This is a genomic window from Streptomyces sp. NPDC088246 (genome assembly GCF_044741025.1).
GTDB lineage: Bacteria > Actinomycetota > Actinomycetes > Streptomycetales > Streptomycetaceae > Streptomyces.
The window spans coordinates 281,139-491,429 of sequence record NZ_JBIURV010000003.1; the positions used below are offsets into that span (position 1 = coordinate 281,139).

The following is a 210,291-nucleotide window of genomic DNA, read 5'->3' on the forward strand; positions in this document are numbered from 1 at the left end:
CGGCGACCAGGTCCTCGGACTGGTTGTAGTCGCCGTCGGCGGCCTGGACGGCCCACAGATGGACGGCGACGCCGTGTTCCTTGGCGGACATCAGGCCGGGCAGCAGATCGCCGTCACCGGTCACCAGCACCACGTCGGAGCAGGCCCGGTTCCTGGCCAGTTCGGTGAGCTCGGCGTGCATCGCGGCGTCGACGCCCTTCTGCGCCCAGCGCCCGTCACTGCGGGTGAGAGCACCGAGCCGGACGGTCACCCGGGGCATCACACGAAGTCTGCGGTGCTCGGGCTGCGGTACGCGGTCGGGGGCGCCGTCGAACCAGTAGATCCGCAGCAGTGGCTGCCGCGTATCGGTCTCTGCCAGCTCGCGCAGGCCCCGGATGAGGGCCGCGTGGTCGACGGTGATGCGGGAACGGGCGGGCTCCCCGGCCAGCAGGCTCGCGGCTGCACCCAGCAAGTAGCCGGCGTCCACCAGGACGACGCAACGGTCCACGCGTTCCACCCTCTTCCAGAAGTTCGGGTGTGGTCTTTGCCAAGGGTTTCCTTCGAGTCTGCCCGACCGCGCAGGGGTTGACAGCCGGAACTCGATCACCGGCGTGGCGGATCCGGAAAACGGCGCATGATACGCCCTCACTACGCACGGTAATGATCCAACATGCACCCTTTAATCCGCTATGTGAATCTGAACGCGATCCTGGCCCCGAGAGTCCCCGTAGGAGGAACACCATGGCCAAGAACAAGAACCGCAAGCAGAGCAGCAGCCGGCAGAACCGCGCGTCGTCCCGTCCGGAGCGCGGCGCGGAAGAGCCCGATTCGACTGCTTACGAGTCGCAGATACAGCCTCGGTCGCAAGCCCAGGGCAGCCCTGCTGATGTTGCCCGTAAGCACCAGCGGCGCTTCGGCCACAACTGACCGGCGGATCTCCGGTCCCGGCCGCAGGCCGGGTGGCCGGGAGGGGCGCTCCCGCTTTCGCGGGGCGCCCCTCCCGTAACGTCGGCCGTGAACCGGCTCAGCCGGCCAGGCAGGACGGTCCGAGCAGCACCTTCAGGTCGCCGAAGAGCGCCGGGTCGGGCTTCACCCGGTGCCGGTCGAGCCGGAGCACCGTGGTCTTGCGGGGGCCCTGGAGCCTGATCCGCACCTCGGTGTCGCCCCGGTGGTTGCTGAGGACCTCGCCGAGGCGGCTGACCATCGGCGGGGTGATCTTGACCGTGGGGATGGTCAGGACCACGGGTGCGTTGGTGCCTGCCGACGAGATGTCGGGGACCTGCATCTCCATGGCGACGAGCCGGGGCACGTCCTCCCGCTTGTCGAGACGTCCCTTGACGAAGACGACGGTGTCCTCGACGAGCTGGGTGGAGACCAGCTGATAGGTGGCGGGGAAGAACATGCACTCGATGGATCCGGCCAGGTCCTCGACGGTGGCGATGGCCCAGGCGTTGCCCTGCTTGGTCATCTTGCGCTGCAGGCCGGAGATGATGCCTCCGACGGTGACGATGGCACCGTCGGAGTGCTCCCCGCCGGTCAGCTGGGAGATCGAGGAGTCGGCCTTGTCGGACAGCACGTGTTCCAGGCCGAAGAGCGGGTGGTCGGAGACGTACAGGCCGAGCATCTCGCGCTCCTGGGCCAGCAGGTAGGACTTCTCCCACTCGATGTCGGAGAACTCCACGTCGAGCCCGAAGCCCGGCTCGTCGCTCTCCTCCTCGCCCATGCCGCCGAAGAGGTCGAACTGCCCCTCGGCCTCCTTGCGCTTGACCTGCACCACATTGTCGATCATCGGCTCGTGGTGGGCGACCAGGCCCTTGCGGGTGTGGCCCATCTCGTCGAAGGCGCCGGCCTTGATCAGCGATTCGACGGTGCGCTTGTTGCAGACGACCGCTTCGACCTTGTCGAGGAAGTCGGGGAAGGAGCTGTACTTCCCCTTCGCCTTGCGGCACCGGATGATCGAGTCGACGACGTTCTGACCCACGTTCCGTACGGCCGTGAGGCCGAAGAGGATCACGTCGTCGCCCTGCGCGGCGAAGTTCGACAGCGACTCGTTCACATTGGGCGGCAGCACCTTGATGCCCATGCGACGGCACTCGTTGAGATAGACCGCCGACTTGTCCTTGTCGTCCTTGACCGAGGTCAGCAGCGCCGCCATGTACTCGGCGGGGTAGTTCGCCTTGAGGTACGCGGTCCAGTAGGTGACCAGGCCGTACGCGGAGGAGTGGGCCTTGTTGAACGCGTATCCGGCGAACGGGACCAGAACGTCCCACAGCGCCTTGATCGCCGCGTCGGAGAAGCCCTTCTCCTTGGCGCCGGCCTCGAAGAGGACGAAGTTCTTCGCCAGTTCCTCGGGCTTCTTCTTGCCCATCACGCGGCGCAGGATGTCGGCTTCGCCGAGCGAGTACCCGGCGACGATCTGGGCGGCCTTCTGCACCTGCTCCTGGTACACGATCAGGCCGTAGGTGAGGCCGAGGACCTCCTTGAGGGGCTCCTCCAGCTCCGGGTGGATCGGGGTGATCTCCTGGCGGCCGTTCTTGCGCTCGGCGTAGTTCGTGTGCGAGTTCATGCCCATCGGGCCCGGCCGGTACAGGGCCGAGACGGCGGAAATGTCCTCGAAGTTGTCGGGCTGCATCTGGCGCAGCAGGGAACGCATCGGACCGCCGTCGAACTGGAACACGCCGAGCGTGTCACCGCGGCAGAGCATTTCGTACGTCTTCGGGTCGTCGAGCGGGAGGCCGAGCAGGTCCAGCTTGACGCCCTTGTTGGTCTCCACCATCTTGACGGCGTCGTCCATGATGGTCAGGTTCCTGAGACCCAGGAAGTCCATCTTCAGCAGGCCGAGCGACTCACACTGCGGGTAGTCCCACTGCGTGATGGTGACGCCGTCGGTGTGCCGCACCCAGATCGGGGCGTGGTCGACGATGGGCTCGCTGGACATGATGACGCCTGCGGCGTGCACGCCCATCTGCCGGACCAGGCCCTCGACGCCCTTCGCGGTGTCGATGACCTTCTTCACGTCCGGCTCGTTCTCGTACATCCCCCGGATCTCGCCCGCCTCGCTGTAGCGCGGGTGCTTGGGGTCGGTGATGCCGTTGAGGTCGATGCCCTTGCCGAGGACGTCGGCGGGCATGGCCTTGGTGAGCCGGTCACCCATCGCGTACGGGTAGCCGAGGACACGGGCGGAGTCCTTGATGGCGTTCTTCGCCTTGATCTTGCCGTACGTGCCGATCATGGCGACCTTGTCGGCGCCGTACTTCTCCGTCACGTACCTGATCACTTCGACGCGCCGGCGCTCGTCGAAGTCGATGTCGACATCGGGCATGGAGACACGCTCGGGGTTGAGGAACCGCTCGAAGATCAGTCCGTGCTCGATCGGGTCGAGGTCGGTGATGCCCATCGCGTACGCCACGATCGAACCGGCCGCGGAACCACGGCCGGGGCCGACCGCGATGCCGTTGTTCTTCGCCCACATGATGAAGTCGGCGACCACGAGGAAGTAGCCCGGGAACCCCATCTGGATGATGATGTCCATCTCGTACTCGACCTGCTTCTGCCGGTCGTCGGGGACACCGCCCGGGAAGCGGCGCTCCATCCCGCGCCGCACTTCCTCCTGGAACCAGGTGATCTCCGTGAACCCGTCCGGGATGTCGAACTTCGGCATCAGGTCGCGCTTCTCGAACATGCCGCCGGTGTCGATCTGCTGCGCGACCAGCAGCGTGTTGGCGCACCCCTCCTGCCAGGCGTCGGAGGAGTCGACGGCGTACATCTCGTCGGTCGTCTTGAGGTAGTAGCCGGTGCCGTCGAAGCGGAAGCGGTCCGGGTCGGAGAGGTTCTTTCCGGTCTGGATGCAGAGCAGCGCGTCGTGGGCCGTGGCCTCGTGCGCGTAGGTGTAGTGCGAGTCGTTGGTCACCAACGGCGGGATGTTCAGCTTCTTGCCGATTTCGAGGAGGCCGTCACGGACCCGGCGCTCGATCTCGATGCCGTGGTCCATCAGCTCCAGGAAGTACTTGCCCTCGCCGAAGATGTCCTTGTAGTCGGAGGCCGCCTGGACCGCCTCGTCGAACTGGCCGAGCCGCAGTCGCGTCTGCACCTCGCCCGAGGGGCAGCCGGTGGAGGCGATCAGGCCCTCGGACCACTGGGCGATGGTCTCCTTGTCCATACGGGGCCACTTCTGCAGCCAGCCCTCGGCGTACGCGTCCGAGGAGAGCCGGAAGAGGTTGTGCAGACCGGTGCTGTTCGACGCCCAGATCGTCTTGTGGGTGTAACCACCCGAACCCGAGACGTCGTCGCGCTTCTGGTGCGGCTGGCCCCACTGGATCTTCCGCTTGTGCTTGCGTGACTCCGGAGCGACGTACGCCTCGATCCCGATGATCGGCGTCACGCCCGCCTTCTGCGCCGAGTGGAAGAAGTCGTAGGCACCGTGCAGGTTGCCGTGGTCCGTCATCGCGATGTGCGACATGCCCATTTCATTGCAGGCAGCGAACATGTCCTTGAGCCGCGCGGCACCGTCCAGCAGCGAGTACTGGGTGTGGACGTGAAGGTGCGTAAAGGGCGGCTTCGACGACACGGTTTGTGGCCTCCGGGCGAGCAGGGCGGGTGAGGGGGACAGCGTGGAAGTCTACGTCGCGACACCGATACTCCGCGGCCTGTCACTCGGACCGCGCACCGTCGAAAACAATGAGGTTGCCGAGATCACAGACGCAGCGGTCAGCCGCCTCCACCCTCACACGTGGGCGTGGCGGCGAGCTGACCACGGCACGAACCTGGCAGCCGGCCAGGTAACTTCCACGCTCCTCGGGAGACCACACATTCCAGGCGTCCCACATCGGCTGTGCGGCCGCACCCATTTCCCACCCGTCCGAGGTGGAATCCCCCACACATCACCCGGATCAGTGCCTGTGGCCGCACTTTCCGGGTCCGGGCACTGATGCCGCGCCTCCGGCGTTCTCAGCAGGAGGGCAGACAGGAAGGCCCTGTCATCGACGAAGGAAGCAGGCCGGCAATGCGCAGCACTTTCGAAGTCTCGGACACTGAGCGCGAGGAGCAGATCCTTGCGGTCTTCGAGACTGCCTTCGGAGAGCTCCTGGCCGCAGACCCGACAGCCTTCCGGGTCAAGTTCCGCAAGATGGCCGCATCACCGTTCGCGTTCTACCGGGGCACCGCCTGCCTGTATTACGCCGATCTCGGCTCGACGAGGAACGCGGACCCCTATCTGGACGAGCGAACCAGCAGGGTGTGGGTGCACGGCGATCTGCACGCCGAGAACTTCGGCACGTACATGGATTCCAATGGCCGCCTGGTCTTCAACGTGAACGACTTCGATGAAGCCTTCGTAGCCCCCTTCACCTGGGACCTCAAGCGGTTCGCCGCCTCCGTCGCGCTGATCGGGTACGCGAAGGCACTGGGCGACGACCAGATCACCGAGCTGGTCCGGATCTACGCGGCGGCCTACCGCGAGCGGATCCACGCACTGGCGACGGGCGCGAAGAGCGACGAGGTACCGCCCTTCACGCTGGACACGGCACAGGGCCCGCTGCTGGACGCGCTGCGCGACGCCCGGTCGCTGACCCGGTTCTCGCTGCTGGACTCGATGACGGAGATCCGGGACTTCGAGCGCCGGTTCGCGGCGGGCGGCGGCTCGATCGACCTGGACGCGGCGACGCGCTACAAGGTGCTGGCCGCCTTCGACGGCTATCTGGAGACGCTGCCGGAGTCGAGCCTGACCCGCCCCGACTCCTACCGGGTGAAGGATGTCGTCGGCCGCCGTGGCATCGGTATCGGTTCGGCCGGGCTGCCCTCGTACAACATCCTTCTGGAGGGCAACAGCGACGCCCTGGAGAACGATGTGGTGATCTACCTCAAGCAGGCGCAGACCCCCGCGGTCTCCCGGCACATCACCGACGCGGCCGTGCGCGAGTACTTCCAGCACGAGGGCCACCGCACGGTCATCTCGCAGCGCGCCCTGCAGGCGCACGCCGACCCGTGGCTCGGCTGGACCGAGCTGGACGGGGCCGGACAGCTGGTCGCCGAGGTGTCTCCGTACGCGGTCGATCTGGACTGGTCCGACATCGACGAGCCGGAGGAGATCGCCGCGGTCGTCGCCGACCTCGGCCGGGCGACGGCGACGATGCACTCCGCGGCGGACGACGAGAGCGGTCACTCGCTGGTGCCGTTCTCCACCGAGCGGGCGATCGACGCGGCGATCGCGGCGGACGAGGAGGGCTTCGCCGGCCTGCTGGTGGACTTCGCCCACAGCTACGGCGCCCGGGCCCGCGCCGACCACCAGATCTTTGTGGATCTTTTCCGCAACGGCCGCATCCCGGGGCTGTAGGGCTCCGCACGCAACCGGGCCCCTTTAGGGGTCGCTTACAGGTTCGCATGCGACACTCCTCGACGATGGACATATCCGGGACGCAGCTCAGAGTCATTCGCGCGGCGCTTTTCACAGCGCTCGTCGTGACGCTCTCCGCTGCGTCCCATGTGCTGCTCTCCCAGGTCTCGCTGCCGCTGACCGTCGTCGCCCTGCTGGCCGGCGCGGTCTTCGCCGTGGCGTACGCGCTGGCCGGCCGGGAGCGCGGCTTCGGGGCGATCGCCGGACTGCTGGTCCCGCTGGAACTGGCCGCCGACACCGTCTTCACCACCGGCCAGCACCTCTGCTACGGCGCGGCAGGCGGCCCGATCGCGGGGCCGCTGCGCTCGGTCGGCGTCGATGTGCTGTGCGGCGGCGGTGACATCGGCGCCGGCGCGCCGCAGGTCGGTGACGTCGGCACGCCGCTCACCTCGGTGGCCGGCGGCGGACACACGGCGGCCGCGCTGCTGGCCTCCCCGGGCCCGGCGGTGCCATGGCTGCTGCTCGCCGCCCACGTGACGGTCGGTCTGCTCGCCGCGGCCTGGCTGCGGCGCGGCGAGTCCGCGCTCGTCGGCCTGCTGGGCGCGGTCGCCGTCCTGGCGTTCCGGCCGCTGCTGATCGCGGTCGCCGTGGTGGGTACGGCCCGCCGCTCCGTACGCCGCAGGGTGCGCCCCGCCGGACGCGGCCCGCACCTGCTCGTACATGCCCGTCTGCTCGTGCACTCCGTGGGACGGAGGGGACCGCCGCGCTCGGCCTGCGCCATCGCCTGAGCACGCACATCCCTGACGACATATCACCCACACCATGGAGAAGCGAACATGAGCAACCGCAACAGCCAGGCCAACAAGGCGGCGGCCCGCGAGCGTCTGCGCGCCGAGCGCGAGCGCCAGGCCAAGAAGGACAAGGCCCGCAGGCAGATCATCGTCGGTGTCTCGATCGTCGGCGTGCTGGCGGTCGTGGGCGCCGCCACCTGGGGTGTCATGCAGCTGAACAAGCCGTCCCACTGGGAGGCGGCCAAGGACGCGAAGAACGTCACGGCGCCCAAGAACACCTCGGGCGACAACGGCACGACCGTCGTCATCGGCAAGTCGACCGCCAAGAAGACCCTGGAACTGTACGAGGACTCGCGCTGCCCGATCTGCGCCACGCTCGAGCAGGCCGTCGGCGAGACGGTGCACAAGGACGTCGACGCCGGAAAGTACAAGATCAAGTACATCGGTGCCACGTTCATCGACGGTGACAACTCCATCAACGGCGAGGGTTCCAAGAACGCACTGAGCGCACTCGGCGCGGCACTCAATGTCAGCCCGGAAGCCTTCCTCGACTACAAGTACGCGCTCTACTCCGCGAAGTACCACCCGCAGGAGACCGACGACAAGTTCAAGGACGACGCGTACCTGATCAAGATCGCCGATACCGTCGACGCCCTGAAGGGCAACAAGGCGTTCCAGAAGGACGTCAACGACGGTACGTACGACAACTGGGCGATGAAGATGTCCGCGACGTTCGACAAGAGCGGTGTGCAGGGCACTCCGACGCTGAAGATGGACGGCAAGCCGCTCACCGGCTCGGGCGGCAAGAACGCACCGATGACCGCGGCCGAGTTCAACACCGCGATCACCGCCGCCCTCAAGGGATAGCGGCAAACCCCCGACAGCGGCTCTCCGACGGGCAGGCGAACTTCCTTCATTCGCCTGCCCGTTCGCTTTACCGGTCAGCAGGGTTCTCCTCCGTGACCAGTCGACACCTTTCTTCGCCGATATCCGCCCCCAGCCGCCGCGCGGTCGTCAGGGCTGCTGCCGCCACCGAGTTCGTGGTGACATCGGTGACCTCGGACAATCTCGACGACATCCTGCATGTCGCGCCGCAGACCGTCTCGGCGGTCGCGAGCGCGGCGGTCAAGGCCGCCAACCGCCACGTGAAGTGGGTGGACATGGACTCGCACGGCTACGGCGTCCTCGATGTGACCGCCGAGCGCTCACAGATGGACTACTACATGGTCTCCGACGAGAGGAGGCGGGAGACGATCTCCGCCTGGACGCGTTCGTACCGGACGCTCAGTGGGACGCAGAAGGTCGAGCGCGTGGACCGCCCGGTGCACTGAGGGTCTATTTTCAGCCACTGCGGTCCATGTTGACGGCACATTACATCGCTACGGCGGGTGGCGGGTCTCCCAGCCCCAATGGGGACACACCACCCGCCGGGGTAACGCGGGACGTTACGCCCGCGTCTCAAACTCTGGAACGCACAGAATTATTTCTTCCCGTTTCCCCGGTTTGCCCCACGATTGATTGGGCCTGATCGATTCTCCTCAAGATCTGACATGCGCACGTAATCTCCCGGCGGCGGGTGAGGAAATCCCTCCCCCCACACATCCGCGAGGAGTCCCTGTGCGCACTCTTGCCCGTATATCGCCGCGTATACGTAACCGTGCGATCGGCACCGCCGTCCTGGCCGGAACCCTGGCCCTGGCACCGCTCTCAGCTTCCACCGGCTCCGCCGCCGCAAAGGCGTCCACCTCCTCCGCGTCCTCCGCGTCCGCCGCATCCGCCGAGAAGTGCGCGAGCGAGGCGAGCACCTCCGCCACCGCACGCGAGGCCCGCCCCTCGGGCACCAAGCACGCCGCGGACCCCAACGAACTCACCGCGGCCCAGGCCAAGGCCATGGACACCCAGCTCAAGGAGAGACTCGCGGACCGCCGGCTCAACGGCTCCACGCTCGCCGCGGGCGCCACCATCCCGGTGTACTTCCACGTGGTGCACTCCGGAACGACCGGCAAGCTCAGCGCGTCCGCCATCAGCAGCCAGATCAGCGTCCTGAACGCCGCCTACAGCGGCCAGGGCAGCGGCAACACCAACTCCGGCTTCCAGTTCTCGCTGGCCGGCACGGACTACACGGACAACAGCTCCTGGTACAACGGCGTCTCGCCGGGCTCCTCCGCCGAGAAGGCCATGAAGTCGGCGCTGCGCAAGGGCGGCCCGAACGCGCTCAACCTCTACACCGCCAACCTCGGCGGCGGCCTGCTGGGCTGGGCCACCTTCCCCAGCTCCTACAAGTCCAACCCCTCGGACGACGGCGTCGTCATGCTCGACGCCTCGCTGCCCGGCGGCTCCGCCACCAACTACAACGAGGGCGACACCGCCACCCACGAGGTCGGCCACTGGATGGGGCTCTACCACACCTTCCAGGGCGGCTGTAACGGCAACGGCGACTACGTGGCCGACACTCCGGCCGAGGCGAGCCCCGCGTACGCCTGCCCGACCGGGCGCGACACCTGCACCAACAAGACGGGGGTCGACCCGATCCACAACTTCATGGACTACACGTACGACTCCTGCATGACCCAGTTCACCCCGGGCCAGGTGCAGCGGATGAGCGACAGCTGGATCGCCTACCGGGGCTGATCCGCCCCATCCGTCCGAAGGGCCCCGCGCTGTGCTGGGCCCTTCGCGCGGTCACAGCGTGGCGAGGAAGCCGAGCGCGACCTTCCAGGCCAGCTCGGCCGAGGCCGCGTCATGGTCCGGCAGTTCGGGGTCCGTGAAGAGATGACCCGCGCCCGGATAGCGGTAGACCTCGACATCGGCACCGGTCCGCTGCATCTGCAGGTACCAGGAGTTCAGCCAGTCGTGCGTCTCGAACGGGTCCGGGTCCGCGACATGCAGCTGTACGGGCAGCTCGTCCACCGAGGCGCTCTCGGCGATGTCCGAGGTGCCGTGGAACAGCAGCAGACCGCGCGCCTTCTCATCACCGAGCGCCAGGGTCTGCGCGGTGGATGCCCCGAAGGAGAATCCCGCGTACACCAGGCCCCGGTCTGAGTAGGGCGCGGCAGCCAGTACTGCCCTCCTGAGCAGCTCGTCCTTGCCCACCTCTTCCTTGAAGGCCATGCCTTCCTCGACGGTTTCGAAGGTGTGCCCCTCGAAGAGATCGGGCACCTGCACCTCGTGCCCGGCGGCGCGCAGCCGGTCTGCGGCCGCATGCACCGCGGGGCGCAGACCGTACGTCGAGTGGAAAAGCATGATGTTCATGAGGCCAATGGTGCCAGCTACGGTCGGGAGCATGGAGAACGACGGGATGGAGATCGTGCTGCGTCCGCTGATCGTCGTCGGCGGCTCGGTCGCGATCACGCTGCTGGTCGGCTGGCTGGTCGATCTGCTGCTCAGACGGACCGACCGCCGGCACCACGAGACACCGTTGTGGGGTCTGCTGCGGCGCTGCCGGATCCCGCTGCAGCTGACGCTGTGCACTGCGCTGCTGCGGGGCACCTACACCCACACCCGGCTCGAACTCGTCAAGGAGCACGGGGCCGGGATCGGCCAGGTCCTGGCTCTGGTGCTGATCGGGACGTCGGCCTGGCTGGTGGTGCGGATCGCGGCGGCCGTCGTCGACTCCGTCTACGCCCGGTACGCGGCGAGCACCCGCGATCCGGCGCGGGTGCGGCGGGTCCGCACACAGGTGACGCTGATCCAGCGGGTGGTCACCGCGATCGTGGCGACCGTCGCCGTCGGCGCGATGCTGCTGACGTTCCCGGCGATGCGGACCTTCGGCACCTCGATGCTGGCCTCGGCCGGTGTCCTCGGCATCGTCGCGGGCATCGCGGCCCAGTCGACGCTCGGCAATCTCTTCGCGGGGCTGCAGATCGCCTTCGGCGACATGGTGCGGATCGGCGACACGGTGGTGGTGGACGGCGAGTGGGGCACGATCGAGGAGATCACGCTGACCTTCCTCGCGGTACGGACCTGGGACGAGCGGCGGATCACGATGCCGGTCTCGTACTTCACCAGCAAACCGTTCGAGAACTGGTCGCGCGGCGGCGCCCAGATGACCGGCTCGGTCTTCTTCCATCTCGACCACTCGGCCCCGGTCGCGGCGATGCGTGACCAGCTGCGGGACATCCTGGGCGAGTGCGCCGCCTGGGACGGCCGTAACTGGTCCCTGGCGGTCACGGACACCACACCGTCGACGATCCAGGTCCGCGCGGTGGTCACGGCCAAGGACGCGGACGACATCTGGACGGTGCGCTGTGCCGTGCGGGAGCAGCTCATCGGCTGGCTGCGCGACCACCATCCGTACGCACTGCCGAGGATCGCGACGGCGCCCGCGACGCTTCCGCCGCGCGACGAGTGGCCCAACTCTCCCCACCCCACGGACGAGAAGCCGACGGGCTGGGACAAGTCCCCCCGCACGGGTCGCGGCTGACCGGGCGCGGGCGCCGCGTCACCGCAGGCTGCGTACGTCCAGCTGCCGCAGCACCCGGTCGACGACCTCCGGGTCCGTGCCCGCCTCGTTGCGGGCCGAGAGCACCGCGTGGCGGGCGGCCGACATCATTTCGCGCTGGACGCGGTTGACCGCCTTGAAGCGTTCGGCGCGCTTCGCGTACGCCTCGCGGCGCTCGTCGTCGACCATGTCGGGGCTGATCCGCGCCCCCACGTCGTACGCCAGCCGCTGCAGCCGCTCCGCGACCTCGTCCGGGAACTCCTCGACCTCCCGGATCTCCTTGAGCCGCTGCTTCGCGGCCTTCGCGGCGCGGATCGCGAGGTCCTTCTCCAGCGCCTCCTCGGCGTCCGTGTCCGCCCGGACCCGTAGCTTGCGGACCAGCCACGGCAGGGTGAGTCCCTGGACGACAAGCGTGGCCATGATCACGGCGAAGGCGATGAAGACGATCTCGTCACGGCCCGGGAACGGCTTTCCGTCGTCCGTCTTCAGCGGAATCGCGAGCGCCAGCGCGACCGAGGCCACTCCCCGCATCCCGGACCACCACATCACGACGGTCTCCCGCCAGCTGGTGGGGATCTCCTCGCTGACGTCGCGCCGGGTGTGCAACCGCTTGGCGAGCCAGGTCGCGGGCAGCAGATACAGCAGCCGTACGCCGACGACGACCGCGACGACGGCCAGGCTCCAGCCGAACATCTGGAGCTCGCGCCCGTTGGCCGTCCCGAAGACGTTGTGCAGTTCGAGGCCGATCAGCCCGAAGGCGACCCCGGTGACGAGGGTGTCGACGATCTCCCAGAACGTACGGCCGGTGAGCCGCCCGAGGACGTCGTCGGCGTCGGCGGTGTGCTCGGCGAGGAAAAGCGCGGTGGTGAGGACGGCGAGGACACCCGACCCCATCAGCTCCTCCGCGAGGACGTAGCTCACGAACGGCACCAGCAGGGTGAGGCCGACCTGGAGCGTGGCATCGCCGAGCAGGCCCATGAGTTTGATGGTGATCCAGCCGAGCGCGACACCCACCGCCACGGCGACGACCGCGGAGAGGATCAGCAGCCCGAACGCCTCCGGCAGCGAGAACGTGCCGCTCACCGCGGCGGCGATCGCCACGTGGTACAGCACGATCGCGGTCACATCGTTGAACAGCCCCTCCCCCTCCAGGATGGAGACGAGTCTGCGCGGCAGCCCGACCGAGCCCGCGACGGCCGTCGCCGCGACCGGGTCGGGCGGGGCGACGAGCGCGCCGAGCGCTACGGCGGCGGCGATGGGCAGTCCGGGGACGATCGCGTTGGCGACCGCGGCGACGGCGGCCGTCGTGATGAAGACCAGCGCCACGGCCAGCAGAAAGATCGGTCGTTTATTGGCGGCGAACTGCCGCCAGGAGGTGCGCTGCACGGAGGCGTAAAGCAGCGGCGGCAGCAGCGCGGGAAGAATGATCTCGGGCGGAATGTTCACATTCGGCACGAAGCTGAGGAACGCCATGCCGGCTCCGGCGAGCGTCATCAGCACCGGCGCGGGCAGTCCGAGACGCTCCCCGAGTGGCACCGTGACCACAGCTCCGAGCAACAGCAGGAGGAGCAGTGCCATTTGGTCCACGAGGTGCCTTCCGGAACGCGGCGAGCCGACCTCTTTGGTCGGTCGATTGGACTTCAAGCCTGCCACGCAAGGCCCGCAATCCAGACAACACCCCCTCCATATCGCCGCCCTGACCGACCATTCCTCCGATGTTTATGCCGTCACCCCCCTTCCGCCCACCTCCCCGGAGCGGGCAGTATGCGGCGTGCGCCATTCAGGAACAAGAACCCTCACCACATACATGACTGGCAGGAGAAATCACGTGACCGCGTTCTCCCGAAGGCATTTCGTCGGCGCCGCCGCTGCCGGCACATCCGCGCTCTGGCTCGCCGGCTCCCGCACCGCATGGGCCGCAGCCGCCCCCGCACCGACGGACCGCCCGAACGCCGGCATATACGAGAAGACCGTCCGCGACGCCGCCATGACCTGGCGCACGCTCCCCACCGGCTGGCAGCAGGCCCCCTTCCTCGCCAACGGCTACCTCGGCGCCCAGCTGTACGCGGGAAAAGCCGCCAACACCCTGAAGCTGATGCTCAGTCACAGCCAGGTGCAGGACCAGCGCGGTCAGTGGCGCGGCGGCATCGGCTTCTCCCGCCTTCCCATCGGGTACTTCACCCTGACCCTCGCCGGGGAGATCACCGCCGTCGACTGGACCCTGGATCTGTACGACGCCGAGCTGCGCGGCACCGTCACCACCACGCGCGGCTCCCTGGGGTTCTCCGCCCTCGTACAGAACGACACCAGCGCCCTGCTGATCTCCACCAGACCCACCCCCGGCGAGGAGTCCGCCGCCTGGTCCTTCCAGTGGCTGCCCGCCGCCACCACCCGCAGCAGCGGCAAGCCCGAGGACTACACGGCCAACCCGGACCCACGGGTCGGCGACGGCTTCGTCGAGCAGCCGCTGCTCGCGGGCGGCGGCTGGACCACCGCCTGGCGCGAGCAGCGCGAGGGCACCGGCCGGCTGCTCGCCGCACACCTCGTGTACCGCTTCCCCGGCCAGGTGTCCGAGGCCACGACCGCCGCGCTGAGGGCCGTGGACCGCACCCTCGCCGCCGACCCCGACCGGTTGGTGGACCATCACCGCGCCTGGTGGCACGCGTACTACCGGCGCAGCTTCCTCTCCGTACCGGACAAGCGGCTGCAGAGCTTCTATCTCACCCAGCTCTACAAGCTCGCCGCGTCGACCAGGGCCGAGGGTCCGACGATCTCCGAATGGGGCCCGTGGTTCCCCGAGGTCGGCAACAACTGGACCGCGGTCTGGTGGAACCTCAACGTCCAGATCGGCATGGCACCCATCCATGGCTCCAACCACCCCGAACTCGACTCGGTGACGGGCGCCTTCCGTCGCTTCGAGCACAACCTCCCGACTTCCGTCCCCGTCGACTACCGCGACGGCGAGAGCTACGCGCTGGGCCACCCCTCCGACTGGCAGCTGCGCGCAGGCGATACGTACGACGTCGGCGCCCCGGGCTCGGACCACGTCTCCGACAACTTCGGCAATCTCACCTGGGCCCTGCACAACGTCTGGCAGTCCTACCGGCATTCGATGGACCTGTCCGTCCTGCGCGATGTGGTGTATCCGATCCTCGCGAAGGCCATCAACTTCTACGCGCACTTCCTGCACGAGGGCCCGGACGGCAAGCTGCATCTGCTGGAGACCCGCTCCCCCGAGTACGCCAACGCCGAGGACTGCACCTACGACCTCTCGCTCGTCCGCTGGGGTGTGCGCACCCTGATCGCATCGGCGAAGCTGCTGCGCGACAACGATCCGCGGCTGAAGCGCTGGCAGGACATCGACCAAAGGCTCGCCCCGTACGCCGAGGACCCGGCGGCCGGCGTCATGATCGGCAAGGACGTCCCGCTCGCCGACTCGCACCGGCATCACTCGCATCTGCTCTGGCTCCACCCGCTGCGCGAACGGCGCTGGGACCGGGCCGGGGACCGCGATGTGATGCAGCGCTCCATGGACCACTGGGTCTCCATGCAGCAGCTGTGGCACGGCTACAGCTACGCCACCGCCTCGTCCATGTATTCGGTGATGGACCAGCCGGAGAAGGCCCTCGACTTCCTGACCTTCTTCACCGATCTGAAGGTGGTCGCGGACTGCCAGATGACCGTCAACACGATGTACCGGGAGGGCAAGAACCTCGCCCTGGAGAGCCCGCTGTCCGCCGCCCAGTCGATGCTCGACATGGTGGTGCAGGGCCACGAGGGGGTGGTGAAGGTCTTCCCGTCCGTCTCGGACCGCTGGGCGGACGCGTCGATCGCGTCACTGCGCACCCAGGGCGCCTTCCTGGTGGACGCGGACCGCTCCGGCGGTGCCACGCGCTGGGTACGGGTGCACAGCGAGGCGGGCGCCCCGCTGACCCTGGACCACTCCATCGCGGGCCGGATCGACGTACGGGACGCGCACGGGCGCCCGCTGTACTGGCGGGAGACCGGACCGGGCCGGATCACGGTCGCCCTGCCGCGCGGTGGCACGGCGGTGGTCACTCCGCACGGTGCGCGCCACCCCGGGACGGGACCGCGCGATGTGCCGTCGAACGGGGCGTGGACGCGCTGGGGCCTGCCGGACTGACCCGGACGTGTGCGGGGGTGCCGCTCGTTCCGTACGGCCGGGGGCGGCACCCGGCACTCGTTCGCTCGCTACAGAGCGCGCCGCATCGCCCGGTGGGCGATCCCCGCGTCCGGGAACTCGGGGCCGTACACCACATACCCGAGCCGCTCGTAGAAGCCGAGCGCATGGGTCTGGGCGTGCAGATCGACGGCCGCCAGACCGAGCTCACGGGCCGCTTCCTCGATGGCCCGGACCAGCGCCACGCCGACGCCGAGTCCGCGCGCCTCCTTGGTCACCGCCAGCCGACCGAGCGAGCCCACGGTGAGGTCGCCGCCGGTCTTGGCGAGGGCGGCCGGACCGTGCAGCAGCCGCCCGGTACCGAGCGCGGAGCCGTCCGCCGCGACGGCGATCACATGCACCGCGTCAGCGTCGTAGGCGTCGTACTCGATCTCCTCGGGCACGTTCTGCTCGCCGACGAAGACGTCCTTGCGGACCTGGAAACAGGCGGCGCGGTCCTGCTCGTCGACGACGGTACGGGTGGTGTACGAGACGGACGTGCCGGTCATTCGCTCTCCGCCTCGATCTTGTCCAGAGCGTGCTGGAGGTCGTCCGGGTAGTTGCTGGAGAACTCCACCCAGCTGCCGTCGGACGGGTGCTCGAAGCCGAGCCGGACGGCGTGCAGCCACTGCCTCGTCAGGCCGAGGCGCTTGGCCATCGTCGGGTCGGCGCCGTAGGTGAGGTCACCGACGCAGGGGTGGCGGTGGGCCGACATGTGCACCCGGATCTGGTGCGTACGGCCCGTCTCCAGCTTGATGTCCAGGAGGCTGGCGGCGCGGTAGGCCTCGATGAGGTCGTAGTGCGTCACGGAGGGCTTGCCCTCGGCCGTGACGGCCCACTTGTAGTCGAGGTTGGGGTGGCGCCCGATGGGGGCGTCGATGGTGCCGCTCATCGGGTCCGGGTGGCCCTGCACCAGCGCGTGGTACTTCTTCTCGACGACCCGGTCGCGGAACTGGGCCTTCAGCAGGGTGTAGGCCCGCTCGGACTTGGCGACGACCATCAGGCCGGAGGTGCCGACGTCGAGGCGGTGGACGATGCCCTGGCGCTCGGCGGCGCCGGACGTCGAGATCCGGTACCCGGCCGCGGCGAGACCGCCGATGACGGTCGTGCCGGTCCAGCCGGGGCTCGGGTGGGCGGCGACCCCGACCGGCTTCACGATCACGACGATGTCGTCGTCGTCATGCACGATCTCCATGCCCTCGACGGGCTCGGCGACGATCTGCACCGGAGCGGGTGCCTGCGGCATCTCGACTTCAAGCCAGGCGCCGCCCCGTACCCGCTCGGACTTCCCGACCACCGCACCGTCCACCTGCACCTTCCCGGCAGCGGCCAGGTCGGCGGCCCTGGTGCGGGAGAAACCGAACATCCGGGAAATGACGGCGTCGACACGCTCGCCTTCCAGACCGTCGGGTACGGGCAGGGTGCGGACCTCGGGATACGTACTCACCTGTCGAGTATGCCTTGCGCCCGCTAGTCCTTGTGCACGGTGCCGTCAGGGTCCAGGCCCTTGAAGGAAAGGATCACGATCAGGATGCCGCCGCAGACGATCGCGGAGTCGGCGAGGTTGAAGACGGCGAAGTGCGCGGGGGCGATGAAGTCCACCACCGCGCCCTGGAAGGTGCCGGGAGCGCGGAAGATGCGGTCGGTGAGGTTGCCGAGCGCACCGCCGAGCAGCAGGCCCAGTGCGATGGCCCACGGCAGGCTGTAGAGCTTGCGGGCGAGGCGGGCGATCACGACGATGACGGTCGACGCGATGAAGGTGAAGATGATCGTGAAGGCCTCACCGATGCCGAAGGCGGCGCCCGCGTTACGGATCGCGTCGAGCTTCAGCCAGTCGCCGAGGATCTCGACCGGCGGGTGGTGTTCCAGCTTCGCAACCACGATCATCTTGCTGATCAGATCGAGCAGATAGGCGAAGACGGCCACGACGAAGAGCACCATGATCTTCCGCTTGCCCCGGCCCGGGGCCGTCTCCTCGACCCGGCTCTCGGCCTCGTCCCCTTCGGTCCCCTCAGCATCGGGGATGTCCGGCGTACCGATGATGCGCTCCGCCTCTGCCACGTGAGTCCCTCAACCCTAGGTTCCTGACTGAGGACGAGAGTACGACACACGGCCACGGATCAACCGCGGCGCTCCTGCTTCTGTTTGTCCTCGACGCAGAGCGTGGCGCGTGGGAACGCCTGCATCCGCGCCTTGCCGATCGGATTGCCGCAGACCTCGCACAGTCCGTACGTCCCGGCGTCGAGCCTGGCCAGCGCCCGCTCGGTCTGGTCCAGCATCTCCTGGGCGTTGGCGGCGAGCGACATCTCGTGCTCGCGAGTGATGTTCTTGGTGCCGGTGTCCGCCTCGTCGTCACCCGCCCCGTCGCCGGAGTCGCGCATCAGCCCGGCGAGTGCGGCACTCGCGGCCTCCAGCTCACTGCGCAGCCGCATGATCTCGCTGCTCAGCACGGCCCGTGCCTCTTCGACCTCTTCCGGCGTCCAGGGGTCCTCACCCGGCCGGACCGCCAGCTCGCCGGGGGCTGTCGTGGCGACTCCACGGGCCGGGGGCACAGGCGCCGCACCCTTGCCGGCCGTGCGGGTCCGGGCCGCGCTCTTCTTGGCTACCACCGTGTGGGCTCCCGTCTGCTCGGCGGCCTCGGCCGCCACCGTGGCCGCCGCAGCGGCCTTCTTCGAAGCCTTCTTGGCCGCGCTCTTCTTCGCAGGTGCCTTCTTGGCCTGCGCCGCGTGCTCGACCGACGCCGCCCGCTTCCGGGCTGCGGTCTTCTTCGCCGCGGTCTTCTTCGCAGCCGCCGCCGTCGGGCCGGCCTCGGAGACAGGCTCCGCGTCCGCCGTCCCCACACCCGCCTGCGAACCGCCCTGCGCACCCGCCTCTCCGCTCGTCCTCCCGGCCGCCGCACCCGTGGATCTCGCTGACGCCGACTTCTTTGCGGCGGTCTTCTTCGCCACCATGGCCGCGGCCCCTTCACATATTGTGATCTTGCACGCGAATCGTGCTGGGACGATAAATCGACCCCAGCCCCGCGGCAACGGGGCACGCCGCCGAATCGCCCCTCCCTGTGTCCGGATACCGGCGCGCCTGAATCCGTTGTGCCCAGCTCCCCGCCGGGTAATCCGCCTTCCGGCCCCCGCCCGGACTCCGTACGTCCGCGTCTGCCCATTCGGGTCACGCCCCGCCCCACGGGTTAAACCGGTCGGCCGTCGCCCGTACGGGCCCGTACACTGGCCTCAGCGAGAGGCGTGGATGGGACGAGTAGCGTCGTACGCAGCCAGGAGCGACCCGGGGACGGTGCGAGCCCGGGGGCGAGCGCGTCGTGAAGATCACCCGGAGCCGTCGGAAGAAAGCCGCAAGGCGAGTAGAACCGGCATCGCGACCCCAATGAGGGGGCCACGGGTGCACACCCGGGGCCAAGGAGGGTGGTACCGCGGGAGTCGATGAGGCTCTCGTCCCTCCGACGGAAGTGGAAAACGTCCGCCGGAGGAAGCCGCCCATGACATCCCCGCAGTACCGCCAGGTACCCGCCCAGGTCGACCTGCCCGCGCTGGAGCACGCCGTGCTCGATTTCTGGCGCGAGAGCAAGGTCTTCGCCAAGAGCCTCGAACAGTCCGAGGGCCGCCCCGAGTGGGTCTTCTACGAGGGCCCGCCCACCGCCAACGGTATGCCCGGCGCCCACCACATCGAGGCCCGCGTCTTCAAGGACGTCTTCCCCCGCTTCCGCACCATGCAGGGCTACCACGTCGGCCGCAAGGCCGGCTGGGACTGCCACGGACTGCCGGTCGAGCTCGCGGTCGAGAAGGAGCTGGGCTTCAACGGCAAGAAGGACATCGAGGCGTACGGCATCGCCGAGTTCAACGCCAGGTGCCGCGAATCCGTGACCCGCCACACCGACGCGTTCACCGAGCTCACGACCCGGATGGGCTACTGGGTCGACCTCGACGACGCCTACCGCACGATGGACCCCGAGTACGTCGAGTCGGTGTGGTGGTCGCTGAAGGAGATCTTCAACAAGGGCCTGCTGGTCCAGGACCACCGCGTCGCCCCCTGGTGCCCCCGCTGCGGCACCGGCCTCTCGGACCACGAGCTGGCGCAGGGTTACGAGACCGTGGTCGACCCGTCGGTCTTCGTGCGCTTCCCGCTCACCTCCGGCCCGCTGGCCGGCGATGCCTCGCTGCTCGTCTGGACGACCACCCCCTGGACCCTGGTCTCCAACACCGCCGTCGCCGCGCACCCCGACGTCACCTACGTCGTCGCGACCAACGGCGAGGAGAAGCTCGTCGTCGCGCAGCCGCTCGTCGAGAAGGCGCTGGGCGAGGGCTGGGAGACCACCGGCCAGACCTTCACCGGCCGCGAGATGGAGCGCTGGACGTACGAGCGCCCGTTCACCCTCGTCGACTTCCCGGCGGAGGCCCATTACGTGGTCAACGCCGAGTACGTGACGACCGAGGACGGTACGGGTCTGGTCCACCAGTCCCCCGCCTTCGGCGCCGACGACCTCGTCGTCTGCCGCGCCTACGGCCTCCCGGTCGTGAACCCGGTCCGCCCCGACGGCACCTTCGAGGAGAACCTGCCGTTGGTCGGCGGCGTCTTCTTCAAGAAGGCCGACGAGGCGCTCACCGAGGACCTGGCCGCCCGCGGCAAGCTCTTCCGGCATGTCCCTTACGAGCACAGCTACCCGCATTGCTGGCGCTGCCACACCGCGCTGCTCTACTACGCGCAGCCGTCCTGGTACATCCGTACGACCGCCATCAAGGACCGGCTGCTCGAGGAGAACGAGAAGACCAACTGGTTCCCCGACTCGGTCAAGAACGGCCGTTTCGGTGACTGGCTGAACAACAACGTCGACTGGGCGCTGTCCCGTAACCGCTACTGGGGCACCCCGCTGCCGATCTGGCGCTGCGAGGACAGCCACCTCACCTGCGTCGGCTCGCGCGCCGAGCTCAGCGAGCTCACCGGCACCGACCTCTCCGGTATCGACCCGCACCGCCCGTTCATCGACGAGATCACGTTCACCTGCTCGCACGAGAACTGCCAGCTGGAGGCGTACCGCGTCCCGGAGGTCATCGACGCCTGGTACGACTCGGGCTCGATGCCGTTCGCGCAGTGGGGCTACCCGTACAAGAACAAGGAGATCTTCGAGAGCCGCTACCCGGCGCAGTTCATCTCGGAGGCCATCGACCAGACCCGCGGCTGGTTCTACACGCTGATGGCGGTCGGCACGCTGGTGTTCGACAAGTCCTCCTACGAGAACGTGGTCTGCCTGGGCCACATCCTCGCCGAGGACGGGCGCAAGATGTCCAAGCACCTCGGGAACATCCTTCAGCCGATCCCCCTCATGGATCAGCACGGCGCTGACGCGGTGCGCTGGTTCATGGCGGCGGGCGGCTCCCCGTGGGCGGCGCGCCGCGTCGGCCACAACACGATCCAGGAGGTCGTCCGCAAGACCCTCCTGACGTACTGGAACACGGTCGCCTTCCAGGCTCTGTACGCCCGTACGTCCAACTGGGCGCCGTCCGCGGCCGACCCGGCCCCCGCGGACCGCACGGTCCTGGACCGCTGGCTGCTGAGCGAGCTGAACGCGCTGGTGGACCAGGTCACACAGGCTCTGGAGGGTTACGACACCCAGCGCGCCGGCAAGCTCCTGTCCGCGTTCGTCGACGATCTGTCCAACTGGTACGTACGCCGCTCGCGCCGCCGCTTCTGGCAGGGCGACAAGGCGGCCCTGCGCACCCTGCACGAGGTCATCGAGACGGTGACCCGGCTGATGGCCCCGCTCACCCCGTTCATCACCGAGCGGGTCTGGCAGGACCTGGTGGCTCCGGTCACCCCGGACGCCCCCGAGTCGGTCCACCTGTCCGCCTGGCCGAAGGCGGACCTCGCGGTCATCGATCCGACGCTCTCCACCCAGATGGCGCTGGTTCGCCGCCTGGTCGAGCTGGGCCGGGCCACCCGCGCCGAGTCGGGCGTCAAGACCCGTCAGCCGCTCTCCCGGGCGCTGGTCGCGGCGGCTGGCTTCGAGTCCCTCTCCCCCGAGCTGCACGCCCAGATCACGGAGGAACTGAACGTCTCCTCGCTGGCCTCTCTCACTGACTCCTCCGCTGGTCCAGCGGGCGGCGGTTCGCTGGTCGACACCACCGCGAAGGCGAACTTCCGTGCGCTCGGCAAGCGGTTCGGCAAGGGCGTCCAAGCGGTGGCCAAGGCGGTCGCGAACGCCGACGCGGCGGCCCTCTCGCTGGCCCTGCGCGAGGGCACGGCGTCGGTCGAGGTGGACGGCGAGACGGTCCCCCTCTCCCCCGACGAGGTGATCATCACCGAGACGCCGCGCGAGGGCTGGTCCGTGGCGTCCGACTCGGGCGCGACGGTCGCCCTGGACCTGGAGATCACCCCGGAACTGCGGCGCGCGGGCCTCGCCCGTGACGCGATCCGCCTTATCCAGGAGGCCCGCAAGAACAGCGGCCTGGACGTCGCGGACCGCATCGCCGTCCGCTGGACATCCACCTCCCCCGCCACGGTGGAAGCCCTGACCGAACACGCGGCCCTGATCGCGGACGAGGTCCTGGCGCTGGACTACGCCCGGGGCGAGGCGGACGAGGCATACGGCGCCCCGTTCGAGGACGAGGGCCTGTCCCTGACGTTCCGCCTCCGCAAGACGGAGCAGTAGCCCAAGCCCCTCGGAGGCCCGCCCGGAACATGTGCTCCGGGCGGGCCTCCGGCGTTCTCCCCTACCCGTCCCTTCCCGTAGCCGGGGGGCTCGATTGTGCCTGGTGCGGCGTCAGATTCAGCCTCGCCGGCATTTGAGGCGCGGGTCTGGGGCGGAACCCCGGTTACGGGACGGCACGGGGCGGGACGGGACGGGGAACAGGCCCGCCACACCCCCACCAACAGCAAAAGGGCCGGGCCCCGGGGAAAACCCCGGGGCCCGGCCCTCAGCCTGCCGACGGCTACGCGCTCACCGCGCGTACCCGGCTCAGTTGTCGTCCTCGTCGATCAGGAACCCGCGCATCGGCGAAGGAGCCTGCTGCATCGGCTGCGGCGCCTGCGGCCGCACCGGCGCCATCGGCTGGGTCATCGCCGGCGACATCTGCTGCTGGCCACCGTACGAGGGCCCACCGCTCATGGACGGGCTGCCGCCCATCTGCTGGTTGCCGTGACCGCCGTGGTTGCCGCCCATGGTGTGGCCCATGGCACCCGCACCGGCCGGAGCCAGCGAGGGCGACGGCGGCAGCGAAGCGGTCGCCGGGGTCCGCGGCGGGGCCAGCGAGTCGTCGGCCTGGGTCTCCAGCTGACGCAGCTGGCTCTCCAGGTAGGACTTCAGCCGGGTCCGGTACTCGCGCTCGAAGCCACGCAGGTCCTCGACCTTGCGCTCCAGCGTCGCGCGGGCGGACTCCAGCGAGCCCATCGCCACGCGGTGCTTCTCCTGCGCGTCCCGCTCCAGCGCGTCCGCCTTGGCACGCGCGTCCCGCTCCAGGCCCTCGGCACGGCTGCGCGCCTCACCGACGATCTTGTTGGCCTCGGAACGGGCCTCCGCGATCGCCTGGTCGGCGGTCTGCTGTGCGAGCGAGAGGACACGGGCGGCGCTGTCGCCACCGGGGCCCTGACCGGGCTGCTGCATCTGCGGCGGCTGCTGCATCTGCTGCATCTGCTGCTGCGGGGCGTGACCACCCATGGGACCGCCCATCGGGCCACCCATGGGACCGCCCTGCATCGGGCCGGGGCCGTGCGGGCCCTGCGGGCCGGGGCCGTGCGGGCCCTGGGGACCAGGACCGTGACCGCTGGGACCGGCGGGCAGCTGCGGAGCACCACCGGGCAGCTGGGGCGGACCCATCTGCGGGGGCTGCTGCTGGACCGGCGGACCCGATATGGCGGCGGGCACAGGTGCCCCGGGCCGGTCCTGCGGCTCCGGCTTGCGCATCCCCTGCTGCTGGTTCTGCGCGGCGGCACGCGTGGCGGCGGCCAGCTTGGCGCGCAGGTCCTCGTTCTCACGGAGCAGGCGGGTCAGCTCGGACTCGACCTCGTCGAGGAAGGCATCGACCTCGTCCTCGTCATAGCCTTCTCGGAGACGGACGGTCGTGAACTGCTTGTTCCGCACGTCCTCGGGGGTCAGCGGCATCTCTTCTTCACCTCTACGTAGTCGTCGGCAGTCGGCAAGACCGTATCGCTCACAGCCTGATCACGATGCTGATCAGGATGTAGACGATGATCATCAGAACGAAGAAGGACAGGTCGAGTGCCACGCCCCCGAGACGCAGCGGCGGGATGAACCGCCGCAGAAGCTTGAGCGGTGGATCCGTGACAGTGTAGGTGGCCTCAAGTATGACCACCATCGGCTTGCCGGGCTGCCATGAACGTGCGAACTGGAAGACGTAGTCCATGACCAGCCGGAAGATCAGCACGATGAGGAAACACATCAACGCGATATAGACAACCTGCAGTGCGACGCCCATTTCGCGCTTCCCTCTCCCCTGACTCTCGTAGCTCCGGCCTTACGGCCGGGTCGTTCCCGGTGTCGTGCTCTCAGCTCTGGTTGAAGAATCCGCCCTCAGCAATGCGGGCCTTGTCCTCCGCCGTGACATCGACGTTAGCAGGCGACAACAGGAACACCTTCTGCGTCACGCGCTCAATGCTGCCATGGAGACCGAAGACGAGTCCTGCGGCAAAGTCGACAAGTCGCTTTGCGTCCGTATCGTCCATCTCCGTGAGATTCATGATCACCGGAGTGCCCTCACGGAAGTGTTCCCCGATGGTACGGGCCTCGTTGTAGGTCCTGGGGTGCAGCGTGGTGATGCGGTAGGGCTCCCGCTCGGACACGACCTTGGGCATGATCACCGGTGCGTTCTTCTCCATGTTCGGGCGTTCAGGTGTGATGGATGCCACGGGGGCGATTCGGGCGGGTCGCTCCCTCTCCGCCGGAATCTGAACCGGCTCCCGCTGTGCGGGAGGCTGCACCACTCGTACCGGTTCGTCCCTTTCCCGGCCCCGCTCCACCTGATGCGCGGGCTGGTGCCGCCGCCGGTCGCGCTCGGGCTCCGGCTCGGGTTCGAATTCGTCGTCGGGGTCGAACCCCGGACCGTCGTACCCATCGTCCTCCACGAGGCCGAGGTAGACCGCCATCTTGCGCATCGCGCCGGCCATGCTCTGAGTCCTCCGCTCTGTGGTGGATCGGCATCTGTCACCAAGTGCCCCGCGATCCACTGAGGCCTGCCCGCCAAAGGCGGGAATGACCATATTTTCTGCTGTGGTCCGACTTGCTTGGCGACGTTACCCGAGCCTCGGTCGGACTCCGAGTACCGCCGTACCGACGCGCACATGTGTCGCTCCGGCCGCAACCGCTTCCTCGAGGTCCGCGCTCATCCCCGCAGAGACCATGTTCGCAGCCGGATGGTCCCCGCGCAGGCGGGATGAGAATTCCATCAGCCGGTCGAAGGCGGCGCGTTGCCGTCCCGCGTACGGTCCGGCGAGCGGTGCGACGGTCATCAGACCGCCGAGCCGCAGTCCGGGCGCGGATTCGACCGCGGCGGCCAACTCCTCGATCCCGTCAGACGCGACGCCGCCCCGGTCGCCCCGTTCACCGCTCTCCGCGTCGAGTGCGACCTGGATGAGGCAGCCGAGTTCGCGCCCCTCGCGCACGGCCGCTGCCGAGAGAGCCGTGACCAGTTTGATCCGATCTACCGACTGCACAACATCGGCATAACTCGCTACAGAACGAACCTTATTCGTCTGCAATTGACCGACAAAGTGCCACGTGAGCGACAGATCCGCACATTCGGCTGCCTTGGGTGCCGCGTCCTGGTCACGATTCTCTGCGACATGACGCACACCGAGTTCATGCAGAATCCGCACATCGCTCGCGGGGTAGGTCTTGGTGACCACGATGAGGGTCACTTCTTCCCGTTTGCGGCCTGCGGCGATACAGGCGGAAGCAATGCGTTCCTCCACCCGTGCCAGATTTTCGGCGAGTTGAGCCTTACGGTCCGTCATGCCCTATCAGTCCAACCAGACATATCCGGCGAGCCGCCCGGTGGTGCGGTCGCGGCGGTACGAGAAGTGGTCGCCCGATTCGAGGGTGCAGACCGCAGATGCGTGCCGGTCCTGGACCCCGAGGGCTTCGAGCTGGGCGTGGACCCCGGCGGTGACATCCACAGCCGGGGTGCCCCAGCTGGTCTCGGACCATGAGGCCGGAACACTCTCGGCGACCTCTGCACGCATCCGGGGCGGGACTTCGTAGCACCGCCCGCAGACCGCCGGTCCGGTGCGGGCGATGATCCGGGAGGGCTCGGCGCCGAGCCCGATCATGGCCTCGACCACGGAGGGGACGACTCCGGCGACCAGACCGGGACGGCCCGCGTGCGCTGCCGCCGCGATCCCGGCGACCGGGTCGGCGAGCAGTACGGGGGTGCAGTCGGCGGTGAGCACGGCGAGCGGGAGTCCGCGCCGTGCGGTCACCACCGCGTCCACCGCGGGGATTTCCGAAGCGTCGCCCCACGGGCCGTCGACGACCGCGACATCCCGCCCGTGCACCTGGTTCATCCAGACGACCTGCGCCGGGTCCAGACCGAGGGCCCGCGCGGCGCGCTCCCGATTGGCCAGAACGGCGGCGGGGTCGTCTCCGACCGCGCCGCCGAGGTTGAGCTCCTCGTACGGAGCGGCGCTCACCCCGCCCCACCTGTCGGTGAAGGCGAAGTGCGCGCGACCCCCCGAGGGTACTGAAGACACTGCGGGCACTGCGTGGTGCGGACCTATCACTTCAAGAAGTCCGGAACATCCAGCTCTTCGGCCTGGGAATCCTGGTAGGGACGGGCCGGCGGGATGTGCGGCGGAGCGACCGGCGGCAGATGACTCTCGCCGGCTGCCGAAACGGGCTCGACCTGGACCGGGGGCTCCTCGCGCGGGGGCACGGAGCCCAGTCCGCCGGTCTGGCGCACGGGCTCGGCACTGCGGACCGGCGGGGCCGGCTCCTCACGCTTGGCGGCGTTCGCGCCCAGGACGTTCTCGCGACGGGCCGGCGGCTGTCCGCCGTCGAAGCCCGCTGCGATCACGGTGACGCGTACTTCGTCGCCCAGTGCGTCATCGATGACCGCACCGAAGATGATGTTCGCCTCGGGGTGCGCCGCCTCGCTCACCAGCTGGGCCGCCTCGTTGATCTCGAAGAGGCCGAGGTCGCTGCCACCGGAGATGGAGAGCAGGACACCGCGGGCACCGTCGATGGACGCCTCCAGGAGCGGCGAGGAGATCGCCATCTCCGCGGCGGCCACCGCGCGGTCGTCGCCGCGGGCGGAACCGATGCCCATGAGTGCCGATCCGGCCTCGGACATGACCGACTTGACGTCGGCGAAGTCGAGGTTGATCAGACCCGGGGTCGTGATGAGGTCGGTGATGCCCTGGACACCCGAGAGCAGTACCTGGTCGGCCGACTTGAACGCGTCGAGCACGCTGACCTGGCGGTCCGAGATGGACAGCAGTCGGTCATTGGGAATGACGATGAGGGTGTCGACCTCTTCGCGGAGCTCGGCGATGCCGTCCTCCGCCTGATTCGCGCGTCGACGGCCCTCGAAGGTGAACGGGCGGGTGACCACGCCGATCGTCAGGGCGCCGAGCGAGCGCGCGATGTTGGCGACGACGGGTGCGCCGCCGGTGCCGGTGCCGCCACCCTCTCCGGCGGTGACGAAGACCATGTCGGCCCCCTTGAGGACCTCCTCGATCTCCTCACGGTGGTCCTCTGCCGCCTTGCGACCGACGGCCGGGTTGGCCCCGGCGCCGAGGCCGCGGGTGAGTTCGCGGCCGACGTCGAGCTTGACGTCGGCGTCGCTCATCAACAGGGCTTGCGCATCAGTGTTGATCGCGATGAACTCGACGCCCTTGAGACCGACCTCGATCATTCGGTTGATGGCATTGACACCACCGCCGCCGACACCGATGACCTTGATGACTGCGAGGTAGTTCTGCGGTGCTGCCACGTCGAAGGCCTCTCGCCTCGAGTTACGTGTCGTCGCTTTGCGGTAGTACCGCCGCGACGACGGATGCCGATTGGGACGGTCCGAAACGCCGACCCAAACCCTAACGTTGAAGTTTAGGGTTACCAGTGTGTCTGCTTCATGGACTCTTCCGAACAGGACACTAAGTCGACAAGTGGCGCACGTTCAACGAACACGCCGAACCTCCCGTTTTTCTTTTCACCCTATGTGATCACCCGTAGCGCTGACCAACCAGGGTGCTGGCCAGGCCAAATGTGCGTCAACTGCCCGACACCGCAGGGGCGGTGGGTGCGCTCACGTCGAAGTGTCCCGCTTTGGGGGCGGCTTTCATGAGAGCGGTGAGGACTCTCGCCTTCACCGGACCTTCTTCACCGCTGCCCCAGATCACCGTGCGACCCCGGGTGAGTTCCAGGGAGACCGAGTCGTACGAGGTGACCCGTACGACCTTGGTGTCCTTGGCGACACCGGCCGGAAGTTCACCCGCGACCCGGACCGCTTCCCGCACCAGTCGGGCGCTGCCGAAGCGGCGCAGACTGGCGGACTGACCAGGCGTCAACTCCAGCAGCGGTACACGCCCGGGCGATTTGTCCACCGTTGCGAAGCGCACGCCTTTCGCGTCCACTTCGATGAACTTTGCGCCCTTTTTCACCAACAGGACCGGCTGTCGTTCGATCACCTTAAGTCCGATTCCGTGCGGCCATGACCGTACGACATCCACCGAGTCGATACGAGGCAACTTCTGGCGCAACCGGTCGGCGATGGCGTCGGTGTCCACGGAGATCAGCGGGGCCCCGATCGGTACCGCCGCCGCGGCTTCCACCTCGCCCGGTGTCAGTACGTCGACACCGGTGGTCCTGACCTGTTCGGTCCGGAGCCAGGAGGAGCCGTACAGTGCCCAGACGGCGCCGGAGGCGAGCAGCAGCACGAGCACACCGATCACGATCAGCCGTCTGCGGCTGGGCAATCTGCGCCCTTCGGTGCGCGGTCGCGGCGGGCGGGCCGGGGAGTTCTCCTGCTGCGCTGCACCGCGCCGGGCGGTCGTCGGTCCGGCCACGCTCGCTCCTTACGCCGGGTCCGGGGGCCACCGCTCCCGGACCCGTCCGCCTCACGCGTTGCGGCGTGCGGCAATCGCCTCGTACACCATGCCGACGAGCAGGTCGTCGGCGTCCCGGCGGCCGAACTCGGCGGCGGCGCGGGACATCTCGTACAACCGGTGCGGATCCGCAAGCACCGGAAGGACGTTGCCCTGCACCCACTCGGGGGTGAGCGCCGCGTCGTCCACCAGCAGACCGCCGCCGGCGTTGACCACCGGCTGGGCGTTGAGCCGCTGTTCGCCGTTGCCGATGGGCAGCGGTACGTAGGCGGCGGGGAGCCCGACGGCGGAGAGTTCGGCGACGGTCATCGCACCCGCGCGGCAGAGCATCATGTCAGCCGCCGCGTACGCGAGATCCATCCGGTCCACGTACGGTACCGGGATGTAGGGCGGCATCCCGGGCATGTTGTCGACGCGCGGCAATTCGTTCTTCGGGCCGACCACGTGCAGGATCTGGATCCCGGAGCGCTGCAGCAGCGGGGCGACCCGCTGGACCACTTCGTTGAGGTGGCGGGCGCCCTGCGAGCCGCCGGAGACCAGCAGCGTCGGCAGGTTGGGATCGAGACCGAAGCCGGCACGCGCCTCGGGGCGGACCCGGGCCCGGTCCAGGGTGGCGATGGTCCGGCGGAGCGGGATGCCGATGTAGCGGGCACCACGCAGCTTGCTGTCGGGGGTGGAGACGGCGACCCCGTGGGCGTACCGCGAGCCGATCTTGTTGGCCAGACCCGGCCGGGCGTTGGCCTCGTGGACGACGATCGGCACACCGGCCCGCTTGGCGGCGAGATAGCCGGGCAGGGCGACGTAGCCGCCGAAGCCGACCACACAGTCCGCCCTGGTGCGTTCCAGGACCTGCTCGGCGGCCTTGATGGTGCCGCGCAGCCGTCCCGGGACGGTGATCAGTTCCGGGGTGGGCTTGCGCGGCAGCGGCACGGCCGGGATCAGGGCGAGTTCGTACCCCCGCTCGGGTACGAGCCTGGTCTCGAGTCCGCGCTCCGTGCCGAGGGCAGTGATTCCCACGGTCGGGTCCTGCCTGCGCAGGGCGTCCGCGAGGGCAAGCGCGGGCTCGATGTGGCCGGCGGTCCCCCCACCGGCGAGTACGACATGCACCGAAATTCACCGCTCTCCGGACGGACGCTTCTTGACGCGCCGTCTCATCGTCTTCCATCTCACCCCGGGCCTCCGCATGGCCAGGGCCGCCTTCGCCGCGGGATCCTCTCGCGCGAACGCGATCAGCAGCCCGACGGCGAACATGGTCGGCAGCAGGGCCGATCCTCCGTAGGAGAACAGCGGGAGTGGGACACCGGCGATCGGCAGCAGGCCGAGCACCGCACCAATATTGATCACGGCCTGCACCGTGATCCAGGTGGTCACACCTCCCGCGGCGTACCTCACGAAGGGGTCCTCCGTGCGTCCGGCCACGCGGATACCCGCATAGCCTAGAGCCGCGAAGAGGGCGAGTACCGACAGCGTCCCCGCCAACCCCAGTTCCTCCCCGGTGATGGCGAAGATGAAGTCGGTGTGCGGTTCGGGTAGTTGACCCCATTTTTCCACACTTGCACCGAGCCCGGAACCGAACCATCCACCGGACGCCAGAGCATAGATGCCGTGCACGGCCTGCCAGCAGGAGTCCCCCGGGCCCGGTTCGCTGGCGCCGATGCAGGCGAGCCTGGACATCCGGTTCGGGCTGGTCTTGATCAGCACGAAGGCGATCACTCCGGCGAAGGCGAGCACCCCGGCGAAGAGCCGGGTGGGTGCCCCGGCCAGCCAGAGCAGTCCGAACAGGATCGCCGTGAGAATGATCGCAGTGCCCATGTCGCCACCGAGCATGATCAGCCCGAGGAGCATGAAGGCGACCGGGACGAGCGGTACGAGCATGTGCTTCCACTGCGTGAGCAGCCGTTTGTCCTGCTTACGGGCGAGCAGGTCCGCGCCCCACAGGACCAGGGCGAGCTTCCCGAACTCGCTGGGCTGGAGCTGGAAGGGGCCACCCAGATAGAGCCAGTTCTGGTTGCCGTTGACCGACATCCCTATCCCCGGCACCTGGACCAGCACCATCAGGAAGACGGTTCCCATGAGCAGCGGATAGGCGAACGCCCGGTGCAGTTTGGCGGGCATCCGGGCAGCGAGCGCCATCAGTGCGGCGCCGATGACTGCGGCGAGGAACTGTTTACGGAAGAAGTAGGTGCCGGGTTTGTCCAGCTCCAGGGCCTTGATCATCGAGGCGGAGTAGACCATCACCAGGCCGAGCGCGGTGATCAGCAGGCCGGCGCCCAGGATCAGGTAGTACGCGGTCAGAGGGCGGTCCCAGGCCCGGCGTGCCTGCTCGTACATCCGCCGCACACCGCCGCCGCGGGTGGGCCGGGGGCCTCCGGAACGCCCCTTGGAGCGCGGCGCCGGGGGGCGTCGGGAGCCGGTGACCGACCGGACCCGCAGGGCGGGGCCCAGGGACGCCGGGGAGCCCGCAACCGCGAGCAGGGGCGGGGTGAGCGCCCGGCTGATCGCCGCGGTGGCCCGTGAGCGGTCCCCACGGAGCGCGGCGGAGCTCTCTTCGGCCGGCATTGTCGCTGTCCCCTCCACTGCTCGTGCCCGGGGCTGCTGCCGAGGGCCGGGGCCCGTGGCGCGGCCGCCCGCACCCGGTCGTCCGGGACAGTACGGCGCGGGGGCCGGGCCCGTCAGTCGTTCTCGGTGGCGAGTGCGCGGACCGCGTCCGCGAACGCCTCGCCCCGCTTGTTGTAATTGACGAACATATCCATCGAGGCGCAGGCCGGGGCCATCAGTACGGTGTCCCCCGGACGGGCGAGCCGTGCCGCCTCGCGGACCGCCTCGGACATCGCCCCAGTGTCGGTCCGGTCGAGGTCGACCACCGGGACCTCGGGGGCGTGTCGCGCGAGGGCTTCGCGGATCAGGGCCCGGTCGCGGCCGATCAGTACGACGCCCCGCAGCCGCCCGGCTGCCCCGGTCACCAGCTCGTCGAAGGTGGCTCCCTTGGCGAGGCCGCCGGCGATCCAGACGATCGGGTCGTAGGCGGCGAGGGAGGCCTCGGCAGCATGGGTGTTGGTGGCCTTGGAGTCGTCGATGTACGCGACCCCGGCGACGTCCGCGACATGCTCGATGCGGTGCGGGTCGGGGCGGAAGGCCCGCAGTCCGTCCCGTACGGCCGCGGGCTCGACACCGAAGGCGCGGGCCAGGGCCGCGGCCGCCAGGGCGTTGGCGATGTTGTGCGGAGCCGACGGGTTGACGTCCGTGACCTCGGCGAGCTCCTGGGCCTGCTTCTGCCGGTTGGCCACGAAGGCGCGGTCGACGAGGATGCCGTCGACGACGCCCAGTTGGGACGGGCCCGGCGCGGCCAGAGTGAAGCCGATGGCGCGGCAGCCCTCTTCGACGTCGGCCTCGCGGACGAGGTCCTCGGTCGCCTTCTCGGCCACGTTGTAGACGCAGGCGACGCGGTTGCCCTCGTAGATCCGGCCCTTGTCCGCGACATACGCCTCCATGGAGCCGTGCCAGTCGAGATGGTCGGGGGCCAGGTTGAGGACTGCCGCGGAGTGGGCGCGCAGCGAGGGCGCCCAGTGCAGCTGGTAGCTGGACAGTTCGACGGCGAGTACGTCGTACTCCTCGTCGCCGAGGACGGCGTCGAGGAGGGAGACGCCGATGTTGCCGACGGCGGCGGTGCGCAGCCCGGCCGCCTCCAGGATCGAGGCGAGCATCCGTACGGTCGTGGTCTTGCCGTTGGTGCCGGTGACCGCGAGCCAGGGTGCTGGTTCTCTGCCGTCCCGACCGCGCAGCCGCCAGGCGAGTTCGACGTCGCCCCAGACCGGGACGCCCGCCTCGGCGGCTGCGGTGAAGAGCGGCTTGTCGGGCTTCCAGCCGGGGGTGGTGACGATGAGCTCGGTGGACTCGGGCAGGGTCGCCCCGTCGCCGAGGCGCACGGTGATGCCCTGCGCCTCCAGCTCAGCGGCCTGCGCACGGGAACGCTCATCGTCCCCGTCGTTGACCACCATGACGACGGCCCCGAGGCCGTGCAGCACCTTGGCCGCCGGGATTCCGGAGACTCCGAGTCCCGCGACGGTGACGCGCTTGCCCTGCCAGTCCTGGTTGCTCACTTCTCGGCTGCCCATCCTGCGTAGAAGAGACCGAGTCCGACGATCACGCACATGCCCTGGATGATCCAGAAGCGGACCACGACAAGGACTTCGGACCACCCCTTGAGTTCGAAGTGGTGCTGGAGCGGCGCCATCCGGAAGACCCGCTTACCGGTCATCTTGAAGGAGCCGACCTGGATGACCACGGACATGGTGATCATCACGAAGAGGCCGCCGAGGATGGCCATCAGGAACTCCGTGCGGGAGCAGATCGCCAGGCCGGCGAGCGCGCCGCCGAGAGCGAGCGAGCCGGTGTCACCCATGAAGATCTTGGCGGGCGAGGTGTTCCACCACAGGAAGCCGAAGCAGGCACCCATCAGGGCGGAGGCGACGACGGCCAGGTCCAGCGGATCTCGTACCTGGAAGCAGGCGTTGGGGTTGGTCAGGGTGTCCGCGTTGGCGCAGGACTCCTGGAACTGCCACAGCCCGATGAAGGTGTACGCGCCGAAGACCATCACCGACGCACCGGTGGCCAGGCCGTCCAGGCCGTCCGTCAGGTTCACGCCGTTGGACATGGCGAGGATCATGAACAGGGCCCAGACGACGAACAGCACCGGGCCGATCGACCAGCCGAAGTCCGCGACGAACGACAGCTTGGTGGAGGCCGGGGTGTTGCCGCGGGAGTCGGCGAACTGGAGCGAGAGCACCGCGAAGGCGATACCGACGATCAGCTGGCCGGCCATCTTCGCCTTGGCCCGCAGGCCGAGCGAACGCTGCTTGACGATCTTGATGTAGTCGTCGAGGAAGCCGACGAGACCCATGCCGGTCATCAGGAAGAGCACCAGCACACCGGAGAAGCGCATCTCCTCGCCGGTGATCAGCTTCGCCGCGAGGTACGCGATGATCGTCGCCAGGATGAAGGCAATACCGCCCATGGTGGGCGTGCCCTTCTTGGACCCGTGGGTGCGCGGGCCGTCGTCCCGGATGAACTGCCCGTATCCCTTGCGGGCCAGCAGTTTGATCAGCAGCGGAGTTCCGACCAGGGTCAGGAAGAGCCCGATGGCCCCCGCGAAGAGGATCTGCCTCATCGGCCGGCGACCTCGCCCTCGGACGCGTTCTCCAGCAGTGCCATGGCGACCTGCTCCAGGCCGACCGACCGGGACGCCTTCACCAGCACGACGTCTCCCGGGCGCAGTTCACTGCGCAACAGGTCGACGGCAGCCTGTGCGTCGGACACATGCACCGACTCCTCACCCCACGAACCCTCGTTGTATGCGCCCAGTTGCAGCCAGGAGGCTTCTCTGCCCCCGACCGCGACGAGCTTGCTGACGTTGAGCCGGACGGCGAGCCGCCCGACCGCGTCGTGCTCGGCGAGCGAGGCGTCGCCGAGCTCGGCCATGGGGCCGAGCACCGCCCACGTACGCCGGCCCTTCCCCATGGCGGCCAGCGCGCGCAGCGCTGCTCTCATGGATTCGGGGTTCGCGTTGTAGGCGTCATTGACGAACGTCACGCCGTCCGGACGCTCGGTGACCTCCATGCGCCAGCGGGAGAGGGTGCCCGCCTCGGAGAGCCCTTCGGCGATCTCGTTTGCGGACAGGCCCAACTCATGGGCGACGGCGGCCGCGGCGAGCGCGTTCGACACGTGGTGCTCACCGTACAGGCGCATGGTCACGTCGCTGCACCCGGTGGGTGTGTGAAGCCTGAAAGCGGGGCGCCCGTCGTCGGTGAGACGGACATTCTCTCCCCGTACGTCCGCATCCGCGGCTTCACCGAAGAGCAGCACCCGGGCTTTCGTACGGGAGGACATGGCGCGCACGAGCAGGTCGTCGGCGTTGAGTACGGCGAGGCCGTCCTCGGGCAGGGCCTCGACCATCTCGCCCTTCGCCTTGGCGATCTGCTCGCGGCCGCCGAACTCGCCGATGTGGGCGGTGCCGACGTTGAGGACGAGGCCGATCCGGGGCGGGACAAGGCCGGTGAGGTAACAGATGTCGCCGATGTAGCGTGCACCCATTTCGAGGACGAGGTGCTGGGTGTCCTCGGTGGCACGCAGTGCGGTGAGCGGCAGGCCGATCTCGTTGTTGAGGTTGCCCACCGGGTAGACAGTGGGCCCCTTGCGTTCGAGGAGCTGGGCGATGAGGTCCTTGGTGGAGGTCTTGCCCGCGGAGCCGGTGAGGGCGACGACGGTGGTACCGAGGCGGCCGACGACGGCGCGGGCGAGCGCGCCGAGCGCGGCCACGACGTCGTCGACGACGATAGCCGGAACACCGACGGGGCGGGCGGCCAGCACGGCTGCCGCGCCCGCCTCGACGGCGCCCTGCGCGAAGTCGTGGCCGTCGACCCGCTCGCCGGCGAACGCGACGAACAGGCTGCCTTGCTTCACCTCTCGGGAGTCCATGACGACAGGCCCGCTGACGGTCGCTGCCGGATCCGGTATGTCGTACGACTGCCCGCCGACGATTTCGGCGATCTCGGCGAGGGAAAGGGCGATCACTTGGTCATCCCTGACTGTTGTTCTCGTGGGTGTGGGCGCGGTGGGCGGCGCTCTTGCTGCTGCTCTGCCCCAGGGACCGCTCGATGGCCGCGCGCAGGACCACGCGGTCGTCGAAGGGGCGTACCACGCCATGGATGTCCTGGCCCTGCTCGTGGCCCTTGCCGGCGATCAGCACCGTGTCACCGGGCTCGGCGCGGGCGACCACGGCTGCGATGGCGGCGGCCCGGTCGGCGTCGACCAGGACGTCGCCCCGCTCGTGGACGGGCACCTCGGCGGCGCCCGCGAGCATTGCGGCGAGGATTCCGAGGGGGTCCTCGGATCGGGGGTTGTCGGAGGTCAGTACTGCGGTGTCGGCGAGGCGGGCCGCGGCGGCGCCCATCGGGCCGCGCTTGGTGGTGTCGCGGTCGCCGCCGCAGCCGAGGACGATGTGCAGCCTGCCCTCGGTGACCTTCCGCAGGGAGCGCAGCACGGATTCGACGGCGTCGGTCTTGTGCGCGTAGTCGACGACCGCGAGGTACGGCTGTCCGGCGTCGACGCGTTCCAGGCGGCCGGGGACGCCCGGAACGGCGGCGACACCGTCGGCTGCGGTCTGCGGGTCGAGGCCCGCGACGGTGAGCGTGACGATCGCGGCGAGGGTGTTGGCGACGTTGAACGGGCCGGGCAGCGGGGCCCTGGCGGCGATCCGCTCGTCCTTGGGGCCGACGACGGTGAAGGTGGAGCCCAGCGGCCCGACTTCGACGTCCTCGGCGCGCCAGTCGGCGTCCGGGTGGCCCTCGGCGGAGAAGGTGACGACCGGGACGGACGCCTCGGTGATCAGCCTTCGGCCGTACTCGTCATCGAAGTTGACGACGCCCTGTCGGCTGCGCAGCGGGGTGAAGAGCTGCGCCTTGGCCTGGAAGTAGTCCTCCATTCCGGAGTGGAACTCCATGTGCTCCGGGCTGAGGTTGTTGAAGACCGCGACGTCGAAGACGCAGCCGTCGACCCGTCCGAGCACCAGAGCGTGGCTGGAAACCTCCATGGTCACCGAGTCGACGCCGCGTTCGCGCATGACGGCGAACAGCGCCTGCAGGTCGGTGGCTTCGGGGGTGGTGCGCTCGGACTTGATGCGCTCGTCGCCGATCCGCGTCTCCACGGTGCCGATCAGCCCGGTGGCACGCCCGGCGCCCTGGAAGCCGCCCTCGATGAGGTAGGCGGTGGTGGTCTTGCCGGAGGTTCCGGTGATGCCGATCTGGAGCAGGTCGGCGCCGGGCCGTCCGTAGATCTCGGCAGCGAGTTCGCCCATCCGGCCGCGCGGGTCCTCGGTGACCAGCACCGGCAGTCCGGTGGCGGCGGCGCGCTCGGCGCCGGCCGGGTCGGTGAGGATCGCCGCCGCGCCGAGGCCGGCGGCCTGGGCCGCGAAGTCGGCGCCGTGGAAGCGGGCGCCCGGCAGGGCCGCGTACACATCACCGGGGCGGACCGCCCGCGAGTCGTGGGTGATGCCGGTGACCTCGCCGGTTCCCGGCGGTGCGACTCCCAGCCGGGCTGCCAGCTCGCCTAGGGGCGTCGGCCTGAGCCGATCCGGGCGGGGCGCTCCCGGGTAGTTCACAGGGGCGTCCTTCTGGGTGGTTTGGAACTGATCAGCGTGGGGCACGGCGGTGAGCGTACCGGGCCCACCCGGCCTCTCGCGAAGTGAGGGGGCGGGGCTCTGGTGGTTCCCGTTCCGGTTCCCGGGATCGGGGGTGATGGTTGTCACTGGCTGGTTTCCCCGTGTTCACTCGCCGGGATTGAAGGACACCGGCAGCCGGGCTGGCTTGCTGCCGGACGGTGGGGTCTGGAGGGTCTTGAGTGCGAACTCCATGACCTTCTTGTAGATCGGTCCGCAGATCTGGCCGCCGAAGTAGCTGCCCTTGGTCGGGTTCTGAATCGCGCAGTAGACGGTGATCTGCGGGTTGTCGGCGGGAGCGAAGCCCGCGAAGGACGCCGTGTAGCCGTGGTAGCCGCCGCGTACCGGATCGACTCGGTTGGCCGTACCGGTCTTGCCCGCCACCCGGTAGCCCGGGATCTTGGCCTTCGTACCGGTGCCTTCCTCGTCACCGACCACCGACTCCAGCATGGCGGCGAGCGACTTGGCGGTCTTCTCGCTGACCACCCGGGTCCGTTCGGGAGCGGCGGCGGCCTTGAAGTGGCCGTCGGGGCCCTTGGTGCCACGTACCAGCGTGGGCGCGACGCGCACCCCGCCGTTGGCGATCGTCGAGTAGATGGAGGCGGCCTGCATGGCGTTGAGCGAGAGACCCTGGCCGAACGGAATCGTGTACTGCTGCGAGGTCGACCAGTCCTCGGGCTTGGCGAGGATGCCGGAGGTCTCGCCCGGGTAGTCGAGACCGCTCGGCGAGCCGATCCCGAATTTGCGCAGGTAGGAGTAGAGGACCTTGTTGGCTTCGGCCTGGGTCCTGCCGAGTTCTCCGGTGGCCAGGATCGTGCCGATGTTGCTCGACTTGGCGAGTACGCCGTTGAGCGTCAGGTACCAGGTGGGGTGGTCGATGTCGTCCTTGAAGAGCCGGTCGCCGCGGTGCAGCCGGTTGGGGACGGTGACATGGGTGCCGGGGGTGGCGGCCCCCTCCTCCAGCACGGCGGCCATGGACATGACCTTGCTGGTGGAGCCGGGCTCGTACACGTCCTGGAGCGCCGCGTTTCCCAGCGATGCCGCGTCGGCCTGCGAGAGGTCGTTGGGGTCGAAGCCGGGTGCGTTGGCCATGGCGAGGACCTCGCCGGTCCTGGTGTTCTGCACGATCACATAGCCACGGTCCGCCTTGGACTTCTTCACCTGGTCGGTGATGGCCTGCTGAGCGGCCCACTGGATATCGCGGTCGATGGTCAGCTCGATGTCGGACCCGGCGACGGCCGGGACCTCCTTGGTACCCGCGGTGGGTACCCGCCGGCCGCCGGACTGGGCATACTTGATCTTGCCGTCCTCGCCCGCGAGCTCCTTGTCCAGCTGCGATTCGAGGCCGCCTGCGCCCTTGCCGTCGGTGTTGACATAGCCCAGTATCCCGGCGGCGAGCCCTCCGTTCGGGTAGACCCGCTTGGTCGTCGACTCCTGGAAGACCCCGGCCAGCACATTGGCTCCGGCGCCACCGGCCGCCTTGTCCTTCGCGGCCTTCTCGGCGAAGACGGACTTGAGGTCCTTGATCTGATTCCAGACCTGCGGGGTCCGGCGGCGGGCCAGGACGGTGTAGCGGCCCTTCTTGGACAGCTTCTCGGTCAGTTCGGAGGCGTCGGCGCCGAGGATCGGGGCGAGGAGCGCCGCCGCCTGCTGGGGCGCGTCGGGGGCCTTGCTGATCTCCGGCGTGAACATCGACGGGTCGGCGGTGATGTCGTACGCGTCGACGCTGGTGGCCAGCGCGATACCGCTGCGGTCGGTGATCTCGCCGCGCTCGGCGGAGATCGTGTAGCTGAGGTAGCGGTTCTCCTTGGCCTTGGCCGCGTACGCGTTGGCGTCGACGGCCTGGACCTGGAGGAGGCGGACGACGAACGTCAGCATGACGAGCGTCAGGGCGAGACTGACCAGGCGTAGCCGGGGACGCGGGCTGCCGAGGCGGAGGGGGCGCGCGGGTCGGCTGCGGGGAGCACGGGGGCGCGGTGCCGGGGACGACGGGCGGCGGGTGGCGGGCCGGGGGCGTCCCTGGCCGCCTGCGGCGCTGCGGGGGCGCGCAGGGCCGGGGACCCGGCGGCGCGGTGGTTCCTTGGAAGGCACTGCGTCACCTGCCGGGGCTCGTCGAGGGCTGGTTTGCCGGGGCACGCGGCCCGGCGGGCGGGGCCGCGGAGGTGCTGGGCTTCGCGGCGGCGCCCGAAGGGGCGGCCGACGTCGAGGGAGAGGGCGAGCCGGCGGCCGGAGTCGAGGCGGCGGACGGTGCGGTCGCGGGGGGCGCCTGGGGGGTTCCGGGATTCCGCGGCGGCGTTGCGGGGGTCGGCTCGGCGCTGGTCTCGGCGGCTACGCCGCGGATCTTGCCGTCCGGATCGAGGAAGGCGGGGCTGCCGCCGGGCACCATGCCCAGCTTGCGGGCGCGCCGCTCCAGGGCGTCCGGCTCGGAGTAGCTGTCGACGTCGCGCTGGAGGGCCTGCTGCTCGTCCGTGAGCTCGGTAGTCCGTTTCTTCAGCTCGCTCAGCCTGAACGATCCTTCGTTGAGGGCCGAGTTGAGGACCAGAAGCGTGATGAGCCCGCCGCCGAGGAGCAGCACGACCAGCAGGACGAAGGGGGTACGGGCCGCTTTGCTGGGCCCGGACGGCATCAGCCGGGCGAGCCGCGCTGCCCGCCCTTTCAACTGCCCGGCCGGTTTGCTCACCACGCCGCCCCGGGCGTCGCCGGTGTCCGGGTTCCCGGACGCCGGATGGTCATCGTTCCTCCTCGCGGATCCGCTGGGCGCCGCGCAGCCTGGCGGGGGCGGCGCGCCGGTTCTCGGCGACCTCCTCCTCCGTGGGCAGCTCCGCGCCGCGGGTCAGCAGCTTCAGCCGGGGCTGATAGCGCTCGGGCACGACCGGCAGTCCGGGCGGCGCCGTGGTGGCGGCGCCCGCCGCGAAGACCTGCTTGACCAGCCGGTCCTCCAGCGAGTGGTACGAGAGGACGGCGATACGGCCGCCGACCGCGAGGCTCTGCACGGCGGCCGGAATGGCCCGCTCCAGGACGGTGAGCTCGCCGTTGACCTCGATGCGCAGCGCCTGGAAGGTGCGCTTGGCAGGGTTGCCGCCGGTGCGCTTGGCGGCCTGCGGCAGCGAGTCACGGATCAGCTCGACGAGCCGGGCGCTGTTGCTGAACGGCTCCTTCTCGCGCTCGCGCACGATCGCGGAGACGATCCGCTTGGCCTGCTTCTCCTCGCCGTACGCCCGCAGGATCCGTACCAGTTCGCCCGGCGGATACGTGTTGAGTACCTCGGCCGCGCCGATGCCGGTCGTCTGGTCCATGCGCATGTCGAGCGGGGCGTCCTGGGCGTACGCGAATCCGCGGTCGGCCTCGTCCAGTTGCATGGAGGAGACACCGAGGTCGAACAGGACACCCTGGACCTTGGGGATGCCGAGTCTGGCGAGCACCTCGGGCAGTTCGTCGTAGACCGCGTGCACCAGGGTGGCCCGGTCTCCGTACGGGGCGAGCCGCTCGCCGGAGAGCCGCAGCGCCTCCTTGTCACGGTCCAGCGCGATCAGCCGTGCGGAGGGGAAGGAGGAGAGCAGCGCCTCGCTGTGTCCGCCGAGGCCGAGGGTGCAGTCGACCACCACGGGCTGCGGCGGGCCGGGCGCCTCCAGAGCCGGGGCCAACAGGTCCAGGCACCGCTGGAGCATCACCGGGACGTGTCGGGTCTGGCTCATGTGCCCTCTCAGGCTCAGGTCCCGTGTGGCTGCACGTACGGCCTGGTCCCCGCCCGCTCAGAAGGGGAGGTCGGCCGGCGCCGGGGAAGGGGCGTCGGTCGACCGGCGAGCGGGAGAGGGCCGGACCGTACGCACGCCGCACACACGGGGGAAATCTACGGAATGTGCAGGGTGTCGGTAACTTCCCGTCACTTTAGTCCACCCTGCCATTCGATCGATTCCCGATCAATCAACCGGGCAGCGCGTCGCCCTGCCCGCCGTTCACTCGGTCGAATGAACAGCTGTGAGGCCTGTGGGTTACCTCACAACAAGCCTCGTTGACGTTCTTTGTCCCTTCTCACAGCACGACGGCACCAGGAGTGAGAGCTAACGTCATATCCATGTCGACTTCCGCGCACTCCCCCGTCGAGCCTTCCGTGCCCGCTGCCGACCAGGCCCGCACCGGGGGCACAGTCACCGACCGTCTCGTCGAGGCGAACGTCCGGTACGCCGCCGAATTCAACGACCCGGGCATGGACGCCAAGCCGGTGCTGCGCGTCGCCGTGGTCGCCTGCATGGACGCCCGGCTCGACCTGCACGACGCACTCGGTCTGTCGCTCGGCGACTGCCACACCATCCGCAACGCGGGCGGCGTGGTCACCGATGATGTGATCCGTTCGCTGACCATCAGCCAGCGGGCTCTCGGCACCCGCAGCGTCATACTCATTCATCACACGAATTGCGGCCTGGAATCGATCACCGAGGAATTCCGCCAAGAGCTGGAGGTGGAGGTCGGTCAGCGTCCGGTCTGGGCGGTCGAGGCGTACAAGGACGCCGACCAGGACGTACGGCAGTCGATGCAGCGCGTGCGCACCTCGCCGTTCCTGCTGCACACCGACGACGTCCGCGGCTTCGTCTTCGATGTGACCAGCGGCTTGCTGCGCGAGATCCTTCCCGTCTCCTGACCGCCCGGACGGGTGTTCGTCGGGAACCGATAACCCCACCGACCCCGACATATCGCCCCCACTTGTCCACAGGCGAGTGACACGAAGCGGTAACGGCAACAAGAATGCGCATGTGGCATCCCGCCGGAGGTTTCCGGAGGGGTGTCCGTGTTTCGGGGTGGGCCGGGCCGCTGCATGCGCGTCGGCCCGTGAATGGGGTATCCCCTGCTCCTGGAGAGCGTGGGGCAGGGCCGAGGAGGGCCGGGTGACGACCTATGACGATCGAGCGAGCCTCACAGATCTGACCACGACTGCGGAGCGGGTGCGCAGGTCGGTGGAGAGCGTGATCGAGGGCAAGCCTGAGGTCGTACGGCTTTCGCTGACCGTGCTGCTGGCGGAGGGGCATCTCCTCATCGAGGATGTCCCCGGGGTCGGGAAGACGATGCTGGCCAAGGCGCTGGCGCGGTCCATCGACTGCTCGGTGCGGCGCATTCAGTTCACACCGGACCTGCTGCCTTCGGACATCACCGGTGTGTCCATCTTCGACCAGCAGCGGCGCGACTTCGAGTTCAAACCGGGCGCGATCTTCGCCCAGATCGTGATCGGCGACGAGATCAACCGGGCCTCGCCGAAGACCCAGTCGGCACTGCTGGAGTCGATGGAGGAGCGCCAGGTCACCATCGACGGGCACACGTACGAGCTGCCCGACCCGTTCATGGTGGTGGCCACCCAGAACCCGGTGGAGATGGAGGGCACCTATCCGCTGCCCGAAGCCCAGCGCGACCGGTTCATGGCCCGGGTGTCGATCGGCTATCCGAGTGCGGACGCCGAGCTGCAGATGCTCGATGTGCACGGCGGGACCTCGCCGCTCGACGATCTGCAGCCGGTGGCGCACGCGCACGACATCGTGAAACTGATCGACGCGGTACGGACGGTCCATGTGGCCGACGCCGTGCGGCGGTACGCGGTGGAGCTCGTCGGGGCCACCCGCAGCCACCCCGATCTCCGGCTCGGCGCCTCGCCGCGAGCCACCCTGCATCTGCTGCGCGCGGCGAAGGCCTCCGCGGCGCTGAGCGGCCGGGACTACTGCCTGCCGGACGATGTGCAGGCGCTGGCGGTCGCGGTGCTCGCGCACCGGCTGCTGCCGACGGCACAGGCCCAGCTGAACCGTCGTACCGCCGAGCAGGTCGTGCTGGAGATCCTGCAGCAGACACCGGTACCCACCGCCGGCGGCGCCGCCCAGGTGCAGCCCCAGCACCAGCCGGGCCGTCCGGTGTACAGCCGGCAGCAGCCCGGCGTACGGCGGGTGTGATGACCTCCGGGGGGCCGGCCGCGATGGACGACGGTGACGACAAGGGCGGTCTGCGGGCCGCTCTGAGCGGGCTGACCACGCGCGGGCGCTCCTTCCTCGCGGCCGGTATCGCCGCGGCGATCTGCGCGTATGTGCTGGGACAGGCGGATCTGCTGCGGGTCGGGCTGCTGCTCGCCGCGCTGCCACTTGTCTGTGTCGTGGTGCTCGTCCGCACCCGATACCGGGTCGCGGGCACGCGGCGGCTCTCGCCGTCCCGGGTGCCCGCGGGCACGGAGGCGCGGGTCCATCTGCGGATGGAGAACGTGTCACGGCTGCCGACCGGGCTGCTGATGCTGCAGGACCGGGTGCCCTATGTGCTCGGGCCGCGGCCCCGGTTCGTGCTGGACCGGGTGGAGGCGGGCGGCCGTCGCGAGGTCTCCTACCGGGTGCGGTCGGATCTGCGCGGGCGCTATCCGCTGGGTCCGCTGCAGTTGCGGCTGAGCGATCCGTTCGGGATGTGCGAGCTGACCCGTTCCTTCAGTGCGTACGACACCCTCGTCGTCATTCCGCGGACCGAGCCGCTGCCGCCGGTACGGCTGGCGGGTGAGGCCTCCGGGTACGGCGAGGGACGGCAGCGTTCGCTCGCGCTGGCCGGTGACGACGACGTGATTCCGCGCGGCTACCGGCACGGCGACGATCTGCGCCGGGTCCACTGGCGCTCCACCGCGCGCTACGGCGAGCTGATGGTGCGCCGCGAGGAACAGCCGCAGCGGGCCAGGTGCACGGTGCTGCTGGACACCCGGCGGATCGCGTATCAGGGGACGGGGCCCGACTCCGCCTTCGAGTGGGCGGTGTCCGGTGCGGCGTCCGCGCTGGTGCACATGCTGGAGCGCGGCTTCGCGGTCCGGCTGCTGACCGACGACGGGAACGCGGTTCCGGGCGAGGGCGAAGGAGGCTTCGCCGGATCGACGCAGGAGTCCGCCGACTCCGCGGGGCTGATGATGGACACCCTGGCGGTGGTCGATCACTCCGACGGGGGCGGTCTGTCACGTGCGTACGACGTGCTGCGCGGCGGCAACGAAGGGCTGCTGATCGCGTTCTTCGGTGATCTGGACGAGGAGCAGGCGGCGGTGGCGGCCCGGATGCGGCAGCGCAGTGGCGGCGCCGTCGCGTTCGTACTGGACGGCACGGCCTGGGCGCAGGGCGCCGCCGCGCCCGAGAGGGCGGACACGGCGTTCGAACGGCGGCTGCGGCTGCTGCGCGAATCGGGCTGGACGGCGGTGGCGGTGGCGCCGGGGACCGGTCTTGCCCGGTACTGGCAGCAGGCGGGACACCAGGGCCTGGCGACGCAGTCCGCTGCCGTCGGCGGCACCACAGGTGGCACGACAGGTTTCTCCGGGGGATGGTCATGAGCGGTCGTGGTCGGCTGACGCTGTGCGCGTTCGCGGCGACGCTGATGGCGGCGGGCTCGATGCTGCCGCTGGTCGAGCCCGCCGGGTGGATCCTGCAGGCCGCGTTTCTGCTGGCGGTCCAGAGCGGGATGGGCGCACTCGCCCGCCGGGTGCCCATGCCCCGGATGCTGATCGTCGCGGCGCAGACACTGGTCACGCTGGTTCTGCTGACGGTGGTGTTCGCCAGGACTCAGGCGTTGGCCGGTGTCCTGCCGGGTCCGGAGGCCGTCCAGCGGCTCGCGGATCTGCTGACGTCGGGCGCCGAGGATGTCGGGAGGTACGCCGCTCCGGCGCCCGTGACGGACGGCATCCGGCTGATGCTGATCGGCGGTGTGCTGCTGGTCGGCCTGGTCGTGGACGCCCTCGCTGTGACGTTCCGCAGCGCGGCCCCGGCCGGTCTGCCGCTCCTCGCGCTGTACTCGGTGGCCGCGGGACTTTCCGAGGGCGGAGCGGACTGGCTCTGGTTCCTGCTCGCGGCCGGTGGCTATCTGCTGCTTCTGCTGGCCGAGGGCCGGGACCGGCTCTCCCAGTGGGGGCGGGTCTTCAGCGGCGCGACCAGCCCCCCTCGCGGTCCGGCGGTCGGTACGGCGTTCTCCGACGGCCGCCCGACGGCCCCGGTCCGCACCGGACGCCGCATCGGCGCGCTTGCGCTGGGGATCTCACTGGTCGTACCGGCGGCGCTGCCCGCGCTCGACAGCGGTCTGCTGGCCGGTACGGGCGGCACGAACGGCAAGGGGAGCGGCGGAGGCACCATCTCCGCGGTCAACCCCCTGGTCTCGCTGCAGAACAATCTGAACCAGCCGGAGAACCGGGAGGTGATGTCCTACCGCACCAATTCCGGTGACTCGCAGGGCTTCTATCTGCGGATCCTGGCCCTGGATCAATTCAACGGAAGCGAGTGGCGGCCCTCCACGCGCCGTCTGAAGGATGTGCCGAAGCGGCTCCCGACCCCCGAGGGCCTCGGTCCGGACGTCATTGCGACGGAGATCAGGTCGAACATCTCCGCGTCCCGTTCCTACCAGCAGACCTATCTGCCGCTCCCCTACCCCGCGACCGAGGTCAGGATCGACGGGCGCTGGCGGTACGAGCCGACGGGACGGACGCTCGTCGGTGACCGCGGGGAGACGACCCGCGGTGCGCAGTACCAGGTCTCCAGTCTGATGGTCCAGCCGACCGCCGAGCAGCTCGCCGCGGCAGGCACCGCGCCGGCCGCTCTGGAGCGCGAGTACACCAGCGTTCCCGACTCCCTGCCGAAGGTGGTCAGGCAGACCGCGGACAGGGTGACGAAGGGCGCCGCCAACAACTACGAGCGGGCGGTGAAGCTGCAGAACTTCTTCGCCTCGGACGGCGGCTTCATCTACGACACCTCGGTGAACTCGGGCACCGGGAGCGCGGCGATCGGCCGGTTCCTGAAGGACAAGCGGGGCTTCTGCGTCCACTTCTCGTTCACGATGGCCGCGATGGCGCGGACGCTGGGCATTCCGGCCCGCGTCGCGGTGGGCTTCACTCCCGGCACTGCGCAGCCGAACGGTTCGGTCTCGGTGGGGCTGCGCGATGCTCATGCCTGGCCCGAGCTGTATTTCGAGGGCATCGGGTGGACCCGTTTCGAACCGACCCCGACGCGGGGCACCGCCCCGTCCTACACCCAGTCGGACGCCCCCGCCGGCGGCACGTCCGACCCGGCCCGGCCCGAGAAGGGCGCCTCGGCCGCTCCGACGGTCGCGCCGTCCGTCTCGGACAGCTGCCCGGCACAGATGCGCAAGCAGGGCGAGTGCGGCAGCTCGGTGGCGCCGGGGGTAGCGGCTCCGACGGATTCCGGGACGCCGGCAGGCACCGTCCTCGGTCTGGTCCTGGCCGCCCTGGTGGTCCTGGCGCTGCCGTTGCTGCCCATGCTCTGGCGGGTTCGGGCGCGCAGTCGCCGGCTGAGTTTCTCCACCGGGCGTACGCCGGCTGATGCGACGGCCAGAACGCTGGCGGCCTGGCAGGAGATCATCGACACGGCGTGGGACCACGGCATCGAGCCGGATGACTCCCGGACCCCGCGCAAGGCGGCGGCCCGGGTGGTACGGCTGGGGCAGCTCGGCCCCGACGGGGCCGCCGCGGTGCACCGGGTGGCGGGGGCGGTGGAGCAGGTGCTCTACGCTCCGGAGCCCCGGTCGGGTACCGGGCTCGCCGAGGACGTGGAGACGGTGCGTGCCGGACTGCGGGCGTCGGCCGGGCGGTTCGCCCGGATCCGCGCGGTCGCGGCACCACAATCGGCCATTCGGGTGATCTGGGCAGCCTCGGATCGCTGGGCGGCTTTCACGGGCAGGTGGGCGGCGCGGTGGGGCCGGGACCGGTGGGCTGGTTGGCTGCGACGGCCTTCCCGCCAGCAGGGGTGACGGAGGCCGCCTGCGACCCGCCTGTGTCCTCAATCGCCGGACGGGCCGGCAGGCGCCCCGGGCTCGCCCGGCAGCCTTTCGCCCCCGGCAGCGGACGGACTTGAAGCTTCCTGGGGCCCGCCCCTGACAGTCTCTGGCCCTGAATGGCCGGACAGGTTTGGAGCTTCCTCGCACTGCCCCGGATGAAGTGCGCCCTCAAGCGCCGGGCAGGCTCGGTTTTCGGGCCTGCCCGAGCATGTGAGGGCAGCCGCGGGCGAAGGCCGACCCCGGCACACGTGAGGGGCGACCGCAGAGATGCGGCCGCCCCTCACCCAGGATTGTCCGAGGACCTATTGGCCCTGCTCGTCACGGCGACGCTGCCACCGCTGCTCGATCCGATTCATCACGGTCCGGCGTTGCCTGGGCTGACGGCGCTCGCCGCCGCCTCCGGCTGCCTGTCGCTCGCCCGGCTTGGGCGCTTTGCGCCAACCTGTGACCGCAAGGACCGCGCAGCCGAGCATGACGAGAAACCCCACCACGCTGATCCAGATCTGCTGGGCGACCATTCCGGCCATGAGGAGCGCGATACCCACCAGGAAGCCTGCGACCGCCTGGTAGACCCGTCGCCGGGTGTACGTACGCAGCCCGCTTCCCTCGAGCGCTGTCGCGAACTTGGGATCTTCGGCGTACAGCGCTCGCTCCATTTGCTCGAGCATTCGCTGCTCGTGCTCCGAGAGCGGCACGGAGTCCTCCTCGTCGTCGGCCGCGGGGGGCGGCCGGTATGCGGCCCTTCCAGGATAGGCAGGGATTCGCCCCCGTGAAACCCGCCCTCTTTGCCAATCAGCCAGTCCGGGCCGCCATGACGGCTCAGCTGCTGAGGCGTTGATTCCCCAACCTCCGATCCGTCATGCCGGATGGTGTCCCCCGATCATACGTGGCGAAGCCCCCGATCGGGGGTCCTGGGGCGTACTCCATCTGCGGCTGCGTCCCTGATCAGCCGCGCTACAGCTGAGCTACCACCGGTCGGCGGCCGCGCGCTCAGGCGCGCTTCGTGCCCAGAACGTGCAGCTGCGTCGCGACCGAGTGGAAGGCGGGCAGTTCCGCCGCGGCCGCCTCCAGCTTGAGCAGGGCCTCCATGGCACCGGGCTCGGTGTCCACCAGGACGCCCGGCACGAGGTCGGCGAAGACCCGTACGCCGTGGACCGCGCCGACCTCGACGTCCGCCGCGGAGACCAGCTCGGTGAGTTGTTCCGCGGTGTAGCGCCGGGGCACCGGGTCCCCGGCGCCCCAGCGGCCCGCCGGGTCGCTGAGCGCCTGCCGCGCCTCGGTGAAGTGACCGGCGAGCGCCCGGGCCAGGACCGCACCACCGAGCCCGGCGGCGAGCAGGCTGAGCGCACCGGACGGACGGAGCGCCTCGACCGCGTTGCGCACACCTTCGGCGGGGTCGTCCACGTACTCCAGGACTCCGTGACACAGCACCGCGTCGTAACCATCGCGCTCCACCACCTCGAACAGGCCGTGGATGTCGCCCTGGACCCCGCGGACCCGGTCGGCGACCCCGGCCTCGGCGGCTCGGCGCTCCAGGGCGAAGAGCGCGTTGGGGCTGGGGTCGACGACGGTGACCCGGTGGCCGAGACGGGCGACCGGCACCGCGAAGTTGCCGGTGCCGCCGCCGGTGTCCAGGACATCCAGGGCGTCCCGGCCGGTCGCCTTGACCTGGCGGTCGAGGGCGTCCTTCAGGACCTCCCAGACCACGGCGGTACGGAGGGAGGCGCGGGGGCGCAGCTGGTCCGACACGGCAGATGACTCCTCGGCACGGTGCCGCCGCTGACGGCGGAGCGTGAACAGTGCAGGTGGTACAGGTGCTGTCCACCCTATTGCCTCGCGCCCCCGTCGCCGTCATCCTGCGTCGGGCCGCTCCCTCCGGGCCTGCGGGAGCACCGGCTGAAGCGCCAGCAGCCGCTCGACCAGGCGCAGGAACATCGCCGCGTCACGCAGCAGATCGTCGGCGTCGCGCCGGCTGGCCGCGCCCGGGATACCGGCTTCCGCTCGGGCCCTGCGACGGGCGCCGGAGGCGAACAATGCGCTCCATTCGGTCAGCTCGGGGGCTATTTCCGGGAGAACCTCCCAGGCGCTACGGATCCGCTCCCGGCGCCTCCGGGAGGTCTCGGGGCGGCCCCGCACGGCGAGCACGGCGGCAGCGGTGCGCAGCGCGGCGAGGTGGGCGGTGGCATACCGCTCGTTCGGAACGTCGAGAACGGCGGCCTCGTCGAGGCCGGTGCGGGCCTGGGCGAGCAGATCGAGGGCGGCGGGCGGCGCCATGGTGCGGCGCGCAACGGGATGGACATCGCGCGCCGGACCGGTCAGTGAGGGGGCAGGGCCGTCTGCGCGGCGCCGGGGTGCGGCTGCTGCGGACGAGTGGGCCATGACGAAACCTCCTGTCTCGTGTAACGGCTCCGTAGCCGTATGTATCCATCGTGAGGGGCACCACTGACAATCGGGCCTGCCTACCCCCTGACCTGCCCTTTTGCTTCGATCGCGAGTTCAGGATACTTTTTAGACTGACCAGTCAGTTCAAAACGGGGAGGGTCTGTGGACAGCCCGCACGGGGCAGCTGTCACCGCCGAGGATTTCGGGCTCAAGGGACCACGCGGCTGGGCCTTCCGGGGTGTAGGCATCAAGGCCGGGCCCGGCTCACTCGTGGCGATCGAGGGCCCGTCCGGCTCCGGCCGCACCTGCCTGCTGCTCGCCCTCACCGGCCGGATGCGCCCCACCGAGGGCCAGGCGGAGATCGGCGGACTGCGCCTGCCGCGCCAGATGGCCGCCGTACGCCGCATCAGCGCACTGGGCCCGGTGCCCGGTGTCAGCGAGCTCGACCCGGCCTTCACCGTCGCCGAGCACCTGCGGGAGCGGGCCTTGCTGCAGCGCCGCTTCGACGGTTCGCTGCGCGCTCTGCTGCGTCCGCGCGCCGAGCGCGTCGCCGCCGCACAGGAACGGATCGACGCGGCACTGGACGCCGCCGGGCTCGACCCCGCCGCCCTGCCCAAGGCCGAGCGGACCTCCGTACGGGATCTGGAACGGCTGGAGGCGCTGCGGCTGTCCATCGCCCTCGCGCTGATCGGCCGGCCCCGGCTGCTCGCGGTGGACGACACCGATCTCAAGCTCTCCGACGCCGAACGGGCCCAGGCCTGGGAGCTGTTGCGGTCCATCGCCGACAGCGGGACGACCGTGCTCGCCGTGTGCAGCCAGGCACCCGAGGGCGCCATCACCGTACGTACCGACACCACGGCCGCACCGGCGGACGCGCAGGACACCGCAGCCGAGGAAACCACGACCGAGGAGGGACCGGCCGATGCGTTCGCCGAGACTGGCCGCGCTTGAGCTGAAGCGTTTCGGCAGGGGAAAGCTGCCGGTCGCCGCACTGATCGCGCTCCTGCTGCTGCCGCTGCTCTACGGCGCCCTGTACCTGTGCTCCTTCTGGGACCCGTACAGCCGCCTCGACAAGATCCCGGTCGCGCTGGTCAACGACGACAAGGGCACCACCGTCGCCGGAAAGCACCTCGCGGTCGGCGACGAGATCACCGGCAAGCTCCTCGACTCCAAGACCTTCGAGTGGCACGAGGTGAGTTCCGCCGAGGCGCACAAGGGCGTCGAGGACGGTACGTACTACCTCTCGCTCACCATGCCGTCGGACTTCAGCAAGCGGATCGCCTCCAGTTCGGGCGACTCCCCCGAGACCGGCGCGCTCCAGGTGCGGACCAACGACGCCAACAACTACATCGTCGGACAGATCTCCCGGACGGTGTTCTCCGAGGTGCGCACCGCCGCGTCGACCAACGCCTCGCGCAGCTTCCTCGACCGGATCTTCATCAACTTCTCCGACCTCCACGACGCGACGGCGAAGGCCGCCAAGGGTGCCGACGACCTCAAGGGCGGCATCGGCAGGGCGAAGAAGGGATCGCAGGATCTGGCGGACGGGCTGAAGGACGCCAAGGCCGGCAGCAGCAGTCTGGCCGATGGGATCGTCAAGCTGAACAAGGGCGCGGGCGACCTCGAAACCGGCTCCCGGCAGGTCGCCGACGGCACCCAGCTGCTCGCAGACAAGGTCAACGGGGTGGCGGCCGACGTCCGCCCGTTCCTGAAGGACAACGGCAAGTCGATCGGCGACACCGCCCGGCTGGTCGCCGATTCCTCGCAGACCGTACGGGACAACCTCGACCTGCTGGTGAAGTCGGCGCCCGCCGCGGCCACCGCCGCCCACACGGCCTCCGACGAATTGACCGAGGTCTACCGCACCAGCTGCACGGAGCAGCCGCTCGCCGACCCCACCGTCTGCCCGCCGCTGAAGCGCGCAAAGACCGCGGCGGCCGATGTCGCGAAGGTCGCCGACGATGTGAATGTGCTGGTCACGAACCAGAAGGGCGATCTGAAGAAGCTGCGCGCCCAGCTGACCACGCTGCAGCAGCAGGCCACTGACCTGGCCGAGAGCGCGCCGCACCTGGACGAGGACCTCAAGTCCGCCGTGAAGAAGGTCAACGCGCTCAACACCGGCGCCCACAAGGTCGCCAAGGGAGCGGACGAGCTGCACACCGGCCTGGCCACGGCCAAGACCGGCTCCACCGACCTGGACACCGGGGTGAGCAATCTCAAGAAGGGCGCCAACGACCTGGACGGCGGGCTGATCCGGCTGGGTGACGGCTCAGCCACCCTCGCCGAGGGACTCAACGACGGCGTGGGCAAGATCCCCGACTACGACAAGAAGGACCGCGACGCGCGTACGGAGGTCATGGCCGATCCGGTGCAGCTGGCCTCCAAGTCGCTGCACGCGGCCCCCAACTACGGCACCGGCTTCGCCCCTTACTTCATCCCCCTCTCCCTCTGGGTCGGCGCGATGGTGGCGTACATGCTGATCCAGCCGCTCAACCGGCGCGCACTCGCCGCCGGGGCCTCCGCCTGGCGGATCGCCTTCGCGGGCTGGCTGCCGGTGGCCGCGATCGGTCTGCTGCAGGTGGCCGCACTGATGTCCGTACTGCACTGGGGCCTCGGTCTGCAGATGACCCGTGCCGCCGGAACGATGGGCTTCCTGGCGCTCGTCACCTGCTGCTTCGCAGCGATCGTGCAGTGGCTCAACGCCCGGTTCGGGGCTGCGGGACGCATCCTCGTGCTGGCAGTGCTGATGCTCCAGCTGACCTCGGCCGGGGGTACGTATCCCGTCCAGACCAGCCCCGGATTCTTCAACGCGATCCACCCCTACCTGCCGATGAGTTACGTCGTCGAGGGGCTGCGCCGGCTGATCACGGGCGGCGGTCTCGGTCCCGTCTGGCAGGGCTGCGCCGTGCTGCTGGCCTTCACAGCGGGGGCGCTCGCACTGACGGCGCTCTCCGCACGCCGCAAGCAGGTGTGGAGTCTGGACCGCCTTCACCCGGAGCTGAGCCTGTGAGAGCGCCCGGACCTGTGAGAATCAGGGGCATGGAAAGCAGTAGCACCACGCGCCGCCAGGCCACCCGGCAGAAGCTCTACGAGGCGGCGGTGACTCTCATCGCCGAGAAGGGCTTCTCGGCGACCACGGTGGACGAGATCGCCGAGCGCGCCGGGGTCGCCAAGGGCACGGTCTACTACAACTTCAAGAGCAAGACCGAGCTCTTCGAGGAGTTGCTGCGCCACGGCGTCGGGCTGCTCACGGCATCGCTGCGCTCGGCGCAGGAGGAGACCGAGGTGCGCGGCGGCACCCGGGTCCAGGCCCTGGACGCGATGATCAGAGCCGGTCTGGTCTTCATCGACCGCTATCCGGCCTTCACTCAGCTGTACGTCGCGGAGCTGTGGCGCACCAACCGGGCCTGGCAGTCGACCCTTTTGGTGGTGCGTCAGGAGGCCGTCGCCGTGGTCGAGGAGGTGCTGCGCGAGGGCGTGAAGAACGGTGAGCTCAGCGAGGAGATCGACATCCAGCTGACGGCTGCCGCCCTGGTCGGCATGGTGCTGGTGGCGGCCCTGGACTGGCAGGCGTTCCAGCCGGAGCGGTCGATCGACGATGTGCACTCGGCGCTGTCGCTGCTGCTCCACGGGCGCGTCAGCGGGCGCTGACGCCCGAGGGGCCGGCCCTGAGAGCCTGTCGGGTGACCTCCGATCGGATAGCGGACGCGGTCTGGTGCGTGCGATTCCAAGGCGGAGGAGGGAGTCGACGCGAAGGGGGTCCCCCATGCCTTCAGCTATGGGGGAGTCGGTGACTGACGACAACGCGGGAAGCGTGCGTGCCAGGGCGTGGCCGCCCGGTCGGAGGTCACCCGACAGGCTCTGAGGCGGGGTCGGCCCCCGCTGCCGGGCCACCCCGCCGCGGCCGCCCGGACCGACGCACAACAGACGCCGGTCCGGCGAGGCTCGATCCCCCCGAGCCTGCGCCGGACCGGCGTCTGTTGTGCAGCCGGAGAACCTTCCCCCGTGACCCCCGTCTTCCCCCGTGGTCCCCGGGCTCTCCGCCGTGCCCCCCGCTCCGGAAGGAGTGCCGTGTCCGTTCCGCCGCCCCGTGTCGGCGGTGCCGGTGCCGCGCCCCTGTCCGTGGGCTCCAGTCTCCCGTCCGCGCAGGTGGGAGCCCATCCGCGCACCTACTCATCTCGTTGCCTAGGTACGGATACTCAGGGCTGCGCACCGAAGCCCACTCCGGGCCGATCGCCGTCTGGTTACGATCGCGTCCGTGTCCGTACTCCCTCTGGTGTTCACAAGTGGCTGGGCGAGCGGGATCAACGCCTATGCGGTGGTCCTGCTGCTCGGTGTCTTCGGCGCGACCGGGATCACCGACGAGGTGCCCGCATCGCTGCAGCGCACCGATGTCCTCGTCGTGGCCGGTGTGCTCTTCCTGTGCGAGGTGGCGGCGGACAAGATCCCGTACGTGGACTCGGTCTGGGACTCGGCGCACACCGTCATCAGGCCGGTCGCCGGTGCCGTCGTGGCGGCGCTGCTGGCCGGCGAGAGCGGTTCGCTGCCGGAGCTCGCGGCCGGGGCCATCGGCGGTTCCACCGCGCTGATGAGCCATCTGGTGAAGGCCGGCACCAGGATGGCGGTCAACACCTCGCCCGAGCCGTTCAGCAATATCGCGGTGAGCACGGCCGAGGACCTGGGCGTCGCAGGAATCGTCACGTTCGCGATATTCCATCCGCTGGCGGCCGCGGTCATCGCCGCGGCACTGCTGCTGCTCGGCATGGTGATACTGGTCTTCCTGGCCTCCCGGATCCGCCGGTTCCTGCGCCGCAGGGCCCAGCGCCGCGAGGAGAAACGCCTGGCCGGGACCGGTTCGCACTGGCCACTGGACTGATTGTCACAGGCGGCCGTTAAGGTCACTGACATGGCACGAATTGCGGTGATCGGCGCCGGGATGGGCGCGATGGCGGCGGCCGCCCGGCTCGCCGTGGCAGGCCACCGGGTGACGGTGTACGAGCGGTCGGAGACCTTCGGCGGCTCGGTCGGCCGGTATGCCCATGAGGGCTTCGCCTTCGATACCGGTCCCACGCTGCTGCATCTGCCCGCGGTCTACCGCGACTTGTTCGTGAAGACGGGCAAGGAGCCGCTGGAGCAGTGCGTCGCGATGACCCAGGTCGATCCGGCTAGCCGCCACATCTTCGCGGACGGCACCGCGGTCTCGCTGCCGAATGCCTCACGGGCCGGGGTGGTCGCCGCCCTGGACACCGCTCTCGGGGGTGGCGCGGGCGCGGCCTGGGGCGAGTTCCTCGACCGGGCGCGCGATGCCTGGGACCGGTCCCGGCGTCCGCTGCTGGAGGAGCCGTTGCGCTCCGACTGGCAGGTGCTCGGCCGTGATCCGTATCCCGCGCTCCGGCAGCGCCGGCTGCTGCGCTCGGCCCGTCAGGCGGGCACGGTGACGGAGGTCGGCGCGTGGGAGCTCTCGGACCCCCGGCTGGCCGCCCTGTTCGACGGGTACGCCCTGTCGTACGGGCTCGACCCGCTGCGCGCCCCGGCGGCGGCCGCCCTGCTGCCGTACATGGAGGAGACCTTCGGCAGCTGGTACGTCTCCGGCGGGATCCGGGCCCTGGCGCAGGCGGTGTACGAGCGGTGTCTGGCCCGGAAGGTGGAGTTCGTCTTCGGCGGCGAGGTGGCCCGGGTCGTCGAGAAGGACGGCCGGGCGGCAGGCGTCGAGCTCCTGGACGGGACGGTTGCCGAGGCCGGCCATGTGGTGCTGGGGGCCCGTCCGCATCCGGGCCTGGTGCCCGGTCAGGAGCTGTGGCGGGACGGCGACGTGGCGGTGCAGCCGCGGCCCGGACAGGGTCAGGGGGCGGTGCCGGGCCGGTTCCTGGTCCTGTTGTCGCTGCGCGGCGCCCGGCCCGCGGATGCCGTGCACCGGACCCTGGTGCACCCGGCGGACGGCGGGGCGGAGCGCGAGGCTGTGTTCGGCGGAAGACTCGCCGACCGTCCCACGGTGACGGTGCTGCGCCCGGACGACCCGTCGACCCGCCCCGACGACGCGCACGAGGCAGTGACGCTGATGGCGACGGTCGCCCCGCACGGCGCGGTGGACTGGACGGACGCGGCGCTGCGCGAGCGGTGCGCCGACGCGCTGCTCGAAGCGGCCGGCGAGGCCGTGCCCGGCATACGGGAGCGGCTGCTCCACGCCGAGGTGCGGACGCCGGCCGAGACGGCGGCCGACACCGGCGCCGAGGGCGGCTCGGTGCCCGCGCCCGCGCTGGCCGGGGCGGGGGGCGCGTATCTGCACCCGGGCAATCGCACCCGGCTGCCGGGGCTCTACGTCGCGGGCGGCTGGTCGCACCCGGGTGGCGGGCTCGCCCACGCGGGTATGTCGGGGGCGCTGGTCGCCGGGCTGATCGTGGAGGGGGACGGGTTCCGGGGCTCCCAATGAGGGAGAGGCCGCCGGCCGGCGGCGCCACCGGGATGCCGGGCAGGTCCGATCGCCGCCCTGCCCTCGGTCACTTCCGCACCACCCTGCTCCTGCCGGTCCGCGGTCAGTAGCGGTACTGCTGGTCGTTGTGGCCGGTGTCGTAGCCGTTCGGGTACGGGGCAGGCTGTGCGGGCTGCTCCGGAGGTGCGGACGGGTACTGCTCGCCCTCGCGCTGCTGCGGCACCCAGACACCGCCGGGCGGGGTCTCGGGGGCGTACTGCTGGGCGTACGGATCGGCGGTGTACTGCTGCCGGCCGTCGTAGCTGTCGTAGCCGTTGCCGTCACTGTCGTACGAGGCGTACTGCGCGGAGCCGCCGGTGGTGCCGGTCCCGACGTACGGGTCGGAGTATGCGGCGTACTGCTGCTGGCCCGTGCCGTAGTCGTACTGCCCGGCGGACGAGTCCTGACCGGCGTACGCCTCCTGGCCCGGCGCCGCGTACATGGAGTGGTCGGCGTAGGGGTCGTACGCCGCGTACTGGGACTGCTGCTCGGGCTGCCGGCCTTGGTTCTGTCCCTGCTGCGACTGCGGGTGATCGCTGTAGATGCCGTACTGCCCGGTGTCGTCCGGCAGCGGCTCCGGCTCGTAGACCGCGGCCCCCGGTGCCGCGGCGTCCGCCCGCTGCGGGACCTGCCCGTCGTACTCCATCTCCAGGTCCGACACCTCGAGCTTGGGCTCGCGGGTGTCCCTGTCGCCCCCGCCCCGGCGGCGACGGCTCTCGCCGGGGCTGCCCCCTATCGCCCAGCCGGTCGAGAAGCCGCGCCTGAAGGACAGCGTGACGTACGTCTGCCCGGTTGCGAACGCGATCGCGCCGACGGCGATGACGAACACGGACGGCATCAGTACGCCGACGACCACACAGCCGAAGCCTCCAAAGGCGAGCAGACGCCAGCGAAGGCGCGCCTTGTACTGCAGGAGCACCTCGCCGAGCAGCCACAGCGCGACAATTCCGAACGCGATGTAGAGGACTGTCCAGCCCATGCCCGCCCCCTCCTACGGCCACCGCCCCGGGTCGTGGCGGGTACGGCCGGTCAGGACTGCTTGTGCAGTCCGAGATTCTCGTAGATTTCGAGCGTCGCCGTCGAGTTGTTGAGCGTGATGAAGTGCAGTCCGGGCACACCCTCGGATCGCAGCCTCGCGCAGAACTGCGTTGCGAAGTCGATGCCACTGGAGCGTACAGCGGCGGGATCGTCCTTGGCGGCGAGGATGCGTTCTTTCAGCGCCGAAGGGAAAGACGCGTTGCTGAGCTGCGCAAACCGTTCCAACTGCTTGACGCTGGTCAGCGGCATGACCTCGGGGATGATCGGGGTTTCGCAACCCGCAGCGACCACCCGGTCACGCATCCGCAAATAATCCTCCGGATTGAAGAACATCTGCGTGATCGCATAGTCGGCACCGGCGCGGCACTTGTCCACGAAATGCCGGATGTCGGTGTCCCAGTCGGTCGAGCGCGGGTGCATCTCGGGAAATGCCGCGACGCCGACACAGAAATCTCCGGATTCCTTGATGAGCCGGACGAGATCGGCGGCGTACCGCACACCCTGCGGGTGCTCGACCCACTCGCCCATCGGGTCGCCGGGCGGGTCTCCGCGCACGGCGAGGATGTTCCGGATTCCGGCGTCGGCGTACTGCCCGATCATGTTGCGCAGCTCGGCGACGGAGTGGTTGACCGCCGTGAGGTGCGCGACCGGGGTGAGGGTGGAATCGGCGGCGATCTGCTCGGCGACCCTGACCGTACCTGCCCGGGTGGAGCCACCCGCCCCGTACGTCACGGAGACGAAGCTCGGCCTCACCGCCTCGACGCGGCGCAGCGCACTCCAGACGTTCCGCTCGCCCTTCTCGGTCTTGGGCGCCCAGAACTCGAACGAATACGAAGTCTTGCCGGTCGCGAGGAACTCACGCACCGTGCGCGCGTGATCTGTCCTGGTAGAAGGTGTGCCAAGGGCCATACGGGCAGGTTAACCAGAGCGCGACGACCACAGGACCAGACCAGCGGTAATTGCCCGAATTGACTGGTTGTTTGTCCACCCTTCGGACATCTGGCCGGATCACGCTCCGGTGCGCACCCGGATTCGCTTGGCCAGCTCGGTGGTGGCGGCGGCCGGGTCGGCGGCCTCGGTGATCGCCCGTACGACGACCACCCGGCGCGCTCCGGCGTCCAGCACCTCGTCGAGATTGCCCGCGTCGATCCCGCCGATGGCGAACCACGGACGCCGCTGGTCGAGCGAGGCGGCGTACCGCACGAGGTCCAGGCCCGGGGCGTGCCGGCCGGGCTTGGTGGGGGTGGGCCAGCAGGGACCGGTGCAGAAGTAGTCCACCCCGGGCTCGGCGACGGCCGCGTCGACCTCGGACTCGGCGTGGGTGGAGCGGCCGATCACGACATCCTCGCCAATGACGGCGCGGGCGGCGGGGACCGGCAGGTCGCCCTGGCCGAGGTGCAGCACATCGGAGCCGATGGCGTGGGCGACGTCGGCCCGGTCGTTCACCGCGAGGAGCTTGCCGTGGCGCCTGCAGGCTTCGGCGAAGACCGCCAGGTGTTCGAGCTCCTCGGCCGCTTCCATGCCCTTGTCGCGCAGCTGGACGATGTCCACCCCGCTGGAAAGGACGGCGTCGAGGAACGCGGGGAGGTCACCTTGGCGCCTGCGGGCGTCCGTGCACAGATAGAGCCGGGCATCGGACAGCAGCGCGCGAGGCGTGGACATGGTGCGCTTCCCCCTGGAGAGCGTTGCGGAGCGGTTGTCGGTACGGCGTGGGGGTGCGGGCCGCGCACTGCTGCACGGCCCGCCCCTCACATACGGACTGCGGTCAGACGGCGAGCGCCTGGGCGCGGCGCTTCACCTCCGTGCCGCGATTCTCGCTCAGCGCCTGGGCAGGGGTGCCCGGCAGGGTCGGGTCGGAGGTGAAGAGCCATTCCAGCATCTCTTCGTCGGTGTAGCCGTCGTCCCTCAGGAGCGTCAGGGTTCCGGAGAGACCCTTGACCACCTTGTTGCCGTCGATGAAGGCGGCAGGCACCTGGAGCGTCCGGTTCTCACCACGTCGTACGGCGATGAGCTGGCCCTCCTTGACCAGCTGCCGCACGCGCGTCACCTCGACATCGAGCATTTCGGCGATGTCGGGAAGGTGGAGCCAGGCGGGGACGAGAGCATCGATCTTTGCGTCAATCTCGGTCACAGGGACAAGCGTGCCATCCCGGACCGACAGTCGGTACCCGGACTCAGCCCTTCAGGGCATCGCGGACCACGTCCGCGACGCGGCAGTGGCTCTGCCGGTCGCGGGTGACCCAGCCGTGCGCGGTCGTCAGGGAGCGCGAGTAGCAGGCTCCGGTGTCCGTGGTGCCCTGGTACGTCTCGGTCGAGGCTCCGTCGGCGGACTGGACGACACCGCCCGTGCGGGCGATGCTGCCGGTCGAGTCCACCGTGTCGTCCGTGACCGCGTCCGTGTGCCACGCGTGCGCGGAGCCCTTGCGGGACGTGTCGACGAGCACACGGCGCTGGGTGACGGCGGCCCTCATGTCGTAGTTGTTGTAATCGCCGTACAACGGGATGTCCATGTCCACGTCGATGGGGTAGGACCAGGTGTGCCGCTGCGCGTCCGTGCGCCCGTGGACCTGGGTCGTCACCGTGGTGGAACCGTGGTCACGCTGATGCATCACCTGATGACTGCCCGTGCGGGAGACGTTGTCCGTGTTGGTGTACGCGAACTTCTGCTCGACGGTGGTGGTGACCCGGCCCTTCGAGGTCTCGACATAGCCCGAGATCTTCCAGGAGCGGCCGGTCGACACGGAGACGTCCGTGGAGCCGTCCTTGCCCGGGGTCTGGACGGTCTTCACGACCGGGGTGTGGCTGAGCGTGTTGGTGGTCACCTTGCCGCTCGTGCGGGACGCGTGCGCGTCCGTGTCGAGGAAGAGCGAACCATCGACGGTCCAGCCGTCGGCCGCACCGTACGGGGTGATGCTGATGGCGTGCGGCTTGCCGTCGGCCAGCAGACCCGCGAAGGGGGTGAGGTCGATGTCGTACGCCTCGGTCTTGAACTGGTCGATGGCCGGGATCGGGCGCCACAGGGTCGGTACGATGCCGCCCGAGTACACCACGGGGTACGGCTGGGCGAGGCCGGCGGGCTGTCCGTCCACCGCGACCTGCACCTCACGGTAGGGGCCGCCGCCGCAGAGATAGTCCGGAGCGGTTTCCGCCAGGTCGCTGGGGACCGCGTCGAACCACTGCTCGTCGCAGCCGCCCCCGCGTGCGTAGACCTCCAGGCGCGCGTTGGTCAGATTGCGCGGGAAGGTGACCTCGGTGCGGGTGGAGCCGCCCTTGCCGACGTTCATCCAGGGGGCGCCGCCGGAGCCGGTGTCACCGAGCGGGACGATGCTGTCGGCCGTGGTGGCGGCCGGGTGACGCTGGTCGGCCTGGTAGTACGTGACCGTCAGCTTGATCTTGTACACGCCGGTGTACGTCTCGTTGACGACATTGCCCAGTTCGAGCTGGAGCTTCTGCGGGTCCTTGAGGAGCGGCGCGAAGTCGGTGATGTCCTTGGCGACGTGCCAGCTGATGCCGTCGTCGTCGGGTTCGGCGGTGCTGGTGCGGAAGACCTCCGCGCCACCGATGAAAACCGCGGCGAGACGGTCGTACTGACGCCCCTTCACGCTGCCCGACCAGTCGAGGACGACCTTGTTCCACGGCCCCTTGCACTTCTCGGGCGGGGTGAGCGTGGTGGTGTACGGCGGTCCGCCGAGGGTGTAGCCGAAGTCGTGGTCGACGGCCGTCACTGAGCAGTGTTTGGTGTCCGGGCGGGAGACCGGCGGCAGCGCGTCGATCGGGTCCTGGTAGTCGACAGCCGGGTTGGAACCGGGCTGGGGAGCGGTGCCCGCGTACGCCGGGGCGGCGAGTGCGCCTCCGACGAGGGCGATCGACGCCGAGGCCATGGAGATTCCGCGCAGCGCGCGGGCCCATCTGTGTCGAAACATGCGCATCCTTCGAAGAGACATGAAATGAGCACTCTAAAAGATGCACAGTGCACTAACTTTTACCTCCTCCCAAGGGGTCGTCCACATAGCGGACGTCAACGTTCGTTGCCCGTACGCCTACTGACGAGTCGCCGACTTCAGCGGTACGGACGGGTCACCGGCCCGCTCCGGATCGAGATGTGCCCCCGCCTCGATGAGCTTGCGCCCCTGCGCCAGATCGCGTGGCCGGCCGACGGCGAGGACCGCGACCAGGACGCCGTCCCGCAGCCAGCACACCGACCAGGAGGGACCGGCCGGATCGCCCCGCCACAGCAGGGTGTCGGCGCTCCCGTGGTGGCCCGCGTACTGCACGAACCGGTCGAACTGCTCGGACCAGAAGTACGGCACGGGGTCGTACGTCTGCGGCGCCGGGCCGTTCCCGGCCCCCGCCCCGATGATGTTGGCGGCGGCGGTCCGAGGGCCCTGCAGGGCATTGTCCCAGTGGTGGATGAGAAGGCGTTCGCCGTACCGCAAGGAGGGGAACGAGGCGCAGTCACCGACCGCGTACACATCGGGGAGCGAGGTGCGCAGCGCCCCGTCCGCGGTCACCGATCCGTCGGGGCCGAGCGCGATGCCGGAGCCGGCCAGCCAGCCGGTGGCGGGCCGTGCGCCGATTCCGACGACGACCGCTCCGGCCGGGATCGTGCGGCCGTCCGCAAGGATCACCCGGCCGGGTTCGATGCGGGCGACCCGGGCCCCGGTGAGGAGTTCGGCGCCGCTCTCGGCGTACCAGGCGGTCATCGGGGCGGCGACCTCGGCGGGCATGGCGCCCGCGAGGGGCCGGTCGGCGGCCTCGACGACGGTGACCTCGCAGCCCGCGGCGCGGGCCGCGGTGGCGAACTCGGCGCCGATCCAGCCCGCGCCGACGACCACGACGCCGTGCTGCCCGTCGAGTACGGGCCGCAGCCGTGCCGCGTCGTCGAGGGTGCGCAGCAGATGGACGCCGGGAACGCCCTCGGCGCCGGGCAGGACAACCGGTTCGGCGCCGGTCGCGATCACCAGGACGTCGTATGCAACGGGTCCTGACGGGGTGTCCAGCTCATGCGCGCCCGGCCGCACACCGGTGACTTCGCGACCCAGCTGCAGATCGATGTCCAGCGCCTCGAAGTCGACGTCGAAGGCGGAGTCCTCGGCCTTGCCGAGCAGTACCGCCTTGGACAGCGGGGGCCGGTCGTAGGGCTGGTGCGGTTCGGCGCCGATCAGGGCGACGGAGCCGGTGAAGCCCTGTTCCCTCAGGGCCACCGCCGTCTGCACGCCGGCCATGCCCGCGCCGACGATGACGACGCGGCGCCCTGCCTGCCGGTCCGGCTGCTCTGACTGCTGCTGCTCGCTCACCCGTACACCTTAATCATCTGACTGATCGTCAGGAAGGGGGAAGCTCTTCGACCGTGCTCGTACCGCTGCCCTCCTGCGACTCCCACTCCCACCGCTCGTCCAGCCGGACCCGGCCGTCCGCGAGGTCGACGACGGTGGAGACACAGTGACCCGAGGATGTCGTGCCGTGCTGCTTCAGCTGGACGGAGGGGGCACCTCCCATGCCTTTGAGGCCATGGGGGAGGAAGCCGAGGGTGTCGTCGACGCGAGTGCCTACGAGATTGCCGCGGACCACGTCGCCGCCCGCGTACTCGGCCCAGATCCGGCCGTCCTTCTCGTGGTACGTGAAGCGGGTACGGGTACCGACCTGGCCCGGGGCCTGGTCGGCGACCGGTGCCAGGACGAGTCCGTCGAGCGAACGGGCCACGGTGGCTGCTCCCTCACTGGGTCCGGGTGGCTGGGTTTAGGGTGGCCAACGTAAAACACTCGCGGGAGCCCGGACGCACCGGGCTGAGAGGGAGGCTGGGCGGCCTCCGACCGTACGAACCTGATCCGGGTCATGCCGGCGAAGGGAGGGGCTGGACGCCCATGCGTTCTTCTCGGAACGGAAACGGATCCGACGTCCTTGTCATCGGGGGCGGGATCATCGGTCTGGTGACCGCCTGGCGGGCCGCGCAACGCGGACTGCGCACCGCGGTCGTCGATCCCGAACCGGGTGGCGGAGCCGCCCGGGTGGCCGCCGGCATGCTGGCCGCCGTCACCGAACTCCACTACGGCGAACAGATGCTGCTGGGCCTCAATGTCGCCTCGGCCGCCCGCTATCCGGCCTTCACGGCCGAGCTGGAGGCGGCGAGCGGACAGGAGACCGGCTTCCGCGCCTGCGGCACCCTGGCCGTCGCACTGGACTCCGACGACCGTACCCATCTGCGGGAACTGCACACCCTGCAGCAGCGTTCGGGCCTGGAGTCGGAGTGGCTCACCGGCCGAGAATGCCGCCGCCTGGAGCCGATGCTCGCGCCGGGCGTCCGCGGCGGTCTGCGGGTCGACAGTGACCACCAGATCGATCCCCGCCGGCTGGCCGCCGCACTGCTGACCGCCTGCGAGCGGGCCGGGGTGGTCTTCCACCGCGGATGGGTGGAGCGCCTGGCGGTGATACGCGACCGGGCCGCCGGAGCCGTGCTCGCCGGGGGTACGGAGCTCGCCGCCGACCAGGTCGTGCTCGCCGCGGGCAGCCTCAGCGGCCGGCTCCCGGGACTGCCGGACGAGGTCGTGCCGCCGGTCCGGCCGGTGAAGGGGCAGGTGTTGCGGCTGACCGTGCCCGCCGCGTACGCACCGTTCCTCACCCGGACGGTCCGGGCCGTGGTCCGGGGAAGCCACGTCTATCTCGTACCGCGCGAGAACGGCGAACTGGTCGTCGGCGCCACCAGCGAGGAGATGGGGTGGGACACCACCGTCACCGCGGGCGGCGTCTACGAGCTGCTGCGGGACGCCCACGAGCTGGTGCCCGGCATCACCGAGCTGCCGCTCACCGAGACCCGGGCCGGCCTGCGCCCCGCCTCCCCCGACAACGCCCCGCTGCTCGGCCCCACCGCCCTGCCCGGCCTCCACCTCGCCACCGGCCACCACCGCAACGGGGTACTGCTGACCCCCGTCACCGGTGACGTCATGGCAGAGCTCCTCACCACGGGCGAGCTGCCCGAGGTGGCCCGCCCCTTCACCCCGCACCGTTTCTCGTCCGCCGCCGTCTCCGTACGTCAGGAGCAGCCCGCATGACCGATCCCGCACCCCTCTCCGAGCCCGCGCCCCTCTCCTTGTCCGTGAACGGCGAGGTCCGTCTCCTCGCCGCGGGCACCACCCTGGACACCCTTGTGGCCACCCTGACCGCCGCGCACTCCGGCGTCGCGGCCGCCGTCAACGAGACCGTCGTCCCGCGCAGCCAGTGGTCCACCGCCGCCCTCGGTGACGGCGACCGCGTCGAGGTCCTGACCGCGGTCCAGGGAGGCTGACCATGTCCGACGACCTCTTCACCCTCGGCGACACCGCCTTCGGCTCCCGGCTGATCATGGGAACCGGTGGGGCGCCCAGCCTTGACGTGCTGGAACGCTCCCTGACCGCCTCCGGTACCGAGCTCACCACCGTCGCGATGCGCCGCCTCGATCCGACCGTGCAGGGCTCGGTGCTCTCCGTGCTCCAGCGGCTCTCCATCCGCGTACTCCCGAACACGGCGGGCTGCTTCACCGCGGGCGAGGCCGTACTGACCGCCCGGCTGGCCCGCGAGGCGCTCGGCACCGACTGGATCAAGCTGGAGGTGGTGGCCGACGAGCGGACCCTGCTGCCCGACCCGATCGAACTGCTGGACGCCGCGGAGACCCTGGTGGACGACGGCTTCACCGTGCTTCCGTACACCAATGACGACCCCGTGCTGGCCCGCAGGCTCCAGGACGTGGGATGCGCGGCGATCATGCCGCTCGGCTCCCCCATCGGCTCCGGCCTCGGCATCCGCAATCCGCACAACTTCCAGCTGATCGTCGAGCAGGCCCGGGTGCCGGTGATTCTCGACGCGGGCGCCGGGACGGCCTCGGACGCGGCGCTCGCGATGGAGCTGGGGTGCGCGGCGGTGATGCTGGCGTCCGCGGTGACCCGGGCCCAGGAGCCCGAGCTGATGGCCGCGGCGATGCGGCATGCGGTGGAGGGCGGGCGGCTGGCGTACCGCGCGGGCCGGATCCCGCGCCGCCACTTCGCCGAGGCATCGTCGCCGGTGGAGGGGCGCGCGGTGCTGGACCCGGAGCGCCCGGCGTTCTGACCCACCGGACCGCCGCCGACGGCTGCGGCGCGCATGTCCCTGTCACGGCTCGGCTGCAGTACGGCCCCGGGTCCGCCCCGGCCCGTGGGCCGTGTCCGTGGCGGCTCGTAGACTCGCATGCGTGGATACGACCCTCCAGGACCCTCTCGTCGGGCAGCTGCTCGACGGCCGCTACCGCGTCGATGCCCGCATCGCCGTGGGCGGCATGGCCACGGTCTACCGGGCCGTGGACACCCGGCTCGACCGGGTGCTCGCCCTCAAGGTGATGCACCCGGCGCTCGCCACGGACGCCTCGTTCGTCGAGCGCTTCATCCGCGAGGCCAAGTCCGTGGCCCGGCTCGCGCACCCCAATGTCGTCGCGGTCTTCGACCAGGGCGCCCAGGGGCAGTACGTCTACCTCGCGATGGAGTACGTCGCGGGCTGCACCCTGCGCGACGTACTGCGCGAGCGCGGCGCCCTGCAACCGAGGGCCGCACTGGACATCCTGGAGCCGGTCCTCGCCGCCCTCGGCGCCGCGCACCGCGCGGGCTTCGTGCACCGCGACATGAAGCCCGAGAACGTCCTGATAGGGGACGACGGCCGGGTCAAGGTCGCCGACTTCGGTCTCGTACGGGCCGTGGGCGCCGTCACCAACACCACCGGGTCCGTCCTGGGCACCGTCTCCTATCTCGCTCCCGAGCAGATAGAGCACGGCACGGCGGACACCCGCACCGATGTGTACGCCTGCGGTGTCGTCCTGTACGAGATGCTGACCGGCTCCAAGCCGCACGCCGGGGACACCCCCGCGCAGGTCATCTACCAGCACCTCAACGAGGACGTCCCGGCCCCGTCGGCCGCCGTCCCGGGGCTCCCCCTCGAGCTCGACGACCTGGTGGCCTGCGCCACCGCCCGTAACCCCGAGGTCCGCCCGTTCGACGCGGTGGCGCTGCTCGCCGAGACCCGCGAGGCCCGCTCCGGCCTCACCGACGCCCAGCTGGACGCCGTACCGCCGCAGGCTCTCGCCGAGGTGCACGACGCCGCCGAGGACCGCACGAGCGTGATCCCGCGGCTGCTCCCGGCCGACCAGGGCGTCGCCCACCACACCAGCCGGCTGGAGATGCCCCCGCCGACGCCGACGCAGCCCGCGCCGCACGGCCTGCGCCGCCGCGGTCCGCGGCGCTCCGTCATCGCCGTGGTCGTCGCGCTGCTGCTGGCGCTGGGGATCGGCACCGGTGTCTGGTACATCAACTCCGGGCAGTTCACCCGGGTCCCCTCGGTGCTCGGCCAGACGGAGAAGACGGCCCAGGAGCGGCTCTCGGACTCCGGCCTGGAACTCAAGAGCGTCGAACGGGCCTACAGCGACACCGTCGAGCGCGGCAAGGTCATCAGCAGCGACCCCGAGTCCGGCGCCCGCATCCGGGGGAACGACGCGGTGACGCTCGTCGTCTCGCGCGGCCCGGAGATCGTGAAGGTGCCCGATGTCCAGGACCTCTCACTCGGGGATGCCAGGCGTGCACTGAAAGAGGCGGGTCTGGTGCCGGGCATGGTCACCAAGGAGTTCAGCCAGGAGACGGGACGGGGCGAGGTGATCCGCACGGACCCGGTGGCGGGCACCGAGCGCCACCCGGACTCCGCGGTCGCCCTCGTCGTCAGCAAGGGCGCTCCGGTCGGCGTCCCGGATGTCACCGGGCTGTCCGTCGAGGACGCCACCGCCGCGCTGGACGAGAAGGGGCTCAAGGCAAAGGTGCTGCCCGACCGGGTCAGCTCCCCCGAGGACGCGGGCGACATCGCCCGTCAGTCGCCGGGCGATGGCACCGAGGCCGCCGAGGGCGACACCATCACGCTCACGGTCTCCAAGGGGCCGCGGATGATCAACGTCCCGGACGTCATCGGGAAGGACGTCGACGACGCCAGGAGCGAGCTGGAGGACGCGGGCTTCGAGGTCAAGGTCGACCGCCCGTTCCTCTCCTTCGGCGACACCATCGACAGCCAGTCCGTCGACGGCGGCAAGCAGGCCCCCGAGGGCAGCACCATCACCATCAAGACCAAGGGACTCTAGATCCACATGCGCAACCCAGTCGGCGGCCATGTTCCCGTGGCCGGCGGCCTCGCCAAGGTCGGCCTCCCCTACGCCCGCGAGATGGGGGCGGAGGCCGTCCAGGTCTTCGTCGCCAACCCGCGCGGCTGGGCGACGCCCGCAGGCAACCCGGCCCAGGACGAGCAGTTCCGCGCCGAGTGCGCCGCCGATTCCATACCGGCGTACGTCCACGCCCCGTACCTGATCAACTTCGGTTCGCACACCGTGGCCACCGTCGAGAAGTCCGTGGAGTCGCTGCGCCACTCACTGCGCCGGGCCCGCGAGATCGGCGCCCTGGGCGTCGTGGTGCACACCGGATCGGCAACGGGCGGCCGACCGCGCGAGCAGGCCCTCGCACAAGTACGCACGCACATGCGGCCGCTCCTGGACGAGCTGACGCACGACGACGACCCGTATCTGCTGCTGGAGTCGACCGCCGGGCAGGGGTTCTCGCTCTGCTCGCGGACCTGGGACTTCGGCCCGTACTTCGACGCGCTCGACGCCCATCCCAAGCTTGGCATCTGCCTCGACACCTGCCACATCTACGCAGCGGGCCACGATCTGGCGGGCCCGGCGGGCATGCGGCAGACACTGGACCTGCTGGTGGACACGGTCGGCGAGGGCCGGCTGAAACTGATCCACGCCAATGACTCCAAGGACGTGGTGGGAGCCCACAAGGACCGGCACGAGAACATCGGCGCCGGGCACATCGGCGAGGAGCCGTTCCGGGAGCTTTTCGCTCATCCGGCGGCCGCCGGTGTACCGCTGATCATCGAGACGCCGGGCGGCAAGGAGGGGCATGCGGCGGATGTGGCGCGACTGAAGGGGCTGCGCGACCGGGGCTGAGTGCCGCGCTCCGCACTGATTTCCCCGCCGAGGAATACCCCATGGGGGTATACGGTTCTTGCTGTCGGCAGGAACCGCTACTCGGCACTGGGGGATCGCCATGCAGCACGACACACACCATGAGCAGCACAGCCGCCATGAGCGGGGCGAGCAGCACGGGGAGGACGCAGATCACAGTCGGCGCGCAGACCACGGCGAGCACGCCCACCCAGGTCACGCCGACCACACCAGCCACACCGACCGCCACCTCGGCCAGGCAGGCTGGGCCATGGCCGCGCAGGCCACCCTGCACTGCCTCACCGGATGCGCCATCGGCGAGATCCTCGGCATGGTGATCGGCACGGCGCTCGGCTGGGGCAACATGGGGACGATGGTGCTCGCGATCGTCCTGGCCTTCTTCTTCGGCTACACGCTGACGCTGCGCTCCATCCGGAAGGCGGGCGTCGACTTCCGTACGGCCCTGCGGGTCGCCCTCGCCGCCGACACCCTCTCCATCGCGGTGATGGAGCTGATCGACAACGGCGTGATCGCACTGTGGCCGGGCGCCATGGACGCCACTCTCTCCGACACGCTGTTCTGGGGGGCGCTCGTACTCTCGCTCTGCGTCGCCTTCGTCGTCACCACACCGGTCAACAAGTGGATGATCGGCCGCGGCAAGGGCCACGCAGTGGTGCACCAGTACCACCACTGAGGGTGGACCGGGCCGGCCCGGGAGCCGTCAGGTCAGAGCTCGGGGCCGTCCCCGGGCTCTTCCTGGTAGGAGTAGCGCTGCTCGCGCCACGGGTCGCCGATGTTGTGATAGCCGCGCTCCTCCCAGAAGCCGCGGCGGTCGGCCGTCATGTACTCCACGCCCCGGACCCACTTGGGCCCCTTCCAGGCATAGAGGTGCGGCACAACGAGCCGGAGCGGGAAGCCGTGCTCGGCGGTGAGCAGCTCGCCGCCCTTGTGGGTGGCAAAAAGTGTTCGGTCCGAGGCGAAGTCGGAGAGCCGAAGGTTCGAGCTGAACCCGTACTCGGCCCAGACCATCACATGGGTGACGTTCGGCGCGGGTGGCGCGAGTTCCAGGACCGTGCGGGCGAGCACCCCGCCCCATTCGGCGCCGAGCATGCTGAATTTGGTGACGCAGTGCAGGTCGGCGACGACCGAGGAGAACGGCAGTACCGAGAACTCCTGGTGGCTCCAGCAGTGCTTCTCGCCGTCCGCCGTGGCGCCGAAGACCCGGAACTCCCAGCGGTCGGGCTTGAACTTGGGCACGGGCCCGTAGTGGGTAACCGGCCAACCACGCTGGAGCCGCTGTCCCGGCGGAAGCTCTGACTGCTCTGACGCGCTGTTTTCCCGGCTTTCCGGCTGACCCATGACTCCATGGTGACAGACAGGCAGGGGTGGTCCCGACCAGAGCAAGGGCAATTCAGGCATCTCGTACTAAGCATGTACTTACTGGACGATCACTGGGTGCGGTGCGAGGATGCGGCCAACTTGCCCCGTTCACCGGTTGGAAGGAGCCTCTGCGATGCAGGGCGACCCCGAGGTCCTTGAGTTCCTGAACGAGCAGCTGACCGCCGAGTTGACCGCCATCAATCAGTACTTCCTGCATGCAAAGATGCAGGACAACTTCGGCTGGACGAAGCTCGCGAAGTACACCCGCTCCGAGTCGTTCGACGAGATGAAGCACGCCGAGATCCTCACGGACCGCATTCTCTTCCTCGATGGACTGCCCAACTACCAGCGGCTGTTCCACGTACGGGTGGGTCAGACCGTCACCGAGATGTTCCAGGCCGACCGCCAGGTCGAGGTGGAGGCGATCGACCGCCTCAAGCGCGGGATCGAGCTGATGCGCGGCAAGGGCGACATCACGTCCGCAAACATCTTTGAGTCGATCCTGGAGGACGAGGAGCACCACATCGACTACCTCGACACCCAGCTGGAACTGGTCGAGAAGCTCGGTGAGCCGCTCTACATCGCCCAGCAGATCGAGCAGCCCGACAGCTAGTCAGGCAGGGCGCTGAAGATCTTGGCCGGATCAGGGAGCGGCGTTCGGTGCGTGCAGCTGCAAGGCGCCGGAGCGTCCTCGAATGGGTTCTCCCCTGCTCGAACGAAGCCGAGAGCTCGGGGAAGGAGCTACTGGGGCGTTTCGGCAACGCCGCAGATGCGCGTGCCGGGCGTCGCGAGCCCGGCCGAGATCTTCAGCACCCTCCCAGGGCCCGTGCGGCGGATCAGGCCGCTTCGGGAAGCCGGATGCCCGGGGCCGCGCCCGGGGCGATGCCGGGAGCGATACCCGGATCGACCTCGGGGACGGTGTCCGTCGCGGTGTCGGCGGCAGTGCCCGGCGTCCGCTTCCGGTCGATCAGCTCACGGCGCGGGCAGGCACCGCGGCCGAGGACGGCCTGGATCGCGCGGACGCAGCCGCCGCAGTCCGTTCCCGCCTTACAGGCGGAGGCTATCTGCCGGGGTGTGCACGCCCCGGCTTCCGCATGTTCCTTGACCTGCTTCTCCGTAATGCCGAAGCACGAGCAGACGTACATGCGGTTCACCTCCCAGCGGGATCGGTCGTCGACGCCACCCCGTCAATCGGTGAGGCTAACCTAACCTTACCCGGCGCTCCAAGCCCTTGAAAGCCTCCGAACGCCCAGTGGGGCACGGATCACATCGATCCGTGCCCCACAGTCGCACGCCCACTGCCTGCGGTGATGCCTACTGGTCCCGGTACATCTCGGCGACCAGGAACGCCAGGTCCAGGGACTGGCTGCGGTTGAGCCGCGGGTCGCATGCCGTCTCGTAGCGCTGGTGCAGATCGTCCACGAAGATCTCGTGCCCGCCACCGACGCACTCGGTGACATCGTCACCGGTGAGCTCGACGTGGATGCCGCCCGGGTGCGTGCCGAGACCCTTGTGCACCTCGAAGAAGCCCTTGACCTCGTCAAGGACATCATCGAAGCGACGGGTCTTGTGGCCGGAGGCGGCCTCGAAGGTGTTGCCGTGCATCGGGTCGGTCACCCAGGCCACGGTGGCGCCGGAGGCGGTGACCTTCTCGACCAGGTCGGGGAGCTTGTCGCGGACCTTGTCGGCGCCCATGCGGACGATGAAGGTCAGCCGGCCCGGCTCGCGCTCGGGGTCGAGGCGTTCGACGTAGCCGAGCGCCTCGTCGACGGTGGTCGTCGGGCCGAGCTTGATGCCGATGGGGTTACGGATCTTCGAGGCGAACTCGATGTGAGCGCCGTCCATCTGGCGGGTGCGCTCACCGATCCAGACCATGTGGCCGGAGGTGTCGTACAGCTCACCGGTGCGCGAGTCGGTGCGGGTCAGCGCCGACTCGTAGTCCAGCAGCAGCCCCTCGTGCGAGGAGTAGAACTCGACCGCCTTGAACTCGGCCGGGTCCGTACCGCACGCCTTCATGAAGTTCAGCGCGTTGTCGATCTCGCGGGCGAGCGCCTCGTAGCGCTGGCCGGACGGCGACGACTTCACGAAGTCCTGGTTCCAGGCGTGCACCTGGCGCAGGTCGGCGTAACCGCCGGTGGTGAAGGCACGGACCAGGTTCAGCGTGGAAGCGGATGCGTGGTACATCTGCTTCAGCCGCTCGGGGTCCGGGACCCGGGCTTCCTCGGTGAAGGCGAAGCCGTTGACGGAGTCGCCGCGGTAGGTCGGCAGGGTGACGCCGTCGCGGGTCTCGGTCGACTTGGAGCGCGGCTTGGAGTACTGCCCGGCGATCCGGCCCACCTTGACGACGGGCACGGAGGCCGCGTAGGTCAGGACGGCGCTCATCTGGAGCAGCGTCTTCAGCTTGGCCCGGATGTGGTCGGCCGACACGGCGTCGAAGGCCTCGGCGCAGTCACCGCCCTGCAGCAGGAACGCCTCGCCCTTGGCGACGGCTCCCATGCGGGCACGCAGCTGGTCGCACTCGCCCGCGAAGACGAGCGGCGGATACGACGCGAGGTCCGCGAGTACATCGCGCAGAGCCTCGGCATCGGGGTACTCGGGCTGCTGCGCCGCGGGAAGGTCTTGCCAGGTGTTGCCACCGGCGACGGAGGTATTGGCGTTCACGGTCACATCGACAACACTACGGGGTCCGGCGGTGCGTCCATCCGAAGGCTCAACAGTTGAGACGCGTGTTCGGATGACGTGGTCGTCCGTTAGGGTTCGGAACATGTTCGCGCAGACAAACCAGAACTGGTGGTGGACCGCTCATCCGGCGGCCCACTGATCGATCGCGCGCAACAGACCACGCGAAGGCCGCCCGAGGGGCGGCCTTCTCTGCGTTTCGGGAGCCGTTCCTCCATCCGGAAGGAACACCCCCAATGTCTCAGCCTCACCGCACCGACCTGGTCATCGAGAGGCTTCTCCGTGACGACTGCCCGCCGTTCGCGCTGCTGCGCCGGCTCACCCCCGGCCACGACCAGGACACCGTCGAGGTGCTGATCGGCCGGGTGCGGGAAGTGGACCGGCTCGCCGATCTCCCGGTCGGTGCGCTGCCCTCGCTCGCGCTGGTGCCGTTCCGGCAGATCGCCGAGCGCGGTTTCGATGTGCGCGACGACGGGACACCGCTGTCCGTGCTCACCGCGGAGGAGACGTACGAGCTGCCGCTGGCCGAGGTGCTGGACCACCTGCCGGTCCATGACGTGCGGGTCGAGGGCGGCGCCTTCGACGTCCCCGACGAGGAGTACGCCGGGATCGTCCGGCGAGTGATCGAGGACGAGATCGGGCAGGGAGAGGGAGCGAACTTCGTCATCCGGCGGACCTTCCGGGGCGAGATCCCCGGCTTCGGCCGGGCCGACGCGCTGGCCCTCTTCCGGCGGCTGCTGGCCGGTGAGCGTGGCGCGTACTGGACGTTCGTCGTGCACACAGGTGACAGCGGGCCCGAAGGGTCCTCGTCGTCGGGGCGGCGGGCGACGAGTGGGCGGACGCTCGTCGGTGCCAGCCCCGAGGTACATGTGCGGATGTCCGGCGGGACGGTCGTGATGAACCCGATCAGCGGGACGTACCGCTACCCCGCCGAGGGCCCGACCGCCGAGGATCTGCTGGCCTTCCTCTCCGACCGCAAGGAGAGGGACGAGCTCTCCATGGTGGTCGACGAGGAACTCAAGATGATGTGCACCGTCGGCGACATGGGCGGGGTGGTGGTCGGGCCGCGGCTCAAGGAGATGACCCATCTCGCACACACGGAGTACGAGCTGCGCGGGCGTTCCTCGCTGGATGTGCGGGAGGTACTGAAGGAGACCATGTTCGCGGCCACGGTCACCGGCTCCCCCGTGCAGAACGCCTGCCGGGTCATCGAGCGGTACGAGCCCGGCGGCCGCGGCTACTACGCGGGCGCGCTGGCGCTGCTGCGGCAGGAGCCGGGCGGTGCGCAGACCCTGGACTCACCGATCCTGATCCGTACCGCCGACATCTCGGCCGACGGGCATGTGCAGGTACCGGTCGGGGCGACACTCGTACGCCACTCCGATCCGGACAGCGAGGTCGCCGAGACCCGTGCGAAGGCGGCAGGCGTGCTGGCCGCGCTGGGGGTGCGGCCCGGCCGGCCGCGGGCCGAGGCGGCATCTCCGCAGCTGGCGGCCGACCCGCGGGTGCAGGCGGCACTGGACGCCCGGCGCGGCGGTCTCGCACCGTTCTGGCTGCGGATGCAGGAGCGCACGTACGAGCTGTCCGGCCATGCGCTGGTGATCGACGGTGAGGACACCTTCACCGCGATGCTGGCGCATCTGCTGCGCTCCTCGGGTCTGGAGGTGTCGGTGCACCGCTACGACGAGCCGGGGCTGCGCGAGCGCGTACGGGCGCACGAGGGACCGGTCGTGCTGGGCCCCGGGCCCGGGGACCCGGGTGACACCACCGACCCGAAGATGCGGCTGCTGCGCGAGTTCGCCGCGGAGCTGGTCCGTGATCACCGGCACGGGCTGCTGGGGGTCTGCCTCGGCCATGAGCTGATCGCGGCGGAGCTGGGTCTGGAGATCGTCCGCAGGACCGTGCCGTACCAGGGCACGCAGACCCGGATCGATCTGTTCGGGCGGCCGGAGACGGTCGGCTTCTACAACAGCTTCACCGCGCGCTGCGACGACGACGCGGTCACCGAGCTGGCGGCGCACGGTGTCGAGGCGAGCCTGGACGAGGCGACCGGGGAGCTGCACGCGCTGCGCGGTCCGGGCTTCGCCTCGGTGCAGTTCCACCCGGAATCGGTGCTGACACTGCGCGGCGCGACGATCGTGGCCGGGCTGCTGGCAGGGCTGCCGGTGGCCGGCTGAAGGGGGCTCGGGGACCCCGGAGGAGCCCCGGGGTCCCGGTTCACCGGGAGAGCACCGGGACGAGGACGTTGTCGCTGCGGCGGCCGGCCAGATAGTCGGCGACGTTCTGGACGGTGGCGTCGATGATCTGGGCCACGGCGTCCTGGGTGTAGTACGCCTGGTGCGAGGTCACGACGACGTTCGGGAAGGTGACGAGCCGGGCGAGCGTGTCGTCGTCGATGCCCTCCAGGGACTTGTCGAGGAAGAAGAGCCCGGCCTCCGCCTCGTACACATCGAGTCCGACACCCAGGAGACGGCCCGCGCGCAACTCGGCGACCAGCGCCGTGGTGTCGATGAGTCCGCCGCGGCTGGAGTTGATCAGGATCGCGTCGTCCTTCATGCGTGCCAGGGCGTCCTTGCCGATGATGTGGTGCGTCGAAGGCAGCAGCGGGACGTGCAGGCTGATCAGGTCCGAATCGGCGAGGAGCTGTTCCTTCTCCACGTACTCCATGCCGAGCCCGACGCAGGCGGGGTTCTCGACGACGTCCCAGCCGAGCAGCTTCATGCCGAAGCCGTGGGCGATCCGGGTGAAGGCCTCGCCGATCTTGCCCGTACCGATCACGCCGGCCGTGCGGCCGTGCATGTCCCGGCCGAGGAGGCCGTCGAGCCGGAAATCGAAATCGCGGGTGCGGCTCGCGGCCCGGATGATGCGGCGGTTGACCGCCATCGCGAGCGTCCAGGCGAATTCCGCGACCGAGTAGGGCGAGTAGTAGGAGACGCGGGCGACCCGCAGGGCGAGCCGCTCGGCGACGTCGAGATCGATGTTGTTGAAGCCGGTGGAGCGCTGGGCGATCATCTGTGTGCCACCCGCTGCGAGGGTCTGCAGGACGCTGCTGCCCAGGTCGGCGTTGACGCTGGTGGAGATGATCTCGTGGCCCGCCGCGATGGGGGCGGTGTCCTTGGTGAGGAAGACGTCCAGGCAACGGACCTCGTGCTGTCCGGCGAAGGCCTTCTCGAGCAGCGGCTTCTCGTCGGACTGCACACCGAATGCCAGGATTTCCATGACTTCTCCCGTTCATTGCGCAGATCAGGTGACATGGGCCGGTCATCGCGAATATACGACCCCTGCCCCCGGTGCGCCGCCCGGTCCCCGGTGCGCCGCTCAGCCGAAGAAGACACCTGCCTCCGCGTAGAGGGCCGGGTCGACGGTCTTGAGCCGGGCAGTCGCCTCCGCGATCGGCACCCGGACGATACCGGTGCCCTTCAGGGCGACCATCGTGCCGAAGTCGCCGTCCCGCACGGCATCGATCGCGTGCAGGCCGAAGCGGGTGGCCAGCCAGCGGTCGAAGGCACTGGGGGTGCCGCCGCGCTGGACATGACCGAGGACGGTCGTTCTGGCCTCCTTGCCGGTGCGGCTCTCGATCTCCTTGGCCAGCCATTCGCCGACGCCGGAGAGCCGGACGTGACCGAAGGAGTCGTGCGATCCGTCCTTGAGGATCATCTCGCCCTGCGCGGGCATGGCCCCTTCGGCGACCACCACTATCGGTGCGTAGCTCGCCCTGAAACGGGAGGTCACCCAGGCGCACACCTGATCGATGTCGAAGCGCTGTTCCGGGATGAGGATGACATTCGCACCGCCGGCCAGTCCCGAGTGGAGCGCGATCCAGCCCGCATGACGGCCCATCACCTCGACGACGAGAACTCGCATATGGGATTCGGCGGTGGTGTGCAGCCGGTCGATGGCCTCGGTCGCGATGCCGACAGCCGTGTCGAATCCGAAGGTGTAGTCGGTGGCGGAGAGGTCGTTGTCGATGGTCTTGGGAACGCCGACGCACTTGATGCCGTGTTCGTCGGACAGGGTCGCCGCCACGCCCAGGGTGTCCTCGCCGCCGATCGTGATGAGCGAATCGACCTCGTACTTGGCGAGGTTGTCCCTGATCCGGCGGACGCCGTGCTCCGCGCCGAGCGGATTGGTGCGCGAGGAACCGAGGATGGTGCCGCCGCGCGGCAGGATGCCACGCACCGCCGGAATGGAGAGCGGCACCGTCTCGCCCTCCAGCGGGCCGCGCCAGCCGTCCCGGAATCCGATGAAGTCGTAGCCGTACTCCTGCACGCCCTTGCGGACGATGGCGCGGATGACCGCATTGAGCCCGGGGCAGTCGCCGCCCCCGGTCAGTACTCCGACCCGCATGGAAGCATCCCTTCGCCGAAGTGAGCCCCCCGACCACCACGTTAATCGTGATCCAGGTCACTCAGGGATGGGGTGGAAGGTCAAATCCGTTGCGTTAAGGGGCGGTTGGTCTCACAGCTGCGGAGCTGCACGCTCCGGCGCGTTCAGGCGTCGTCGAGGCCGCGCTCGATCGCGTACCGCACGAGCTCCACCCGGTTGTGCAACTGGAGCTTGCCCAGGGTGTTCTGGACGTGGTTCTGGACGGTGCGGTGCGAGATGACCAGACGCTCGGCGATCTGCTTGTACGAGAGCCCCTTGGCGACCAGCCGCAGCACCTCGGTCTCGCGATCGGTGAGCTGCGGGGCCTTGGGTTCGTCGGAGGCGACGGGCGTGGGGTCGGAGGCGAGCCTGCGGTACTCGCCGAGGACCAGTCCGGCAAGGCCCGGGGTGAAGACGGGGTCGCCCACGGCGGTGGATCGCACGGCCTCGGTCAGCTCCTGCGTACTGGCCGACTTGAGCAGATAGCCGGTGGCGCCGGACTTGACCGCCTCCAGTACGTCGGCGTGCTCGCCGCTGGCGGAAAGCACCAGGACGCGCAGTCCGGGGTGGGAGCCGACGAGTTCCTTGCAGACCTGTACGCCGGGCATGCCGGGCAGGTTGAGGTCGAGTACGAGGACGTCGGGGATGGCGGCCTTCGCCCTGCGGACGGCCTGCGGCCCGTCACCGGCGGTCGCCACCACCTCGAAACCGGACTCGGAAAGATCGCGGGCGACGGCATCGCGCCACATCGGGTGGTCGTCGACGACCATCACCCTGATGGTCCGCTCCTCGGCACCCTGGATGTTCTCCGTGCTCATCCTGCTGATCCTGCCTTCCCCCGTGAAACCTTCGGAATCTTCAACTCGACCTCGGTGCCCTGGCCGGGCACCGAAATCAACTCTGCCGTGCCGCCCAGGTCACGCAGCCTTCCCCGGATCGACAGGGCGACCCCCATCCGCCCCTCCCCTTCGGCCTGGGCGAGCCGCCCCTCCGGGATGCCGGGGCCGTCGTCCCGGACCGTCACGATCACCTCGTCCGGCCAGTCCTCGACAAGGATCCAGGCCTGGGCATTCTCCCCCGCATGGACACGGACATTGTCCAGGGCGGCACTGACAGCGGCCGCCAACTCCTTCGCCGCCCCGGGAGCGAGCAGCACCGGTGCGCCGGGCTCCGCGAAACTGATCCGGGAGCCGGCGTGCGGTGCGAGCAGGGAGCGCAGATCGCAGTCGGCCTGCCCGGACGGTTCGTCGTCGACCTCGACGCTGCGGACCACGGCGCCCTCGGCGGCGTCCTCGGAGACCCGGGTGGTGGGCACCAGACCGCTGGAGACCAGGGTGCGCAGGGCGACTTCCTGCTCCCCGGCCATCCGGCCCAGTTCGGCGGCCTCGCCGCCCAGCGCCGTACCGCGCCGCTGCACCATCGCGAGGACCTGGAGCACGCTGTCGTGGATGTCGCGGGCCAGCCGCTCCCGCTCGCGGGTGGCGGCCTCGATCTCCAGAGCGCGGGCGAGGGTGCGCTCACTGGCCCTGGCCACCTCCACGACGTAACCGATGGCGATGGAGGCGACCCAGACCAGCAGGACGTTGTGGAAGGTGTCCCGGCTGGGCTGACCGCGCTCGATGATGTTGGCGACGGCGACGAAGGTGGAGGCGAAGGCCGCCCAGCGCCAGCCGCCCTTGATCGCGAAGGCCAGCACGGAGCCCGCGGTCCAGATGGACGGCAGCGTCGGACCGTCGACGATCTGGGCCTCGAAGTCGGCGAGCGGGGTGAGGAGGATGCCCACGAGGGCGAGGGCCAGGTCGGCGCCGAGGAAACGCTTGGTGCAGGCGACGGCGCCCGCGACCTTCGGGAGGGTGCCGAGCGTCCACGCCGCCATCACCACCAGGAAGGCGATGGCGACCCAGGGCCGGTCGTACCTGTCCCGGCCGAAGACGGCGAGCAGGATCGCGTAGATCATCGTCAGAATGCGGTACGCAGTCAGCGCACTCCACAGCGGCTGCTCGACCGACATGCGCACGACCCGCTCGCGCCTGGCCATTTCCCCACCCCCCGGACGGAAACGACGCGGTTACGCGCCGGACCGTTCCGTCACCCTTGCGTTCCGGACTCTCTGGCCGCGTGCTTCTGCTCCTCGGCGCGGCGCTTCGCCTCGTCCGCGATCTGCCGCTTGGCGGCGGTCGCGTAGATGTCGACGTACTCCTGGCCGGAGAGCTTCATGATCTCGTACATCACCTCGTCGGTGACCGAGCGCAGGATGAAGCGGTCCCCCTCCATGCCGTGGTAGCGGCTGAAGTCGAGCGGCTTGCCGATCCTGATCCCCGGGCGCATCAGCTTGGGGATCACCTGGCCCGGCGGCTGGATCTTCTCCGTGTCGATCATCGCGACGGGGATGACGGGCGCTCCGGTGGCCAGCGCCACCCGGGCGAGTCCGCCGGGCTTGCCTCGGTAGAGGCGGCCGTCGGGCGAGCGGGTGCCCTCCGGGTAGATGCCGAAGAGCCCGCCGCTCTCGATGACCTCGATGCCCGCCTTGATGGCCGCCTCGCCGGCGCCGCGGGCACCCGAGCGGTCCACCGGGAGCTGGCCGACGCCCTTGAAGAAGGCGGCGGTCAGTTTGCCCTTCACACCGGGCGCGGTGAAGTACTCGGACTTGGCGATGAAGGTGACCTTGCGGTCCAGGACGGCCGGCAGGAAGAAGGAGTCGGAGAACGACAGATGGTTGCTCGCGAGGATCGCCGGTCCCTGCGCGGGGATGTTCTCCAGGCCCTCCACCCATGGCCTGAAGGCGAGCTTCAACGACCCGCCGATGGAGAACTTCATTGCGCCGTAGATCAACTCTGGTGCCTCCTGTGTGCTGTCCGACAGACCTTAACCCCTGGGGCCGTCCGCGCTCCCGCCCGGCACGGAGCCGAAGCGGCGGCCGGGGCCGTGACGGCCCTGGTCGGTGTCGGTCCGGTCGCGTACGGTGAAGTAATCCTTCTGCACTCCCCCCTTTCGCTCCCCTTCGAGCCTCACGAACAGGAGACCCCGGTGCCGGTCCTGCCTGGAGCCGAGCCGTTCCGCCACGAGGGCGGAGAGGTCGGCGTCCTTCTCTGCCACGGATTTACCGGTTCCCCGCAGTCGCTGCGCCCCTGGGCCGACTATCTGGCGGAGCGCGGGCTCACCGTCTCGCTGCCGCTGCTGCCCGGGCACGGCACCCGCTGGGAGGACATGCAGATCACGGGCTGGCAGGACTGGTACGCGGAGGTGGACCGGGAGCTGCGCGCCCTGCTGGAGCGGTGCAGCCAGGTCTTCGTCTTCGGGCTTTCCATGGGCGGCGCGCTCACGCTGCGGCTGGCGGCGAAGCACGGGAACGCGATCAGCGGTCTGGTGCTCGTCAATCCGGCGAACAAGGTGCACGGCCTGTCGGCGTACGCGCTGCCGGTCGCCCGCCATCTGGTGCGGACGACGAAGGGGCTGGCGAGCGATATCGCCCTGGAGGGCTCCGCCGAGGTGGGGTACGACCGGGTGCCGTTGCACGCGGCGCATTCGCTGCGGAATTTCCTCCGCCTGGTCGACGTCGAGCTGCCCCAGGTCACCCAGCCGGTCGTCCTGCTGCACAGCCCGCAGGACCATGTGGTGCCGCCCGCCGACTCGGCCCGGATCCTCAGCCGGGTGTCGTCGACGGATGTCGAGGAGATCCTGCTGGAACAGAGCTACCACGTGGCGACGTTGGACCACGATGCGGAGCGGATCTTCGACGAGAGCTACCGGTTCATCGGCCGCCTCGCTCCGAGCGCAGGAAAGAAGGGGAGCACGTCAGGTGGCTGAGCACGACGCGGAGCGCGCGGGCAGCGAGGAGGGACGCGAGCCCCTGCCCGCGGAAGGAGCTGCTCTCCCCGCGGAGGGAGCGGCTCTTCCCGCAGAGGGAACGTCCGTCCCCGACGACGGTACGGGTCCGCAGGATGCCGCTGCCCAGAAAGTGCAGCCGGGCGCCGACGCCGAGCGGTCCGACCCGTCGATGGACGAGGACGCCGTGTGGAAGGCGATCGTGGCGGGGTACGGCGAGGAGCCGCCGGACCCGCCGGGCGCCAAGCCGTTCAGGTCGATCGAGGATCTCGCACTGCTGGAGGATGATCAGTCGGGGGTCCTGGATCCGGACAAGGGGGTCGGGAAGAAGACCCCGAAGCCGCCGGAGAAGCCGCTCGGCAGCTCGATCGTCTTCGCCCCCGGCGTCGCCGGTCCGCGCGACTACGAGGTCGAGGAGCCGAAGGACGGCGACATCGACGACAGCGACGAGGGGCATTTCGTCCCGCCGGAGCCGCCGCCGCTGCCGGAGGCCGATGTCACGGCGAAGTTCGCCTGGCTCGCGGTCGTCGGCGGTCCGGTGCTGATGCTGATCGCGGTGCTGCTGCGGTGGGACATGACCTGGTGGCTCACGACGGTCTGCGTCGGCGGATTCCTGGGCGGCTTCGTCACGCTGGTGGCGCGGATGCAGGACGACGACGAGGACGGCGACGACCCGGGGCGCGGAGCGGTGGTCTGAGACCGGGCCGGCCGAAGTGGCCTTGAGCTGCTGCCGCGCAGCAGCTCAAGGCCTGGTCACGGGTACCCGTAGTGCCGCCAGTACCGGCAGGTGGTCCGTGGCCGCCCGCAGGTCCGCGTCGGTGACACCGGGCAGCCCTTTGGGGACACCGCAGCCGAGCACCTCGATCCCGCCCGTCGCGAACACGGCGTCGATGCGCCGCCGCGGATGGTCCGGCGAGAAGGTGTTCTCGTCACCCCACGGCCTCACGGCCCAGCAGTCCTGGAGCCGCCCGGCCAGCCGCCTGAACGCGGTCCCGGTCGGTACGTCGTTGAGGTCGCCGGCCGCGATGGCGTGCTCGACGCCCATCGCGTCCAGCCGTTCCAGCAGCATCTGTGTCTGGGCCAGGCGTTCGTCGCGCTGCAGGCTCAGATGGAAGCTCAGCAGACCGATCCGGGTGCCCGCGATCCGCACCACCGATGTGGCGAAGCCCCTGCGGTGCAGTCCGGGGGTGAGTGGCAGCAGCACGTCCTGTGTCCGCTCCACGGTGGCCCGCAGCGAACAGAGCAGCAGTGGCCCGGCCGCCGTGGCGCCGCCGCTCAGGACGACCAGGTCGGTGCGGGCCGCGAGCCAGGCGGCACGCTTGCGCCAGCGGAAGAAGCGCGGGGCTTCCTGGATGAGGACGAGGTCGGGGGCGCAGGCGCTGATGACGCGGGCCAGTGCCTCGCAGTCGTCGCGCATCGACCGGACGTTGTAGCTGAGCACTCTGATGACGGCCGAACCATCCGGCTCGGTACGGGAGTCGGGCAGCGGCGTCAGGACCATGCGTCTCACGATACGACGGACGCCCGCCGCTCCCCAGGGGGGCGCGACGGGCGTCCGGCTCTGTGCGGTTCCGGGTGGTTCAGCCCTGGCGGGCCAGGTCGGCCGCGCCCACCAGACCTGCCTTGCCGCCCAGTTGTGCCGCGAGCACCTGGGCGTGCGGACGCCATTCGCCGCCGATCAGCCAGCGCCGGAACGACTTGCGGATCGGGTCGAGGACGAGGTCGCCCTCGTCCGACACACCGCCGCCGACGATGAACGCGGACGGGTCGAAGAGCGAGGCGAGGTCGGCGAGTCCGGCCCCGGCCCAGCGGGCCAGCTCGCGGAACGAGTCGATCGCCACCGGGTCGCCCTGCCGGGCGGCCGTGCTGATGTGCTTGCCCTCGATGCCGTCCACCGTGCCGTCGCCGAGCGACAACAGGATCGTGGCGTTCTCGGGGGTGGCGTTGGCACGCTGCTTCGCGTAGCGGACCAGGGCGCGCCCGGACGCGTACTGCTCCCAGCAGCCCTGGCTGCCGCAGCCGCAGAGCAGACCGTCCGGGACGACCCGGATGTGGCCGAACTCGGCGGCCACACCGAAGCGTCCGCGGCGCAGCTTGTTGCCGATGATGATGCCGCCGCCGAGACCGGTGCCGAGCGTGATGCAGATGACGTCGTCGTGGCCCTGTCCGGCGCCGAAGCGGTACTCGCCCCAGGCGGCGGCGTTGGCGTCGTTCTCGACGACGACCGGCAGGCCGACGCGCTGTTCGACCTTGTCCTTCAGCGGCTCATGCCGCCAGTTGATGTTCGGCGCGAACAGCACGGTGGCCCGCTTGTCGTCGACATATCCGGCGGCGCCGATGCCGACGGCGTCGATCTGGTGGCCCTCGCCCGCGCCGGACACGGCCGCCGCGATCGCGTCCACGATGCCTTCAGCCGTCGGCGGGGTCGGCACCTTGAACATCGAGAGGATCCGGCCCTCTTCGTCGACCACTCCAGCTGCGATCTTCGTGCCGCCGATATCGACGCCGATGGTGAGTCCCATGAATCCCTCAGTTTCGGTCGAGCCCCGCTGTGGCCAACGGTACCCGAGCCGGGGACCCGGCCCATCCGTGCCGGTCAGTCCAGATCGATGTGTTCGCCCGCTGCGGGGCCCTCGTCGCGCGGGTCGGTGGGGTCGTCGGCCTTCTTATCGGTGCCAGCGGGGGCCCCGGCGCCCTGGGTCCAGCGGCGTTCCTGGCCTTCCACGGCGGAGCGGTAGGCGGCGAGGAGTTCGTTGCCGGCCGCGGCGATGTGGTCGAAGACGTCCGGATTGCGTTCGATGACGGGCTCGACGACGGACTTGGCCTGCTTGATGATCTGCTGCACGGTGCCCTGGGCCGCCGCGCCGAACAGCGGCGACTGGAGGGACGAGACCTTGTCGGCCACGGCGTCGACCAGCTTGCGCAGCTCCTCGGCTGCGGAGCCGGGCGGCGGGCCGTGCTGGGCGCGGCGGCGGGCCTTCTCCGCTTCGAGGTCCTCGGCGCAGGCCTTCGCCCACGCGTCGTCGTCGACGGGGCGATCGGTGGCTTCGCTCATGGCGGACTCCTGCGACGTGGTTTGCCGGCGGCCCGGCATACGGGACACCTACTACCGACGTTACCCGAACCGTGATGCGCCGTTCAGCTCGTCCGGGGCCACAGACCCGGGTCCGGCGTGAACCGGACCCGGAGCACCCCGTCGGTGAGGGCGGCGCCGGAGACGGTGCAACGGCGCAGCCCGGACTCCAGGGGGACGATCCGGTGGAACGGTCCCACGGTGAGGAGCAGTTCGTCGCCGCGGCGCACCAGCTGGAGGTCCGACTTGACGACGCCGGGCAGGGGCAGGCACCAGACCAGAACGGAGTCGCCCTCGTCGGGCGGCGGGGCGGTCACGATCCGGCTGCCGGGCAGTAGCGCCCGCAGCTCGTCGAGGCCGTCCGGAGCGTTCGGGTCCTCGATCCACCAGGGGTCGTCGGCCCTGCCGGGGCTCCGGTCGTCCAGTTCCGCGGCGAGTCCGTCGCCCTCGAAGAGGCCGCCGCCGGTGCCCGCCTCCTCGAAGACGGTGGAGCCGGCTCCGGTGTCGAGAAGCGTGAGGTCGTCCAGGCCCCGCGGATCGCGGCCGAGGTGGGGCACTTCGCACAGGGCTGCCGCGGGCACCCATTCCTCGTACCAGTGGTCGATGGTCTTCTCCTGCTGCGCGGCGAGGGCCGCGAACCAGGGGTCGCCGGAGTGCCTGGGCAGTACCCGGTTCACCGCGAGGGTGTCGACGCGCAGTCCGTGCAGGGCGAGTCCGGTGCGGGCGGTGCGCAGAGCGTCCTCGGCGGCGGGGCCTGGTTCGGCGACCAGCCGCAGCGTGGTGTTGCGGTCCTCGATCAGAGCCTGGACGGCGGCCAGCTCGGCGTCCCTGCGGGCGGCGGCCTCGTACAGCCACTGGGCGGGCATGGGCACGCCGGCGAGCTGGGCGAGCATCGGGCGCAGGGCGCGTGCGGCCTGGCGTTCCTGGGGCAGCAGCCGGCGCAGATAGCGGCGCAGCTGTTCGGGCAGGGCGAGTACGGCGAGCGCTTCGCGCAGCGGCGGCAGGTCGACGACGAGGAGTTCGTAGCCGCCCGGCGACCAGTCGCCCCGGGCGGCGCGGCGCAGGGCGTGCAGGAGGGCGAGCTGGGCGCTGCCGGGGAGTTCGGTGAGCTCCTCACCGTCCAGCCGGTTCCCGCCGAGCAGGTCGAGCACGCCGGACGCCTGGTCCTGGAGGGTGAGCAGTTCGCTGCGGAAATGTTCGCCGGAGTCGATACGGGCGGACCACAGGCCGTCCGTGACCTCGGTGGGTTCCGTGCCTTCGGGGAAGCCGGGTATGGCGTCGGCGGAGAGCAGCAGGGTGCGACGCCCCCGACGGGCCGCGGCCAGCGCGGTCGCCGCCGCGACGGTGGTACGGCCGGCGCCGCCGGGGCCGGTGACGAGGACCGTACGCACCGGGTCAGGCCTTCGGGACGGACTCGACGCGCTTCTTCAGGCCGGCCAGGGCGCGGTCGATGATGACCTTCTCGGCCTTGCGCTTGATCATGCCGAGCATCGGGATCTTGACGTCGACGGTCAGCCGGTAGGTGACCTCGGTGCGGTCGCCGTCGCCGAGCGGGGCGAGCGCGTAGGAGCCGTCGATGGCGCGCAGCATCTGGGACTTGACGAGGGTCCAGCTGACCTCGTAGTCGCCGATCCAGGTGTACGCGAGGGTGTGGTCGTCCTTGATCGCTCCGGCGTCGAGGACGAGACGGACCTTCTCGGCGCGGCCCTGGTCGTCGGTGGAGAGGACCTCGGCCTCCTTGACCTCGCCGGTCCACTCCGGATAGCGGGCGAAGTCGGCGATCACTCCCATGACGTCGGCCGGCGCCGCCTCGATCGTGATGCTCGAGCTGGTGTGTTCAGCCATCGCCGTGGCTCCTCCAGTGCGGTGTACCGGTGCGTCGGCAGAGGCCTGCCGTCAGAAGGCTATCGCGTGTGCGCGGCACCTCGTTCCAGGGTCCGGTGCCGGTGCCGTCACCATTCCAGCGCCCAGGGCCTGCCGGTGGACGCGAAGTGGCCGACGTTCACGCATTCGGTGGTGCCGATCCGCATCCGGCGGACCAGCGGCTGGTGGACATGGCCGAACAGTGCGTACCGGGGGCGGGTCCTGCGGATGGCGTCGAGCAGGGCCCGGCTGCCGCGTTCGAAGCGGCGGGCCACCGTGTCGTACGTCAGCTCCGGCACATCGGGGGGAATGTGGGTGCAGAGCACGTCGACCGGGCCGACGGCCCCGATCTTGGCCGCGTACTCCTCGTCGTTGATCTCGTACGGGGTGTTCATCGGGGTCTTCAGGCCGCCGCCGACGAAGCCGAATACGCGGCCGCCGATCTCGACGCGGTCGCCGTCGAGGACGGTGGTGCCCGGGCGTGCGTACTCGGGCCACAGGTCGGGGATGTCGACGTTGCCGTAGGTGGCGTACGTCGGGGTGGGGAAGGCGGCGAAGAGTTCGGCGTACTGCTTGCGCACCGCCGAGACGATCGCGGCGTTGCGGTCCATGCCCGCCCACAGGCCGCGGCCGAACTCGCGGGCCTCCTCGTAGCGGCGAGCGGTGCGCAGTTCGACGATCCGGTCGGCGTTCTCCACGCCGAACAGATCGGGGAAGATGCCGCGCGAGTGGTCGGCGTAGTCGAGGAAGAGCACCAGGTCACCGAGGCAGATCAGCGCGTCGGCGCCGTCCCCCGCGCGGGCCAGGGCCTCGGTGCTGCCGTGCACATCACTGACCACATGAACGCGCGTGCGCCGTGCGGTCGAGGTTCCTCGGCTGTTCGGTCCGGCTGGCATGACGATCACCCTAGAACTCTGCTGCCCACCTGGGTAGAGGCCGCCGGACCTGCGACGACCTCCGGGCGGTGATCACAGTGGACTACTGTGCGCGCAAGGATCACCGTTGTGTGTGACGCATAAGACATCTGGCCGGAACCCCCTATCGGGAACCGAGTACTGGTGGGTAACGTCCGGGCAGTCCAGTCGTGCTCACCCCACTGAGCACCCGCCAGTCCTGGACCGCAGCCGGTGCGTCACACAGAGCCGTGGCACCGGAGCCCGATGAGGAGCAGCAGTCTTGCGCGAGTTCAGCCTTCCGGCCCTGTACGAGGTCCCCTCGGACGGCAACCTGACGGATCTCATCCGCCGCAATGCCGCTCAGCATCCCGATGTTGCGGTGATGAGCCGCAAAGTGGCGGGAGTGTGGACCGATGTCGACGCCACACAGTTCCTGGCCGAGGTCAGAGCCGTCGCCAAGGGCCTGATCGCTGCGGGCATCGAAGCGGGCGACCGGGTGGCCCTGCTCTCCCGTACGCGCTACGAGTGGGTACTGCTCGACTTCGCGATCTGGAGCGCGGGCGCGGTCACCGTCCCGGTGTACGAGACCAGCTCGCCCGAGCAGATCCAGTGGATCCTCGGTGACTCCGGTGCCACCCTGTGCATCGTGGAGTCGGAGGCGCACCGGGCCTCCGTGGTCTCGGTCCAGGCGGATCTGCCTGCCCTGAAGGGCATCTGGCAGATCGAGGACGACGCGGTCCGCCAACTGTCGGCGACCGGCGAGGACGTCTCGGACGAGACTCTGGACCTGCGGATGGCGAGCGCCAAGGCGGACGACCCGGCCACCATCGTCTACACCTCGGGCACCACCGGCCGCCCCAAGGGCTGCGTGCTCACGCACCGCAGCTTCTTCGCGGAGTGCGGCAATGTGGTGGAGCGGCTGAAGCCCCTCTTCCGTACCGGCGAGTGTTCGGTGCTGCTCTTCCTGCCCGCCGCGCATGTCTTCGGACGGCTGGTCGAGGTGGCCTCGGTGATGGCCCCGATCAAGCTCGGCTGCGTACCGGACATCAAGAATCTCACCGATGAACTGGCCTCCTTCCGGCCGACGTTGATCCTCGGTGTGCCGCGGGTCTTCGAGAAGGTCTACAACTCGGCGCGCGCCGGGGCGCAGGCCGACGGCAAGGGCAGGATCTTCGACAAGGCCGCGAACACGGCGATCGCGTACAGCCGCGCGCTGGGCACCCCTCAGGGCCCGTCCATGGGCCTGAAGTTCAAGCACAAGATCTTCGACCGGCTGGTCTACAGCAAGCTGCGGGCCGTCCTCGGCGGACGCGGCGAGTACGCGATCTCCGGCGGCGCACCGCTGGGCGAACGGCTCGGCCACTTCTACCGCGGTATCGGCTTCACGGTGCTCGAGGGCTATGGCCTCACCGAGACGTGTGCGGCCACCGCGTTCAATCCGTGGGACCGGCAGAAGATCGGTACGGTCGGCCAGCCGCTGCCCGGCTCGGTCGTCCGGATCGCCGACGACGGCGAGGTACTGCTGCACGGCGAGCACCTGTTCACCGGCTACTGGAACAACGAGGTGGCGTCGGTCGAGGCGCTGGCCGACGGCTGGTTCCACACGGGCGACATCGGCACGCTCGACGAGGACGGCTATCTCGCGATCACCGGACGCAAGAAGGAGATCATCGTCACGGCGGGCGGCAAGAACGTCGCTCCCGCGGTGATCGAGGACCGCATCCGCGGGCACGCCCTGGTCGCCGAGTGCATGGTGGTCGGCGACGGGCGGCCGTTCGTGGGCGCACTGATCACCCTGGACGAGGAGTTCCTGGGCCGCTGGGCCGAGGAGCACGGCAAGCCGGCCGGCTCGACGGCCGTGTCGCTGCGTGAGGACCCGGAGCTGCTGGCCGAGGTGCAGCGGGCGGTGGACGACGGGAACGCCGCGGTGTCCAAGGCGGAGTCGGTACGCAAGTTCCGCATCCTGGCGTCCCAGTTCACCGAGGAGGCGGGTCACATCACACCGTCGCTGAAGCTGAAGCGGAATGTGGTGGCGAAGGACTTCGCGGACGAGGTCGAGTCGATCTACCGGGGCTGACCGAAGCACGTGAGAGGGGGCCCGCACGGCGCGTGCGGGCCCCCTCTCACGTACTCGCGCGGGCTCCCTCGGCGTACCGCGTCACGTGGGCTCAGAGCAGCGCACGGAGCCTGTCGGCCAGCAGGTCCCAGCGCCACTTCTCCTCGACCCAGGCCCGCCCCCGCTCCCCCATCCGCTGCCGCAGCTCCGGGTCACGGAGCAGGGTGACGATCCGGTCGGCCGACTCCTCCACGGAGCCGCCGCGCACCACCCACCCGGTCTCGCCGTCGAGCACGGCGTCCGGCGCACCGCCCGAGTCGCCCGCCACCACCGGCAGTCCGGTCGCGGACGCCTCCAGGAAGACGATGCCGAGGCCCTCCACGTCGAGGCCGCCCCGACGGGTCCGGCACGGCATGGCGAAGACGTCGCCCGCGCCGCAGTGGGCAGGCAGTTCGTCCCACGGCACCGGCCCGGTGAAGCGCACCGAGTCGCCGACGCCCGTCTCCTCGGCCAGCCGCTTCAGCTCCTTGGCGTACGGTCCGCCACCGACGATCAACAGCACCGCGTCCGGTACCTGCGCCAGGATCGCGGGCATCGCGAGGATCAGCGTGTCCTGGCCCTTGCGCGGCACGAGCCGTGACACACAGACGACGACGGGCCGGTCCGAGAGCCCGAGCCGGGCCCTGATCAGGTCCCCGCCGGAGTCCGGGTGGAAGGTCTTCTCGTCGACGCCGGGCGGCAGTTGGACCATGCGGTCCGCCGCCTCGGGGCTGAGTGTGGTGGCGATCCGGGAGCGGGTGTACTCCCCCAGGTAGGTGATCGTGTCCGTGGTCTCGCCGATCCTGCCCAGCAGCTGCCGGGCCGCGGGCAGCTGGGCCCAGCCCGCCTCGTGCCCGTGCGTGGTGGCGACCAGGCGGCGGGCTCCGGCCCTGCGCAGCGCCGGAGCCATCAGCCCGAGCGGGGCGGCGGCGCCGAACCAGACGGATGTGCAGCCGTGTACGCGCAGCAGCTGCACCGCGCGCCGGGTGACCCGCGGGGTCGGCAACAGCATCGTCGTACGGTCTCGGACGACGGTGAACGGCTGCTCGGCGTCGAAGGCGGCGGTGGCCGCGATGCCTTCGGGGCTGCGCTTCCAGGTGGAGGTGTATACGACGATCTGTCCGGGGTCCAGGCGCAGTGCCATGTTGTGCAGGAATGCCTGGATGCCGCCGGGGCGGGGCGGGAAGTCGTTGGTCACGATCAGGGTCTTGTCCATCCCGGCCGACAGTACCGGGCGGCCGGGCCGATGGCTCTCGCACAGGCCCGGCGGGCATCATGGCTCGTCGTACCCACCGAGTACCCACTGACGAAACGGATGAGGCGTCCATGACGGGATCGACCGGCGCGCGGCTCGCTCTCGCGGTGTGGGCCCTCACCAGGGTCGCGCTGCTGCTCTGCGTCACGAAGGTGATCACGCTGCCCGGACCGGACGTGACCGGTGATGTCTCGGTGATCTACCACGGCTGGTCCGAGGTCCTGAAGACCGGTACGTACCCGCAGTCCGACGTCACCTGGCAGTACCCGCCCCTCGCCGCGCTCGCCATCCTCTCCCCCGCCCTGCTCCCGTTCCTGGACTACACCTCGGCCTTCTTCGTCCTCGCGTTCCTGTGCGACGGGCTGGTGCTGGGGCTGCTGCTGTACGCGGGCCGCCGGACCGGCCGGTGGACGGCGGGCGCCTGGGTGTGGGTGGCGGGGGTGCCGCTGCTCGGTACGACCGCGTACGCCCGCTACGACGTGATGGTGGCGGCGGTGGCGGTGTCGGCGCTGTTTGCGGGGGTTCGGCATCCGCGGGTGCTGGGGGTGCTGGCCGCCGTGGGTGCGCTGCTGAAGGTGTGGCCGGTGCTGATCCTGGCCGGTACCGCGCGTGGGCCGCAGACCCGCCGGGCGTGGACGGCCGCGGCGGTGGCGGCGGCCGGGCTGCTGGTGGTCTGCACCGTGGCGATGCCCGGCGCGCTGGCCTTTCTCGGCTTCCAGCGCGACCGGGGCACCGAGGTCGAGTCGCTGGGGGCACTGGTCTTCCATGTGTGGCGGCAGTTCGGCTGGCAGGGCCGGGTGGAGCTGCACTACGGCTCGATGGAGTTCCTGGGTCCGCAGGTGCCGCTGGTGAGCACGCTCGCCCTCGGCCTGTCCGTCGTGGCCTTCGGCTGGCTGCTGGTGTGGCGGCTGCGGGCCTGTGACTTCCGGGTGAACACCCCGGCCGACGCGGCGTTCACGGCGGTGCTGCTGTTCACGACGACGAGCCGGGTGATCAGCCCCCAGTACATGGTGTGGCTGGTCGGCCTGGCGGCGGTCTGCCTGGTCTTCCGCGACAGCCGGATGGGGCTGCCGGCCGTTCTGGTCCTGCTCGCCACGGGCATCACTCAGCTGGAGTTCCCGCTCGGGTTCGTCCATGTGGTGACCAGCGACGCGACGGGCGTGACGCTGATGTTCCTGCGCAACGGCCTGCTGGTCGCGGCGACGCTGATCGCCTGTCGGCAGCTGTGGCGGCAGACGGTGTCCGGGGTGCCGTACGAGGGCGACCGGCCGCCGGCCGCCCGGTCCGGCACCGGCCGGGAGGCTGAGCCGGTCGGCTCCTGAGCTCGTCTCGCTCGGAGCCTGTCGGGTGACCTCCGATCGGATAGCGGACGCGGTCCGGTGCGTGCGATTCCAAGGCGGAGGAGGGAGTCGACGCGAAGGGCCCCCCATGCCTTCAGCTATGGGGGAGTCGGTGACTGACGACAACGCGGGAAGCGTGCGTGCCAGGGCGTGGCCGCCCGGTCGGAGGCCACCCGACAGGCTCTCAGCCGAGCCGGGAGCGCAGATACTCCCGCCAGCGTGCCGTGAAGTCCTGCGGGGTCGTGGAGAGCACTTCCTGCATGGCCTGCTCCACCGCCCCGTCCCGCCCTGAGTGCCCTCCGACGGCCCGGTAGAAGGCGAAAAGCTTCTTCTCACCCCAGTGGTCGGCGATCAGCTCACAGGCCAGCCAGGCACCCTCGTACGCCCTCGCCAGGCGTGCGGGGTCCCCCGCGAAGCCGAAGTCCTCGTCCGTGGGGAGCTCGGCGGGCGGATCGCCGCGCAGGACGGCGCCGGCCAGTTCGGGCGCGGCCTGGGCGGCGGTACGGTCCTCGGCGCGGTAGGCCGCCCAGTCGGCGAAGCCCTCGGAGAGCCAGGTCGGGGTGGCGGCGGAGGTACGGGTGCGGGTGGCGACATGGGTGATCTCGTGGGTGAGGACGATCCGCTGTCCGAAGGTGCCGAGCATGCCGTACGCCTGCGGGTTGACGATCACCCGGTCCGCGGGCGCCCGGTCCGGACCGCCGGTCTGCGCGGTGGTGACGGCCGCGATGCCCCGGTAGTTCGCCGCCGGTGACCCCAGCAGATCCGCCATGTCCTCCATGGTGTGCGGTACGAGCACCACCACACGGCCTGCCCAGCGTTCCGGCCAGGCGTCCGAGACGGCGGGCACCGCACGGTCCGCGGCCCGGGCGATCCGGCGCAGCTCCTGCTCGGTGCGCCCGACCCCGAGGACGAGGCTGTGCTTTCCGTCCACCACCTGGACATCGCCCTGCTGCCAGAGCTGCCGGCCGCTGTCCTTGGCCGCCCGGTCGCCGACGATGTACCAGCGGTCGTCCGCGCTGTCCCGCCTCAGATCGAGCACCCGGTCCGCGGCGACCGGTGCGGCGTCGTAGCCCTTGATCCGGTAGCGCAGCTGTATGTCCGCGGTCGCCCGGTCGGTGCCCTGTCCGGTCACGTCCGTCAGCCGGTACGACCATGAGCTCAGCGGTACGTCCGCGAGGTTGTCCAGTTCCCGGCGCTGGGCCGTGCGCAACCCGGTGGCCCGCGGGTCTATGGCGGCCAGATAGGCGTCCGTGTCGTGGTCCAGCACGGCGGCCGCGCGGCGGTCCAGGGTGGCGCGGATACCTCGGGCGGTGGAGTCCGGGGCGGCGCCGTCGTCGGGGGCCGCGCAGGCGGAGACGAACAGCAGCCCGGCAAGCAGCACTCCCGCCGTACGCCGTCCTCCGATACGTCCCCGCCGTGCGGTACGCCGTCTGTCAGCCACCCGGTCGAGGGTACGGGTCAGATACGGGTGACCGAGGAGACGGGCATCATGCCGACGGGGTCGTGGCGCACCGGGGCGCCCGGGTACGGGGCGTGGATCACCTGGCCATTGCCGACGTACATGCCGATATGGCCGGCGTCCGCGCGGTAGGCGACCAGATCGCCGGGGCGGGCCTCGGAGAGCGGCACCATGTGTCCCGCGTACCGCTGGGCCTGTGAGGTGCGCGGCAGGCTGACTCCGGCCTGGGCGTACGCCCACTGCATCAGCCCGGAGCAGTCGAATCCGGCCGGCCCGTTGGCCCCCCAGATGTACGGGCGGCCCAGTGCCTGCCGGACCGCCATGACGGCTGCGGCCGCCCGTGCGGAGTCGGCCGGCAGACCGGCCGTGGCCGGGAACACGTCGTCGCGGCCGGAGCGCGAGGACCGCTCGAAGTCCGCCCGGTCGGCGCCGGGCAGCGCGTCCAGCAGCTGCTTGGCCCGGGCGAGCTTGCCCTCGACGGTCCGTTTGTGGCGGGTGGCGGCCGCCCTGTTGCGCTCCAGATCGGCCAGCGCCCGGGCGGCCTCCGCGCGGGTCTGCGCGAGAGAGCGCTGAGCCTGCTGGAGCCGGCGCAGCTCGGTGGCCTGATGCTCGGTCAGCCGGTCCAGGGTGGCCGCCCGGTCGAGGTAGGTGTCCGGGTCGGAGGAGAGCAGCAGAGCGAGCGAGGGATCGAGGCCGCCCGAGCGGTACTGAGCGCTCGCCACCGAACCGAGCGCCGTACGCATCCGGTTGAGGCGTTCCTGGTCGCGGGCCGCCCGGTCCTGAATCCGCGTCAGCTCGCCACGCAGCCGGTCGGCGTTCTCACCGGCCTTGTTGTACTGCTCGGTGGCCCGCTCCGCCTCGCTGTACAGCCGGTCGAGCCGGGCCTTGGCGGTCCGGGGCGTGTCCTGCGGGTCGGCGTTCGCGGTGGCCGCCCCGAGGGTGGCGGCCGCGGTCGCCGCCGCGGCCGACAGAACAGTGACCCGGGCGCCCCGGTTGAGGCCGGGCTGTGTGGAACGGCGATGGGACACCACTGGACGCCGCACTCCCTTCCGCTGTACGCAGACGCGCGCAGCCCCTGCCGCCCGGGGCGGGCGGACCGACGACCGGGAGCTGCACGGCAGGCAGACAGTAGTCGGACGGTTACGGAGCGGCCAAAGGCCGCGCCGGGCGGCAGGGCGGCAGAAACGGCGACGCCCCGCCGGTGACCTGTGGTCTCCGGCGGGGCGGACTGTCTGCGCGGGCGCGGGAATTCGCCCGTTCGGGCGTCGTCAGCCGACGCGCACGCCGAACTGGAAGCTGCCGATGGTGTTCATCGACTCGTAGCGGACGAACGTGCCCGGGTACGGGGCGTGCAGGACGGTGTTGTTGCCCGCGTAGAGGCCCACGTGCTCGGTGTTGTTGAAGAAGACCAGGTCTCCCGGCTTCAGTGCGCTGCGCCCGATATGGACGCCGTCGTTGACCTGGGTGTATGTGACCCGGGAGATGCTGACGTTGGCCTGGGCGTAGGCCCACTGGGTCAGCCCGGAGCAGTCGAAGGATCCGGGGCCGGTACCGCCACGGCCGTACGGCTTGCCCACCTGGGTGGCGGCGGCGTTCAGGGCGGCGGAGCCCCAGGCGGAAGCGGGGGCCTCGTTGCCGAGTTCGACCCGGTCGCTGGCGGCGCGGCTGGCACGCTGGTCGTCCTCGCGCATCTTCGTGCGCTCGGCCTGGGTCATCGTGTTGAGCAGGCGCTGCGCCTCGGCCAGCTTGTCCTGGAGCTTCTTCTTCTTCGCGCCGAGCGTCTTGCGCACGTCCGCGAGGTCACCGAGCTTGTCCTGGGCCTCCTTGCGCTCCTGCGCGAGGACCCGCTGCTTCTCCTGGATCTCCCCCAGGGTCTCGGTCTGCTTGGCCGTCAACTGGTCGAGGGCCGAGGCCTCGTCGAGGAAGGTGTCCGGGTTGGACGAGAGGAAGAGCTGCACCGACGGGTCGATGCCACCGGAGCGGTACTGGGCGGCGGCGAGCGAACCGAGGCCGTTGCGCAGGTTGTTGATCTCCTGCTGGCCGCGGGCCACCTTGTCCTGCAGCGCGCCGACTTCCTTCTCCAGCTTCTGCTGCTTCTCCTTGGCGCCGTAGTACTGCTCATTGGCCGCGCCGGCCTCGTGGTTGAGCTTGTCGACCTTCGCCTTGACCTCGCCCTTGGAGGGCTTCGGATCGGCGTGGGCGGCCTGGGAGGTCAGGGCCACGGCCGCGGCGGCGGTCACGGTGAGCACGGTCACACGGGCGCGGCTCGGCTGCTTGGGACGACGGTGGGACGCCACGGAGGCGAGCTCCTTCTTCCTCGAGCCGCCTACCGGGCTGTGGGGGACATGAATCCCCGGCTCCGTGCACGTCACGGACTCGGCGGTGCCTTCGCCGTCACCCCGAATGGGTGATCAACCGTGCGAAGGTTCGAGGCCTGACCCTAGTGACCAACTTGTGATCAGTTCAAATCCTCACAAGAAAAATCTCGTCACAGGCCGCACTTCTTTACCCACGACACACGGGGTGTAGCGGTGACTTGACGGTCCGTTCCCTGAATTCCACCGAGACCCGGCAAGTGCCACTAGACGCGCGAAAGGCGCTTCAGGAGCAAGACGGACGCAACGGGCCTGGCGCCCGCCTTGGCCACTCCGTCGGCGACTTCGCGGTCGGTGGAGACCACCACGACGGGCCGGCCCGGCGGTTCGGCGCGCGCCAGCTGACGGATGAGTTCATCAGCGGTCACACCGGGCTTGCTGAACAGCACCCGGACCCCGCGCGGCGGTGCGAGCAGCACCGGGGCGGCCAGTTCGGCACCGTCGAAGACACAGGTCATCTCGGCACCGGTCTGCGCCGCGAGCACCGCGAGACCGCCCAGCAGCCTCAGCCGCTGCTTCTCCAGCGGCAGCTGCGGATAGCCGGTCTTGGTGACGTTGTAGCCGTCGACGATCAGATGCGCCTGCGGCAGCGCGAGCAGCTGGTCGAGCAGGGCCGGGTCGGTCTCCGAAAGGGCCCTGGCGGCAATGTCCTTGGGCGACATCCGGCCCGGCTCCACCGCGTCAACACTGTCCGCGGGGCGGATGGAGGAGGGCGGCAGGGCCAGTTCGCGACGGAGCCCGCGGGCCGCGTCGAGCACCGTGTCCAGCAGCAGCCGCAACCGCATGTCCTCGACCGAGCGGCCCTCCCTGGCGGCCCGGCGGCCCGCCTCTACGGACGCCTCGGCCTCACCGAGCCGCGCCTTGAGCCGACGGCTCTCGCTCTCGGCCGCGGAGACCTGGGCGGCCGCCTCGGACCGTACGGCGTCGGCCTCGGCCCGGCTGCGGCGCAGCGCGGCCTCGCCGCGCTTGACCTCGTTGACGACACTGCGCAGTTTGCGCTGAAGGGATTCGACTTCCTTGCGGGCCGCGTCCAGCTCTCCGCGGAGCCGTTCGGTCTCGCTCTTCGTCTGGGAGCGGGCCTGGGCGAGTTCCTCGCGCAGCCGTTCCAGCTCACGGCGGCTCTCCTCGTCGGCGCGCTCGGCACCGGCCCGCCGAGCCTCCTCGCCGGCGGCGGTGACCAGCTTGACCCAGCCGGCCGGGCGCAGCACATAGGCCGCGGCGGCCACATCGACGGGGTCGGCGGCGGCGGGCGGCGAACCGGCCTCCAGCGCGGCCGTCAGCTCCGGCTGCCCCTCCTTGAGCCGTTCGCCGATGCGCCGGCGGAACAGTGCGTCGCCCTCCAGCGCGGCCGCCATCGCGTTCCCGGCAAACTTGGCGCGCCGGGTCGGGGTGAAGCGGGCGTACTGCCTCAGCTGGGCCGGCAGTTCGGTGACCGTCAGGTCGCCGAACGCGTCCGAGACCAGCGCGACGACCCGTCGCCGTACACCTTCGGGCAGCGGGCGGTCGAGCGCCTCGACGGCGTCGTCGGCCGCCTCGGCCGACTCGGCGCCGCTAGCGGGCTGCTCCACCATCCGTCACCCCAAATTGTCTGTCCGCCCGGCCCCGTCAGGAGTCGGCACCCGGCCTGTCCACCAGTTCGATCTGATCCACCGCGTTGCACCACCGGCAGCGCACCGACTCGATGGTCTCACTGACCACCTCGCGTTCCTCGACGGTGGACTCCCCGGCCAGGTCGAGATGGACGTATTCGATGACCTTGGAAGAACGCGTCACGTCGAACCGTGTGAGATTTCCGCAGAGCGTGCAGCGCCAGCGGGTCCCGTCGGTCGGCTGGGGAACCGTCGTCATCGTGCGTCCTCTTTCGTCGAGCCTCGTGCTGCCTGCTTCAAGGATCTCGCGGTGCGCCGTCGAACTGCGGATGTCCTGCCGTAACCCTACGGCCTGGCCACGTCCCCCCGACACGGCGAGGCGGTCTGTCCCGTTCCCTCCGCTTGCGTCATGCTCTGTTCATGATCGATCGGCGGGCTGCGGCCGCCAGATTAACCAGTGGACTCCTACGGACGCTCACCTCGGGCGGACCGCCCGTGGCCTATGCCCTGATCGCCCTGTGCTGTCTGGTCTTCCTGATCAGTCCGCTCTCCGGCTTCAACCCGTCCTACGGCACCGCCGACGCCCTGCTCGCCGCCCAGGCCGGATACTTCGAACGCTGGGGCGTGATCCCGAGCGAGCTGTGGGACGGCTCCGCACGGGCCCTGCTCACCCCGCTCACCGCCCTCTTCGTGCACGGCAGCTGGCTGCATCTGCTCGGCAACATGCTCTTCCTGTACGTGTTCGGGGCGATGACCGAGGAGCGCATGGGCCATGCCGAGTTCACCTTCTTCTATCTCGGCTGCGGCTATCTCGCCCTGGTCTCCTACGCTGCCGCGCACGCCACGTCCGACCAGACGCTCGTCGGTGCGTCGGGGGCGATCTCGGCGGTGCTGGGGGCGTTCCTCTACCTGTTCCCCAGGGTCCGGGTCACCAGCCTGTTCCCGTTCCTCTTCTTCCTGCCGCTGCGCTTCCCCGCCTGGATCGTGCTGATCTTCTGGTTCGTCCTGCAGTGGCTGGCGGTCCGGGGCGCGGGCAGCGGGGGCCCCGGCGTGGCCTATCTGGCCCATGTGGTCGGCTTCGCTCTCGGCTTCCTCTACGCCTGGGGGCGCTACCGGCGTACGGATAGAGTGAAGACTCCAGCCACGGCCACCGAGGGAGAAAGCCAGCCGTGATCACCGCGATCGTGCTCATCAAAACCAGCGTGGACCGGATTCCCGAGATCGCCGAGGCCATCGCAGCGCTGGACAGCGTCAGCGAGGTCTTCTCGGTCACCGGTACGTACGACCTGATCGCCATGGTCCGGGTGGCCAAGCACGACGATCTGGCGGACGTCATCCCCGGCCGGATCAGCAAGATCCCCGGCGTCGAGGCCACCGACACGCATGTGGCCTTCCGTACGTACTCGCAGCACGACCTGGAGGCCGCCTTCGCCATCGGCCTCGACGCGTAGGTACGCCCCTTATTACGGCGTAGCACTTCGGCGGGGGACGGGCAGCCGAGCCCGTCCCCCGCCGAACTGTTGCACGCCCGTCAGAGCTGCGCTGCGCCCCGGTCCGGGACGCAGCGGCCGTCCTCGGTGCGGTACTTCCACTGGGCGCCCTTGCTCACCAGTTCCTTGACCGCGCGCACGAATCGCTCGATGTGCTCGTCCGGCGTGCCGGCGCCGAAGCTCACCCGGATCGCGTTGAGCGAGGGGGTCCCCCCGGTCGAGTCCGTTCGGGACTGGGGGAGTTCGCCCGGCTCGGCCTCCGGCGCACCGCACTCGCCGGCCTCCTGCGGGTCGCTGCCCAGCAGGGTGCGGACCAGCGGATGGGCGCAGAACAGTCCGTCGCGGACCCCGATGCCGTACTCGGCGGAGAGCGCGGCGGCGAAGTGCGAGCTGTTCCAGCCCTCCACCACGAAGGAGATGACGCCGACCCGCGGGGCGTCGTCGCCGAACAGCGAGAGCACCTTGACCTCGGGGACTCCGGCGAGTCCGGTCCGGACCGCGGTGACGAGCTGCTGCTCCCGCGCGACCAGGTTGTCGAAGCCCGCCTCGGTCAGCGCCTTGCAGGCGGAGGCGATGGAGTACACCCCGATGACGTTGGGGGAACCGGCCTCGTGGCGGGCGGCGGTGGAGTGCCACTCGACGTCCACGCCGCCGTCGGTGCGACGGGCGACCTTGCGCGAGGCGCCGCCGCCGGCCAGGTAGGGCTCGGCCTCCTGCAGCCAGTCGGCGCGGCCCGCGAGGACGCCCGAGCCGAACGGCGCGTACAGCTTGTGTCCGGAGAAGGCGACCCAGTCGACGTCCAGCTCTGCGATGTCGACGGGGTGGTGCGGGGCGAGCTGCGCGGCGTCCAGCACGATCCGGGCACCGTGCGCGTGCGCGGCGGCCGCCAGTTCCTTGACCGGCCACAGCTCGCCGGTGACGTTGGACGCGCCGGTGACACAGACCAGCGCGGGGGCAATGGGGCCTCCCCTGCTCGAACGGAGCTGAGAGCTTGGGGAAGGGTCACGGTCGGCGAGCGCCCGCTCCAGCGTCTCGACGGCCTGGGCCGGGGTGCGCGGGGCGTTCAGGTAGGTCACCCGGGCGTCGCGCCACGGCAGCAGCGAGGCGTGGTGCTCGGTCTCGTACACGAAGACCTGGCAGTCGGCGGGGACGACGGCGGCCAGCAGGTTGAGGGAGTCGGTGGTCGAGCGGGTGAAGATCACCTGGTCGTCGGCGCGGCAGCCGAGGAACTCCGCGACGGTCGCGCGGCTGTTCTCGAAGAGGTCCGTGGAGAGCTGCGAGAGGTACCCGGCGCCGCGGTGGACGCTGCCGTAGTACGGGGCGTACGCGGCAACGTCGTCCCAGACGCGCTGCAGGGCCGGGGCGCTGGCGGCGTAGTCGAGAGCGGCGTACGTGACTTCACCACCCGTGACCAGCGGAACCGTTACATCCCTGCCCAGAACCGGCAGAGGGGCACAAAGCGACTGGTCGGCGGCAGCGGTGAAGACAGACATGGCGAACTCCCGTAACAGGCAGGCGAATTGCATGCGCCGGCGGATGCGCGGCAGCGCAGCAGAAGGTGAAAAAAGGGTGTGCGGAGAAGGGCCGACAAGCCCTATCGCATTCGCTTGCTCACAAGAGACTCCCTAGGGACCAGGACCCCGGGGGCTGGCATTCACAGATGCCGAGGGGCCCGCGCTTGCCGCAGACCTCGCTGCCTACGGCCTGGTCTTCACCCGGGGCACCCCGCCACGGACGGAGGGTTGCCGGACAGCGGGCCGGGGCCGTAGTCGCTGTCACTCATGACCTGCCCAGCATCTTGCCATACGCGCGTCAACGCGCAAGGCGCGGTCCAAGATCTGGACCGCGCCCTGCGTCACATTCCGTCCGGTCAGGCGTTGCTGACCGCCACCCAGCGCTCCAGCGCCTGCCGGGCCGCCCCCGAGTCGATGGACTCTGCGGCCCTCGCGATCCCTGCGGCGAGCTGTTCGTTCAGCGTGCCGTCCGTCGGGTCCAGCGCGACCAGCGCCGCTGCCGAGTTGAGCAGCACGGCGTCCCGTACGGGGCCTCGCTCCCCGGCCAGCACCCGGCGGGCCACATCCGCGTTGTACGAGGCGTCGGCGCCGCGCAGCGCCTGTACCGGCACCAGCTCCAGACCGACGTCGCGCGGGTCGAACGCCTCCTCGCGCACCGATCCGTCCCGGACCACCCAGACCCGCGAGGTCGCGGTGGTCGTCAGCTCGTCCAGGCCGTCGTCACCGCGGAAGACCAGCGCCGAATTGCCGCGCTCGGCGAGAACGCCGGCGACGATGGGCGCCATCCGCAGGTCGGCGACGCCGATGGCCTGGGAACGCACCTTGGCCGGGTTGGTGAGCGGCCCGAGGATGTTGAACGTGGTCGGGGCACCGAGTTCCTTGCGGGCCCTGGCCACGTACCGCAGGGCGGGGTGGAACTTCACCGCGAAACAGAAGGTGATGCCCGCCTCCTCGGCGACCTCGACGACCCGCTGCGCGCTGAGCTCCAGATTGACGCCGAGCTTCTCCAGCACATCGGAGGAACCGCTCGCCGACGAGGAGGCGCGGTTGCCGTGTTTGACGACCTTGGCGCCGGTACCCGCGATGACGATCGCCGACATCGTGGAAATGTTGACCGTCTTGGCGAGGTCGCCGCCGGTGCCGACGATGTCGACCGTGCGACCGGGTACGCGGATCGTGTTGGCGTGCTCGTACATCGCGCGCACCAGGCCGGACACCTCGTCGACCGTCTCGCCCTTGGCGCGCAGGGCCACCGCGAAACCGGCGATCTGCACATCGGTCGCCTCACCGCTCATGATGCGGTCCATCGCCCATGCGGTGTCGTCCGCGGTCAGGTCCTCGCCGCGCAGCAGCGGGTTCAGCACGCCGGGCCAGGAACGGTCCGCCACGCTGTCGCCGCCGACCGGGGTCACAACGTTCATGGTCCGCTCCTGGGGGTCCATAGCCGATAAAAGGGGTTGCCCCCCACCCTATCGAGCGCCACGGACAGCGAAGAGCCCCGTCCATCGGATGGACGGGGCTCCTGCTGTGGCGATCAGTTCAGGCGATCAGTGGTGACCGTGGCCGCTGGTGATCTCCTTGTACTCCTCGGCGGTGGGCTTGGCGATCTGGTTGTCCTCGCCGTAGTAGCCCTTGCTGAGCCTGGCCCGCAGCTTCTGCAGTACGGGCACCTTGCGCTCGACACCGTTCTCGTCGACCGTCGGGCCGATCTCGACCGGCTTGTACTGCTCGTGCGCGGTGAGCGTGTGCAGCTGCTCGGGGCCGAGCGGCTCGTGGATCTCGACGAACTCACCGTGCGGCAGGCGCTTGATGATGCCGGACTCGCGCCCGTGCAGCACCTTCTCCTTGTCGCGGCGCTGGAGGCCGAGGCAGATCCGCCTGGTGGCGATGAACGCGAGGACCGGGCCCACGAAGATGAAGATCCGGACGAACCAGGAGATGGCGTTCAGCGACAGGTGGAAGTGCGTGGCCCACAGGTCGTTGCCACCGCCGATGAAGACGATGACGTACTCGGTGATCCAGGCGACACCGAAGGCCGTCCGGGTCGGGGCGTTGCGCGGGCGGTCCAGGATGTGGTGCTCGCGCTTGTCCCCGGTGACCCAGGACTCGACGAACGGGTAGACCGCGATGATCGCGAGTACCAGTCCGAAGGCCATCAGCGGGATGAACACGCCCAGGACGAGCGTGTGACCCCAGAGATTGATCTCCCAGCCAGGCATCACTCGGATCAGACCCTCGGCGAAGCCCATGTACCAGTCGGGCTGGGCGCCGGTGGACACCTGGTCCGGGCGGTACGGGCCGATGGCCCAGATCGGGTTGATCGAGGCGATGGCCGCGATGACGGCGATGATGCCGAAGACCAGGAAGAAGAAGCCACCGGCCTTCGCCATGTACACCGGCAGCAGCGGCATGCCGACGACGTTCTTGTTGGTGCGGCCGGGACCCGCGAACTGCGTGTGCTTGTGGTAGAAGACCAGGATCAGGTGCGCCACCAGCAGGCCGAGCATGATGCCCGGCAGCAGCAGGATGTGGATCGAGTAGAACCGGGCGACGAAGTCGTGGCCGGGGAACTCTCCGCCGAACAGGAACATCGAGATGTACGTGCCGACGATCGGCATCGACAGGATCGCGCCCTGGGTGAAGCGGACACCCGTACCGGACAGGAGGTCGTCCGGGAGCGAGTAGCCGGTGAAGCCGGTGAACATACCCAGCACGAACAGCAGGAAGCCGAACAGCCAGTTGATCTCACGCGGCTTGCGGAACGCACCCGTGAAGAAGACGCGCATCATGTGCACGAACATGCCGGCCAGGAAGATCAGCGCGGCCCAGTGGTGGATCTGGCGAACCAGCAGACCACCGCGGACGTCGAAGCTGATGTCCAGCGTCGAGGCGTAGGCCTCGGACATCTTGATGCCCTGCATCGGCTCGTACGAGCCGTGGTACACGACTTCGTTCATGCTCGGGTGGAAGAACAGCGTCAGATACACACCCGTGAGGATGATGATGATGAAGCTGTAGAGGGCGATCTCACCGAGCATGAAGGACCAGTGGTCCGGGAAGATCTTGCGCATGTTGGCCTTGGCCAGGGAGTAGATCCCGAGCCGGCCGTCCGCCCAGTCGGCCACCCGCTCACCGGCGGGCGCCTTGCGATTGCCCGGTGCGGCAGCACCGGATGTGTTCGTGGTCGCAGTACTCATCCGCGCTCCCAGAATGCAGGACCGACGGGCTCTTCGAAGTCACCGAGCGCCTCGAGGTTGCCCTCGCTGTTCACACCGATCCGCAGCTGCGGAAGGGCGTGACCGGCCGGACCGAAGATGACGCGGGCGCCGTCGGAGAGGTCGAAGGTGGACTGGTGGCACGGGCAGAGCACGTGGTGCGTCTGCTGCTCGTACAGGCTGATCGGGCAGCCGACGTGGGTGCAGATCTTGGAGAAGGCCACGATTCCCTCGTGGGCCCACTCACGCTCGCGCTTGTCCTTGATGTTGGCCGGCTCGATGCGGATGATCATCAGCGCGGCCTTGGCGATCTGGTTCTGGAAGTCCTCCGCTTCCTCCGTCAGCCCCTCGGGCATGGCGAAGGTCAGCGAACCCACGGCGACGTCCTCGGGACGCAGCGGCTCCATCGTGTTCATGTTGATGAGCTGCTTGCCCTTGGCCCACAGGGTGTTGCGGAGCTTCTTCTCCGGCAGCGGTCCGAGGTCGCGCAGCAGCATCACGCCGGAGAGCGGCACCAGGGCCAGCGCGCCGAACATGGTGTTGCGGATCAGCTTGCGCCGGCCGAACGCGGACTCCTCGGCACCCGCCGCGAAGTCTGCGAGGACCTTCGCCTTGACCTCGGGCTCGGCCTCGATGGCGTGCCGGTCGTCGGCGACCTCCACGTCGGACATCAGGGTGCGCGCCCAGTGGACGGCCCCGGCTCCGATCGCGAAGAGGGCCACGCCCAGGGTCAGACCCAGGGAGAAGTTGAGCGCGCTCACATGGCCGAAGGGCCAGATGTACACGATCTTGTCGACCGGGAAGATGACGTACGAGGCGATGAAGCCGACCGTCGCCAGCATGGACAGCGTGAACATGAACGCCACGGCGCGCTCGGAGCGCTTCGCGGCCCGTTCGTCGATGTCCTGGATGCGCGGCTTGTGGGCCGGCAGCCCCGGGTCGGCGAACGGGTCGTCCGCGACCTTTACCGCGCCGTGCGCGGTGTCCTGCTCAGCGGGCAGGTTCTCGTCTGGAATCTCTTGGCTACTCATGACTTCTTGGCCTTAGCGGTGTGGGCCGCGACCCAAATGGCAACTGCGATCAGTGCGCCGAGCCCGAAGATCCAGGCGAACAAGCCCTCGCTGACCGGCCCCAGGCCGCCCAGCTTGAGCCCACCCGGGTTCTCCGACTGGGCGCTGTTCACGGTCTGGATGTACGCGATGATGTCCCGCTTCTGCTGCTCGGGCATCGTCGTGTCCGGGAAGGACGGCATGCTCTGCGGGCCGGTCTGCATGGCCTCGTAGATGTGCTTCGGGTCCACGCCTTCGAGGCTGGGCGCGTACTTGCCGTTCGTCAGCGCACCACCCTCACCGGTGAAGTTGTGGCACTGCGCGCAGTTGGTACGGAACAGGTCGCCACCCTTGGCGATGTCCGCACCGTCAGGGCTGACCTGGTTCTTGGTCGGAACGATCGGACCGGCGCCGAGCGACGCGACGTACGCCGCGAGCTGGTCGATCTCGGCCTGGCTGTAGATGACCTTCTTCTTCGGTACCTGGGCACCCGGCTGCTGCGCCGGCATACGGCCCGTACCGACCTGGAAGTCCACGGCGGCGGAGCCCACGCCGACCAGGCTCGGCCCGTCGGTGCTGCCCTGACCGCCGGTTCCGTGGCAGCTGGCGCAACCGACGGAGTACAGCTTCTTGCCCTCATCGATGGCGAGGGACTGGGCGGTGTCGTCGGCCTGCGCCTTACTCACGGGCGCAAACGCGGCGTACAGCCCCCCAGTGGCCGCCAGCGCGAGGAGTAGTACGACGACCGCCGCCAACGGATGGCGTCGTCGTGCGGAGAGCTTTTTCACGGATTACCCCGGTGTCAGGATCTTCTGCGTCGATGCTGGATGTGGTTCGGGTTCGAGCCCGGTTACTTGATCATGTAGATCGTGGCGAAGAGGCCGATCCACACGACATCGACGAAGTGCCAGTAATAGGACACGACGATGGCAGCGGTCGCCTGTTCGTGGGTGAACCTCTTGGCTGCGTATGTCCTGCCCAGAACGAGCAGGAAGGCGATGAGCCCGCCTGTCACATGCAGCCCGTGGAAGCCGGTCGTCAGGTAGAACACCGAGCCGTACGGGTCGGAGGACAGCGAGAGGCCGTCCTTCTTCACCAGCTCGGTGTACTCGAAGACCTGGCCTCCGATGAAGATCGCACCCATCACGAAAGTGATCACGAACCAGGTACGGAGCTTCTTCACGTCGCCCCGCTCCGCGGCGAAGACGCCGAGCTGGCAGGTGAGTGAGGAGAGCACCAGGATCGTGGTGTTCGTCGCCGAGAACGGGAAGTTCAGGGCCGAAGCCATTTCCTTCCAGTGGTCCGGTCCCGTCACCGATCGCAGGGTGAAGTACATCGCGAAGAGGGCCGCGAAGAACATCAGCTCGGAACTCAACCAGATGATGGTTCCGACGCTGGTGAGGTTCGGTCGATTGACCGACGGGTGCGCGTGCCCGGTTTCTACTGTCGTTGCTGTCGCCACGACCGACATTATGTCGGTCCCTTATCCCGCCCTCACTCCGGGGGGTGCCGTTCGGTGTGTCAACAGGGTGTGCCCTCCCCGAACGGCCCATGAATCCGCTGTCCCGGGCGGTGCTGACAGCCCATCGGGCGGAGTACGATCCGCGCATCGGTTCATGCCCGGAAAGCCCCGAAGACACAGATGTCACGGAGGAACAATGCAGCCGACCGCCACGGTCCTGGTCTACAGCGACGACGCCAACACCCGTGAGCAGGTGAAGCTGGCAGCCGGGCGCAGGCCCGCGGCCGATGTGCCACCGGTGGAGTTCCTTGAGTGCGCCACCCTGCCCGCCGTCCTGGACGCACTGGACAACGGCGGCATCGATGTCTGCGTGCTGGACGGCGAGACGGCACCCGCGGGCGGCATGGGCGTATGCCGGCAGATCAAGGACGAGATCTTCCACTGCCCGCCCGTACTGCTGCTGATCGGGCGCCCGCAGGACGCCTGGCTGGCCACCTGGAGCCGTGCGGACGCCGCGGTGACGCTTCCGGTCGAACCGGTCGAGTTCGCGGACGCCCTGGCCGCTCTGCTGCGCAGCAGGGACTGCGTGGACGCCTGAGCCCTGCCGGGGCTCTGTCCGCGGTCCCGCTGAGGGGGCAGCGCGCTCCCCGGGCCGGTCAGACCTCGGGGCGCAGTCGCGCCGCCTGGAAAGTGTCTGTGCGGTCCGGGGTGTCGTTCTTGTGCAGAGCGCTGCCCTGCTGCCATTTGGCCCAGGAAAGGTTCCAGTCGCCGTAACCGTTGTCGAACGGCGTCATCGTCTCGCCCTGACTGCCGACGACCTGGACGATGTCGCCCGTGCGCACGGTGTTGAAGAACCACTCGGCCAGGCTGGTGCTCATGCCCGTACAGCCGTGGCTGACGTTCGCGTACCCCTGCGAACCGGTGGACCAGGGGGCCGCGTGCACGTACTCGCCGCTCCATGTGACGCGGGTCGCGTAGTAGACCAGCAGGTCGTACCCGTCGTCGGAATTCTCCGAGATGCCGATGGTCTCCCCGCGCATGCGTACGGAGTACTCCTTGCTCAGCACGACCTTGACGCCGTTTCGGGTGGAGAAGCCGGGTTTGCCGGTGGTCACCGGAATGGTATTGATCACTTTCCCGTTGCGTTTGACGGTCATCGTGTGCGCTGCGGCGTCGGTGATGGCCTCGACACGGTCGCCCGTGGTGAGCTTCAGCGCCTTCGCGGGGGCTCCGTACAGCGTGTCGTTGACCTTGATGCCCGTCAGGCTGCTGGTGACCTCGATGGTGGCCTTGGCGGGCCAGTAGTCCTTGGGGCGGTAGTGCAGGATCTTGTCGTCGACCCAGTACCAGGAGCCGGTCACGGCGGGCGTGGAGCGGACCCGCAGGGCACGCTCCACGATGGCCCTGGACGCCTTGTCCTTGACCGGAGCGCTGAGTTCCGCCGTAATGGGCTGTCCGACGCCGTAGGTGCCCGCCTGAGGGCCGAAGGTGACCTTCAGGAGCTTCTTGGCCTTGGCGGAGGCGGTCTCGAAGGAGAGCGTGCGGCCGCCCGGGTCGCCGTCGCCGTCCTCCATGCTGACCCGGACCGTGTAGCGGGCGCCGGCGGCGAGCGGGGAGGTGGAGTGCCAGCGCTTCCCGTCGGCATCGAGCTCGCCGGCCAGATGGCGTCCGATCGCGTCCACTGCCGACACGTCCGTGATCCGGCCGTCGTCGTCGTTGACGGTTACTTCGAGCGGCTTGTCGGAGTCGGCCTTCTCGTCACCCTCGGGAACGTTGGAGGAGATCTCGTCCGCCGCGTCGTAGGGTTTCGCCGCAAGCGGGTGGCCATGTGACCCGCCGCAGGCGGTCACTCCTGCGACCAGGGTCACGACCAGCAGAGTGCAGCTCACTACGGGGCGGAAGCGCGGCGCGTGGTTCATGAACACACGCTATGAAGATTCATCCCTATAAGCGCGCAATGTGACTGCAAACGGGGGATTTGCACTTCTTTTGGCGGAGAAGTACACGCCGAACGGGGGGCCTGCACTTCCCTTGGTGGAGAAGTACAGGCCCCCCGTCAGGTGGAGCGGTGACTCGCTGTCACTGGGTGCGGTTCTCGCCGCGGTAGTACTCGAAGACCCAGCCGAACAGGCCGATCAGGATCACCGGGAGCGAGAAGTAGAGCAGCCACCAGCCGAAGACGATGCCCAGGAAGGCCAGGGCACCACCGACGGCCAACGAGAGCGGCTGCCAGCTGTGCGGGGAGAAGAACCCCACCTCGCCGGCCTCGTCCGCGACATCGGCTTCCTTGTTGTCCTGAGCCATGGCGTCGACCCGCTGCGCCGTGAAGGCCAGGTAGAAGCCGATCATGACGCTCAGGCCGAAGGCCAGGACGAGCGCGGTGGTACCGGCCGGCTCCTTCGACCACACGCCGTACGTGATGGCCATGGCGAGGATGAAGACGCTCAGCCAGAGGAACATCTTGCCCTGGATCTTCACTTACCGGCCTCCTTGCCACCAGCGAGGGCCTTGTCATCCGCGAACTGGTGCTCCAGCTGCTCGAGCGCCGCGATCTCCGGGTGATGCAGGTCGAACGCCGGGGATTCGGAACGGATCCGCGGCAGCGTGAGGAAGTTGTGCCGCGGCGGCGGGCAGGAGGTCGCCCACTCCAGCGAACGGCCGTAGCCCCACGGGTCGTCGACCTCGATCTTCTTGCCGTACTTCGCGGTCTTCCACACGTTGTAGAAGAACGGCAGCATCGACAGGCCGAGCAGGAACGAGGAGATCGTCGAGATCGTGTTCAGCGCGGTGAAGCCGTCGGCGGCGAGGTAGTCCGCGTAACGACGCGGCATGCCCTCGGCACCCAGCCAGTGCTGCACCAGGAACGTGCCGTGGAAGCCCACGAACAGCGTCCAGAACGTGATCTTGCCGAGCCGCTCGTCCAGCATCTTGCCGGTGAACTTCGGCCACCAGAAGTGGAATCCGGAGAACATCGCGAAGACCACGGTGCCGAAGATGACGTAGTGGAAGTGCGCGACGACGAAGTACGAGTCCGAGACGTGGAAGTCCATCGGGGGCGACGCCAGGATCACACCGGTCAGACCACCGAAGGTGAAGGTGATCAGGAAGCCGACGGCCCAGAGCATCGGTGTCTCGAAGGACAGCGATCCCTTCCACATCGTGCCGATCCAGTTGAAGAACTTCACACCGGTCGGTACCGCGATGAGGAATGTCATGAACGAGAAGAACGGCAACAGCACACCGCCGGTGACGTACATGTGGTGCGCCCACACGGTCACGGAGAGGCCTGCGATCGCGATCGTCGCGCTGATCAGACCGATGTAGCCGAACATCGGCTTTCGGCTGAACACCGGGATCACTTCGGAAATGATTCCGAAGAATGGCAAGGCAATGATGTACACCTCTGGATGGCCGAAGAACCAGAAGAGGTGCTGCCAGAGCAATGGGCCGCCATTGGCCGCGTCGAATACATGCGCACCGAACTTGCGGTCCGCCTCCAGCGCGAAGAGCGCGGCGGCGAGGACCGGGAAGGCCAGCAGGACCAGCACACCGGTCAGCAGGACGTTCCAGACGAAGATCGGCATGCGGAACATCGTCATGCCGGGAGCACGCATGCAGATGATCGTGGTGATGAAGTTGACCGAACCGAGGATCGTACCGAAGCCGGAGAAGGCCAGACCCATGATCCACATGTCGGCACCGACACCCGGCGAGCGGACGGCGTCCGAGAGCGGGGAGTAGGCGAACCAGCCGAAGTCGGCCGCACCCTGCGGGGTGAGGAAGCCGGCCACCGCGATGATCGAGCCGAAGAGGTACAGCCAGTACGCGAACATGTTCAACCGCGGGAACGCCACGTCGGGCGCGCCGATCTGCAGCGGCATGATCCAGTTCGCGAATCCGGCGAACAGCGGCGTCGCGAACATCAGCAGCATGATCGTGCCGTGCATCGTGAACGCCTGGTTGAACTGCTCGTTCGACATGATCTGCGTGCCGGGACGGGCCAGTTCGGCGCGCATGAAGAGCGCCATCAGACCGCCGATGCAGAAGAACGCGAACGATGTGACCAGGTACATCGTGCCGATCGTCTTGTGGTCAGTGGTGGTCAACCACTTGATGACGACGTTTCCCGGCTGCTTCCGCCGGACCGGCAGCTCGTCCTCGTACGAGTCGTCTGCTGCCGCGGCACCCTGAGGTTCGTTGAGGATGCTCACAGTTTGTTCGTCTCCGCATTCCTGGCCGGGTCAGTCTGCGCGATGCCGGCCGGCACGTAGCCCGTCTGGCCCTTCTTCGCCAGCTCCTTGAGGTGCGCCTGGTAGCGCTCCGGAGAGACGATCTTGACGTTGAAGAGCATCCGGGAGTGGTCGACGCCGCAGAGCTCGGCGCACTTGCCCATGAAGGTGCCCTCCTGGTTGGGAGTCACCTCGAAGGCGTTGGTGTGGCCCGGAAAGACGTCCTGCTTCATGAGGAACGGCACCACCCAGAAGGAGTGGATGACGTCACGCGAAGTCAGAACGAAGCGGACCTTCTCGCCCTTCGGCAGCCACAGGGTCGGACCCGGGTTGCCGTTCTGCGGGTTCCTGGTTCCCGGGACGCCGTAGTCGTAGACGCCTTCAGCACCCTTGGGGAAATCCTTCCGGAACCTGTCCGGGATGGCGTCGAGTTCCTTGGGGATCTCGTTGCCCGTGGCGGTGGACCCGTCCACGTTCTCGATGTAGTTGAAGGCCCAGCTCCACTGGTAGCCGACCACGTTGATCGTGTGGGCAGGCTTCGGGGAGAGCGAAAGGATCTTCGATTCATCGCGCGCGGTGAAGTAGAACAACACCGAGACGATGATCAGAGGGACCACGGTGTACAGCGCCTCGATGGGCATGTTGTACCTGGTCTGCGTAGGAACCTCGACCTTGGTGCGGCTGCGCCGGTGGAAGATGACACTCCACAGGATCAGGCCCCAGACCAGCACGCCCGTGGCGAGCGCTGCCGCCCACGAGCCCTGCCAGAGGGAAAGGATCCGTGGTGCCTCTTCCGTTACCGGCGTAGGCATACCGAGGCGGGGGAAGTCCTTGTATGTGCAACCGGTGGCGGTCGCCAGGATCAGGCCCGCAGTCAGCACCTGCGGCAGCTTCCGCCGCATCGGGCGCCGCGACGAGCGGTCGGAGCCGTTGGGACTCACGTAGCGCCTTCCCGAGAGTCTCGCCCGCGCGGTCGGCGCGGCCGTCTGTCTGGTCGGTCGCCGCCCTGACGCGGGCAGGGGTTTGGATGTTTATGCGGACCAAACCCTACTGGACGCTATTTGGGGTCGCGCGGGGAGGGTGCCCAACGCGCCGTCCGGCACCCCGAAGGGGTGGAATACGGGCCTCCGGCCGCCATCTGACGCCCCCTCTCCTGGCTGGGCGGGCGGCCCGCCCCCGGGTGCGGGCCCGGCGCGGGCTAGCGTGGCCGCGTGCCCTACTTCGACGCCGCATCCTCCGCCCCCCTGCACCCCGTCGCCCGCCAGGCGCTGCTTGCCGCGCTGGACGAGGGGTGGGCCGACCCGGCCAGGCTCTACCGCGAGGGGCGGCGGGCCCGGCTGTTGCTCGACGCGGCCCGGGAGGCCGCCGCGGCGGCCGTCGGGTGCCGTCCGGACGAGCTCACATTCACTCCTTCGGGTACGCGGGCGGTGCACTCCGGAATTTCGGGGGCTCTCGCGGGGCGTCGGCGTGTCGGCCGCCATCTGGTCTTCTCCGCGGTGGAGCACTCGTCGGTGCTCCATTCGGCCGCCGCCCATGAGGCGCAAGGCGGATCGGTCTCCGAGGTCGCGGTGGACCGGTCGGGGGCGGTGAGTGCGGAGGCGTACGCGGATGTGCTGCGCGAGGACACCGCGCTGGCCTGTCTGCAGTCCGCCAATCACGAGGTCGGCACCGAACAGCCGGTGGCCGAGGTCGCGGAGGTCTGCCGGGCGGCGGGGGTGCCGCTGCTGGTGGATGCCGCGCAGTCGCTGGGCTGGGGGCCGGCGCCGGACGGCTGGTCGCTGCTGGCGGCCAGCGCGCACAAGTGGGGCGGCCCCTCGGGTGTCGGGCTGCTGGCGGTACGCAAGGGGGTGCGGTTCGCGGTTCAAGGACCGGCCGACGAGCGGGAGTCGGGGCGGGCCGCGGGGTTCGAGAATCTTCCGGCGATCGTGGCCGCGGCGGCATCGCTGCGGGCGGTGCGGGCGGAGGCGGCGGCGGAGTCCGTGCGGCTGCGGGCCCTGGTGGACCGCATCAGGGCCCGGGTACCGCAGCTGGTGCCCGATGTGGAGGTGGTCGGCGATCCGGTGCGGCGGCTGCCGCATCTGGTGACCTTCTCCTGTCTCTATGTCGATGGAGAGACACTGCTCCATGAACTGGACCGGGCCGAATTCTCCGTATCGTCCGGTTCGTCCTGCACCAGCAGCACGCTGACGCCGAGCCATGTGCTCAGGGCGATGGGGGTGCTGTCGGAGGGGAACGTACGGGTGTCGCTGCCGACCGGCACCGCGGACGAGGAGGTCGAGCGCTTCCTGGACGTGCTGCCGCGGGTGGTGGCAGAGGTACGGGAGAGGCTGGGCGCTCCCGTTTCCGCGCCCCCCTCCCCTGCCGTGACCGCGTCCCTGGTGGTCGACGCCCTCGGGAAGCGCTGCCCGATCCCTGTGATCGAGCTGGCAAAGGTGATCGGGCAGGTACCGCTGGGCGGGACGGTGACCGTGCTCTCCGACGACGAGGCGGCGCGCCTGGACATCCCGGCCTGGTGCGCGATGCGCGAGCAGGAGTACGTGGGCGAGGAGCCGGCGGACCGTGGCTCGGCCTATGTGGTCCGCCGGCTGACCTGACTACGCGAGGTGGGCGCGGACCTCGGCGGCGGCGTCGTGGCCGTACGCCTTGGTGAAGCGGTCCATGAAGTGGGCGCGGCGCAGGGTGTACTCCTGGGTGCCGACCGTCTCGATCACCAGGGTGGCGAGCATGCAGCCGACCTGGGCGGCGCGCTCCAGGCCGACGCCCCAGGCGAGACCGGAGAGGAAACCGGCCCGGAAGGCGTCGCCGACACCGGTCGGGTCGGCCTTGATCTCCTCCTCCGGGCAGCCGACCTCGATCGTCTCCTGGCCGGCCCGCTCGATCCGGACACCGCGGGCGCCCAGCGTGGTGACCCGGTGGCCGACCTTGGCCAGGATCTCCTCGTCGCTCCAGCCGGTCTTGGACTCGATGAGCCCCTTCTCGTACTCGTTGGAGAAGAGGTACGTGGCGCCGTCGAGGAGGATCCGGATCTCGTCGCCGTCCATCCGGGCGATCTGCTGCGAGAAGTCCGCGGCGAACGGGATTCCGCGGGTGCGGCACTCCTCGGTGTGGCGGAGCATCCCCTCGGGGTCGTCGGCGCCGATCGAGACGAGGTCGAGGCCGCCGACGCGGTCGGCGACGGCCTTCAGCTCGATGAGCCGGGCCTCGCTCATCGCGCCCGTGTAGAAGGAGCCGATCTGGTTGTGGTCGGCGTCCGTCGTGCAGACGAACCGGGCGGTGTGCAGGACCTCGGAGATCCGTACCGAACCGGTGTCGACGCCGTGGCGGTCGAGCCAGGCACGGTACTCGTCGAAGTCGGAGCCCGCGGCACCGACCAGGATCGGGTTGGTACCCAGCAGACCCATACCGAAGCAGATATTGGCGGCGACACCGCCCCGGCGCACGTCGAGGTTGTCGACCAGGAAGGAGAGCGAGACCGTGTGCAGCTGATCCGCGACCAGCTGGTCGGCAAAACGGCCGGGGAAGGTCATGAGGTGATCGGTGGCGATGGAGCCGGTGACTGCGATTCGCACGGGGAGACTGCTCCTGTGGAGATCGGGGGGAACGGGTGACTGCGTTCCCGGGGCGGCGTGACAGTTCACGCTACCCGCTCCCCGCACTCGCCCTGAAGGGGGGAAAACTACCCGATAGTAGGGCTTTCTTCCTGAGGCGTGCGATGCCTACGGTGCGGATATGTCGAACCACATCGCCACACGCGAGTCCGAGATCAGCCTGGCCGAGCTGCGCGGTGACTGCGCACGGATGGCTCCCCACTGGGTGGTCCCCGCGAAGTCCGCCCCCGTTCGGGTGGCGCCGTCCCTGATTCACGGGGTCACCGTGCCCGCCGCCTCCGCCCGGCTGATCGACGCCATGTCCGAATACGGCGACTGAGACCTGCACCGATCGCGTCCGACACCTCCCGAGGGAACCGTGCGCTCCTGTGCCCCGTCCCACCGTTGTCCCCACCCGCGGGACGGACGGCAGGCCGGGTGACGGCCTGTGACGGCGATGCAGGCGAAGGAGCGATCCGGTGAGCACCGAGCGACCCGACAACGATGTGACCGGCCCCCGGCGGCGTTCACCGCTCGCCGTGGCCTCGGTGGCGGCAGCAGTACTGCTGGCCGGGGGCGGCGGTGCGTACTGGGTCGCGACCGCCGCGGACGGGGAGGGCGGGAGCAGCGGCAGCGCGGAGCGAACCCCTCCCCCGCTTGCCCTGGACGAACGCGCGGGCGACCCGACGGCGCCCGACGGGTCCTCGCCTGGCACCCCACCCGGCATCGCACCCGGCGAACCCGATCCGCACGGCGGTCAGGTGGTCTACCGCGCGTCCGGCAAGCTGCCCGAGGGGCCGCGCACGGCCGCGGTGCAGCGCGCGGAGGGGACCGTCTCCGCGACGGAGGTGGCCCGGCTGGCGAAGGCGCTGGGGGTGCAGGGCACGCCGCGGGCGGAAGGCGCTTCCTGGAAGGTCGGGTCCGACGGGGACGGCTCGGGCCCGGTCCTGCGGGTGAACAAGCAGGCTCCGGGCACCTGGAGTTTCGCCCGGTACGGCTCGGGCGGTACGGACAACTGCGAGAGCACCACGGTCTGTTCGGACCGGAAGGCGGACCCCGGCGACAGCGGCTCCGCAGTGAGCGAGAGCGCCGCCAGGGCTGCCGCGACGCCGGTCCTGAAGGCGGTGGGACAGGACGACGCCGCCCTCGACGCCCGCCAACTCATGGGTTCGGTACGGGTGGTGAACGCCGACCCGAAGGTGGACGGCCTTCCCACCTACGGCTGGTCGACCGGGATCCAGGTGGACGCGGGTGGTGAAGTGGTCGGTGGCAGTGGGCAGTTGAAGGGCCTGGAGAAGGGCGACAGCTATCCGGTGATCAGCGCGAGCGAGGCGCTGAAGCAGCTGAACGGGGCGGCGTCCCGGACGGAGGGGCGCACGGACATCGGCGGGTGCGCCACTCCCGTACCGCTGCAGGATGGCCTGAAGTCGCCGAAGGTCCACTGCGGGACGCGGACCGGGGCGGAGCGGCCGACGACGACCGTGACGGTCGACAAGGCGGTGTTCGGACTGACCGAGCAGTACGTGGCGGGCAAGCAGACGCTCGTACCGTCCTGGCTCTTCTCGGTGCGGCCGGCCGCGGGCGGCACGGGTGACACCGTGTCGCAGATCGCCGTGGACCCCGCGTATCTGGCGAAGGACGTACCGGCGACGCCCCCGCCCCCGGGGGACACGGAGAAGTCCCGGCGGCAGATCCTGTCGTACAGCGCCGACGGTCGAACCCTGTCGGTGACGTTCTGGGGCGGGGTGTGCAGTAAGTACGCGGCGAGCGCGACCGAGGACGGGAAGACGGTGCGGGTGACGGTGACGGAGTCGCAGCCGGCCGAGAAGAAGGTCTGCATCATGATCGCCAAGGAGCTGACCCGGACGGTGACCCTGGACGCCCCGCTCGGTGACCGGACGGTGGTCGACGCGGCGTCGGGCGGCGATGTGCCCCGCGCCTGACGCTGAGCCCCTGCGTACGACAACGGCGGCGGCCCCGGATTCCGGGGCCGCCGCCGTTTTGCTGTTCTGTCGCTGCCTTCAGGGCCTAGCTGAAGGAGTCGCCGCAGGCGCAGGAGCCCGTGGCGTTCGGGTTGTCGATCGTGAAGCCCTGCTTCTCGATGGTGTCGACGAAGTCGATGGAGGCGCCACCCAGGTACGGAGCGCTCATCCGGTCGGTGACGACCTTGACACCGTCGAAGTCCTTCACGACATCGCCGTCGAGCGAGCGCTCGTCGAAGAAGAGCTGGTAGCGCAGGCCCGAGCAGCCGCCGGGCTGGACGGCGACGCGCAGCGCCAGGTCGTCACGGCCTTCCTGCTCCAGCAGGCCCTTGACCTTGGCTGCGGCGGCGTCGGACAGGAGGATGCCGTCGCTCACGGTGGTGGTCTCGTCCGATACGGACATCTGCTTCTCTCCCGGGTTGTACGGAGACTGCTTGCCGACGTTGCAACCGTCGGGACCGCGGATTCATTCCGGGCCGAGCGCTTGCCTGTTCCATTCATGCTCGCACACCGGCCCCCCGGGGGGGATGCGTCACATCGACACTATGGCCGTCGTCAAAGTGACGTGAACCGGATATGATAGATAACGTCAATTAGACGAAAAGGCTTTCCGCAAAGAAGAAAGGGTGCGTGACGTGACCACGGCCCACCCCGTCCAGGATCTCGACGTCCAGCCGACGCCCCTCGCCCTGCTCCTGCTCGGCCGTGAGGCCGACCCGAAGAGCGAGCGCGGCGTCGAGTGCCCCGGCGACCTGCCATCCCCGTCCGACCCGGACCTGGTGGAGCGTGCCCGCGCGGCCAAGGAGAAGCTCGGGGACAAGGTGTTCGTCCTCGGCCACCACTACCAGCGCGACGAGGTCATCCAGTTCGCGGACGTCACCGGCGACTCGTTCAAGCTCGCCCGGGACGCGGCTGCGCGCCCGGAGGCCGAGTACATCGTCTTCTGCGGTGTGCACTTCATGGCCGAGTCCGCGGACATCCTGACCACCGGCGACCAGAAGGTCGTGCTGCCGGACCTGGCAGCGGGCTGCTCCATGGCCGACATGGCCACCGCCGAGCAGGTCGCCGAGTGCTGGGACGTACTGACCGAGGCCGGGGTCGCCGAGCAGGTCGTACCCGTCTCGTACATGAACTCCTCCGCCGACATCAAGGCCTTCACGGGGCGGCACGGCGGCACGATCTGCACCTCGTCCAACGCGAAGCGGGCGCTGGAGTGGGCCTTCGAGCAGGGGGAGCCCTCGGCAGTCAAGGTTCTCTTCCTGCCGGACCAGCACCTGGGGCGGAACACCGCCGTCCGGGACATGGGAATGTCGCTGGAGGACTGCGTCCTCTACAACCCGCACAAGCCGAACGGCGGCCTGACCGCCGAGGAGCTGCGCAACGCCAAGATGATCCTGTGGCGCGGGCACTGCTCGGTGCACGGGCGCTTCTCGGTCGAGTCCGTCAACGATGTGCGCGAGCGCATCCCGGGCGTCAATGTGCTGGTGCACCCGGAGTGCAAGCACGAGGTCGTGGCGGCGGCGGACTACGTCGGCTCGACGGAGTACATCATCAAGGCCCTGGAGGCGGCCCCGGCCGGCTCGAAGTGGGCGATCGGCACCGAGCTGAACCTGGTGCGACGCCTGGCGAACCGGTTCGCGGCCGAGGACAAGGAGATCGTCTTCCTCGACAAGACGGTGTGCTTCTGCTCGACGATGAACCGGATCGACCTGCCGCACCTGGTGTGGGCGCTGGAGTCGCTGGCCGAGGGCAACCTGGTCAACCGGATCGAGGTCGACCCGGAGACGGAGAAGTACGCGAAGCTGGCGCTGGAGCGGATGCTGGCGCTGCCGTAGGGGGTGCTGCCCGCGGCATGGCCGTGAGGCCCGGTCCACCGGTGGACGGTCGGTGGACCGGGCCTTCCCCGTTCGGTAGGGGTACGGAACGTCCCGAGCCGCCTGGTTTCCTCCATATGGCACTCGAACAGCCCTCTCCGTAATTACGCTGCTTTATCCACGGCAGCAGCGCACATTCACGGGGGTACGGCGCCACATGACGTCTCGCAGCCGGGTCGACGACATGGTGGTCGTCGTCCCGGGCATTCTCGGCAGTCGGCTGGCGGACGCGGACGGGCACGAGGTCTGGGGCCTCTCGGGCCCGGCCCTCCTCCGCGGGATCCGTACCTTCGGCCGGTCCGTCACGGGCCTGGCGCTGCCCCCGGACCTGGGCGACGAGCACCCGGGCGACGGTGTGCGCCCGCTCGGTCCGATGCGCGACCTGCACGGACTGCTGGGCATCGGGACGCTCGTGGACGGCTACGACGGCTTCCTGGAGTGGCTGGAGAGCAACTTCACGCTCCGCCGCCGGGGCGAGAAGGACGAAGCGGACGCCCCCGCCAACCTGATCGGCTTCGCCTACGACTGGCGGCTGTCCTGCCGCTACAACGCGGACCGGCTGGCCGGGCGGGTGGACGAGGAGCTCGGCCGCTGGCGAGCCTCGGCGCCGGAGCGGGCGGAGGCCCGGGTCGTCTTCGTCTGCCACTCGATGGGCGGCCTGGTCACCCGCCAGTACGTGGAGCGGTGCGGCGGCGCGGAGGTGACGCGCCGCGTGATCACGCTCGGAACCCCGTACCGGGGCTCCTTGGACGCCCTGCTCTCTCTGGTCAACGGGGTGGGCCCGGCCGGTATCGGCGCCACCGCGTTCGCCCGCAGCCTTCCGTCCCTCCACCAGCTCGTCCCCGACTACGCCGCGCTGATCACCGCGCCGGGCGAGCCGCTGCGATACGCCCGTGAAGTGACCGGTCTGCCCGGGGCCGACGCGGCACTGCTCAAGGACGCCGCCCGCTTCCACGAGGCGCTGCGGGAGTCCGGGGCGGGGACGGCGTACGGAGTGGAGTACGTACCGATCAGCGGGGTGCTCCAGCCGACCCCGACCACCGCCGAGGTCCAGGGCGAGAAGCTGACCGGACTGCTCACGATCGGCGGGACCGAAGAGGGCGGCGACGGCCGCGTGCCCAGGCTCTCCAGCGCCCACGTGGGGGCGGCGGGGCGGCCCGCGTACACGCCCTGGGAGAAGCACGGCTCGCTCCAGAACAACACGGCGCTGCGCCAGGCCCTCTACAACTGGCTCACCCCGGACCCGCCGGTCCACCGGGGCCCGGAAGTCGCGGACATCCCGCTGGTGGTGGACGCCCCGGACGCGATCACCGAGGGCGAGGTGTACGAGCTGCGGGCCACGGTCCCGCCGGACATACGGGGCCACGACCGGGTGGCCGTCTTCGCGGCGGCCGAGGGAGGACCGGTGCGGACGCTGAACAACCTGGGCGGGGGCCGTTACGCGGCACGCCTGGCCGGGCTCCCGGCCGGGCCGCACCGGGTGCGGGTGGGTACGGGGAACGCGGGCCATGTCGTGATGACCGCGCTGGTGCTGGTACTGGAAGGCGGGGCGGGCGATGGTGCGTGAGACGGGCGTGACGGGCGACGACGGACGCGAGCCGGTGGGGACGGCGCTGTGCGTGGTGTGCGAGGAGTACGCCGACGAGCGGAGCTTTCCCCGGCTGACCGGGGCGGTGGCCCGGATGGAGGAGATCGCCGGACTGCTGGAGGGCCTGGGGATCGCGGCGCATGTGGTGGGCGGCGGGAACCCGTCCTGGGCGGCCTTCGACGAGGCCCTGCCCGCGTGGAGCAAGAACTGGTGGAAGACGGGTGCGGCGAAGCCGGCGATCATCGTCTGGTCGGGGCACGGGGTGCTGATCGACGGCGAACTGCGCCTCGCGCTGTCGGACCTCGACCTCGCCGACGACGCCACGGTCTGGGCACGCGCAGATGACCGTGGCGTCTCGACCGAGACGCTGGTCAACCATGCGGAGGCGTCGGGCGCCGACCAGATCCTGGTGATCATCGACACCTGCCACGCGGGAGACGCGGTGGGCCGGGGCCTGGAGAAGGCCCTGCGGCGTTGGGAGGCCACATCCACGCCGCCCGGGCAGGCCAAGTGGTTCGGGATCATGGCGAGCTGTCGGCGCAACGAGACGTCGGACGGCAGCGGCCCTCTGCTCACCGCGTTGGCGGAGGTGCTGAAGGCCGGCCCCGCCACCACCGAGTACCGCTCGGCGTGGAGCGCCCACAACGCGTTGGTCAGCGGCCCGGACCTGCTGGCCGCGCTGGGTGAGCGATGGCGCGGCGAGGGCCAGACACCGGTGCCCGCCGCCCTCGGCACCGGGCGGCCGGTCTTCCCGAACCCGCGCCATGTGCCCGGGGCCCCTGCCCGGCTGGTGGAGCACCTGGTGCTCGCGGCGCGCGGGGTCGGGTACCGCGAGGAGGGCTGGTTCTTCACGGGCCGGAAGGAGGTGCTGGGGCGGATCGCCGCGTGGCTGGAGGCGGTCGATGCCGGGCTCTTCCTGGTGACCGGCCCGGCGGGCTGCGGCAAGTCGGCCGTGCTGGGCCGGATCGCGACGCTCACCGATCCCGTGCGGCGGAAGGAAGCCGAGGCGCACGGGGGCCTGCGCGAGGACGACCCGGACCCGGGCCTCCGCCCCGACCGCTCACTCGCCTCCGTACACCTACGGGGCCTGAGTCCTCTCCAGGCGGCCTCGGATCTCGCCCGCCGGCTCGGACTGCCCGAGCCCCGCAACGCGGACGACTTCCGGGGCGAGCTCCGTGAGTTGTCCCCGCAGCCGGTGCTGGTCCTCGACGGCCTGGACGAAGTACCCGCCGAGCACCTCCGTGCCATGATCGAGGAGCTGGTCTTCCCGCTCAGCCGGACGACCCCGGTCCTGCTCGGCTCCCGCGACCGTGCGTTCCGCAGCCGCCTGGCGGAGGAAGGGCCGGGGGACGAGACACTTCCGGACGCCCTGGCCCGGCTGATCGGCGCGGGCGTCACCACTGCGGACCTGGAGCGGGAGCCGCACACGCAGGAGGACATCGGTGAGTACGTGTTCCGCCGGTGCGCGGCGGCCGGTGTCCCGGAGGACCGGGCGCGGGAGGCGGGCGACGCGGTCGCGGCCCGCGCCACGACGGTGGGCGGCGGGTTCCTGTTCGCGCGGCTGGTGACGGGCTCGCTGCTGGCAGGGGGTTATGTCGCCGAGGAGGGCCAGTGGCCGGCCGGTCTGCCGGGCTCCATCGAGGCCGCGTTCGAGGAGGACTTGCGGGCCGGGCCGGTACGGGTCCTGGCGGACGGCACCGAACTGCCGTCCGCCGCGCGGGATCTGCTGACCGCGCTGGCGTGGACGGTCGGGCGCGGGATGCCCGCCGGGGGCGTGTGGGAGGAGGTCGCCGGAGCGCTGGGCGGCGGTGACGTGTCGTACGACGAGAGCGACGTGGACTGGGTGCTGTCCGCGTACGGCCGCTACATCGTCGAGGACGCGGAGGACGGGCAGGCGGTGTTCCGTTTGTACCACCGCGAGTTCGTGTCACATCTCGCGGACCGGGAGGGGCCGGGGCACGCCGAGGCCGGGGAGGTGGCGTTGGCCGCGCTCATCGCGCACGTCGAGCGGCGAGCGGTGGGCGGCGGCTGGGGGGCGGTCGATCCGTACGTGGTGCGGGGCCTGGCGCAGCACGCGGCGCGGGCGGGTGCACCGGGGATCGGGATGCTGCGGGGGCTGGTGGAGCGGGGCGGGGCGAGCGCGGCGCTGTTTCTGGCCCAGGCGTTGCGTCGCTTCTCCGAGCGGCTCGGGGCGGAAGGGGATCTGGACGGTGCGCTGGGTGCGGCGCGGGAGGCGTTGTCCCTCTGGGAGGAGTTGGAGCGGCTGTCTCCCGGAACCCATCGAGCGGCAGTCGCCGGTGCTCTGCATATCGTTGCCAACCGTTGCGCCGCCATCGGCGATCGGAAAGGGGCCGTGGCCCCCGCCCGGGAGGCTGTGAAGATCCAGCAAGCCTTGGTCAGTTCCGGCGCCGATGCGTCACTCCCAGGACTGGCATCATCCCTTGTGTCCCTCAGTAATCGCCTGGCTGATATCGGTGACCATCACGAGGCCCTCGCGCGCGCCCAGGAGGCCGTTGGTATCTTCCGCGGACTCATCGTGCAGAGTCCGAAGGCGTTCCGCTCCGGCCTTGCCAGCGCCCTCGGCAATCTGGGGGTGCACCTGGGTGAAGGCGGGCAACTCCGTGGCGCCGTGCTGCCCGCCGAGGAAGCGGTCAGTATCTACCGCGAGCTCGCCGCACAGCACCCTGGCGAGTTCCTGAGCAACCTGGCCTCCGCCCTTCTCAACCTGGCCAGCAGCTTCAGCCGCCTCGGTGCCCACACGGACGCGCTGCCCCACATCGAGGAAGCGGTCCGCATCCGGCGAGGTGTGACCGAGCAGCACCCCACGGCTCTCCTGCCCGGTCTGGCCAACTCCTTGCACAACCTGTCCGTGGCACGCGCCTACGTCGGGGATCATGAAAAGGCCGTTGCTTCCGCACAAGAGGCGGTAGGCATCTGCCGGGAGCTCGACGCGCGTCACCCAGCCTCCTTCAGGCCTGATCTGGCCGACCTTCTTGGCAACCTGTCGGACCGGCTCGACGACGCCGGAGACCGTCAGGGTGCGCTCGCCCCAGCGCAGGAGTGCGCCCGCCTGTACTCCAAACTTGCCGTAGAGCATCCTGAAGCCTTCAGAGCAGACCTCGCCCTGTCCTTGGACACCCTGGCCAACCGGACCGCCTCCGCCGGAGACCGAGCCACCGCCGTGCCGTTCGCACGCGAAGCCGTACGGATCCAACGCGAGCTGGCCGCACACCATCAGACCGTGCACCTCCCTCGTCTGGCCAGCTATCTCCATAACCTCGCCTCGCACCTCGCCTCCGCCGGAGAACCCGTTGCTTCTCTGCCCCACATCGAAGAAGCGGTCGGCGTCTATCGACAGCTCGTCTCACAGGATCCGAGCCCGTTTCGCTCCAAGCTCGCCACCGCACTCGACACCCTCGGCATTCATCGCGCGTACGTCGGCAACGTCTCTGGGGCGCTCGACGCGACGCAGGAGGCCCTTGTCATCCATCGCGACCTCGCCGCACAACAGCCGGGCACCTTCCGCCCTGACCTGGCCACCACCCTCAACAACCTTGCCAACCACTTCAACAGCAACGGAGACCCTGCAGCAGGGCTACGGGCGGCGGAGGAGGCTGTCGCCATCTATCGCGAGCTGGCAGCGCAATACCCCGCCGTGTTCCGCCCCGTCCTCGCCACCGGTCTCCGCTCACTCGCGCAGAATCTCGCCGACGTCGGCAGTCCGAAAATGGCACTACCACCAGCACACGAGGCCATCCGCCTCCTGCGTGAACTCGTCGTCAAACAGGCCAAGGTCTTCCTTCCAGATCTGGCCCGGTCCCTCCACAGCCTCAGCAAGCACCTGGGGCTGAACCACGACGACGAAGGAGCCGTGAGCGCGGCAGAGGAAGCGGTCGCCGCCTACCGGACTCTGACGCTGGAGAACCCCGGTGCCTTCGAAAACGCCCTGGTCTCCGCTCTCGCCGACCTGGCACGGGCACTCGTCCGCACCGACGACCGTGCGTCGGCGATCCGGGAATTCGACGAGGCCGTGGCGGAGTTCGCCTCCGCCCACCCCGCAACCGCCCGGCGTCTCGGTGTCGAGCGGAGTGTTTTCCTGCTGGACTGTCCCGATCCCCAGGCCTCGATCGGCGTACGCGGGCTCGTGGCCTTCCTCGACGGGGACTCCGCGCCGGACGGCGGCGCGGACGTCGTGACCGTACGGGCTCGGCGGGCGCTTCGCGCCTTCAGCGACACCGACGCCGTACGCACCGCGTGGGAAGAAGAGACCTTAGCCCCCGCACCGGCCTGGCTCGCCCTGTCGCCGGAGACGCTGGACCTCGTCAGTTCCTGGATGTTCGCGGCCAACTGGCCCCAGTCACGCGATGTCTGGTCCCGGAATGCGGAAGTGCTCAGCGGCGAGGAGACAGCGACAGCCCTCGAAGAGCTGGCGCTCCTGGACGCCCGCACCGCACAGCAGCACGCCGCGCTCCGCGAGGCCGTCCTCGCCCACGGCGTGACCGCCGCCTACGATCCGCTGATCCTCGCGGAGCAGGTGGCGGAGTGGGTGGACTGCGCCACCTGGGCGGAGTCACGGGCCTTCCTCCAGGACCACCCCCGCATCCTCCAGGCCCAGCCGTCCGAGGCCACCCCGCTCGCGCACGTCGCCGTCCTCGATGTCGCCCGCACCGAAGGACTGGACGCCGCGTACCGCCTCGTCGAGGACCGCGACGCCCTCCAGGCGTACGTGGAACTGGCGTTGGCGGTCGGGGACGGCAACGCGCTGCTGCACGCGGCGGCCATCGAGGGGCAGGTCTTCGACGACAGGCTGTCCTCCCTCACCCACGCCCAGGCGGGCATGGTGCTCTCGGGGGTCGTCGAGGGCGTCGAGCCGGACGAGCTGGCCACGCTCCTCCCCCGCGCACCCGAGGCGACCCGTGCCCGGCTGCTGAGGGAGATCCTCGCCCTCAGCGTCCGGCACGCCCAGCCGCACGGCGAGACGTGGCTCCGGATCGTCCAGGCTCTCAGCGGGGCCGCCTGACGCTCACCGCCCCGCCGTCAGCCGGCGTTCCCGCCGCTCTAGCGGGCGGGCCTGTCGCTCGTGCAGCTCGCGGGCATCGATGGAGGGCTACCGGCCATGACCCACTCCCCCGAGCTGAGCACCGCCCACTGGCGCAGCAGCAGTTACAGCAACACCAATGGGGGCGAATGCGTCGAGATCAGCGACGACTTCCCCGGCATCGTCCCCGTACGCGACAGCAAGAACCCCGCCGGCCCGGCGCTCGTCGTCCAGGCTGCGGTCTGGGGCGCGTTCGTCTCCTCGCTCAAATAGCAGCAGCGCTCAAGCAGCAAGCGGAAACCCGAAGGGGCCTGTCCCACACGCTCGTGTGGGACAGGCCCCTCGTCATGCCAGGCGGGTCAGGCCTTCGCGGGCTCCGGCTCCTCGGAGGAGGTCTCCTCCGGCTCGGCCGGGGCCGGCACGCCGGCCTTCTTGGCGCGCTTGATGGCCTTCTTCTTCGCGCGGCGCTCCTTGCGGAGTTCCACCATCGCGTAGAGCGTCGGCACCAGGAGCAGCGTCAGCAGGGTCGAGGTGACCAGGCCGCCGATCACCACGACGGCGAGCGGCTGCGAGATGAAGCCGCCCTCGCCGGTGACGCCGAGCGCCATCGGGAGCAGGGCGAAGATCGTCGCCAGGGCGGTCATCAGGATCGGACGGAGCCGGTGGCGGCCGCCCTCGATGACCGCTTCGACGACGCCCATGCCCTGCGTCCGGTACTGGTTGATCAGGTCGATCAGCACGATCGCGTTGGTGACCACGATGCCGATCAGCATCAGCATGCCGATCATCGCCGGTACGCCCATCGGGGTGCCGGTGACCACGAGCAGGCCGATCGCGCCGGTTGCCGCGAACGGGATGGAGACCAGCAGGATCAGCGGCTGGACCAGCGACCGGAAGGTCGCCACGAGCAGCATGAAGACGATCGCGATCGCGGCCAGCATGGCCAGGCCGAGATTCAGGAACGCGTCGTTCTGGTCCTCGGAGACACCACCGATGGTGGCGGTGGCGCCGTCCGGGAGCTTCAGCGCGTTGATCTTCGTCTGGAGCGAGGCACTGACCGCGCCGGTGTTGTCACCGGTGGGCTTGGCGGTGATGGTGGCGGCGCGCTGGCCGTCGATCCTCGTCATCGAGACCGGGCCGGGGACCAGCTCGACGTCGGCGATCCGACCGAGCTTGACCGGGCCGAGGGAGAGGTTCTTCAGCTCCGCCATCGTGGTGGCCGGGTGGGCGGACTTGATGACGACATCACGCTCGGTGTCGTCCATGATCGCCTTGCCGGACGGGGTGCCGCGCACCGCTCCGGCGACGGCCGCGCCGAGCGTGGTCTGGTTGAAGCCGGCGTCGGCGGCCTTGGCGTTGGCCTTGACCGAGATCCGCGGCACGCTCTGCGCCAGGTCGCTCTGGACGTCGGTGACATCCTTCAGCTTGGCCACCTCGGCCCGTACCTCTTCGGACGCCTTCTTCAGGACGTCCGCGTCGGCGGCCTTGACCACGACGCTGAGGTCCTGGCTGCCGAAGCCGCCGCCCGCGGAGATGGTGGTGTCACCGATGCCGTCGAGCTTGCCGAGCTCCGTGTCGAGGCGCTTCTGCACGGCCTCGGAGTCGCCCGCGTCCTTCAGGGTGATCTGGTACGAGGCCTGGTTGGAGCCCGTACCGCCACCGAAGGCCGCCATGAAGCCGGAGGAGCCGACGGTGACCTGGTAGTCCTTGACGCCCTTGTCGCCGGCGAGGACCTTCTCGACCTTCTTCGCCGCCGCGTCGGCGGCCGCCAGGCTGGTGCCGGGGGTCAGCTCCTGCTTGACGGAGAGGACTTCCTGCTCGCCCTGGTCGAAGAAGTTGGTCTTCAGCAGCGGGGCCATGCCGAAGGTGCCGAACAGCACCACGACGGCGATGACGATGCTGGTGATACGGCGCCGGGTCGCGAAGCGCAGCACCGGGACGTACAGCCGCTGGAGCCGGCTGCGGGCTTCCTTCTCCTCGGCCTTGCGACGGGCCTCGTCCGGGTTCTCCGTGGCGCCCTTCGGGGCGCGCAGGAACCAGTACGAGAGGACGGGGACGACGGTCAGCGAAACCAGCAGGGAGGCCAGCAGGGCCGCGGTGACGGTCAGCGAGAACGAGCCGAAGAGCTCGCCGACCATGCCGCCGACGAGACCGATCGGCAGGAAGACGGCGACCGTGGTGAGGGTCGAGGAGGTGACCGCGCCGGCCACTTCCTTGACCGCGGTGATGATCGCGGACTGGCGCTCCTCGCCGTAGCCGAGGTGCCGCTTGATGTTCTCCAGGACCACGATCGAGTCGTCGACGACCCGGCCGATCGCGATGGTCAGCGCGCCCAGCGTGAGCATGTTGAGCGACAGGTCGCGGGTCCAGAGCACGATCAGCGCGAGGACCACGGAGAGCGGGATGGAGACTGCGGTGACCAGGGTCGAGCGGAGCGACGCGAGGAAGACCAGGATCACGATGACGGCGAAGAGCAGGCCGAGCGCACCCTCGGTGGTCAGACCGGAGATCGCCTTGGAGACGGCGGGGCCCTGGTCGGAGACGACGGTCAGTTCGGCGCCTGCGCCGAGGTCCTTGCGGAGGTCCGGGAGCTTGTCCTTGACGGCGTCCGAGATGGCGACGGCGCTGCCGTCCTTGTCCATCGTGGCCATCACGGCGAGGCTCGGCTTGCCGTTGGTACGGGTGATGGAGACCGCGGTGGACGGCTCCTGCTTCACCGTGGCGATGTCACCGATGCGGGCCGGCTTGCCGGACTTGCCGGTGGCCGGGTCCTGACCGACGACCCGCAGGTCCTCGATCTGCTTCAAGGAGGTGAATGCTCCGCCGACCTGGACGGTGCGGCTCTTGCCCTGCTCCGAGAACGAACCGGCCGGGACCGTGGCGCCGCCCGCCTGGAGGGCCAGGGCGAGGGATCCGGCGTTCAGACCGGCGGCCGCGAGCTTCCTGTCGTCGGGGGTGATGGAGACCTGGAGGTCCTGCACACCGTCGACGGAGACCTGGCCGACGCCGTCGATGTCCTCCAGCGCGGGGACGACGGTGCGGTCCAACTGGTCGGCGAGCGCCTGCTGGTCCTTGTCGGAGGTGACGGCGAGGACGACGGTCGGCATGTCGTCCGTCGAGCCGGCGACGACCTGCGGGTCCACGCTGTCGGGAAGCTGGGCGCGGGCGCGGTTCACCGCCTGCTGGATGTCGGCGACGAGCTGCTTGGTGCCCTCGCTGCCGAAGTCGAAGGTCGCCATGATGACGGCGTTGCCCTCGCTGGCGGTCGAGGTGGTGCCGGTGACGCCGTCGACGGCCTTGATGGCATTCTCGAGGGGTTCGACGACCTGCTTCTCGACCACATCGGGGGACGCACCCTGATAGGGGGCGAGCACCGACACCATCGGGAGTTCGATGGTGGGCAGCAGCTGCTGCTTGAGCTGCGGGATCGCGATCGCCCCGAATACGAGGGCGACGATCGAGATCAGCCCGATCAGGGCCCGTTGCGCGAGGCTGAATCTGGACAGCCAGGACATGGGTGGGTCTCTCTTCTGTGGCTTACGCGGCAGATGGGCGGGTGGCTGGGGGACAGACCCGGCCCAGCTATACGATCACCCATCCGCAAGACCGAAAGCGTCGGCCCCAGGTCGCTTTCTTATGCCGCGCATACCGCAGGTGGAGTACGCCGAATCTCCACCCGTCACTCCACCCTGGGGCGCACCAGGCCCGATTCATACGCAATTACTACCAATTGAGCCCGGTCCCGGGCTCCCAGCTTCGCCATCGCCCTGTTCACATGGGTCTTGACGGTGAGCGGGCTGACGACGAGCCGCTCGGCGATCTCGTCGTTGGAGTGCCCGCCCGCGACCAGGACCAGCACCTCGCGTTCGCGGCCGGTGAGCGCGGCGAGCCGCTCGGAGTACTCCGCGACGCTCGGCCCGTCACCGCCCGAACTGCCGCCCTGCGCAAGGAAGGTGGCGATCAGGCCCTTGGTCGCGGCCGGCGAGAGCAGCGCCTCACCGCCCGCGGCGATACGGATGGCATTGAGCAGTTCCTCCGGTTCCGCCCCTTTGCCGAGGAAGCCGGACGCCCCGGCCCGCAGCGACTGCACCACGTACTCGTCCACCTCGAAGGTGGTGAGCATGACGACCCGTACGTCCGCCAGTTCCGGGTCGGCGCTGATCATCCGGGTCGCGGCGAGTCCGTCCGTGCCGGGCATCCGGATGTCCATCAGCACCACGTCGGCACGCGTCGAGCGGGCCAGTTCCACGGCCTGTGCGGCGTCCGCCGCCTCGCCGACCACCTCCATGTCGGTCTCCGAGTCGACCAGCACCCGGAACGCGCTGCGCAGCAGCGCCTGGTCGTCGACGAGCAGCACCTTGATGGGCGGTGTCATGTGTTTTCCCCCGTCCGGCCCGCCGCGCCCGGCTCCTTGGGCTCTGCCGTGCGGGCCTTGACGGGCAGGATCGCATGAACCCGGAATCCGCCGCCGTAGCGGGGCCCCGCGGTGAGGGAGCCGCCGAGTGCGGTGACGCGTTCGCGCATGCCGAGGAGGCCGTGACCGCCGCCGTCCCCGTTGCGGACGCCTCCCCCCGAGCCGTTGTCGATCACGGTGACCTCGGCCGTGGCGCCGACCCGTACGACGCTCACCTCGGCCTTCGCCCCGGGGCCCGCGTGTTTGCGCACATTGGTCAGCGCCTCCTGGATCACCCGGTACGCGGCCAGGTCGACGGCCGCGGGCAGCGGGGACCGCCGGTCGGTGCAGGCCACCTCGACCGGGAGCCCGGCCCGCCGGACGGTGTCCACCAGTTCGTCGAGGACCGCAAGCCCCGGGGCCGGTTCGGTCGGCGCCTCCGGGTCGCCGGACTGGCGCAGCAGCCCGACGGTGGCCCGCAGTTCGTTGAGCGCGGAGCGGCTGGCCTCCCGGACGTGGGCCAGCGCCTCCTTGGCCTGGTCGGGGCGCTTGTCCATGACGTGGGCGGCCACCCCGGCCTGGACATTGACCAGGGCGATGTGGTGGGCGACGACGTCGTGCAGTTCGCGGGCGATCCGCAGCCGCTCCTCGGCGACCCGGCGCCGGGCCTCCTCGTCACGGGTGCGCTCGGCGCGTTCGGCGCGCTCCCTGATCGCGTCGACGAAGGCGCGCCTGGAGCGTACGGCGTCCCCCACGGCGCCGGCCATGCCGGTCCAGGCGAAGACGCCGAAGTTCTCCTGGCCGTACCAGGGCGCCGCACCGAAGAACATCGCGGCGGCCGTCAGCGCGGCCATGGTCAGCAGACCGACCCGCCAGGTGGTGGGCCGGTCGGTGCGGGCGGCGACGGTGTACAGCGCGATGACGGTACTCATCACCACGGGCGCGGGCGGGTCGGACCTCACCAGCTCGACGACCGTCAGCCCGGCGGTGGCCGCGAGCACCGCCATGGGATTGCGCCGCCGCCAGATGAGCGCCACGGCACCGAGCACCATCAGGACCACACCGCTCGCCTCGGGCCTGCGAGTGCCGAAGGTGGAACCGTTCGGTACGCCCGGGCGGACGAACGACCCGATGATCATGGCCACCAGTACGGCCAGGGCGAGCGCGGTGTCCAGCGCGAGGGGATGGTCGCGCAGCCAGTGCCGGATGCGCAGAACCCCGGTTCCGAGGGTGGTCACGTCAAGCTACGTTACGGCGTGTCGCGCGCGAATCGGTCCGGGTCCTGCGGAGAAGCCGGCACGGAGCGCGCCGAACCGCCACAGCGCCGTGCCGCGGACACAGCCGTGCCCCGTGTCCGGCGGACCGGACACGGGGCACGGACTTGTGCGGGTGCTGGAGAGCGACAGGCGTCAGCCGGGGATCAGACCGTCGTCCCGGAGCATGGCGCGCACCTCTTCAAGGGTCGCGTCGGACGACGGCAGGATCAGCTCGGACGGCTCCAGGGAGTCGTCCGGCAAGGGTGTGCCGAACTCGCGCACCCTGGCGAGGAGTGCGTGGAGAGTGGAGCGGAAGCCGGGGCCGTCGCCGCTCTCCATCTCGGCGAGCAGTTCGTCGTCGAGCTTGTTGAGCTCGACGAGATGGCTGTCGGCCAGTGCGACCTGGCCCTCCCCCATGATCCGTACGATCATGACGCCGCCTCAACTCTTGTCGAACCTGTGCGGGGACTGCGACGACTGCTGCTGCGCCGCATCCTGCGGGCCGCCCTCGATCGCCTGCTGCTGGGTGGAGCCGCCGGCCAGCTCGGCCTTCATGCGCTGCAGCTCCAGCTCCACATCCGTACCACCGGAGATCCGGTCCAGCTCGGCGGCGATGTCGTCCTTCGCCGTCCCGGTCGGATCGTCCAGGGCGCCGGAGGCGAGCAGCTCGTCGATCGCACCGGCCCGGGCCTGCAGCTGCTGGGTCTTGTCCTCGGCACGCTGGATCGCCAGGCCGACATCGCCCATCTCCTCGGAGATCCCGGAGAAGGCCTCGCCGATCCGGGTCTGCGCCTGGGCTGCGGTGTAGGTGGCCTTGATGGTCTCCTTCTTGGTACGGAAGGCATCGACCTTGGCCTGCAGCCGCTGGGCCGCGAGAGTGAGCTTCTCCTCCTCGCCCTGCAGCGTGGTGTGCTGCGTCTCCAGGTCGGTGACCTGCTGCTGGAGTGCGGCGCGCCGGGACAGCGCCTCGCGGGCCAGGTCCTCGCGGCCGAGCGCGAGCGCCTTGCGGCCCTGGTCCTCCAGCTTGGACGACTGGCCCTGCAGCTGATTCAGCTGCAGCTCCAGCCGCTTGCGCGAGGTCGCCACATCGGCGACGCCGCGGCGCACCTTCTGAAGCAGCTCCAGCTGCTTCTGGTACGAGTAATCGAGGGTCTCGCGCGGATCCTCGGCCCGGTCAAGGGCCTTGTTTGCCTTCGCGCGGAAGATCATCCCCATACGCTTCATGACACCGCTCATGGGCTTCGCGCGCCCCCTTCTGACGGACTGAGCTCCAGCACTCCAACAGAACCCACAGTACGGGCCCTGCCTCTATTACCGCACTGTTCGAGCACAGATGTGCTCCTCCCCAAGGACGACTGCACCCGGTCGCCGCTCCGGCCCAGGGAGTAGGTGGCGGTCGGGGAAACCGGTCGAGAAGTCCGCGGCGGCCCCATGGGGACACCTGCGAGGACGCAGGCCGTTGCCGGATCGTTCCCGACCGGCCTGGGGCAGCGGCGATCGAACCCGTACCCTTGGGCCTTGTGTTCCGTAGCCGTTCGAAGGAAGAGAAGGCGCCCACCGGCAAGGTGACGGCCGACCTCTCCAAGCAGCCCCGCGACCCGCAGGCCCCCAAAGGTCGCCCCACCCCCAAGCGCAGCGATGCCCAGTCGCAGCGCCGTCGCGCCTCCAGTGGCGCGCCGCTCGACCGCAAGGAGGCCATGAAGCGGCAGCGCGAAGCGCGCCGTGTGGACATGGCCAAGCAGCGTGAGGCGCTCGCCAGTGGCGACGAGCGCTATCTGCCAGCTCGCGACAAGGGCCCGGTGCGGCGCTTCGTCCGCGATTACGTGGACTCGCGTTTCTGCATCGCGGAGTTCTTCCTGCCGCTCGCCGTGATCATTCTGATCCTCAGCGTGATCCAGGTGCAGAACATCCAGAACATCTCGCTGCTGCTCTGGCTCATCGTGATCGTGCTGATCGTCATCGACTCGATCGGGCTCGCGTTCCGCCTGAAGAAGCAGCTGAACGAGCGCTTTCCCAATACACCGAAGCGTGGCGCGGTCGCCTACGGTCTGATGCGTACGCTTCAGATGCGTCGGCTCCGGCTGCCGAAGCCGCAGGTCAAGCGTGGGGAGCGGCCCTGAGTACGGATATCTCCGGCTCGGCCGGCGGTCCGTCCGCCGGCGCCGCCCCCGCCACCGTCACCGTCACCGGATTCTCGGGAGCCTCCTCGGTGTGGCTGAAAGGGCTCGGCGGGCTGCGCAACACCGTCCGCCAGGAGCTCGTCGCCCGGCAGATCGACGAGCAGATCGCGGCCCGCTTCCCGGTCGGGCAGCGGCTGCGCATCCTCGACGTCGGCATGGGCCAGGGCACCCAGGCGCTGCGCCTGGCCAGGGCCGGCCACAGCGTGACCGGCCTGGAGTCCGACGCCGAGATGCTGCGGGTGGCCCGTGAGGCGCTCGGCAGCGAGCCTGCGGGCATCCGCGAACGGGTCCGGCTCATCGAGGGCAACGGCCTGGACACCGGGGTGCACTTCCTGCCCGGCAGCTTCGACGTGGTGCTCTGCCACGGCGTGCTGATGTATGTCCGGGAGCCGGACGCGATGCTGGCCGGACTTGCCCGGATGCTGGCCCCGGGCGGACTGCTCTCGCTGCTCGTACGGAACGCCGATGCGCTGGCGATGCGGCCCGGGACCGCCGGGGACTGGGACGCGGCGCTGGCCGCCTTCGACACGGATGCGTACACCAATCGGCTGGGGCTCGCGGTGAGGGCCGACCGGCTGGACGCGCTGACGGCCACGCTCGCCGGTATCGCGGCGCCCCTGCACGCCTGGTACGGGGTGCGCGTCTTCACGGACAACGTGAGCAACGACGTGGAACTGCCGGCCGCCGACGAACTGGAGCGGGTGCTGGCCGCGGAGGACCGTGCCGGACGGACCGATCCGTACCGCCGGGTGGCCGCGCTGCTCCATCTGTGCGGAGTGCGGGGCTAGAACCTTCCGGGTACGCCGCCGGAGTTTTCCGGCGGCGTACCCGGTCGGCCGAACCCAACGGGCCTCCAATAGGGTTAAAAGTAATAATTCGGACATGGATGCATCCCACTCCCGCAGCCGTGTACGCGGTCTGCTGCTGCCTCTGACCGCAGGTGTCTGCACAGTCGCCCTGGTGAGCGGCTGCTCGGACGCGAACTCCGATTCTCCGGCCCAACCAGCCGAGTCGGCCTCCGCTTCCCGGACCGTCGGCGATCTGCAGAACGAATACCAGGACGTGATCAAGAACGTCCTGCCGTCGGTCGTGCAGATCGAAGCCTCCAACAGCCTGGGCTCCGGCGTCATCTACGACTCCAAGGGCCATATCGTCACCAACGCCCATGTGGTCGGCAACGAGAAGACATTCAAGGTCACCGTCGCCACCGGCGAGAAGGTGCTGCGGGCCTCGCTGGTCGCCGCCTATCCGGAACAGGATCTGGCCGTCATCAAGCTCGCCGGCGTCCCGGCAGGGCTGAAGCCCGCGACGTTCGGCGACTCGCAGAAGGTCGCGGTGGGCCAGATCGTGCTGGCGATGGGCTCGCCGCTCGGGCTGTCCTCCAGCGTCACCCAGGGCATCGTCTCGGCGCTCGGCCGGACCGTCAGCGAAAGCAGCGCGGGCGGTGGCACGGGCGCGACGATCGCGAACATGGTGCAGACCTCGGCGGCGATCAACCCGGGCAACAGCGGCGGTGCGCTGGTCAACCTGAACAGCGAGGTGATCGGCATCCCGACGCTGGGGGCGATCGACCCGCAGATGGGTGACAGCGCGGCGCCGGGGATCGGGTTCGCGATCCCCGTGTCGATGGTGAAGACGATCGCCGATCAGATCATCAAGAGCGGCAAGGTCACCGACTCGGGCCGGGCGGCGCTGAACATCACCGGACGCACGGTCGTCGACGACACCTACCATCCGTTCGGGGTGGCGCTGGTCGGCGTGACGAAGGGCGGCGCCGCGGACAAGGCGGGGCTGCGAATCGGCGATGTCATCACCAAGGTCGGAGATCTGCCGGTCCCGACGATCACCTCCCTGTCGGAGGTGCTGGCCTCGGACAAGCCGGGCGAGAAAGTCACGGTGACGTATCTGCGCAACGGGGCGGAGAAGACGGCGCAGGTCACCCTGGGCGAGATCTAGCTCCCGGCCGCCGCAGTACAGGCCTGATCGGGGTCGTACGGGCCTGAGGACCGCCGCACGACCCCGATCGTCAGCCGTACCGGCCCGGAGACAGGCCCGAGCCCGTACGGCTGTTCACGTGCCGGGGCCGATCAGCCCTGGTCGGCCTGGAGGCTCATGGGGCCGTAGATCTTTGTCGTGTCGTCGAAGAGCGTCACCTGGTCCGCCCCGCCGTCGAGGAGTTCCTTCCAGTACTCACCGATCCAGGACTCCGCGTCGCCCTGCGTAGTGAATTCCTCCGGCTGCAGGGCCGGCTCCGTCTCCGTACCGTCGGACTTCTCGAACCGCCACGTCCACGCCATGTCCGCCTCCTGGGTCGCTTTGCTGCCCGCAGCCTAGTGCCTCCAACCAGTGCGGGAACGGGTCCTGCGCGCGCCCGGACACCCCCAAGTCGCGCACCCGCTGCGCGGACGCGGGAGGATCGGAAGCGTGGAACTGACTCTGCTCGGCACCGGAGCCCCCGACGGGCTGCCGCGGCCCGAATGTCCCTGTGCCGCCTGCGCCACCGCCCGCGGTATGCGCTCGCGGGCCGCGACCGCGCTGCTCATCGACGACGCGCTGCTGCTCGATCTCACCCCGGGGGCCGTGTTCGCCGCAGCTCGTGCGGGGCATTCGCTCACCGGCGTACGGCAGGTGCTGCTCACCCATCCGCACGACGGGCCCGCCGTGGAGCTGCCCGCCGGACTGCCTCCGGCGGGACGCGTGCCGGACGGGCGGGAGCTGACGCTGATCAGCGGTCACCGGGTGAGGGCGGTACCGATGGACGCGCCGGGGACGGGCTACGAGGTGACGGCTCCGGAGGGCGCACGGCTGCTCTACCTGCCGCCGGGCGCCGCGCCCTCCGGTCTCGCGGACCGGGTGGCACAGCCCTACGACATGGTGGTCGGCGATGTGGTCGGGCGGCCGGACGCGGTGGCGCGGCTGCGGGCCGTCGAGGCGATCGGACCGGCCACCGAGATCATCGCCGTCCATCTGGACCATGACGCACCGCCCGGCGCCGAACTGGACCGGCGGCTCGCCGCGGCCGGCGCGCGGGCCGTGCCCGACGGGACGACGCTGGTGGTGGGTGAGTACCACTCGGTGCCGGACGTGCCGCGGCGCACGCTGGTGACGGGCGGTGCCAGGTCGGGGAAGTCGGTGGAGGCCGAGCGGCGTCTGGAGACGTTCCCCGAGGTGGTGTACGTGGCGACCGGTGGAGGCAGGGAAGGGGACGCGGAGTGGGCGGCCCGGATCGGGCTGCACCGGGACCGCAGGCCGGCCGCCTGGCGCACCGAGGAGACCTGTGAGCTGGTGGAGCTGCTGGAGTCGGACGGGCCCCCGCTGCTGATCGACTGTCTGTCGCTGTGGCTGACGGATGCGATGGACCGGGTAAATGCCTGGGACGACGCGGCGTGGGCGAACGGCGGCGAGAGCGCGTTGCGGGAGCGGACCGCCGAGCTGGTCACCGCGGTGCGCGGAACGCGGCGCACGGTCGTCGCCGTGACCAATGAGACCGGCTCGGGCGTGGTGCCCGCGACGGCTGCCGGGCGGCGGTTCCGGGACGAGCTGGGCCGGTTGAACGCCGCTTTCGCCGACGAGTGCGAACAGGTGCTGCTGGTGGTGTCCGGGCAGGTGCTGACGCTGCGCGGCTGACCGGGACCCGGGAACGCGGAACACAGGAACGCAAGGCAGGAACGGAACGCGAGAACAGGAGGAGCGGACATGGCACGTGTGCGACCGATGCTGAACGGGGTTCCGGAGACCTTGTTGTGGACGCTCTACAACCGGGCGTACGAGGCGGGGCAGCCCTATCCCGTGCTGGATGATCCGATGGCGCTCCGGTTGCTGAAGGACCTGGACTACCCCTTCGAGGAACGGTTCGGGCGGCCGAACGCGTTCCACTCACAGGCCCAAGGGCTGCGCTCGCGCTGCTTCGACCTGGCCGTGCAGGGGTATCTCGCCGCCCGGCCGCAGGCCACTGTGGTCGCGCTCGGCGACGGTCTGGAGACCGGCTTCTGGAGAGTCGACAACGGCCGGCTGAACTGGCTGAGCGTGGAACTGCCCGAGGTCGCCGAGCTGCGCCGGGCGCTGCTGCCCGCCTCGGACCGGCTGCGCACCCTGTCCCGTTCGGCGACCGATCTGTCCTGGCTGGACGAGATCGAGGACCCGGAGGGCCGCGGTGTCGTCGTCACGACGCAGGGTCTGCTGATGTATCTGCCCCCCAAGGAGGTACGGAGGATCCTGGCGGCCTGTGCCGAACGGCTACCCGGCGGTGCCCTCGTACTGGACACGATGGCGCGCTGGCTGGCCAGGGGCACGGTGGCAGGCACATCGAAGGTCGGCGGGATGACCATTCCGCCGATGCGCTGGGCGATGAACCCCGGCGAGCGGCACAAGCTGCGCAGTGCGCACCCGGGGATCACCGAGGTGCGGGCGCTGCGGCTGCCGCGGGGGCGGGGCGCGATGGGCGAGCTGATCCGGATCCAGTCGCTGCTCCCGGGGCTGCGGACCCTGACGCCCGCGATGACGCAGCTGCGGTTCGGGGGCAGAACCTCGCACTGACCGGGTGTCAGAAACATGGCGGGTACTGTTCCGCAGTGAGCCCGCCGCCGGGCTCACCGGCCCACTCCACGTATCGACCCGCGAGGCAGACCCCCGTGAATCTGGACGACTTCTCCGACCTGATCGAACGCCCCGACGGCGGCGTACGGCGCGACGCCGAGGAACGGCGGGAGCGCCTGGTCGTTCCCCCGGGCGCCCTCGGCCGCCTGGACGAGCTGGGCGAATGGCTCTCGGCCGCTCAGCAGTCCGTACCGGTCAAGGCGATCGAGCAGCCGCGCGTGGTGCTCTTCGCCGGTGACCACGGGGTTGCCGAACTGGGTGTCTCCGGGCGCGCGGCCGGAACTGCGTACGAGCTGGTTCGGGCCACGCTGGAGGGCGCGACTCCGCTCGCCGTGCTGGCGCGCCAGTTCTCCGTACCGGTGCGGATCGTCGACGCCGCTCTGGACTGCGACCCCGATCTGCTGCCCGAGTCGGTGGTACGTCACCGGGTGCGGCGCGGCAGCGGCCGGATCGACATCGAGGACGCGCTGACGGCCGAGGAGGCCGAGCAGGCGGTACGTCTCGGCATGGCGATCGCCGACGAGGAGGCCGACTCGGGCACCGATCTGGTGGTGCTCGGCGATCTGAGCGTCGGTGGTACGACGGCCGCGGCCACGCTGATCGCGGCCCTGTGCGGCACGGACGCCTCGGTGGTCACCGGGCGCGGCGGTGCGGGGATCGACGATCTGGCGTGGATGCGCAAGTGTGCGGCGATCCGGGACGCGCTGCGGCGGGCCAGGCCGGTCCTCGGTGATCAGCTGGAGCTGCTGGCCACGGTGGGCGGTGCGGACCTGGCGGCGACGACCGGGTTCCTGCTGCAGTGCGCGGTGCGCAGGCTGCCGGTCATTCTGGACGGTGTGGTCTCGTCGGCCTGTGCGCTGGTGGGTCAGCGGGCGGCCTTCCGGGCGCCGGACTGGTGGCTGGCGGGTCAGGCGAGCGGCGAGCCGGCGCAGACCAAGGCGCTGGACCGGATGGCACTCAACCCGTTGCTGGACCACGGCGTCATCGTGGGCGAAGGAAGTGGGGCATTGCTCGCACTTCCGCTTGTTCGGGCCGCGGCCGCGCTGGCGGCGGAGCTGCCCGAGCGTGCACCCGTCGCCGACGAGAAGGACGGTGCCGACGAAGGGGCTGACGGAAGCGACGCGGACCGCGACGCGACCGACGGCTGACGGACCGGCAGCGCTGCGGCCGGCCACAATCCGGCCGCAGCACAGTCCCCTCATGTTGCGCGATGCACCATATGATCGTTTTCATGGGAGAGGTCCGATTGGCCACCGAGGAATCCGGGCGGGACAGCACCCGGGCACCGAGCACCGTCCGGTCACGCCGCAGCGCCGCGTTCGCCATCTGGTATCTGCGCGTCGTGTCGTTCATCAATTTCCTGAGCGCCGTCTGGGTCACTCTCGGCAACGATCTGCGCCGTCACAACACCGCGAACTACTTCACCCCGTACCTGCTCACCGCCGGCTTCTCCTCCGGGGTGGTCGCGCTCTTCCTCGCGATCACCATGCACCGCCGCAAGCGGGCCGCCTGGATCGTGAACATGGTGGTGAGCAGTCTTCTGCTGCTGCTCTTCGTCCTGGTGATCCCGTTCCCGGAGGTCCGGCAGTACCCGCAGAACTGGATCTCGCTGGTACTGACCACCGCCTTCGTACTGGCGCTGGTCCTCGGCCGACGCGAGTTCTACGCGAAGGGCGACCGGTCCAACCCCAAGCTGGCCGCGATCGTCGCGGTCGGCGGGCTGCTGGTCACCTCGCTGATCGCCGCGGGCCTGGTCACCCTCACCAACACCGCGCACGACGAATCCCGCTCGGCCTTCCTGGACCGCTGGCGCTACGGCGCCCTGCGGCTGGTCTCCATCACCGACAACGACACCAACTACCCGGGAATCACCACGCCCGGCTGGGTCAATGTCAGCATCAACATCCTCTCCACACTGCTGCTGATCGCCGTCGTGTACGCGGCGTTCCGGGCCCGCCGGGCCGTCGACCCGATCACTGCCGAGGACGAGGACCGGCTGCGCGTACTGCTCGACAAGCACGGCGACCGGGACTCGCTCGGCTACTTCGCGCTGCGCCGGGAGAAGAGCGTCATCTGGTCGCCGACCGGGAAGGCCGCCGTCGCCTACCGGGTGGTCGGCGGGGTCTCGCTCGCCTCCGGTGATCCCATCGGCGACCCGGAGGCCTGGCCCGGAGCGATCGAGCCATGGCTGGCCGAGGCCCGCGAACACGGCTGGATCCCGGCGGTCATGGGGGTGAGCGAGGAAGGCGGCACCATCTACGCGCGGCACGGCCTGGACGCCCTGGAGCTGGGCGACGAGGCGATCGTGGAGACCGCCGAGTTCACCCTCGAAGGACGGGCGATGCGGACCGTCCGCCAGGCGTACAACCGGGTCAAGCGCGCCGGGTACGAAGTGACCGTGCGCCGGCACGCCGACATCCCCGACGACGAGATGGCCGAACTGGTTCGGCGCGCCGACGACTGGCGCGACGGGGCGACCGAACGCGGCTTCTCGATGGCGCTGGGCCGGCTCGGCGATCCGGCCGACGGGCAGTGCGTGATGCTCGAATGCCGCAACTCGCCCACCGAAGAGGGCGGCGGGCCCGGCGAGTTGCGCGCCGTACTGAGCTTTGTGCCATGGGGACCGAACGGCCTCTCGCTGGACCTGATGCGCCGCGACCGGGACGCCGAGAACGGCCTGATGGAGTTCATGGTCATCGAACTCCTGCAGCGTGCCGAAAAGATCGGGATCACCCAGGTCTCACTGAACTTCGCGATGTTCCGGTCCGTCTTCGAGCGGGGTTCACGGCTCGGCGCCGGACCGGTGCTGAGGCTGTGGCGCTCCATGCTCAGCTTCTTCTCGCGCTGGTGGCAGATCGAGTCGCTCTACCGCGCCAACGCCAAGTACCGACCGATCTGGGAGCCGCGCTTCATGCTCTTCGAGAAGAGCTCCGACCTCCTGCGCATCGGCCTCGCCGCGGGCCGGGCCGAAGGGTTCCTGGAGGCACCCGGTCTGCCCAAGTGGATGCACCGCTCGCACCTCGGAGCCGGTGGATGAGACCCCTACACGCGCTGGGCCGGGCGGCTCGCCGCGAGTGGGGTCCGCTCGCGGGGACCGTACGCGCAGGGCTCGCCGCCTCCCGGCTGCAGGCTGTCCCGATGACGCTGGCTTCGGTCTGTCTGACGGCACTGCTCCATACGGTGCAGAACCAGTCGTGGGGCGCCGGGCCGGTGCGCGAGCTCGGGGCGGTGCGGGCCGAGGATCCGCTGTGGGAAGCCTTGCTGCGTACCCCGTTGTCACTCTTCGTCCCGGCGCTGGACCTGCCGGTGTGGGGGGCGCTGGCGCAGATCCTGGTGGTGTTCGGGACCGCCGAGATCTGTCTGGGCCGGTGGCGCACGCTGCTGGTCGCGTACGTCGCGACGCTGGCCGGAACGATGTACGCGCGGATCGGTGTCTCGATCGACCCCGAAGGGCTGTTCGGGCTGCCCGCCTCCGATGCCCGGATCATCGACACCGGCCCGTCGGCGGCGGTGGTCGGGCTGGCCGTCTACGTGTGTTACGTCTACCGGGCCTGGTTCACCGGGGCGCTGGTGATCGCGGCGATGGTGGCCGAGATGATCTTCAAGAACAATCTGGCGGGCAAGGAGCATCTGGCCGCGATCGCCGCGGTCCTCGTGCTGTGCGCTGTCACGCTCCGCCGGGACCGGCGCCGGCAACTGCGGCGCGGAGCTCAGGATTTGCGCCCGGGGGCCGGAACCCGGTCCGGCGCGCCGCCGATCAGGTCCTGAAATCTGCGGCGCGGGCCCGCCCAGCGCACATCGTGGTGGTAGGCCCGCAGCACCGCCCGGGCACGGGCGCGGTGACGGTTGCGGTAGAAGCGCTTCGCCCACATCGAGGTCGGCCGGGCCAGCCGGATCGCCCCGATCAGCGCGACGAACGGGACGAGGGTGCCGACGACCGCGAGCCGCGCCTTGCCCTTGAACAGGGCGATCAGCACGAAGCAGAAGTTGACGACCAGCGTCAGGATGACGCCGAGCCTGCCCTGCTGCTGGTCACTGCTCAGCTCGTTCACGCCGAGCGGTGAGAAGCCGGCCAGGACCAGCAGCACCAGCGCCGCCGTGAGGACCACGACCTCCACGCTCTGGCGGCCCTCCTCGGTCCAGTACACATCGTCGAGATGGAGGATCAGGGCGAACTCGTCCAGCACCAGACCCGCACCCATGCCGAAGATCACCGCACAGACCCCCGCGGTGACACCCTGGCGGCCACTGGCGACCGCCCCGAAGCCACCGATGACGCTCAGCACCACACCGGGCACCACATGGTGGACATGCACTCCGCCGGGCGTGATGTTGCGGAACGGGCCCTTCCCGGCCCGGATCATCCGCGTGATGACCCGGGTGATGGCGAAGGTGAGCACGAAGGCGGCCAGAGCGAGGAGCAACGGCAGCTTTCCCGGCTCGAGGATGTTCTGATCGAACCAGTGACCCATGCCACCCACCCCCGATAAGTCGCTTTTGCCATGATATGCCGCCTTATGCACAATCTATCGGCCGGTCACAGCGATTAGCCTGCGCGCCGTGACCTCCCTGAACAGCCATGGCCTGCGTTTCGCCTTCGGCACCCTGACCGTGCTCCCCGTCCGCGTCACCCGTTGGGACCGCGGTACCGCCCGCGCCGGAATGCTGTGCGCGCCGCTGACCGGCCTCGTCGTGGGACTGCTCGCGGCAGTGCCCGGCTGTCTGTTGCTGCTGCTCGGCTCCGGTCCGCTGCTCGCGGCGGTCGCCTCCGCCGCCGTGCCCGCGGCGCTGACCCGGGGCCTGCATCTGGACGGTCTCGCGGACACCGCCGACGGCCTGGGCAGTGGCAAGCCCGCCGACGACGCCCTGCGGATCATGAAGCAGTCGGACATTGGCCCATTCGGCGTGATCACCCTGCTGTTCGTGCTGCTGGCCCAGGTCGCGGTCCTCTACCAGCTCTACGGGCAGAGCTGGGCGCACGGCGCGGTGGCGGTGGCCGTCGCCGCGGTCACCGCCCGGCTGGCGCTCACCCTGGCTTCCCGTCAGGGCGTACCGGCGGCCCGTCCGGAGGGGCTGGGTGCGGCGGTGGCGGGAACGGTCACGGTCCGGGCCGCGGTGGTGGTCGGGGCCGTCACGGTCGCGGCCTGTGCGGGTGCCGGTGCGCTCCTCGGCGGGTACGGGGCGCTGCACCATGCCCTCGCCGCGCCGGCCGCCCTCGGCGTCGCCCAACTCCTGCTGCGGCACTGCGTACGGCGCTTCGGCGGGGTGACCGGCGATGTCTTCGGCGCACTGGCGGAGACGGCGGCGACAGCGGCCCTGGTGGTCCTGGCACTCGGTTAGGGCCTCTCGTTTGGATCATGCCGGGCTCGCAGGCCCTGGCACTGCGCCTCGCCGCGTTGTCGTCGGTCGGCATGGCTCCCTCCTCCGCCTTGCGATCCACAGCACAGACCCCGCTCCCTGATCCGGCCTGATCCAAACGAAAGACCCTAGGGGCGGGCCTTCGGGCACTCCTGGCGCCATACGCCCAGCTCGTACCTCTTCCGCAGCGAACTGAGCCCGAGCCGCTTCGACCCGGCGCAGAACCGGGCGACCGGCAGCTCGTACTCCACATGGAAGACGGCCTTGCCCGCCTTCACGAACGGCGTGAGGGCGTCGCACTCCCCGTACTGCGCGCACTGCTCATTGACCGCGAAGTCGAAGTCCGGCTCCAGCTCCGGGATCTGACCGAGGTCGTTCTTCAGACCGACGGCCAGTCCGTGGCGGTGGGCGATACGGGCGATGAGCCGGTTGTAGCGCAACTGGTCGGCGGCGGTCAGCGGGAAGCCCGTGCGATTCCGGTAGCCGTCCATGTTGTCGGGCTCCACCGCGTCGAAGCCCTTCTTCGCGCACATCGCGATCCGCGCCTCCATCAGCGGCTCCAGGACGTCCGTGCGGCGGATGTCGAGCCACCGCTCCCCCGCCCAGCCGTTGCCCTTCCCCCGTACCGAGGCGGGGAATTTCCCGGCGTCCGGGCGGAACTCCTCCCAGGCACCGGTGGAGAGGTAGCAGATCACCTTGCGGCCCCGGCGATGCAGGTCGGCGACGGCCGAAGCCTTGTGCTCGAAGCCGTCGATGTCGTACACCGGGACGTCCACCGTGGGGTCCAGCCGGCCGGAGAGCTGCCACTGCCAGCCGATGCCCGGCTCCGGCCGCCAACGGCCCGTGCCGACGGGTTCCGGCACCGAGGTGCAGCCGGCCAGCAGGGCCAGCAGGATCAGCACGGTGACCGGCAGCGCCGGTCCCGGCCAGGTCACGCGTGCAGCCCCACAGGCGCGCATGTCTCTCCCCCGTCGGTCCGGCACCACCAACGACCCTACTTCCACGGCCCGTTCCAGCCGCACGGCCCCGGCCCCGGCCGCCCGGAGCCGGGGCATCGACGCCACAACGGGCCGCCGACGGCCCGCCGCCGTGATCCCGCAGCAAAGGCGCGCGTAGGCTCATTCCCGGCACATTGCGGCGGCGTCTACGATGCGCCGGGCACGGTCGGCCCACCCATCGACCGACAACGAACTCAACGGAAGCGAGATTTCACCACCGTGACTGCTCTCACTCTCAGCACTGCCGGTGCGGCGACGCTGCGCGCCGACGCACTCGTCGTCGGCGTCGCCAAGGGCGCTGGATCCAAGTCTGGGGACCTGGTTCTCGCACCGGGCGCCGAGGCCGTGGACAAGGCGTTCGACGGAAAGCTCGCCACCGTCCTGAAGGCCCTGGGCGCCGCAGGTGCCGAGGGCGAGGTGACCAAGCTCCCCGCGCCCGACGGCCTCAAGGTCCCGGTCGTCGTCGCGGCCGGACTCGGCTCCGTCCCGGAGAAGGACGCGGCGTACGACGCCGAGGCGCTGCGCCGGGCCGCAGGCTCGGCCGCCCGTGCCCTGAGCGGTTCGAAGAAGGCCGGCTTCGCGCTGCCCATCGAGTCCGCCGAGGACGCCGAGGCGATCGCCGAGGGCGCGCTCCTCGGTGCGTACGCCTTCACCGCGTACCAGGGCGGCGAGAACAAGCTGGCACCCAAGGACAAGAAGAACGGCAACGGCGCGAAGCTGCCGCTCGGCGAGGTCGCCCTGCTCGGCGCCAAGCCGCGCGACAAGGCGTTCAAGGCGGCCGCCGAACGTGCCGTCGCGGTCGTCGAGGAGATCAACCGCGCCCGCGACCTGATCAACACCCCGCCGAACGACCTGTACCCCGAGTCCTTCGCCGCCGTGGCCACCGCCGCCGGCAAGGAGCACGGCATCAAGGTGCAGGTCCTCGACGAGAAGGCACTCGTCAAGGGCGGCTTCGGCGGTCTGCTGGGCGTCGGCCAGGGCTCGACCCACGGCCCGCGTCTGGTGAAGCTCGCCTACACGCACCCGAAGGCGGAGAAGACCCTGGCCCTGGTCGGCAAGGGCATCACCTACGACTCGGGCGGCATCTCGCTGAAGCCGGCCGGCCACAACGAGACGATGAAGTGCGACATGAGCGGCGCCGCCGCCGTGTTCGCAGCCGTCGTCGCGGCCGCCCGTCTCGGCCTCCAGGTCAACGTCACCGGCTGGCTGGCGCTCGCGGAGAACATGCCGTCCGGCAACGCCACCCGCCCCGGTGATGTGCTGCGCATGTACAGCGGCAAGACCGTCGAGGTCCTCAACACGGACGCCGAGGGCCGGCTCGTCCTCGCCGACGCGCTGACCCGCGCCTCCGAGGAGAACCCGGACGCGATCATCGACGTGGCGACCCTGACCGGCGCGATGGTGCTGGCGCTGGGCAACCGCACCTTCGGCATCATGGCGAACGACGACGCCTTCCGTACCTCCATCCACGAGATCGCCGAGGAGGTCGGCGAGGCCTCCTGGCCGATGCCGCTCCCCGCCGACCTGCGCAAGGGCATGGACTCCCCGACCGCCGACATCGCCAACATGGGCGAGCGGATGGGCGGCGGCCTGGTGGCCGGTCTGTTCCTGCAGGAGTTCGTGGGCGAGGGCATCGCCTGGGCGCACCTGGACATCGCGGGCCCGGCCTTCCACGAGGGCGCGCCGTACGGCTACACGCCGAAGGGCGGCACCGGTTCCGCGGTCCGCACGCTGGTGAAGCTGGCGGAGCGCACCGCCGCCGGAGACCTCGGCTGAGGTCGCAGCCGACATACGGCCCCGGGCATACGTCCGGGGCCGTATGTGTTCCCCCGTTGGCATGGCGGCACGGATCCGGCAGGTTTCGCTCTCAACGAAATCGGTAGGCCCTCCCGTCTCCCACCACCACCCTTCCGAGGCCGCGCTGCGCGCCTATTCTTTTTTCTACGCAGCGGTAACCACCCGAGACGGATGATCGTCCGTCTCAGACCCGGGCCCCGCGTCCCGCCCACCGTCAACAAGTGCGAAGATGGGTTCTCGGCAGGACAGGGCCCCCACCACAGGGCCGAATAACAAAAGCGGCCGAACACCAGCCGACCGGCCGGTCATCCCCCAGCGACGGGGCCCGGCGTACGGCGCACATGCATGGAGGACGTGACGTGGCGAACGACGCCAGCACCGTTTTCGACCTAGTGATCCTCGGCGGTGGTAGCGGCGGTTACGCCGCGGCCCTGCGCGGAGCGCAGCTGGGCCTGGACGTCGCTCTGATCGAGAAGGGCAAGGTCGGCGGCACCTGCCTGCACAACGGCTGCATCCCCACGAAGGCCCTGCTGCACGCCGGCGAAATCGCCGACCAGGCGCGCGAGGCCGACCAGTTCGGTGTCAAGGCCACCTTCGAGGGCATCGACATCGAGGCCGTCCACAAGTACAAGGACGACGTGATCTCGGGCCTGTACAAGGGTCTGCAGGGTCTCATCGCCTCGCGCAAGGTCACCTACATCGAGGGTGAGGGACGGCTCTCCTCCCCCACCTCGGTGGATGTGAACGGCCGGCGCGTCCAGGGCCGCCACGTGCTGCTCGCGACCGGCTCCGTGCCGAAGTCGCTGCCGGGCCTGGAGATCGACGGCAACCGCATCATCTCCTCGGACCACGCGCTGAAGCTGGACCGTGTCCCGAAGTCCGCGATCGTGCTGGGCGGCGGCGTCATCGGCGTCGAGTTCGCCTCGGCGTGGACGTCCTTCGGCACCGACGTCACGATCATCGAGGGCCTGAAGCACCTCGTCCCGGTCGAGGACGAGAACAGCTCGAAGCTTCTTGAGCGCGCCTTCCGCAAGCGCGGCATCAAGTTCAACCTCGGTACGTTCTTCCAGGGCGCCGAGTACACGCAGGACGGTGTCCGCGTGACCCTCGCCGACGGCAAGACGTTCGAGGCGGAGGTGCTGCTGGTCGCGATCGGCCGCGGCCCGGTCTCGCAGGGTCTGGGTTACGAGGAGGCCGGCGTCGCGATGGACCGCGGCTACGTCCTCGTCGACGAGTACATGCAGACCAACGTTCCGACCATCTCGGCCGTGGGCGACCTGGCCCCGACGCTGCAGCTCGCGCACGTCGGTTTCGCCGAGGGCATCCTGGTGGCGGAGCGGCTGGCCGGTCTGAAGACCGTCCCGATCGACTACGACGGTGTCCCGCGGGTGACGTACTGCCACCCCGAGGTCGCCTCCGTGGGCATCACCGAGGCCAAGGCCAAGGAGCTCTACGGCGCGGACAAGGTCGTCGCTCTGAAGTACAACCTCGCGGGCAACGGCAAGAGCAAGATCCTCAAGACCGCGGGCGAGATCAAGCTCGTCCAGGTCAAGGACGGTGCCGTGGTCGGCGTCCACATGGTCGGTGACCGTATGGGCGAGCAGGTCGGCGAAGCCCAGCTGATCTACAACTGGGAGGCGCTGCCCGCCGAGGTCGCGCAGCTCATCCACGCCCACCCGACCCAGAGCGAGGCGCTCGGCGAGGCCCACCTGGCCCTGGCCGGCAAGCCCCTGCACTCCCACGACTGATCAGTCGACCGGGCGCGACGACCGACCTACTTCCGCACTTTCGTAAGGAGCAACTGAAACCATGTCGGTTTCCGTAACCCTTCCGGCGCTCGGCGAGAGCGTCACCGAGGGCACTGTCACCCGCTGGCTGAAGGCCGAGGGCGAGCGCGTCGAGGCCGACGAGCCGTTGCTCGAGGTTTCGACCGACAAGGTCGACACCGAGATCCCGGCCCCCGCGGCCGGCATCCTCGCCGCCATCAAGGTCGCCGAGGACGAGACCGTCGAGGTCGGCGCCGAGCTGGCCGTCATCGACGACGGCACGGGTGCGCCCGCGGCCGCCGCGGCCCCGGCCGCCGAACCCGCGGCCGCCCCGGCCCCGGCGCCGGTCGCCGAGGCCCCCGCCGCTGCTGCTCCGGCCCCCGTGGCCGAGGCTCCGGCCGCGGCCGCACCGGCCGGTGGCGCCGCCGGTACCGACGTCACCCTCCCCGCGCTCGGCGAGAGCGTCACCGAGGGCACCGTCACCCGCTGGCTGAAGGAGGTCGGCGAGGAGGTCACGGAGGACGAGCCCCTCCTGGAGGTCTCCACGGACAAGGTCGACACCGAGATCCCGGCCCCGGTTTCCGGTGTGCTGCTGGAGATCGTCGTCGCCGAGGACGAAACCGCCGAGGTCGGCGCCAAGCTCGCCGTCATCGGTGCCGCCGGTGCCGCTCCGGCGGCTGCCCCGGCCCCGGCCGCTCCGGCGCCCGTCGCCGCCCCGGCCCCGGCTCCGGCCGCCGCTGCCCCCGCACCGGCACCGGTCGCTCCGGCCGCCCCCGCACCGGCACCGGTCGCTCCGGCCGCCCCCGCACCGGCTCCGGCACCGGTGGCGCCCGCCGCCCCGGTCGCCGCTCCGGCACCGGTGGCCCCGGCCGCTCCGGCGCCCGTGGCTGCTCCGGCTCCGGTCGCCCCGACGGCCCCCGTCGACGAGGGCGCGTACGTCACGCCGCTGGTCCGCAAGCTCGCCGCCGAGAACGGCGTCGACCTGGGCGCGGTCAAGGGCACCGGCGTCGGTGGCCGTATCCGCAAGCAGGACGTCGTCGCCGCCGCGGAGGCCGCCAGGGCCGCCGCCGCTGCCCCGGCTCCGGCCGCCGCTGTGACTGCCGGAGGCCGTGCAGCCTCGAAGGCGCCGAAGCTGGAGGCCTCCCCGCTGCGCGGTCAGACGGTCAAGATGACCCGCATGCGCAAGGTCATCGGCGACAACATGATGAAGGCGCTGCACTCGCAGGCCCAGCTGACCTCGGTCCTCGAGGTCGACATCACGAAGCTGATGAAGCTGCGCAACCAGGCGAAGGCCGCGTTCGCCGCCCGTGAGGGCGTCAAGCTGTCCCCGATGCCGTTCTTCGTGAAGGCGGCGGCCCAGGCGCTGAAGGCCCACCCGGTCATCAACGCCCGGATCAACGAGGACGAGGGCACCATCACGTACTTCGACTCGGAGAACATCGGCATCGCCGTGGACGCCGAGAAGGGTCTGATGACCCCGGTCATCAAGGGCGCGGGCGACCTGAACATCGCCGGCATCTCGAAGAAGACCGCCGAGCTGGCCGGGAAGGCCCGCGGTGGCGGCCTGACGCCGGACGACATGTCCGGCGCCACCTTCACCATCAGCAACACCGGCTCGCGCGGTGCGCTGTTCGACACCGTCATCGTGCCCCCGAACCAGGCAGCCATCCTGGGCATCGGTGCCACGGTCCGCCGCCCGGTGGTCATCGACCACCCGGACCTCGGCGAGACGATCGCGGTGCGGGACATGACGTACCTCTCGCTCTCCTACGACCACCGTCTGGTGGACGGCGCGGACGCCGCCCGTTACCTGACCGCGGTCAAGGCGATCCTGGAGGCCGGTGAGTTCGAGGTCGAGCTCGGCCTCTGAGCACCACGGTTGTAACCAGCCTCACCAGCGGCGCCCCCGTCCGGATCACTTCCGGGCGGGGGCGCCGCCGTATTGTCTAGACACCACCGGTCGCCCCGGCAGCCGACACACCGGTTCGCCCCGAAGGAGCCCCTCATGACCCCGCCCGTCGTCCACTCGCTGCGCGAACAGATCCGCGAGCACATCGTGGACGGGATCGTCAGCGGGCGATGGAAACCGGGCGAGCGGATCGTGGAGCGCCGGATCGCCACCGAGCTGGAGGTCAGCCAGACGCCCGTGCGCGAGGCGCTGCGGGAGCTGGAGACGCTCCGGCTGATCGAGTCGGCCCCCAACAAGGGCGTACGGGTCCGCAATCTCACCGCGGCCGATCTGGAGGAGAGCTATCCGGTACGGGCCGGTCTGGAGCAGATCGCGGCCGAGCTGGCGGCTCCGGTCCTCGGCGAGGACTGCTCGCGCCTCGCGCCGCATGTGACGGCGCTCTACGAGGCGGACCGGCTGGCCGACGGTGAGGCGCAGGTGCGGCACACCGTGGGGTTCCACCGCGAGATGGTGCGGGCCGCCGGGAACGCCGTGCTGCTGCACACCTGGGAGGGGCTGGGCATCGAGGTGTTCACCGCCCTGTCGATCCGGTGGCTGGGCACGGTCCAGAAGTCGTACGCGGAGGAGCACGAGGCGCTCATCGAGGCGTTCCTGCGGAAGGATCCGGACATCGGCGTACTGGTCAAGGCGCATGTGCTCGGTTGCGCACCGCGCGCCTGAGAGCCTGTCGGGTGACCTCTGATCGGGCGGCCACGGCCTGGCACGCACTCCCCCAAGGCCTTAAGAGCCAGGGGGACCCCCTCCGGCGTTGCCGAAATGGCCTAGTAGCTCCTTCCCCGAACTCTCAACTTCGTTCGAGCAGGGGAGGCCCCATCCGAGGCCATCCCGACGCCTTGGAATCGCACGCACCATGCCGCGTCCGCTCTCCGATCGAAGGTCACCCGAGAGACTCTGAGGGGCGTACGCATCTGTCGCGAGGGGCGCTCGCCTGTGCAGGCGAGCGCCCCTTATATGTATTAAATCCCGTCACTCCGTGCCCCGTTTCACGGCACCGAATGCCAATTTCTTCATATCGAGAAGTTTTGCCCTTCATCCTTTGATCGATCATCGATCGGCGACTTACAGTTCACTCCGCGGGCCCACCGGCCCCATCGCCCTGTCCTGCCAGTCAGGGCCTTTCTCCACCCCCCTCCACTCCGGAAGGCGGCGATCATGACCGACCCCGTAGGAAAGCTTCCGAGCGAGCTCGACCAGCTCCCGGACCGTGACCCCGAGGAGACCGCCGAATGGGCGGCCTCCCTGGATGCCGTCACCAAGGCCGCGGGCCCGCACCGCGCCGCGTACCTGATGCGCCGCTCGCTCCAGCACGCCGAGGGAGCCGGTCTCGCGCTGCCCAAGCTGCTGGAGACCGATTACGTCAACTCCATCCCGACCGCCGCCGAGCCCGCGTTCGACGGTGACCTGGAGATGGAGTCCAGGATCACCGCCTGGAACCGCTGGAACGCGGCCGCGATGGTCACCCGTGGCGCCCGGTACGGCGTCGGCGGGCACATCGCCACCTTCGCCTCGGCGGCCTGGCTGTACGAGACCGGCTTCAACCACTTCTTCCGCGGCAAGGAGGGGGACGGCTCCGGCGACCAGCTCTACATCCAGGGCCACGCCTCCCCCGGCATCTACGCCCGCGCCTTCCTCGACGGCCGGCTCAGCGAGCAGCAGCTCGACAACTTCCGCCAGGAGGCGGGCGGCGACGGTCTGCCGTCCTACCCGCACCCGCGGCGGCTGCCCTGGCTGTGGGAGTTCCCCACGGTGTCGATGGGCCTCGGCCCGCTCTCGGCCATCTACCAGGCGCGCTTCAACCGCTATCTGGCCAACCGCAACATCAAGGACACGTCGAACTCGCACGTCTGGGCCTTCCTCGGCGACGGCGAGATGGACGAGCCCGAGGCGACCGCCGCCCTCGCCCTCGCGGCCCGTGAGCGGCTCGACAACCTGACCTTCGTCATCAACTGCAACCTGCAGCGCCTCGACGGTCCGGTCCGCGCCAACTTCCGCGTGGTCCAGGAGCTGGAGGGCGCGTTCCGCGGCGCCGGCTGGAACGTCATCAAGACGCTCTGGGGCAGCGCCTGGGACGAGCTGTTCCGGCTGGACACCACCGGTGCGCTGGTCCGCCGGCTCCGTGAGGTCCCGGACGCGCAGTTCCAGACGTACGCCACCCGCGACGTCGCGTACATCCGTGAGCACTTCTTCGGCGCCGACCCCGCGCTCGCAGAGCTGGCGAAGCTGTTCAGCGACGCGAAGATCGGCGAGTGTTTCTACACCTCCCGCGGTGGCCACGAGGCCCGCAAGGTCTACGCGGCCTACCGCGCGGCTCTTGAGCACAAGGGCGCGCCGACCGTGATCCTCGCTCAGACGGTGAAGGGCTACACGCTCGGCAAGGGCTTCGAGTCCAAGAACGCCAACCACCAGATGAAGAAGCTGTCCGTCGACGAGTTCAAGGACATGCGCGAGCTGCTCGGACTCCCGATCCCCGACAGTGCCTTCACGGACGGGCTGGTGCCCTACGGCCACCCCGGCGCCGGCTCCCCCGAGGTCCGTTACCTCCAGGAGCGCCGCGCCGAGCTCGGCGGCCCCGCCCCGGCCCGCCGGGTGCACGCGGTGGCGCTGCCCGAGCCGGAGGAGCGGGCGTTCGCCGCGCTCAAGAAGGGGTCCGGCAAGCAGGAGATGGCCACCACCATGGCGTTCGTGCGCCTGGCCAAGGACCTGATGCGGGACAAGGAGACCGGCAGGCGCTGGGTGCCGATCGTCCCGGACGAGGCCCGTACCTTCGGTATGGAGTCGCTGTTCCCCTCCGCCGGCATCTACTCCCCGCTGGGCCAGACGTACGAGCCGGTCGACCGCGACCAGCTGATGTACTACAAGGAGGCCAAGGACGGCCAGATCCTCAACGAGGGGATCACCGAGGCCGGGGCCATGGCCGACTTCATCGCCGCGTCGACGTCGTACGCGACGCACGGCGAGACGATGATCCCCTTCTACATCTTCTACTCGATGTTCGGCTGGCAGCGGACCGGCGACCAGATGTGGCAGCTCGCCGACCAGCTCGGCAAGGGCTTCATCGTCGGCGCCACGGCCGGCCGGACGACGCTGACCGGCGAGGGCCTCCAGCACGCGGACGGCCACTCGCACCTGATCGCGTCCACGAACCCCGCGTCGCTCAACTACGACCCGGCGTTCGCGTACGAGATCGCAGTGATCGTCAAGGACGGTCTGCGCCGGATGTACGGCCCCGAGGCCGAGAACGTCTTCTACTACCTGACGGTCTACAACGAGCCGAAGCCGCAGCCCGCGATGCCGGAAGGCGTCGAGGAGGGCATCGTCAAGGGCCTGTACCGCTTCAAGGAGGGCACGCCCGCGACGGCGGACGCGCCGCGCGTCCAGCTGCTGGCCTCCGGTACGGCGATCCACTGGACCCTGGAGGCGCAGGAGCTGCTGGCCGCGGACTGGGGTGTGACGGCCGACGTCTGGTCCGCCACCTCGTGGGGCGAGTTGCGCCGTGAGGCGCTGGAGTGCGACGAGGCGCTGCTCCGCGGTGAGCAGCGGGTGCCGTACGTGACCCAGGCGCTGGAGGGCGCACCGGGTCCGGTCCTCGCGGTCAGCGACTGGATGCGGCAGGTCCCGGACCAGATCAGCCAGTGGGTGGAGCAGGACTGGTCCTCGCTCGGCACGGACGGCTTCGGGCTCTCCGACACCCGTGATGCGGCCCGCCGCCACTTCGGTGTCGACGCCCGGTCGATCACGGTCGCGGCCCTGGCCCAGCTGGCCCGCCGCGGCGAGGTGACCGCGTCCGCGGTCAAGGAGGCCCGGGAGCGGTACGGGCTCTGACGTGCGAAGGCAGCCGGGTACGCCCGGCTGCCGCCTCGCCCCCGGTCGGGCGGAGGCTCTGTCCTCGATCGCCGGACGGGCTTGATTTTCAAGCCCGTCCGGCGATCGAGGACATCTTTGAACCCGGCCGGCGATCGAGGCCACCGCGGGCCTGCGGGTCACAACCCGCACACCGCGGCCACAATGGCCGCATGCGTGCTGCCCGTCTCATCAAAATGGTGCTGCTCCTGCAGTCCCGCCCCGCCATGACCGCCGCCGAGCTCGCCCAGGAGCTCGAGGTGTCCGAACGGACCGTCACCCGGGACGCGCAGGCACTCTCCGAAGCGGGCGTCCCGGTCTACGCGGACCGGGGCCGGGCCGGGGGCTACCGGCTGATCGGCGGGTACCGCACGCGCCTCACCGGACTCGCCCGTAACGAGGCCGAGGCGCTCTTCCTCTCCGGGCTGCCGTCCGCCCTGCGTGAGATGGGCCTGGAGGACGCCGCGTCCGCCGCCAGGCTCAAGGTGTCGGCGGCCCTGCTGCCGTCCCTGCGCGACGCCTCGGACAGCGCCGCCCAGCGCTTCCACCTGGACGCTCCCGGCTGGTACCAGGAGCCGGTGACCCCCGAACTGCTGCCCGCCGTCGCGGAGGCGGTCTGGGACGACCGGATCGTCCACGCCCGCTACCGCCGCAGCGGCCGGGACGACGAGGTGGAGCGGGAGCTGGCCCCGTACGGACTCGTCCTGAAGGCCGGGGTCTGGTATCTCTGCGCCCGCGTGGCGGGCGACTTCCGGGTGTACCGGATCGACCGGTTCTCGGCCGTCGCGGTGTCGGACGAACGGTTCGAACGCGACGGGCAGTTCGATCTTCCTGGCTTCTGGGACGAGCGGGCCGCCCAGTTCGCCCGCTCGCTCCTGCGTACCGAGGTGACGGTACGGGTGACGGAGGAGGGTGTACGCCGACTGCCGTACGCCATGGACCGTTCGGCGGTCCACGAGGCGCTGGACGCGGCCGGCCCGCCCGACGCACAGGGACAGCTCACCGTCACCCTGCCGGTCGAGTCCCTCGATGTCGCGTACAGCCAACTGATGGCCCTGGGGCCGGAGTCGGAGGTCCTCGAACCGGCCGCTCTGCGGGCGCGCTTCACCGCAGCCGCCGAACGCCTGCGCGACCTCTATCGCTGAAGGCTTCTTTTCGCCGCGTCCGCGTGCGTCGCCCGCCGCCAAGGCCGATGCTTGTCCCGTGATGGACGAGACGGAGTTCTGGGAGATCATCGACAGCACCCGCGAGGCCGCCGAGGGCGACCCCGAGGACCAGGCCGATCTGCTCGTCGAACGGCTGGTGCGGCTCGATCCCGAGGCCGTGCTGGATTTCGCCAGGCACTTCGAGGCCCGTTACAACCGCGCCTACCGCTGGGAGCTGTGGGGCGCCGCCGCCGTACTGCTCGGCGGCGCGAGCGACGACGCCTTCGACTTCTTCCGCTGCTGGCTGATCGGACAGGGCCGGGAGATCTTCGAGGGCGCTCTGCACGATCCGGACAGCCTCGCCGATCTCCTCGACGACTTCGACGAGGAGATCGACGGGGACGCCGAGGATCTCGGCTATGCCGCCGACGAGGCGTACGAGCAGCTCACCGGCGTGGTCACCCCCGACCTCGGGCTGCCGCCCCAGACCTCCGAGCCGGAGGGCACCCCCTTCGGTTTCGAGGACGACGCGGCGCTGGCCGAACGCTTCCCCCTGCTCTGGGAGCGGTTCGGCTCCGGCTGAACGCGCCCTGGGCCCTGCCGCCCCGTCAGAAGTGGGTTCCGCCGTCGATCCGGATCTCCGTACCCGTGATGAACGCCCCGTCCTGCGATCCGAGCATCGCGACGACGCCCGCGACGGTGTCCGGGCTGGCGAAGCCCTCCCCGAGCGCCGGAGACAGCTTCATGAAGAGCGACATGTCGGCATCGGCGGGCAGCCCCGGGCCGTTGCCGCTGGTCATGTCGGAGGAGATCGAGCCGGGCGCGACGGCGACGACCCGCAGCCCCTGCTTGCTGTACTCGCTCGCCAGCGCGTGCGTCATCGACTGGACACCGCCCTTGCTCGCCGCGTACGCCGACATATAAGGGTGCGCGAAGCTCGCCGAAGTGGAGGAGAAGTTCACGACGACCGGCTTGTCGCCCGCCAGCAGGGCCGGTATCGCCTCACGGATCATCAGGAACGTCCCCGTGAGGTTGACCGCGAGGATCTTGTTGAAGAACTCCAGCGACGTCTTGTGCGTGTGCTCGGAGCGCAGAATTCCGGCCGCGTTGACCAGTACGTCGAGGCCCCCGAGGGTGGCCACGGCGGAGGCGACACCCGCCTGGACGGCCACCTCGTCCGAGATGTCGAGGACGAGGGTGGTGAGGCGGTCGGCGGTGCCGTTCGCCACGGCCGTCGCGTACGTGGCCTTCAGCCCGGCCTCGTTGACATCGGCCGCGACGACGCGGCCGCCCTCGGCGAGGACACGGTGGACGGTGGCCTGGCCGATGCCGGAGCCACCGCCGGTGATGAGTGCGCGGCGGCCTTCGTAGCGGTTCATGTCTGTTCTCTCCCGGTCCCGGTGACTGCTGTCCCGAAGCTGTCTCGATACTTCCTCGATCGATGTCCACCGTACGCCTAAGTGGCACGTTGTGCCATAACGTCATTTCGTGCACACCTCTCCCCTGCCGGGGTAATCTCCTGGGAATGAGCACCGAGCCGAGTCAGCCGTCCCTCACCGAGCGCCGTAAGGCCGCAACCCAGCTGGACATCGCGCGCGCCGCCGCCGCGCTCTTCGCCGAGCGCGGGCCGGAAGACACCACGGCGGAGGACATCGCCCATCGGGCGGGCGTCGCGCTGCGTACCTTCTACCGGTACTTCCGCTCCAAGCAGGACGCGGTGGGTCCACTGCTCTCCGGCGGCGCCGAACGCTGGCGGGGGCTGTTGGAGGCGGCCGAGCCGGGGGAGGCGCTCGCCGGGGTGCTGGAGCAGGCGGTCACCGAGGCGCTCCGCGTGCCGGACGCGGACGCCGCCGACCAGCTCGGCTGGACGCGCGGGCTGCTGCGGGCGGCGGTGGAGGACCCGGCGTTGCGTGCCGTCTGGTACCGGGTCAATCAGGATTCTGAGGAACGGCTGCTGCCGGTGCTGACCCGGCTGGCGGGCGACGGGGCGGACCCGCTGGAGGTCCGGCTCGCCGCAGCCGCCGCCACGGACGCGGTACGCGTCGCGCTGGAAGCCTGGGCGGAGACGGACGCGCCGACGAGCGGGCCCGGCTCACCTTCCGATCTGGCGGTGCGCTGCCTCCATGAACTCATGGGCGGCATGCGACTGTTCAAGGGCTGAGCGGGAAACAAGGGGTCACGGCGCCAGCGAGCGGCCCATCATGACGTCGTCGACGTAGCGCCCGCCCAGGAAGAACTCGCCGGGCAGCACACCCTCGACGACGAGCCCCTCCGACTCGTACAGGGCCCGCGCGGGCGCGTTGTGCCCGAGCACCCGCAGCGTCATCCGGTTCGCCCCGTCACTCCGCGCCGCCGCGAACGCCGCCCGCAGCAGGGCCCTGGCGATTCCACGGCCGCGCGCCCAGTCGGCCACGGTGAGACCCTGTATCTGGCGCACATGTGTGTTGCAGGCCAGCGGGGTCGGCACGACGACCCGTATGTAGCCGGCGATGCGTATCCCACCCGCCGGATCCTCCGCCTCGGCCACGAGGAAGTCCTCGGGCTTGTGGCGGTCGTCGAAGAACGGCGCGTACGGGGGCTGCGGCCTCGGTGTCACGGCGTGCAGCGTCGACCAGGTGGCGCGGTCGAGTTCACCGAGAGCGGCTTCATCGGAGAGGACGGCGGTGCGGACGGGGCGAACCGGGCGCGTGTGGATCACAGACATGCGCGCCACTGTTCCACGGCCCGCCCGGTCGCGTCATCGCATATCTGCCGGGCGCTCGGCGGAGCCGAACGGGAAGCGGCGGAAGTCGTCGGCGGCGTCCTGCGGGGTGCAGAAGCCGACACCCTCGCGCCCGGAGACGTACGCGATGAAGCGTTCCAGCACGCCGGCTCATCGCGATGGGATTCTCGTGCGATGAGCCGCGCGCTGTCGGCCACCACCCTGGAGTCGCCGGAGGGACGGCTGCGCCGGCTGTTCCGGCAGATCGACGGCCCTGGACCGCTCCGGAAGGAGCACCGGCTGCTCTCCGCCGCCGTCACCGCGGCGGACAGCGAGGCGGCGGCGGTCTGCGGCGTGTGCGCCACTACCGGGATGTCGCCCTACAACTGCTGTTCGAGTGATTCGAGCGTGACGAGTGATACGGGCGAGGCGCCCCCTGCGCCGCTGCGGCAGGATGGGGCCATGGTGTACTCCCGTATCGCTGTCACCGGATCCACCGGACTCATCGGAGCCGCGCTGGTGCGCGCGCTGCGGGCCGACGGGCACGAGGTCGTGCGCCTGGTCCGGCACCCGGCGCGCGCCGGGGACGAGGTCGAGTGGGACCCGAAGCGGGGTTACGTCGACGGGGCGGGCCTGGTCGGCTGCGACGCCGTCGTCCATCTCGCCGGCGCCGGGGTCGGCGACCACCGCTGGACGCAGGAGTACAAGCGGGAGATCCGGGACAGCCGGGTGCTGGGCACAGCGGCGATCGCCGAGGCGGTGGCCTCCCTCGGCGTACCGCCGAAGGTGCTGCTGTGCGGGTCGGCCATCGGCTACTACGGCGACACCGGGGACCGCGCGGTCGACGAGAGCGCGCCGCACGGCACGGGCTTCCTGCCGTCCGTCTGCGTGGACTGGGAGGCTGCCGCGGCCCCGGCGGAAGCGGCAGGCATCCGGACGGTGTACGCGCGCACGGGTCTGGTCGTCGCCCGGGAGGGCGGGGCCTGGGGGCGGCTGTTCCCACTGTTCCGGGCGGGGCTCGGCGGGCGGCTCGGCAACGGGCGCCAGTACTGGAGCTTCATCGCGCTGCACGACCACATCGCGGCCCTGCGGCACCTCCTCGACACGCAGTCGCTGTCCGGACCGGTGAACCTGACCGGCCCCGACCCCGTGACCAACGGCGAGGTGACAGCCGCAATGGGGCGTGTGCTGCACCGTCCGACGCTGTTCACCGTCCCGGCACCCGCGCTCCGGATCGCCCTCGGGGACTTCGCGGAGGACGTGCTGGGCAGCCAACGGGTGCTGCCCGCACGGCTGCTGGAGTCGGGGTTCACCTTCGCCTTCCCCGGCATCGACGGCGCCATTCGTGCGGCGCTGCGCTGACCACGAACGGCCGAATCACACGGATGTGCGACCCCGTGCAACGGTGCCCCGGGCCGCGCGCGACTGCGCCCGAACCGGACCCCTCCTAGCCTCGTGGCGAACTCGGGCATTCCGGGGGCCTGTTGGGGGCAAGAGCCTCCCAGCAGTTGCGCCGACTCGGGGAGGGGCACGTGCTCAGCACGGCACACCACGCGGACGTCGTCATCATCGGTGCCGGGATCGCCGGCCTGTCAGCAGCCCATCAATTGACCAGTGCAGGCGTCAGCGTCAGCGTTCTGGAGGCCGGCCCACGGGTCGGCGGCCGGATGACCACCGAGGAGGTGGACGGATTCCGGCTCGACCACCTCGGCCCGCTACTCAGCACCTCGTATCCGGAACTGCGCACGACGCCAGGTCTCGAAGGGCTCCTGCTGCGGAACTTCGCACCGGGGGTCCTCGTCCACAGCGAGGGCCGCCAGCACCGGACCGGCGACGTGCGGCACACACGGAGCGCACGGGGCGCACTCAAGGCGGCACGCGCCCTGGCGAGCGCCCCCCGCCCGCCGATGGGCGGGCCGATCGACCAGGCCCGGCTCGGCGCCGCCCTGGCCCGGCTCGCCACCACCCCGGCGTCCCGCATCCTGGCCCGGCCAGAACAGACCGCGCTCGCCGCCCTGTCCAGCCGCGGCCTGCCGTCCCGTACGGTCAACGGCTTTCTGCGCCCCCTGCTCACCGCGCTGCTCAGCGACCCCGGGCTCACCACATCGAGCCGCTGCGCCGATCTCGCCCTGCGCGGCTACGCACGCGGCCGGCTGTGCGTACCGTCCGGCGGCTCGGCCACGCTGCCCGAGCTGCTGGCGGCGGCCCTGCCGCCCGGCACCGTGCGGACCGGTGTCCATGTCACCGCCGCCGGCATCACCTCCGTACGCACCAAGGAACACGGTGAACTCGGCTGCCGTTCCCTGCTGCTGGCCACCGGCGCGAGCGCCGCGGCCGAGCTGCTCCCCGGCCTGCGGGTGCCGGCCTTCCATCCGGTGACGGTCCTGCACCACACCGCCCCCGCTCCCCCGCCGACCGGCGCCTCACTGCTGCTGGACGCCGACCGCTCGGGCCCGGTCGCCCACACCTGCGTGATGAGCGAGGTCGACCCCTCGCGCGCCCCGCACGGCCGGACCCTGATCACATCGACGGTGCTCGGCACCCCGCCGCCCGACCTCGACCGGTCGGTCCGCGCCCATCTCGCCGCGCTGTACGGCACCCCCACGGACGACTGGGAACTCCTGGCCGCCCACCACGACCCGGAGGCGGTCCCCGCCATGCCACCCCCGCACGATCTGCGCCGCCCGGTCCGGCTGCTCGCCGGGCTGTACGTGTGCGGCGACCACCGGGACACGAGCACGGTGCAGGGGGCCCTGCTCTCGGGCCGCCGCGCGGCGCACGCCATCCTCGGCGATCTGGGCATCCGGCCCGGCCACCTGGAGGCGGAGCTGCGCGAAGCGGCCTGAGTCCGCCCGCGCGCATCCTGCCCCGGTCAGGCCGATCCCAACCCCCAACACTCTTTACAGATCGGATCTCTCACCTCACCTCCCGTTTTCGGGAGTGGTCCACACCACTCCCGTAAACACCCTTGTCGTGCAATACATCTACCGCTACGGTCCTGGCGAAACCGGACTTCAGGAGACCGTAGTGCGCCGAGTCATGCCCGTTCTGCCACTCCTCATAGCTCTAGTCATCGGATCTATCTCTCCCATCGCGGCGGCAAACGAGACCCCGGACGAACCCGCGTCGAGCACAAGCGCCACAACGGCCGCCCCAGGGCCTCCCGTTGTTCCCAGACCGACCCGGTGGACCGGCCTGGGCGGCCACACACAGCTGTCGGCGAAGACCCGCATCCTGGTGGACCCCCGGTCCCGGTCCACGACCGCACTCCCCGCCGGACGGGCCGAACTCCCGGGCCCCGCGAGCCAGTCCGTGCAGGAGCTGGCCAAGCAGTTGCGTACGGAGGTGGCCCAGGTCAGCGGGGTCACCCCGACCGTCAGCAGCGACATCCGGCACGCGCGGACCGGCGACATCGTGCTGACGCTCACCGAGCACGGCGCACTCGGCGCGGAGGGCTACCGGTTCGAGAGCACGGACGCCGTCCGCATCGAAGCCGCCTCCACCCACGGCCTGTTCTACGGGACGCGTACGCTCCTGCAGCTGCTGCGCACCGCCCCCGGTCACCTGACCGTGCCGAAGGCCCGCTCCACCGACCGTCCCGCCCAGCCGGTCCGGATGACCATGCTCGACGCGGGCCGCAAGTACTGGCAGCCGGAGTACCTGGAGAAGCTGGTCCGCCGGATGGCCGACCAGAAGCTCAACACCCTGTTCCTGCAGTTCTCCGACTCCGAGGGCTTCCGCCTCCTCAGCCCGGAGTTCCCCGGACTCGCGGACCCCGCGCACAGCTACGACCGCGCGGACATCGAGCGGCTGAAGCGCGTCGCCGCCCGCTATCACGTGCAGGTGATGCCCGGCATCGACGTGCCCGGACACGCGACCGTGATCACCGACGCCTTCGGGATCGGCTTCGGCGACGGCCCCGACCCGTGCACCCAGGCCCACACCCACTCGCACCTGACACCGAACTGGATGGTCGACCTCACCAGCGAGAAGGCGGTCGCGACGACCCGTCGGATCGTGGACGAGTTCGCCGGCTGGTTCGACGCCCCGCTGTTCAGCATCGGCGCCGACGAGCTGCCCGGCCAGCTCGCCGACTGCCCCCGCGTCAAGAACCATCTCGCCGCCGATCCGGACACCAGCACCCTCGGTGACCTGCTGAACGGCTACATCAACACCCTCGACGACGTCGTCGCCGGGCACGGCAAGCGCACCGCGATCTACAACGGCTCCGAGCACCTCGCCGCGCCCCAGCAGCAGGTCCACGCGCCTGTGGTCTTCCTGACCTGGGAGGGGACCGGCACCGAGCCCGTCATCCCCGGCCACGACGAGATCGCCATCGGACCGTTCTACGACACGCCGAACAACTATCACCACTTGTACCCCGACGAGGCGTGGATGTACGACTCCTGGGTGCCCAGCACCGCGCCGGATCTCCTCGGATCCGGTCTGATGAACTGGGCCGACTACAACTTCTGGGCCGACGACGGCTACTTCGAGCAGCAGATGGCCACCGGCCGCGCGATCATGGCGGACCGCTCCTGGAACGCCTCCGCCACCCCGGACACCGTGCAGGACTTCCGGGCGCTGGTCGCCCGGCTCGGCGACCCGCCCGGCCTGCGGCCCGACCCGGTGACACTCCGGGTCGACGACGGCCGCCCGAGCCACCACTGGACCTTCGACCAGGCCTCGTACCCGAGCGGCTGGACGTGGGCCGGCAGCCCCGGCAACACGATCTTCGCCGAGGACACCGCGGGGAACCTGCCCGGCACCTCGTACATCATCAACAACCCCACTCCCATCCCGGACGGGGTACGCGGCCAGGCCTGGCGCTTCGACAGCGACCGCGACGGAGTGGGCTTCGGCGGCCTCGACCTGGCCGAACCGTGGACCGTCTCCGGCTGGGTCAGGACGACCGGCAGGACCAGTGACCAAGTGCTGCTCAGCTCGAAGGCCGGCGCGCTCAAACTCCAGCAGCGGGGCACCGGCAAGGTCGGCTTCACCGGCTACGGCACGGCCGACCACAGCTTCGACTACACCCTGCCGCTGAACCAGTGGGTCCAGCTGACCTGGGTCACCGAGCCGGGCCGCACCACCCTGTACGCGAACGGCGAGCGCGTCGGCACGGTCGGCGCGTCCATTCCGCTCCCGCTGCGCTCGATCGGCACCGAGAAGGCCGGGCTGCGCGGAGATCTCGACGAAGTCACCACCTGGGACGAGGCGTTGAGCCCCGAACAGGTCCGGGCCGACTACGCGCACTACGACCGCTGACCCGAAGGGAACCCGCAGTGACCCTCACCCGCACTCATGCCCGTACCCGTACCAGACTCGTCGCAGCGACGGCCCTGGCGGCCCTCGCCGGCCTTCTGACCACCCCGGCCTCCGCCGCGCCCGAACCCCCGTCGAAGGACTACGTGCCGACGGTGGAGTCCCTCGACAGCCACCCCACGCCGACCTGGTTCAACGACGACAAGTTCGGCATCTTCATCCACTGGGGCGCCTATTCGGTGCCCGCCTGGGGCCCGCGCGGCAGCTACGCCGAGTGGTACTGGAACTACATGAACAGCAAGGGCAGCGCCACCAACACCCACCAGAAGGACACCTACGGCACGGCCGCGAACTACGACGACTTCATCGGGCAGTGGAAGGCCGAGAAGTATGACCCGGACGCCTGGGTGAAGCTGTTCAAGGACGCCGGCGCCAAATACTTCGTGCTGACCTCCAAGCACCATGAAGGCGTCGCGCTGTTCGACAGCAAGGTCAGTGGCCGCGACACCGTGGACCTCGGCCCGAAGCGCGACCTGGCGGGCGACCTGTTCAAGGCTGCGCGCAAGGACACCAAGGGCGGGCAGCTGAAGGCGGGCTTCTACTACTCGTTGTACGAGTGGTACAACCCGTCGTACACCGGCAGCCCGGTCCGCAACCCGTACACCGGCGCCGAAGTCCCGTACACCGGCGCCCCGTCGGTCAAGGACTACGTCGGCGACTACATGGTGCCGCAACTGAACGAGCTGGTCGATCAGTACGATCCCGACATCATCTGGTGCGACGGGCAGTGGGACAAACCCGCCTCGTACTGGAAGACCGCGCCCGTCATCGCCGACTACTACAACCGCGCGAAGAACCGGGCGCACCCGAAGGAAGTCGCGGTCGCCAACCGCTGCAAGATCGAGACCGGTGCGCTGGACAGCAAGGAACTCGACTTCCAAACACCCGAGTACACGGTCAAGCCTGACATCGACCCGAACAAGTGGGAGGCGAGCCGGGGCATCGCGCACTCCTACGGCTACAACCAGAACGAGCCCGAGGAGGACCACCTCACCTCCGACCAGCTGATCGACTCGCTCGCCGACATCGTCAGCAAGAACGGCAACCTGCTGCTCGACATCGGCCCGCGCGCCGACGGCACCATCCCCGAGATCCAGCAGCAGCGACTGCTCGACATCGGCGCCTGGCTGAAGATCAACGGTGAGGCGATCTACGGGACGACCTACTGGCACCACGCCGAGGAGCCGTCCAGCGACGACAAGATCCGCTACACGGTGAAGGACGGCACGCTGTACGCGACCGCGCTGGAGTGGCCCGGCGCCGAACTCACCCTCGGTGCCGACACGCCGGTCGCCGCCGACTCCCGTATCACTCTGCTCGGTTCGGACGGCAGCGCACTGCCGTGGCACAAGGACTCCGCGGGCCGCGTGATCGTCGAGACGCCGAAGAACGGGGCGTCGGCCACCAGGAGCACGAGCGCGTACGTCTTCAAGGTCACCACCCCGGGCGTACACACCCTCGTCCGCACGAGGACCGAACTGCCGAAGGAGCTCAACCCCGGACGAGCCGCCGACGGCACGCTGACCCTGACCAACACCGCCCGCAAGCGCGCGTCCGGGACCAGGATCGGGCTGTCCGGACCCGAGGGCTGGACCGTCACCCCGGCGGCCACCCGGGTGAACCCGCTGGCTCCGGGCGCGGACGCGAAGGTCCCGTTCACCGTCACGCCACCCGCTTCCGCGGCCCCCGGTACGTACACACTGAACATCACCCTGCGCCACGGCCGTCTCACGACCACCACGGCGGTCAAGGTCACGGTGGCCCCGGAGAACCTCGCCCGGAACAAGGCTGCCACCCAGAAGAGCACCGCGTGGGACGCCCCTGCCTCCCGAGCCGTCGACGGGAACACCGACGGCTCCTTCGGATCGGGCTCGGTGACCCACACCGCGGAGCCGTCGTCACAAGCGTGGTGGCAGGTCGACCTGGGCGCCTCGAAGTCACTGTCCGCAGTCGACATCTGGAACCGCACCGACTGCTGCTCGGACCGGCTCAAGGACTTCTGGGTCCTGACCTCGGACGCCCCGATCACGGCCGACGGACTCGATGAGGCACGGACCGCACCCGGCGTGACGGCGGTGCATGTCACCGGCCAGGCCGGACGGCCGTCCACCGTGCAGCTCCCGGCTGGCACCTCCGGCAGGTACGTCCGCGTGCAGCTGGCGTCCGGCACCGACCCGCTGTCGCTGGCGGAGGTCGAGGTGCGCGGGCACTGAGAGAGCCCCGCCGAACGGGTGGTGGCCCGGGCCGATCGCTTCCGGTCCGGGCCACCACCCGTGTCGCCACGCGGAAGAGTCACGTGCAGGAGTCGCCCGTGGTCACGCCGGAGAGATCACCCGAGGGCCGCGACCCGCTCGCGGTATCCCCGAACCGCGGCCGCGTCCCGGAACGGCTCCAGGCGTCGCTCGAAGTCCCGTACGTACTCCGTCGCCCGTACCGACCGCATCTCCGCCGCCTGCTGGGCGGCCTCGGCACCGAGCAGGCACGCCTGGTCGAGCTCACCGAGCCCGAGCCGCGCGGAGGCCAGCACCACCCGGCAGAACAGTCTGCTGCGGGCGTACGCCGGGGCGCGCAGCTGGAGGGAGCGCTCGGCGTGCTGCGCCGCGACCCGGTACTGCTGCAGATCCCGGTGGCAGTGGCCGAACTCGTCGGCGAGCTGGGCCTCGTCGAAGTACCGCGCCCAGTGCGGCACCTCGTCCCCGGGGCGGGCGGTCTCCAGCGTGTGTTCCGCCCGCGCCAGCGAGCCGGTGCAGAGCCTCGCCTCGCCGAGCACCCCGTGACCGCGTGCCTCCACGGCGTGCAGCAGCGCCTGGACGACGGGCGGCGCCGACGAACCGATGCCCTGCTGGGCGACGCGGGCCAGCTGTACGGCTTCCCTGCCGTGCCCGAGATAGACCGCCTGCCGACTCATGGTGATCAGGACGTAGGCGCCGTACGCGCGGTCCCCCGCGGCCTGGGCGAGCCGCAGCGCCTGGACGAAGTACCGCTGGGCCAGGCCGTGGGCCGCGATGTCGTACGAGGTCCAGCCCGCCAGGCGGGTCAGATCGGCGGCGGCGGAGAAGAGCCGGCGCCCGGTGGCCTCCCCGTAGCTCCCGCGAAGCATCGGCTCCGTCTCATGCTCCAGATACCGGACGAGGGCCTGCCGGGCGTGGCCGCCGCCGTAGGCGTTGTCGAGGGTACGGAAGAGTTCGCCGACCGACCGCAGGGCGGCGACATCACCGCTGCTGACCCGCTGGCCGGGGCCGCGGTCGCTCTGCCGTTGCCGGGGGACGCCGGGGGCGCCCGACAGCCCTGTTCCCAAGGAGGCGGGAGCGGTCGAGGGTGCGGGGGACCCGGGTGGCGCGGACGGTCCGGAAGGCCGGGACGGTACGGGCCCACGGGCCCCGCCGCGGCCACTGACGCCGGACGCCCCCGTCGCACCGTGCCCGCTGCCGCCGGGCCAGTACGACCCGTGCAGCCCCTGTGCCCCGACCCCGCGCGCCTCGCCGGGACCACCGGGCCGCGCCGAACCACCGGCCTCAGTGGCCCCCGCAGCCCCAGAGGCCCCGACGGACCTGCCGAGCGCACCAGCCGCACGGGCACCCCCGGCGCCGCCCGGCACCGTGGGCGAGGACTCGCTCCCCCGTCCCACCCACTCATCGGCCCGGCCGATCAACCAGTCCCTGCTGGGGACGACGAGCCCGGCCGGGGTGAAGGCGATCTTGCGCAGCTCCGCTTGGCTGCCCGAGTCCTTCCGCCACAATCCGCTGACGATGTCGACCGCCTCGGCCGGCGTCGCCGCGAACTCCAGGCCCGCGTAGACAGGGGCACATGAGTCGAGGCCCAGGTCCTGCGCGGAGAGGCGGCGCCCTAGCCGCCGGGTGAAGACCTCGGCGATCAGCGCGGGGGTGGTTCCGCGCGGCTGCTGGCCGCGCAGCCAGCGGGTCACGGAGGTCTTGTCGTACCGCAGGTCGAGGCCGTGTTCCAGGCCGAGTTGGTCCACCCTGCGGGCGAGGCCGGCGTTGGAGAAGCCGGCCTCGGTGATGAGCGAGGCGAGTCGGCGGTTGGGGGTGCGCTGCGGAGGTCGTTCCGACATCAGCTGTACGGTCTCCTGCCTTCGGGGCCGGGCGGGCAGCCCTCATGGACGGCGTGAATTTAGCGGCCTCTGCGGCGGTCGCAGCCACCTTCGCTTCACTTTCATCCGATCGTGTGAGGATTGGGGGTGGCGCTGACGGGAACGACCTGCTGGGCCACCGTCCGGAGTCCGGTCGTACAGTGGCTCGGGGCTGATTCAGTGCATGGTGGCGTGGCTCCGGGCACCCCGGCTCCCGGCACCGCGAGTAGGGAGGCATCTGTCGTGACTGAGCTTCGGTTCGTCCGGCTGGGGTTCGGCGAGGAAGCCGTCGACTACCAGGAGGCCTGGCAGAAGCAGCGCGAGGTGCACGCGGCCAGATTCGAGGACACCGTCCCGGACACCTGTCTGCTGCTGGAACACCCGCCCGTCTACACGGCAGGGCGGCGCACGACCGACAGTGAGCGCCCGCTGGACGGCACCCCGGTCATCGATGTGGACCGCGGCGGGAAGATCACCTGGCACGGTCCCGGACAGCTGGTCGGCTACCCGATCCAGAAACTGCCCCGCCCGGTGGATGTCGTCGCGCACGTCCGCCGGCTGGAGGACGCGCTGATCCGTACCGCCGCCGAATTCGGGGTGGAGACCTCCCGGGTCGAGGGCCGCAGCGGGGTCTGGGTCCTCGGCGACCCGGTCGAGGACCGTCCGTCGATCGGCGGCCTCTCCCTCGACTTCGACCCGCGGCTGCGGGACGAGGAGTTCGATCCGCGGCTGAACGGCCCCGAGTACGCCCCGTCCAACGCCGGGCAGCGCCGCGAGGACCGCAAGCTGGCCGCGATCGGCATCCGGGTGGCCAAGGGCGTGACCATGCACGGCTTCGCGCTCAACGTGAACCCGGACAACACCTGGTTCGACCGCATCGTGCCGTGCGGCATCCGGGACGCGGGCGTCACGTCACTCTCGTACGAACTGGGTCGCGACATCGCGATCGCGGATGTGCTCCCGGTCGTCGAGAAGCACCTCAAGGACGTCCTGGAGAACGCGCAGCTCGCCCCGCGCACCATCGAGCGCCCGGCGGATGCCGTGGCCACGGCATGACAGCCTGGACACCCGGCAGGGAATAGGCCCTGCCGGCCACAGGTTGGCCACACGTAAAGCCGTTTGAACCACGGGCGTACCCTGGTGTTCGCCGAAGAATCCAATGCAGTGAAAGCAAAGGGGAGTGCCGGAGTGTCCGCTGTCGCACCCGACGGGCGCAAGATGCTGCGCCTTGAGGTCCGGAACAGCCAGACCCCCATCGAGCGCAAGCCCGAGTGGATCAAAACCCGGGCGAAGATGGGCCCCGAGTACAACCAGCTGCAGAAGCTCGTGAAGAGCGAGGGTCTGCACACGGTGTGCCAGGAGGCCGGCTGCCCCAACATCTTCGAGTGCTGGGAGGACCGCGAGGCCACGTTCCTCATCGGCGGCGACCAGTGCACCCGGCGCTGCGACTTCTGCCAGATCGACACGGGCAAGCCGCAGGCGCTGGACCGGGACGAGCCCCGCAGGGTCGGTGAGTCCGTCGTCACGATGGACCTGAACTACGCCACCATCACCGGCGTCGCACGCGACGACCTGGAGGACGGCGGTGCCTGGCTGTACGCCGAGACCGTGCGCCAGATCCACACGCTGACCACGGACCGGGAGGCCGGCCGCACCAAGGTCGAGCTGCTGATCCCCGACTTCAACGCGGTGCCCGAGCAGCTCGCCGAGGTCTTCTCCTCACGCCCCGAGGTGCTCGCCCACAACGTCGAGACGGTGCCGCGGATCTTCAAGCGGATCCGCCCCGGTTTCCGTTACGAGCGCTCCCTGGAGGTCATCACGCGGGCCCGCGAGGCCGGCCTGGTGACCAAGTCCAACCTGATCCTCGGCATGGGCGAGACCCGCGAGGAAGTCAGCGAGGCGCTCCAGGATCTGTACGACGCGGGTTGCGAGCTCATCACGATCACGCAGTACCTGCGGCCCTCCGTGCGCCACCACCCGGTCGAGCGCTGGGTCAAGCCACAGGAGTTCGTGGAGCTGAAGGAGGAGGCCGACGAGATCGGCTACTCCGGCGTGATGTCCGGGCCGCTGGTCCGTTCCTCGTACCGCGCGGGCCGTCTTTTCCAGCAGGCGATCGAGCGGCGCGGCGCCGTCGCAGCGGCGCCCGCTGTGTGAATCCGAGCACAAGAAGCTACCGAGCGGTAACAGCTGATTCGACGCGGCCCATACGCTCCCCGCAGGTCGGGGGCGCGTATGGGCCGCGTCGGCGTGCGCTGCGCCCATATCAAGGTTTCATTGGTGTTTGACCGACCGGTCACGCGCTGGTAACACCGAGCAATGACGCTGGGTGCGACGGCGCAGCGACTCCGCGGGCCGCTGCCACCCCTGCTTCCCGCACCCAGCGCACTCCACCCACTTCGCGCAACGCAGTCCCGGGCAGATCGGCCCGGGCAGCTGAGTCCACGCCACTCAGTCCGCACATCCGCTCCGAGGAGATTTCCACGATGCAGGCCGTGCCGGTACGCGCCACCGCCATCCCTTCCGTCACCGATGCCCTCCGTGCCGTCGAGTCGCTGCTGCTGAGCAGCGGCCAGCGCACCGCCCGCCACAATGCCTGGACAGCCGTCCTGGAGGACCGGCGCCGGGCCAAGGACCGGATCGAGACCGAGTACGTACTGGAGGCCGCGGCCGACCACCGTTCCTGAGCCACGTAAACTTCCGTACATGGCGAGGAAGGCAAACACTGAAGGCGCGAACAGCGCCGAGAACGCGGGGCGGCTCAAGCAGATCGCCCTGACCTACAAGATGACCCGGCGGACCGACTCCAAGATCGGTCTTGTCGTCGCGGGTGTGGGAATCGTCACCTTCGGTGTCCTCCTCGCGGTCGGTTTTCTGATCGGCCACCCCATCTACCTGGGCATCCTGGGCTTCGTGCTGGCCCTCCTCGCGATGGCGATCGTCTTCGGACGGCGTGCCGAGCGCGCGGCCTTCGGGCAGATGGAAGGACAGCCGGGCGCTGCGGCGGCAGTGCTGGACCGGGTGGGCCGTGGCTGGACCACGACCCCTGCGGTCGCGATGAACCGCAGCCAGGACGTCGTCCACCGCGCCGTGGGCAAGGCGGGCATCGTCCTGGTCGGCGAGGGCAACCCGAACCGGGTGAAGCTGCTGCTCGCGGCCGAGAAGAAGAAGATGGCGCGCATCCTGGTCGACGTACCGGTGCACGACATCGCCGTCGGCAACGACGAGGGCCAGGTGCCGCTCAAGAAGGTGCGCACCAAGATGCTGAAGCTGCCGCGCGTCCTGACCGGCCCGCAGGTGACGGCCGCCAATGACCGGCTGCGCGCGATGGGCGACCTGATGAGCAACATGCCGCTGCCCAAGGGCCCGATGCCGAAGGGCATGCGGATGCCGCGCGGCGGAAAGATGCGCTGACACTTCCGCCGTACATATCCGCTGTACGCACGAAGAGGGCGGGTTGCGAACCGGTTCGGTTCGCAACCCGCCCTCTTCTCATACCGTCTGCGGTATCCGTCCTCGGCTCAGATACGCACCTGGACAGCGCGGGCCAGCCGGTCGTGCAGGCCGCGGCCGTCGCGGTCCCAGACCAGGGCCGGAATCGCCAGGCACAGCAGCACACTCCGGACGATCACCCGCCCGAAAGTGAGCCGGCCACCGTTCTCGGCGACGACCCTGATACCCAGGAGTCGCTTGCCGGGCGTGCAGCCGATGGTCCCGACGGTGAGCACGCTCAGCACGAGAAAGACGCCGAGCGCCCAGTTCCCGGCCGTCTGCTGGTCACCGCGAGCGAACAGCCCGTATGCGATCACCATGCACAGGACCCAGTCGATGAAGAGCGCACCGAAGCGCCGGCCGAGCGGCGCCACGGATCCCGGCCCGTGCTCGGGCAGACCGAGCCGCTTGCCCCGGTGGCCGAAGTCGGCCCCCATCTCCTCGGCGGCCGCGCGCGGCCCGGAGAGCCACGATCCGATTGCTTGCCTGTTGTCCACCCGACCACGGTACTGCGCCCGCCCGCGCGCCCTGCCGGGCGGGGGGCCGCTGCGGGCTGCCGCCCGGCAGGCACGAGGGCCCCGAACCGGCCACGAGGCGCCGCCCGCACCCGGCTCGGTTAACTTCTGCGAAACAAATGGGTCATGCTTGAGAAATCCGGTCTGCCTATGGTCGGGTCCAGCGTGTGCCACCGCACTGGCCGCACCACGAGCTACAACCCCGTCCCTCCCGGGCCGGGAGTAGGAGGAGTTGGATGTTCCAGAACGCCGACGACGCGAAGAAGTACATCGCCGACGAAGACGTCAAGTTCATCGATGTCCGGTTCTGCGACCTGCCCGGTGTGATGCAGCACGTCACCGTACCGGCGGCAACCTTCGAACCGGCCGACGAGCTCGCCTTCGACGGCTCGTCGATCCGCGGCTTCCAGGCCATCCACGAGTCCGACATGGCGCTGCGCGCGGACCTGTCGACCGCCCGCGTCGACCCGTTCCGCCGCGACAAGACCGTCAACATCAACTTCTTCATCCACGACCCGATCACGGGCGAGCAGTACAGCCGTGACCCGCGGAACGTGGCCAGGAAGGCCGAGGCGTACCTCGCTTCCACCGGCATCGCCGACACGGCGTACTTCGGTCCCGAGGCCGAGTTCTACGTCTTCGACAATGTCCGCTTCCAGACGTCGGCGAACGAGAGCTTCTACCACATCGACTCCGAGGCCGGCGCCTGGAACACCGGGTCGGAAGTGAACAACCGCGGCTACAAGGTCCGCTACAAGGGCGGCTACTTCCCGGTCCCGCCGGTCGACCACTTCGCCGACCTGCGTGCCGAGATGTCCCTGGAGCTGGAGAAGAGCGGCCTTCAGATCGAGCGCCAGCACCACGAGGTCGGCACCGCCGGCCAGGCGGAGATCAACTACAAGTTCAACACGCTGCTCGCCGCGGCCGACGACCTGATGCTCTTCAAGTACATCGTGAAGAACGTCGCCTGGCGCAACGGCAAGACCGCGACCTTCATGCCGAAGCCGATCTTCGGCGACAACGGCTCGGGCATGCACGTCCACCAGTCCCTGTGGGCCGGCGGCGACCCGCTGTTCTACGACGAGCAGGGCTACGCGGGCCTCTCGGACATCGCCCGCTACTACATCGGCGGCATCCTCAAGCACGCCCCGTCGCTGCTGGCCTTCACCAACCCGACGGTGAACTCGTACCACCGCCTGGTCCCGGGCTTCGAGGCCCCGGTCAACATGGTGTACTCGCAGCGCAACCGCTCGGCCGCCATGCGTATCCCGATCACGGGCTCGAACCCGAAGGCCAAGCGCGTCGAGTTCCGCGCCCCGGACCCGTCGTCCAACCCGTACCTCGCCTTCTCCGCTCTGCTGATGGCCGGCCTCGACGGCGTCAAGAACAAGATCGAGCCCGCCGAGCCGATCGACAAGGACCTGTACGAGCTGGCTCCCGAGGAGCACGCGAACGTCCAGCAGGTCCCGACCTCCCTCCCGGCCGTCCTGGAGGCGCTGGAGGCGGACAACGAGTACCTGCAGGCCGGCGGCGTCTTCACGTCCGACCTGATCGAGACGTGGATCGACTACAAGCGCACCAACGAGATCGCCCCGATCCAGCTGCGTCCGCACCCGCACGAGTTCGAGCTGTACTTCGACCTCTAAGAGCCTGTCGGGTGACCTCCGATCGGATAGCGGACGCGGTCTGGTGCGTGCGATTCCAAGGCGGAGGAGGGAGTCAACGCGGAGCGTTGGTGACTGACGACAACGCGGGAAGCGTGCGTGCCAGGGCGTGGCCGCCCGGTCGGAGGTCACCCGACAGGCTCTAAGCCGCCGGGTCGGCCTCGCTGGGCCCCCGCGACGGGCGGCGTCCGGCGTGGTCGGGTCCGCTGTAGCCCGGCCGGCGACCTTCAGCCGGGCGAGCCGCACCGTGACGGTGAACGAGAACAGGCCGGGATCTGTCCCGGCCTGTTCTTCTTTGATCCGTCGGGCCGGTGCTCGCCGGACTCGGCCATGGCATCGAAGGCCGCGCCCTTCGCCGGTGAACCCGAACTCCCGTGCATGGCAGCGATGTCGTGGAGCACAGGACGCGAACGCGCCCCAAACGATGACTGATCGGGCACCACTCAATTGAATGGGGAATTGACCGCCCTCCCAGCATTCGAAGCCAGCCCATTCTTCCTGGACGAATAATGCGTCGCCCCCGAATTCGCAACCGCACGGGATAAACCTGACACTGCCACTCCCAGGATGAGCGGTCTCTTGTTGCGCATCAGCGCTCATGCAACGCTTTTTCTTGCTCGGACCCATCACAAAGGGGAATCTCATGCAAGGAAAGAAGCGAATTCTCGCCCTGGTCGGCGTCCCGCTGGGTGCATCACTCGCACTGGCACCAGCAATCTCCGCCGAGGCGCACGCCGCAACTCCTGGCAAGAGTGCAGCATCGGGGGCCGCTTCACACCCTTCGATCGCTCCGAAATCCTCCTGTTCGATTTCTGGAATCGAAGACCCGAATGAGAGCGCGACCATAAAGGGCGCCGGCTTCACCGCTGGGCAAGTGGTCACCTTCTTCAGCGGGAAACGCGCGATCACGACTGCGACCGCTGACGGCGCCGGAGCGGTCAGCGCAGTGGCAGTGGTCAAGGCCGACGAAACCGTTACGGCCCAAGAGGGAGCGAACCAACAAGGTTGCCTGAACCTTGTCAAGCCGCCCACAACGACGGGCACAACGGTTCCTCCGGGAACCGGCACACAGGTTCCGGGCACAGCCGCCGATCGGGAGCAGGCGCTCGCCGCCGGGGAGAACGACGGCGACGCAACGTGCAGGCAGAAGGTCGACCAGTTCAAGAACAACGCGGACAAGAGCGCGGCCTTCCGGGCGGATTACGCCACCGGATTCAACAACAAGGTGGCAGCCACCGTCGGCTGCTCGGCCATGCTTGCGCAGCTTCGGTCCGGACTCCCGGCTGGCCAGACCCAAAGCCAAACCGCCCGAACCCAGGAGCAGGGCCAGGGCCAGGGTCAGGGCCAGAAGCAAGGCCAGGGCCAGAAGCAAGAGCAGGGTAAGAAGCATGGGCAGGGTAACCGCGGAGAAGGGCGAGGGAACCGCTGACCCAACCCCACATGAAGGGTCCGTCAGCTCGCTGCCGGACCCTTTGTGGTGTGACCGGACGTGACAGGGCTCGGTGCTGCGACCACGTCGCGGCGCCGGGCCCTGCGGCATTGCAGCACGCAGCAGATGGTGATCCGGCTATAGCCCAGCTGTAGCCCCGGTCATCCGTCCGGAGCCGGTAGCAGGGCTTGCTCACCGCAGAACGGTTCGACGCAGCTTCCACACACGTCGCAGAGCGCGCATCCAGAAACCGACTATCCTGGGGGGGTAGAGGTCCCAGGTAATAACCATCCGCAACAGTCGCCCAGCAGAGGGAACAACGGATGAATTACGACCAACGGCGAGCAGAGCTCGCGGACTTCCTCAAAACACGACGGCTGGCCCTTCAACCGGAAGAGGTCGGCCTTCCGTCACGAGCATCACGGCGAACCCCCGGCCTGCGGCGGGAAGACGTCGCCGACCTTGCGGGGATCAGCGCCTGCTGGTACGCCCGCCTCGAACAGGCCCGTAACATCCGGGTCTCCGACCAGGTCCTCAATTCGTTGGCCAAAGCCCTTCGCCTCAGCGCCGATGAGCGCGACTATCTCCTGGCCTTGGCGAACAGTGACGCCCGTTCCAGCGCGAGCGTTCCCGCGGACGGTGTGTCTCCGGCTCTCCAGCGCATCCTGGACAGCCAGCATCCGCATCCGGCATTCGTTCTCGGTCCTCGATTCAACATTCTTGCCTGGAATCAGGCAAGAACCGATGTCTACGGCGATCTCACCAAAATCCCCCCTGAACACCGTCACATGCTGTGGCTGTTCTTCGGCGGCTATATGCGTGAACTGATTCAGAACTGGGAGCCGAGCGCCCGATCCGTACTGGCCAAGTTCCGCGCGGCCACCGGATCGTACGTCCACGAACCTTGGTTCACCACACTGGTCAGCGAGCTGAGCCAGCACAGCCCGGAATTCCACAATTGGTGGCAGCAGCACGAAATCGAAAGGCACCATGCCACCGCTCGGGAAGTGCGCCATCCTTTCGTCGGCCGTATGGTGCTGGAGGAGAGCGCGCTCATTGTCGACGACTGCTCGGATCGGCGGATCATTCTCGAGATCCCGCAACCCGGCACCGGCACCGAGAACAAGCTGACGGCGCTTTCCTGCCGGCCTCACCGGGTGCAGCTCCACCGTGGTATGCGCTTCGGGGGCCGGCCTCACGGGAACGACGGAACAACCACTGCTGACGGGGCTGCCTGGCAGGGTTCCAGTGGGTCGCGGCGTAGTGACCACCCGTGAAATGAGGGCAGTTGTAGCGCGATCTGCGATCAGTGCCGCAGGGCGGTTCCCACGTCGGCCTTGATGTCGCCCGACAGCTTGCGGTTGCTGCGGGCCGTCGCGTCCTTGGAGGCCTTCGAGCCGACGTCGTCGACCGTCACCACCACTGTGTCGAGCAGATTGCCGCTCGGGTCTCGGAAGTTGATCTGCACGGCGTACGACTTCGCCGAGTCGGCGCTGTTGGTCACCGTGACCTTCGCGGTGGCGCGGCCGTCGTGGCCGGTGCTCGGTGTGCCCAGCCTGACGTCGCTCCTGGCGTTCACGCCGTTCTTGAAGCCCTTCAGCTTCTCGCCCGCGGCGGCTGTCGCCGAGGCCACCACGTCGGAACCCCTGGATGCCACCGACGCCGCGGCTGAGGCGGCTTTGGACGCCGTGCTGGAGGCCTTGCCGCCGTCGTCGGAACACGCGGCGGCCGTCGACATCACGGCCGTCGTCAGCAGTACGGCCCACAGACCTTGTGCGGCCTTCCTCGTCATCGCGCCTCCCAGTACTGGCCCATCGCCCCAGTCAAAGGGGCTGCGGGCGGGGCCGCATGCCATGCACGCCGGACGGGTGATGGACCGGGCCGGAGCGAACGTCGTACGTCAGGGAGCGGCTGCCCGGTGGAGTCGCGGCGTACCGGGCGACGGCCGAGTCCGGTGGCATGAGCGACCAGGACCCGGACCCGGGCGGCATCCCGGACCAGCCATGGACCCAGCCGCAGCCACCGCCCCGTCGGCGGCAGTGGCCCTGGGTGGTGCCGGCCGTCGCGCTGGTACTGGCGTGAGGGGGGCCTTTGCCACTGCCACCTGCAGCGGGTTCTGAGCCGGGTGCGGTCGCACGTGCCTGTGCCTCCGGGGTTTCCGGAGGCACAGGCTTCGCGTACGCGAGCAGTCGATCGTCAGCCGTCAGCGGCCGTAGCGGATCAGGGCGCGGACCATGCGGCAGGTCGTGTCGGACGGCGGGTGGATGCCGATGCGCTCGGCAGTCGTACGTATCTTGTCGTTGGTCGCGGTCGACGGGTAGTAGACGCCCGTGTCGAGCAGGGCGATCGCCAGGCGCATGGCCTTCAGGCGGCGATTGTGGGAGACGTACCACTCGCGGGGCCGGCCCGCGGGGAGCGGCTTCTTCTGCAGGGGCTTGTGGAGCGGCTTGGTCGTGACTGCGGCAACGGCCATGGGCAACCTCCTGGCACGGTCGTGAAACCCTCACGAACTACCTCTATTTTACGGCCCACCACTGACAATCGTCGCTGGCCAGAAGGGCTTTCGCACCGCCCCTCCCGTATCGTTGGCCCCATGGAGATCTGGATCAATCCCGCCTGTTCCAAGTGCCGCAGCGCGGTGCAGCTGCTCGACGCCGAGGGCGCCGAGTACACCGTCCGCCGCTACCTGGAGGATGTGCCGTCGCCGGACGAGATCCGGGCCGTGCTCGACCGGCTCGGGCTGGAGCCGTGGGACATCACGCGGACGCAGGAAGCGGACGCGAAGGAGCTCGGACTCAAGGAGTGGCCGCGCGAGGCCGGTTCGAGGGAGCGGTGGATCTCGGCGCTCGCCGGGCATCCGAAGCTGATCCAGCGGCCGATCATCACGGCGGACGACGGCACCGCCGTCGTGGCGCGCACGGACGAGGCGGTACGGGACGCCATGGAGCGCTGAGCACCCCGCGCGGCGAGAGCTACCGGGTCATCAGGAAGTCCTCGATCCTGCGGTTCAGTTCGCCGGCCGTCGGCTCGTGCAGCGGCAGCGTGTGGTGCGTCGCGCCGGGAATCGTCGCCGTCTGCGCGTGCGGAAGCAGCCGGGCCGCGGCGGCGGCAACGCGGGCCGGGTCGTGGGCGCGGCCGGCTTCGGCGAGCAGAATCAGGGTCGGTACGTCCAGCCGGCCCAGGGCCTCGGGTGCGGGGCGGGGTCCGGTGACGGGACGGGCGGACGGGAAGCCGGCTGCCGCGTAGCGCAGTTGCAGCCACGCCGGGTCGAGCGCCGCTCCGCCTGTCTCCCACTCCAGGAAGGTGCGTGTCCGTTCCGCGCCGGGGCGGAGCAGCATCGGCAGCGCATGCAGCAGATAGCCGGGCCGGAAGCCGGCGAAGCACTGGGTCGGGTCGAGGAGGATCAGCTTCCGGACGCGGTGGGGCGGCGCGTGCAGGGCGTAGTGGAGGGCGATCCAGGCCCCGTACGAATGCCCGCACAGCACGCCGCCGTCGACGTCCAGGCCGTCCAGCACCGCATCGAGCCACGTCACCAGGTCCTCCACCGTACGGATCGGGCGCTCCCCCGCAACGCTGCGCCCCGGGTCACCGATGAGGTCGACGGCATGGACTCGATGGGTGCGGCCCAGGTGGGCGGCCTGTGCGTACCAGACGGTGGAGGTGGAACCGCCACCGGCCAGCAGCACCAGGGGCGGAGCATCCTCGGGGCCGCAACTGTTGACGTGGGTGATGCCGTACGAGGTGGGAACCCGGCTGCCGTGTGTGCCGGCCGGCCACTTGGCCGCCAGGACTCTGTCGTACGCAGCGAGGAATGACGTGGTGGTGGTCATGGGATGCCTCCCCGGTCGGATGCCTTCCGATATTGTCTCGCTCAGCGAGATAATATCGGCGGGTCGAGAGGGAGGGACCGGGGTGATCGACGAAGGCCCCGAAATGGAGATCGTCCATCTGCTGCGCAAGGTGACGGTCGAATTCGGTCTGCGCCAGGCCGAGTTCGCGGCCCTGCACGGCATGCATTCCACCGATGTGCGGGCCCTGATCTGCCTGCTGGACGCCGAGCGGGCCGGTACGGACGCCACCGCCGGGTGGCTCGGCGCCCAGCTCGGCCTCAACTCGGCGGGCACCACCTCGGTCATCGACCGCCTGGAGCGCCTGGGTCACCTGGAACGCACACGTGATCCTCGTGACCGGCGACGGGTGCTGCTGAGCGTGACGCCACGGGCGGTGGAGCTGGGACGGTCCTTCTTCGGGCCGCTGATCGACGGCACGGTGGCCGTGCTGCGCGAGTTCGACGAGAGCGAGACGGCCGCGGTCCGGCGCTTCCTGTCCGCCGCGCACCAGGCGGTCACCATCGTTCCCTGACTGCCGGAGCGGCGGAGGGGACACTCCGTGAGCCTGTCCCCCGTCCACCACAGGTCCCGTCAGGCCAAGGCTCTCTCCGTGGCTGCCGGTGAGCAACTGCGCCGGGGTGGGCAGGACCTGGCACTGAGGGCCGAGGTGGAGGCCTGGCTGCGGCTCCGGACTCGGTTGATGTAGCCGCGGAGCCCGTACGGGGCGGGTCGTGCCGCCTCCCCGTACCGGCCCGGCCCGGCCCGGCCCCAGGCCTCGTCTCCCTATACCCCCGCCTGCTTCTCCGCCTCGGCCAGCAGTTCCGTCAGGCGTAGTCCGAACCGGACGTCGCAGGGATGCGGCTCCCCCGTGCGTACCGAATCGATCAGTGCGTCCACCGCTGCCCGGAAGGAACCGACCGCGTCGCCCCACCGCGGCAGTGTGGCGACTCCCTCTTCGCCTTTGAGCTCGATCTCCGTGCCTACCGCGCCCACCGGGGCCCCCAGTGCGAGCGTCACCGTGCTGGATGCGCCGGAGGTGTGGCGGAGGATCAGGTGGGTGGTGTCGGACGGGCCGCGGGCCGCGGTCAGATGTGTCACGTCGCCCAGCACCGGGATCAGGACCGACAGGACATGCGGGCCGACGTCCCACAGGCCGCCCTTCTCGCGGCGCCAGGGCGAGGCGGCGTACTCGCTGGCCGTGCCGGGGGCGAACAGCGCACCGATCCACTCGGCGCGGGCGGTGAACCAGCCGTCCAGAGCGGCCTGTTCGGCGATCCAGGTGGACGTCTCGGCCGCGAACCGCAGGGTGCAGAAGACGACGGACGCGACCCCGCTCTCCTCGGCGGCGCGGGCGACCTCGCGGGCTCCGGCGACGGTGGTCGCCACCGGCTTGTCCATCAGCAGATGGCGGCCGGTGGCCGCGGCGCGGGCGGCGAGCGGGGCCTGGACGTCCGGCGGCACGGCGAACGCGATGGCGTCGCTGGCTGCGAAGAGCTCGTCGATGCCGTCCTCACCGGTGTACGCCGTGGTGCCGTGGGCGGCGGCCAGCGCGTTCGCGGCCTCGGGGCGCCGGCCCCACACGCCGCTCAGTGCGACGCCGGGGTGCGCGGCGAGGGCTGGGGCCTGGGTGTTCCGGGCCCAGGGGCCCGTACCGACGAGGCCGATGCGCAGGGGGGTCGCGGGAAGTGTCGTCATGAGGCAAGTCTGCCGGGTTCGCCGGGCCACTCCCGTATTGAGTTGGCGGAGAGTGGGCTTCAGTGGCTACGTTTGCGGTGCCGGCCGCGGGACTCCGGCGCGACTTCCGGGACTTGCCTCTGAAGCAGTGATTTCGCTGTTCGCGCCCCCATTCCCCGGCCGGCGCTCCGCCCCTGCGTACGGCGGCGCGTGACACCACGGGGGAAACCATGACGACCAGCACCGGGACCACTCGCACCGGGACCGGTGCCGACCTCGTCGCGGCCGAGGACGTACTCCTCTTCGTCAACGCGGCGATCACCGCGACCGGACAGCGTGAGTTCCGCTCGACGGCGTATCAACAGCGGCTTTCGCTGGACTTCCTCCATGAGTACGTACGGGTCAACTATCGCCGGGTGTACGCCGCCGCGCTCGCCCTCGACATCAACGACCACAACGCCGTGCGCATCGCCCAGGGCCTGCTGGAGAGCGCCGCCGACGCGACCGCCGAGGAGAAGCGCACCGAGGGCCGGCTGATCGCCGCCCGGCTGGCGAAGCTGCCGCCGCAGCGCGTGTACCGGCTGTTCCGGGCGCTGCGCGGGGCCAAGGTGAACAACCGGCGCACCCGCGCGATCATGCGCGACTGGCTGGCCGCCCGGCCGGATCCGGCGCACGACGCCGTGAAGTACCGCGCAGGTCTGAAGACCGCCGCCCGCCATGTCCACCTCCGGTTCGGCGGGCCCGGTGAGCCGGGCGAGACCGGGGATTTCCTGTTCCGGCCGGGGCGGCGGCCGCGCTACCGGCACCAGCTGCTCGACGCGTGGCGGCGCGCCCACTACGAGCAGGGCGCCGTCGACGAGCTGCCGTTCACCGTGGCCGAGGGCTTCGCCGCCCGGCACGGGATGAAGCGCGAGGTGTTCCTGGAGCGGATGGTGCCCCGGATGACCCGCCTGGAGCGACTGCGGACCCAGGGGCAGCGCAGCACCGGAGACGACGTGCGGCTGCCCACGGATATCGACCTGACGGTGATGCCGCTGACCCGGCTCGCCCTGTACGTCCTGTCGCTCGGCTTCGATGTGCGCGGGCTCCACCGCAAGGAGCTGACCCATGCCCTGCGGACCGCCGCCCGCCGAGCGGCGGGCCCGCACGCCGGTAGCTGGGGCCGGGTCGCCGCCGTGCTGGACGACAGCTACTCGTCGTCCGGGTCGGGCGAGAAGCGGCGCCGTCCGCTGGCCGTGGCGCTGGCCTGCCACTTCCTGCTGGAGGCGCTGGCCGCGCCGGGCGCGTACATCCCGCTGTGGACCTCGGGCGGCACAGATCCGCTGCTGGTCAGGCCCTGGGGCCCGACCCCGCTCGGCACCCGCGTACTGGATGCCCTGGAGCACGGCCCGGACCGGCTGGTCATCGTCTCGGACGGCTGGGACAACGCGCCGCCCGGACTCGCGGGCGAGGTGCTGCGGGTGTGGCGGACCCGGCTCGATCCGGACCGGCGAACTGCTGTGGTTCATGTGAACCCCGTATACGACGCGGACGGTTTCGATGTGCGGCGCCTCGCGAAGGGCGTGCCCACGGCCGGGATCCGGGACGCGGAGGATCTGCCGGCGCTGGTGGAGATCGCGCAGTTCGCCGAGGGACGCACGGGACCGGCGGCCCTGTACGCCTATCTGGACCGGCAGGTGGCACGTTTCGTCAGTGGGGAGAAGGCGGGAGCCGCATCGTGAACAGGCTTGAACTTGCCGGGCTCGCCGCCCGCCCCGCCCAGGTGTGGGGCGGCATCCGGTTGGTGCCGCTGGTGCGCGAGGAGCCGGTCGAGGGGCTTCGGCTGCACCGGGAGATCTACACGGGCTACGGGAACGGCGTCGTGGACGTCGGTCCGCGCACGCACTACACCTCGTACATCCCGCACGGCTTCGTCGCCGACTGGTCCGGCGAGGGCGCCCGGTCCGCCGCGTACGGTACGCAGCTGGGCGCGGGCGACTCGCCCGGGAACCCGCCGCCCCGGACCGCTCGGCTCCAGCGCAACCGCCACCACCGCATGGCCAAGCGACAGCCGGGCGACCGGCTGCGCTTCCTGCCGCTGCACCTCGCGATGGAGGGCTATCTCGCCCTGCATTTCGGTGGCCCCGCGGTCGCCTGGGAGGAGTGGTCGCGGCAGGCGCTGCGCGACGGGCTTTCGCCGCGTGCCGAGGACGCGTACATGGGGTGGTCGGTGCGCGGGCTCGGCGACGCGCTGCGGGCCTTCGAGATCCATCCCGGCCAGTGCGGGGTGATGGTGTACGCGGCCGATGCGCTCGCTGCCGCCTTCGTTCTGCCGCACCCGGACGACTACCGTCTGCTGCACCCTTCGCTCGTACAGGATCTGTACGGGGAACTGGTCCACCAGTACGCGCTGTACGGCGCGCCGGTGGCGGAGTTCGCGGCGCGGATTTCCGACGGACCGCATCTGCGGACGCTCGCCGCTCTTCGGGCGGCGGCGCGGGCGCAGGAGCGGGAGTGGGCCGAGGCGCACGACACTCTGTTCGCGCGTGAGCTGCTGGACACCTCGTACGCCTTCGACCGGGTGTACCGGATGGGCTCGTTCACACTGTGGCGGTTCCTGCCGCCGTTCCTGCGCAATGGGGAGGGTCAGCACATCGGTGAGACGATCACCGATCACAAGGGGCAGGTCGCGTATCTGAAGACGTTCCGGCTGTCCGAGGCCCAGATCAGGCGTGGGCATCTGCTGCACCGGCTCTCCGACGCGGACTGGCGGCTCGCGCAGGCGGCCGTGGCGCTGGGCACCACCGAGGAGGAACTGGTGCGCCGGATCCGTGCCGCCGGTTTCGAGTCGTTGCTCAGGGCCCGCGCGTGAACGGTCGCTGTTCAGGGCCCGCGCACAACGCGGGAAACCTCGGTAACACGGGGTTCACATTCGGGCAACGGACGGGAAATCGCGTCTTGCGAAGCTGCGCTGCGTAGACCGGACCGCAGCACCGCAGCACCCGCAAAGGATGACTTCCGTGACGTTCAAGGCTGAGTACATCTGGATCGACGGCACCGAGCCGACCGCCAAGCTCCGTTCGAAGACGAAGATCATGGCCGGGAGCCCGTCGCAGGATGTCGCGGAGCTGCCGATCTGGGGCTTCGACGGTTCGAGCACCAGCCAGGCCGTGGGCCACGCCTCCGACCGGGTGCTGAAGCCGGTCTTCATGTGTCCGGACCCGATCCGCGGCGGCGACGACGTTCTCGTCCTGTGCGAGGTCTTCAACATCGACATGACGCCGCACGAGTCCAACACCCGTGCTGTGCTGCGTCCGGTGGCCGAGCAGTTCGCCGGCCAGGAGCCGATCTTCGGCATCGAGCAGGAGTACACCTTCTTCGACGGCCACCGCCCGCTCGGTTTCCCCGAGGGCGGCTTCCCGGCCGCGCAGGGCGGCTACTACTGCGGTGTCGGCGCCGACGAGATCTTCGGCCGCGGGATCGTCGAGAAGCACCTCGACAACTGCCTGGAGGCGGGCCTCGGCATCTGCGGCATCAACGCCGAGGTCATGCCCGGCCAGTGGGAGTTCCAGGTCGGCCCGCTGTCCCCGCTGGAGGTCTCCGACCAGCTGTGGATCGCCCGCTGGCTGCTGTACCGCACCGCCGAGGACTTCGACGTCTCCGCGACCCTCGACCCGAAGCCGGTCAGGGGCGACTGGAACGGCGCGGGTGCGCACACCAACTTCTCCACCAAGGCGATGCGCGAGGGCTATGCCGCGATCATCACCGCGTGCGAGTCCCTGGGTGAGGGCTCGAAGCCGATGGACCACGTCAAGAACTACGGCGCGGGCATCGACGACCGTCTGACGGGTCTGCACGAGACCGCCCCGTGGAACGAGTACAGCTACGGCGTCTCCGACCGCGGCGCTTCGGTCCGTATCCCGTGGCAGGTCGAGCAGGACCAGAAGGGCTACATCGAGGACCGCCGCCCGAACGCCAACGTCGACCCGTACGTCGTCACGCGGCTGATCGTGGACACCTGCTGCACCGCGCTGGAGAAGGCCGGCCGGGTCTGATCCCGTTCCGCCGTCCGCACGAGGGGGCGCCCACCCGACCAGGTGGGCGCCCCCCGTCGTAGCGTCACGCGCATGCCGAGGCGACTGGACGAGCTGGACGACGTGGACTGGGCGGCGTTCGAGCACGCCTACGGGAACTGCTCGACGGAACATACGAGGAGCAGGTGATCCGGTAACCGCTGCTGGCTGAAGGGCGGGGCGGATGGCGGCTCATCGGTTGCGGCAGCCCGAGGTGAGGAACGTAACGCAAAGGGTCCGTATCGACGAGTGGGAGAGGCCTGCTGCGCCGTCGCGTTCTCTGGTTCAATGGGGGGCATGGCCAGCATCCAGTACACCTCGACAGGTCGCAGCGACCTCGAACCGTTCTGGCCGTCCCGTCAGCACCACGACTTCGACCGGGTGTGTTGCCGCGCGTTGAACGCGCAGGCCCTCTAAAGCCGCTCACCCGGCCTTCGGTCCGCGCGCACGCAAGCAAGTCCGTCCATCGACGACTCCTTCGCGCGAAAGAGCTGACCCTCATGGCGAACACTCGTACCTTCTCCGCCGCAGCCGCTGCCACCGCGGCGCCTTCGGCGACCGCTGCGGCCACCACCTCCGCCCGCTCCCTCTCCCCCAACCGCCACCGGCTGCGCGCCGTCGAGCCCGATGAAATCGTCCAGCCGGCCGATGTGGCCGAGTTCCTGCCGCCGGGTGCCACCTGGCTGCCCGCACCCCAGCACACCGTTCCGGCGCTGCCGGGCCGGCCGCCGATGATCGGCTACCTGGTGCTCGTACCGGCCGATCAGCAGCCGGCCGTCACCGCCGCTGCCGCCGCGGCCGCCCAGTACGTGGTGCCGTCGCCGGTGGAGGACCCGTCCGCGGGTCCGGTACGCATCGACCCCGTACAGCGCACCGCGACGGTGGACGGGAACACGCTCGACCTCACCTTCCTGGAGTTCGAGCTGCTCGCCCATCTGGTCGCACACCCTCACCGGGTGCACACCCGAGACCAGTTGGTGACCACGGTCTGGGGCTACGGACATGTGGGCGACGGACGCACCGTGGACGTCCATGTCGCCCGGCTGCGCCGCAAGCTGGGCGTCGAGCACCGCCGGTCGATCCAGACGGTGCGGCGTGTCGGCTACAAGTACGCCCCCTGACGGCGCTGAACGCATGGGAGCGGCCCTGGTCCGGTACGTACCGGACCAGGGCCGCTCCCGTGCGCCGGGCGGCCGGTCAGCCCCGCGCCCCTGCCCCCGCGCCCACCGGAACCTCGCCCGTCTCCGGCTCGCCGTGCTCCAGGCCCGGCAGTCGGGTCAGTCCGCGCGGGGTCCGCCAGTTCCGCTCCCCGAGCAGCGCCATCACGGAGGGCAGCAGGACCATCCGTACGATCGTGGCGTCCAGCAGCACCGCGACGGCGAGGCCGACGCCCATCTGCTGCATGTCCTGCATCGACAGCGTCCCGAAGACCGCGAACACCGCGACCATGATCACGGCCGCGCCGGTCACCGCACCCGCCGTCCGCCGGATGCCCTCGTCGATCGCGGCCCGGGTGTGCAGACCGCGGTCGCGGGCCTCACGGATCCGGGAGACCACGAACACGTGGTAGTCCATGGAGAGTCCGAACAGGACGACCAGGACGAACAGCGGAATCCACGCCTCGATCGCGCCGACCCCCTCCGAGCCGATCAGCGAGGCCCCCCAGCCGTGCTGGAAGACGGCGACCATCACTCCGTACGCGGCGGCCACGGAGAGGAGGTTGAGCAGGATCGAGGTCACGGCGATGACGTACGAGCGGAAGCAGAACAGCATCAGCAGGAAGGTCACCGCCGTGATGAAGGCGAAGACGGGGACGATGCCGCGCTTCAGCTGGTCGTTGAAGTCGACGGACCCGGCGATCTCCCCGGTCACGTACACCTGGGCCCCGGTCCCGTCGAACGCGGCGGGCAGCCGCTCCTTGCGCAGCTCGGAAAGGCCGGCTTCGCCGTCGGGGAGCGGCACCTCGATCTCGGCGACGTTCTGCGCCTTGTGGACGGTCACCTCGTCGAAGCCGTCGAAGGCCTTGCGCAGCGCGGGCGCGTCGATGTTCTCGGCCTTGACCACCACTCGCGCCGGAGCGGGGCCGCCGGGGAAGCTCTCGTCGATCTGCCGGTAGGCGACCGACAGCTGCGAGTCCGAGCCGAACTGCTTCTCCAGGCCCAGCTGTTCGGTCTTCATGCCGAGGGCGGGCGCGGCCAGGGCGAGCAGCACGACGACCGAGGCGACCGCGAAGATCTTCGGCCTGGACAGGACGGGCTTCAGCACCGTGCCGACGCCCCCGCCACCGGTGCGTGCGCGCCGGTTGTCGCGTCGGCTCCCCCGCCGGTTGAGGAACGGCACACGTCCCGCGTCGATCCGGTCGCCCAGCCAGGACAGCAGCGCGGGCAGCACCGTCACCGAGCCGAGCATCGCGATGAAGACCACGATGATCGTGGCGAGGGCGAAGCCCTTGAAGAGCATCAGTCCGGACAGGAACATGCCGGCCATCGCGACCATGACCGTGAGCCCGGAGACGAGCACGGCCCGGCCGCTGGTCGCCGCCGCGATCCGCAGCGCCGTCTCGGCATCGCGTCCCGCCGCCCGCTCGTCGCGCTCGCGCCGCAGGTAGAAGAGGCAGTAGTCGACGCCGACGGCGAAGCCCATCAGGAACATCACGGAGTACGTGGTCTGGAACAGGTGCAGTTGGTGGCTGGCGAGCGACAGCAGTCCGAAGGCGGCCATGCACGCGGTCAGTGCCAGCCCGACGGGAAGCAGCGCCGCGACGACGGCGCCGAAGGCTACCAGCAGAATGCCCAGGGCCAGGGGTACGGCGGTGAACTCGGCCTTCTTGAAGTCCTCGGAGAGCAGGTCGCCGAGCCACTTCCCGGCACTGGCTTCGCCGAACTGGTGGATGGTGGCGTCGGGGTGGTCCGCGCGGACTGCGGACACGGCGTCGAGCACGGGCTGCACCCTGTCCGGTGCCGTCGCCGCGTCCCCCTTCATGTCAAAGGTGATCAGCGCGTCCTTGCCGTCCTCGGAAGGGACCGGCGCCGCGAGGTTCGCCACCTCGCCGGTCCTCCCGATGGCGGCGGAGACCTCGCGGGCGACGTCCTGCCAGTCACCCGCCTTCGCGGTGGACACCATGACCAGCTCGCCGGCGGGCTGCCCCAGCCCGGCGTCGTCGAGGATCTTTTCGGCCCGCGCCGAGTCACCCGCGGCGTTCTCCGAGTCGGACATCTCGACCAGACCGGATGCGCCGCCTATGCCCGTGGCGAGCACGACGAAGAGCAGCCAGCCGAGAATGGCGGTCTTGCGGTGGTGTGCGCTCCACACACCGATGCGTGCCGCGAGGTTGCGTCTCATGGCGTGTTCGCCCCCAGAAGTCAGACGGAATCAGATGGAAGTGGAAGAAGTGCCAGGAAGCAGGAGGAAGTGCGTAGAAGTCGACGTCGAATGCGTCGTCGATGAATCTAGGAACGGGACGCCGCCCGCCCCAGCCGCCGAAGCCCCCTCTCGCGGAGCCGTAGGGCGAGGTCGGCAGGGTGGTGCTGGGTACACCCCCGCCCGGGTGGCGAAACGGCTGACACCCGGGGAGCCGGCCGGGTGAGACTGTCTTCGGACGGGTCCGGCACGAGGGCCCGGCGAGGGAAGACGGACCGAGATGAACGCGATACGGACCCGGACACGGGGCGCGCTGCCGGCAGCCTGGCGGGGCGTCGTGGTATCGATCGCCAGCCTGGCGTCCATCACCCTCTTCGTATGGACGGTGCTCTCCATCGCCTTCATCCCGCTGGGCATCGGCCTGGTCACCACCCCCTACGTGCTGGAGCTGGTCCGCAAGCACGCCAACCGGCGCAGGATGCTCGCGGTCACCTGGTGCGACGTCCGTATCCCGGTCCCGTACCGCCCCTTCCCGAAGGATCTGCGCTCCGGCTTCACCGGGCAGGTGGAGCGGACCACGCTGCTGCTGAAGGACCCGGCGACCTGGCGTGACATCCAGTGGCTGCTGGTCGACATGACCGCCGGCTATGTGGTGGCGGTCCTGGCCTCGGCGCTGATGCTGTATCCGCTGGAGGGTTTCGTCCTGGCGGCCGGGTTGTGGCGGGTCTTCACCGACGACCGTTACTGGTTCGCGTTCGTGCCGGTCGACAGCCAGGCGACGGGCCTTGCCGCCGCCGCGCTCGGTGTGGTGTTCTTCGCGATCGGTCTGCTGGTCGGCCAACCGCTGCTGCGGCTGCACTTCGTGATCGCCCGCGCGATGCTGGCCCCCACCCAGGAGCAGGAACTGGCCCGGCGCATCGACCGCCTGACCGAGACCCGGCACGAGGCCGTGGACACCGCCGCCTCCGAACTGCGGCGCATCGAGCGCGACCTGCACGACGGTGCGCAGGCCAGGCTGGTCGCCATGGGCATGAACCTGGGCACCGTGGAGGCGCTCATCGAGAAGGATCCGGCGCAGGCGAAGAAACTCCTCTCCATGGCCCGCGAGTCATCGGCCGAAGCCCTCACGGAACTGCGCGATCTGGTCCGGGGCATTCACCCGCCGGTCCTCGCCGAACGCGGACTCGGGGACGCGGTCAGGGCGTTGGCGCTGCGGCTGCCCTTCGAGTCGGAGGTCCGGGTGGAGCTGAGCGGCCGGGCGGACGCCGCGATCGAGTCGGCCGCGTACTTCGCGGTGAGCGAGACGCTGACGAACGCCGCCAAGCACTCGGGGGCCGACCGCGTCTGGGTGGACATCCACCACGCGGACGCCCTGCTGCGGGTCTCCGTCACGGACAACGGCAGGGGCGGTGCGGCGGTCGGATCCGGCTCGGGCCTGAGCGGAATCGAACGCCGACTCGGTACATTCGACGGCATCATGGCCGTCAGCAGCCCCGCGGGCGGTCCCACCATGGTGACCATGGAGATCCCTTGCGAGTTGTCCTAGCCGAAGATCTCTTCCTGCTGCGCGACGGGCTGGTGCGCCTGCTGGAGGCGTACGACTTCGAGATCGCGGCAGCTGTGGAGACCGGGCCCGAACTGACCCGGGCCCTGGCCGAGTTGGAGCCGGACGTCGCGGTCGTCGACGTCCGGCTTCCGCCGTCCCACACGGACGAGGGCCTGCAGTGCGCGCTGGCGGCCCGGCGGTCCAGGCCGGGGCTGCCGGTGCTCGTGCTCTCGCAGCATGTGGAGCAGCTGTACGCGCGCGAGTTGCTGGCGGACGGCAACGGGGGCATCGGCTATCTGCTCAAGGACCGGGTCTTCGACGCGGAGCAGTTCATCGATGCGGTACGCAGGGTCGCCGCGGGCGGCACCGCGATGGACCCGCAGGTGATCTCGCAGTTGCTGTCGCGGCGCTCGCAGGACAAGCCGATGGGAGGGCTGACTCCGCGTGAGCTGGAGGTCATGGAGCTGATGGCACAGGGTCGTTCGAACGCGGCGATCGCCTCGCAGATGGTGATCACGGAGCGGGCGGTGGCCAAGCACACCTCGAACATCTTCGGGAAGCTCGGCCTGCCGCCGTCCGACGACGACAACCGCCGTGTTCTCGCGGTGCTCGCCTATCTGGACCGGGGCTGAGAGCCTGTCGGGTGACCTCCGGTCGGATAGCGGACGCGGCCTGGTGCGTGCGATTCCAAGGCGGAGGAGGGAGTCGACGCGAAGGGGGTCCCCCCCATGCCTTCAGCTATGGGGGAGTCGGTGACTGACGACAACGCGGGAAGCGTGCGTGCCAGGGCGTGGCCGCCCGGTCGGAGGTCACCCGACAGGCTCTCAGCCGCCGATCGCCGACATCGGCCGTTCGGGCTGCAGGAAGGACGGGTCGTCCAGACCGGATCCGGCCTTCTTTCCCCACATCGCGAGCGTCCAGATCCTGGCGATCTCCTCGTCCGGCGCGTCCGAACGCAGGGCGCCGCGCAGATCGGTCTCCTCGCGGGCGAACAGGCAGGTGCGCACCTGGCCGTCGGCGGTGAGCCTGGTCCGGTCGCAGGCCCGGCAGAAGGGGCGGGTGACGGAGGCGATGACACCGACACGGTGGGGGCCGCCGTCGACGAGCCAGCGCTCGGCGGGGGCGGAGCCGCGCTCGCCGTCGCCTTCATCGGTGAGGGTGAAGCGGGTGCGCAGCGACTGGAGTATGTCGCCTGCCGTGATCATGCCGTCGCGCTTCCAGCCGTGCTGCGCGTCGAGCGGCATCTGCTCGATGAAACGGAGCTCGTAGTCGTGCTCGACGGCCCAGGCGAGCAGGTCGGGGGCCTCGTCGTCGTTGAGTCCCGGCATCAGGACGCTGTTGACCTTGACCGGGGTGAGACCGGCGTCGCGGGCGGCTTCCAGGCCGGCGAGCACGTCGTGGTGGCGGTCACGGCGGGTGAGTGTCTTGAAGACGTCGGGGCGCAGGGTGTCCAGCGAGACATTGACCCGGTCCAGACCGGCGGCCTTGAGCGCGGCCGCTGTGCGCTTCAGCCCGATGCCGTTGGTGGTGATCGACATCTTGGGGCGCGGGCTCAGGGCCGCGCATCGCTCGACGATGGAGACGAGCCCCGGGCGCAGCAGCGGCTCACCGCCGGTGAAGCGGACCTCGGTGATGCCGAGCCGGGTGACGGCGATGCGGACCAGCCGGACGATCTCGTCGTCACTGAGCAGGTCGGGCTTGGCCAGCCATTGCAGGCCCTCTTCCGGCATGCAGTACGTGCACCGCAGATTGCACCGGTCGGTCAGCGAGACACGCAGGTCGGTGGCGACCCGATCATAGGTGTCGATGAGCATGTGGGCCCCCTCCACCTCCCCCGGTAACTTCCCGGCTACGGATCCGGCTCTTCCGGCTGACTCCTTCGAGACTACGCGAGACCTGTGACATCGGAGGGGGCCCGTTTGCCACGAGGAGCGGCGTGGCCGCGTCGTAGGACTCTACGACGCGGCCACGGAACCGGAGCGACGCGTGGAGCGGACTCCTCGGAGAACCTTTCCTCTCTCAGTGCGCCCCGACGCCCGTGAGGGACTTGACCTCCAGCTCGGCGTACTTGCCCTTGTCCGGCGCCTCCTTCGAGAGGAGGGAGCCGATCCAGCCGAGCAGGAAGCCCAGCGGGATGGAGATCAGACCCGGGTTCTCCAGCGGGAACCAGGCGAAGTCGACGCCCTTGAACATCGACGTCTTCGGGTTGCCCGAGACGACCGGCGAGAACAGCACCAGGAACACCGAGCTCGCCAGACCACCGTAGATCGACCACAGCGCGCCCTGGGTGGTGAACCGCTTCCAGAAAAGGCTGTAGAGGATCGTCGGCAGATTGGCGGAGGCGGCGACGGCGAAGGCGAGTGCCACCAGCCCGGCGACGTTCATGTCGCGGGCGAAGGCGCCCAGGGCGATCGCGACCGCACCGATGAGGACGGTGGCCCAGCGGGCGGCCCGCATCTCCTCCTTCTCGGTGGCCTTCCCCTTGCGGATGACGTTGGCGTAGATGTCGTGCGCGAAGGAGGACGAGGAGGCGAGGGTGAGCCCCGCGACGACGGCGAGGATGGTGGCGAAGGCGACGGCCGAGATCACGGCGAGCAGCACGGCGCCACCGGTGGAGCCGACGCCGCCGAGGTACTCGGCGAGCTGCGGGGCCGCCGCGTTGCCGGCCGGGTTCTTCGCCTTGATCTCGTCCGGGCCGATCAGGGCCGCGGCGCCGAAGCCGAGCGCGATCGTCATCAGGTAGAAGGCGCCGATGATGCCGATGGCCCAGTTGACCGACTTACGGGCGGCCTTGGCGGTCGGCACCGTGTAGAAGCGGATCAGGATGTGCGGCAGGCCGGCGGTGCCGAGGACCAGGGCGATGCCGAGAGAGAGGAAGTCCAGCTTCGAGGTGCCGGTGGCGCCGTACTTGAGGCCGGGCTCCAGGAACGCCGCTCCGTGGCCGCTCTTCGAGGCGGCCGTGCCCAGCAGGTCGGAGATGTTGAAGTTGAACTTCAGCAGCACCAGGAAGGTCATCAGGAGGGCACCGGCGATCAGCAGCACGGCCTTGACCATCTGGACCCAAGTGGTGCCCTTCATGCCGCCGATGGTGACGTACACGATCATCAGTACGCCCACCAGCGCGACGATGAGGACCTTGCCCGCGTCGCTGGTGATGCCGAGGAGCAGGGAGACCAGGACGCCCGCACCCGCCATCTGTGCCAGCAGGTAGAAGATCGAGACGATGATGGTGGAGACGCCGGAGGCGGTTCGGACCGGGCGCTGCCGCATCCGATAGGCGAGGACGTCGCCCATCGTGTAGCGGCCCGAGTTGCGCAGCGGTTCGGCGACCAGCAGCAGGGCCACCAGCCAGGCGACGAGGAAGCCGATGGAGTACAGGAAGCCGTCGTAGCCGAAGAGGGCGATGGCCCCGGCGATCCCGAGGAACGAGGCCGCCGACATGTAGTCGCCGGAGACGGCGAGCCCGTTCTGGAAGGCGGTGAACTGGCGGCCGCCGGCGTAGAAGTCGGAGGCGCTCTTGGTCTGCCGTCCGGCCCAGACGGTGATGCCCAGGGTCGCGGCGACGAACACGGCGAAGAGCGTGATGATCAGCGGCCGGTGCTCGGTGGTCGAGGACGCGGCCAGTTGGAGGGCGGGGTGCGACTGGTACACGGCGCTCATGCGTCGGCCTCCATACGGGACTTGATGGCCTCGGCCCTCGGGTCGAGCTTCGCGGCCGCGTGGCGCGAGTAGAGCCAGGCGATGAGGAATGTGGTGACGAACTGGGCGAGACCGAACATGAAGGCCACGTTGATGTTGCTGTACACCTTGGTGCCCATGAAGCCGCCCGCGTAGTTGGACAGCAGCACGTACAGCAGGTACCAGAGGACGAAGGCGATGGTCAGCGGGAAGGCGAACGAGCGGTACGCGTGGCGCAGTTCGCCGAACTCCGCGCTGTCCTGCGTCGCGATGAACGCCTCGGTCGTGAGCTCGGCAGGGCGGGTTTCCGTAATGCCCTCGGGCGGCGGTGCATCGGTAGCCACGGAATCTCCTCGCGACGCGGGTGCGGTGGTGGTGGGGACGGTGGATTTCACTGGGGTTCCTTGTTGTCGGGGAGTGATGGTGCGCCTCCCCCTGACAACGGCACGGAGAGCGCGGCGAAGCGGTTCACCGCGGGTCCGCACTTCTCGAACTCGGCTCTTCGCGGCCGTCCGGCCGAACCGGGTACGCCAAACTCATTGATCAACAGGGCTGATCAGCGATAACTTCACTCGTCATGTACGCGACTTGGCACACCCCGTGTCCGGTCGACCGCACGGATGATGTGGAGACCCCATGGCTCATCTGGGATCCAGACGGACGCGCGCACTGACGCTGCCCGTCGGATTGGCACTCACGGCCTCGCTCGGCTTCCTGCCGACGGGTGCCGCCTCTGCCGCACCGGTGGACGCGCAGCCCACGGCGGCGGTGTCGACGGACGGCCCGAAGCTCTCGTACGTCGTCAACACGCGGAGCAATCACGGCACCGTCAAGCAGGTGAAGAAGGCGATAGCCGAGGCCGGCGGCACGGTGGTGATCGCCTATGAGCAGATCGGCGTCATCGTCGTCGAGTCGCAGAACCCGGACTTCGCGAAGTCGATCCGCCGGGTCAAGGGTGTCGATTCGGCCGGGGCCACCCGGACCAGCCCCATCGTTCCGCAGGCCACCACGGACATCGGGGTCGCGCAGCCGCTCACCGCCGAGCAGGCCCGGGACGCGGCGGCGGAGGCGACGGCGGACCAGGATCCGATGGAGCCCCTGCAGTGGGATCTGCCCGCCATCAAGGCGGACCAGGCGCACCAGAAGACGCTGGGCAGCAGCAAGGTCACCGTCGCGGTCATCGACACGGGTGTCGACGACACCCACCCGGACCTGGCGCCGAACTTCGACCGCGGGGCCTCCGCGAGCTGCGTGTCCGGGGCGCCGGACACGACGGACGGCGCATGGCGTCCCAAGACCGGTGAGAGCGACCACGGCACACATGTCGCGGGCACCATCGCCGCCGCGAAGAACGGCATCGGGGTGACGGGGGTCGCGCCGGGCGTGAAGGTCGCCGGCATCAAGGTCGCGAACCCGAACGGCTTCTTCTACACCGAGTCGATCGTCTGCGGCTTCGTCTGGGCCGCCGAGCACGGTGTCGATGTCACCAACAACAGCTACTACACCGACCCGTGGATGTTCAACTGCAAGAACGACCCGGACCAGGGCGCTCTGGTCGAGGCCGTCGCCCGTGCCACGCGGTACGCGGAGCACAAGGGCACGGTCAATGTCGCCTCGGCCGGCAACAGCCGCTTCGACCTGGCCTCCGGCGCGATCGATGACACGACCAGCCCGAACGACACCACGGCGGCCACCCGGACCATCGACCCGCGCGAGTGCCTCGACATCCCGGCGATGCTGCCGGGCGTCGTGACGGTCTCCGCGACCGGCGCCAAGGGGTTGAAGTCCTCGTACTCGAACTACGGGAACGGTGTCATCGATGTGGCGGCCCCGGGCGGCGACTCGACGATCTACCAGACGCCCGCACCGCCCGCCACGAACGGTGCGATCCTGTCCACGCTGCCGGGCGGCAAGTACGGCTACAAGAACGGTACGTCGATGGCCTCCCCGCATGTCGCGGGTGTCGCGGCCCTGATCAAGTCGACGCATCCGCACGCCTCGGCGGCCCAGGTGAAGGCGCTCCTGGCGTCCGGGGCCGACGCCACCGAGTGCGGTGCTCCGTACGACATCAACGGTGACGGCAAGATCGACGCCGTCTGTGAGGGCGACAAGAACCACAACGGCTTCTACGGCGCCGGTGTGGTGAACGCGCTGAACGCGGTCCGCCGGTAGGTGACGCGACGGAGCGGGAGGGACCCGGAGTCGTCGGCCGGCCCCTCCCGCTGCTTCTTTCCAAATCGCTCCCTGACTCGTGGCACTCAGTGCCATAGTGCGGGAATGACTCATGCACGAAAGTCCGGTACGGAGCAGGCCTGGGCGGCGCTCGGCGGTGATCCCGCGCTGCTCGCGCGCATCGGGACGAACGGTCCCGACGGGCTGCTGCCCGCCCGGCTGCCCGCCATGGAACTGGCCCGTTCCGCCGTCGCGGTCTGCTCACTGGCCGCCGCCGAACTGACCGCCCGCCGCACCGCGCGCCCCGTGCCGCAGGTACTGGTCGACGACGGTGCGGTGGCCACGGCGTTCACGAGCGAGCGCCATCTGCGGATCGACGGGCGGGCACCGACCAGCTTCGCCCCGCTGTCCCGGTTCTGGCGCACGGCGGACGGCTGGGTCCGTACGCACGCCAACTACCCGCACCACCGGGCCCGGTTGCTCGCCACGCTGGGGCTGCCCGCGGACACCTCGGACGACATCGCCGTGGACGCCGTCGCCGCCTCGTTCGCCGGGCGCCGGGGACCGGAGATCGAGCAGACGGTGTACGCCGCGGGCGGCCTGGCCGTGGTCGCCCGTACGCCCGAGGAGTGGGTGGCCGACCCTCGGGGTGCCGCGGTCGCGGGCACACCGCTGGTGGCCAGGGACCGTATCGACAGCGCGCCGGTCCGCCGGACGGCGGCACTCGCCGGTGAACCGCTGTTGCCCGCCGCCGGGTTGCGTGTGCTGGACCTCACCCGGGTCATCGCGGGGCCCGTCGCCACCCGTACGCTCGCGCTGCTCGGCGCGGACGTCCTGCGGATCGACGCCCCGCAGCTCCCGGAGAGCCAGGACGCGCACAGCGACACCGGTTTCGGGAAGCGGTCGGTCGAGCTGGATCTCGGCAGCCGCTCCGGTACGGCCGCGTTCGACGAGCTGCTGGCCGGTGCGGATGTGGTGGTCATCGGCTACCGGCCCGGTGCCTTCGAGCAGTTCGGCCTGACGCCGGAGTCTCTTGCCGCGCGCAGGCCCGGGCTGGTGATCGGGCGCCTGTCCGCCTGGGGGCACGGTCCGTGGGCGCAGCGGCGCGGTTTCGACAGTCTGGTGCAGGTGGCCACCGGCATCGCCTCGGTCGAGGCCGCGGCGGGGCCCGAGAACCCGCCCGGTGCGCTGCCCGCCCAGGCGCTCGACCACGGCACGGGTTATCTGCTGGCAGCCGCCGTGCTGCGCGCACTGACCGAGCAGCACGACGACGGCGGCTCCCGGCTGGTCACGCTCTCGCTCGCCCGTACCGCCGCCTGGCTGCTCGACGAGCTGCCCGCCCGGCAGGAGCCCGGCGCCGGGGCCGGGGGTCCGTACGACCCGGAGAAGTGGCTCACGGAGACGGACAGCCCGCTGGGCCGGCTGCGTCACGCCCTGCCGCCGGTCGCCTTCGACGGTTCCCCCTCCGACTGGTCGCGCCCGCCCGGCCCGCTGGGGGCGGACGCGACCGCCTGGCTCACGGCTTGATGAGCACCTTCAGCGCCGTCCGGTCGTCCATCGCCTTGTAACCGGCGGGGACGTCGTCGAGGCCGATGGTCAGGTCGAAGACGGGCGACGGGTCGATCGTGCCGGACAGCACGTCGGGGAGCAGCTCCGGAATGTACGTGCGCACGGGGGCGACGCCGCCGCGCAGGGCGATGTTCCGGTCGAACATGACACCGAGGTCCAGGCCGGTGCCGCTGCCGTGCGGCACGCCGACGTAGCCGATGGAGCCGCCGTCGCGGGTGATCCCGACGGCGGTGCGCATCGACTGCTCGGTGCCGACGGCCTCGATCACGGCGTGTGCGCCCTCGCCGCCGAGCAGTTCCCGTACGGCTTCGACGGCCGCTTCGCCGCGCTCGGCGACGACGTCCGTGGCGCCGAAGGTGCGGGCGATGTCCGTACGCACCTGGTGGCGGCCGAGCGCGATGATCCGCTCGGCGCCGAGCCGCTTGGCGGCCATGACGCCGCACAGTCCGACCGCTCCGTCACCGACGACCGCGACCGTGGTGCCGGGCTTCACGCCCGCGCCGACAGCGGCGTGGTGTCCGGTGCCGAGCACATCGGACAGGGCCAGCAGCGCGGTGAGCAGGTGGTCGTCAAAGGCCGCGGCGGCGGGGAGCTTGACCAGAGTGCCGTCGGCGAACGGGACACGCACGGCCTCGCCCTGCCCGCCGTCGGAGCCGACCGAGCCCCAGAAGCCGCCCTGCGGGCACGAGGTGGTCAGGCCCTGCGCGCAGTACGCGCAGGTGCCGTCGGACCAGACGAAGGGCGCGACGACGAGGTCACCGACGGCGAAGCCGGCCACCTCGGAACCCGCCTCCTCGACGATCCCGAGGAACTCGTGCCCGATGCGCTGGCCGGGCTGCCGGGCGGACTCACCGCGGTACGCCCACAGGTCGCTGCCGCAGATACAGGCCCGCAGGACCCGCAGCACCACATCGGTGGGCTGCTGGATCGACGGGTCCGGCACCTCCTGCACACGTATGTCGTGGGGGGCGTGGATGACGGTGGCGCGCATGCGTGGGGATCCTTGCTGATCTCAGATACCGATACTCCGCTCACGGTACGCCCCAGGAGCGACACCGGCCCATTTCGCACCGGGTGCGAGCGCTCCGACGGTCAGCAGGAACTGCGCCGCGATGTAGGTGAGCATGACCCAGAAGTCGGGGGCGGGGAGCTGCGGCCAGTCGGCGATGCCGGTGGCGATGAGCGCGTCGGAGAGCAGGAAGAGCGCCCCGCCGGCAGCCGCGTAACGGCCGAGGGTGCCGGCGCGGTACGCCATCGCCGTGAGCAGCAGGCTGTAGCCGGTCATCGGAATCCGCATGTCCGCCGGCAGCCCGCTCCAGAGCAGCGCGACGAAGGTGGTCAGGACGGCGGCGTACACGAACCCGACGGGCAGCGAGCTGCGGGCACGTCCGAAGAGCCACAGGTAGCAGACGTGACCGGCGGCGAAGGAGCCCATCCCGATGAGGAAGGCGGCATCGGCATCGAACAGCAGCAGCGTGTCGCCGCCCCAGCCGAACAGGAGCGCCGCGATGAGCAGCCTGGGGCCGCGCCGGGCGGCGGCGTACCCGGCCAGCAGCGGCATCAGCAGGGGCTTGGCGACGACGTGGGCGACCGAGACGCCGGCGAGCACGCCGACGAGGTCGACGGCCGAGGCCACCAGGAACGCGATGAGCAGCGGGCGTACGAGACGTTCCCGCCGGTCCGTGACGGCAGCGGCGCTCATCCGGTGCGCTCCTGGGCGGGGAGGGCCGTACGGGTGGCCGTTCCGGCCGGCTGCCAGCCGGGCCCGCGGAAGATCCGCCCGGCCCGCTCGCTCCAACTGCCCGCCGCCCGCACATCGCGGGCGATGGCAGCGTACTCATGGGTGGCGACACGGAGCGGATTGAATGTGTCGATGTTCTTGGTGAGACCGAACACGGGCCGCTCCGTCTCGGCGATGAAGGACCCGAAGAGCCGGTCCCACAGGATCAGGATGCCGCCGAAGTTCCGGTCCAGGTAGCCGCCCTGCGACGCGTGGTGCACCCGGTGGTGCGAGGGCGTGTTCAGTACGTACTCCAAGGGCCTGGGGAGCTTGTCGATGCGCTCCGTGTGCACCCAGAACTGGTAGACGAGGTTCGCCGACGAGCAGAAGGCGAGCGCGGCCGGATGGACACCGCAGGCGATGAGCGGCACGTAGAACGGCCAGACGGTCAGCGACGTCCAGGGCTGGCGCAGCGCGGTGGAGAGATTGAACCTCCGGCTGGAGTGGTGGACCACATGGCAGGCCCAGAGGATCCGGATGACGTGGTGGCCCCGGTGCGACCAGTAGTAGAAGAAGTCCTGCGCGAGCAGCATCAGCAGGACGGTCCACCACAGCACGGGGACGCGGAGCGGGGTCAGCTCGTAGACCGCGGTGTAGATCGCGACGATGGGCACCTTCCACAGCAGGTCGAAGACCAGGCTGCCGAGCCCCATGGTGATGCTGGTGACGGCGTCCTTCGCCTCGTACCCGGCGGCTTCGTCATCGGGATGGAAGTGGTGGAGGGCCATTTCGAGGACAGTGAGCAGGACGAAGGCTGGTATGGACCAGAGCACGACATCGGGCAGGTTCGGCGGCATACGAGCACCGTAGAACCGCAGGTCGGCCGGGGACTAGACGTTGTTACCAACAAGTATGCGAGACGCGGTGTCAGCAGTCTTTGGTGACTTCTGCCAATGCGGGCGTCGTGCGATCCCTCCACCGAGGTTTCCAGGGGCAAGGAACTGCCGTGCAAGGGCTTCGTCGCGCACTCGCTGCTGCCGATGGAGCGGGACGACATCCGCGCGTTCATCGGGCACTGGCACGACGCGGCGAGGGCGGAGTGCCTGTCCGACCACGACCGGGCGCAGCTCGACACGTACGAGGGTTCGCTGCGGCAGGCGGTCGGAATGTGCCGGGGTCCGGGCCGGCCGGCGACCAACCCGAGCGCATCGTCCGCCTCCCCTAAACCCCCACCGCCCCCAGCAGCTCCCCCGCCGTGTAGGTGACCGCCATCGCCACCGCTCCCCCGCCCATGTTCCGCAGCACCGCGGGTCCCGGCGCCGCGTCCCCCAGCCGTGCGCTCCACCAGCCCGTCAGTGCCAGCGCCGCCAGGACCGACAGCACCGTCACAAGGAGCCGCAGCGACGCCGGGGGCAGCACGATCGCCAGCAGGGGCAGCAGCGCGCCCGCCGTGAAGGCCAGGAAGCTCGCGCCCGCCGCATGCCACGGATTCGTCAGCTCGTCCGGGTCGATGCCCAGCTCGACCTCCGCGTGGGCGCGCAGCGCATCGCGTTCGGTGAGTTGGAGGGCGGCCTCGCGGGCGACTTCCCGGCTCAGGCCCTTGCCCTCCAACAGGCCGGTTAGTTCGACGAGTTCGGCCTCCGGGGTCTCCGCCAGCTCGCGTTTCTCCGTCGCCAGCGCGGCCCGCTCCGAATCGCGCTGGGTGGAGACCGACACGTACTCGCCCGCCGCCATCGACATGGACCCGGCCAGCAGCCCGGCCAGGCCTGCCGTCAGCAGAGCGCCGCGGTCGCCGGTGGCGCCGGCCACGCCGACGACCAGGCCCGCGGTGGAGACCACACCGTCGTTGGCGCCGAGGACCGCGGCGCGCAGCCAGTTCAGCCGCGCGCCCAGTCCGTTGCCGTGCGCTTCGTCATGCGCCTGGGTATCCGTCACCCGGGGATGGTCTCACTCCGCCCGGTCACCAGACGCGTACCGACCCGCCCGGTGCGAAGGCGGGGCTGGTCGCGTCGGCCGGGGGCTCCTTCAGAGGTTCGGCGATCTCCTCGACCGTCGGGCCGACCTTGGCCGCGATGCGGTCGAGCGCCGCCAGGTCGAACCCGTAGACGCGCGCGGCGTTGCCGCCGGCCATTGCTGCGATCTCCTCGGGCGGCAGGCCCGCGTACGCGATCCGCAACCCCTCCCGTGAGTACGGGGCAGTGCCCTCGTCATGCGGGTAGTCGCTGCCCCACATGATCTTGTCGAGGCCGATCCGGTCGCGCAGCGGCACCTCGTGCGGCCGCATGAAGCTGGCACCTACATAGCAGTTGTCGCGCCAGATCTCACTGGGGCTCGCGCCCATCGAAGCGGCGAGCCCCGCACCGAATTTGGACTCGGCGGTGGATGCCCGGGTCGCCGCCGCAACCAGGCGGCCGTGGTAGTAGTCCAGCATCTCCACGACACCCGGGATCCAGCCGGAGCCCTGTTCGGTGAGGACCAGTTTCAGCCCGGGGTGGCGGCGGAACGCTCCGCCGAAGACCAGGTGCCACAGCGCCCGGTGCGAGAACCATGTCGTCTCCACCATGAAGACGGCGCGGGCGGCCGGTTCGTCGCCGAGCGGCGGGGAGGCCGAGCCGCCGTGGTGGTTCACCGGTACGTCCAGCTCCTCGCAGACCGCCCACAGCGGGTCGTACACCTGCGAGTACAGCTCAGGAATGCCGGAGCCGGGCGGTGCGCCGGGCAGCAGGATGCCACCGGTCAGGCCCGCAGCCTTGATGCGGCGGACCTCGCGGACCGCTTCCGCCGGGTCGTTGAGGAGGATCTGTGCCACACCCGCGCGCCGGCCCGGTGCCTGCTCGCAGAAGTCGGCGAGCCAGCGGTTGTGGGCGCGCAGGCCGGCCCAGCGCTGTTCGTACTCCGCCTGCGACGGCGCGGGCGCCATGAGGGAGGCGGAGGGGAAGAACGGCGGGATGGTATTCGGAAACACCACTTCCGCCACAACACCATCCAACTCCAACTCGGCGACGCGACGGTTCGAGTTCCAGTTGCGGTCGGCGGTGTCGGCGAGGAGGTCCTCGTACGGATTGACATAGCCGGCAGCCCAGGCGTCGAAGTCGTCGTGGTACTTCGCTTCCAGGTAGGGCCTGTAGTCGAGGAGATCGGCTCCGGCATGGCAGTCGGCGGAAATGACCGTGTAGCGGTCCATCACCGAACCCCCAGGACCGGGAAGTCGTGGTCGGTCAGCCAGTGCCGGCCCACTTCGCGCGACCTGGCCCAGGACGCCTCGACCGCCGCCTGGTCGGCGCTCTGGCCGAGGTCCTCGGGTGTGGGGCCGATGCGCTCGGCGACCGGGGCGAGCTTCACCGTGTCGAAGCCGAAGACTTCGGCCGCGGCGAGGCCCAGCATGCGACGGGTCTCGGCCACCGGGATGTCGTGGAAGGTGTTGCGCAGCCAGTTCGCGGTGTCCGGCCAGGTGCCTTCGGGGTGCGGGAAGTCGCTGCCCCACAGGATGTTGTCGACGCCGATCTCGTACCGCTGGGCGAGTTCGCGGCGTTTGGTGTTGGTGGCGCAGATGAAGACCTGGCGGTCGAGGTACTCGTGCGGGGGCCGCTTCAGTTCGGCGAACGGGGAGAGCTTCTTTCCGCCGTGGGCGCCGAGGTAGAGCCGGTCCATGAACCAGAGGAGGTTCGGCAGCCACCAGCAGCCGGACTCGGCGACGCCGAACCTCAGCCCGGGATGGCGTTCGAAGGCGCCCGACCAGAGCAGGAACCAGAGCGGGCGGGAAGGCCACCAGGTGACCTCGGAGACATAGATCCCGAGATGGTCGCCGTACTCGTGGCGCGGGGCCGCGCCGGAGTGGGTGACCACCGGCATCCCCGTCTCGGCGGCGGCCGCCCACACGGGGTCGTAACGGCGGTCGTGGTACGGGGCCTTGTCGACCCACATGGAGGGGATCATGAGCGCACCGAGTCCGGACTCCTTCGCCCGGTGGATCTCCGCGACGACCCGTTCGACCTCGCCGGTGACGGGCAACAGGGCGACCCCGCAGTGGCGTTCGGGGTTCTGTGAGACGAATTCGGCGAGCCACCGGTTGTGGGCCTGCGCGCCCGCCATGCCGAGCTCCGGATCCTGGTCGCCGGAGAGCCCGAGGCCCACGCCGAACGGGGCGGCGGTCCGGCTGTCGACGGCGTCCGCGTCGGGGAAGACGACCTCGGCCGCCACCCCGTCGCCGTCCAGTTCCTTCAGTCGCCGGGCGGCGTCCCAGCCACCCTTCAGGCCTTCCTCGTTGTCGTGGAACCACTTGTCGGCGAAGGCCTCGTTGCGAACACCGAGGCGGGTCATCTCCTCGCGGCGGCGGTCGCGCCCGGCGAGGAAGTCGTCGAAGTCCCGGTGGAAGCGGGGGTCGAGATAGGGCCGGTACTCCTCGGTGGGCAGCCCGGCGTGGCAGTCGGAGGAGATGATCAGGTACGGGTCGTCGGTCATCGCTCGCTCCTCAGTCGAGTATGAAGCTCTCCAGGTACGACGGGTTGGTCCGGTCGAGCATCGACTGCGACCTGGCGCGGATCTGCCGGTCACTGTGCTCGCTGTCCGGCAGCATCCAGAAACGGTCGGCGCGTATCCCGTCCACGACGGTCCCCGCGACGTCCTCCACCGGGGTGAACTCCACCTCGTGGCCCGCCGCCCGCATGGCGGACTCCCACCGGTCGAGGCTGCGGTACGGGGTCCTGCGCGGGCGCTCCTTGGCGTACCGCTCCGGCCGGTTGCGGTGCGACTCCCACAGTCCGGTACGAAGCATGTGCGGGCCGGGGAAGAGCACCGAGGCGCCGACCGCCGCGCCCTCCGCCTTCAGATGTGCGTACAGCGACTCGGTCATCGTGACGACGGCGGACTTGGTGACCGCGTAGACGGAGGCGGTGGGCAGCGGGGCGATGCCGCCGTCGCCGGACGAGGTGTTGACGACATGGCCGGGGCCGCCGCCCGCGATCATGCGCGGCACGAACGCCTGGATGCCGTGGAAGACACCCCACACGTTGACCGCGAACGCCCACTTCCAGTCGTTCGGCTCGTGCTCCCACATCCGGCCCTCGGCCCCGGAGCCGACACCGGCGTTGTTGCACAGCACATGGACGGCGCCGAAGGTTTCGTACGCGGCTTCGGCCAGTGCCTGTACGGATTCCCGCTCGCCGACGTCGACGGCCCGGGCCAGCACCTGCGCACCGTCCCGGCGCAGTTCGCCCGCCGCCTTGTCGAGCGCGCCCTCCTCCACATCGGCGAGGACGACCTTCAGCCCCTCGGCAGCGAACCTGCGTGCCATCGCGAGGCCGATACCGCTCGCGGCGCCGGTGACGACGGCGACCTGGCCCTCCTCCAGTCTCATCGGACGCTCCCTTCCGGCGGGCCGTCGTGGATCTGCTGCGGGTCGTCGTAACGCTGGTGGATGTACGGCAGCAGGGCCTCGGCGCTCACCCGCTCCACGGCCCTGCCCTGCTGGTCGCTGGTCTTCTCGCCGATGGTGAGGTCGACCAGCCGTCGTACGGGGAGATCGGCGACCGGGTCGTACATCGACTCGCGCAGCACCACATCGCCCGCGATGCGTTCCAGTCTGCGGACCTTCTCGTGCCGGGTGCAGTGGATCAGGACAGGGTCGGAGTCGAAGCCCTCGCCGTCCACCGCGGGCAGGAATTTGAAGTAGAAGTCGAGCTTGGCCGTCGGCCGGGGCAGCGGGAGCGGCCCGCTGACCGCGCCGCGCACCTCGACGAACGCGATGCCGTGCCGGGCGAGCGCGGCCCGGACGACGAGGCCGTCGCGTTCGACGGTCACCTCACCGAGCTTCTTCGGTTCGCCGAACACCTCACGGCCGCCGATCAGCGCCCGTTCATGGGTCATCGGCATGACGAGCGGATACCAGCCCTCGTGGCCGTCGTGGACGGCGGCGACGGCGACGGAGCCCGCACCGAGTGGGTAGCCGGGGAGTTCGACCGTACTGATGTTGGCCCGGACGAGCGGGCGCTCGGCGGGCTTGAGGGGCGGCGGGAGGACGGCCGCCACCGCGTCGGGGTCGCTCTCCCAGAGGGCCACCACACCGGTGGACCAGATGTCGGGGAGTGTGGAGCGGGCCGCTCGGGCCGCCGCGATCTCGGCCTCGGTGCGCGCGCCGTACCGTACACGTGCCATGCCGTACCACCCTTCTCGGTCGTCCGTGAATCGGTTCTCCGTGTCTCGGTTTCCCGGTTCTCCGTGCCGGTTCTGTAACACAGTTACACCGACGCCGATGAAGGGTAAATAGGCATGCACGTACCGGAGTTAGAGAATCAAGGAGCGCTGTGGCGCGATCGTCGCTGACCCGCGAAGAGGTCCTGGACACGGCCGCCGCCCTGGTGAGGCGGCACGGTCCGCAGGCCCTCACCATGCGCGCCCTCGCCGCGGAACTGGGCACCGCGGTGACGTCGATCTACTGGCACGTCGGCAATCGTGAATCGCTGCTGGACGCCCTCGTGGAGCGCACCGTGCAGGAGATGGGCACCCTCCGTCCGGCCGGCCGGACCCCGGCAGCCCGCATCGTCTCCGTCGCCCGCGGCCTGCGCCGCCAGCTGCGGGCCAGGCCGCATCTGATCGCGATGGTCCACGAACGCGGGCTCACCGAGCGGATGTTCCTCCCCGCGCAACAGGCCCTCGTCCACGAGGTGCACGCCGCGGGGCTGCGCGGGGCGCGGGCGGCGGCAGCGGTGCGGGCCGTGCAGTTCCAGACCGTCGGCTTCCTGCTCGTCGAACGCAACCGGGAGCGGTCCCCCGTCCAGTCACCCGGCGAGGGCGATCTGTGGGCCGCGTCCGCCGCGGACGACGACCCGGCACTGGCCCGCGCACTGGCCCGGCCCGCCGACCCGGACCGCCTGTTCGCGGATTCCGTACGGGCCCTGGTGGAGGGACTGCTGGCCGGGTCCGTACAACAGGGGTCGCGCCGTGGAACCGGCATGCGGGGGCGGGAGACAGCCGAATAGGAGACTGTCAGTCGCGGCCCGTATTCTCTGTGACCATGCTCGACGACCGCCAGACCGCAGCACCGTGGCCGACCGCCTACCCGCAGGGGTACGCGGTCGTCGACGTGGAGACCACCGGACTCGCACGGGACGACCGGATAGTGTCCGCTGCCGTCTACCGCCTGGACGCGCAGGGCAATGTCGAGGACCACTGGTACACCCTCGTCAACCCTCAGCGTGATCCCGGTCCTGTCTGGATCCACGGGCTGACCAGTGATGTCCTCGAAGGCGCTCCACTCTTCCCGGAGGTCGCCGCCCAGCTCTCCGAGCGGCTCGCGAACCGCGTACTCGTCGCGCACAACGCGGCTTTCGACTGGTCGATGCTGGCCAGGGAGTACGCACGGGCCTCGGTCACCGCCCCCGTCGAGCAGCGGCTGTGCACCATCGCGCTCTCCAAGGAGCTGCGGCTGCCGCTGCCCAACCACAAGCTGGAGTCCCTGGCCGCGCACTTCGGAGTCGTGCAGCAGCGCGCCCACCACGCCCTGGACGACGCCCGGGTGCTGGCCGAGGCGTTCCGGCCGAGTCTGCATGCGGCGGCGCGGGGCGGGGTGCGGCTGCCGTTGCTGGAGTGCCGGCCGTTGACCGAGTGGTCGGACTCCCCGGTCACACCGCGGGTCGGCTACCAGCCTTCGTACGGTCAGAACAGCTGGCGTCCCTCACGTAAGCGTCCGGCATGCCCGTATCCGAACCCCGGACGGTACGAGAAGGACAAACCTCTCATGCAGGGCATGCGGGTGGCGTTCTCGGGGGACACCTCCGTCGACCGCGAGCTGCTGGAGGACCGGGCCGTGGAGGCCGGGCTGCACGTGGCGACCAGTGTGTCCCGGCTGACCAGCCTGCTCGTCACCAATGACCCGGACTCGGCGACGTCGAAGACGGTGAAGGCGAAGTCGTTCGGCACACCGGTTCTGGACGAGAGCGCGTTCACCCATCTGTTGCGCGATGTGGCGCCGGCGTCGACGCGGGCGGCCGCGCCGTCATCGGAGTGAACCGGGGACGACTCGCCCGCCCGCCGCTCGCCCACCGCCGCCCTTGCGTCCCACCCTGTGGCGCATGGCACGTTGTGAGGTTTGTGGAAACGACTACGGCATGTCCTTCGAGGTGCACGCGCAGGGCGCGGTGCACGTCTTCGACTGCTTCTCCTGCGCCATTCACCGCATGGCGCCCATCTGTGAACACTGCAGGGTCCAGGTCATCGGCCAGGGAGTCGAGGTCGACGGGCACTGGTTCTGCGGCGGTCACTGCGCCCGCGCCGAGGGGAAGGTGGGCATCATCGACAAAGTCTGATCACCGGCCGCCGCGCGCCCTTCCCCCACCCCTCCGCGATGCACCCCATGACGCAGTTGTACCGTCATGGGGTGTACCGCTTCCTGTTGACCCGGCAGTGGCTGATCCTCGCCCTCCTCTCCCTCGTCCTGATTCCCACGATGGTCGAGCTGGGCTTCTGGCAGCTGCACCGGCATGAGCACAAGGTCGCGCAGAACTCTCTGATCTCCCACAACCTCAAGGCGAAACCGGTTCCGGTCGCCTCGCTCACCTCTCCGGGACACACGGTCCCGCGCTCCGACTACTGGAGAGCGGTGACGGCCACGGGTACGTACGACACCGCGCACGAGGTGGTCGTACGCCGCAGGACCTCCACCGACGGCCGGATCGGCGTCCATGTACTGACCCCGCTCGACCTCAAGGGCGGCGGCACGGTCCTGGTGAACCGCGGCTGGGTACCCTCCGCCGACAGCCAGCGCGCCTTCCCCGACGTACCGGCCGCACCCAAGGGCGAAGTGACCGTCACCGGGCGGCTCAAGGCCGACGAGACGACGAGCGCCAGCGGCATCAAGGACATCTCGGACCTGCCGGACCGCCAGGTGATGCTGATCAACAGCGCCCAGGAGGCCAAGAGGCTCTCCCGGCCCGTGCTCGGCGGCTACATCGAGCAGACCGGACGCGAGCCCTCCGGCGACTCCCCGGAACTGATCGCGGCTCCCGACGACAGCTCGATCGGCCCGCACATGGCGTACGCCGTGCAGTGGTGGCTGTTCGCCGCCGGTGTCCCGGTCGGCTTCGTGGTCCTCGCCCGCAGGGAGAAGCGCGACCGGGTGGAGGCCGCGGCCAAGGCCGCCGCCGGGGAGCAGGATGCCTCCGAGCCGAAGAAGCCGGAGCAGCCGGAACCCGCGACGGCCTGACACCGGCTGCGCCCGGGTGTCGGCGCGCTGTCCGACGGCTCCAGCTGTCCGTCGGAGCGACAACACCCATCTCTCCTGGGACTGCTTAGCGAGGCCCAGGTTCGGGAACACGCCAGAATGTGACCCCACGCATCGAGGACTACGCCCTCATCGGCGATCTGCAGACAGCCGCCCTGGTCGGCAGGAACGGTTCTGTCGACTGGCTCTGCCTGCCCCGCTTCGATTCGGGCGCCTGCTTCGCGGCCCTGCTCGGCGACGAGAACAACGGTCATTGGCGGATCGCCCCTAAGGGCGCGGACACCTGTACCCGGCGCGGCTATGCGGGTGACTCTCTCGTCCTGGAGACCTTCTGGGAGACGCGCACCGGCACGGTCAAGGTCATCGACTTCATGCCGCAGCGCGACCAGGAACCCGATGTCATGCGGATCGTCGAGGGCATCAGCGGCACCGTCGACATGAGTTCCGTGATCCGGCTGCGCTTCGACTTCGGCTCGGTCGTGCCGTGGGTGCGCCGCTCGCAGGGGCACCGGGTGGCGGTCGCGGGACCGGACTCGGCCTGGCTGCGCAGCGAGCCGCCGGTCAGAACGTGGGGCCAGCAGTTCTCCACCTGTTCGTCGTTCACCGTCTCCGAGGGCGAACAGGTGGCGTTCGTCCTGACCTGGCACCCCTCGCACTCGCCCCGCCCCGATCTCGTCGACCCGTTCGAGGCACTCAAGAGCACCCTGTCCGACTGGGCGGAGTGGTCCGCGCAGTGCAAGTACCTGGGCCCGTACCGGGAGGCGGTGGTCCGCTCGCTGATCACGTTGAAGGCGCTCACCTTCGGCCCGACCGGCGGCATCGTGGCGGCTCCCACCACCTCGCTGCCCGAGGAGATCGGCGGCGTACGGAACTGGGACTACCGTTTCTGCTGGCTGCGGGACTCCACCCTCACCCTCGGTGCCCTCATCTCGGCCGGTTATCTGGAGGAGGCCGCCGCCTGGCGGGACTGGCTGCTGCGGGCCGTCGCCGGGGACCCGGCCGACCTGCAGATCATGTACGGCCTGGCGGGCGAGCGCCGGCTGCCCGAGGCGGAGCTGCCGTGGCTGAGCGGATACGAGAACTCCAGCCCGGTCCGGATCGGTAACGCCGCGGTCCGCCAGCGTCAGCTCGATGTGTACGGAGAGGTCATCGACTCGTTGCAGCTCGCGCGCGAGGCGGGACTGGACGACAAGCCGCACGCCTGGAGTATTCAGCTCAGCCTGCTCGGCTTCCTGGAGTCCACCTGGCGCGAGCCGGACGAGGGGCTGTGGGAGATCCGAGGCCAGCGCCGCCACTTCGTGCACTCCAAGGTGATGGCCTGGGTCGCCGCCGACCGTGCCGTACGCACCCTGGAGAAGAACCCCTCGCTGGCCGGCGATGCCGAGCGGTGGCGGGTGATGCGGAACGCCGTGCACCGGGAGGTGTGCGAGAAGGGGTTCGACCCGGTACGGAACACCTTCACGCAGTCCTACGGCTCCCGGAATCTGGACGCCGCGACGCTGCTGATCGCCCGGACCGGGTTCCTGCCGCCGGACGATCCCCGGATGATCGGGACGGTCGACGCGGTCCGGGACGAGCTGGGCAGCGGCTGTCTGGTCCGCCGCTACAGCACGGACGGCAGCTCGATCGATGGACTGCCCGGCAGCGAAGGGGCCTTTCTGGCGTGCTCGTTCTGGCTGGCCGATGCCCTGCTCCTGACCGGGCGCGCCGAGGAGGCCGGAGAACTCTTCAAGCAGCTCCTGACGCTCCGCAACGATGTGGGGCTGCTCGCCGAGGAGTACGACATCGTCGGGCACCGGCAGCTCGGCAACTTCCCGCAGGCGTTCAGCCACATCGGACTGGTGGGCACCGCCATGGCGCTGGCCGGGGAGGACACGCTGGAGGGCGACACGGCAGGATAGGGCCCATGGATCTTGGACTGAAGGACCGTGTGTACATCGTCACCGGAGCGAGCCGGGGGCTGGGCAACGCCACGGCGCGGGCGTTGGCCGAGGACGGCGCGAGGGTGATCATCACCGGCCGGGACGAGAAGAGCGTCGAGGCGGCCGCCGCCGAGCTGGGGCCGGACGCCGTCGGCCTCACCGCGGACAACGCCGACCCCGCCTGTGCGCAGCGTCTGGTGGACAGCGCGCACGAGCGTTTCGGGCGGCTCGACGGCATTCTCATCAGCGTCGGCGGACCGGCGCCCGGCTTCGTCGCCGACAACACCGACGAGCAGTGGCAGTCGGCCTTCGAGTCGGTGTTCCTGGGCGCGGTGCGCCTTGCCAGGGCCGCGGCGGCCAGGCTCGGCGAGGGCGGGGTCATCGGCTTCGTGCTCTCCGGCTCCGTGTACGAGCCGATCGCCGGGCTGACGATCTCCAACGGTCTGCGTCCCGGCCTGGCCGGTTTCGCCAAGTCCCTGGCCGACGAGCTCGGCCCCCGGGGCATCCGCGTGGTGGGGGTGCTGCCGGGCCGGATCGGCACGGACCGGATGCGTGAGCTGGATGCGCTCTCGGGCGATGCGGAAGCCTCTCGTACGGCCAATGAGACAGGTATTCCGCTGCGGCGCTACGGCACTCCGGAGGAGTTCGGCAGGACCGCGGCGTTCCTGCTCTCGCCCGCGGCGTCCTACCTGACGGGCATCATGCTGCCGGTCGACGGCGGCTCACGGCACGGCTTCTGAACCGGCCCACTCAGCCCTGGATCACCGGACGGGTTCGTTTCCTCAAGCCCCTCCGGCGATCGGGGACACCGCGGCAACGGCCGTCAACTCACCCTTTCCGCACGGTGCTTGACCGCCCTCAACCGCACCTCGGCCGGGAGCTGTGCCAGCCCGGCCGAATCCCGCGCATGGGCCAGCGCCTCGTCGGTGAGGTGGCCGAGCGCCTCGTCCGGCGCCGCGTGCGGCTCCATCAGCAGACGGATCCTGGCGCGCGGCGAACCGCGCCGGCCGGTCAGCACGACCTGGGCGCGGGCCACCCCGTCCAAGGTCCCCGCCTCATCGGCGAGCACCCCCTCCAGGGCCCGGCCCCGCAGGAGCGCGCCCTCGCCGTCGCCGCTGTCCACCAGCACCTCGGCGAGACGGGCGCGGCGCGGCTGGGCCAGCAGCCACCACAGGGCGAGGACGACCACGACGGCCAGGACCGCGATCACCGTCGGCCACCACCAGCCCTCGCCGCGCCAGCGGTCCCGGCCGGCCTCGCTGAGGAGCACATCGCCCTTGCCGTACCAGGGCCACCAGGACGGTACGGAGAGGCCGAGCCCGGCTGCGAGCACCGCACCGCCGACGCAGATCAGCACCAGCCCGGCCAGGCCGAGCAGCACCCGGTTGACGGTCCTGAGCAACGGGCTCACCTCTTCTTCGTGGGACGGCGGACATATACGGACAGGCTCGGCGGCCTGGCCAGGCCCAGATCCTTGATGCCGGTCCGGAGCACGGTGTCCAGATCGGCCCGTACGTCGTCGAGTTCACGGAAGTGCGACACCGCACGTACCCCGACCTTGCCCCGGCCCATCCGGACCCGTACCGACTGCACACCCGACACCTCGATGGCCCGGTCCCGCAGGACCAGTGCGGCCGCGGCCCGGTCGAGGCCGGCCCGTACACCGGGGCGGTCGCGGCGCATCGGCAGCAGGTCGCGGAGTCCGGGGGTGACGGCGAGCACGAGCAGCCACAGGCCGATCGCCACGGCGGCCGCCGCGCCGGCCAGCACCCAGACGTTGTCCAGCGGCCGGCCGGCGAGCTCGTCGGCCAGCGTGCGGCGCCACTGCATCGCCGGGTGGTCGGCCCGCACCGCCGCCACGTCGTAGAGCAGCAGACCGGTGCCGCCGAGGATCACCAGGGCGAGGATCGCCGCGGGGATGCGGCGTGCGGACCAGAAACGGCCCGCCCCGCCGCCGCTCTCCTGCTGCCCGGGCGCCGGGTCGTAGGCGGCGGACGAGGCGGACTGGTCGAGTTCGAGCACGGTCCCCTGTTCGACGGGCCGCGTGGTGGGCAGCCGTTGCGTACGGTGTTCCGGTTCGTGGGGCTCGGTCATCGGATCCTCCCCTGTGCCGCGATGCTCGCTCCCGTCGGATGCAGGCGCTCGACCTGTACGGCAACCTCGGGCACGTCCATCCCCGCCAACGCCTTTACCCGTTCGACGACACGCCGACGCACCCCGCCGCACTGGCGGCCGATGTCGGAGGGGTATCCGAGCTCCAGGCTCACCCGGACCCGGGCGGTGCCGCGGTGCACCGTGACCGTGGCACGCGGCGAGGAGCCTTCCTTCGGCGGCGCGTCGATCGCCTCCTTCGCCGCCTGTGCGGCGATCTTCGCGACCACCCGGTCGGCGATCCGGGTCTCCCCGCGCTCACCCGCGGCGACCCGGCCGCTCGCCCCCGACAACGCCGTCACCGCCGTCGGTCGCCGCGCTCGCGACTCCGGAAGAAGTCGCCGGGCTCCAGGTCACCCTCCAGGAAGCGACCGGCGATGAAGCCGACCGCCCCCAACGCGGCCACCAGCAGAAAGGCCCCGAATCCGCCGAAGTACCCGGCGAATCCGAGCGCCATGCCGGCCACCATGCCGACCACAGCCATGTTCATCCTGCGCTCCTCAACTGCCTCGGTCAGGAGGCCTACTGGAGACGTGGCTCGGGCTCTTCCTCTTCCTCGTCGGGCAGCTTCACATCGCTGACCGCGATATTGACCTCTACGACTTCGAGGCCCGTCATCCTCTCGACCGCCGCGACCACGTTCTCCCGTACGTCCCGGGCGACATCGGCGATCGACACGCCGTAGTCGACGACGATCTCCAGGTCGAGGGCGGTCTGTGACTCGCCGACCTCCGCCTTTACCCCTCGGGTGACGGACTTCCCACCTCCGGGTACCCGTTCGCGCACCGCTCCGAACGTACGCGCGAAGCCACTGCCCATCGCATGGACACCGACCACGTCACGTGCCGCCATTCCCGCGATCTTCTCGACCACGCCGTCCGCGATGGTCGTACGGCCACGGGTGGCAGGGTCTCCCCCGCCGCGCTTGGTGATCGGGATCGATTCCTTGTCGGGGCTCTCGGGACGGTTCCGCTGTGGGGTGTCGGTCATCGCCACTCTTCCCTTCGGGGCAGGTTGGACCTCGTTGCCCACATTAAGCGCGCTTGCCCCGTCTCGCGCCGTGGATGCGGCAGGCTGGGGAAATGACGACGGCTGACAGCCCGCACAGGGCCGACGGATGGACGGCAGCGGTTCGGCAACGGCTCGGCCTCGGCCGACTGCTTCCGCTGGGCGGTCCGGCGGACGGGGCCTGGATCTCGGAGCGGGCCGCGGCCTGGGTGCTGCGCGACGCGGTGGGCGGGCCGGGACCTGGACCGGTGCTCGGGGAGCTCAGGATCTCGGTGGCTGATCCGGACCGGGCCCCGGACGCGGAGGTGGAACCGCCGCCGAGTGCGCTGCCGCCGGGGCCGCTGCGGATCGAGGCGACCATGTCGGCGATGTCCGGCCGGCCGCTGCCCGCCGCGGCCGCGGCGCTGCGCTCCGCGCTGCTGGCGGCGGCCGGGCACCGGCTGGGCCTGGTGGTCGCCGAGGTGGATCTCCGGGTGACGGAGCTGCTGGACACACCGCCCGAACGACGGGCGCCCGCACCGGCCGAAGTGCGCTCGGCGAGGCCGGAGGGGGCGGCGGGGCTCGCTGCCGCGGGTGTTCCGGGTGTCGTGACGCTGACCCGGGTGCTGGGCGACGCGGTGCACGCGGGCCCGGGCCATGTACGGATCGAACTGGCGACGGACTCCGGCCACCGGGCGCTCGATGTGGCGCATGCGGTACGGGGCGCGGTGGCGGAAGCGGTGGAGGGGCGTCCCTCGGTCGCGGTGCTGGTCACGGCGGTGGTGGAGCGGGACTGACCACCGGACGGGGCTGAATGCCGGACGGGCCTGGGGAGCTAGCCCGCCCGGTGATCGAGGGCGCAGCCCTCTCAGAGCCTGTCGGGTGACCTCCGATCGGATAGCGGACGCGGTCTGGTGCGTGCGATTCCAAGGCGGAGGAGGGAGTCGACGCGAAGGGGTCCCCCCATGCCTTCAGCTATGGGGGAGTCGGTGACTGACGACAACGCGGGAAGCGTGCGTGCCAGGGCGTGGCCGCCCGGTCGGAGGTCA

General features: G+C 70.0%; 187 protein-coding genes, 1 pseudogene and 2 riboswitches (1 of these 190 cut by a window edge). Of the genes and pseudogenes, 88 read left to right on the forward strand and 100 right to left on the reverse strand.

Features of this window, described 5'->3' with window-relative positions:
- A protein-coding gene (locus ACIPEK_RS06470) for an NYN domain-containing protein (protein ID WP_401991398.1) crosses the window boundary here: on the reverse strand, positions 1-496 show its 5' portion. 776 nt of this gene lie to the left of the window's left edge; the window shows 496 of its 1,272 coding nt (coding positions 1-496); it begins with the start codon at positions 494-496; its stop codon lies beyond the left edge, outside the window.
- A gap of 224 nt (positions 497-720) precedes the next feature.
- Between ACIPEK_RS06470 and ACIPEK_RS06475 the strand changes: the two genes are divergently transcribed.
- Entirely contained in the window at positions 721-906 is a 186-nt protein-coding gene (locus ACIPEK_RS06475) for a hypothetical protein (protein WP_401991401.1), read from the forward strand.
- Positions 907-1,003: 97 nt separating this feature from the next.
- On the opposite strand, the gene dnaE is transcribed toward ACIPEK_RS06475, so the two are convergent.
- Positions 1,004-4,546, reverse strand: a complete 3,543-nt coding sequence (gene dnaE, locus ACIPEK_RS06480) for a DNA polymerase III subunit alpha (RefSeq protein ID WP_401991404.1) — start codon at positions 4,544-4,546, stop codon at positions 1,004-1,006.
- Between the two features lie 435 nt (positions 4,547-4,981).
- Here dnaE and ACIPEK_RS06485 point away from each other — a divergent pair, with 435 nt between their 5' ends.
- From ACIPEK_RS06485 to ACIPEK_RS06505, 5 genes and pseudogenes are all read left to right on the forward strand, one after another.
- On the forward strand, positions 4,982-6,310 hold the full coding sequence (locus ACIPEK_RS06485; protein WP_401991407.1) for a DUF2252 domain-containing protein: 1,329 nt from the start codon (positions 4,982-4,984) through the stop codon (positions 6,308-6,310).
- A gap of 65 nt (positions 6,311-6,375) precedes the next feature.
- On the forward strand, positions 6,376-7,098 hold the full coding sequence (locus tag ACIPEK_RS06490) for a hypothetical protein (RefSeq protein WP_401991409.1): 723 nt from the start codon (positions 6,376-6,378) through the stop codon (positions 7,096-7,098).
- Between the two features lie 48 nt (positions 7,099-7,146).
- Positions 7,147-7,968 (forward strand): DsbA family protein, encoded by an 822-nt coding sequence (locus tag ACIPEK_RS06495; RefSeq protein WP_401991412.1) that lies wholly within the window; start codon positions 7,147-7,149, stop codon positions 7,966-7,968.
- A 152-nt stretch (positions 7,969-8,120) separates the two neighbouring features.
- Positions 8,121-8,432: pseudogene (locus ACIPEK_RS06500) on the forward strand (alkaline phosphatase D family protein); the annotation flags it as partial.
- A gap of 286 nt (positions 8,433-8,718) precedes the next feature.
- Positions 8,719-9,732: a zinc metalloprotease gene (locus tag ACIPEK_RS06505; RefSeq protein ID WP_401991415.1), complete on the forward strand. Its 1,014-nt coding sequence runs from the start codon at positions 8,719-8,721 to the stop codon at positions 9,730-9,732.
- Between the two features lie 51 nt (positions 9,733-9,783).
- On the opposite strand, the gene ACIPEK_RS06510 is transcribed toward ACIPEK_RS06505, so the two are convergent.
- Positions 9,784-10,362 carry a dienelactone hydrolase family protein gene (locus ACIPEK_RS06510; RefSeq protein ID WP_401991846.1) on the reverse strand — a complete coding sequence of 193 codons (579 nt, stop codon included), beginning with the start codon at positions 10,360-10,362 and terminating at the stop codon, positions 9,784-9,786.
- Positions 10,363-10,399: 37 nt separating this feature from the next.
- On the opposite strand from ACIPEK_RS06510, the gene ACIPEK_RS06515 reads away from it, so the two are divergent.
- Entirely contained in the window at positions 10,400-11,524 is a 1,125-nt protein-coding gene (locus ACIPEK_RS06515) for a mechanosensitive ion channel family protein (RefSeq protein ID WP_383067930.1), read from the forward strand.
- A gap of 18 nt (positions 11,525-11,542) precedes the next feature.
- Here ACIPEK_RS06515 and ACIPEK_RS06520 read toward each other — a convergent pair whose 3' ends face one another.
- On the reverse strand, positions 11,543-13,129 hold the full coding sequence (locus ACIPEK_RS06520; RefSeq protein ID WP_401991418.1) for a Na+/H+ antiporter: 1,587 nt from the start codon (positions 13,127-13,129) through the stop codon (positions 11,543-11,545).
- A 241-nt stretch (positions 13,130-13,370) separates the two neighbouring features.
- Here ACIPEK_RS06520 and ACIPEK_RS06525 point away from each other — a divergent pair, with 241 nt between their 5' ends.
- Positions 13,371-15,686, forward strand: a complete 2,316-nt coding sequence (locus ACIPEK_RS06525) for a glycosyl hydrolase family 95 catalytic domain-containing protein (RefSeq protein WP_401991421.1) — start codon at positions 13,371-13,373, stop codon at positions 15,684-15,686.
- Positions 15,687-15,754: 68 nt separating this feature from the next.
- Here the strand turns inward: ACIPEK_RS06525 and ACIPEK_RS06530 are convergent, their stop codons facing one another.
- From ACIPEK_RS06530 to ACIPEK_RS06545, 4 genes are read right to left on the reverse strand one after another with little or no spacing between them, the layout of a single operon-like run.
- Positions 15,755-16,231: a GNAT family N-acetyltransferase gene (locus ACIPEK_RS06530; RefSeq protein WP_401991424.1), complete on the reverse strand. Its 477-nt coding sequence runs from the start codon at positions 16,229-16,231 to the stop codon at positions 15,755-15,757.
- The gene (locus ACIPEK_RS06535) at positions 16,228-17,169 is read right to left on the reverse strand and encodes an RluA family pseudouridine synthase (protein WP_401991427.1); all 942 of its coding nucleotides are present in this window, start codon (positions 17,167-17,169) and stop codon (positions 16,228-16,230) included. The genes ACIPEK_RS06530 and ACIPEK_RS06535 overlap by 4 nt, the downstream gene beginning before the upstream one ends.
- A 23-nt stretch (positions 17,170-17,192) precedes the next feature.
- Positions 17,193-17,783 (reverse strand): signal peptidase II, encoded by a 591-nt coding sequence (gene lspA / locus ACIPEK_RS06540; protein WP_401991430.1) that lies wholly within the window; start codon positions 17,781-17,783, stop codon positions 17,193-17,195.
- A 59-nt stretch (positions 17,784-17,842) separates the two neighbouring features.
- Positions 17,843-18,673: a TraR/DksA family transcriptional regulator gene (locus ACIPEK_RS06545; RefSeq protein ID WP_401991433.1), complete on the reverse strand. Its 831-nt coding sequence runs from the start codon at positions 18,671-18,673 to the stop codon at positions 17,843-17,845.
- A 539-nt stretch (positions 18,674-19,212) separates the two neighbouring features.
- Here ACIPEK_RS06545 and ileS point away from each other — a divergent pair.
- Positions 19,213-22,380, forward strand: a complete 3,168-nt coding sequence (gene ileS / locus ACIPEK_RS06550; RefSeq protein ID WP_401991436.1) for an isoleucine--tRNA ligase — start codon at positions 19,213-19,215, stop codon at positions 22,378-22,380.
- Between the two features lie 306 nt (positions 22,381-22,686).
- On the opposite strand, the gene ACIPEK_RS06555 is transcribed toward ileS, so the two are convergent.
- The 16 genes from ACIPEK_RS06555 to rsmH all read right to left on the reverse strand — a co-directional run bounded on the left by ACIPEK_RS06555 (position 22,687) and on the right by rsmH (position 40,691).
- Positions 22,687-23,829, reverse strand: coding sequence for a DivIVA domain-containing protein (locus tag ACIPEK_RS06555; protein WP_401991439.1), 1,143 nt, complete (start codon positions 23,827-23,829; stop codon positions 22,687-22,689).
- A gap of 49 nt (positions 23,830-23,878) precedes the next feature.
- Positions 23,879-24,163: a YggT family protein gene (locus tag ACIPEK_RS06560; protein ID WP_072483208.1), complete on the reverse strand. Its 285-nt coding sequence runs from the start codon at positions 24,161-24,163 to the stop codon at positions 23,879-23,881.
- A gap of 70 nt (positions 24,164-24,233) precedes the next feature.
- The gene (locus ACIPEK_RS06565) at positions 24,234-24,851 is read right to left on the reverse strand and encodes a cell division protein SepF (RefSeq protein ID WP_401991442.1); all 618 of its coding nucleotides are present in this window, start codon (positions 24,849-24,851) and stop codon (positions 24,234-24,236) included.
- A 126-nt stretch (positions 24,852-24,977) separates the two neighbouring features.
- Positions 24,978-25,697, reverse strand: coding sequence for a YggS family pyridoxal phosphate-dependent enzyme (locus tag ACIPEK_RS06570; RefSeq protein WP_401991445.1), 720 nt, complete (start codon positions 25,695-25,697; stop codon positions 24,978-24,980).
- 6 nt (positions 25,698-25,703) lie between these two features.
- Positions 25,704-26,462 (reverse strand): peptidoglycan editing factor PgeF, encoded by a 759-nt coding sequence (gene pgeF, locus ACIPEK_RS06575; RefSeq protein ID WP_401991447.1) that lies wholly within the window; start codon positions 26,460-26,462, stop codon positions 25,704-25,706.
- Positions 26,459-27,673 carry a cell division protein FtsZ gene (ftsZ, locus tag ACIPEK_RS06580; RefSeq protein ID WP_383075598.1) on the reverse strand — a complete coding sequence of 405 codons (1,215 nt, stop codon included), beginning with the start codon at positions 27,671-27,673 and terminating at the stop codon, positions 26,459-26,461. Before ftsZ ends, pgeF begins: the two co-directional genes overlap by 4 nt.
- Positions 27,674-27,950: 277 nt before the next feature.
- Positions 27,951-28,745 carry a cell division protein FtsQ/DivIB gene (locus ACIPEK_RS06585; protein ID WP_401991450.1) on the reverse strand — a complete coding sequence of 265 codons (795 nt, stop codon included), beginning with the start codon at positions 28,743-28,745 and terminating at the stop codon, positions 27,951-27,953.
- Positions 28,746-28,796: 51 nt separating this feature from the next.
- The gene (murG, locus tag ACIPEK_RS06590; RefSeq protein ID WP_383075602.1) at positions 28,797-29,891 is read right to left on the reverse strand and encodes an undecaprenyldiphospho-muramoylpentapeptide beta-N-acetylglucosaminyltransferase; all 1,095 of its coding nucleotides are present in this window, start codon (positions 29,889-29,891) and stop codon (positions 28,797-28,799) included.
- Positions 29,892-29,897: 6 nt separating this feature from the next.
- On the reverse strand, positions 29,898-31,343 hold the full coding sequence (gene ftsW / locus ACIPEK_RS06595) for a putative lipid II flippase FtsW (RefSeq protein WP_401991453.1): 1,446 nt from the start codon (positions 31,341-31,343) through the stop codon (positions 29,898-29,900).
- Positions 31,344-31,456: 113 nt separating this feature from the next.
- Positions 31,457-32,884 (reverse strand): UDP-N-acetylmuramoyl-L-alanine--D-glutamate ligase, encoded by a 1,428-nt coding sequence (gene murD, locus ACIPEK_RS06600; protein ID WP_401991849.1) that lies wholly within the window; start codon positions 32,882-32,884, stop codon positions 31,457-31,459.
- The gene (mraY, locus tag ACIPEK_RS06605; protein ID WP_401991456.1) at positions 32,881-33,951 is read right to left on the reverse strand and encodes a phospho-N-acetylmuramoyl-pentapeptide-transferase; all 1,071 of its coding nucleotides are present in this window, start codon (positions 33,949-33,951) and stop codon (positions 32,881-32,883) included. Before mraY ends, murD begins: the two co-directional genes overlap by 4 nt.
- Positions 33,948-35,354: a UDP-N-acetylmuramoyl-tripeptide--D-alanyl-D-alanine ligase gene (murF, locus tag ACIPEK_RS06610; RefSeq protein ID WP_401991459.1), complete on the reverse strand. Its 1,407-nt coding sequence runs from the start codon at positions 35,352-35,354 to the stop codon at positions 33,948-33,950. The genes mraY and murF overlap by 4 nt, the downstream gene beginning before the upstream one ends.
- A 4-nt stretch (positions 35,355-35,358) precedes the next feature.
- The gene (locus tag ACIPEK_RS06615) at positions 35,359-37,086 is read right to left on the reverse strand and encodes a UDP-N-acetylmuramoyl-L-alanyl-D-glutamate--2,6-diaminopimelate ligase (RefSeq protein ID WP_401991462.1); all 1,728 of its coding nucleotides are present in this window, start codon (positions 37,084-37,086) and stop codon (positions 35,359-35,361) included.
- An 18-nt stretch (positions 37,087-37,104) separates the two neighbouring features.
- Positions 37,105-39,087 (reverse strand): peptidoglycan D,D-transpeptidase FtsI family protein, encoded by a 1,983-nt coding sequence (locus ACIPEK_RS06620; RefSeq protein WP_401991464.1) that lies wholly within the window; start codon positions 39,085-39,087, stop codon positions 37,105-37,107.
- Positions 39,088-39,091: 4 nt separating this feature from the next.
- Positions 39,092-39,676 carry a septum formation initiator family protein gene (locus tag ACIPEK_RS06625; RefSeq protein WP_401991467.1) on the reverse strand — a complete coding sequence of 195 codons (585 nt, stop codon included), beginning with the start codon at positions 39,674-39,676 and terminating at the stop codon, positions 39,092-39,094.
- Between the two features lie 49 nt (positions 39,677-39,725).
- A complete protein-coding gene (gene rsmH, locus ACIPEK_RS06630; RefSeq protein ID WP_401991470.1) occupies positions 39,726-40,691 on the reverse strand; it encodes a 16S rRNA (cytosine(1402)-N(4))-methyltransferase RsmH in 966 nt (321 codons plus the stop codon).
- A 380-nt stretch (positions 40,692-41,071) separates the two neighbouring features.
- On the opposite strand from rsmH, the gene ACIPEK_RS06635 reads away from it, so the two are divergent.
- The 4 genes from ACIPEK_RS06635 (at position 41,072) to ACIPEK_RS06650 (ending at position 46,737) form a co-directional block, all read left to right on the forward strand.
- On the forward strand, positions 41,072-41,635 hold the full coding sequence (locus ACIPEK_RS06635) for a beta-class carbonic anhydrase (RefSeq protein WP_382898497.1): 564 nt from the start codon (positions 41,072-41,074) through the stop codon (positions 41,633-41,635).
- A 244-nt stretch (positions 41,636-41,879) separates the two neighbouring features.
- Positions 41,880-42,926: an AAA family ATPase gene (locus tag ACIPEK_RS06640; RefSeq protein ID WP_383075616.1), complete on the forward strand. Its 1,047-nt coding sequence runs from the start codon at positions 41,880-41,882 to the stop codon at positions 42,924-42,926.
- Positions 42,926-44,317 carry a DUF58 domain-containing protein gene (locus ACIPEK_RS06645; protein WP_401991475.1) on the forward strand — a complete coding sequence of 464 codons (1,392 nt, stop codon included), beginning with the start codon at positions 42,926-42,928 and terminating at the stop codon, positions 44,315-44,317. The genes ACIPEK_RS06640 and ACIPEK_RS06645 overlap by 1 nt, the downstream gene beginning before the upstream one ends.
- Positions 44,314-46,737 carry a DUF3488 and DUF4129 domain-containing transglutaminase family protein gene (locus ACIPEK_RS06650; RefSeq protein WP_401991478.1) on the forward strand — a complete coding sequence of 808 codons (2,424 nt, stop codon included), beginning with the start codon at positions 44,314-44,316 and terminating at the stop codon, positions 46,735-46,737. The genes ACIPEK_RS06645 and ACIPEK_RS06650 overlap by 4 nt, the downstream gene beginning before the upstream one ends.
- A 329-nt stretch (positions 46,738-47,066) precedes the next feature.
- Here the strand turns inward: ACIPEK_RS06650 and ACIPEK_RS06655 are convergent, their stop codons facing one another.
- The 3 genes from ACIPEK_RS06655 to ACIPEK_RS06665 all read right to left on the reverse strand — a co-directional run bounded on the left by ACIPEK_RS06655 (position 47,067) and on the right by ACIPEK_RS06665 (position 49,143).
- The gene (locus ACIPEK_RS06655) at positions 47,067-47,459 is read right to left on the reverse strand and encodes a DUF3040 domain-containing protein (protein WP_327275703.1); all 393 of its coding nucleotides are present in this window, start codon (positions 47,457-47,459) and stop codon (positions 47,067-47,069) included.
- Positions 47,460-47,754: 295 nt separating this feature from the next.
- Entirely contained in the window at positions 47,755-48,513 is a 759-nt protein-coding gene (locus ACIPEK_RS06660; RefSeq protein ID WP_383075623.1) for a class I SAM-dependent methyltransferase, read from the reverse strand.
- A 102-nt stretch (positions 48,514-48,615) separates the two neighbouring features.
- Positions 48,616-49,143 carry an SAV_6107 family HEPN domain-containing protein gene (locus ACIPEK_RS06665; RefSeq protein ID WP_401991482.1) on the reverse strand — a complete coding sequence of 176 codons (528 nt, stop codon included), beginning with the start codon at positions 49,141-49,143 and terminating at the stop codon, positions 48,616-48,618.
- 165 nt (positions 49,144-49,308) lie between these two features.
- Between ACIPEK_RS06665 and ACIPEK_RS06670 the strand changes: the two genes are divergently transcribed.
- The 5 genes from ACIPEK_RS06670 to ACIPEK_RS06690 all read left to right on the forward strand — a co-directional run bounded on the left by ACIPEK_RS06670 (position 49,309) and on the right by ACIPEK_RS06690 (position 55,576).
- Complete coding sequence (locus tag ACIPEK_RS06670) at positions 49,309-50,097, forward strand: ATP-binding cassette domain-containing protein (protein ID WP_401991485.1); 789 nt, start codon at positions 49,309-49,311, stop codon at positions 50,095-50,097.
- A complete protein-coding gene (locus tag ACIPEK_RS06675) occupies positions 50,069-52,156 on the forward strand; it encodes a YhgE/Pip family protein (protein ID WP_401991488.1) in 2,088 nt (695 codons plus the stop codon). Before ACIPEK_RS06670 ends, ACIPEK_RS06675 begins: the two co-directional genes overlap by 29 nt.
- A 29-nt stretch (positions 52,157-52,185) precedes the next feature.
- The gene (locus ACIPEK_RS06680) at positions 52,186-52,797 is read left to right on the forward strand and encodes a TetR/AcrR family transcriptional regulator (protein WP_401991491.1); all 612 of its coding nucleotides are present in this window, start codon (positions 52,186-52,188) and stop codon (positions 52,795-52,797) included.
- Between the two features lie 607 nt (positions 52,798-53,404).
- Positions 53,405-54,022: a DUF4126 domain-containing protein gene (locus tag ACIPEK_RS06685; protein WP_383075634.1), complete on the forward strand. Its 618-nt coding sequence runs from the start codon at positions 53,405-53,407 to the stop codon at positions 54,020-54,022.
- A 30-nt stretch (positions 54,023-54,052) separates the two neighbouring features.
- Positions 54,053-55,576, forward strand: a complete 1,524-nt coding sequence (locus tag ACIPEK_RS06690; RefSeq protein ID WP_401991495.1) for a phytoene desaturase family protein — start codon at positions 54,053-54,055, stop codon at positions 55,574-55,576.
- A 103-nt stretch (positions 55,577-55,679) separates the two neighbouring features.
- On the opposite strand, the gene ACIPEK_RS06695 is transcribed toward ACIPEK_RS06690, so the two are convergent.
- From ACIPEK_RS06695 to ACIPEK_RS06725, 7 genes are all read right to left on the reverse strand, one after another.
- The gene (locus ACIPEK_RS06695; protein ID WP_401991498.1) at positions 55,680-56,594 is read right to left on the reverse strand and encodes a hypothetical protein; all 915 of its coding nucleotides are present in this window, start codon (positions 56,592-56,594) and stop codon (positions 55,680-55,682) included.
- A gap of 50 nt (positions 56,595-56,644) precedes the next feature.
- Positions 56,645-57,562, reverse strand: coding sequence for a methylenetetrahydrofolate reductase [NAD(P)H] (gene metF, locus ACIPEK_RS06700; RefSeq protein WP_401991501.1), 918 nt, complete (start codon positions 57,560-57,562; stop codon positions 56,645-56,647).
- Between the two features lie 99 nt (positions 57,563-57,661).
- Positions 57,662-58,315 (reverse strand): thiamine phosphate synthase, encoded by a 654-nt coding sequence (thiE, locus tag ACIPEK_RS06705; RefSeq protein ID WP_401991504.1) that lies wholly within the window; start codon positions 58,313-58,315, stop codon positions 57,662-57,664.
- Between the two features lie 103 nt (positions 58,316-58,418).
- Positions 58,419-58,784, reverse strand: a complete 366-nt coding sequence (locus ACIPEK_RS06710) for an Rv2175c family DNA-binding protein (protein WP_401991507.1) — start codon at positions 58,782-58,784, stop codon at positions 58,419-58,421.
- Positions 58,785-58,827: 43 nt separating this feature from the next.
- Positions 58,828-60,576 carry a peptide-N4-asparagine amidase gene (locus tag ACIPEK_RS06715; RefSeq protein ID WP_401991510.1) on the reverse strand — a complete coding sequence of 583 codons (1,749 nt, stop codon included), beginning with the start codon at positions 60,574-60,576 and terminating at the stop codon, positions 58,828-58,830.
- A gap of 117 nt (positions 60,577-60,693) precedes the next feature.
- Complete coding sequence (locus ACIPEK_RS06720; protein ID WP_401991513.1) at positions 60,694-61,950, reverse strand: NAD(P)/FAD-dependent oxidoreductase; 1,257 nt, start codon at positions 61,948-61,950, stop codon at positions 60,694-60,696.
- A 28-nt stretch (positions 61,951-61,978) separates the two neighbouring features.
- Entirely contained in the window at positions 61,979-62,356 is a 378-nt protein-coding gene (locus ACIPEK_RS06725; protein WP_401991516.1) for a hypothetical protein, read from the reverse strand.
- Positions 62,357-62,407: 51 nt separating this feature from the next.
- A riboswitch (TPP riboswitch) is annotated at positions 62,408-62,520 on the forward strand.
- Here ACIPEK_RS06725 and thiO point away from each other — a divergent pair.
- The 6 genes from thiO (at position 62,518) to ACIPEK_RS06755 (ending at position 68,325) form a co-directional block, all read left to right on the forward strand.
- Positions 62,518-63,702 (forward strand): glycine oxidase ThiO, encoded by a 1,185-nt coding sequence (thiO, locus tag ACIPEK_RS06730; protein ID WP_401991519.1) that lies wholly within the window; start codon positions 62,518-62,520, stop codon positions 63,700-63,702. (Overlaps the previous riboswitch by 3 nt.)
- Positions 63,699-63,935, forward strand: a complete 237-nt coding sequence (gene thiS / locus ACIPEK_RS06735) for a sulfur carrier protein ThiS (RefSeq protein ID WP_401991522.1) — start codon at positions 63,699-63,701, stop codon at positions 63,933-63,935. Before thiO ends, thiS begins: the two co-directional genes overlap by 4 nt.
- A 2-nt stretch (positions 63,936-63,937) precedes the next feature.
- On the forward strand, positions 63,938-64,732 hold the full coding sequence (locus tag ACIPEK_RS06740) for a thiazole synthase (RefSeq protein WP_327275691.1): 795 nt from the start codon (positions 63,938-63,940) through the stop codon (positions 64,730-64,732).
- A 121-nt stretch (positions 64,733-64,853) separates the two neighbouring features.
- Positions 64,854-66,770 carry a Stk1 family PASTA domain-containing Ser/Thr kinase gene (gene pknB, locus ACIPEK_RS06745; RefSeq protein ID WP_401991526.1) on the forward strand — a complete coding sequence of 639 codons (1,917 nt, stop codon included), beginning with the start codon at positions 64,854-64,856 and terminating at the stop codon, positions 66,768-66,770.
- Positions 66,771-66,776: 6 nt separating this feature from the next.
- A complete protein-coding gene (locus tag ACIPEK_RS06750) occupies positions 66,777-67,634 on the forward strand; it encodes a deoxyribonuclease IV (protein ID WP_401991529.1) in 858 nt (285 codons plus the stop codon).
- Positions 67,635-67,734: 100 nt separating this feature from the next.
- Complete coding sequence (locus ACIPEK_RS06755) at positions 67,735-68,325, forward strand: DUF4396 domain-containing protein (RefSeq protein ID WP_401991532.1); 591 nt, start codon at positions 67,735-67,737, stop codon at positions 68,323-68,325.
- 32 nt (positions 68,326-68,357) lie between these two features.
- Here the strand turns inward: ACIPEK_RS06755 and ACIPEK_RS06760 are convergent, their stop codons facing one another.
- Positions 68,358-68,990: a sulfite oxidase-like oxidoreductase gene (locus ACIPEK_RS06760; protein WP_401991535.1), complete on the reverse strand. Its 633-nt coding sequence runs from the start codon at positions 68,988-68,990 to the stop codon at positions 68,358-68,360.
- Positions 68,991-69,144: 154 nt separating this feature from the next.
- Here ACIPEK_RS06760 and bfr point away from each other — a divergent pair, with 154 nt between their 5' ends.
- On the forward strand, positions 69,145-69,624 hold the full coding sequence (gene bfr / locus ACIPEK_RS06765) for a bacterioferritin (RefSeq protein ID WP_093543851.1): 480 nt from the start codon (positions 69,145-69,147) through the stop codon (positions 69,622-69,624).
- 223 nt (positions 69,625-69,847) lie between these two features.
- Here bfr and ACIPEK_RS06770 read toward each other — a convergent pair whose 3' ends face one another.
- On the reverse strand, positions 69,848-70,156 hold the full coding sequence (locus tag ACIPEK_RS06770; RefSeq protein ID WP_401991538.1) for a bacterioferritin-associated ferredoxin: 309 nt from the start codon (positions 70,154-70,156) through the stop codon (positions 69,848-69,850).
- A gap of 169 nt (positions 70,157-70,325) precedes the next feature.
- The gene (locus tag ACIPEK_RS06775) at positions 70,326-71,672 is read right to left on the reverse strand and encodes a class II 3-deoxy-7-phosphoheptulonate synthase (protein ID WP_401991852.1); all 1,347 of its coding nucleotides are present in this window, start codon (positions 71,670-71,672) and stop codon (positions 70,326-70,328) included.
- A 103-nt stretch (positions 71,673-71,775) separates the two neighbouring features.
- On the opposite strand from ACIPEK_RS06775, the gene ACIPEK_RS06780 reads away from it, so the two are divergent.
- Both ACIPEK_RS06780 and ACIPEK_RS06785 read left to right on the forward strand, forming a co-directional pair.
- Positions 71,776-71,832 (forward strand): trp operon leader peptide, encoded by a 57-nt coding sequence (locus tag ACIPEK_RS06780; protein WP_107408160.1) that lies wholly within the window; start codon positions 71,776-71,778, stop codon positions 71,830-71,832.
- Positions 71,833-71,926: 94 nt separating this feature from the next.
- Positions 71,927-73,867 carry an anthranilate synthase family protein gene (locus ACIPEK_RS06785; protein WP_401991541.1) on the forward strand — a complete coding sequence of 647 codons (1,941 nt, stop codon included), beginning with the start codon at positions 71,927-71,929 and terminating at the stop codon, positions 73,865-73,867.
- Between the two features lie 40 nt (positions 73,868-73,907).
- On the opposite strand, the gene ACIPEK_RS06790 is transcribed toward ACIPEK_RS06785, so the two are convergent.
- The 5 genes from ACIPEK_RS06790 to ACIPEK_RS06810 form a co-directional block, all read right to left on the reverse strand.
- Positions 73,908-74,909 (reverse strand): 2-hydroxyacid dehydrogenase, encoded by a 1,002-nt coding sequence (locus tag ACIPEK_RS06790; RefSeq protein WP_401991544.1) that lies wholly within the window; start codon positions 74,907-74,909, stop codon positions 73,908-73,910.
- 99 nt (positions 74,910-75,008) lie between these two features.
- Positions 75,009-76,037, reverse strand: coding sequence for a 6-phosphofructokinase (locus ACIPEK_RS06795; protein WP_401991547.1), 1,029 nt, complete (start codon positions 76,035-76,037; stop codon positions 75,009-75,011).
- A 143-nt stretch (positions 76,038-76,180) separates the two neighbouring features.
- A complete protein-coding gene (locus ACIPEK_RS06800) occupies positions 76,181-76,873 on the reverse strand; it encodes a response regulator (protein ID WP_401991550.1) in 693 nt (230 codons plus the stop codon).
- A complete protein-coding gene (gene macS, locus ACIPEK_RS06805; RefSeq protein ID WP_401991552.1) occupies positions 76,870-78,093 on the reverse strand; it encodes a MacS family sensor histidine kinase in 1,224 nt (407 codons plus the stop codon). The genes ACIPEK_RS06800 and macS overlap by 4 nt, the downstream gene beginning before the upstream one ends.
- 50 nt (positions 78,094-78,143) lie before the next feature.
- On the reverse strand, positions 78,144-78,872 hold the full coding sequence (locus tag ACIPEK_RS06810) for a lysophospholipid acyltransferase family protein (RefSeq protein ID WP_382898901.1): 729 nt from the start codon (positions 78,870-78,872) through the stop codon (positions 78,144-78,146).
- Positions 78,873-79,082: 210 nt separating this feature from the next.
- Here ACIPEK_RS06810 and ACIPEK_RS06815 point away from each other — a divergent pair, with 210 nt between their 5' ends.
- Both ACIPEK_RS06815 and ACIPEK_RS06820 read left to right on the forward strand, forming a co-directional pair.
- On the forward strand, positions 79,083-79,862 hold the full coding sequence (locus ACIPEK_RS06815) for an alpha/beta hydrolase (protein ID WP_401991555.1): 780 nt from the start codon (positions 79,083-79,085) through the stop codon (positions 79,860-79,862).
- Positions 79,855-80,577 (forward strand): hypothetical protein, encoded by a 723-nt coding sequence (locus ACIPEK_RS06820; RefSeq protein WP_401991558.1) that lies wholly within the window; start codon positions 79,855-79,857, stop codon positions 80,575-80,577. The genes ACIPEK_RS06815 and ACIPEK_RS06820 overlap by 8 nt, the downstream gene beginning before the upstream one ends.
- A gap of 45 nt (positions 80,578-80,622) precedes the next feature.
- On the opposite strand, the gene ACIPEK_RS06825 is transcribed toward ACIPEK_RS06820, so the two are convergent.
- The 6 genes from ACIPEK_RS06825 to ACIPEK_RS06850 all read right to left on the reverse strand — a co-directional run bounded on the left by ACIPEK_RS06825 (position 80,623) and on the right by ACIPEK_RS06850 (position 85,712).
- Positions 80,623-81,381: an endonuclease/exonuclease/phosphatase family protein gene (locus ACIPEK_RS06825; RefSeq protein WP_401991560.1), complete on the reverse strand. Its 759-nt coding sequence runs from the start codon at positions 81,379-81,381 to the stop codon at positions 80,623-80,625.
- A 79-nt stretch (positions 81,382-81,460) separates the two neighbouring features.
- Positions 81,461-82,402: an ROK family glucokinase gene (locus ACIPEK_RS06830; protein ID WP_376209780.1), complete on the reverse strand. Its 942-nt coding sequence runs from the start codon at positions 82,400-82,402 to the stop codon at positions 81,461-81,463.
- A 74-nt stretch (positions 82,403-82,476) separates the two neighbouring features.
- Positions 82,477-82,935, reverse strand: coding sequence for a DUF5304 domain-containing protein (locus tag ACIPEK_RS06835; protein WP_383075679.1), 459 nt, complete (start codon positions 82,933-82,935; stop codon positions 82,477-82,479).
- Positions 82,936-83,018: 83 nt separating this feature from the next.
- The gene (locus tag ACIPEK_RS06840) at positions 83,019-84,344 is read right to left on the reverse strand and encodes an ArsA family ATPase (protein WP_401991565.1); all 1,326 of its coding nucleotides are present in this window, start codon (positions 84,342-84,344) and stop codon (positions 83,019-83,021) included.
- Positions 84,345-84,348: 4 nt separating this feature from the next.
- Positions 84,349-84,798 (reverse strand): SRPBCC family protein, encoded by a 450-nt coding sequence (locus tag ACIPEK_RS06845; protein ID WP_266361911.1) that lies wholly within the window; start codon positions 84,796-84,798, stop codon positions 84,349-84,351.
- Positions 84,799-84,905: 107 nt separating this feature from the next.
- Positions 84,906-85,712 (reverse strand): metallophosphoesterase, encoded by an 807-nt coding sequence (locus tag ACIPEK_RS06850; RefSeq protein ID WP_383075685.1) that lies wholly within the window; start codon positions 85,710-85,712, stop codon positions 84,906-84,908.
- A 280-nt stretch (positions 85,713-85,992) separates the two neighbouring features.
- On the opposite strand from ACIPEK_RS06850, the gene ACIPEK_RS06855 reads away from it, so the two are divergent.
- Positions 85,993-87,789 (forward strand): AMP-dependent synthetase/ligase, encoded by a 1,797-nt coding sequence (locus ACIPEK_RS06855; protein WP_401991568.1) that lies wholly within the window; start codon positions 85,993-85,995, stop codon positions 87,787-87,789.
- Between the two features lie 91 nt (positions 87,790-87,880).
- Here ACIPEK_RS06855 and ACIPEK_RS06860 read toward each other — a convergent pair whose 3' ends face one another.
- Positions 87,881-89,023 (reverse strand): glycosyltransferase family 4 protein, encoded by a 1,143-nt coding sequence (locus ACIPEK_RS06860; RefSeq protein ID WP_401991571.1) that lies wholly within the window; start codon positions 89,021-89,023, stop codon positions 87,881-87,883.
- A gap of 110 nt (positions 89,024-89,133) precedes the next feature.
- Between ACIPEK_RS06860 and ACIPEK_RS06865 the strand changes: the two genes are divergently transcribed.
- Positions 89,134-90,384, forward strand: coding sequence for a glycosyltransferase 87 family protein (locus ACIPEK_RS06865; protein ID WP_401991573.1), 1,251 nt, complete (start codon positions 89,134-89,136; stop codon positions 90,382-90,384).
- A gap of 202 nt (positions 90,385-90,586) precedes the next feature.
- Here the strand turns inward: ACIPEK_RS06865 and ACIPEK_RS06870 are convergent, their stop codons facing one another.
- The 5 genes from ACIPEK_RS06870 to ACIPEK_RS06890 form a co-directional block, all read right to left on the reverse strand.
- Positions 90,587-91,843 (reverse strand): hypothetical protein, encoded by a 1,257-nt coding sequence (locus tag ACIPEK_RS06870; RefSeq protein WP_401991576.1) that lies wholly within the window; start codon positions 91,841-91,843, stop codon positions 90,587-90,589.
- Positions 91,844-91,860: 17 nt separating this feature from the next.
- On the reverse strand, positions 91,861-92,892 hold the full coding sequence (locus ACIPEK_RS06875; RefSeq protein ID WP_401991579.1) for an NlpC/P60 family protein: 1,032 nt from the start codon (positions 92,890-92,892) through the stop codon (positions 91,861-91,863).
- A 237-nt stretch (positions 92,893-93,129) separates the two neighbouring features.
- Positions 93,130-94,158 carry an NlpC/P60 family protein gene (locus tag ACIPEK_RS06880; RefSeq protein WP_401991582.1) on the reverse strand — a complete coding sequence of 343 codons (1,029 nt, stop codon included), beginning with the start codon at positions 94,156-94,158 and terminating at the stop codon, positions 93,130-93,132.
- Positions 94,159-94,442: 284 nt separating this feature from the next.
- Positions 94,443-95,804 carry an NYN domain-containing protein gene (locus ACIPEK_RS06885; protein ID WP_401991585.1) on the reverse strand — a complete coding sequence of 454 codons (1,362 nt, stop codon included), beginning with the start codon at positions 95,802-95,804 and terminating at the stop codon, positions 94,443-94,445.
- Positions 95,805-95,841: 37 nt separating this feature from the next.
- On the reverse strand, positions 95,842-96,084 hold the full coding sequence (locus ACIPEK_RS06890) for a hypothetical protein (protein ID WP_093893615.1): 243 nt from the start codon (positions 96,082-96,084) through the stop codon (positions 95,842-95,844).
- Positions 96,085-96,245: 161 nt separating this feature from the next.
- On the opposite strand from ACIPEK_RS06890, the gene ACIPEK_RS06895 reads away from it, so the two are divergent.
- On the forward strand, positions 96,246-96,998 hold the full coding sequence (locus ACIPEK_RS06895; protein ID WP_401991589.1) for a rhomboid family intramembrane serine protease: 753 nt from the start codon (positions 96,246-96,248) through the stop codon (positions 96,996-96,998).
- Entirely contained in the window at positions 96,995-97,276 is a 282-nt protein-coding gene (locus ACIPEK_RS06900; RefSeq protein WP_093543818.1) for an Lrp/AsnC family transcriptional regulator, read from the forward strand. The genes ACIPEK_RS06895 and ACIPEK_RS06900 overlap by 4 nt, the downstream gene beginning before the upstream one ends.
- 80 nt (positions 97,277-97,356) lie before the next feature.
- Here the strand turns inward: ACIPEK_RS06900 and ACIPEK_RS06905 are convergent, their stop codons facing one another.
- The 6 genes from ACIPEK_RS06905 to ACIPEK_RS06930 form a co-directional block, all read right to left on the reverse strand.
- Entirely contained in the window at positions 97,357-98,808 is a 1,452-nt protein-coding gene (locus ACIPEK_RS06905; protein ID WP_401991592.1) for an aminotransferase class V-fold PLP-dependent enzyme, read from the reverse strand.
- Positions 98,809-98,984: 176 nt separating this feature from the next.
- Positions 98,985-99,102: riboswitch (SAM riboswitch) on the reverse strand.
- Positions 99,103-99,185: 83 nt separating this feature from the next.
- Entirely contained in the window at positions 99,186-100,250 is a 1,065-nt protein-coding gene (trpD, locus tag ACIPEK_RS06910) for an anthranilate phosphoribosyltransferase (protein WP_401991595.1), read from the reverse strand.
- A gap of 126 nt (positions 100,251-100,376) precedes the next feature.
- On the reverse strand, positions 100,377-102,026 hold the full coding sequence (locus ACIPEK_RS06915; RefSeq protein ID WP_401991598.1) for a cytochrome bc complex cytochrome b subunit: 1,650 nt from the start codon (positions 102,024-102,026) through the stop codon (positions 100,377-100,379).
- Entirely contained in the window at positions 102,023-103,075 is a 1,053-nt protein-coding gene (locus ACIPEK_RS06920) for a Rieske 2Fe-2S domain-containing protein (protein ID WP_401991601.1), read from the reverse strand. Before ACIPEK_RS06920 ends, ACIPEK_RS06915 begins: the two co-directional genes overlap by 4 nt.
- Entirely contained in the window at positions 103,072-103,881 is an 810-nt protein-coding gene (locus ACIPEK_RS06925; RefSeq protein ID WP_383075710.1) for a c-type cytochrome, read from the reverse strand. Before ACIPEK_RS06925 ends, ACIPEK_RS06920 begins: the two co-directional genes overlap by 4 nt.
- Before the next feature lie 62 nt (positions 103,882-103,943).
- Positions 103,944-104,564, reverse strand: coding sequence for a heme-copper oxidase subunit III (locus ACIPEK_RS06930; protein ID WP_114244128.1), 621 nt, complete (start codon positions 104,562-104,564; stop codon positions 103,944-103,946).
- 187 nt (positions 104,565-104,751) lie between these two features.
- Between ACIPEK_RS06930 and ACIPEK_RS06935 the strand changes: the two genes are divergently transcribed.
- The gene (locus ACIPEK_RS06935; protein WP_327275661.1) at positions 104,752-105,153 is read left to right on the forward strand and encodes a hypothetical protein; all 402 of its coding nucleotides are present in this window, start codon (positions 104,752-104,754) and stop codon (positions 105,151-105,153) included.
- 58 nt (positions 105,154-105,211) lie between these two features.
- Here ACIPEK_RS06935 and ACIPEK_RS06940 read toward each other — a convergent pair whose 3' ends face one another.
- The 4 genes from ACIPEK_RS06940 to coxB form a co-directional block, all read right to left on the reverse strand.
- Positions 105,212-106,474, reverse strand: a complete 1,263-nt coding sequence (locus ACIPEK_RS06940) for an Ig-like domain-containing protein (RefSeq protein ID WP_401991604.1) — start codon at positions 106,472-106,474, stop codon at positions 105,212-105,214.
- Positions 106,475-106,634: 160 nt separating this feature from the next.
- The gene (locus ACIPEK_RS06945) at positions 106,635-107,033 is read right to left on the reverse strand and encodes a cytochrome c oxidase subunit 4 (RefSeq protein WP_093893623.1); all 399 of its coding nucleotides are present in this window, start codon (positions 107,031-107,033) and stop codon (positions 106,635-106,637) included.
- Positions 107,030-108,766, reverse strand: a complete 1,737-nt coding sequence (gene ctaD / locus ACIPEK_RS06950) for a cytochrome c oxidase subunit I (RefSeq protein WP_383075716.1) — start codon at positions 108,764-108,766, stop codon at positions 107,030-107,032. Before ctaD ends, ACIPEK_RS06945 begins: the two co-directional genes overlap by 4 nt.
- Entirely contained in the window at positions 108,763-109,725 is a 963-nt protein-coding gene (coxB, locus tag ACIPEK_RS06955; protein ID WP_401991608.1) for a cytochrome c oxidase subunit II, read from the reverse strand. Before coxB ends, ctaD begins: the two co-directional genes overlap by 4 nt.
- A 270-nt stretch (positions 109,726-109,995) precedes the next feature.
- Here coxB and ACIPEK_RS06960 point away from each other — a divergent pair, with 270 nt between their 5' ends.
- Positions 109,996-111,378, forward strand: coding sequence for a cysteine desulfurase/sulfurtransferase TusA family protein (locus ACIPEK_RS06960; RefSeq protein WP_401991611.1), 1,383 nt, complete (start codon positions 109,996-109,998; stop codon positions 111,376-111,378).
- Here ACIPEK_RS06960 and ACIPEK_RS06965 read toward each other — a convergent pair whose 3' ends face one another.
- A complete protein-coding gene (locus tag ACIPEK_RS06965; RefSeq protein ID WP_401991614.1) occupies positions 111,379-112,353 on the reverse strand; it encodes a carbohydrate kinase family protein in 975 nt (324 codons plus the stop codon).
- A gap of 160 nt (positions 112,354-112,513) precedes the next feature.
- On the opposite strand from ACIPEK_RS06965, the gene ACIPEK_RS06970 reads away from it, so the two are divergent.
- Positions 112,514-112,711: a hypothetical protein gene (locus ACIPEK_RS06970; RefSeq protein WP_401991617.1), complete on the forward strand. Its 198-nt coding sequence runs from the start codon at positions 112,514-112,516 to the stop codon at positions 112,709-112,711.
- Positions 112,712-112,850: 139 nt separating this feature from the next.
- Entirely contained in the window at positions 112,851-114,314 is a 1,464-nt protein-coding gene (locus tag ACIPEK_RS06975) for a hypothetical protein (protein ID WP_401991620.1), read from the forward strand.
- 85 nt (positions 114,315-114,399) lie between these two features.
- On the opposite strand, the gene ACIPEK_RS06980 is transcribed toward ACIPEK_RS06975, so the two are convergent.
- Positions 114,400-114,756: an iron-sulfur cluster assembly accessory protein gene (locus ACIPEK_RS06980; RefSeq protein WP_030933606.1), complete on the reverse strand. Its 357-nt coding sequence runs from the start codon at positions 114,754-114,756 to the stop codon at positions 114,400-114,402.
- Positions 114,757-114,979: 223 nt separating this feature from the next.
- Here ACIPEK_RS06980 and nadA point away from each other — a divergent pair, with 223 nt between their 5' ends.
- The 4 genes from nadA to ACIPEK_RS07000 all read left to right on the forward strand — a co-directional run bounded on the left by nadA (position 114,980) and on the right by ACIPEK_RS07000 (position 123,126).
- Positions 114,980-116,188 (forward strand): quinolinate synthase NadA, encoded by a 1,209-nt coding sequence (gene nadA, locus ACIPEK_RS06985; protein WP_383078379.1) that lies wholly within the window; start codon positions 114,980-114,982, stop codon positions 116,186-116,188.
- A 196-nt stretch (positions 116,189-116,384) separates the two neighbouring features.
- On the forward strand, positions 116,385-117,794 hold the full coding sequence (locus ACIPEK_RS06990) for an esterase/lipase family protein (RefSeq protein ID WP_401991623.1): 1,410 nt from the start codon (positions 116,385-116,387) through the stop codon (positions 117,792-117,794).
- Positions 117,784-122,835 (forward strand): tetratricopeptide repeat protein, encoded by a 5,052-nt coding sequence (locus tag ACIPEK_RS06995; protein ID WP_401991626.1) that lies wholly within the window; start codon positions 117,784-117,786, stop codon positions 122,833-122,835. Before ACIPEK_RS06990 ends, ACIPEK_RS06995 begins: the two co-directional genes overlap by 11 nt.
- A 96-nt stretch (positions 122,836-122,931) precedes the next feature.
- Positions 122,932-123,126, forward strand: coding sequence for a DUF397 domain-containing protein (locus tag ACIPEK_RS07000; RefSeq protein ID WP_401991629.1), 195 nt, complete (start codon positions 122,932-122,934; stop codon positions 123,124-123,126).
- 86 nt (positions 123,127-123,212) lie between these two features.
- Here ACIPEK_RS07000 and ACIPEK_RS07005 read toward each other — a convergent pair whose 3' ends face one another.
- The 5 genes from ACIPEK_RS07005 to ACIPEK_RS07025 form a co-directional block, all read right to left on the reverse strand.
- A complete protein-coding gene (locus ACIPEK_RS07005; RefSeq protein WP_401991632.1) occupies positions 123,213-126,368 on the reverse strand; it encodes an efflux RND transporter permease subunit in 3,156 nt (1,051 codons plus the stop codon).
- Between the two features lie 164 nt (positions 126,369-126,532).
- Positions 126,533-127,228 carry a response regulator gene (locus ACIPEK_RS07010; RefSeq protein ID WP_401991635.1) on the reverse strand — a complete coding sequence of 232 codons (696 nt, stop codon included), beginning with the start codon at positions 127,226-127,228 and terminating at the stop codon, positions 126,533-126,535.
- Positions 127,225-128,484 (reverse strand): sensor histidine kinase, encoded by a 1,260-nt coding sequence (locus tag ACIPEK_RS07015; protein WP_401991638.1) that lies wholly within the window; start codon positions 128,482-128,484, stop codon positions 127,225-127,227. The genes ACIPEK_RS07010 and ACIPEK_RS07015 overlap by 4 nt, the downstream gene beginning before the upstream one ends.
- A gap of 171 nt (positions 128,485-128,655) precedes the next feature.
- Positions 128,656-128,934, reverse strand: coding sequence for a hypothetical protein (locus ACIPEK_RS07020; RefSeq protein WP_383078396.1), 279 nt, complete (start codon positions 128,932-128,934; stop codon positions 128,656-128,658).
- Positions 128,935-128,943: 9 nt separating this feature from the next.
- Positions 128,944-129,726, reverse strand: a complete 783-nt coding sequence (locus tag ACIPEK_RS07025; RefSeq protein WP_093893567.1) for a PspA/IM30 family protein — start codon at positions 129,724-129,726, stop codon at positions 128,944-128,946.
- A 296-nt stretch (positions 129,727-130,022) separates the two neighbouring features.
- Between ACIPEK_RS07025 and ACIPEK_RS07030 the strand changes: the two genes are divergently transcribed.
- The 3 genes from ACIPEK_RS07030 to ACIPEK_RS07040 all read left to right on the forward strand — a co-directional run bounded on the left by ACIPEK_RS07030 (position 130,023) and on the right by ACIPEK_RS07040 (position 132,638).
- Positions 130,023-130,622 carry a DUF3043 domain-containing protein gene (locus ACIPEK_RS07030; RefSeq protein ID WP_401991641.1) on the forward strand — a complete coding sequence of 200 codons (600 nt, stop codon included), beginning with the start codon at positions 130,023-130,025 and terminating at the stop codon, positions 130,620-130,622.
- Between the two features lie 89 nt (positions 130,623-130,711).
- Positions 130,712-131,470 carry a bifunctional 2-polyprenyl-6-hydroxyphenol methylase/3-demethylubiquinol 3-O-methyltransferase UbiG gene (locus tag ACIPEK_RS07035; protein WP_383078398.1) on the forward strand — a complete coding sequence of 253 codons (759 nt, stop codon included), beginning with the start codon at positions 130,712-130,714 and terminating at the stop codon, positions 131,468-131,470.
- Positions 131,471-131,564: 94 nt separating this feature from the next.
- Positions 131,565-132,638: a S1C family serine protease gene (locus tag ACIPEK_RS07040; RefSeq protein ID WP_401991644.1), complete on the forward strand. Its 1,074-nt coding sequence runs from the start codon at positions 131,565-131,567 to the stop codon at positions 132,636-132,638.
- Between the two features lie 131 nt (positions 132,639-132,769).
- Here ACIPEK_RS07040 and ACIPEK_RS07045 read toward each other — a convergent pair whose 3' ends face one another.
- Positions 132,770-132,979: a hypothetical protein gene (locus tag ACIPEK_RS07045; RefSeq protein ID WP_093893560.1), complete on the reverse strand. Its 210-nt coding sequence runs from the start codon at positions 132,977-132,979 to the stop codon at positions 132,770-132,772.
- 127 nt (positions 132,980-133,106) lie between these two features.
- Between ACIPEK_RS07045 and ACIPEK_RS07050 the strand changes: the two genes are divergently transcribed.
- The 5 genes from ACIPEK_RS07050 to ACIPEK_RS07070 all read left to right on the forward strand — a co-directional run bounded on the left by ACIPEK_RS07050 (position 133,107) and on the right by ACIPEK_RS07070 (position 139,046).
- On the forward strand, positions 133,107-134,309 hold the full coding sequence (locus ACIPEK_RS07050; protein ID WP_401991647.1) for a bifunctional adenosylcobinamide kinase/adenosylcobinamide-phosphate guanylyltransferase: 1,203 nt from the start codon (positions 133,107-133,109) through the stop codon (positions 134,307-134,309).
- 69 nt (positions 134,310-134,378) lie between these two features.
- The gene (locus ACIPEK_RS07055) at positions 134,379-135,218 is read left to right on the forward strand and encodes a class I SAM-dependent methyltransferase (protein ID WP_401991650.1); all 840 of its coding nucleotides are present in this window, start codon (positions 134,379-134,381) and stop codon (positions 135,216-135,218) included.
- A gap of 95 nt (positions 135,219-135,313) precedes the next feature.
- The gene (gene cobT, locus ACIPEK_RS07060) at positions 135,314-136,426 is read left to right on the forward strand and encodes a nicotinate-nucleotide--dimethylbenzimidazole phosphoribosyltransferase (RefSeq protein ID WP_401991653.1); all 1,113 of its coding nucleotides are present in this window, start codon (positions 135,314-135,316) and stop codon (positions 136,424-136,426) included.
- Positions 136,427-136,509: 83 nt separating this feature from the next.
- Complete coding sequence (locus ACIPEK_RS07065) at positions 136,510-138,315, forward strand: phosphatidylglycerol lysyltransferase domain-containing protein (RefSeq protein ID WP_401991656.1); 1,806 nt, start codon at positions 136,510-136,512, stop codon at positions 138,313-138,315.
- The gene (locus tag ACIPEK_RS07070; protein WP_401991659.1) at positions 138,312-139,046 is read left to right on the forward strand and encodes a hypothetical protein; all 735 of its coding nucleotides are present in this window, start codon (positions 138,312-138,314) and stop codon (positions 139,044-139,046) included. The genes ACIPEK_RS07065 and ACIPEK_RS07070 overlap by 4 nt, the downstream gene beginning before the upstream one ends.
- Here ACIPEK_RS07070 and ACIPEK_RS07075 read toward each other — a convergent pair.
- Entirely contained in the window at positions 138,989-139,750 is a 762-nt protein-coding gene (locus ACIPEK_RS07075; RefSeq protein WP_401991661.1) for a hypothetical protein, read from the reverse strand. The two genes, ACIPEK_RS07070 and ACIPEK_RS07075, sit on opposite strands and share 58 nt — an antisense overlap.
- Positions 139,751-139,838: 88 nt before the next feature.
- Between ACIPEK_RS07075 and ACIPEK_RS07080 the strand changes: the two genes are divergently transcribed.
- Positions 139,839-140,618: an adenosylcobinamide-GDP ribazoletransferase gene (locus ACIPEK_RS07080; RefSeq protein WP_401991664.1), complete on the forward strand. Its 780-nt coding sequence runs from the start codon at positions 139,839-139,841 to the stop codon at positions 140,616-140,618.
- A 146-nt stretch (positions 140,619-140,764) separates the two neighbouring features.
- Here the strand turns inward: ACIPEK_RS07080 and ACIPEK_RS07085 are convergent, their stop codons facing one another.
- Positions 140,765-141,595 carry an endo alpha-1,4 polygalactosaminidase gene (locus tag ACIPEK_RS07085; protein WP_401991667.1) on the reverse strand — a complete coding sequence of 277 codons (831 nt, stop codon included), beginning with the start codon at positions 141,593-141,595 and terminating at the stop codon, positions 140,765-140,767.
- 258 nt (positions 141,596-141,853) lie between these two features.
- On the opposite strand from ACIPEK_RS07085, the gene ACIPEK_RS07090 reads away from it, so the two are divergent.
- The 7 genes from ACIPEK_RS07090 (at position 141,854) to ACIPEK_RS07120 (ending at position 152,734) form a co-directional block, all read left to right on the forward strand.
- Entirely contained in the window at positions 141,854-143,410 is a 1,557-nt protein-coding gene (locus tag ACIPEK_RS07090; RefSeq protein WP_401991670.1) for a leucyl aminopeptidase, read from the forward strand.
- A 380-nt stretch (positions 143,411-143,790) separates the two neighbouring features.
- Positions 143,791-145,179 carry a dihydrolipoyl dehydrogenase gene (gene lpdA / locus ACIPEK_RS07095; RefSeq protein WP_401991673.1) on the forward strand — a complete coding sequence of 463 codons (1,389 nt, stop codon included), beginning with the start codon at positions 143,791-143,793 and terminating at the stop codon, positions 145,177-145,179.
- A 61-nt stretch (positions 145,180-145,240) separates the two neighbouring features.
- The gene (gene sucB, locus ACIPEK_RS07100) at positions 145,241-147,067 is read left to right on the forward strand and encodes a 2-oxoglutarate dehydrogenase, E2 component, dihydrolipoamide succinyltransferase (protein WP_401991676.1); all 1,827 of its coding nucleotides are present in this window, start codon (positions 145,241-145,243) and stop codon (positions 147,065-147,067) included.
- Positions 147,068-147,202: 135 nt separating this feature from the next.
- Complete coding sequence (locus tag ACIPEK_RS07105; RefSeq protein WP_093895367.1) at positions 147,203-147,826, forward strand: GntR family transcriptional regulator; 624 nt, start codon at positions 147,203-147,205, stop codon at positions 147,824-147,826.
- Positions 147,827-148,318: 492 nt separating this feature from the next.
- Positions 148,319-150,988, forward strand: a complete 2,670-nt coding sequence (aceE, locus tag ACIPEK_RS07110) for a pyruvate dehydrogenase (acetyl-transferring), homodimeric type (protein ID WP_401991679.1) — start codon at positions 148,319-148,321, stop codon at positions 150,986-150,988.
- A 191-nt stretch (positions 150,989-151,179) separates the two neighbouring features.
- Positions 151,180-152,151 carry a helix-turn-helix transcriptional regulator gene (locus ACIPEK_RS07115; protein WP_401991682.1) on the forward strand — a complete coding sequence of 324 codons (972 nt, stop codon included), beginning with the start codon at positions 151,180-151,182 and terminating at the stop codon, positions 152,149-152,151.
- 61 nt (positions 152,152-152,212) lie between these two features.
- The gene (locus ACIPEK_RS07120; protein ID WP_383078444.1) at positions 152,213-152,734 is read left to right on the forward strand and encodes a DUF4240 domain-containing protein; all 522 of its coding nucleotides are present in this window, start codon (positions 152,213-152,215) and stop codon (positions 152,732-152,734) included.
- A gap of 25 nt (positions 152,735-152,759) precedes the next feature.
- Here the strand turns inward: ACIPEK_RS07120 and ACIPEK_RS07125 are convergent, their stop codons facing one another.
- Entirely contained in the window at positions 152,760-153,530 is a 771-nt protein-coding gene (locus tag ACIPEK_RS07125) for an SDR family NAD(P)-dependent oxidoreductase (RefSeq protein ID WP_401991685.1), read from the reverse strand.
- 146 nt (positions 153,531-153,676) lie between these two features.
- On the opposite strand from ACIPEK_RS07125, the gene ACIPEK_RS07130 reads away from it, so the two are divergent.
- Entirely contained in the window at positions 153,677-154,312 is a 636-nt protein-coding gene (locus ACIPEK_RS07130; protein ID WP_401991688.1) for a TetR family transcriptional regulator, read from the forward strand.
- Positions 154,313-154,327: 15 nt separating this feature from the next.
- Here the strand turns inward: ACIPEK_RS07130 and ACIPEK_RS07135 are convergent, their stop codons facing one another.
- Together ACIPEK_RS07135 and ACIPEK_RS07140 are read right to left on the reverse strand one after the other, a co-directional pair.
- Positions 154,328-154,855: a GNAT family N-acetyltransferase gene (locus ACIPEK_RS07135; RefSeq protein WP_401991691.1), complete on the reverse strand. Its 528-nt coding sequence runs from the start codon at positions 154,853-154,855 to the stop codon at positions 154,328-154,330.
- A 33-nt stretch (positions 154,856-154,888) separates the two neighbouring features.
- Positions 154,889-155,017 (reverse strand): hypothetical protein, encoded by a 129-nt coding sequence (locus tag ACIPEK_RS07140; protein WP_383078427.1) that lies wholly within the window; start codon positions 155,015-155,017, stop codon positions 154,889-154,891.
- 297 nt (positions 155,018-155,314) lie between these two features.
- Between ACIPEK_RS07140 and ACIPEK_RS07145 the strand changes: the two genes are divergently transcribed.
- From ACIPEK_RS07145 to ACIPEK_RS07160, 4 genes are all read left to right on the forward strand, one after another.
- A complete protein-coding gene (locus ACIPEK_RS07145; RefSeq protein ID WP_401991855.1) occupies positions 155,315-156,214 on the forward strand; it encodes a TIGR01777 family oxidoreductase in 900 nt (299 codons plus the stop codon).
- Positions 156,215-156,384: 170 nt separating this feature from the next.
- On the forward strand, positions 156,385-157,698 hold the full coding sequence (locus ACIPEK_RS07150; protein WP_401991694.1) for an NAD(P)/FAD-dependent oxidoreductase: 1,314 nt from the start codon (positions 156,385-156,387) through the stop codon (positions 157,696-157,698).
- Positions 157,699-157,891: 193 nt separating this feature from the next.
- Complete coding sequence (locus ACIPEK_RS07155) at positions 157,892-160,120, forward strand: family 20 glycosylhydrolase (RefSeq protein ID WP_401991858.1); 2,229 nt, start codon at positions 157,892-157,894, stop codon at positions 160,118-160,120.
- Between the two features lie 17 nt (positions 160,121-160,137).
- Complete coding sequence (locus tag ACIPEK_RS07160) at positions 160,138-162,390, forward strand: alpha-L-fucosidase (protein WP_401991697.1); 2,253 nt, start codon at positions 160,138-160,140, stop codon at positions 162,388-162,390.
- Positions 162,391-162,506: 116 nt separating this feature from the next.
- Here the strand turns inward: ACIPEK_RS07160 and ACIPEK_RS07165 are convergent, their stop codons facing one another.
- Complete coding sequence (locus ACIPEK_RS07165) at positions 162,507-164,249, reverse strand: regulator (RefSeq protein ID WP_401991700.1); 1,743 nt, start codon at positions 164,247-164,249, stop codon at positions 162,507-162,509.
- A 261-nt stretch (positions 164,250-164,510) separates the two neighbouring features.
- Here ACIPEK_RS07165 and lipB point away from each other — a divergent pair, with 261 nt between their 5' ends.
- From lipB to ACIPEK_RS07185, 4 genes are all read left to right on the forward strand, one after another.
- Positions 164,511-165,323, forward strand: coding sequence for a lipoyl(octanoyl) transferase LipB (gene lipB, locus ACIPEK_RS07170; protein ID WP_401991703.1), 813 nt, complete (start codon positions 164,511-164,513; stop codon positions 165,321-165,323).
- Between the two features lie 132 nt (positions 165,324-165,455).
- Entirely contained in the window at positions 165,456-166,421 is a 966-nt protein-coding gene (gene lipA / locus ACIPEK_RS07175) for a lipoyl synthase (RefSeq protein ID WP_401991706.1), read from the forward strand.
- A 329-nt stretch (positions 166,422-166,750) separates the two neighbouring features.
- Positions 166,751-166,951 carry a hypothetical protein gene (locus tag ACIPEK_RS07180; RefSeq protein WP_401991709.1) on the forward strand — a complete coding sequence of 67 codons (201 nt, stop codon included), beginning with the start codon at positions 166,751-166,753 and terminating at the stop codon, positions 166,949-166,951.
- Between the two features lie 19 nt (positions 166,952-166,970).
- Positions 166,971-167,678, forward strand: coding sequence for a DUF4191 domain-containing protein (locus tag ACIPEK_RS07185; RefSeq protein ID WP_401991712.1), 708 nt, complete (start codon positions 166,971-166,973; stop codon positions 167,676-167,678).
- Between the two features lie 107 nt (positions 167,679-167,785).
- Here the strand turns inward: ACIPEK_RS07185 and ACIPEK_RS07190 are convergent, their stop codons facing one another.
- Positions 167,786-168,253 (reverse strand): RDD family protein, encoded by a 468-nt coding sequence (locus tag ACIPEK_RS07190; protein ID WP_383081109.1) that lies wholly within the window; start codon positions 168,251-168,253, stop codon positions 167,786-167,788.
- 254 nt (positions 168,254-168,507) lie between these two features.
- Between ACIPEK_RS07190 and glnA the strand changes: the two genes are divergently transcribed.
- From glnA to ACIPEK_RS07205, 3 genes are all read left to right on the forward strand, one after another.
- Positions 168,508-169,917, forward strand: coding sequence for a type I glutamate--ammonia ligase (glnA, locus tag ACIPEK_RS07195; RefSeq protein ID WP_383081106.1), 1,410 nt, complete (start codon positions 168,508-168,510; stop codon positions 169,915-169,917).
- A gap of 661 nt (positions 169,918-170,578) precedes the next feature.
- A complete protein-coding gene (locus tag ACIPEK_RS07200; protein WP_401991717.1) occupies positions 170,579-171,364 on the forward strand; it encodes a hypothetical protein in 786 nt (261 codons plus the stop codon).
- Between the two features lie 323 nt (positions 171,365-171,687).
- Positions 171,688-172,641: a helix-turn-helix transcriptional regulator gene (locus ACIPEK_RS07205; RefSeq protein ID WP_401991720.1), complete on the forward strand. Its 954-nt coding sequence runs from the start codon at positions 171,688-171,690 to the stop codon at positions 172,639-172,641.
- 29 nt (positions 172,642-172,670) lie between these two features.
- Here ACIPEK_RS07205 and ACIPEK_RS07210 read toward each other — a convergent pair whose 3' ends face one another.
- Positions 172,671-173,156: a hypothetical protein gene (locus ACIPEK_RS07210; protein WP_401991723.1), complete on the reverse strand. Its 486-nt coding sequence runs from the start codon at positions 173,154-173,156 to the stop codon at positions 172,671-172,673.
- A 167-nt stretch (positions 173,157-173,323) separates the two neighbouring features.
- Here ACIPEK_RS07210 and ACIPEK_RS07215 point away from each other — a divergent pair, with 167 nt between their 5' ends.
- Positions 173,324-173,446 (forward strand): hypothetical protein, encoded by a 123-nt coding sequence (locus ACIPEK_RS07215; protein ID WP_401991726.1) that lies wholly within the window; start codon positions 173,324-173,326, stop codon positions 173,444-173,446.
- A 121-nt stretch (positions 173,447-173,567) separates the two neighbouring features.
- Here ACIPEK_RS07215 and ACIPEK_RS07220 read toward each other — a convergent pair whose 3' ends face one another.
- Positions 173,568-173,837, reverse strand: a complete 270-nt coding sequence (locus tag ACIPEK_RS07220) for a hypothetical protein (RefSeq protein ID WP_093897585.1) — start codon at positions 173,835-173,837, stop codon at positions 173,568-173,570.
- A gap of 120 nt (positions 173,838-173,957) precedes the next feature.
- Between ACIPEK_RS07220 and ACIPEK_RS07225 the strand changes: the two genes are divergently transcribed.
- Positions 173,958-174,317, forward strand: coding sequence for an arsenate reductase family protein (locus tag ACIPEK_RS07225; RefSeq protein WP_114244178.1), 360 nt, complete (start codon positions 173,958-173,960; stop codon positions 174,315-174,317).
- A 19-nt stretch (positions 174,318-174,336) separates the two neighbouring features.
- Here ACIPEK_RS07225 and ACIPEK_RS07230 read toward each other — a convergent pair whose 3' ends face one another.
- Positions 174,337-175,194 carry an alpha/beta fold hydrolase gene (locus tag ACIPEK_RS07230; protein ID WP_401991729.1) on the reverse strand — a complete coding sequence of 286 codons (858 nt, stop codon included), beginning with the start codon at positions 175,192-175,194 and terminating at the stop codon, positions 174,337-174,339.
- Positions 175,195-175,276: 82 nt separating this feature from the next.
- Here ACIPEK_RS07230 and ACIPEK_RS07235 point away from each other — a divergent pair, with 82 nt between their 5' ends.
- A complete protein-coding gene (locus ACIPEK_RS07235; RefSeq protein WP_401991732.1) occupies positions 175,277-175,726 on the forward strand; it encodes a MarR family transcriptional regulator in 450 nt (149 codons plus the stop codon).
- 27 nt (positions 175,727-175,753) lie between these two features.
- Positions 175,754-175,900, forward strand: a complete 147-nt coding sequence (locus tag ACIPEK_RS07240; protein ID WP_401991735.1) for a hypothetical protein — start codon at positions 175,754-175,756, stop codon at positions 175,898-175,900.
- Positions 175,901-175,977: 77 nt separating this feature from the next.
- On the opposite strand, the gene ACIPEK_RS07245 is transcribed toward ACIPEK_RS07240, so the two are convergent.
- Positions 175,978-176,889: a Gfo/Idh/MocA family protein gene (locus ACIPEK_RS07245; protein ID WP_401991738.1), complete on the reverse strand. Its 912-nt coding sequence runs from the start codon at positions 176,887-176,889 to the stop codon at positions 175,978-175,980.
- A 209-nt stretch (positions 176,890-177,098) separates the two neighbouring features.
- Between ACIPEK_RS07245 and ACIPEK_RS07250 the strand changes: the two genes are divergently transcribed.
- The 4 genes from ACIPEK_RS07250 (at position 177,099) to ACIPEK_RS07265 (ending at position 182,041) form a co-directional block, all read left to right on the forward strand.
- Complete coding sequence (locus ACIPEK_RS07250; protein WP_401991741.1) at positions 177,099-178,589, forward strand: hypothetical protein; 1,491 nt, start codon at positions 177,099-177,101, stop codon at positions 178,587-178,589.
- Positions 178,586-179,719: an ARPP-2 domain-containing protein gene (locus ACIPEK_RS07255; protein ID WP_401991743.1), complete on the forward strand. Its 1,134-nt coding sequence runs from the start codon at positions 178,586-178,588 to the stop codon at positions 179,717-179,719. The genes ACIPEK_RS07250 and ACIPEK_RS07255 overlap by 4 nt, the downstream gene beginning before the upstream one ends.
- Before the next feature lie 148 nt (positions 179,720-179,867).
- Positions 179,868-180,902, forward strand: a complete 1,035-nt coding sequence (gene glnII / locus ACIPEK_RS07260) for a glutamine synthetase (RefSeq protein WP_401991746.1) — start codon at positions 179,868-179,870, stop codon at positions 180,900-180,902.
- Positions 180,903-181,420: 518 nt separating this feature from the next.
- Positions 181,421-182,041 (forward strand): winged helix-turn-helix domain-containing protein, encoded by a 621-nt coding sequence (locus ACIPEK_RS07265; protein WP_401991749.1) that lies wholly within the window; start codon positions 181,421-181,423, stop codon positions 182,039-182,041.
- Positions 182,042-182,117: 76 nt separating this feature from the next.
- Here the strand turns inward: ACIPEK_RS07265 and ACIPEK_RS07270 are convergent, their stop codons facing one another.
- Positions 182,118-184,262 (reverse strand): MMPL family transporter, encoded by a 2,145-nt coding sequence (locus tag ACIPEK_RS07270; protein ID WP_383069365.1) that lies wholly within the window; start codon positions 184,260-184,262, stop codon positions 182,118-182,120.
- Positions 184,263-184,560: 298 nt separating this feature from the next.
- Between ACIPEK_RS07270 and ACIPEK_RS07275 the strand changes: the two genes are divergently transcribed.
- Positions 184,561-185,826 (forward strand): sensor histidine kinase, encoded by a 1,266-nt coding sequence (locus ACIPEK_RS07275; RefSeq protein WP_401991752.1) that lies wholly within the window; start codon positions 184,561-184,563, stop codon positions 185,824-185,826.
- The gene (locus tag ACIPEK_RS07280) at positions 185,811-186,458 is read left to right on the forward strand and encodes a LuxR C-terminal-related transcriptional regulator (RefSeq protein WP_401991755.1); all 648 of its coding nucleotides are present in this window, start codon (positions 185,811-185,813) and stop codon (positions 186,456-186,458) included. The genes ACIPEK_RS07275 and ACIPEK_RS07280 overlap by 16 nt, the downstream gene beginning before the upstream one ends.
- Positions 186,459-186,650: 192 nt before the next feature.
- Here the strand turns inward: ACIPEK_RS07280 and moaA are convergent, their stop codons facing one another.
- From moaA to ACIPEK_RS07295, 3 genes are all read right to left on the reverse strand, one after another.
- Entirely contained in the window at positions 186,651-187,640 is a 990-nt protein-coding gene (gene moaA, locus ACIPEK_RS07285) for a GTP 3',8-cyclase MoaA (protein ID WP_383067923.1), read from the reverse strand.
- Positions 187,641-187,845: 205 nt separating this feature from the next.
- Complete coding sequence (locus tag ACIPEK_RS07290; protein ID WP_401991759.1) at positions 187,846-189,486, reverse strand: cation acetate symporter; 1,641 nt, start codon at positions 189,484-189,486, stop codon at positions 187,846-187,848.
- Positions 189,483-189,848 carry a DUF485 domain-containing protein gene (locus ACIPEK_RS07295; protein WP_401991762.1) on the reverse strand — a complete coding sequence of 122 codons (366 nt, stop codon included), beginning with the start codon at positions 189,846-189,848 and terminating at the stop codon, positions 189,483-189,485. Before ACIPEK_RS07295 ends, ACIPEK_RS07290 begins: the two co-directional genes overlap by 4 nt.
- Before the next feature lie 292 nt (positions 189,849-190,140).
- Here ACIPEK_RS07295 and ACIPEK_RS07300 point away from each other — a divergent pair, with 292 nt between their 5' ends.
- Complete coding sequence (locus ACIPEK_RS07300; RefSeq protein ID WP_401991765.1) at positions 190,141-191,676, forward strand: S8 family peptidase; 1,536 nt, start codon at positions 190,141-190,143, stop codon at positions 191,674-191,676.
- Positions 191,677-191,781: 105 nt separating this feature from the next.
- The gene (locus ACIPEK_RS07305) at positions 191,782-193,203 is read left to right on the forward strand and encodes a CoA transferase (RefSeq protein WP_401991768.1); all 1,422 of its coding nucleotides are present in this window, start codon (positions 191,782-191,784) and stop codon (positions 193,201-193,203) included.
- On the opposite strand, the gene ACIPEK_RS07310 is transcribed toward ACIPEK_RS07305, so the two are convergent.
- From ACIPEK_RS07310 to ACIPEK_RS07345, 8 genes are all read right to left on the reverse strand, one after another.
- Positions 193,193-194,236, reverse strand: a complete 1,044-nt coding sequence (locus ACIPEK_RS07310; protein ID WP_401991771.1) for a zinc-dependent alcohol dehydrogenase family protein — start codon at positions 194,234-194,236, stop codon at positions 193,193-193,195. The two genes, ACIPEK_RS07305 and ACIPEK_RS07310, sit on opposite strands and share 11 nt — an antisense overlap.
- Positions 194,237-194,257: 21 nt before the next feature.
- On the reverse strand, positions 194,258-194,947 hold the full coding sequence (locus ACIPEK_RS07315) for a lysoplasmalogenase (protein ID WP_401991774.1): 690 nt from the start codon (positions 194,945-194,947) through the stop codon (positions 194,258-194,260).
- Entirely contained in the window at positions 194,944-195,822 is an 879-nt protein-coding gene (locus ACIPEK_RS07320) for a sterol desaturase family protein (RefSeq protein ID WP_401991777.1), read from the reverse strand. Before ACIPEK_RS07320 ends, ACIPEK_RS07315 begins: the two co-directional genes overlap by 4 nt.
- A 364-nt stretch (positions 195,823-196,186) precedes the next feature.
- Complete coding sequence (locus ACIPEK_RS07325) at positions 196,187-196,900, reverse strand: VIT family protein (protein WP_401991780.1); 714 nt, start codon at positions 196,898-196,900, stop codon at positions 196,187-196,189.
- 25 nt (positions 196,901-196,925) lie between these two features.
- A complete protein-coding gene (locus ACIPEK_RS07330; RefSeq protein ID WP_401991782.1) occupies positions 196,926-198,149 on the reverse strand; it encodes an amidohydrolase family protein in 1,224 nt (407 codons plus the stop codon).
- Positions 198,149-199,426: an amidohydrolase family protein gene (locus tag ACIPEK_RS07335; protein WP_401991785.1), complete on the reverse strand. Its 1,278-nt coding sequence runs from the start codon at positions 199,424-199,426 to the stop codon at positions 198,149-198,151. The genes ACIPEK_RS07330 and ACIPEK_RS07335 overlap by 1 nt, the downstream gene beginning before the upstream one ends.
- Positions 199,427-199,436: 10 nt before the next feature.
- Positions 199,437-200,321 carry an SDR family NAD(P)-dependent oxidoreductase gene (locus tag ACIPEK_RS07340; RefSeq protein WP_383067903.1) on the reverse strand — a complete coding sequence of 295 codons (885 nt, stop codon included), beginning with the start codon at positions 200,319-200,321 and terminating at the stop codon, positions 199,437-199,439.
- Entirely contained in the window at positions 200,318-201,118 is an 801-nt protein-coding gene (locus ACIPEK_RS07345; protein WP_401991788.1) for an acetoacetate decarboxylase family protein, read from the reverse strand. The genes ACIPEK_RS07340 and ACIPEK_RS07345 overlap by 4 nt, the downstream gene beginning before the upstream one ends.
- Positions 201,119-201,267: 149 nt before the next feature.
- On the opposite strand from ACIPEK_RS07345, the gene ACIPEK_RS07350 reads away from it, so the two are divergent.
- The 6 genes from ACIPEK_RS07350 to ACIPEK_RS07375 all read left to right on the forward strand — a co-directional run bounded on the left by ACIPEK_RS07350 (position 201,268) and on the right by ACIPEK_RS07375 (position 206,844).
- Complete coding sequence (locus ACIPEK_RS07350) at positions 201,268-201,942, forward strand: TetR/AcrR family transcriptional regulator (protein WP_401991791.1); 675 nt, start codon at positions 201,268-201,270, stop codon at positions 201,940-201,942.
- A 29-nt stretch (positions 201,943-201,971) separates the two neighbouring features.
- Positions 201,972-202,970: a DEDDh family exonuclease gene (locus ACIPEK_RS07355; protein WP_401991794.1), complete on the forward strand. Its 999-nt coding sequence runs from the start codon at positions 201,972-201,974 to the stop codon at positions 202,968-202,970.
- A gap of 64 nt (positions 202,971-203,034) precedes the next feature.
- The gene (locus ACIPEK_RS07360) at positions 203,035-203,268 is read left to right on the forward strand and encodes a hypothetical protein (protein ID WP_078852816.1); all 234 of its coding nucleotides are present in this window, start codon (positions 203,035-203,037) and stop codon (positions 203,266-203,268) included.
- A 71-nt stretch (positions 203,269-203,339) separates the two neighbouring features.
- Complete coding sequence (locus ACIPEK_RS07365) at positions 203,340-204,164, forward strand: SURF1 family protein (RefSeq protein WP_401991861.1); 825 nt, start codon at positions 203,340-203,342, stop codon at positions 204,162-204,164.
- Between the two features lie 119 nt (positions 204,165-204,283).
- Complete coding sequence (locus ACIPEK_RS07370) at positions 204,284-206,083, forward strand: glycoside hydrolase family 15 protein (RefSeq protein WP_401991797.1); 1,800 nt, start codon at positions 204,284-204,286, stop codon at positions 206,081-206,083.
- Positions 206,084-206,088: 5 nt separating this feature from the next.
- A complete protein-coding gene (locus ACIPEK_RS07375; protein ID WP_401991799.1) occupies positions 206,089-206,844 on the forward strand; it encodes an SDR family oxidoreductase in 756 nt (251 codons plus the stop codon).
- A gap of 83 nt (positions 206,845-206,927) precedes the next feature.
- On the opposite strand, the gene amaP is transcribed toward ACIPEK_RS07375, so the two are convergent.
- Genes amaP through ACIPEK_RS07400 form a run of 5 tightly spaced genes read right to left on the reverse strand, consistent with a single transcriptional unit; the run spans position 206,928 to position 209,245 of the window.
- Complete coding sequence (gene amaP / locus ACIPEK_RS07380; protein ID WP_401991864.1) at positions 206,928-207,506, reverse strand: alkaline shock response membrane anchor protein AmaP; 579 nt, start codon at positions 207,504-207,506, stop codon at positions 206,928-206,930.
- Positions 207,507-207,511: 5 nt separating this feature from the next.
- Positions 207,512-208,198 (reverse strand): DUF6286 domain-containing protein, encoded by a 687-nt coding sequence (locus ACIPEK_RS07385; RefSeq protein WP_401991802.1) that lies wholly within the window; start codon positions 208,196-208,198, stop codon positions 207,512-207,514.
- The gene (locus ACIPEK_RS07390) at positions 208,195-208,557 is read right to left on the reverse strand and encodes a hypothetical protein (protein WP_401991805.1); all 363 of its coding nucleotides are present in this window, start codon (positions 208,555-208,557) and stop codon (positions 208,195-208,197) included. Before ACIPEK_RS07390 ends, ACIPEK_RS07385 begins: the two co-directional genes overlap by 4 nt.
- The gene (locus tag ACIPEK_RS07395) at positions 208,554-208,745 is read right to left on the reverse strand and encodes a hypothetical protein (RefSeq protein ID WP_093895743.1); all 192 of its coding nucleotides are present in this window, start codon (positions 208,743-208,745) and stop codon (positions 208,554-208,556) included. Before ACIPEK_RS07395 ends, ACIPEK_RS07390 begins: the two co-directional genes overlap by 4 nt.
- Before the next feature lie 32 nt (positions 208,746-208,777).
- Positions 208,778-209,245 carry an Asp23/Gls24 family envelope stress response protein gene (locus tag ACIPEK_RS07400; protein ID WP_327275936.1) on the reverse strand — a complete coding sequence of 156 codons (468 nt, stop codon included), beginning with the start codon at positions 209,243-209,245 and terminating at the stop codon, positions 208,778-208,780.
- 92 nt (positions 209,246-209,337) lie between these two features.
- On the opposite strand from ACIPEK_RS07400, the gene ACIPEK_RS07405 reads away from it, so the two are divergent.
- Positions 209,338-210,039 (forward strand): hypothetical protein, encoded by a 702-nt coding sequence (locus ACIPEK_RS07405; protein ID WP_401991809.1) that lies wholly within the window; start codon positions 209,338-209,340, stop codon positions 210,037-210,039.
- Positions 210,040-210,291: the final 252 nt, after the last annotated feature.

Excerpts from the sequence above, each read along its gene's own strand:
- ACIPEK_RS06475 (WP_401991401.1), top strand. The coding sequence starts at position 721 with ATGGCCAAGAACAAGAACCGCAAGCAGAGCAGCAGCCGGCAGAACCGC.
- ACIPEK_RS06485 (WP_401991407.1), top strand. The coding sequence starts at position 4,982 with ATGCGCAGCACTTTCGAAGTCTCGGACACTGAGCGCGAGGAGCAGATC.
- ACIPEK_RS06490 (WP_401991409.1), top strand. The coding sequence starts at position 6,376 with ATGGACATATCCGGGACGCAGCTCAGAGTCATTCGCGCGGCGCTTTTC.
- ACIPEK_RS06495 (WP_401991412.1), top strand. The coding sequence starts at position 7,147 with ATGAGCAACCGCAACAGCCAGGCCAACAAGGCGGCGGCCCGCGAGCGT.
- ACIPEK_RS06515 (WP_383067930.1), top strand. The coding sequence starts at position 10,400 with ATGGAGATCGTGCTGCGTCCGCTGATCGTCGTCGGCGGCTCGGTCGCG.
- ACIPEK_RS06530 (WP_401991424.1), bottom strand. The coding sequence starts at position 16,231 with ATGACCGGCACGTCCGTCTCGTACACCACCCGTACCGTCGTCGACGAG.
- ACIPEK_RS06545 (WP_401991433.1), bottom strand. The coding sequence starts at position 18,673 with ATGGTGGCGAAGAAGACCGCCGCAAAGAAGTCGGCGTCAGCGAGATCC.
- ileS (WP_401991436.1), top strand. The coding sequence starts at position 19,213 with ATGACATCCCCGCAGTACCGCCAGGTACCCGCCCAGGTCGACCTGCCC.
- ACIPEK_RS06555 (WP_401991439.1), bottom strand. The coding sequence starts at position 23,829 with ATGCCGCTGACCCCCGAGGACGTGCGGAACAAGCAGTTCACGACCGTC.
- ACIPEK_RS06560 (WP_072483208.1), bottom strand. The coding sequence starts at position 24,163 with ATGGGCGTCGCACTGCAGGTTGTCTATATCGCGTTGATGTGTTTCCTC.
- ACIPEK_RS06565 (WP_401991442.1), bottom strand. The coding sequence starts at position 24,851 with ATGGCCGGCGCGATGCGCAAGATGGCGGTCTACCTCGGCCTCGTGGAG.
- ACIPEK_RS06570 (WP_401991445.1), bottom strand. The coding sequence starts at position 25,697 with ATGACGGACCGTAAGGCTCAACTCGCCGAAAATCTGGCACGGGTGGAG.
- ftsW (WP_401991453.1), bottom strand. The coding sequence starts at position 31,343 with ATGCCGGCCGAAGAGAGCTCCGCCGCGCTCCGTGGGGACCGCTCACGG.
- mraY (WP_401991456.1), bottom strand. The coding sequence starts at position 33,951 with ATGAGGCAGATCCTCTTCGCGGGGGCCATCGGGCTCTTCCTGACCCTG.
- rsmH (WP_401991470.1), bottom strand. The coding sequence starts at position 40,691 with ATGAGCCAGACCCGACACGTCCCGGTGATGCTCCAGCGGTGCCTGGAC.
- ACIPEK_RS06635 (WP_382898497.1), top strand. The coding sequence starts at position 41,072 with ATGTCGACTTCCGCGCACTCCCCCGTCGAGCCTTCCGTGCCCGCTGCC.
- ACIPEK_RS06645 (WP_401991475.1), top strand. The coding sequence starts at position 42,926 with ATGACCTCCGGGGGGCCGGCCGCGATGGACGACGGTGACGACAAGGGC.
- ACIPEK_RS06650 (WP_401991478.1), top strand. The coding sequence starts at position 44,314 with ATGAGCGGTCGTGGTCGGCTGACGCTGTGCGCGTTCGCGGCGACGCTG.
- ACIPEK_RS06665 (WP_401991482.1), bottom strand. The coding sequence starts at position 49,143 with ATGGCCCACTCGTCCGCAGCAGCCGCACCCCGGCGCCGCGCAGACGGC.
- ACIPEK_RS06675 (WP_401991488.1), top strand. The coding sequence starts at position 50,069 with ATGCGTTCGCCGAGACTGGCCGCGCTTGAGCTGAAGCGTTTCGGCAGG.
- ACIPEK_RS06680 (WP_401991491.1), top strand. The coding sequence starts at position 52,186 with ATGGAAAGCAGTAGCACCACGCGCCGCCAGGCCACCCGGCAGAAGCTC.
- ACIPEK_RS06690 (WP_401991495.1), top strand. The coding sequence starts at position 54,053 with ATGGCACGAATTGCGGTGATCGGCGCCGGGATGGGCGCGATGGCGGCG.
- ACIPEK_RS06695 (WP_401991498.1), bottom strand. The coding sequence starts at position 56,594 with ATGGGCTGGACAGTCCTCTACATCGCGTTCGGAATTGTCGCGCTGTGG.
- metF (WP_401991501.1), bottom strand. The coding sequence starts at position 57,562 with ATGGCCCTTGGCACACCTTCTACCAGGACAGATCACGCGCGCACGGTG.
- thiE (WP_401991504.1), bottom strand. The coding sequence starts at position 58,315 with ATGTCCACGCCTCGCGCGCTGCTGTCCGATGCCCGGCTCTATCTGTGC.
- ACIPEK_RS06715 (WP_401991510.1), bottom strand. The coding sequence starts at position 60,576 with ATGTTTCGACACAGATGGGCCCGCGCGCTGCGCGGAATCTCCATGGCC.
- thiO (WP_401991519.1), top strand. The coding sequence starts at position 62,518 with ATGCGTTCTTCTCGGAACGGAAACGGATCCGACGTCCTTGTCATCGGG.
- thiS (WP_401991522.1), top strand. The coding sequence starts at position 63,699 with ATGACCGATCCCGCACCCCTCTCCGAGCCCGCGCCCCTCTCCTTGTCC.
- ACIPEK_RS06740 (WP_327275691.1), top strand. The coding sequence starts at position 63,938 with ATGTCCGACGACCTCTTCACCCTCGGCGACACCGCCTTCGGCTCCCGG.
- ACIPEK_RS06750 (WP_401991529.1), top strand. The coding sequence starts at position 66,777 with ATGCGCAACCCAGTCGGCGGCCATGTTCCCGTGGCCGGCGGCCTCGCC.
- ACIPEK_RS06755 (WP_401991532.1), top strand. The coding sequence starts at position 67,735 with ATGCAGCACGACACACACCATGAGCAGCACAGCCGCCATGAGCGGGGC.
- ACIPEK_RS06760 (WP_401991535.1), bottom strand. The coding sequence starts at position 68,990 with ATGGGTCAGCCGGAAAGCCGGGAAAACAGCGCGTCAGAGCAGTCAGAG.
- bfr (WP_093543851.1), top strand. The coding sequence starts at position 69,145 with ATGCAGGGCGACCCCGAGGTCCTTGAGTTCCTGAACGAGCAGCTGACC.
- ACIPEK_RS06770 (WP_401991538.1), bottom strand. The coding sequence starts at position 70,156 with ATGTACGTCTGCTCGTGCTTCGGCATTACGGAGAAGCAGGTCAAGGAA.
- ACIPEK_RS06785 (WP_401991541.1), top strand. The coding sequence starts at position 71,927 with ATGTCTCAGCCTCACCGCACCGACCTGGTCATCGAGAGGCTTCTCCGT.
- ACIPEK_RS06790 (WP_401991544.1), bottom strand. The coding sequence starts at position 74,909 with ATGGAAATCCTGGCATTCGGTGTGCAGTCCGACGAGAAGCCGCTGCTC.
- ACIPEK_RS06795 (WP_401991547.1), bottom strand. The coding sequence starts at position 76,037 with ATGCGGGTCGGAGTACTGACCGGGGGCGGCGACTGCCCCGGGCTCAAT.
- ACIPEK_RS06800 (WP_401991550.1), bottom strand. The coding sequence starts at position 76,873 with ATGAGCACGGAGAACATCCAGGGTGCCGAGGAGCGGACCATCAGGGTG.
- macS (WP_401991552.1), bottom strand. The coding sequence starts at position 78,093 with ATGGCCAGGCGCGAGCGGGTCGTGCGCATGTCGGTCGAGCAGCCGCTG.
- ACIPEK_RS06810 (WP_382898901.1), bottom strand. The coding sequence starts at position 78,872 with ATGAAGTTCTCCATCGGCGGGTCGTTGAAGCTCGCCTTCAGGCCATGG.
- ACIPEK_RS06825 (WP_401991560.1), bottom strand. The coding sequence starts at position 81,381 with ATGGTCCTGACGCCGCTGCCCGACTCCCGTACCGAGCCGGATGGTTCG.
- ACIPEK_RS06830 (WP_376209780.1), bottom strand. The coding sequence starts at position 82,402 with ATGGGACTCACCATCGGCGTCGATATCGGCGGCACGAAGATCGCAGCT.
- ACIPEK_RS06835 (WP_383075679.1), bottom strand. The coding sequence starts at position 82,935 with ATGAGCGAAGCCACCGATCGCCCCGTCGACGACGACGCGTGGGCGAAG.
- ACIPEK_RS06845 (WP_266361911.1), bottom strand. The coding sequence starts at position 84,798 with ATGGCTGAACACACCAGCTCGAGCATCACGATCGAGGCGGCGCCGGCC.
- ACIPEK_RS06850 (WP_383075685.1), bottom strand. The coding sequence starts at position 85,712 with ATGCCAGCCGGACCGAACAGCCGAGGAACCTCGACCGCACGGCGCACG.
- ACIPEK_RS06860 (WP_401991571.1), bottom strand. The coding sequence starts at position 89,023 with ATGGACAAGACCCTGATCGTGACCAACGACTTCCCGCCCCGCCCCGGC.
- ACIPEK_RS06865 (WP_401991573.1), top strand. The coding sequence starts at position 89,134 with ATGACGGGATCGACCGGCGCGCGGCTCGCTCTCGCGGTGTGGGCCCTC.
- ACIPEK_RS06890 (WP_093893615.1), bottom strand. The coding sequence starts at position 96,084 with ATGACGACGGTTCCCCAGCCGACCGACGGGACCCGCTGGCGCTGCACG.
- ACIPEK_RS06895 (WP_401991589.1), top strand. The coding sequence starts at position 96,246 with ATGATCGATCGGCGGGCTGCGGCCGCCAGATTAACCAGTGGACTCCTA.
- ACIPEK_RS06905 (WP_401991592.1), bottom strand. The coding sequence starts at position 98,808 with ATGTCTGTCTTCACCGCTGCCGCCGACCAGTCGCTTTGTGCCCCTCTG.
- trpD (WP_401991595.1), bottom strand. The coding sequence starts at position 100,250 with ATGAACGTTGTGACCCCGGTCGGCGGCGACAGCGTGGCGGACCGTTCC.
- ACIPEK_RS06915 (WP_401991598.1), bottom strand. The coding sequence starts at position 102,026 with ATGAGTACTGCGACCACGAACACATCCGGTGCTGCCGCACCGGGCAAT.
- ACIPEK_RS06920 (WP_401991601.1), bottom strand. The coding sequence starts at position 103,075 with ATGAGTAGCCAAGAGATTCCAGACGAGAACCTGCCCGCTGAGCAGGAC.
- ACIPEK_RS06930 (WP_114244128.1), bottom strand. The coding sequence starts at position 104,564 with ATGTCGGTCGTGGCGACAGCAACGACAGTAGAAACCGGGCACGCGCAC.
- ACIPEK_RS06935 (WP_327275661.1), top strand. The coding sequence starts at position 104,752 with ATGCAGCCGACCGCCACGGTCCTGGTCTACAGCGACGACGCCAACACC.
- ACIPEK_RS06940 (WP_401991604.1), bottom strand. The coding sequence starts at position 106,474 with ATGAACCACGCGCCGCGCTTCCGCCCCGTAGTGAGCTGCACTCTGCTG.
- ACIPEK_RS06970 (WP_401991617.1), top strand. The coding sequence starts at position 112,514 with ATGTCGAACCACATCGCCACACGCGAGTCCGAGATCAGCCTGGCCGAG.
- ACIPEK_RS06980 (WP_030933606.1), bottom strand. The coding sequence starts at position 114,756 with ATGTCCGTATCGGACGAGACCACCACCGTGAGCGACGGCATCCTCCTG.
- ACIPEK_RS06990 (WP_401991623.1), top strand. The coding sequence starts at position 116,385 with ATGACGTCTCGCAGCCGGGTCGACGACATGGTGGTCGTCGTCCCGGGC.
- ACIPEK_RS06995 (WP_401991626.1), top strand. The coding sequence starts at position 117,784 with ATGGTGCGTGAGACGGGCGTGACGGGCGACGACGGACGCGAGCCGGTG.
- ACIPEK_RS07000 (WP_401991629.1), top strand. The coding sequence starts at position 122,932 with ATGACCCACTCCCCCGAGCTGAGCACCGCCCACTGGCGCAGCAGCAGT.
- ACIPEK_RS07005 (WP_401991632.1), bottom strand. The coding sequence starts at position 126,368 with ATGTCCTGGCTGTCCAGATTCAGCCTCGCGCAACGGGCCCTGATCGGG.
- ACIPEK_RS07010 (WP_401991635.1), bottom strand. The coding sequence starts at position 127,228 with ATGACACCGCCCATCAAGGTGCTGCTCGTCGACGACCAGGCGCTGCTG.
- ACIPEK_RS07020 (WP_383078396.1), bottom strand. The coding sequence starts at position 128,934 with ATGATCGTACGGATCATGGGGGAGGGCCAGGTCGCACTGGCCGACAGC.
- ACIPEK_RS07025 (WP_093893567.1), bottom strand. The coding sequence starts at position 129,726 with ATGAAGCGTATGGGGATGATCTTCCGCGCGAAGGCAAACAAGGCCCTT.
- ACIPEK_RS07040 (WP_401991644.1), top strand. The coding sequence starts at position 131,565 with ATGGATGCATCCCACTCCCGCAGCCGTGTACGCGGTCTGCTGCTGCCT.
- ACIPEK_RS07045 (WP_093893560.1), bottom strand. The coding sequence starts at position 132,979 with ATGGCGTGGACGTGGCGGTTCGAGAAGTCCGACGGTACGGAGACGGAG.
- ACIPEK_RS07055 (WP_401991650.1), top strand. The coding sequence starts at position 134,379 with ATGGCACGTGTGCGACCGATGCTGAACGGGGTTCCGGAGACCTTGTTG.
- ACIPEK_RS07065 (WP_401991656.1), top strand. The coding sequence starts at position 136,510 with ATGGGAGAGGTCCGATTGGCCACCGAGGAATCCGGGCGGGACAGCACC.
- ACIPEK_RS07070 (WP_401991659.1), top strand. The coding sequence starts at position 138,312 with ATGAGACCCCTACACGCGCTGGGCCGGGCGGCTCGCCGCGAGTGGGGT.
- ACIPEK_RS07075 (WP_401991661.1), bottom strand. The coding sequence starts at position 139,750 with ATGGGTCACTGGTTCGATCAGAACATCCTCGAGCCGGGAAAGCTGCCG.
- ACIPEK_RS07085 (WP_401991667.1), bottom strand. The coding sequence starts at position 141,595 with ATGCGCGCCTGTGGGGCTGCACGCGTGACCTGGCCGGGACCGGCGCTG.
- sucB (WP_401991676.1), top strand. The coding sequence starts at position 145,241 with ATGTCGGTTTCCGTAACCCTTCCGGCGCTCGGCGAGAGCGTCACCGAG.
- ACIPEK_RS07105 (WP_093895367.1), top strand. The coding sequence starts at position 147,203 with ATGACCCCGCCCGTCGTCCACTCGCTGCGCGAACAGATCCGCGAGCAC.
- aceE (WP_401991679.1), top strand. The coding sequence starts at position 148,319 with ATGACCGACCCCGTAGGAAAGCTTCCGAGCGAGCTCGACCAGCTCCCG.
- ACIPEK_RS07115 (WP_401991682.1), top strand. The coding sequence starts at position 151,180 with ATGCGTGCTGCCCGTCTCATCAAAATGGTGCTGCTCCTGCAGTCCCGC.
- ACIPEK_RS07120 (WP_383078444.1), top strand. The coding sequence starts at position 152,213 with ATGGACGAGACGGAGTTCTGGGAGATCATCGACAGCACCCGCGAGGCC.
- ACIPEK_RS07125 (WP_401991685.1), bottom strand. The coding sequence starts at position 153,530 with ATGAACCGCTACGAAGGCCGCCGCGCACTCATCACCGGCGGTGGCTCC.
- ACIPEK_RS07130 (WP_401991688.1), top strand. The coding sequence starts at position 153,677 with ATGAGCACCGAGCCGAGTCAGCCGTCCCTCACCGAGCGCCGTAAGGCC.
- ACIPEK_RS07135 (WP_401991691.1), bottom strand. The coding sequence starts at position 154,855 with ATGTCTGTGATCCACACGCGCCCGGTTCGCCCCGTCCGCACCGCCGTC.
- ACIPEK_RS07145 (WP_401991855.1), top strand. The coding sequence starts at position 155,315 with ATGGTGTACTCCCGTATCGCTGTCACCGGATCCACCGGACTCATCGGA.
- ACIPEK_RS07155 (WP_401991858.1), top strand. The coding sequence starts at position 157,892 with ATGCCCGTTCTGCCACTCCTCATAGCTCTAGTCATCGGATCTATCTCT.
- ACIPEK_RS07165 (WP_401991700.1), bottom strand. The coding sequence starts at position 164,249 with ATGTCGGAACGACCTCCGCAGCGCACCCCCAACCGCCGACTCGCCTCG.
- ACIPEK_RS07180 (WP_401991709.1), top strand. The coding sequence starts at position 166,751 with ATGCAGGCCGTGCCGGTACGCGCCACCGCCATCCCTTCCGTCACCGAT.
- ACIPEK_RS07185 (WP_401991712.1), top strand. The coding sequence starts at position 166,971 with ATGGCGAGGAAGGCAAACACTGAAGGCGCGAACAGCGCCGAGAACGCG.
- glnA (WP_383081106.1), top strand. The coding sequence starts at position 168,508 with ATGTTCCAGAACGCCGACGACGCGAAGAAGTACATCGCCGACGAAGAC.
- ACIPEK_RS07200 (WP_401991717.1), top strand. The coding sequence starts at position 170,579 with ATGCAAGGAAAGAAGCGAATTCTCGCCCTGGTCGGCGTCCCGCTGGGT.
- ACIPEK_RS07205 (WP_401991720.1), top strand. The coding sequence starts at position 171,688 with ATGAATTACGACCAACGGCGAGCAGAGCTCGCGGACTTCCTCAAAACA.
- ACIPEK_RS07210 (WP_401991723.1), bottom strand. The coding sequence starts at position 173,156 with ATGACGAGGAAGGCCGCACAAGGTCTGTGGGCCGTACTGCTGACGACG.
- ACIPEK_RS07215 (WP_401991726.1), top strand. The coding sequence starts at position 173,324 with ATGAGCGACCAGGACCCGGACCCGGGCGGCATCCCGGACCAGCCATGG.
- ACIPEK_RS07220 (WP_093897585.1), bottom strand. The coding sequence starts at position 173,837 with ATGGCCGTTGCCGCAGTCACGACCAAGCCGCTCCACAAGCCCCTGCAG.
- ACIPEK_RS07225 (WP_114244178.1), top strand. The coding sequence starts at position 173,958 with ATGGAGATCTGGATCAATCCCGCCTGTTCCAAGTGCCGCAGCGCGGTG.
- ACIPEK_RS07230 (WP_401991729.1), bottom strand. The coding sequence starts at position 175,194 with ATGACCACCACCACGTCATTCCTCGCTGCGTACGACAGAGTCCTGGCG.
- ACIPEK_RS07245 (WP_401991738.1), bottom strand. The coding sequence starts at position 176,889 with ATGACGACACTTCCCGCGACCCCCCTGCGCATCGGCCTCGTCGGTACG.
- ACIPEK_RS07250 (WP_401991741.1), top strand. The coding sequence starts at position 177,099 with ATGACGACCAGCACCGGGACCACTCGCACCGGGACCGGTGCCGACCTC.
- ACIPEK_RS07265 (WP_401991749.1), top strand. The coding sequence starts at position 181,421 with ATGGCGAACACTCGTACCTTCTCCGCCGCAGCCGCTGCCACCGCGGCG.
- ACIPEK_RS07270 (WP_383069365.1), bottom strand. The coding sequence starts at position 184,262 with ATGAGACGCAACCTCGCGGCACGCATCGGTGTGTGGAGCGCACACCAC.
- ACIPEK_RS07275 (WP_401991752.1), top strand. The coding sequence starts at position 184,561 with ATGAACGCGATACGGACCCGGACACGGGGCGCGCTGCCGGCAGCCTGG.
- moaA (WP_383067923.1), bottom strand. The coding sequence starts at position 187,640 with ATGCTCATCGACACCTATGATCGGGTCGCCACCGACCTGCGTGTCTCG.
- ACIPEK_RS07290 (WP_401991759.1), bottom strand. The coding sequence starts at position 189,486 with ATGAGCGCCGTGTACCAGTCGCACCCCGCCCTCCAACTGGCCGCGTCC.
- ACIPEK_RS07300 (WP_401991765.1), top strand. The coding sequence starts at position 190,141 with ATGGCTCATCTGGGATCCAGACGGACGCGCGCACTGACGCTGCCCGTC.
- ACIPEK_RS07305 (WP_401991768.1), top strand. The coding sequence starts at position 191,782 with ATGACTCATGCACGAAAGTCCGGTACGGAGCAGGCCTGGGCGGCGCTC.
- ACIPEK_RS07310 (WP_401991771.1), bottom strand. The coding sequence starts at position 194,236 with ATGCGCGCCACCGTCATCCACGCCCCCCACGACATACGTGTGCAGGAG.
- ACIPEK_RS07315 (WP_401991774.1), bottom strand. The coding sequence starts at position 194,947 with ATGAGCGCCGCTGCCGTCACGGACCGGCGGGAACGTCTCGTACGCCCG.
- ACIPEK_RS07320 (WP_401991777.1), bottom strand. The coding sequence starts at position 195,822 with ATGCCGCCGAACCTGCCCGATGTCGTGCTCTGGTCCATACCAGCCTTC.
- ACIPEK_RS07330 (WP_401991782.1), bottom strand. The coding sequence starts at position 198,149 with ATGGACCGCTACACGGTCATTTCCGCCGACTGCCATGCCGGAGCCGAT.
- ACIPEK_RS07335 (WP_401991785.1), bottom strand. The coding sequence starts at position 199,426 with ATGACCGACGACCCGTACCTGATCATCTCCTCCGACTGCCACGCCGGG.
- ACIPEK_RS07340 (WP_383067903.1), bottom strand. The coding sequence starts at position 200,321 with ATGAGACTGGAGGAGGGCCAGGTCGCCGTCGTCACCGGCGCCGCGAGC.
- ACIPEK_RS07345 (WP_401991788.1), bottom strand. The coding sequence starts at position 201,118 with ATGGCACGTGTACGGTACGGCGCGCGCACCGAGGCCGAGATCGCGGCG.
- ACIPEK_RS07360 (WP_078852816.1), top strand. The coding sequence starts at position 203,035 with ATGGCACGTTGTGAGGTTTGTGGAAACGACTACGGCATGTCCTTCGAG.
- ACIPEK_RS07375 (WP_401991799.1), top strand. The coding sequence starts at position 206,089 with ATGGATCTTGGACTGAAGGACCGTGTGTACATCGTCACCGGAGCGAGC.
- ACIPEK_RS07385 (WP_401991802.1), bottom strand. The coding sequence starts at position 208,198 with ATGACCGAGCCCCACGAACCGGAACACCGTACGCAACGGCTGCCCACC.
- ACIPEK_RS07395 (WP_093895743.1), bottom strand. The coding sequence starts at position 208,745 with ATGAACATGGCTGTGGTCGGCATGGTGGCCGGCATGGCGCTCGGATTC.
- ACIPEK_RS07400 (WP_327275936.1), bottom strand. The coding sequence starts at position 209,245 with ATGACCGACACCCCACAGCGGAACCGTCCCGAGAGCCCCGACAAGGAA.
- ACIPEK_RS07405 (WP_401991809.1), top strand. The coding sequence starts at position 209,338 with ATGACGACGGCTGACAGCCCGCACAGGGCCGACGGATGGACGGCAGCG.